Source organism: Catenuloplanes niger (assembly GCF_031458255.1).
Taxonomy (GTDB): domain Bacteria; phylum Actinomycetota; class Actinomycetes; order Mycobacteriales; family Micromonosporaceae; genus Catenuloplanes; species Catenuloplanes niger.
In genome coordinates this window covers 2,294,875-2,525,560 of record NZ_JAVDYC010000001.1, presented here as the reverse complement: position 1 = coordinate 2,525,560, position 230,686 = coordinate 2,294,875, and the positions used below count along the sequence as shown (strand labels likewise).

General features: G+C 72.9%; 197 protein-coding genes, 4 tRNA genes, 1 other RNA gene and 1 pseudogene (1 of these 203 cut by a window edge). 112 read left to right on the top strand and 91 right to left on the bottom strand.

Annotation, left to right across the window (positions count from 1 at the left end; translation table 11 throughout):
• Position 1: 1 nt before the first annotated feature.
• The gene (gene dusB, locus J2S44_RS10895) at positions 2-1,123 is read left to right on the top strand and encodes a tRNA dihydrouridine synthase DusB (RefSeq protein ID WP_310411552.1); all 1,122 of its coding nucleotides are present in this window, start codon (positions 2-4) and stop codon (positions 1,121-1,123) included.
• A 67-nt stretch (positions 1,124-1,190) separates the two neighbouring features.
• Here dusB and J2S44_RS10890 read toward each other — a convergent pair whose 3' ends face one another.
• The gene (locus J2S44_RS10890) at positions 1,191-1,742 is read right to left on the bottom strand and encodes a hypothetical protein (RefSeq protein ID WP_310411549.1); all 552 of its coding nucleotides are present in this window, start codon (positions 1,740-1,742) and stop codon (positions 1,191-1,193) included.
• Positions 1,743-1,930: 188 nt separating this feature from the next.
• Here J2S44_RS10890 and J2S44_RS10885 point away from each other — a divergent pair, with 188 nt between their 5' ends.
• Together J2S44_RS10885 and ppdK are read left to right on the top strand one after the other, a co-directional pair.
• Entirely contained in the window at positions 1,931-2,815 is an 885-nt protein-coding gene (locus tag J2S44_RS10885) for a hypothetical protein (protein ID WP_310411546.1), read from the top strand.
• 230 nt (positions 2,816-3,045) lie between these two features.
• Positions 3,046-5,694 (top strand): pyruvate, phosphate dikinase, encoded by a 2,649-nt coding sequence (gene ppdK, locus J2S44_RS10880; RefSeq protein WP_310411543.1) that lies wholly within the window; start codon positions 3,046-3,048, stop codon positions 5,692-5,694.
• A gap of 69 nt (positions 5,695-5,763) precedes the next feature.
• Here ppdK and J2S44_RS10875 read toward each other — a convergent pair whose 3' ends face one another.
• The 4 genes from J2S44_RS10875 to J2S44_RS10860 form a co-directional block, all read right to left on the bottom strand.
• Entirely contained in the window at positions 5,764-6,135 is a 372-nt protein-coding gene (locus tag J2S44_RS10875; protein WP_310411540.1) for a hypothetical protein, read from the bottom strand.
• Between the two features lie 27 nt (positions 6,136-6,162).
• Positions 6,163-6,654, bottom strand: coding sequence for a roadblock/LC7 domain-containing protein (locus J2S44_RS10870; protein ID WP_310411537.1), 492 nt, complete (start codon positions 6,652-6,654; stop codon positions 6,163-6,165).
• A gap of 101 nt (positions 6,655-6,755) precedes the next feature.
• Positions 6,756-8,273: a DUF4388 domain-containing protein gene (locus tag J2S44_RS10865; protein WP_310411534.1), complete on the bottom strand. Its 1,518-nt coding sequence runs from the start codon at positions 8,271-8,273 to the stop codon at positions 6,756-6,758.
• A gap of 107 nt (positions 8,274-8,380) precedes the next feature.
• Complete coding sequence (locus J2S44_RS10860; RefSeq protein WP_310411531.1) at positions 8,381-8,761, bottom strand: hypothetical protein; 381 nt, start codon at positions 8,759-8,761, stop codon at positions 8,381-8,383.
• A gap of 301 nt (positions 8,762-9,062) precedes the next feature.
• Here J2S44_RS10860 and J2S44_RS10855 point away from each other — a divergent pair, with 301 nt between their 5' ends.
• From J2S44_RS10855 to J2S44_RS10815, 9 genes are all read left to right on the top strand, one after another.
• Positions 9,063-9,416 carry a VOC family protein gene (locus tag J2S44_RS10855; protein ID WP_310411528.1) on the top strand — a complete coding sequence of 118 codons (354 nt, stop codon included), beginning with the start codon at positions 9,063-9,065 and terminating at the stop codon, positions 9,414-9,416.
• A gap of 197 nt (positions 9,417-9,613) precedes the next feature.
• Positions 9,614-10,828 (top strand): deoxyguanosinetriphosphate triphosphohydrolase, encoded by a 1,215-nt coding sequence (locus tag J2S44_RS10850; RefSeq protein WP_310411525.1) that lies wholly within the window; start codon positions 9,614-9,616, stop codon positions 10,826-10,828.
• 95 nt (positions 10,829-10,923) lie between these two features.
• Complete coding sequence (gene dnaG, locus J2S44_RS10845; protein ID WP_310411522.1) at positions 10,924-12,783, top strand: DNA primase; 1,860 nt, start codon at positions 10,924-10,926, stop codon at positions 12,781-12,783.
• 3 nt (positions 12,784-12,786) lie between these two features.
• The gene (locus tag J2S44_RS10840) at positions 12,787-13,302 is read left to right on the top strand and encodes a hypothetical protein (RefSeq protein ID WP_310411519.1); all 516 of its coding nucleotides are present in this window, start codon (positions 12,787-12,789) and stop codon (positions 13,300-13,302) included.
• A gap of 41 nt (positions 13,303-13,343) precedes the next feature.
• Positions 13,344-14,267, top strand: coding sequence for an ABC transporter ATP-binding protein (locus J2S44_RS10835; protein WP_310411516.1), 924 nt, complete (start codon positions 13,344-13,346; stop codon positions 14,265-14,267).
• Positions 14,267-15,016 (top strand): ABC transporter permease, encoded by a 750-nt coding sequence (locus J2S44_RS10830; protein WP_310411513.1) that lies wholly within the window; start codon positions 14,267-14,269, stop codon positions 15,014-15,016. Before J2S44_RS10835 ends, J2S44_RS10830 begins: the two co-directional genes overlap by 1 nt.
• Before the next feature lie 2 nt (positions 15,017-15,018).
• A complete protein-coding gene (locus tag J2S44_RS10825) occupies positions 15,019-15,822 on the top strand; it encodes an ABC transporter permease (protein WP_310411509.1) in 804 nt (267 codons plus the stop codon).
• Between the two features lie 352 nt (positions 15,823-16,174).
• Positions 16,175-16,711: a hypothetical protein gene (locus tag J2S44_RS10820; protein WP_310411505.1), complete on the top strand. Its 537-nt coding sequence runs from the start codon at positions 16,175-16,177 to the stop codon at positions 16,709-16,711.
• 4 nt (positions 16,712-16,715) lie between these two features.
• The gene (locus tag J2S44_RS10815; protein ID WP_310411502.1) at positions 16,716-18,233 is read left to right on the top strand and encodes a WXG100 family type VII secretion target; all 1,518 of its coding nucleotides are present in this window, start codon (positions 16,716-16,718) and stop codon (positions 18,231-18,233) included.
• A gap of 209 nt (positions 18,234-18,442) precedes the next feature.
• Here J2S44_RS10815 and J2S44_RS10810 read toward each other — a convergent pair whose 3' ends face one another.
• Together J2S44_RS10810 and J2S44_RS10805 are read right to left on the bottom strand one after the other, a co-directional pair.
• Positions 18,443-19,687, bottom strand: coding sequence for a D-arabinono-1,4-lactone oxidase (locus J2S44_RS10810; RefSeq protein ID WP_310411499.1), 1,245 nt, complete (start codon positions 19,685-19,687; stop codon positions 18,443-18,445).
• Entirely contained in the window at positions 19,684-20,643 is a 960-nt protein-coding gene (locus tag J2S44_RS10805; RefSeq protein WP_310411496.1) for an ADP-ribosylglycohydrolase family protein, read from the bottom strand. The genes J2S44_RS10810 and J2S44_RS10805 overlap by 4 nt, the downstream gene beginning before the upstream one ends.
• A 253-nt stretch (positions 20,644-20,896) precedes the next feature.
• Between J2S44_RS10805 and J2S44_RS10800 the strand changes: the two genes are divergently transcribed.
• The 3 genes from J2S44_RS10800 to J2S44_RS10790 are packed head-to-tail and all read left to right on the top strand — an operon-like array spanning position 20,897 to position 24,394.
• Entirely contained in the window at positions 20,897-22,312 is a 1,416-nt protein-coding gene (locus tag J2S44_RS10800; RefSeq protein WP_310411493.1) for a S8 family serine peptidase, read from the top strand.
• A 51-nt stretch (positions 22,313-22,363) separates the two neighbouring features.
• Complete coding sequence (locus J2S44_RS10795; protein ID WP_310411490.1) at positions 22,364-22,984, top strand: hypothetical protein; 621 nt, start codon at positions 22,364-22,366, stop codon at positions 22,982-22,984.
• Positions 22,985-22,987: 3 nt separating this feature from the next.
• Positions 22,988-24,394 carry a WXG100 family type VII secretion target gene (locus J2S44_RS10790; protein ID WP_310411487.1) on the top strand — a complete coding sequence of 469 codons (1,407 nt, stop codon included), beginning with the start codon at positions 22,988-22,990 and terminating at the stop codon, positions 24,392-24,394.
• A 43-nt stretch (positions 24,395-24,437) separates the two neighbouring features.
• Here the strand turns inward: J2S44_RS10790 and J2S44_RS10785 are convergent, their stop codons facing one another.
• The 4 genes from J2S44_RS10785 to J2S44_RS10770 all read right to left on the bottom strand — a co-directional run bounded on the left by J2S44_RS10785 (position 24,438) and on the right by J2S44_RS10770 (position 27,889).
• The gene (locus J2S44_RS10785) at positions 24,438-24,821 is read right to left on the bottom strand and encodes a hypothetical protein (protein WP_310411484.1); all 384 of its coding nucleotides are present in this window, start codon (positions 24,819-24,821) and stop codon (positions 24,438-24,440) included.
• A 385-nt stretch (positions 24,822-25,206) separates the two neighbouring features.
• A tRNA-Ile gene (locus tag J2S44_RS10780) sits at positions 25,207-25,280 on the bottom strand.
• Between the two features lie 106 nt (positions 25,281-25,386).
• Positions 25,387-27,489 carry an MMPL family transporter gene (locus tag J2S44_RS10775; RefSeq protein ID WP_310411481.1) on the bottom strand — a complete coding sequence of 701 codons (2,103 nt, stop codon included), beginning with the start codon at positions 27,487-27,489 and terminating at the stop codon, positions 25,387-25,389.
• A 327-nt stretch (positions 27,490-27,816) separates the two neighbouring features.
• Positions 27,817-27,889, bottom strand: a tRNA-Asn gene (locus J2S44_RS10770).
• Positions 27,890-28,140: 251 nt separating this feature from the next.
• On the opposite strand from J2S44_RS10770, the gene J2S44_RS10765 reads away from it, so the two are divergent.
• Positions 28,141-28,470 (top strand): hypothetical protein, encoded by a 330-nt coding sequence (locus tag J2S44_RS10765; protein WP_310411477.1) that lies wholly within the window; start codon positions 28,141-28,143, stop codon positions 28,468-28,470.
• 61 nt (positions 28,471-28,531) lie between these two features.
• Here J2S44_RS10765 and J2S44_RS10760 read toward each other — a convergent pair whose 3' ends face one another.
• Entirely contained in the window at positions 28,532-29,554 is a 1,023-nt protein-coding gene (locus tag J2S44_RS10760) for a YihY/virulence factor BrkB family protein (protein ID WP_310411474.1), read from the bottom strand.
• Between the two features lie 89 nt (positions 29,555-29,643).
• Here J2S44_RS10760 and J2S44_RS10755 point away from each other — a divergent pair, with 89 nt between their 5' ends.
• On the top strand, positions 29,644-31,920 hold the full coding sequence (locus J2S44_RS10755) for a putative bifunctional diguanylate cyclase/phosphodiesterase (protein WP_310411471.1): 2,277 nt from the start codon (positions 29,644-29,646) through the stop codon (positions 31,918-31,920).
• Positions 31,921-32,058: 138 nt separating this feature from the next.
• Here the strand turns inward: J2S44_RS10755 and J2S44_RS10750 are convergent, their stop codons facing one another.
• A complete protein-coding gene (locus J2S44_RS10750) occupies positions 32,059-32,688 on the bottom strand; it encodes a sugar O-acetyltransferase (protein WP_310411468.1) in 630 nt (209 codons plus the stop codon).
• Between the two features lie 154 nt (positions 32,689-32,842).
• Here J2S44_RS10750 and J2S44_RS10745 point away from each other — a divergent pair, with 154 nt between their 5' ends.
• The 8 genes from J2S44_RS10745 (at position 32,843) to J2S44_RS10710 (ending at position 45,400) form a co-directional block, all read left to right on the top strand.
• Entirely contained in the window at positions 32,843-33,715 is an 873-nt protein-coding gene (locus J2S44_RS10745) for an alpha/beta hydrolase family protein (RefSeq protein ID WP_374727830.1), read from the top strand.
• A gap of 97 nt (positions 33,716-33,812) precedes the next feature.
• On the top strand, positions 33,813-34,901 hold the full coding sequence (locus J2S44_RS10740; RefSeq protein ID WP_310411466.1) for a hypothetical protein: 1,089 nt from the start codon (positions 33,813-33,815) through the stop codon (positions 34,899-34,901).
• On the top strand, positions 34,898-36,427 hold the full coding sequence (locus tag J2S44_RS10735) for a hypothetical protein (protein ID WP_310411464.1): 1,530 nt from the start codon (positions 34,898-34,900) through the stop codon (positions 36,425-36,427). The genes J2S44_RS10740 and J2S44_RS10735 overlap by 4 nt, the downstream gene beginning before the upstream one ends.
• Positions 36,424-37,743: an AAA family ATPase gene (locus J2S44_RS10730; protein ID WP_310411461.1), complete on the top strand. Its 1,320-nt coding sequence runs from the start codon at positions 36,424-36,426 to the stop codon at positions 37,741-37,743. The genes J2S44_RS10735 and J2S44_RS10730 overlap by 4 nt, the downstream gene beginning before the upstream one ends.
• A gap of 207 nt (positions 37,744-37,950) precedes the next feature.
• Positions 37,951-39,531, top strand: a complete 1,581-nt coding sequence (locus tag J2S44_RS10725; RefSeq protein WP_310411458.1) for a TIGR02677 family protein — start codon at positions 37,951-37,953, stop codon at positions 39,529-39,531.
• Complete coding sequence (locus J2S44_RS10720; RefSeq protein ID WP_310411455.1) at positions 39,528-40,715, top strand: TIGR02678 family protein; 1,188 nt, start codon at positions 39,528-39,530, stop codon at positions 40,713-40,715. The genes J2S44_RS10725 and J2S44_RS10720 overlap by 4 nt, the downstream gene beginning before the upstream one ends.
• Positions 40,712-44,818: a TIGR02680 family protein gene (locus J2S44_RS10715; protein WP_310411452.1), complete on the top strand. Its 4,107-nt coding sequence runs from the start codon at positions 40,712-40,714 to the stop codon at positions 44,816-44,818. Before J2S44_RS10720 ends, J2S44_RS10715 begins: the two co-directional genes overlap by 4 nt.
• 30 nt (positions 44,819-44,848) lie before the next feature.
• On the top strand, positions 44,849-45,400 hold the full coding sequence (locus J2S44_RS10710; protein ID WP_310411449.1) for a hypothetical protein: 552 nt from the start codon (positions 44,849-44,851) through the stop codon (positions 45,398-45,400).
• 1,234 nt (positions 45,401-46,634) lie between these two features.
• Here the strand turns inward: J2S44_RS10710 and J2S44_RS10705 are convergent.
• A complete protein-coding gene (locus tag J2S44_RS10705; RefSeq protein ID WP_310411447.1) occupies positions 46,635-47,117 on the bottom strand; it encodes a hypothetical protein in 483 nt (160 codons plus the stop codon).
• An 80-nt stretch (positions 47,118-47,197) separates the two neighbouring features.
• Here J2S44_RS10705 and J2S44_RS10700 point away from each other — a divergent pair, with 80 nt between their 5' ends.
• From J2S44_RS10700 to J2S44_RS10690, 3 genes are read left to right on the top strand one after another with little or no spacing between them, the layout of a single operon-like run.
• Positions 47,198-47,743, top strand: coding sequence for a MarR family winged helix-turn-helix transcriptional regulator (locus J2S44_RS10700; protein WP_310411443.1), 546 nt, complete (start codon positions 47,198-47,200; stop codon positions 47,741-47,743).
• 32 nt (positions 47,744-47,775) lie between these two features.
• Positions 47,776-48,954, top strand: a complete 1,179-nt coding sequence (locus J2S44_RS10695; RefSeq protein WP_310411438.1) for a sensor histidine kinase — start codon at positions 47,776-47,778, stop codon at positions 48,952-48,954.
• On the top strand, positions 48,945-49,589 hold the full coding sequence (locus J2S44_RS10690) for a response regulator (RefSeq protein ID WP_310411435.1): 645 nt from the start codon (positions 48,945-48,947) through the stop codon (positions 49,587-49,589). Before J2S44_RS10695 ends, J2S44_RS10690 begins: the two co-directional genes overlap by 10 nt.
• On the opposite strand, the gene J2S44_RS10685 is transcribed toward J2S44_RS10690, so the two are convergent.
• Entirely contained in the window at positions 49,570-50,226 is a 657-nt protein-coding gene (locus J2S44_RS10685; protein WP_310411432.1) for a DedA family protein, read from the bottom strand. The two genes, J2S44_RS10690 and J2S44_RS10685, sit on opposite strands and share 20 nt — an antisense overlap.
• Positions 50,227-50,394: 168 nt before the next feature.
• On the opposite strand from J2S44_RS10685, the gene J2S44_RS10680 reads away from it, so the two are divergent.
• Positions 50,395-51,054, top strand: coding sequence for a cutinase family protein (locus J2S44_RS10680; protein ID WP_310411429.1), 660 nt, complete (start codon positions 50,395-50,397; stop codon positions 51,052-51,054).
• A gap of 288 nt (positions 51,055-51,342) precedes the next feature.
• On the opposite strand, the gene J2S44_RS10675 is transcribed toward J2S44_RS10680, so the two are convergent.
• The 3 genes from J2S44_RS10675 to J2S44_RS10665 form a co-directional block, all read right to left on the bottom strand.
• A tRNA-OTHER gene (locus J2S44_RS10675) sits at positions 51,343-51,446 on the bottom strand.
• Between the two features lie 26 nt (positions 51,447-51,472).
• On the bottom strand, positions 51,473-52,207 hold the full coding sequence (locus J2S44_RS10670) for a DUF7873 family protein (RefSeq protein WP_310411426.1): 735 nt from the start codon (positions 52,205-52,207) through the stop codon (positions 51,473-51,475).
• 216 nt (positions 52,208-52,423) lie between these two features.
• The gene (locus tag J2S44_RS10665) at positions 52,424-53,194 is read right to left on the bottom strand and encodes a hypothetical protein (RefSeq protein WP_310411423.1); all 771 of its coding nucleotides are present in this window, start codon (positions 53,192-53,194) and stop codon (positions 52,424-52,426) included.
• Between the two features lie 174 nt (positions 53,195-53,368).
• Between J2S44_RS10665 and J2S44_RS10660 the strand changes: the two genes are divergently transcribed.
• The 6 genes from J2S44_RS10660 (at position 53,369) to J2S44_RS10635 (ending at position 60,834) form a co-directional block, all read left to right on the top strand.
• The gene (locus J2S44_RS10660) at positions 53,369-56,257 is read left to right on the top strand and encodes a glycosyl hydrolase (protein WP_310411421.1); all 2,889 of its coding nucleotides are present in this window, start codon (positions 53,369-53,371) and stop codon (positions 56,255-56,257) included.
• A gap of 115 nt (positions 56,258-56,372) precedes the next feature.
• Positions 56,373-57,386, top strand: coding sequence for a LacI family DNA-binding transcriptional regulator (locus tag J2S44_RS10655; RefSeq protein WP_310411417.1), 1,014 nt, complete (start codon positions 56,373-56,375; stop codon positions 57,384-57,386).
• 213 nt (positions 57,387-57,599) lie between these two features.
• On the top strand, positions 57,600-58,808 hold the full coding sequence (locus J2S44_RS10650) for a HEAT repeat domain-containing protein (RefSeq protein WP_310411414.1): 1,209 nt from the start codon (positions 57,600-57,602) through the stop codon (positions 58,806-58,808).
• Positions 58,809-58,828: 20 nt separating this feature from the next.
• Positions 58,829-59,104, top strand: coding sequence for a hypothetical protein (locus J2S44_RS10645; RefSeq protein WP_310411411.1), 276 nt, complete (start codon positions 58,829-58,831; stop codon positions 59,102-59,104).
• A 2-nt stretch (positions 59,105-59,106) separates the two neighbouring features.
• The gene (locus J2S44_RS10640; RefSeq protein ID WP_310411408.1) at positions 59,107-59,724 is read left to right on the top strand and encodes a CG0192-related protein; all 618 of its coding nucleotides are present in this window, start codon (positions 59,107-59,109) and stop codon (positions 59,722-59,724) included.
• A gap of 66 nt (positions 59,725-59,790) precedes the next feature.
• Positions 59,791-60,834 carry a hypothetical protein gene (locus tag J2S44_RS10635; protein WP_310411405.1) on the top strand — a complete coding sequence of 348 codons (1,044 nt, stop codon included), beginning with the start codon at positions 59,791-59,793 and terminating at the stop codon, positions 60,832-60,834.
• A gap of 686 nt (positions 60,835-61,520) precedes the next feature.
• Here the strand turns inward: J2S44_RS10635 and J2S44_RS10630 are convergent.
• Positions 61,521-61,892, bottom strand: a pseudogene (locus J2S44_RS10630) (GNAT family N-acetyltransferase); the annotation flags it as partial.
• A 77-nt stretch (positions 61,893-61,969) separates the two neighbouring features.
• On the opposite strand from J2S44_RS10630, the gene J2S44_RS10625 reads away from it, so the two are divergent.
• The 11 genes from J2S44_RS10625 (at position 61,970) to J2S44_RS10575 (ending at position 74,566) form a co-directional block, all read left to right on the top strand.
• Positions 61,970-63,268, top strand: a complete 1,299-nt coding sequence (locus J2S44_RS10625; RefSeq protein ID WP_310411402.1) for an FAD-dependent oxidoreductase — start codon at positions 61,970-61,972, stop codon at positions 63,266-63,268.
• 205 nt (positions 63,269-63,473) lie between these two features.
• Positions 63,474-64,235: a DeoR/GlpR family DNA-binding transcription regulator gene (locus tag J2S44_RS10620; protein ID WP_310411397.1), complete on the top strand. Its 762-nt coding sequence runs from the start codon at positions 63,474-63,476 to the stop codon at positions 64,233-64,235.
• Positions 64,232-65,176 carry a 1-phosphofructokinase gene (pfkB, locus tag J2S44_RS10615; RefSeq protein ID WP_310411392.1) on the top strand — a complete coding sequence of 315 codons (945 nt, stop codon included), beginning with the start codon at positions 64,232-64,234 and terminating at the stop codon, positions 65,174-65,176. Before J2S44_RS10620 ends, pfkB begins: the two co-directional genes overlap by 4 nt.
• A 117-nt stretch (positions 65,177-65,293) precedes the next feature.
• Positions 65,294-66,460 (top strand): mannitol-specific PTS transporter subunit IIC, encoded by a 1,167-nt coding sequence (gene mtlA / locus J2S44_RS10610; protein ID WP_310411389.1) that lies wholly within the window; start codon positions 65,294-65,296, stop codon positions 66,458-66,460.
• Positions 66,461-66,553: 93 nt separating this feature from the next.
• On the top strand, positions 66,554-66,862 hold the full coding sequence (locus J2S44_RS10605; protein WP_310411386.1) for a PTS lactose transporter subunit IIB: 309 nt from the start codon (positions 66,554-66,556) through the stop codon (positions 66,860-66,862).
• Positions 66,855-67,295 carry a PTS mannitol transporter subunit IIA gene (locus J2S44_RS10600; RefSeq protein WP_310411383.1) on the top strand — a complete coding sequence of 147 codons (441 nt, stop codon included), beginning with the start codon at positions 66,855-66,857 and terminating at the stop codon, positions 67,293-67,295. The genes J2S44_RS10605 and J2S44_RS10600 overlap by 8 nt, the downstream gene beginning before the upstream one ends.
• Positions 67,295-68,335: a zinc-dependent dehydrogenase gene (locus J2S44_RS10595; protein ID WP_310411380.1), complete on the top strand. Its 1,041-nt coding sequence runs from the start codon at positions 67,295-67,297 to the stop codon at positions 68,333-68,335. Before J2S44_RS10600 ends, J2S44_RS10595 begins: the two co-directional genes overlap by 1 nt.
• Positions 68,336-68,368: 33 nt before the next feature.
• The gene (locus J2S44_RS10590; protein ID WP_310411377.1) at positions 68,369-68,653 is read left to right on the top strand and encodes an HPr family phosphocarrier protein; all 285 of its coding nucleotides are present in this window, start codon (positions 68,369-68,371) and stop codon (positions 68,651-68,653) included.
• Positions 68,646-70,286: a phosphoenolpyruvate--protein phosphotransferase gene (gene ptsP / locus J2S44_RS10585; RefSeq protein WP_310411376.1), complete on the top strand. Its 1,641-nt coding sequence runs from the start codon at positions 68,646-68,648 to the stop codon at positions 70,284-70,286. Before J2S44_RS10590 ends, ptsP begins: the two co-directional genes overlap by 8 nt.
• 154 nt (positions 70,287-70,440) lie before the next feature.
• Positions 70,441-72,276: a carbohydrate-binding module family 20 domain-containing protein gene (locus J2S44_RS10580; RefSeq protein WP_310411373.1), complete on the top strand. Its 1,836-nt coding sequence runs from the start codon at positions 70,441-70,443 to the stop codon at positions 72,274-72,276.
• Between the two features lie 196 nt (positions 72,277-72,472).
• Positions 72,473-74,566 carry a sigma-70 family RNA polymerase sigma factor gene (locus tag J2S44_RS10575; protein ID WP_310411371.1) on the top strand — a complete coding sequence of 698 codons (2,094 nt, stop codon included), beginning with the start codon at positions 72,473-72,475 and terminating at the stop codon, positions 74,564-74,566.
• A 45-nt stretch (positions 74,567-74,611) separates the two neighbouring features.
• Here the strand turns inward: J2S44_RS10575 and J2S44_RS10570 are convergent, their stop codons facing one another.
• The 3 genes from J2S44_RS10570 to J2S44_RS10560 form a co-directional block, all read right to left on the bottom strand.
• Positions 74,612-75,697, bottom strand: a complete 1,086-nt coding sequence (locus J2S44_RS10570) for an acyltransferase family protein (protein ID WP_310411368.1) — start codon at positions 75,695-75,697, stop codon at positions 74,612-74,614.
• 115 nt (positions 75,698-75,812) lie between these two features.
• Positions 75,813-77,555, bottom strand: a complete 1,743-nt coding sequence (locus J2S44_RS10565) for a bifunctional metallophosphatase/5'-nucleotidase (protein ID WP_374727829.1) — start codon at positions 77,553-77,555, stop codon at positions 75,813-75,815.
• Positions 77,556-77,597: 42 nt separating this feature from the next.
• A complete protein-coding gene (locus tag J2S44_RS10560) occupies positions 77,598-79,916 on the bottom strand; it encodes a putative bifunctional diguanylate cyclase/phosphodiesterase (protein WP_310411366.1) in 2,319 nt (772 codons plus the stop codon).
• Between the two features lie 159 nt (positions 79,917-80,075).
• Between J2S44_RS10560 and J2S44_RS10555 the strand changes: the two genes are divergently transcribed.
• From J2S44_RS10555 to J2S44_RS10540, 4 genes are read left to right on the top strand one after another with little or no spacing between them, the layout of a single operon-like run.
• Positions 80,076-80,909 (top strand): NUDIX hydrolase, encoded by an 834-nt coding sequence (locus J2S44_RS10555; RefSeq protein ID WP_310411363.1) that lies wholly within the window; start codon positions 80,076-80,078, stop codon positions 80,907-80,909.
• Between the two features lie 13 nt (positions 80,910-80,922).
• On the top strand, positions 80,923-82,059 hold the full coding sequence (locus J2S44_RS10550) for a hypothetical protein (protein WP_310411360.1): 1,137 nt from the start codon (positions 80,923-80,925) through the stop codon (positions 82,057-82,059).
• Positions 82,059-83,537 carry an adenylosuccinate synthetase gene (locus tag J2S44_RS10545; protein WP_310411357.1) on the top strand — a complete coding sequence of 493 codons (1,479 nt, stop codon included), beginning with the start codon at positions 82,059-82,061 and terminating at the stop codon, positions 83,535-83,537. The genes J2S44_RS10550 and J2S44_RS10545 overlap by 1 nt, the downstream gene beginning before the upstream one ends.
• A 32-nt stretch (positions 83,538-83,569) precedes the next feature.
• Positions 83,570-83,827, top strand: coding sequence for a hypothetical protein (locus J2S44_RS10540; RefSeq protein ID WP_310411354.1), 258 nt, complete (start codon positions 83,570-83,572; stop codon positions 83,825-83,827).
• A 1,145-nt stretch (positions 83,828-84,972) separates the two neighbouring features.
• Here the strand turns inward: J2S44_RS10540 and hrpA are convergent.
• Positions 84,973-88,914, bottom strand: a complete 3,942-nt coding sequence (hrpA, locus tag J2S44_RS10535; RefSeq protein ID WP_310411351.1) for an ATP-dependent RNA helicase HrpA — start codon at positions 88,912-88,914, stop codon at positions 84,973-84,975.
• 192 nt (positions 88,915-89,106) lie between these two features.
• Between hrpA and J2S44_RS10530 the strand changes: the two genes are divergently transcribed.
• Both J2S44_RS10530 and J2S44_RS10525 read left to right on the top strand, forming a co-directional pair.
• Complete coding sequence (locus tag J2S44_RS10530) at positions 89,107-89,529, top strand: hypothetical protein (RefSeq protein WP_310411348.1); 423 nt, start codon at positions 89,107-89,109, stop codon at positions 89,527-89,529.
• Positions 89,530-89,727: 198 nt separating this feature from the next.
• A complete protein-coding gene (locus J2S44_RS10525) occupies positions 89,728-92,442 on the top strand; it encodes a cellulose binding domain-containing protein (RefSeq protein WP_310411345.1) in 2,715 nt (904 codons plus the stop codon).
• A 97-nt stretch (positions 92,443-92,539) separates the two neighbouring features.
• Here J2S44_RS10525 and J2S44_RS10520 read toward each other — a convergent pair whose 3' ends face one another.
• Positions 92,540-93,202 carry a hypothetical protein gene (locus J2S44_RS10520; protein WP_310411342.1) on the bottom strand — a complete coding sequence of 221 codons (663 nt, stop codon included), beginning with the start codon at positions 93,200-93,202 and terminating at the stop codon, positions 92,540-92,542.
• Between the two features lie 17 nt (positions 93,203-93,219).
• On the opposite strand from J2S44_RS10520, the gene J2S44_RS10515 reads away from it, so the two are divergent.
• From J2S44_RS10515 to J2S44_RS10500, 4 genes are read left to right on the top strand one after another with little or no spacing between them, the layout of a single operon-like run.
• Positions 93,220-93,411, top strand: a complete 192-nt coding sequence (locus J2S44_RS10515; protein ID WP_310411339.1) for a hypothetical protein — start codon at positions 93,220-93,222, stop codon at positions 93,409-93,411.
• Between the two features lie 59 nt (positions 93,412-93,470).
• Entirely contained in the window at positions 93,471-94,160 is a 690-nt protein-coding gene (locus J2S44_RS10510) for a GntR family transcriptional regulator (RefSeq protein ID WP_310411336.1), read from the top strand.
• Positions 94,161-94,200: 40 nt separating this feature from the next.
• A complete protein-coding gene (locus tag J2S44_RS10505) occupies positions 94,201-94,947 on the top strand; it encodes a TIGR03089 family protein (protein ID WP_310411333.1) in 747 nt (248 codons plus the stop codon).
• 45 nt (positions 94,948-94,992) lie between these two features.
• Complete coding sequence (locus J2S44_RS10500) at positions 94,993-95,409, top strand: hypothetical protein (protein WP_310411330.1); 417 nt, start codon at positions 94,993-94,995, stop codon at positions 95,407-95,409.
• On the opposite strand, the gene J2S44_RS10495 is transcribed toward J2S44_RS10500, so the two are convergent.
• A complete protein-coding gene (locus J2S44_RS10495) occupies positions 95,406-96,440 on the bottom strand; it encodes an acyl-CoA dehydrogenase family protein (RefSeq protein WP_310411327.1) in 1,035 nt (344 codons plus the stop codon). The genes J2S44_RS10500 and J2S44_RS10495 overlap by 4 nt on opposite strands.
• Before the next feature lie 87 nt (positions 96,441-96,527).
• On the opposite strand from J2S44_RS10495, the gene J2S44_RS10490 reads away from it, so the two are divergent.
• Positions 96,528-97,433 (top strand): AraC family transcriptional regulator, encoded by a 906-nt coding sequence (locus J2S44_RS10490; RefSeq protein WP_310411324.1) that lies wholly within the window; start codon positions 96,528-96,530, stop codon positions 97,431-97,433.
• A 124-nt stretch (positions 97,434-97,557) separates the two neighbouring features.
• Here the strand turns inward: J2S44_RS10490 and J2S44_RS10485 are convergent, their stop codons facing one another.
• Positions 97,558-98,460, bottom strand: a complete 903-nt coding sequence (locus J2S44_RS10485; RefSeq protein WP_310411321.1) for a 5-oxoprolinase subunit C family protein — start codon at positions 98,458-98,460, stop codon at positions 97,558-97,560.
• Positions 98,457-99,038 carry a 5-oxoprolinase subunit B family protein gene (locus tag J2S44_RS10480; RefSeq protein WP_310411319.1) on the bottom strand — a complete coding sequence of 194 codons (582 nt, stop codon included), beginning with the start codon at positions 99,036-99,038 and terminating at the stop codon, positions 98,457-98,459. The genes J2S44_RS10485 and J2S44_RS10480 overlap by 4 nt, the downstream gene beginning before the upstream one ends.
• Positions 99,039-99,189: 151 nt before the next feature.
• Here J2S44_RS10480 and J2S44_RS10475 point away from each other — a divergent pair, with 151 nt between their 5' ends.
• The gene (locus J2S44_RS10475; protein WP_310411315.1) at positions 99,190-100,512 is read left to right on the top strand and encodes an MFS transporter; all 1,323 of its coding nucleotides are present in this window, start codon (positions 99,190-99,192) and stop codon (positions 100,510-100,512) included.
• Between the two features lie 92 nt (positions 100,513-100,604).
• Here the strand turns inward: J2S44_RS10475 and J2S44_RS10470 are convergent, their stop codons facing one another.
• Positions 100,605-101,414 (bottom strand): ABC transporter ATP-binding protein, encoded by an 810-nt coding sequence (locus J2S44_RS10470; protein ID WP_310429579.1) that lies wholly within the window; start codon positions 101,412-101,414, stop codon positions 100,605-100,607.
• A 30-nt stretch (positions 101,415-101,444) separates the two neighbouring features.
• Positions 101,445-101,711, bottom strand: a complete 267-nt coding sequence (locus J2S44_RS10465) for a transcriptional regulator (protein ID WP_310411312.1) — start codon at positions 101,709-101,711, stop codon at positions 101,445-101,447.
• 155 nt (positions 101,712-101,866) lie between these two features.
• Here J2S44_RS10465 and J2S44_RS10460 point away from each other — a divergent pair, with 155 nt between their 5' ends.
• The 3 genes from J2S44_RS10460 (at position 101,867) to J2S44_RS10450 (ending at position 104,131) form a co-directional block, all read left to right on the top strand.
• Positions 101,867-102,457 carry a GNAT family N-acetyltransferase gene (locus J2S44_RS10460; protein WP_310411309.1) on the top strand — a complete coding sequence of 197 codons (591 nt, stop codon included), beginning with the start codon at positions 101,867-101,869 and terminating at the stop codon, positions 102,455-102,457.
• A gap of 121 nt (positions 102,458-102,578) precedes the next feature.
• The gene (locus J2S44_RS10455) at positions 102,579-103,904 is read left to right on the top strand and encodes a lysine N(6)-hydroxylase/L-ornithine N(5)-oxygenase family protein (RefSeq protein WP_310411306.1); all 1,326 of its coding nucleotides are present in this window, start codon (positions 102,579-102,581) and stop codon (positions 103,902-103,904) included.
• Positions 103,904-104,131: a phosphopantetheine-binding protein gene (locus J2S44_RS10450; RefSeq protein WP_310411303.1), complete on the top strand. Its 228-nt coding sequence runs from the start codon at positions 103,904-103,906 to the stop codon at positions 104,129-104,131. Before J2S44_RS10455 ends, J2S44_RS10450 begins: the two co-directional genes overlap by 1 nt.
• A gap of 46 nt (positions 104,132-104,177) precedes the next feature.
• On the opposite strand, the gene J2S44_RS10445 is transcribed toward J2S44_RS10450, so the two are convergent.
• Positions 104,178-104,582, bottom strand: a complete 405-nt coding sequence (locus tag J2S44_RS10445) for a hypothetical protein (protein ID WP_310411300.1) — start codon at positions 104,580-104,582, stop codon at positions 104,178-104,180.
• Positions 104,583-105,259: 677 nt separating this feature from the next.
• On the opposite strand from J2S44_RS10445, the gene J2S44_RS10440 reads away from it, so the two are divergent.
• Both J2S44_RS10440 and J2S44_RS10435 read left to right on the top strand, forming a co-directional pair.
• Positions 105,260-105,619, top strand: coding sequence for an STAS domain-containing protein (locus tag J2S44_RS10440; RefSeq protein ID WP_306826585.1), 360 nt, complete (start codon positions 105,260-105,262; stop codon positions 105,617-105,619).
• Positions 105,620-105,663: 44 nt separating this feature from the next.
• A complete protein-coding gene (locus J2S44_RS10435; RefSeq protein ID WP_310411297.1) occupies positions 105,664-106,632 on the top strand; it encodes a serine/threonine-protein kinase in 969 nt (322 codons plus the stop codon).
• A gap of 130 nt (positions 106,633-106,762) precedes the next feature.
• On the opposite strand, the gene surE is transcribed toward J2S44_RS10435, so the two are convergent.
• Both surE and J2S44_RS10425 read right to left on the bottom strand, forming a co-directional pair.
• Positions 106,763-107,560 (bottom strand): 5'/3'-nucleotidase SurE, encoded by a 798-nt coding sequence (gene surE, locus J2S44_RS10430; RefSeq protein ID WP_310411294.1) that lies wholly within the window; start codon positions 107,558-107,560, stop codon positions 106,763-106,765.
• Between the two features lie 10 nt (positions 107,561-107,570).
• Entirely contained in the window at positions 107,571-108,038 is a 468-nt protein-coding gene (locus J2S44_RS10425; protein ID WP_310411291.1) for a hypothetical protein, read from the bottom strand.
• A gap of 204 nt (positions 108,039-108,242) precedes the next feature.
• Here J2S44_RS10425 and J2S44_RS10420 point away from each other — a divergent pair, with 204 nt between their 5' ends.
• Positions 108,243-109,397, top strand: coding sequence for a cellulose-binding domain-containing protein (locus J2S44_RS10420; protein ID WP_310411289.1), 1,155 nt, complete (start codon positions 108,243-108,245; stop codon positions 109,395-109,397).
• A 4-nt stretch (positions 109,398-109,401) separates the two neighbouring features.
• Here J2S44_RS10420 and J2S44_RS10415 read toward each other — a convergent pair whose 3' ends face one another.
• Entirely contained in the window at positions 109,402-110,313 is a 912-nt protein-coding gene (locus J2S44_RS10415) for a cation diffusion facilitator family transporter (RefSeq protein WP_310411286.1), read from the bottom strand.
• A 173-nt stretch (positions 110,314-110,486) separates the two neighbouring features.
• Positions 110,487-111,410 carry an SMP-30/gluconolactonase/LRE family protein gene (locus J2S44_RS10410; protein WP_310411283.1) on the bottom strand — a complete coding sequence of 308 codons (924 nt, stop codon included), beginning with the start codon at positions 111,408-111,410 and terminating at the stop codon, positions 110,487-110,489.
• Between the two features lie 115 nt (positions 111,411-111,525).
• Between J2S44_RS10410 and J2S44_RS10405 the strand changes: the two genes are divergently transcribed.
• Positions 111,526-114,060, top strand: coding sequence for an ABC transporter permease (locus tag J2S44_RS10405; RefSeq protein WP_310411280.1), 2,535 nt, complete (start codon positions 111,526-111,528; stop codon positions 114,058-114,060).
• A gap of 510 nt (positions 114,061-114,570) precedes the next feature.
• Positions 114,571-114,921, top strand: coding sequence for a MerR family transcriptional regulator (locus J2S44_RS10400; RefSeq protein WP_310411277.1), 351 nt, complete (start codon positions 114,571-114,573; stop codon positions 114,919-114,921).
• 136 nt (positions 114,922-115,057) lie between these two features.
• On the opposite strand, the gene J2S44_RS10395 is transcribed toward J2S44_RS10400, so the two are convergent.
• The 3 genes from J2S44_RS10395 to J2S44_RS10385 all read right to left on the bottom strand — a co-directional run bounded on the left by J2S44_RS10395 (position 115,058) and on the right by J2S44_RS10385 (position 118,725).
• Entirely contained in the window at positions 115,058-117,181 is a 2,124-nt protein-coding gene (locus tag J2S44_RS10395; protein ID WP_310411275.1) for a HelD family protein, read from the bottom strand.
• 100 nt (positions 117,182-117,281) lie between these two features.
• Positions 117,282-118,262 (bottom strand): alpha/beta fold hydrolase, encoded by a 981-nt coding sequence (locus J2S44_RS10390; RefSeq protein ID WP_310411272.1) that lies wholly within the window; start codon positions 118,260-118,262, stop codon positions 117,282-117,284.
• Between the two features lie 136 nt (positions 118,263-118,398).
• Positions 118,399-118,725, bottom strand: a complete 327-nt coding sequence (locus tag J2S44_RS10385) for a hypothetical protein (RefSeq protein ID WP_310411268.1) — start codon at positions 118,723-118,725, stop codon at positions 118,399-118,401.
• A 225-nt stretch (positions 118,726-118,950) separates the two neighbouring features.
• Between J2S44_RS10385 and J2S44_RS10380 the strand changes: the two genes are divergently transcribed.
• Positions 118,951-119,442 (top strand): DUF3145 domain-containing protein, encoded by a 492-nt coding sequence (locus J2S44_RS10380; RefSeq protein ID WP_306826601.1) that lies wholly within the window; start codon positions 118,951-118,953, stop codon positions 119,440-119,442.
• Positions 119,443-119,507: 65 nt separating this feature from the next.
• Positions 119,508-121,256: a glycoside hydrolase family 3 protein gene (locus tag J2S44_RS10375; protein ID WP_374727828.1), complete on the top strand. Its 1,749-nt coding sequence runs from the start codon at positions 119,508-119,510 to the stop codon at positions 121,254-121,256.
• Positions 121,257-121,298: 42 nt separating this feature from the next.
• Here the strand turns inward: J2S44_RS10375 and fabF are convergent, their stop codons facing one another.
• The 5 genes from fabF to J2S44_RS10350 form a co-directional block, all read right to left on the bottom strand.
• The gene (gene fabF / locus J2S44_RS10370; RefSeq protein WP_310411265.1) at positions 121,299-122,525 is read right to left on the bottom strand and encodes a beta-ketoacyl-ACP synthase II; all 1,227 of its coding nucleotides are present in this window, start codon (positions 122,523-122,525) and stop codon (positions 121,299-121,301) included.
• Positions 122,522-122,764, bottom strand: a complete 243-nt coding sequence (locus J2S44_RS10365; protein ID WP_306826606.1) for an acyl carrier protein — start codon at positions 122,762-122,764, stop codon at positions 122,522-122,524. Before J2S44_RS10365 ends, fabF begins: the two co-directional genes overlap by 4 nt.
• Before the next feature lie 62 nt (positions 122,765-122,826).
• Complete coding sequence (locus J2S44_RS10360; protein WP_310411263.1) at positions 122,827-123,771, bottom strand: beta-ketoacyl-ACP synthase III; 945 nt, start codon at positions 123,769-123,771, stop codon at positions 122,827-122,829.
• 1 nt (position 123,772) lies between these two features.
• Positions 123,773-124,702, bottom strand: a complete 930-nt coding sequence (locus J2S44_RS10355) for an ACP S-malonyltransferase (protein WP_310411260.1) — start codon at positions 124,700-124,702, stop codon at positions 123,773-123,775.
• Between the two features lie 87 nt (positions 124,703-124,789).
• Positions 124,790-126,034 (bottom strand): PucR family transcriptional regulator, encoded by a 1,245-nt coding sequence (locus J2S44_RS10350; RefSeq protein WP_310411257.1) that lies wholly within the window; start codon positions 126,032-126,034, stop codon positions 124,790-124,792.
• 507 nt (positions 126,035-126,541) lie between these two features.
• Between J2S44_RS10350 and J2S44_RS10345 the strand changes: the two genes are divergently transcribed.
• A complete protein-coding gene (locus J2S44_RS10345; protein ID WP_310411254.1) occupies positions 126,542-127,099 on the top strand; it encodes a TetR/AcrR family transcriptional regulator in 558 nt (185 codons plus the stop codon).
• 46 nt (positions 127,100-127,145) lie between these two features.
• Here J2S44_RS10345 and J2S44_RS10340 read toward each other — a convergent pair whose 3' ends face one another.
• The 3 genes from J2S44_RS10340 to J2S44_RS10330 form a co-directional block, all read right to left on the bottom strand.
• On the bottom strand, positions 127,146-127,343 hold the full coding sequence (locus tag J2S44_RS10340; protein ID WP_310411251.1) for a DUF397 domain-containing protein: 198 nt from the start codon (positions 127,341-127,343) through the stop codon (positions 127,146-127,148).
• Positions 127,344-127,518: 175 nt separating this feature from the next.
• A complete protein-coding gene (locus J2S44_RS10335; RefSeq protein ID WP_310429575.1) occupies positions 127,519-127,704 on the bottom strand; it encodes a DUF397 domain-containing protein in 186 nt (61 codons plus the stop codon).
• 57 nt (positions 127,705-127,761) lie between these two features.
• Positions 127,762-128,688 (bottom strand): helix-turn-helix domain-containing protein, encoded by a 927-nt coding sequence (locus J2S44_RS10330; protein ID WP_310411248.1) that lies wholly within the window; start codon positions 128,686-128,688, stop codon positions 127,762-127,764.
• A gap of 583 nt (positions 128,689-129,271) precedes the next feature.
• Here J2S44_RS10330 and J2S44_RS10325 point away from each other — a divergent pair.
• Positions 129,272-130,528: a serine hydrolase domain-containing protein gene (locus J2S44_RS10325; RefSeq protein WP_310411245.1), complete on the top strand. Its 1,257-nt coding sequence runs from the start codon at positions 129,272-129,274 to the stop codon at positions 130,526-130,528.
• Between the two features lie 52 nt (positions 130,529-130,580).
• Here the strand turns inward: J2S44_RS10325 and J2S44_RS10320 are convergent, their stop codons facing one another.
• The gene (locus J2S44_RS10320) at positions 130,581-131,387 is read right to left on the bottom strand and encodes a helix-turn-helix transcriptional regulator (protein WP_310411243.1); all 807 of its coding nucleotides are present in this window, start codon (positions 131,385-131,387) and stop codon (positions 130,581-130,583) included.
• 51 nt (positions 131,388-131,438) lie between these two features.
• Between J2S44_RS10320 and J2S44_RS10315 the strand changes: the two genes are divergently transcribed.
• Positions 131,439-131,858, top strand: coding sequence for a DUF2000 family protein (locus J2S44_RS10315; RefSeq protein WP_310411239.1), 420 nt, complete (start codon positions 131,439-131,441; stop codon positions 131,856-131,858).
• On the opposite strand, the gene J2S44_RS10310 is transcribed toward J2S44_RS10315, so the two are convergent.
• The 9 genes from J2S44_RS10310 to J2S44_RS10270 all read right to left on the bottom strand — a co-directional run bounded on the left by J2S44_RS10310 (position 131,844) and on the right by J2S44_RS10270 (position 142,841).
• Entirely contained in the window at positions 131,844-133,055 is a 1,212-nt protein-coding gene (locus tag J2S44_RS10310; RefSeq protein ID WP_310411238.1) for a molybdopterin molybdotransferase MoeA, read from the bottom strand. The genes J2S44_RS10315 and J2S44_RS10310 overlap by 15 nt on opposite strands.
• Before the next feature lie 421 nt (positions 133,056-133,476).
• Positions 133,477-134,316, bottom strand: a complete 840-nt coding sequence (gene focA, locus J2S44_RS10305) for a formate transporter FocA (protein WP_310411234.1) — start codon at positions 134,314-134,316, stop codon at positions 133,477-133,479.
• A 55-nt stretch (positions 134,317-134,371) separates the two neighbouring features.
• A complete protein-coding gene (locus J2S44_RS10300; protein ID WP_310411231.1) occupies positions 134,372-135,877 on the bottom strand; it encodes a tripartite tricarboxylate transporter permease in 1,506 nt (501 codons plus the stop codon).
• Between the two features lies 1 nt (position 135,878).
• Entirely contained in the window at positions 135,879-136,319 is a 441-nt protein-coding gene (locus J2S44_RS10295) for a tripartite tricarboxylate transporter TctB family protein (RefSeq protein ID WP_310411229.1), read from the bottom strand.
• On the bottom strand, positions 136,320-137,342 hold the full coding sequence (locus J2S44_RS10290; RefSeq protein ID WP_310411226.1) for a tripartite tricarboxylate transporter substrate-binding protein: 1,023 nt from the start codon (positions 137,340-137,342) through the stop codon (positions 136,320-136,322).
• Between the two features lie 71 nt (positions 137,343-137,413).
• The gene (locus J2S44_RS10285; protein ID WP_310411223.1) at positions 137,414-140,701 is read right to left on the bottom strand and encodes a protein kinase domain-containing protein; all 3,288 of its coding nucleotides are present in this window, start codon (positions 140,699-140,701) and stop codon (positions 137,414-137,416) included.
• A 70-nt stretch (positions 140,702-140,771) separates the two neighbouring features.
• Positions 140,772-141,569, bottom strand: a complete 798-nt coding sequence (locus tag J2S44_RS10280) for an MBL fold metallo-hydrolase (RefSeq protein WP_310411219.1) — start codon at positions 141,567-141,569, stop codon at positions 140,772-140,774.
• A gap of 30 nt (positions 141,570-141,599) precedes the next feature.
• Entirely contained in the window at positions 141,600-142,079 is a 480-nt protein-coding gene (locus J2S44_RS10275) for a GNAT family N-acetyltransferase (protein ID WP_310411216.1), read from the bottom strand.
• A 9-nt stretch (positions 142,080-142,088) separates the two neighbouring features.
• The gene (locus J2S44_RS10270; RefSeq protein ID WP_310411213.1) at positions 142,089-142,841 is read right to left on the bottom strand and encodes a putative protein N(5)-glutamine methyltransferase; all 753 of its coding nucleotides are present in this window, start codon (positions 142,839-142,841) and stop codon (positions 142,089-142,091) included.
• Between the two features lie 84 nt (positions 142,842-142,925).
• On the opposite strand from J2S44_RS10270, the gene J2S44_RS10265 reads away from it, so the two are divergent.
• Both J2S44_RS10265 and J2S44_RS10260 read left to right on the top strand, forming a co-directional pair.
• Complete coding sequence (locus tag J2S44_RS10265; protein ID WP_310411210.1) at positions 142,926-143,837, top strand: ABC transporter ATP-binding protein; 912 nt, start codon at positions 142,926-142,928, stop codon at positions 143,835-143,837.
• Positions 143,834-144,622: an ABC transporter permease subunit gene (locus J2S44_RS10260; protein WP_310411206.1), complete on the top strand. Its 789-nt coding sequence runs from the start codon at positions 143,834-143,836 to the stop codon at positions 144,620-144,622. Before J2S44_RS10265 ends, J2S44_RS10260 begins: the two co-directional genes overlap by 4 nt.
• Positions 144,623-145,544: 922 nt before the next feature.
• On the opposite strand, the gene J2S44_RS10255 is transcribed toward J2S44_RS10260, so the two are convergent.
• Positions 145,545-146,102 (bottom strand): hypothetical protein, encoded by a 558-nt coding sequence (locus tag J2S44_RS10255; RefSeq protein ID WP_310411204.1) that lies wholly within the window; start codon positions 146,100-146,102, stop codon positions 145,545-145,547.
• Positions 146,099-146,323 carry a hypothetical protein gene (locus J2S44_RS10250; RefSeq protein WP_310411201.1) on the bottom strand — a complete coding sequence of 75 codons (225 nt, stop codon included), beginning with the start codon at positions 146,321-146,323 and terminating at the stop codon, positions 146,099-146,101. The genes J2S44_RS10255 and J2S44_RS10250 overlap by 4 nt, the downstream gene beginning before the upstream one ends.
• Before the next feature lie 65 nt (positions 146,324-146,388).
• Between J2S44_RS10250 and J2S44_RS10245 the strand changes: the two genes are divergently transcribed.
• On the top strand, positions 146,389-147,270 hold the full coding sequence (locus J2S44_RS10245) for a diacylglycerol/lipid kinase family protein (protein WP_310411197.1): 882 nt from the start codon (positions 146,389-146,391) through the stop codon (positions 147,268-147,270).
• A gap of 6 nt (positions 147,271-147,276) precedes the next feature.
• On the opposite strand, the gene J2S44_RS10240 is transcribed toward J2S44_RS10245, so the two are convergent.
• Complete coding sequence (locus J2S44_RS10240) at positions 147,277-147,921, bottom strand: hypothetical protein (RefSeq protein WP_310411194.1); 645 nt, start codon at positions 147,919-147,921, stop codon at positions 147,277-147,279.
• 176 nt (positions 147,922-148,097) lie between these two features.
• Here J2S44_RS10240 and J2S44_RS10235 point away from each other — a divergent pair, with 176 nt between their 5' ends.
• Positions 148,098-148,703, top strand: coding sequence for a copper resistance CopC family protein (locus J2S44_RS10235; RefSeq protein WP_310411190.1), 606 nt, complete (start codon positions 148,098-148,100; stop codon positions 148,701-148,703).
• Positions 148,704-148,866: 163 nt separating this feature from the next.
• Here the strand turns inward: J2S44_RS10235 and gltX are convergent, their stop codons facing one another.
• Genes gltX through J2S44_RS10220 form a run of 3 tightly spaced genes read right to left on the bottom strand, consistent with a single transcriptional unit; the run spans position 148,867 to position 152,035 of the window.
• Positions 148,867-150,261, bottom strand: coding sequence for a glutamate--tRNA ligase (gene gltX / locus J2S44_RS10230; protein WP_310411187.1), 1,395 nt, complete (start codon positions 150,259-150,261; stop codon positions 148,867-148,869).
• A gap of 50 nt (positions 150,262-150,311) precedes the next feature.
• Positions 150,312-150,740 (bottom strand): DUF3592 domain-containing protein, encoded by a 429-nt coding sequence (locus tag J2S44_RS10225; protein WP_310411182.1) that lies wholly within the window; start codon positions 150,738-150,740, stop codon positions 150,312-150,314.
• A gap of 17 nt (positions 150,741-150,757) precedes the next feature.
• A complete protein-coding gene (locus J2S44_RS10220; protein ID WP_310429572.1) occupies positions 150,758-152,035 on the bottom strand; it encodes an MFS transporter in 1,278 nt (425 codons plus the stop codon).
• Between the two features lie 172 nt (positions 152,036-152,207).
• Here J2S44_RS10220 and J2S44_RS10215 point away from each other — a divergent pair, with 172 nt between their 5' ends.
• Positions 152,208-152,864: an SRPBCC family protein gene (locus J2S44_RS10215; RefSeq protein ID WP_310411180.1), complete on the top strand. Its 657-nt coding sequence runs from the start codon at positions 152,208-152,210 to the stop codon at positions 152,862-152,864.
• Positions 152,865-152,874: 10 nt separating this feature from the next.
• Here J2S44_RS10215 and J2S44_RS10210 read toward each other — a convergent pair whose 3' ends face one another.
• A complete protein-coding gene (locus J2S44_RS10210) occupies positions 152,875-155,019 on the bottom strand; it encodes a methyl-accepting chemotaxis protein (protein WP_310411177.1) in 2,145 nt (714 codons plus the stop codon).
• A gap of 106 nt (positions 155,020-155,125) precedes the next feature.
• Positions 155,126-157,870 (bottom strand): pyruvate dehydrogenase (acetyl-transferring), homodimeric type, encoded by a 2,745-nt coding sequence (gene aceE, locus J2S44_RS10205; protein WP_310411174.1) that lies wholly within the window; start codon positions 157,868-157,870, stop codon positions 155,126-155,128.
• 177 nt (positions 157,871-158,047) lie between these two features.
• On the opposite strand from aceE, the gene J2S44_RS10200 reads away from it, so the two are divergent.
• From J2S44_RS10200 to J2S44_RS10160, 9 genes are all read left to right on the top strand, one after another.
• The gene (locus J2S44_RS10200; RefSeq protein WP_310411171.1) at positions 158,048-158,452 is read left to right on the top strand and encodes a YjbQ family protein; all 405 of its coding nucleotides are present in this window, start codon (positions 158,048-158,050) and stop codon (positions 158,450-158,452) included.
• Positions 158,453-158,461: 9 nt separating this feature from the next.
• Positions 158,462-160,054, top strand: a complete 1,593-nt coding sequence (locus J2S44_RS10195) for a DUF4139 domain-containing protein (RefSeq protein WP_310411168.1) — start codon at positions 158,462-158,464, stop codon at positions 160,052-160,054.
• Between the two features lie 60 nt (positions 160,055-160,114).
• On the top strand, positions 160,115-162,460 hold the full coding sequence (locus tag J2S44_RS10190) for a thiamine pyrophosphate-dependent enzyme (protein ID WP_310411165.1): 2,346 nt from the start codon (positions 160,115-160,117) through the stop codon (positions 162,458-162,460).
• 168 nt (positions 162,461-162,628) lie between these two features.
• Positions 162,629-163,069 carry a DUF3052 domain-containing protein gene (locus J2S44_RS10185; protein WP_310411163.1) on the top strand — a complete coding sequence of 147 codons (441 nt, stop codon included), beginning with the start codon at positions 162,629-162,631 and terminating at the stop codon, positions 163,067-163,069.
• A 110-nt stretch (positions 163,070-163,179) separates the two neighbouring features.
• Positions 163,180-163,662, top strand: coding sequence for a peroxiredoxin (locus tag J2S44_RS10180; protein ID WP_310411160.1), 483 nt, complete (start codon positions 163,180-163,182; stop codon positions 163,660-163,662).
• Positions 163,663-163,680: 18 nt separating this feature from the next.
• Positions 163,681-163,752 (top strand) — tRNA-Val (locus J2S44_RS10175).
• 643 nt (positions 163,753-164,395) lie between these two features.
• Complete coding sequence (locus J2S44_RS10170; RefSeq protein ID WP_310411158.1) at positions 164,396-165,094, top strand: phosphotransferase family protein; 699 nt, start codon at positions 164,396-164,398, stop codon at positions 165,092-165,094.
• 100 nt (positions 165,095-165,194) lie between these two features.
• On the top strand, positions 165,195-166,604 hold the full coding sequence (locus J2S44_RS10165; RefSeq protein WP_310411155.1) for a hypothetical protein: 1,410 nt from the start codon (positions 165,195-165,197) through the stop codon (positions 166,602-166,604).
• Between the two features lie 358 nt (positions 166,605-166,962).
• Complete coding sequence (locus J2S44_RS10160) at positions 166,963-169,728, top strand: AfsR/SARP family transcriptional regulator (protein WP_310411151.1); 2,766 nt, start codon at positions 166,963-166,965, stop codon at positions 169,726-169,728.
• A 23-nt stretch (positions 169,729-169,751) separates the two neighbouring features.
• Here the strand turns inward: J2S44_RS10160 and J2S44_RS10155 are convergent, their stop codons facing one another.
• Positions 169,752-170,690 carry a hypothetical protein gene (locus J2S44_RS10155; RefSeq protein WP_310411148.1) on the bottom strand — a complete coding sequence of 313 codons (939 nt, stop codon included), beginning with the start codon at positions 170,688-170,690 and terminating at the stop codon, positions 169,752-169,754.
• A 557-nt stretch (positions 170,691-171,247) separates the two neighbouring features.
• Between J2S44_RS10155 and J2S44_RS10150 the strand changes: the two genes are divergently transcribed.
• Positions 171,248-172,396, top strand: coding sequence for an alanine--tRNA ligase-related protein (locus J2S44_RS10150; RefSeq protein WP_310411145.1), 1,149 nt, complete (start codon positions 171,248-171,250; stop codon positions 172,394-172,396).
• A 364-nt stretch (positions 172,397-172,760) separates the two neighbouring features.
• The gene (locus tag J2S44_RS10145) at positions 172,761-173,921 is read left to right on the top strand and encodes a cytochrome P450 family protein (RefSeq protein WP_310411142.1); all 1,161 of its coding nucleotides are present in this window, start codon (positions 172,761-172,763) and stop codon (positions 173,919-173,921) included.
• 10 nt (positions 173,922-173,931) lie between these two features.
• On the opposite strand, the gene J2S44_RS10140 is transcribed toward J2S44_RS10145, so the two are convergent.
• On the bottom strand, positions 173,932-174,708 hold the full coding sequence (locus J2S44_RS10140; protein ID WP_310411139.1) for an RNA ligase family protein: 777 nt from the start codon (positions 174,706-174,708) through the stop codon (positions 173,932-173,934).
• Positions 174,709-174,852: 144 nt separating this feature from the next.
• Between J2S44_RS10140 and J2S44_RS10135 the strand changes: the two genes are divergently transcribed.
• Both J2S44_RS10135 and J2S44_RS10130 read left to right on the top strand, forming a co-directional pair.
• On the top strand, positions 174,853-177,084 hold the full coding sequence (locus J2S44_RS10135; protein ID WP_310429570.1) for a GH92 family glycosyl hydrolase: 2,232 nt from the start codon (positions 174,853-174,855) through the stop codon (positions 177,082-177,084).
• Positions 177,085-177,093: 9 nt separating this feature from the next.
• Positions 177,094-178,365, top strand: coding sequence for a glycosyltransferase (locus J2S44_RS10130; RefSeq protein WP_310411136.1), 1,272 nt, complete (start codon positions 177,094-177,096; stop codon positions 178,363-178,365).
• Between the two features lie 161 nt (positions 178,366-178,526).
• Here J2S44_RS10130 and J2S44_RS10125 read toward each other — a convergent pair whose 3' ends face one another.
• Positions 178,527-179,570: a S1 family peptidase gene (locus J2S44_RS10125; protein WP_310411133.1), complete on the bottom strand. Its 1,044-nt coding sequence runs from the start codon at positions 179,568-179,570 to the stop codon at positions 178,527-178,529.
• A 401-nt stretch (positions 179,571-179,971) separates the two neighbouring features.
• Between J2S44_RS10125 and J2S44_RS10120 the strand changes: the two genes are divergently transcribed.
• On the top strand, positions 179,972-181,207 hold the full coding sequence (locus J2S44_RS10120; RefSeq protein ID WP_310429568.1) for an FAD-dependent oxidoreductase: 1,236 nt from the start codon (positions 179,972-179,974) through the stop codon (positions 181,205-181,207).
• Positions 181,204-182,478 carry an erythromycin esterase family protein gene (locus J2S44_RS10115; protein ID WP_310411130.1) on the top strand — a complete coding sequence of 425 codons (1,275 nt, stop codon included), beginning with the start codon at positions 181,204-181,206 and terminating at the stop codon, positions 182,476-182,478. The genes J2S44_RS10120 and J2S44_RS10115 overlap by 4 nt, the downstream gene beginning before the upstream one ends.
• On the opposite strand, the gene J2S44_RS10110 is transcribed toward J2S44_RS10115, so the two are convergent.
• The gene (locus tag J2S44_RS10110; RefSeq protein ID WP_310411128.1) at positions 182,459-183,139 is read right to left on the bottom strand and encodes a hypothetical protein; all 681 of its coding nucleotides are present in this window, start codon (positions 183,137-183,139) and stop codon (positions 182,459-182,461) included. The two genes, J2S44_RS10115 and J2S44_RS10110, sit on opposite strands and share 20 nt — an antisense overlap.
• Positions 183,140-183,243: 104 nt before the next feature.
• Between J2S44_RS10110 and J2S44_RS10105 the strand changes: the two genes are divergently transcribed.
• Entirely contained in the window at positions 183,244-184,080 is an 837-nt protein-coding gene (locus J2S44_RS10105; protein ID WP_310411125.1) for an alpha/beta hydrolase, read from the top strand.
• Entirely contained in the window at positions 184,070-184,933 is an 864-nt protein-coding gene (locus J2S44_RS10100) for a Vgb family protein (protein ID WP_310411122.1), read from the top strand. Before J2S44_RS10105 ends, J2S44_RS10100 begins: the two co-directional genes overlap by 11 nt.
• A gap of 73 nt (positions 184,934-185,006) precedes the next feature.
• On the opposite strand, the gene wecB is transcribed toward J2S44_RS10100, so the two are convergent.
• The 6 genes from wecB to J2S44_RS10070 all read right to left on the bottom strand — a co-directional run bounded on the left by wecB (position 185,007) and on the right by J2S44_RS10070 (position 191,166).
• Positions 185,007-186,128 (bottom strand): non-hydrolyzing UDP-N-acetylglucosamine 2-epimerase, encoded by a 1,122-nt coding sequence (wecB, locus tag J2S44_RS10095; RefSeq protein ID WP_310411118.1) that lies wholly within the window; start codon positions 186,126-186,128, stop codon positions 185,007-185,009.
• Positions 186,125-187,015, bottom strand: coding sequence for a hypothetical protein (locus tag J2S44_RS10090; RefSeq protein WP_310411115.1), 891 nt, complete (start codon positions 187,013-187,015; stop codon positions 186,125-186,127). The genes wecB and J2S44_RS10090 overlap by 4 nt, the downstream gene beginning before the upstream one ends.
• A gap of 20 nt (positions 187,016-187,035) precedes the next feature.
• Positions 187,036-188,514: a glycosyltransferase family 2 protein gene (locus tag J2S44_RS10085; RefSeq protein WP_310411113.1), complete on the bottom strand. Its 1,479-nt coding sequence runs from the start codon at positions 188,512-188,514 to the stop codon at positions 187,036-187,038.
• The gene (locus J2S44_RS10080; protein ID WP_310411110.1) at positions 188,504-189,079 is read right to left on the bottom strand and encodes a hypothetical protein; all 576 of its coding nucleotides are present in this window, start codon (positions 189,077-189,079) and stop codon (positions 188,504-188,506) included. Before J2S44_RS10080 ends, J2S44_RS10085 begins: the two co-directional genes overlap by 11 nt.
• A 1-nt stretch (position 189,080) precedes the next feature.
• On the bottom strand, positions 189,081-190,055 hold the full coding sequence (locus J2S44_RS10075; protein ID WP_310411107.1) for a GAF domain-containing protein: 975 nt from the start codon (positions 190,053-190,055) through the stop codon (positions 189,081-189,083).
• A 451-nt stretch (positions 190,056-190,506) separates the two neighbouring features.
• The gene (locus tag J2S44_RS10070; RefSeq protein ID WP_310411105.1) at positions 190,507-191,166 is read right to left on the bottom strand and encodes a bifunctional DNA primase/polymerase; all 660 of its coding nucleotides are present in this window, start codon (positions 191,164-191,166) and stop codon (positions 190,507-190,509) included.
• 308 nt (positions 191,167-191,474) lie between these two features.
• Between J2S44_RS10070 and J2S44_RS10065 the strand changes: the two genes are divergently transcribed.
• The 8 genes from J2S44_RS10065 (at position 191,475) to J2S44_RS10030 (ending at position 198,987) form a co-directional block, all read left to right on the top strand.
• Positions 191,475-192,704, top strand: a complete 1,230-nt coding sequence (locus J2S44_RS10065; RefSeq protein WP_310411102.1) for a helix-turn-helix domain-containing protein — start codon at positions 191,475-191,477, stop codon at positions 192,702-192,704.
• Between the two features lie 13 nt (positions 192,705-192,717).
• On the top strand, positions 192,718-193,287 hold the full coding sequence (locus J2S44_RS10060) for a flavoprotein (protein ID WP_310411099.1): 570 nt from the start codon (positions 192,718-192,720) through the stop codon (positions 193,285-193,287).
• A 102-nt stretch (positions 193,288-193,389) separates the two neighbouring features.
• On the top strand, positions 193,390-194,211 hold the full coding sequence (locus tag J2S44_RS10055; RefSeq protein ID WP_310429566.1) for a Nif3-like dinuclear metal center hexameric protein: 822 nt from the start codon (positions 193,390-193,392) through the stop codon (positions 194,209-194,211).
• Complete coding sequence (locus J2S44_RS10050; protein ID WP_310411095.1) at positions 194,208-194,948, top strand: zinc ribbon domain-containing protein; 741 nt, start codon at positions 194,208-194,210, stop codon at positions 194,946-194,948. Before J2S44_RS10055 ends, J2S44_RS10050 begins: the two co-directional genes overlap by 4 nt.
• The gene (locus tag J2S44_RS10045; protein ID WP_310411093.1) at positions 194,945-196,114 is read left to right on the top strand and encodes a bifunctional RNase H/acid phosphatase; all 1,170 of its coding nucleotides are present in this window, start codon (positions 194,945-194,947) and stop codon (positions 196,112-196,114) included. The genes J2S44_RS10050 and J2S44_RS10045 overlap by 4 nt, the downstream gene beginning before the upstream one ends.
• A 284-nt stretch (positions 196,115-196,398) precedes the next feature.
• Entirely contained in the window at positions 196,399-196,668 is a 270-nt protein-coding gene (locus tag J2S44_RS10040) for a DUF3311 domain-containing protein (RefSeq protein WP_310411089.1), read from the top strand.
• A complete protein-coding gene (mctP, locus tag J2S44_RS10035) occupies positions 196,665-198,305 on the top strand; it encodes a monocarboxylate uptake permease MctP (RefSeq protein ID WP_310411087.1) in 1,641 nt (546 codons plus the stop codon). The genes J2S44_RS10040 and mctP overlap by 4 nt, the downstream gene beginning before the upstream one ends.
• Positions 198,306-198,459: 154 nt before the next feature.
• A complete protein-coding gene (locus J2S44_RS10030) occupies positions 198,460-198,987 on the top strand; it encodes a GNAT family N-acetyltransferase (protein ID WP_310411085.1) in 528 nt (175 codons plus the stop codon).
• 100 nt (positions 198,988-199,087) lie between these two features.
• Here J2S44_RS10030 and rnpB read toward each other — a convergent pair.
• An RNA gene (gene rnpB, locus J2S44_RS10025) (RNase P RNA component class A) lies at positions 199,088-199,494 on the bottom strand.
• Between the two features lie 38 nt (positions 199,495-199,532).
• On the bottom strand, positions 199,533-199,997 hold the full coding sequence (locus J2S44_RS10020; protein ID WP_310411082.1) for a MarR family winged helix-turn-helix transcriptional regulator: 465 nt from the start codon (positions 199,995-199,997) through the stop codon (positions 199,533-199,535).
• 165 nt (positions 199,998-200,162) lie between these two features.
• Between J2S44_RS10020 and J2S44_RS10015 the strand changes: the two genes are divergently transcribed.
• Positions 200,163-201,185, top strand: a complete 1,023-nt coding sequence (locus tag J2S44_RS10015; RefSeq protein WP_310411079.1) for a hypothetical protein — start codon at positions 200,163-200,165, stop codon at positions 201,183-201,185.
• A gap of 46 nt (positions 201,186-201,231) precedes the next feature.
• Here J2S44_RS10015 and J2S44_RS10010 read toward each other — a convergent pair whose 3' ends face one another.
• On the bottom strand, positions 201,232-202,206 hold the full coding sequence (locus J2S44_RS10010; protein ID WP_310411076.1) for an esterase/lipase family protein: 975 nt from the start codon (positions 202,204-202,206) through the stop codon (positions 201,232-201,234).
• 137 nt (positions 202,207-202,343) lie between these two features.
• Between J2S44_RS10010 and J2S44_RS10005 the strand changes: the two genes are divergently transcribed.
• From J2S44_RS10005 to J2S44_RS09995, 3 genes are all read left to right on the top strand, one after another.
• Positions 202,344-202,925 (top strand): hypothetical protein, encoded by a 582-nt coding sequence (locus J2S44_RS10005; protein WP_310411074.1) that lies wholly within the window; start codon positions 202,344-202,346, stop codon positions 202,923-202,925.
• Between the two features lie 3 nt (positions 202,926-202,928).
• Positions 202,929-203,171: a helix-turn-helix domain-containing protein gene (locus J2S44_RS10000; protein WP_310411071.1), complete on the top strand. Its 243-nt coding sequence runs from the start codon at positions 202,929-202,931 to the stop codon at positions 203,169-203,171.
• Positions 203,172-203,263: 92 nt separating this feature from the next.
• A complete protein-coding gene (locus J2S44_RS09995; protein ID WP_310411069.1) occupies positions 203,264-203,944 on the top strand; it encodes a DUF2306 domain-containing protein in 681 nt (226 codons plus the stop codon).
• Here the strand turns inward: J2S44_RS09995 and J2S44_RS09990 are convergent.
• From J2S44_RS09990 to J2S44_RS09970, 5 genes are all read right to left on the bottom strand, one after another.
• Positions 203,924-204,712 (bottom strand): inositol monophosphatase family protein, encoded by a 789-nt coding sequence (locus tag J2S44_RS09990; RefSeq protein ID WP_310411066.1) that lies wholly within the window; start codon positions 204,710-204,712, stop codon positions 203,924-203,926. The genes J2S44_RS09995 and J2S44_RS09990 overlap by 21 nt on opposite strands.
• A 10-nt stretch (positions 204,713-204,722) precedes the next feature.
• Positions 204,723-205,844: an acyltransferase family protein gene (locus J2S44_RS09985; RefSeq protein ID WP_310411063.1), complete on the bottom strand. Its 1,122-nt coding sequence runs from the start codon at positions 205,842-205,844 to the stop codon at positions 204,723-204,725.
• 79 nt (positions 205,845-205,923) lie between these two features.
• The gene (locus J2S44_RS09980; protein ID WP_310411060.1) at positions 205,924-206,682 is read right to left on the bottom strand and encodes a methyltransferase domain-containing protein; all 759 of its coding nucleotides are present in this window, start codon (positions 206,680-206,682) and stop codon (positions 205,924-205,926) included.
• Positions 206,683-206,692: 10 nt separating this feature from the next.
• Entirely contained in the window at positions 206,693-207,445 is a 753-nt protein-coding gene (locus J2S44_RS09975) for a YqjF family protein (RefSeq protein ID WP_310411057.1), read from the bottom strand.
• On the bottom strand, positions 207,442-208,020 hold the full coding sequence (locus tag J2S44_RS09970) for a TetR/AcrR family transcriptional regulator (RefSeq protein WP_310411054.1): 579 nt from the start codon (positions 208,018-208,020) through the stop codon (positions 207,442-207,444). The genes J2S44_RS09975 and J2S44_RS09970 overlap by 4 nt, the downstream gene beginning before the upstream one ends.
• 123 nt (positions 208,021-208,143) lie before the next feature.
• Between J2S44_RS09970 and J2S44_RS09965 the strand changes: the two genes are divergently transcribed.
• Entirely contained in the window at positions 208,144-208,977 is an 834-nt protein-coding gene (locus J2S44_RS09965) for an alpha/beta fold hydrolase (RefSeq protein ID WP_310411052.1), read from the top strand.
• Between the two features lie 61 nt (positions 208,978-209,038).
• On the opposite strand, the gene J2S44_RS09960 is transcribed toward J2S44_RS09965, so the two are convergent.
• Positions 209,039-209,305, bottom strand: coding sequence for a DUF3040 domain-containing protein (locus J2S44_RS09960; protein WP_307239037.1), 267 nt, complete (start codon positions 209,303-209,305; stop codon positions 209,039-209,041).
• Between the two features lie 286 nt (positions 209,306-209,591).
• On the opposite strand from J2S44_RS09960, the gene J2S44_RS09955 reads away from it, so the two are divergent.
• Positions 209,592-209,786: a hypothetical protein gene (locus tag J2S44_RS09955; protein ID WP_310411049.1), complete on the top strand. Its 195-nt coding sequence runs from the start codon at positions 209,592-209,594 to the stop codon at positions 209,784-209,786.
• 946 nt (positions 209,787-210,732) lie between these two features.
• On the opposite strand, the gene J2S44_RS09950 is transcribed toward J2S44_RS09955, so the two are convergent.
• From J2S44_RS09950 to J2S44_RS09935, 4 genes are all read right to left on the bottom strand, one after another.
• Positions 210,733-213,861 carry a hypothetical protein gene (locus J2S44_RS09950; protein WP_310411046.1) on the bottom strand — a complete coding sequence of 1,043 codons (3,129 nt, stop codon included), beginning with the start codon at positions 213,859-213,861 and terminating at the stop codon, positions 210,733-210,735.
• Positions 213,862-214,066: 205 nt separating this feature from the next.
• Positions 214,067-214,903: a 3-methyl-2-oxobutanoate hydroxymethyltransferase gene (panB, locus tag J2S44_RS09945; protein WP_310411042.1), complete on the bottom strand. Its 837-nt coding sequence runs from the start codon at positions 214,901-214,903 to the stop codon at positions 214,067-214,069.
• 119 nt (positions 214,904-215,022) lie between these two features.
• Positions 215,023-216,843, bottom strand: coding sequence for an NAD+ synthase (locus J2S44_RS09940; RefSeq protein WP_310411039.1), 1,821 nt, complete (start codon positions 216,841-216,843; stop codon positions 215,023-215,025).
• Positions 216,844-216,911: 68 nt separating this feature from the next.
• A complete protein-coding gene (locus J2S44_RS09935; protein WP_310411036.1) occupies positions 216,912-217,742 on the bottom strand; it encodes a hypothetical protein in 831 nt (276 codons plus the stop codon).
• 266 nt (positions 217,743-218,008) lie between these two features.
• Here J2S44_RS09935 and glnA point away from each other — a divergent pair, with 266 nt between their 5' ends.
• Positions 218,009-219,361: a type I glutamate--ammonia ligase gene (glnA, locus tag J2S44_RS09930; protein ID WP_306826717.1), complete on the top strand. Its 1,353-nt coding sequence runs from the start codon at positions 218,009-218,011 to the stop codon at positions 219,359-219,361.
• Positions 219,362-219,744: 383 nt separating this feature from the next.
• Here the strand turns inward: glnA and J2S44_RS09925 are convergent, their stop codons facing one another.
• The 4 genes from J2S44_RS09925 to J2S44_RS09910 form a co-directional block, all read right to left on the bottom strand.
• Positions 219,745-220,473 (bottom strand): hypothetical protein, encoded by a 729-nt coding sequence (locus J2S44_RS09925; protein ID WP_310411033.1) that lies wholly within the window; start codon positions 220,471-220,473, stop codon positions 219,745-219,747.
• An 11-nt stretch (positions 220,474-220,484) separates the two neighbouring features.
• Positions 220,485-221,093: an RNA polymerase sigma factor gene (locus tag J2S44_RS09920; protein WP_310411030.1), complete on the bottom strand. Its 609-nt coding sequence runs from the start codon at positions 221,091-221,093 to the stop codon at positions 220,485-220,487.
• Positions 221,094-221,174: 81 nt separating this feature from the next.
• A complete protein-coding gene (locus J2S44_RS09915; protein ID WP_310411027.1) occupies positions 221,175-222,356 on the bottom strand; it encodes a diguanylate cyclase domain-containing protein in 1,182 nt (393 codons plus the stop codon).
• Between the two features lie 79 nt (positions 222,357-222,435).
• The gene (locus J2S44_RS09910) at positions 222,436-223,482 is read right to left on the bottom strand and encodes a sugar ABC transporter substrate-binding protein (protein ID WP_310411024.1); all 1,047 of its coding nucleotides are present in this window, start codon (positions 223,480-223,482) and stop codon (positions 222,436-222,438) included.
• 156 nt (positions 223,483-223,638) lie between these two features.
• Here J2S44_RS09910 and J2S44_RS09905 point away from each other — a divergent pair, with 156 nt between their 5' ends.
• The 4 genes from J2S44_RS09905 to J2S44_RS09890 all read left to right on the top strand — a co-directional run bounded on the left by J2S44_RS09905 (position 223,639) and on the right by J2S44_RS09890 (position 230,242).
• Positions 223,639-224,388: a type 1 glutamine amidotransferase gene (locus J2S44_RS09905; protein ID WP_310411021.1), complete on the top strand. Its 750-nt coding sequence runs from the start codon at positions 223,639-223,641 to the stop codon at positions 224,386-224,388.
• Entirely contained in the window at positions 224,389-227,394 is a 3,006-nt protein-coding gene (locus tag J2S44_RS09900; RefSeq protein WP_310411018.1) for a bifunctional [glutamine synthetase] adenylyltransferase/[glutamine synthetase]-adenylyl-L-tyrosine phosphorylase, read from the top strand.
• Between the two features lie 95 nt (positions 227,395-227,489).
• A complete protein-coding gene (mptB, locus tag J2S44_RS09895; protein WP_310411015.1) occupies positions 227,490-228,998 on the top strand; it encodes a polyprenol phosphomannose-dependent alpha 1,6 mannosyltransferase MptB in 1,509 nt (502 codons plus the stop codon).
• Positions 228,999-229,804: 806 nt separating this feature from the next.
• Positions 229,805-230,242, top strand: coding sequence for an SgcJ/EcaC family oxidoreductase (locus J2S44_RS09890; protein WP_310411013.1), 438 nt, complete (start codon positions 229,805-229,807; stop codon positions 230,240-230,242).
• Positions 230,243-230,280: 38 nt separating this feature from the next.
• Here J2S44_RS09890 and J2S44_RS09885 read toward each other — a convergent pair whose 3' ends face one another.
• On the bottom strand, positions 230,281-230,686 hold the 3' end of the coding sequence (locus J2S44_RS09885) for a helix-turn-helix transcriptional regulator (protein WP_310411010.1). Its footprint extends 557 nt past the window's final position; 406 of the gene's 963 nt are visible here — the last part of the coding sequence; the start codon falls outside the window, past its right edge; the stop codon is at positions 230,281-230,283.

Sequence of the window (230,686 nt, the reverse complement as noted above, 5' to 3'; positions counted from 1 at the left end):
GGTGACGCTTACGCTGGGCCGCTACCCCGTCGACCCGCCCGTCGTGCTCGCGCCGATGGCCGGGATCACGAACGTGGCCTTCCGCCGGCTCTGCCGCGAGCAGGGCGCCGGGATCTACGTGTGCGAGATGATCACGACGATCGCGCTGGCGCACCGGAACCCGAAGACCGAGCGCATGATCGAGTTCGGGCCGGAGGAGAACCCGCGGAGCATGCAGCTCTACGGCGTCGACCCGGCGATCACCGCGCGTGCGGTCCGGCGGATCGTGGACGAGAACCTGGCCGATCACATCGACCTGAACTTCGGCTGCAGCGTCCGCAAGATCACCAGCAAGGGCGGCGGGGCGGCGATCCCGTACAAGCGCAAGCTGTTCGGTGCGATCGTCAAGGCCGCGGTCGACGCGGCCGCGCCGGCCGGCATCCCGGTCACCGTGAAGATGCGCAAGGGCATCGACGACGACCACCTGACGTACCTCGAGGCCGGGCTGATCGCGCAGGAGGTCGGCGCGAAGTGGGTGGCGTTGCACGCGCGCACCGCCGCGCAGCGCTACTCCGGCACCGCGGACTGGGAGGCGATCGCCCGGCTCAAGGAGGCGCTGGACGTCCCGGTGCTCGGCAACGGCGACATCTGGGAGGCCGACGACGCGCTCCGGATGATCCGCGAGACCGGCTGCGACGGCGTGGTGGTCGGCCGCGGCTGCCTCGGCCGCCCGTGGCTCTTCGCCGACCTGGCCGCCGCGTTCGCCGGCCGTCCGGAGCGGGCGATGCCGTCGCTGGGTGAGGTCGCCGCGGTCATGCGCCGGCACGCCGAACTGCTCTCCGGCTGGTACGGATCGGAGCGCGACGGCGTCACCGACTTCCGCAAGCACGTCGCCTGGTACCTCAAGGGCTTCCCGGTCGGTACGGAGATCCGCCGCGCGATGGCCATGGCCTCGTCGCTGATGGAACTCGACGACCTGCTCGGCAAGCTCGACCACGACGCCCCGTTCCCGCCCGAGGCGCTCGGCCAGCCGCGCGGCCGCACGAACTCCCCGGCCCACGTCTTCCTCCCGCAGGGCTGGCTCGCCGACCGCGAGGACGACGCCGTCCCCGAGGGCGCCGAACTCGACAACTCCGGCGGCTGATCCGGCGCCGTCCCTCGGCTTCGTGCCGTGGGCGCGCCCCCGTCGGCCGGACGTCACCGCCGCCGGGTCAGGACGTCTGGCTGTTGAGGAAGCCGATGATGACGGCGGTCCACCAGGCCAGCTGGGAGACGGCGGTGGCGAGGCCGGCCTGGACCAGCAGCGGCGTGGGCGGGCGGTGGCCGCGGTGACGGCTGAGCCGGGCGGCGACGGTGCCGGCGTAGACGCCGTTGAGGCCGACGACCAGCACGGCCAGGAGCTTGACCACGGTCAGGTAGGTGACCTGCGGGTGCAGCAGCGCGCCGGAGGCGAGCAGGCCGGTGAAGCCGATCCAGGTCGGGGTCAGCGCGCTCTCCGCGGTGCGCAGCACGTCACCGAAGCTGTGGCGGCCGGCCAGGAACAGGATGCCGGACCAGTCGACGAACAGGACCGCGCCGAAGCCGATCAGCATCGAGATCAGGTGCACGAACAGCGCGCCGGCCCGGATCTCCGGTGGCGGCGCCACCCGCGGCGCGATCACCACGACGGCCAGCCATGCCAGCGAGACCACGGCGGCCCGGGTCGTCGGCGCGAGGCGCCGGCGATGCCGCCCGGGGAGCGCGATCAGCGGCTGACCGGCCATGGTCGTCTCCTTCCGCAGTGCCGGGCCGATTGTGGCCCATCAGGAGACGCGGCGGTGCGGCGCGGATAACAGGAAAATCCCGGGCGCTCGAAAGTGCGGATCTACCAGTACATTCGTCGGGCACGTGGCGGCCACGGGGGCACGCCCGGCGAGGTGGGAGGCTTTTGTCCGTTATGGTGGCTAGACGCGTGATCAGTGCGCTGATCTTCCTCGTGGCGGTGCTGACGTTCGCGGGCCCGTTCGTGGTGCTGGACACGGACGAGTCGTCCTGGGGCCAGCGGCACACCACGATCACCGCCACCGGGTTCGACCTGATCCTGGGCAACCCGCCGACGATCGTCACCGAGGGCGACTCGCGCTCCGGTGACTCGTCCGTCCCGGGGCTCGCGGAGGCGGCCGAGAGCGTGCCGAACTCGCCGGCCGGGCTCGCGGACGGCAGCAGCGCGCGGGTCTGGGCGACCGCGGCGTTCATGCTGACGCTCGGCGCGGCCGCGCTGGCCGCCTTCCGGAACGGCCGGGGACTGGGCGCGCTCGCGGCGTTGATCGCGCTGATGGCGGCAGGTGCCGTGTCCGGCTCGGCGATGTCGATCGTGACCAAGGTCGAGGACTCGCGCGCGATGAGCGAGATCTTCCCGTCCGCCGGGATCGGCGACGGGGCCGGGTGGGCGTACGTGCTGCTCGGGTTCGGTGCGTTCTTCGTCTTCCTGGACGCGATGGTGACCCACGCGCGGCCGAAGGTGTTCGTGCCACGGAACCTGATGGCGGCCGGCTATCCGCCGCCCGGATACCCGCAGCAGCAGCCCTTCCCGCAGCAGGGATTCCCGCCCCCGCCCGGCTACCCGCAGCAGGGGTTCCCGCCCCCGCAGCAGCCGTACCCGATGCCACCGCAGGCGATGCCGCCGCACGCCATGCCCCCGCAGGCGATGCCCCCGCAGGCGATGCCCCCGCAGGCGATGCCCCCGCAGGCGATGCCCCCGCAGCCCTATCCGCCGCGGGGAATGCCTCCGCAGCCCTATCCGCCGCAGCAGTACCCGCCGTCGCAGCCGCCGTACGGCGCGCCCTATGGGCAGTGAGGACTTTCCCGCCGTACCGCTGATGATCGTGGTTTGTGGGCATTGAGGTCGTGAGACGGCCGCATGGAAGCGCTTCCATGCGGCCGGGGGCAACGCCGCAGGTCAGACGGTGTGATGTGCCAATCGTCACCCTTCCCTCGCTCTACGCGACGTTCTCGCTTAGATTTCGCCCACCACCCCCGGACATCGACCGGGACCCACGTTCAGCGCGGAACGGACGGGAGACCTCCATGACCTACGTCTACGCCTTCGAAGAGGGCAACAAGGACCTCAAGGACCTGCTGGGCGGCAAGGGCGCGAACCTGGCCGAGATGACCAACCTGGGTCTCCCGGTGCCGCCCGGCTTCACCATCACCACCGAGGCCTGCCGGGCCTACCTGCACGACAAGCGGTTCCCGGACGGGCTGGCGGACGAGATCGAGGCGCGGCTGATCGCGCTGGAGGAGCGGATCGGCCGGCGGCTGGGCGACGCCGCGGACCCGCTGCTCGTCTCCGTCCGGTCCGGCGCGAAGTTCTCGATGCCCGGCATGATGGAGACGGTCCTGAACGTCGGCCTCAACGACGAGAGCGTCGAGGGGCTGGCGGCGCACGGCGGCGCCCGGTTCGCCTGGGACTCGTACCGCCGGCTGATCCAGATGTTCGGCGCCACCGTCTGCGAGGTGCCGGCCGGCTACTTCGGCGACGCGCTGGACAAGGCGAAGCACCAGAAGGGCACGCGCAACGACCTCGATCTGGACGCGGACGACCTCCGCGCGCTGGTCGGCGTGTACAAGAAGATCTTCGAGGAGCACACCGGCCGGCGCTTCCCGCAGGACCCGCGCGAGCAGCTCAATCTGGCCATCCGCGCGGTCTTCGACTCGTGGAACGCGGACCGCGCCGCCCTCTACCGGCGGCAGGAGCGCATCCCGGCGGATCTCGGCACCGCGGTCAACGTGGTGGCGATGGTCTTCGGCAACCTCGGCCCGGACTCCGGCACCGGCGTCGCGTTCACCCGCGACCCGGGCACCGGCGCGCAGGGCGTCTACGGCGACTACCTGGCGAACGCGCAGGGCGAGGACGTGGTGGCCGGCATCCGCAACACCGTGCCGCTGCAGGATCTGGAGTCGATCGACAAGGCCTCCTACGACCAGCTGCTCGGCATCATGGCCACGCTGGAGGACCACTACCGGGACCTGTGCGACATCGAGTTCACCATCGAGCGCGGCAAGCTGTGGATGCTGCAGACCCGGGTCGGCAAGCGCACCGCCGCGGCCGCGTTCACGATCGCGGCGCAGCTGGTCGACGAGGGCGTGATCGACCTGGACGAGGCGATCCGCCGGGTCTCCGGCGCGCAGCTCGGCCAGCTGATGTTCCCCCGGTTCGACCTGTCCGGCACGCACCGGGAACTGACCAGGGCGGTCGGTGCGTCACCGGGCGCGGCGGTCGGCACCGTGGTCTTCGACGCGGCGCGCGCGATCGAGCTGGCCGGTCAGGGCGAGTCGGTGATCCTGGTCCGCCGCGAGACGAACCCGGACGACCTGGGCGGCATGATCGCGGCGCAGGGCATCCTCACCTCGCGCGGCGGCAAGACCAGCCACGCGGCCGTGGTCGCGCGCGGCATGGGCAAGACCTGCGTGTGCGGCGCGGACGAGCTGGAGATCGAACGGGGCGCGTTCACCGTGCGCGGCACGCGCGTCGCCGAGGGCGACACGATCTCCATCGACGGTACGACCGGGCGCGTCTACCTGGGTGAGGTGCCGGTCGAGCCGTCCTCGGTGGTGCGGTACTTCGAGGGTGCGCCGGTCTCCGAGGACCCACTCGTGCGCGCGGTGGACCGGCTGATGCGGCACGCCGACTCGCGCCGGTCGCTGCGCGTGCGGTCCAACGCGGACACCGGCGCGGACGCGGCCCGCGCCCGGCGCTTCGGCGCGGAGGGGATCGGGCTGTGCCGCACCGAGCACATGTTCCTCGGCGACCGCCGCGAGCTGGTGGAGAAGCTGATCCTGGCCGAGGGGCAGCCGGCCCGGGAGGCCGCGCTCGCCGCGCTGCTGCCGTTGCAGCGCGCGGACTTCGTCGAGTTGTTCCGCGCCATGGACGGTCTTCCGGTCACGGTACGGCTGATCGATCCGCCGTTGCACGAGTTCCTGCCGTCGCTGACCGACCTCGCGGTGCGCGTCGCGGTGGCCGGCGAGCGCGGCGAGGACGTCGGCCGGGAGAAGGAGCTGCTCACGGCCGTACAGCGCATGCACGAGCAGAATCCGATGCTGGGACTGCGCGGCGTACGGCTGGGGCTGGTCGTGCCCGGTCTGTTCGCCATGCAGGTGCGCGCGATCGCGGAGGCCGCGGTCGAGGTCGCCCGGGCCGGCGGCAGCGCACGGCCGGAGATCATGGTCCCGCTGGTCGGTGCCGTTCAGGAGCTGGAGACGGTACGGGCGGAGGCCGAGAAGATCCTGACCGAGGTGATCGGCGACAGTGGCGTGCGGGTGGTGATCGGCACGATGATCGAGGTGCCGCGCGCCGCGCTCACCGCGGGCCAGATCGCGGAGGCGGCCGAGTTCTTCTCGTTCGGTACCAACGACCTCACCCAGATGGGCTGGGGCTTCTCCCGCGACGACGTGGAGGGCGCGTTCTTCTGGCGCTACCTGGAACTGGGCATCTTCGGCATCTCGCCGTTCGAGTCACTGGACCGCGACGGCGTGGGCCGGCTGGTCCGGATCGCGTCCGAGGAGGGCCGGGCGGCGCGGCCGGGCCTGAAGCTGGGCGTGTGCGGCGAGCACGGCGGTGACCCGGACTCCGTGCACTTCTTCCACGAGGTGGGCCTGGACTACGTGTCCTGCTCGCCGTTCCGGGTGCCGATCGCCCGGCTCGAGGCGGGCCGCGCGGCCGTCGCGCGCACCTGAGCCACCGCTGCCCGGTGGGCCGTCCGGTGCCGTCCGCGTCGTTCCGGCGACGCGGACGGCACCCGGGCGTCAGACGTCGAGGTCCTCCTCGATCTTCTTCAGCTGGTGGCGTGCCATGGCCAGGTTGGCCCGGTTCTTCAGCAGCGCCAGGTAGAGGAACAGCCCCTTGCCGGAGCGGCCGGTCAGCGGCCGGATCAGGTGGTACTGGCCGCCGAGCGTGATCAGGATGTCCTCGATGCCGTCCTTGAGGTTGAGCATCTCCATCGCGCGCAGCTTCGCGCGGACCACGTCCGTGTTCCCGGCGGCTGCCACCGTCAGGTCCAGTTCCTTGGTGCCGCCGGCGACGCCGAGCGCCATGCCGCTGGTGTAGTCCACCAGCGCGACGCCGACGGCGCCGTCGATGTTCATCGCTTCCTTGAGCGCGGTATCCATGTCGGGCATGTCAGAATCCTCCGTACTGTGGGGGTTTTATCCGGCGCGTTGGCCGGGGACGCTCGACTGCAGCGCGGCCATCGGCGTGCGCTTGGCCAGGGGCACCTGACCCTCGACCGGGACGATGTGCGGCGAAGCCGGTGCGGGCGGTCGCGCCTCCACCGGGTCGAGCAGCTCACCGAGGCGGCGCGCGGTGCGCCGTGCCTCGTGGTGGATGCGGGCCACGTTCGCGCTCGGTCTGGCGAGCACGGCGAGGAGAGTGCGGAGCCCGGCGGCGTAGATGGCCACGTACCCGCCGGACGATTCGATCATGGTTTCGCGCAGGTCGCCGTGGCCCACGGTGTGGGCGAAGCGCTGGGTCAGGCCGAGGTTCGCCGCGGCCAGAGCGGCGATCGTCTCCGGTTGGAGGCCCGGAGCGTCGTACGCGAGCAGCATCCCGTCGACACCGGCGATCACGGTGGCCGTGAGATCGGGCAGCCGGCTGCGAAGCCTGGCGAGCTCGGCCAGCACCGCCCGGTCGGTTTCCACGGCAGTTCTCCTTCGCGAGAGGGCAGGGGTGGGTGAGGGTGAACAGGTCGGTGCCCGCCGCCGGTGCGCGACGGCCGGGGGCGCGCGGACCGGCGGCGCGCTCACCGCAGTGCCTTCAGCGCGCTGCGGATGCGGGTGAGCAGCGCCTCGTCCGGCGCGTCGGCGCGCAGCAGGCCACCGCCGTCCGGCACGGTCTCCACGTCACCGGCGCCGCTCGGCATCTGCTCGCCGGGGCTGCGGCGGGGCAGGCTCTCCGCGGGGATCACGGCGGCGGCACGCCCACCGGCGCGCCGCCGGCCACCGGTCGCGCGCCGGGCGGTCCTGGCAGGCTTCTCCGGATCGGCGAGGTTCCCGAGGTCGGCAGGTTCCACGGGGTCGGCAGGTTCCACGGGGTCGGCAGGGGCCGCGAGGTCGGCAGGGGCCGCGAGGTCGGCAGATGCCGCGACGTTCGCGAGAACGGCGGAGTTTGCGGGTGTCGAGGCCGGGGAGATCGGTGGAAGCGCCACGGTGTCCTCTGTGGCCGGCGCCTTCGTGGCCGGTCTCCGGCGGTCCCGCTTCGTGGCCGCCGGGTCCCGGGTGCCCAGTTCCGCGGTGGTCTGATCCATGGGGTCCAGCTTCGCGCCGGTCTGCCGCACGGCGGCCTGCTTCGCGGTGGACAGCCGTGCGGTGGCCGGTTTCGCGGTGGCCCGCTCTGCGGTGGCCCGCTCTCCCGTGGCCGCGGCGCGTTCCGCCGCCGCGATGGCGGCCTCCGCCAGCACGATGACCGGATCCGGCAATTCCTCCGATGCGGCCGGCACCGTCCGCCTCTCCACTGCGATGGTCGCCATCCGTCCTTCCTCGACGGCGGTGTCCGCCGGTGCGGTGTCCGCCGGTCGCTCCTCCGGCGCGGTGGGCGCCGACCGGTCCGGCGGTGCGGTGGATGCCGCCGGGCACTCCGGCGTCAGGATCAAACCGGCCGCCGCCAGCTCGCGCACCTGTTGCAGCGTCACGTAACCGGCCCGCCCGAGGAGCCGGGCCAGCGTGGCCGGCGTGCGTTCGCCGTCCGCCGCGACCAGCAGCTCGAACTGCAGCGCACTCAGCACGACGCGCTCGACGGGCGACCGGGGCGCCGGCCGAACCGGCGCCGTGTCCAGCGTGGACGACTCGAAGACCTCGTCGAGGAGCCGGCGCCGGCGCGTCGTCTCCCTGGACAGCACGTCGGCATCCACCCGGCAGACCGGACCGAGCCAGTGTTGCTCGTCCTCCTCGAACCGGACGGGCACGGCCGCCGGTTGCAGCACGAAGTACGCCGCGTCATAGATCACCCCAAGAACGCACAGCTCAAGTTCGCCGTCCGTAAGGTGCCCCTGTTCGACGAGCAGGCGACCGACACGGTGTGCGTCTTTTCCGGCGGAGACCGCGGATTCCCACGTGCGGGCCGAGATCCGGCCGGCCGCGGTCAGCAGTTCACCGACGCCCGGCGCCGCCGGGGACTCGGCGTGGCTGACCTGCCCCTTCGTCAGATGGATGACGCCGCCGGGGTGGCCGCCGACGTGCAGCGCGCCGGTCGCGCCGGCGGTGACCAGCTGGCTGAGCGCCCGGCGGGGGAGGGTGGCCGTTACGGCGCGGGCGGGCTTCACGTGGGAACTCCTCACCGATCTCTCGGTCTCGTGCCGCGACCGTCGATGGCCGTTGCGGGCGTCGTCGGTCGCGGGTCGAACCGTCACCGGGCCGGTGGCCCGCGGCCTTACGCCGTCACCAGGCCCTCGGCGAGCATCTGCAGCCGGCGCCGGCCGACCGCGAGGTTGCCGAGGTCCTTGTCCAGCCACAGGTAGAGCGCCAGCCGGCTGTCGAATCCGGTGCGCAGCAGGCGGATCAGGTGATAGCCGCACGCGGTGGTGATGATGACGTCCTCCACGCCGTCACCGGGCCGCGTCGAGGCGAACGGTGATCGGCTGACCGCGGCGTGCACGATGCCGGCCGTGCCGGTGGCCGTGCCGTCCGGGTCGTCACCGGGTGCGGCACCGACGGACTCCAGCGCGAAGCCGGTGGTGTAGTCGACCAGGCCGGCGCCGATCGCGCCGGGAACTGTCATCGCCTGCCGGAGGCAGTCGTCGATGCCGGACACACGTTCTCCTCAGCCCGCAGCGGTGACCTCGCCTCCGCTCCGGCCAGCGGACGGCGATCGCACTTCGGGCACATGGTGTGGGACCGGCGACGGCCGGCCAGTGACGTTGTGCTTCCGGCACGCTACTACCGGATATGGAATTTCTCTATCCCACGACGGTGTGCGACCCGATGTACACCATCGAGTGATCATCGATGGCGGGCGATTTATGACGCTCGGTGGAACGGGAGATGCCGGGACCGGCTTCCCGGCGTAACGTGTTCGTCACCTTGCCGTCAGAGGCCGCACGATGAGGAGCACCATGGGCAGCGACTGGGAGAACGTGGTCGTCGACGCCGAGGACCCGGGTCGGCTGGCCCGATGGTGGGCCGAGGCGCTGCGCTACCAGATCACCTACGAGCGCCCGGGCGAGGTGGAGATCCGCCGCAAGGCCGACGAGGCCCCCGGCATCGTCTTCGTCACGGTCCCCGAGCTCAAGACCGTGAAGAACCGCCTCCACATCGACCTGCGCCCCGACAACCAGGAGGCCGAGGTCGAGCGCCTCGTCGACATGGGCGCCCGCCACGTCGACGTCGGCCAGGGCACGGTCGACGGCTGGGTCGTCCTCGCCGACCCGGAGGGCAACGAGTTCTGCGTGCTCGGCCCGCGCACCTGAGCGAATCGGTTGCGGCCGCCGGGACCATCGGCGGTGATGATCGAGCGGATGTCCGCAGCGGTCCGGCGGGACTTCGACGCGATCCGGGGGACCCGGACGTGCGCGAGGCCGCGCGCGACGTCCACGTCCGTTGAACCCCGGTGGAATTCCCGGCGACGGCCGCGCCGGAAGCCCGGTGGCCGCACTACGCTCGGATCATGGACGGCCAGGTCGGTGACGCGGAGCGGTGGGCGGACGAGCGGGCCAAGGACACCGGGTACGGGCGGACGCCGTTCCAGCGGGACCGGGCGCGGGTGCTGCACTCGGCCGGCTTCCGGCGGCTGGCGTCGAAGACGCAGGTGCACGTGGCCGGGTCGGACGACTTCCTGCGGACCCGGCTGACCCACTCGCTGGAGGTGGCGCAGATCGCCCGGGAGATGGGCGAGCGGCTCGGCTGTGACCCGGACGTGGTGGACGTGGCCGGGCTCGCCCACGATCTCGGTCATCCGCCGTTCGGGCACAACGGCGAGGCCGCGCTGGACGCGGTCGCGGGCGGCTGCGGCGGGTTCGAGGGGAACGCGCAGACGCTGCGCGTGCTGACCCGGCTGGAGGCGAAGGTCGAGGGCGCCGGGCTCAACCTGACCCGCGCCTCGCTGGACGCCACCTGCAAGTATCCGTGGCGGCGGGACGGCGTGCGGCGCAAGTGGGGCGTCTACCCGGACGACCTGCCGGTCTTCGAGTGGCTGCGCCGGGACGCGCCGGCCGGCGAGCGGCAGAGCCTGGAGGCCCAGGTGATGGACTGGGCGGACGACGTGGCCTACTCGGTGCACGACCTGGAGGACGGCATCCACGGCGGCTACATCGATCTCGAGCGGCTGGCCGCGGACGCGGACGAGCGGGCCGCGCTCTGCGCCGACGTGTCCGGCGTCTACTCGGAGGAGCCGGTCGACGTGCTCGGCGCGGAGCTGGCCGCGATGCTGGCCGGGCCGATGCTGGCACCGGCGCTGGCCTACGACGGCAGTCACCGCGCGCAGATCGCGGTCAAGCGGATGACCAGCGTGCTGACCGGCCGGCTGGTCGCGGCGCCGGTCGAGGCCACGGTCGCGGCGTTCGGATCACAGACCCTGCGCCGGTACGCCGCGGACCTGCTCGTCCCGCCGGACGTGCGGATCCGGTGCGCGTTGCTGAAGGGCATGGCGCTGCGGTACGTGATGCGCCGCCCCGGCGCGGCCGCCCAGCAGGAACGGCAGCGTGAGGTGCTCACCCGGCTGGTGCACGTGCTGGCCGTGCGTGCGCCGGACGGGCTGGACCCGGTGTTCGCGCCGATCTGGCGGGCCGCGCCGAACGACGCGGCCCGGCTGCGTGTGGTGATCGACCAGGTGGCGTCGCTCACCGATCCGGCCGCGATGTCCTGGCACCGCGCGCTCACCTGAGAACGAAACCCGGGCTGGCCCCTCCGGCGCGTGCGGCTCCCGCCGTACCCTTGGAACGCTCTGGTGGTTTGTTGGGGTTCAGGGAGGAGCCGCGGGTGGCCGGCAGGATTCGGGACGAGGACATCGCGCTGGTGCGCGAGCGTACGGCGATCGCCGACGTGATCTCCGAGACCGTCACCCTGAAGTCGGCCGGCGGTGGCAATCTGAAGGGCCTGTGCCCGTTCCACGACGAGAAGACGCCCTCGTTCACCGTCTCCCCGGCCCGCAACGTGTATTTCTGCCACGGGTGCGGCAAGGGCGGCGACGCGATCACGTTCCTGATCGACGCGGATCACCTGACGTTCGTCGAGTCGGTCGAGCGGCTGGCCGGCCGGGCCGGCATCCAGTTGCGGTACGAGGAGCAGCCCGGCGGGCGCCCGTCCGGCCCGCGGCAGCAGCCCGGCCAGCGGCAGCGGCTGGTCGCGGCGCACGCGGACGCGGCCGAGTTCTACCGCTCGCAGCTGATCACCCCGGGTGCCCGGGCCGCCCGGGAGTTCCTGGCCCAGCGCGGTTTCGGGCGCGAGCACGCGGAGGCGTACGGCTGCGGGTTCGCGCCCGAGGGCTGGGACCCGCTGACCCGGCACCTGCGGCAGAAGGGCTACTCCGCGGACGAGCTGGTGACCGCCGGCCTGTCCCGCCCGGCCCGGTCCGGCTCGCTGATCGACCGGTTCCGGCGGCGGCTGCTCTGGCCGATCAAGGACATCAGCGGCGATGTGATCGGCTTCGGCGCGCGGAAGCTGTTCGACGACGATGACGGCCCGAAGTACCTGAACACGCCGGAGACGCCGCTCTACAAGAAGTCACACGTGCTGTACGGCATCGACCAGGCGAAACGCGACATAGCGCGGGAGAGCCGCGCGGTCATCGTCGAGGGTTACACCGACGTGATGGCGTGCCACCTGGCCGGTGTGCCGACCGCGGTCGCGACCTGCGGCACCGCGTTCGGCGAGGACCACATCAAGGTGCTCCGCCGGCTGCTGATGGACGCGAACGACCTCGGCGGCGAGATCATTTTCACGTTCGACGGCGACGCGGCCGGGCAGAAGGCGGCGATGCGCGCGTTCTCCGACGACCAGCGGTTCGTGGCGCAGACGTTCATCGCGGTCAGCCCGAACGGCATGGACCCGTGCGAGCTGCGACTCAACCGCGGTGACCTGGCCGTGCGCGACCTGGTGGGCGCGCGCGAGCCGATGATCGCGTTCGCGCTGCGGTCGATCATGCGTCAGTACGACCTGGACACCGTCGAGGGCCGGGTCGCCGCGCTGCGGTCCACCGCGCCGCTGGTCGCGCAGATCAAGGACCGGTCGATGCGCCCGGGCTACACCCGCAAGCTCGCCGACGACCTGGGCATGGAGATGGCGGAGGTCGAGCACGCGGTCCGCCGGGCCGGCGGCAGCGCGCCGGACGAGAACCGTCGCAAGGCGGGCCCGCGGCCCACGTCCGCACCGCAGCTTCAGGTCGAGCGCGAGGCGCTGAAACTCGCGCTGCAGGAGCCGGTGCTGGCCGGCCCGATGTTCGACGCGCTCGACGGCACGCACTTCACCGACCCGGTGCACGTGGCGCTGCGCGGTGCCGTGGCGGACGCCGGTGGCACCGCGTCCGCGGCCGGCGGCGGCGTGGTCTGGATCGAGAAGGTGCGCGACCTCTGCGCGGACCTCGGCGCGAAGGCGCTGGTCAGTGAGCTGGCCGTGGAGCCGCTGCGGGTCGACCGCGACCCCGACCCGCAGTACGTCTCGGTCACGCTGGCCCGGCTGCAGTCCGCGACCGTGACCGCCCGGATAGCCGACCTGAAGTCCAAAGTGCAGCGCATCAACCCGGTCGCCAACAAGGACGAATACTTCGCGCTCTTCGGGGAACTGCTGTCCCTGGAGCAGCACGCGCGTGCCCTGCGCGAGCAGGCTGTCGGGGGGTTGTGACGAGTGTTCGGCTTCTTCCGCAGGAACCAGCCGCCGGCCGCCCAGCGCCCGGTCCTCGAGCGTGACGAGCGCATCCTCACCTGGGCGAGCACGTCCACCGAAGGGGTGGTCGTGGCGACGAACCGGGGTCTCTGGCTGCCCGGTTTTCACCGGCTCGGCTGGCACGAGATCCTCAAGGCGGTCTGGTCCGGCCGTGAGCTCACCGTCATCGCCGGCCGGGTCGCGGAGGAGCGCGACGGTTACGCCGTGGTGGCCGACGAGCCCGCGATCTCCACGTTGCTCCTCGCGCCCGGTCACGTGCCGCACCAGGTGCAGGTCCGGGTGACGAAGTCGGTCGCGATCACCCACCACCACGAGCTGCCCGGCGGCGGCGTCCGGGTGGCGGCCCGCCGGGTCAGCGGTGTGGACGGTCTGCGCTGGACCGCACGGTACGACCCGGGCACCCCGGTGGACGGGCCGGCCGTGGACGAGCTGGTCGCCCGCGCCCGCCGCGACGCCGAGGCGGCCGCACCCCGGTAAATCCGGCGGAACTTGTCGGACCCGCCGTCTAGGGTCGGGGCATGACCGCGATGATCGAGGCAGCCGGGCTGGTCAAGCGCTTCGGCGACTTCACCGCCGTGGACGGCATCGACGTCACGGTGCAGCCCGGTGAGGCGTTCGGCTTCCTCGGGCCCAACGGGGCCGGCAAGAGCTCCACCATGCGCATGATCGGGTGCGTGTCCCCGCCGACCGGTGGCCTGCTGCGCATCCTCGGCATGGACCCGGTCCGCCAGGGCCCGGCGATCCGCGCCCGGCTCGGCGTCTGCCCGCAGCTGGACAATCTCGCCCCCGACCTGACCGTCCTGCAGAACCTGACGACCTACGCGCGCTACTTCGGCATCTCCCGCCGCGAGGCGAAGCGGCGCGCGCTCGAGCTGCTGGAGTTCGTGCAGCTCACCGAGCGGGCCGGCGCCGAGGTCGAGCCGCTCTCCGGCGGCATGAAACGGCGCCTCACCATCGCCCGCGCGCTGATCAACGAGCCCGACCTGGTGCTGCTCGACGAGCCCACCACCGGCCTCGACCCGCAGGCCCGCCACCTGGTCTGGGAGCGGCTGTTCCGGCTCAAGCAGCGCGGCGTCACGCTCGTGCTCACCACGCACTACATGGACGAGGCCGAGCAGCTCTGCGACCGGCTCGTGGTGATGGACGCCGGCAAGATCGTCGCGGAGGGCTCGCCGCGCGCGCTGATCGAGCGATACTCCACCCGCGAGGTCGTCGAGCTGCGCTTCCCGGCCGAGTCGCAGTCCGGCTTCGCGGCCAAGCTGGACGGCATCGGTGAGCGCACCGAGGAGCTGCCCGACCGCGTCCTGCTCTACACGGCCGACGGCGACGCCGCGCTCGCCGAGGTGCACGCGCGCGGGCTCACCCCGTCCGGCGCACTGGTCCGCCGCAGCTCGCTGGAGGACGTGTTCCTGCACCTCACCGGCCGGACCCTGGTCGACTGATGGTCGCCGCTCTCGAGTTCCACCTGGCCGAGTTCGCGCGCAACTGGCGCGGCTCGGTCTTCGGCTCGTTCGTCATCCCGCTGCTCACCATGCTCGGCTTCGGGGTCGGCGTCGGCGGCTACGTGCAGGGCGGCGTCGACGGCGTGCCCTACCTGGAGTTTCTGGTCCCCGGCCTGCTCGCGTCGACCGCGCTGCAGATCGCGCTCGGCGAGTCCACCTGGCCGGTGCTCGCCCACATGGAGTGGATGAAGACCTACTCCGCGCAGGCCGCCACGCCGCTGCGCCCGGTCGAGGTGCTCGGCGGCCACCTGCTCTTCGCGCTGCTCCGGGTGACCGCCGGCGTCACCGCGTTCCTGCTGGTCGCGGTCGCCTTCGGCGCGCTGCCGTCGGCGTGGGCGCTGGCCTGCCTGCCGATCGGCGTGCTGCTCGGGCTCGCGGTCGCCGCGCCCGTCTTCGCCTACAGCGTCTCCGTCCCCGGCGAGGTGTGGCTGAGCGTGCTGATGCGGTTCGCGGTCGTCCCGATGACGCTGTTCGCCGGCGTGTTCTTCCCGGTCGAGGCGATGCCGGTCGCGCTGCGCTGGCTGGCGTACGCGACGCCCCTCTGGCACGCCGCCGACCTCTGCCGGGCCGCCACGCTCGGCCGCGCGCCCGACTGGTCGCTCACCGGCCACCTGCTCTACCTGGCGCTCTGGGCCGGCGCCGGCATCGCGCTGGCCGCACACCGTTTTCACCGGCGGCTGGGGGTCTGACCGTGCTCACCGCGCTCGCGCTGCCCCGCCTCACCGCCTCCGGCGGCCGCGTCCTGGCCGTCGCCGGCCGCAACGTCGTCGCGCTGCGCAGCGTCGGCTGGCTGGTGTTCGTCTCCGGTGCGATCGAGCCGTTCCTCTACCTGTTCTCGATCGGCGTCGGCGTCGGCGCGCTGATCGGCGACATGCCGCTGCCGGACGGCACGGTGGTCAGCTACGCCGCGTTCGTGGCGCCCGCGATGCTCGCCGCGTCCGCGATGACCGGCGCGCTCACCGAGACCACGTTCAACTTCTTCGGCAAGATGAAGTTCTGGAAGCTGTACGACAGCGTCCTCGCCACCCCGGTCGGCCCGATGGAGATCGCGTTCGGCGAGCTGTGCTGGGCGATGGCCCGCGGCGCCGTCTACGCCGCGTCCTTCCTCGCCGTCATGATCGCCATGGACCTCACCAGTCCGCTCCGTGCCCTGCTCGCGCTGCCCGCCACCGTGCTGATCGGCTTCTCGTTCGGCGCCGTCGGCATGCTGACCGCCACGCTGATGCGCGGCTGGCAGGACTTCGACCTGATCGGCACCATCCAGTTCGCCCTCTTCCTCTTCTCCGGCACGTTCGTCCCGGCCACCGCCTACCCGGCCGCGCTCCGCTGGCTGATCGAGGCCACCCCGCTCTACCGCGCGGTCGACCTGATCCGCGCCCTGACCGCCGGCAGCACCGGCTGGCTCCAGGCCCTCGACGTCGCCTACCTGCTCACGCTCCTCGCGCTCTGCCTCTGGGCCGCCTCCCGCCGCATGAGCCGCCGCCTGCGCCGATAGGGCCGCACCGGCGGCCGGGCGTGCGGCCGCGACCCGAGACCCGGCCGTCCGCCGCGGCACCCCCCGGAAGATCCCGGTCAACGGCGCATCTGCCCACTTCCCGGGCGGTCGCCTCACGGTGCTCCCGCGGGCACCGGTCGGCCGCGGGCGGCCTCCCTGCCGGTTCCGCGTCGGTTTCGCAAGCCGGTCCACGAAAGTGTGAACCGCTCGGCGGACCCGGGCGTATTGGTCGCAGCGGATCCTTCGAAGGGCTGAGGGGGAGAGCACGATGGCGGGACCTGGACCAGTACCTGTTTACATGCCGCCCGGGGCGGAGATTCCCCCGGCGCCGGCGCCGGACGGGCAGCGATACGTGACCGTGTCGGGGCTGCCGAGCCGGCTCGACCCCGGCCCCGGCGACCCGGGAGTGCCGACCGAGTACGACGCGTCCACGCTGGAAAGCGCGATCACCTGGCTGGAGAGTCAGTCCGACTACCTGAGCCGGTCGCTGGTGCCCGGTATGGAGAACGACATCAAGGACTGGCTGACCGGCCCGCCGGGTGGCAACGCGCCGTTCGGCACGTTCCCGACGGCGAACGAGATGGCGCAGCGGCAGCTCGGGCACTACCAGGCGGCGGACGCGTCGATCCGCGGCATCGCGGACGCGCTGTGGCAGGCGGCCCAGTCGCTGCGTGTGGTGCTGGAGCGGTACGAGACGGCCGAGCGGGCCAACGCGCTCAGCGCCTCCTCGTTCGAGGAGATCTTCACGGCACAGCAGGGGGAGAGCGCCGGCCGCGCCGCGCCGCCGACCGGCGTCCCCGCGGCCGTTCCGCCGCCGCCCACCGATCTGCCGGTCGTGGACTCCACGACCGTGGTGCCCGCCGTCCACGTCGAGTCCTACGGGGGATGAACCGATGCCTGACAAGTACGGGGTCCAGACCTGGGAGCAGATGGTCACGCAGGTCGTCGTGCACGGACGGCCGGCGGACATCCGCGCCGCGGCGGCGGCCTGGGAGATCGCGCTGTACGGCCTGAACAGCGTGAAGACCAGCCTGGACCGGAACGTCACGGACCTGGGCGCCACCTGGAAGGGCGAGGCGTACGAGGCCTTCAGAACCCACATCGAGAGCATCTCCGAGAACATCCGGACCGTCTACGACGAGGCGAACAGCCTGAACACCGTCGTCGGCACGCTGAACGAGTCGGCCGCCCGGCTCGAGGCGGCACAGGCCGAGATCCCGATCCCGGCCGGGATGGAGGACGAGGTCGCGGCGGCCCGCAACGAGGACCAGGGAATCCCGGACGGTGTCTTCGAGACGGCGGCGGTGGGGTTGCTCGGCCTGCCGCTCGGCCCGATCGGCGTCGTCGCGGCGACCGGTGCCGGTGCGCTGCTCTCCGCCACCGGCGCCTTCGACGCGCTCAGCGACTGGCTGAACGACCGGACCGACGAGGCGCGGGCGATCTGGAACCGGGTCAACTTCGAGATCGAGGGCCAGGTCGCGGTCACCCCCGGTGGAACCGCGGTCGACAACGCCAAGAGAAACCCCGTCGCCCAACTCCCCGTTCTCGATGTCAGCGGACCCGGTGGTGGTATCAGTGCGCTGTCGGGCGGTGGTGGCGTCGCCGGTGCCACTCCGGCGCTGAGCGCCGAGCCGACGGAGATCGGCAGCGTCGCGCCACCCGGCACCGGCACGTTCGACCCCGCGACGGCCGGGGCACCCTCGGCCGGGACGGCCGGTGCGGCGCCGGCGCTCGGCTCCGGTACCGCCGGATTCGATCCGGACGCGGTCGCGCCGGGCACGGCCTCGTTCGACCCGGCCGCGCTCGGCACCGGCTCGCTCAACCCCGGCTCGCTCGGCGCGCAGCCGCCCACCGGCACCGGGCTGGCCGGTGCGGGCGGTGGTCTGGGTGCGGGCGGTCTGGGTGCGGGCGGTCTGGGTGCGGGCGGTCTGGGTGCGGGCGGTCTGGGTGCGGGCGGTCTGGGTGCGGGCGGTCTGGGCGCCGGCGGTCTCGGCACCGGGGCTCTCGGCGCCGGCGGCATCGGCTCGCCCGGCGGCTCCGCGGCGGGCGCCGGTGGTCTGGGCGGCGCCCTGGTCGGCGGCGGGGCACTCGGCAAGCCGGTCTCCCCGGCGCAGGCGGGCATTCCCGGCGTCGGCGCGCTCGGCGCCGGTCCGCTCGGCGCCGCCGCGGGCCGGAACGCGGGCCGGGGCGGGGGCGCCGGCGCGGCCGGTAAGCCGACCCTGCCGGGCAACGTCGCCGGAGCCGCCGCCGGCGGTCGCCCGGGCGCGCTCGGCCCGGCCGGTATCGGCGGTGTGGGCGCCGCCGGTCAGGGCGCCGGCTTCGACGACGACTCGGAGCACACCACCTGGCTGACCGAGGACGACGACGTCTGGGGCGGCAACGAGACGGCGGCCCCCGGCGTCCTGCGCTGACCGACCGCGGACCGGCGCCGGGCGTCCGCGATTCCGGGCGCGGGACGACCGGCGGCGAGACACCCTGCTGCGAACGCCCGGCGTTCCGTCACGTGCGGCAGCCGGTCGGGTTCTTGGCGGCCACCCACGAACCGGCAGGGAGGCCGCCCCGCGGCCGACCGGTGCCCGCGGGAGCACGCCCGGCGCGCCCACGCCGGAAGCGGGCAGAGCTAAAGATCGAAATAGCGGCTGAGCATGGGATTGAGCAGCTTGCCGGACGGGTCGAGGTCGGCGCGCAGCGCGAGGAAGTCGTCGAAGCGGGGGTACCGCGCGCGGAGCGCGGCCGGGTCGGTGGAGAAGACCTTGCCCCAGTGCGGGCGGGCACCGAACGGCGCGAGCCGCTCCTCCAGCGCGGTGACCACCGGGGCGACCGCTTCGGCGTCCGGGTGCCAGGTGAAGTGGATCGCGACGCTGTCGTGGCCGTGACTCGGGCTGAGCCAGAGATCGTCGGCGGCGATCGTGCGGACCTCGGAGATCTGCAGGACCGGCGCGATCCGGTCCCGGATCGCGTCGACCGCCTCCAGCGCCTCGAGCGCGTGCGTGGCCGGCAGGAGGTACTCGGTCTGCAGCTCGGCGCCGCTGCTCGGGGTGAAGTCGAGGCGGAAGTGGGGCAGGCGTTCGTGCCAGGGGCCGGGGACGCCGCCCTGCTCGGTGCAGTTGACCGCGGACATGCCGGGAACCGGGTGCAGCGGCGCGGTGGCGAGCGTGGCGCCGTGCCAGCGCGTGGGCGGCGCGGGCTCCGACGGGTCGCGCTTGACCCAGATCTGGTTGATCACCGGTCCGGTCCAGTCGGTGAACAGGCTGACCGAGTAGCCCGCGCTCATGATCTCCGCCCAGCCGGTGGCAAGGTGTGACCAGGGCAGACGCTCGTAGACGTACTGCGCGATGTCGAACGTGGGACGGATGCGCAGCGTGACGTCGACGACGACGCCGAGCGCGCCGAGGTTGACCACCGCACCGGCCAGGCGCGGGTCGTCGCGGCGCAGGTCGAGAAGCTCACCGTCCGCGGTGACCAGGCGCAGGCCGGTGACGGCGGCGCCGAGGCCGGGACTGGTGACGCCGGAGCCGTGCGTGCCGGTGGCGACCGCGCCGGCCACCGAGATGTGCGGCAGCGAGGCCATGTTGTGCAGCGCGTACCCGGCCGCGTGCAGGCGCGAGGCGAGCTCGCCGTAGCGGACGCCCGCGCTCGCGGTCACCTCGCCGGCCACCGAGTCGATGTGCACGGCGGTCGGCAGCGACGCCACGGAGACCAGGTCACCGTCGGTGTCCGCGATCAGGTTGAACGAGTGGCCGGTGCCGAGCGGGCGCAGCCGGGTGCTCGCGGCCACGGCCTCGCGCAACTCGTCGACCGTGCCGGGCGTGTGCAGCCGGGCCGCGCCGAACGTGACGTTCCCGGCCCAGTTCGTGAGCGTCATGCGGCGGCCTCCACCAGGTCGTCGGCGGTCGCGGTGATCGTGTCCAGGCCCTCCAGGCGGGCGACCCAGGCCGCGGGCAGTGCCTCCTCGCCGTGCCGGGCGCCGAGCAGGTTGCCGCAGATCGCGCCGGTGGAGTCGCTGTCACCGGCGTGGTTGACCGCGACGAGCAGCGCGTCCCGGACGCGGCCCGGCTCCTCGAACACGAGCGCGGCGTAGACGGCCATGGCCAGCGCCTCCTCCGCGATCCAGCCGAGCCCGATCCGCTCGATGCCGGTGTTACCCGGAGCGTACGGCGTGTCCAGGGTCCGGCGCAGCGCGGTCAGCGTCTCCCCGTGCGCGTCGTAGCCGGTCAGCAGCGTGATCGCGCGCTCGGTGGCGGTCCGGACGTCGTCACCGTCCAGCAGGTGGCGGACGATCGCGGCGAACGTGCCGGCGGCCAGGTAGCCGGTCGGGTGGCCGTGCGTGTGCACGGCGCACTCCGCGGCCAGCGCGAACGCGTCGGCCGCGCTCACCGAGGGGAACAGGCCGAACGGCGCGGAGCGCATGACGGAACCGCAGCCCTTGGAGTTCGGGTTCGCCGGCTGTGCGAACGTGCCCATCCGGCCGAGTGCGAGCCCACCGAGGCAGGCGTTGCCGGGGGCCCGCTGCGCGTAGAGGAACGGCTGCGCGGCGAGCCCGTCCGCGTGCTCCGGCGGGCCGGGGAGGCGCTGCGTGTCGTACCAGCGGAGGTGGGCCTCGTAGACCGACTTCGGCACGTCGCCGCCGGCGGAGCGGAGCAGGCCCTCGACGGTGAACAGCGTCATCTGGGTGTCGTCGGTGATCAGCGCGAGGCCGTCCCGGGACAGCTGGAGATCGCTGACCGCGGGATCGCGCTCGAATTCGACCGGGTTGCCGAGCGCGTCACCGACCGCGCCGCCGAGCAGACAACCGCGGACCCGGGACCGGTAGGCGCTCATAGGTCCGTGATCCTACGGCAGGGTTGCGCTGACCAGCGATGATCGATCGCGGGCGGGTCCACGCCAATAACCTCTGATCCGGCATTTGGCTCGTCGGTCGACGAAGGTGAATGTCGTTGCCGGTGCGTGTGCTGGTCCGAGGGGGTGGGAGAGATTCCTCCGGGCGAGTGGATGGCCGTATCCTCGGCAGCGCATCTGGAGCATCACGGCCGCTGAAGCGCGGTCGACATCGAATCGACAGGGGGAGTCAGCGGTGAGGCCCACCAGAGCCCGGCGCCGTACCGGCGGGGTGATCCGGTTCACGGCGGCCGCGCTGGCCGCGATGCTGGCCGGCGGCGGCGCGTTGTTCGTGGCGCCGTCCGCCGCGAGCGCGGCGCCGACGATCGCGGAGCGGCAGAAGTGGTACTTCGATCTGCTCAAGATTCCTGAGGCGCAGCGGATCAGCACGGGCGAGGGCGTCGTGGTCGGTGTCGTCGACTCCGGCGTCGACGCCTCGCACCCGGATCTGCAGGGCAAGGTGCTTCCCGGTAAGGGTGTCGGCAGTGAGGCGGCCGACGGGCGCTCGGATACGGTCGACGGGCACGGTACCGGTGTGGCCGGTGTCATCGCCGGTAACGGTGGCGGCCCGAACAGGGTGACCGGGATCGCGCCGGGCGTGAAGATCCTGCCGTACTCCAGGGGCAAGGACGGTGCGCAGGAGATCGGCGCGGACGGCATCCGCTGGGCGGTCGACAACGGCGCCAAGGTCATAAACCTGTCCTGGGGCGTGGACATCGAACCGCCGCAGGTCACGAAGGACGCGATCGAATACGCGCTCAGCAAGGACGTGGTGATCGTCGCCGCAGCCGGGAACCGGTCGGACGGCGACACGAAGGTCATCTCGCCGGCGCGTATCCGGGGCGTGATCGGCGTGACCGGGATCGCGAACGACGGAGCCTTCTGGGGCGCCCAGTCGGTGCAGGGCCGGGGTGCCGTTCTTGCCGCGCCGGCACAGGACATCGTGAACCCGCTGCCGCTCGCGCTGTCGGACAGCGGATACGGCCTCGGCGGCGGTACCAGTTCCGCCGCGGCGATCGTGTCCGGCGTAGCGGCCATGGTCCGGGCCGAGTTCCCGGAGCTGGACGCGGCGAACGTGATCGAGCGGCTGATCAGGACCGCGGACGACAAGGGCTCACAGGGATGGGACGAGCAGTACGGCGACGGCATCGTCAACCCGGTCGCGGCACTGACCGAGGACGTTCCCACGGTGGACCGCAACCCGCTGCTGCCGGACGAGGACGAGACCGGCGCCACCGAGGCCGCACCGGCGCCGGGGGACGGTGACGCCGGCGGCCTCGGCGGCAACACGGTCGCACTGATCGCCGGTGGCGTCTGCCTGCTCGTGGTGATCCTGGTGGTCGTGCTGATCGCCGCGTCCTCGTCGCGTAACAAGCGCCGGCCCGGTCCGCCCGTGCCGGTCGGTGCGCCGGGACCGTACCCGCACCAGCCGGGGCCGTACCCCCAACAGGGTGGCTATCCGCCGCCCGCACCGGGTTACCCGCCGCAGCAGGGCTATCCGCAAGGCCCGCCGCAGCAGTACCCGCCGGCGCCCGGCCCGCAGTACCCGCCGGGCCCGCAGTACCCACCGGGCCCGCAGTACCCGCCGCCCGGTCCGCCGCACGGCGGCTGACCGGCGCGTCCAGCACGGAACGAGTAAAGGAATAACGGGGAGGAAGAGGAGATGGCAGAGAATCAGAGGTCGGGCCAGGAGGTGACTCCGGTCTTCATACCTCCGCTACCGGGCACGCCGCTGCCGCCGGTTCCTGGGTTCTGGGTGTCGGACGACGCCAACGCGTCGTCCCGGCCGACCGAGATCAACGCCACCTCCGGCGACCCGGGACTCAACACGGAGTGGGACGCGGACAGCCTGGACGGTGCGATCCGCTGGCTCGAGGAGCACGCGCGGTACCTCGGCGACCGCCTGGTGCCCGCGATGGGCGACGACATCGGCAGTTGGCTGACCGGTCCGGCCTCGACGGGTGGGAAGTCGCCGTTCGGCACCTACCCCGCGGCGACGGACATCGCGCAGCGGCACGTCACTCATTACCGGACCGCCGAGCAGTCGGTCCGGACCATCGCGGAGGAGCTGCTCCAGGCGGCCGAGTCGCTACGGCGCGTCAAGGAGCAGTACGAGACGGCCGAGCGCGCGAACCAGATGTCCGCGCAGGCGTTCGAGGAGGTCTTCGCCTCGGAGACGCAGACGGGCAAGTACGGTGGCGGCCCTGCGTCCCCGGCTGCCGTCCCCGCCTCGTACCCGAGCAGTAGCGGCTCCCCGACCGGCGACTCGGAATACGGAGGCTAGGCGATGGGACGGAATTGGGGCGAGGAGTCCTGGGAGAACATCGTCAACCAGGTCGTGATCGACGGCCGGCCCGGTGACCTCCGGACCGCGGCGCTCGGCTGGGAGGCGGTGCTGCGCAACCTGAACACGGTGAAGACGAGCCTGGACCAGAACGTCACGGAGCTGGGCACCGTGTGGAAGGGCGACGCGTACGAGGCCTTCAAGAAGCACATCGAAGGCATCTCGAAGAAGATCCAGCATGTCGCGGACGAGGCGAACGGAGGCGGCCAGGGCGGCGTCGTCACCAGCCTCAACAAGGCGGCGGACGATCTGCACGCCGCGCAGGAGAAGATCCCGGTCCCGATCGCCATGCAGCCGGAGGTCATGCAGGCGCGCGACGCGCACCTGGCGATCCCGATCGGCTCGTTCGAGAACGCGATCAAGATCGATATCGCCGGTGCGGCCGGGGTCTACCGGGACATCGGCAACTTCTTCACCGCCGGGTACGCGCAGAAGGCCTGGACCGCGGTGCAGGACGCGCTCACCAACGGCAGCGACGAGGCCCGGGAGCACTGGGAGACGTTGAACGGCCAGGTCGCCGACACGGCCGCCGCGACGCCGACCGGGACGCCCGTCGCGGGCTCCTCGTCGAGGAACCCGCTGACTGAGATCCCGCTCGACGGCGCCGGCCCCGGTGGTGGCGTCGGTGGCGTCTCCGGTGGCGGTGGGATGGGCGGTGGCGCTCCGAAGATGGGCGCCGGCGCGCCGTCCGGCATCGGCGGCTTCGACCCCACCGGGGGCAGCCCGATCGACACGAACACCGGCTTCACCCCCTACACGCCGCCGATCAACGACGGCACCGGCGGTTTCGATCCGGAGGTCGGTACCGGCTACACGCCCGGCACCGGCTCCGACTTCAACCCGAGCAAGCCGGTCGGCACCGGTCTGGCCGGTGCGGGCGGCGGTCTCGGTGCCGGCGGACTGGGCCCGAGCGGCCTCGGTTCCGGCGGCCTCGGCACCGGCGGTCTCGGTGCCGGCGGCGGCCTCGGCTCGGCCGGTGGTCTCGGCGCGGGCGGTGCCGGCGGCATCCCCGGCGGCGGCGCGCTCGGCAAGCCGGTCAACGGCGCCGCGCTGGCCGGCATGGGCATGGCCGGGATGGGTGGCATGGGCGCCGGTGCCGGCGCCGGCGCGAAGGGTGCGGGCAAGGGCGGTGCCGGCAAGGGCGGCAAGCCGATGCTCTCCGGTGGCGTGGCCCCGGGCACCGGCGGTGCGGGCAAGGGCGGCGCCGGTCGCGCGGGCATGGCCGGGATGGCCGGCATGGGCGGTGGTCCCGGTGCCGGGTTCGGCAACGACGAGGAGCGCAGCACCTGGCTCCAGGAGGACGAGGACGTGTGGGGCGGCGGCGACGCGGCCCCGGGCGTGCTGCGCTGACCTGTCGAATCGCGGAACGGCGGGGCCACGGCCCCGCCGTTCCTCAGTGGCGGGCCGGGGGATGGCCGGTGATCCGGGTGGCGATCCGGCGCGCCACCAGCCGGCCGGCGAACATCAGGCCGAAGAGCGTCAGGAACGGCGGGACGTCCAGTAGGTGGGAGCGCACCGGGCAGTCGGCGGCGTGGACCGGGCACAGGTGGCTGGTGGCGTATCGCCGGCCGCAGTCCCGCTCCTCCACCGCGACCTCGCCGGTGAGGGACCGGGCCGACCGGACGGTGATCTCGGCCGGTGGCTCGCCGAACGTCGCGGTCTCGTGCCACACCGCGACCGCCGCACAGGCGTCGTCGGCGACCGGCGGCAGCGGGCTCTTCAGGAACGCCATGGCCGAGGAGACCTCGCCGACCAGCCCGGACATGATCTCCAGCATTCGCTGGGGCGCCTCCGCGCCGCCTGCCCCCGGACCCACCGGTCCGGATCGGTCGGGCCCGCTCCGGCTGGGAACGTCATGCGTCCTCCTCCCCGTGTCGCCGGCCGCCGCCGGTCATCGCCCGGGCCGGCGGCCGAGCCGATCATGCAACACGGACGCCACCGCAGGTCAGAGCGGTGTGCGGACCGACGGGGGAGGGCTGAGATCTCGATCACGCGGACGGCGTGAGCGGCGGGAAGGCGGGCCTCCTCACCGCGCGCGACGATGTGGATCTCATCATTCGATGATCACAAATGGTGGTGACGTCGGCACACTGGGTGCGCAATGCGATTCAAGCGTTCATTCGCGTCGATCCCGAAATGAACGTTTTCGCAGGTGAATGCGGTGGGGCGGGCGGGACTCGAACCCGCGACCGAGGGATTATGAGTCCCCTGCTCTAACCGGCTGAGCTACCGCCCCGGCGCGGGGATCGTATCCCGTACGCGTGTGCCCCGGCCACCGGCAATCGGCCGGGACCGGCCTTCTTTGATCAAGCGATACCAGGTCTATATCGGCCGAATATCGGCTAAACGGAGATCAACCGGCCGTCCTTCTTCGCCGAATCATCCGGGCCGCCCGGTGCGCGCCGGGACAGCCGGCTCGGCCACCACACCCGGTCGCCGAGGTCGTGCACCAGCGCGGGCACCAGCAGCGACCGGACCACGACGGTGTCCAGCAGCACGCCGACCGCGACCGCGGTGCCGAGTTCGGCGAGGATGACCAGCGGTACGACCGCGAGCGCGGAGAACGTGGCGGCCAGCACCACGCCGGCCGAGGTGATCACGCCGCCGGTGACGATCAGCCCGCGCAGCACGCCGGACCGGGTGCCGTGCGCGATCGACTCCTCGCGGACCCGGCTCATCAGGAAGATGTTGTAGTCGATGCCGAGCGCCACCAGGAACACGAACGCGAACAGCGGGATGGACGCGTCGATGCCGGGGAAGCCGAACAGGTAACGGAAGATCAGCGCGCAGATGCCGAGCGTGGAGCCGAAGGACAGCACCACGGTCGCGATCAGCAGCACCGGCGCCAGCAGTGAGCGCAGCAGCAGCGCGAGGATCACCGCGATCACGGCCAGCACCAGCGGGATGATCACGTTGCGGTCCCGCTCGTTCGCGTCCTGCGTGTCCAGCTGCACCGCGGTGTAGCCGCCGACCACCGCGTTCGCGCCCGGCACCGCGTGCGCGGCCACCCGGATCTGCCGCACGGTCTCCTCGGCCGCGGCGCTGTCCGGCTCGTCCGCGAGCGTGGCCTGCAACTGCACCCGCCCGTCGACGACCTTGGGCGGGCCGGCCGGCGCGCCGCTCTCGCTGACCGGGCGCACGCTGTCGACCGACGCGACGGCCTGCACGGCCTGCTGGACGGCGCCGAGCGCGGGCGCGGACACGAAGATCGTGGTGGGCGAGCCGGAACCGCCCGGGAAGTGCCGGGCCAGCGCCTCCTGGCCGGTCACCGAGTCGGTCTCCGCGGTGAACAGGTCGGACTGGCCGAGGCCGGTGCTGCCGACCTGCAACAGGCCGAGCATGCAGACGGCGAGCGCGAGCGCGGTGCCGATCCAGGTGACGCGCGGCCGCTTCTCGACCGCGCCGGCCACCCGGGTCCAGAGCCGGGACTCCGTCGCGGTGCCGCCGGTCACCGGGCGGCGCGGCCAGAACGCCCACCGGCCGCCGAGCAGCAGCAGCGCGGGCAGGAACGTGAGCATCACGATCAGCGTGGCGGCGATGCCGACCGCGGAGATCGGGCCGAGCGCCCGATTCGAGTTCAGGCCGGAGAAGAGCAGGCAGAGCAGGGCCGCGATCACCGTGGCGGCGGACGCGACGATCGCGGGCGCGGCGCCGCGCCACGCGGCCTTCAACGCGTCGACGGTACGGTCGAAGCGTCCGAGCTCCTCCCGGTAGCGCGCGATCAGCAGCAGCGCGTAGTCCGTGCCCGCGCCGAAGACCAGCACGGTGAGGATGCCCTGCGCCTGTCCGTCCAGCTTCACCACGTCGTTGTCGGCCAGCAGGTAGACCGCGGTCGCGGCCAGCCCGAACGAGACCGCGGCGGCCAGCAGCGGGATGATCCACAGCACCGGGCTGCGGTAGACGACCAGCAGGATCACCAGGACCACGCCCGCGGTGACCAGCAGCAGCGTCAGGTCGAGCGAGCCGAAGACCTCCTTGAGGTCCGCGCGCAGCCCGGCCGGCCCGGCCACGTGGACGGTGAGGTCCGGCGACTGCACGGCCGCCCGGACCGCGGTGATCACCTCGTTGACGTCCCGGGCGTTGTCCACCGGCACGACGAGCTGCAGCGCCTTGCCGTCGTCGCTGTCGTCCACGTCCGGCAGCGGACCGAGCACGCCGTCCAGGCCGGCCAGCTCCGCGCGGTCCGCGGCGGCGCGCCGCCGGTCCTCGGCGGTGATGCCGGAGTCCCGCTCGTAGACCACGATGGCCGGGATCGCGGCCCGGTCGGTGAAGGCGGCGGCCTCGTCCGCCGCCCGGGTGGCCTCCGCGTCGGCCGGCAGGAACGCGGTGTTGTCCGTGGTGGAGACCTCGCTGAGCTTTCCGGAGTAGGGCCCGGTCACCCCGGCGATCGCCAGCCAGCCGAGCACCACGGCGACCGCGATCAGGACGGCACTTCGGGTGCGCATGACCACTCCCCAAATCGACGCAACAAACGACGCAACAGCCGTCAGGGTAGTGGTTCGTGAGCCGGCACGCCTCATCGGAGTGTGGAACACCGGCGGCGCCTGCGCCGCGAAACCCACCAAGCGCACCCAAACCCGGACGTCCGGCCCCGGACGTCGACGGAGACGCGTCAGGCGGTGGAGGGAGAAATCCGGGACACGTCAGCGGTCCGGAAGAAGGAGCGGCGGAGGCGAAGCCCTGGAACCGCTCGCCGGGGCACCATCAGGTCCCGGAAGCGGCACACGCGAGAGGCCACTACGCCCGCGGGCGTAGTGGCCTCTGTATTCTTGCTCCCCCGATTGGACTCGAACCAATAACCTGCCGGTTAACAGCCGGCTGCTCTGCCAATTGAGCTACAGGGGATCGTGCACCGCTCGGGCCTCGGATCTCTCCGCTCCCTGGCGACGGGAACAACCTTACATGACCACCTGGGGGGTTCTGCCACCGGGTTACCCGACCCGGTCGTGCCGAGTTTTCGGACATTTCAGTGACTACCGCACACGGGGGCATGGCTCAGGGGCAGGATGGGTACGTACCCCGGCAGCAACACACGACAGGCGCGACAGTGCTGCCTCCAGGTAGCGCTGCGTCAAGGCACGAGAGGAGCCGCCACCATGCGCGGAAAGCTTCTGTTCATCGGCGGGCTGGCCGCGGGGTTCGTCCTGGGCGCCCGCGCCGGCCGGGAGAAGTACGAGGAGCTGCGGGTGCAGGCCCGCAAGGTCCTGGACCACCCGACCGTGCAGGAGGCCGCCGGCGTCGCACAGGCGCAGGCGAACCGGCTGTACAGCGAGGGCAAGGACAAGCTGGCGCACAGCAAGATCGGCGAGAAGCTGTCGACGACGAACACCACCACGTCGACCAGCTCCACGACCACCCCCACCTCCTCGATCACGGCGACCGACGACACGTTCGCCGGCTCCCGCAGCAGCAACTCCACCTTCTGATCGCGGTACGGAAGAAGGCCCCCGGTGCGAACCGGGGGCCTTCGCCATGTGCGGGGGAAACCTACTTCTTGACCTTGCGGTCGTCGCGCAGCTCCAGGAACGGCTCCTTGTCCGCCGGGGTCCCGGACGCGATCGCCCGCCGCCGCTCCAGCTCCGCGTCGAACTCCGCGCCGAGCAGGATCGCGATGTTGGAGATCCACAGCCAGACCAGGAAGACGATGATGCCGGCCAGCGTGCCGTACGTCTTGTTGTAGGAACCGAAGTTCGCCACGTAGAACCCGAACGCGGCCGAGGCGACCACCCAGAGCAGCACCGCCATGATGCCGCCCGGCGTGACCCAGCGGAACCCGCCGGTCTTGGCGTTCGGCGAGGCCCAGTAGAGCACCGCGAACATCAGGCTCACGATGACCAGCAGCACCGGCCACTTGGCGATGTTCCAGGTGGTGACCGCGGCGTCGCCGAGCCCGATCGCGGAACCCACGGTCTCGGCCAGGCCGCCGGTGAAGACCACGATGACCGCGCAGGCGACCAGCATGACGCCGACCAGCGCGGTGACGCCGACCCGGATCGGCAGCGTCTTCCAGACCGGGCGGCCCTCCGGGACCTCGTAGATCGAGTTGGACGCGCGCATGAACGCGCCCACGTAACCGGAGGCGGACCAGAACGCACCGACCAGACCGAGGATCGCGATCAGCCCGGACGACGTGTCGGCGGAGCTGAGCTGACCCGCCATGCTGTCCAGGATGTCGCCGGTCTCGGTCGGCAGCAGGGGCTTGATGCTGTCCACCACGCGGGTGAGTGTGTCGTCGCCGAGCAGGCCGAGGACCGCGGCGAGCACCAGCAGGCCGGGGAAGATCGACAGCACGCCGTAGTAGGTCAGCGCGGCGGCCCAGTCCGTCAGGTTGTCGTCCTGGAATTCCGTCACCGTGCGCTTGACCGCGTTCCACAGCGAGTTTCCGCTCAGCTGGGCCGGGCTGTCCGGTCCCTCCTCGGGCGACGCGGGCGATTTGTCCGCCGGCTTCGTACCCTGCTCATCGTCTTTGTCCGTCTTTGCGTCGTTACCGTGCCGGTGCAATAGCGACATCGCCGTCCTCCCTCTCCGCGTACCTCCCCTCTGACTGCCCTGAGCAGCGAAAATCTAACCCCGGCCGGGCGGGTGCCGACCGGTGCGGCATGATCCGGACCCCGCGAGCCGCTCCGGCCGCCGTGTTCGCCGTGTTCGCCGTCGCGCTGGTCGCCGGCGCGGTCCCCGAGGCCGGCGGCGCGCTCGGCCGTGGCCTGGCGTCGCTGCTCACGCTCGCGACGTCGGTGACCGCGGCGGTGCTCTGCCTGCGCGCGGCCGGCCGCGCCTCGCAGCGCCTCAGCCGGATCTCCTGGTACCTGCAGGGCGCCGCGTGCGCCGCCTGGTCGCTCGGCCCGGTCAGCTGGATCTGGCACCACCTGGTCGACCGCGCGTCACCGGAGCCGTCGCCGCTGGTCACCGTCGTCCGGCTGGCGTTCTTCGGGCTGATGTTCGCGGCCGTGTGGACCACGTCCCGGGCCGTCGGCGTCCGGGCCCGGCTGCGGATGGCCCTGGACGGCGTGGTCGCGGCCGCGGCCGTGTTCATCGTGGTCTGGGGCACCTTCTTCGACGAGATCTGGAACCGCGCCGGGCCGGACCGGCTCGACGTCGCGTTCGGCCTCACCTACGTACTCGGCGACATGGTTCTGTTGATCTTCTGGGCCGTGCTCGTGGTCACCGAGTTCCCGGCCGGCCGGCGGCGCGGCCCGCTGCTGGTGATGGCGTCGCTGGTCACGATCATGCTGGCGGACACCGCGTTCACCTACACGGTGCTGCACCGGGGGCACCCGTTCGACGCGATCGACTCCGGCCTCTGGACGCTGGCGTTCGCGCTCTTCGCGATGGCCGCGCTCGCCTACCGCGGCGGCGACGTCCCGCGCCTGGAGCCGGTCGCCGGCACCCGGTTCGCGATCTACGGGCCGTACCTGCCGATCCTGCCGACCGCGGTCTTCTGCGGCGTCCAGCTCGGGGCCGGCAACCGGCCGGACGGGCCGGCGAACCTGGGTCTCGTCGTGCTCTTCGCGGCCGTGCTGATCCGCCAGGTGGTGGTGCTCGGCGAGAACCGGCTGCTGCTGCGCCGGCTGGCCGGCAGCGAGAGCGTGCTGCGCCACGAGGCCACCCACGACTCGCTCACCGGGCTCGGCAACCGCGCCAAGCTCACCGCGCGCCTGCGCGAGCTGCTGCCGGCGCCGCCCACCCGGCTCAGCCTGATCTTCCTCGACCTGGACGACTTCAAGGAGGTCAACGACAGCCTCGGGCACGTCGCCGGCGACACCGTGCTGACCACGGTCGCGGGCCGGCTGACCGGCGTGCTCCGGCGCGACGACACCGTGGTCCGGCTCGGCGGCGACGAGTTCGCCGTACTCCTCGAGGATTTCGACGGCGACCCCAGGGCGCTCGCCCGGCGCATGCTGGACACGTTCCAGGAGCCGTTCGAGCTCGACGGCCGGCGCATCGCGCTCGGTGCCTCCGTCGGCCTGGTCGAGGTGGCCGCGGGGGACCCGCGCGACGCGATGGAGGTGCTCCGCGACGCGGACATCGCCATGTACGCGGTCAAGCGCGCCGGCAAGAACAACGTCCAGCTGTTCAACCCGGGCATGCACCACACCACGTCCGAGGAGCTGGAGCTGCGCGCCGACCTGGTCACCGCGCTCGACACCGGCGGGCTGGACGCGGCGTACCAGCCGATCTGCGACGCGGCGACCGGCGAGATCCGCGGCTTCGAGGCGCTCGCCCGCTGGACCCACCCGACCCGTGGGCCGATCCGCCCGGACCGCTTCATCGCGATCGCCGAACGTGCCCACCTGAGCCGCCGCATCACGTCGGTCATGCTCGACCGGGCGCTGTCCGGCCTGCGGTCGTGGATCGACGCGGGTGCCCGGCGCACGCTCAAGGTGACGGTCAACATCGGCGCGGCCGAGCTCGGCGACCCGGGCCTCCCGGACCGCCTCGTCGATGCGCTCACCCGCTGGAACCTGGCCGGGGAGAACCTGGTCGTCGAGATCACCGAGACCGCGCTGATGGACGACGACCGGGACCACGTGCTGGCCGCGATCCGCCGCGTCCAGTCCCTCGGCATCGACCTCGCCATCGACGACTTCGGCACCGGCTACTCGTCGCTGGCCCGGCTGAGCCGCTTCCACGTCGAGTTCCTGAAGATCGACAAGCTGTTCGTCGCGGACCTCGGCACGCCGCGCGGGCGGGACATGGTCACCGCGCTGGTCGCGCTGGCCCGGTCCTGCGGCATGGCCACGATCGCCGAGGGCGTCGAGGAGCCGTTCCAGCGCGCCGCGCTGCGCGACCTCGGCTGCGACCTCCTCCAGGGCTACCTGCTGTCCCGTCCCGTTCCGGCCGCGGACGTGCTGCCGCTGCTGGCGGCGAAGGTCTGACGAGCGACATTCGACATTCCCGCTCCCGGCCCGGTCGCTTCGGGCTCGCTCCCGCGGGCACCGGTCGTCGCCGGGGCTCCTCCCTGCCGGTTCCGGCGTGCCGGCGGCGGGTCCCTCGCCGCCGGCCGGCCCGGCGCACTACGGCCGGGGCAGGGTCCGGGGCGGGCGGTAGGCCCAGTCGCGGTCGGCGTCGGTGATCGGGCGCAGGACGCGGGCCGGGACGCCGCCGGCGACCACCATCGGGGGGACGTTCGCGGTGACCACGGCGCCGGCGGCGACGACGGCACCGCGGCCGATCGTCACGCCGGGAAGGACGGTGACGCCGGCGCCGATCCAGACGTCGTCCTCGATGCGGACCGGCGCGGAGAACTGGGTGCCGTCGCGGCGCAGCTCCGGGTGCACCGGGTGACCGGTCGCGGTGATCGTCACGTTGGGGGCGAACATCACCCGGTCGCCGACGAAGACCTCGCCGTCGTCGATCACCGTCAGGTTGACGTTCACGTAGACGTCGTCGCCCAGGTGCGTGTGCCGGCCGTAGGCGACGCGGATCGGCGGCTCGACCCAGACCCGGGCGCCGACGCTGCCGAGCAGCTCGCGGAGCAGGCGGTCGCGCTCGGCGGTGTCCCGGGGGCGGGTGCGGTTGAAGTCGTCGGCCAGCTCCTTGCCCCGGATCCGCTCCTCCTCCAGCCCGGCCAGGCCGGGGTCGGCGTCCCGGTAGAGCTCCTGGCTCGCGATCCGGCGGCGTACCTCGCGTTCGCGCGCGTCCATGACGTCCCCTCGACTCGGCGATCTTCGCAGTTCACAACCTAGATCAAAGTCGGAGGCGTGGGTGAGACAGGTGATTCAGCCGATTCGCGGAGCGGCCGCCGGGCGCACTCTGATCGATGTCCATCGACGTCATCGAGGCAGGGAGTACAGCGACGTGCACAAGCCACGATTTCTGAGCGCGGCGGTTCTCGCGCTCGTGCTGACCGGCGGGCTCCTCGCCGGTGCCGGGCCGGCGTCCGCGGCGGCCGACAGTCCGTACGAGCGGGGACCGGACCCGACGAACGCGAGCGTGGAGGCGGTGCGCGGGCCGTTCGCAACCGCGCAGATCAGCGTGTCCTCGCTGCTGGTGAGCGGGTTCGGCGGCGGCACCGTCTACTACCCGACGAGCACGGCCGAGGGTACGTTCGGCGCGGTCGTCGTCTCGCCCGGGTTCACCGCGTACCAGTCGAGCATCGCCTGGCTCGGGCCGCGGCTGGCCTCGCAGGGCTTCGTGGTGTTCACCATCGACACGCTCACCACGCTGGACCAGCCCGACTCGCGTGGGCGGCAGCTGCTGGCGGCCGCGGACTACCTGACCGCCTCCAGCGCGGTGCGGGGCCGGATCGACGGGTCGCGGGTCGCGGTGATGGGGCACTCGATGGGCGGCGGCGGCTCGCTGGAGGCGGCGCGCAGCCGTCCGGCCCTGCAGGCGGCGATCCCGCTGACCGGCTGGAACACCACCAAGACCTTCTCGACGGTACGGGTCCCCACGCTGGTGATCGGCGCGGACGGGGACACGGTCGCGCCGGTCGCCACGCACTCGGAGCCGTTCTACAGCGGGCTGCCGTCGTCGGCGGACAAGGCGTACCTGGAGCTGAACGGGGCCACCCACTTCACGCCGAACTCGGCGGACACCACGATCGCGAAGCACAGCATCGCCTGGCTGAAGCGCTGGGTGGACGACGACACCCGGTACACGCGATTCCTCTGCCCGGGCCCCGGCGTGAGCCTGCGCGTCGAGGAGTACCGGAGCACCTGCCCCTTCTAAACCGAAATATCACGTTATAGGCGTGGCGTGCCGTACATTTGTGCGACACGCCGCGCCTCTTCCTGGTTTTCCCGCCGCAAGGTTGTACCTTGCTCGGATGGCGCAGACCAGCACGCCAGACGCCCGGCTCGCCCGGCTCCGCGGCCCGGTGGCCCCCCGCCGGCACAACGCGCGCACGATCGCGGCGCTCACCGGCAATCCCGGCTGCACCCGGCGCGCGGTCCTGGACGGCGCCGGTGTGGACAAGATGAGGGTCGCGGAGCACATCGGCTTCCCCGGCCGCTTCGGCCAGTCGTCGTTCGCGATCGTGCGCGGCAACGTGTTCGAGGCGCGGCTGAAGGCGAACGAGGGCGCGGAACTCGTCGGCCTCCTCGGCGTCGACGTCCCGAAATATCTGGACCTGTCCGGTGGGCCGAAGGCCTCGAACGAGGAGCGGTACGCGCGCACCCTCGAGGCCCTGCGCGACAACCCGGACACGCTGCTCGACCACCCGATGCTGCGTCTCGAGGTGGCCGGCCGGCGCGTCTACCTGGAGCCGGACCTGGTCGCGTTCCAGCTCGACGACCGCTACCACATCGTGGAGATCAAGTCGTTCCCGGTGATCGACGAGCAGGCCGACCCGGGCAAGGTGTCGGCCGCGGCCACCCAGGCCGCGGTCTACGTGCTGGCGCTGCGCGAGGCGCTCGCCGAGGCCGGCCGCGACCCGGAGTCCGTCTCGCACGAGGTGCTGCTGGTCTGCCCGAAGGACTTCTCCAACCAGCCGATCGCCAGCATGATCGACGTCCGCCGCCAGCTCTCCGTGCTGCGCCGCCAGCTGTCCCGGATGGCCCGCATCGACCAGCTGCTGGACACGCTGCCGGACGGCATCTCGTTCGACCTGGCGGCCGGCGACGACGGTGAGCCCGCCCGCGACCCGGCCGCCCTGGCCGCGGACGTCGCGGCCGTGCCCGCCCGGTACGCGCCGGACTGCCTGGCCACCTGCGAGCTGTCCTTCTTCTGCCGCAGCGAGGCGCGCACGTCCACCGCGGTGCTGGGCCGGTCGGTGCGCGAGGAACTGGGCGGCATCGAGGACGTGCAGACCGTGCTGGCGCTGGCCAGCGGCCGGATCGAGCCGGAGCCGGAGCAGGCCGAGGCCGCCGCGATGCTCCAGGCCGCCTATCGGCTCCGCGCGGAGCTCGTGCCGTGAGCACGCTCACCGCGCTGGCCAAGGCGCAGGCGGTCGCGGCGGGCCGAGCACAACCGATCGCCACGGTACGGCACGCGTACCTCTCCGACCTGCCGCTGGTGTTCATCCCGCTGACCATGGCCGGTGAGGCGAACGCGCCGCTGGCCGCCATGGTCGGCACCGAGGAGGACCGGCCGGAGCTGCTGATCGTGCCGCAGCCGCGGGACCGTGGGCAGCGCTTCGACTTCGCGGCCCGGCTCGCCGACATCCTGCTGCCCTACGTGGAGGGCTTCTGCGGCGCGACCGAGGCGGTGCCCACCGACCGCAAGCGGGACGTGCGCTACCGCTACCTGGAGGCGCCGCAGATCATCGTGCCCGCACCGGCCGGCATCGGCTTCATCCGGCTGTTCGGCCGGTCCACCCGGTTCCGGCGCACGGACGGCGACTATCCGGTGCACCCGAACGTACCGCTGCTGGGCCGGTGGCTGACGTTCTTCGCGGACCGGGCCGAGCAGCCCGGGTCGTCGATGCTGCTGTCGCTGACCGACCTGCTCGCCGCGCACTGGGCCACGGGCCAGAGCGGCCACGAGGACGCGCACCTGGGCTCGCTGGTCAACTGGATCGCGCCCCCGCCCGGCACCACCGGCGCCGCGGCCGCCCGGCTCGCCGAGGACCCGGAGGTGTGCCCGCCGGCCGGCCCGGCCACTGACCCCGGCTTCGACAACGACGTGCTCGGTCCCGCGATGGACGTCTACCGGGCCGCGACCGAGGCGGACGACCCGGAGGCGGAGCGCGCGGCGTACCGGCAGTTGACGGAGCTGCTGCACGGCCAGCTGGCGCCGACCTGGGAACTGATGTGGCGCGGCCTGCGGGTGATGCGGGCGATGCCGCCGGGCGCGTCGGTGGACGGCCGCTGGGCGCAGGACCGCGACGTGTTCAGCGACTTCTCGCTCTACGTCCAGGGCGGCGGCGCGCCGCAGGCCCGGCGGGACGGCGCGGTCGCGGCCGCCACCCGGCTGCACAAGCTGGAGCGCGCCGGTCAGTCCTACGCGATCGAGCGCGCGTTCGACGACCCGCTGATCATGGCGGAGCACCGGCTCGGCGGCGAGGCGTTCGTCGGCGAGGTGACGCTCTCCGCGCCGACCCGGGTCGACGACACCGGCAAGCGCCCGGTGCTGCGCCCGCGCATCCAGGTCGTCACCACGGACCCGGTGCTGTTCACCGAGGGCACCACGCTGGTCTCGCCGTCCCGTCAGGCGCAGCGGGCGCGGGTGATCTTCGTGACGCCGGTCGAGGAGGGCGACAAGACCGAGGTGGTGCTGGAGCTGTCCGGCGGCATGGGCCGCGGGCTCACCGCGCCGCCCGGCAGCGTGCCCGAGGTGGGCGAGCGGATCTGCTACACCAGCCTCAGCCTCGGCTACGCGCCGCCCGGCACGTTCCCGTCCCGCGAGGAGACGCCGTGGACGCACGGCGGCCCGCCGCAGTACTCGATCGCGGACGACCCGCTCGACCAGGGCGACCACGCGGCCGCGGAGGACTGGTCGTGACGTCACCGGGAACGGCGGCCAACGCGGTCGTCGACGCGGTCCTGGCCGATCTCGGCACCGGTGCGCACCGCGGCGTGGTGGTGGACTCACCGCCCGGCGCCGGCAAGTCCACGCTGGTGGTCCGGGCCGCCCAGGTGCTGGCCGCGGCGGGCGAGCAGCTGATCGTCATCGCGCAGACGAACGAGCAGGTCGACGACCTGATCGACCGGCTCGCCACCGCCGCGCCGGAGCTGCCGATCGGGCGCCTGTCGGCCGGTGACTACCGGGCGTCCGAGCGCGTCGCGCAGCACCGGTCGGTCACGGTCGGTGCCAAGATCGGCGATGTCGGCCAGGGCTCGGTGATCATCGCCACGGCCGCGAAGTGGGCCACGGTCGGCGACGGCTCCTGGGCCTGGGCGATCGTGGACGAGGCCTACCAGATGCGCTCGGACGCGCTGCTGCGCGTGGCGTCCAGGTTCTCCCGCGCGCTGTTCGTCGGCGACCCCGGCCAGCTCGACCCGTTCTCCACCGTGGAGTCCGCTCGCTGGACCGGCCTGACCTGGGACCCGATGCTCAGCGCGGTGTCCGTGCTGCTCCGCCACAACCCGGACCTGCCGGTCCACCGGCTGCCGGTCTCCTGGCGGCTGCCCCCGTCCGCGGCCGAGGTGGTCGCGCCCGCGTTCTACCCGTTCACCGGCTTCCGCGCGGGCACGTCACCGGGCGACCGTTCGCTGGTGCTGGACACCGGGTCCGGCGCGGATCCGGTCGGCGCGGCCGTGGCGCAGGCCGCCGCGACCGGCTGGGCGCTCTACGAGCTGCCGGCCCGGCACACGCTGCGCACCGACGGGGAGGCCGCGGCCGCGTGTGCCGCGCTCGCGCTGCGGGTGCTGGAGGCCGGTGCGATCGCGGTCTCCGAACGCTCCCGGGACGGCGCGCCGGTCGACGCGAGCCGGATCGCGATCGGCACCGCGCATCGCGACCAGGCCGCGGTCATCCGCAACCTGCTGCGCGGCACGCCCGGCGAGACGATCACTGTGGACACCGCGAACCGCCTGCAGGGCCGCGAGTACGACGTGACGGTGGTGCTGCACCCGCTCTCCGGCCGCCGCGACGCCACCGCGTTCCACCTGGAGTCCGGCCGGTTGTGCGTGCTCACGTCCCGGCATCGGCACGCCTGCATCGTGGTGGCCCGGGCCGGCATCCCGGACCTGCTGGACGCGCACCCGTCGACCGATCCGGTGCACCTCAACGTCCCGGTCAAGTTCCCGGACGGCTGGGAGGCCAACCACTCCATCCTGGCCCACCTCACCGCGCACCGGGTGATCGCACCGCGCTGACCCTATGACCGGCGTCACAGAGTGTGCGTCGCGGGTCAAGTCGTGGTCGTGGATGTTTCTCCGTTCCGGGCTCCTGGGAAAAGCCGGAAATGTCCGGGTTTAGGGGCATACGGGGAAAAGCGCGAGCCGGGCCGGGCCTGTAGCCTGCCATGGGGTCCGCGATCGGTCCCGGCACACTTTTAGGCACCGGCGGAGGAGGGGACGCGGGTGAGCGACGCACGCCCTGCCTTCCGGCGCGTGCCGGCGGACATGTTCGCCTTCACCACCACCGAGCGGTCCGACCTGCACACCGCGGTCATGCAGGTGTTCGGCGAGGCCGCCGAGCGGCTCCGCGCGGCGCTGACGTTCGACGAGGTCCTGGCCGGCCTGCCCGAGATCGGGTGGTACGAGCCGGTCTCCGACGAGTCCCTGGAGTACACGCTCGGCGCGCTGCACAAGCACGGGCTGGTCGACCGCGCGCAGAACCACGCCGCGCACTACGCCTCCGCCGCGGAGTACGAGCGGCGCAACCTGCACTACTCCCTGAGCCGCAAGGGCGAGGCGGCGTACCAGGGCCTGCTGCACGCGCTCGACCTGCTGGACGGCTCCGGCGCGCTGCAGACCTCGGTGCTCGACGCGATCGCGGCCCGGCTCGGCGAGCTGGACGCGCTGCTCGGCGACGAGGGCGCGGACGACCGGCGGATCCACACCGCGCTCGCCGAGCTGGAGGGCCACCTCACCGAGCTGCGGTCCGGCGTGGTCCGGTTCACCGGCCGGCTGCAGCGCCTGCTGCGCGACGAGGGCACCGACCCGGCCGTGTTCCAGGAGCTGAAGCAGGCCACGATCGCGTACCTGACGGAGTTCGTGACCGACCTGGACACCCGCCGGCTCACCGTGGCCGAGGCCGTGGCCCGGGTCGAGGAGCACGGCGTCGAGGCGCTGCACGCGCGGGCGCTGCGCGGCGCGGACCTGCCGGTACTGCCCGGCCAGGCCGACCCGGCGCCGCGCTTCCTGGAGCGGCGCGCCACCCGGTGGGCCGGGCTGCGTGACTGGTTCCGGCCGGCCGACGGCGGGCGCGCCCGGGTCGAGGACCTGTCCGACACCGCCCGCGGCGCGATCGTGTCGCTGATGCGGGCGCTGGAACGCTTCAGCGACAGCCGCCGGCGCGGGTCCAGCCCGGCCGCGGACTTCCGCGCGCTGGCCCGCTGGTTCTCCGCCGCGGAGACGGACGAGGCCGCGCACGAGCTGTGGGCGGCCGCGACCGGGCTGTGGTCCGCCCGGCACACCCACCTGGCGCCGGACGACCCGACCGCGGTCGGGCCGGGCACGTCCTGGTTCCGCGCGCCCGGCGTGCACGTCTCGCCGCTGCTGCGCACGCACGGGCAGTCCGACCGGGTCTCGCGTACCGCGCGGGTGCGGGACACCACGGAGATCCGCGAGCAGCGCCGGCAGCGTGCGCTGCGCGAGCGGCTGGAACTGGAGGAGGCGTGGTCGAGGCTGGCCACGCCCGGCCCGGTGCGGCTGTCCGCGTTCGCCCGGCTCGACCAGGGCAGCTTCTCCCGCCTGCTGGAGCTGCTGGCCCGCGCGCTGACCGTGCCGGCCCGGGACGGCGAGCGGCGCGCGTCCACCGCGGACGGCCGCCTGGTCGTGGTGCTGCTCCCGCCGCCCGACCACCACCTGGCCTACCTGCGCACCGCGCGCGGCGTGCTGGTCGCGCCGGACTTCATCGTCTCGATCAGCGAGTCCCGCCCCGGTCAGGCCGCGCCGGTCCCGCTGCGCACCGACTTCCGCCGCGAGGCGACGGCGTGACCGATCTGCGATCGGAGCTCGACCGGCAGCGCGGCACCGAGCGGGCCCAGGCGATCCGCGCGCTGCTGGCCCGGCCGCTGCTCACCCGCGCCGCCGACCCGGACGACTTCTTCCTGGTCGCCCGGCACGCGGCCGAGCTGGTGCCGTGGTTCGACGAGCACACCGGCTGGCGGCTGTCCGTGGAGGCCCGGCAGGGCTACGCCCGGCTGGCGAAGGTCTCCGCACGCCCGGACGGCACCCGGCCGGCCCGCCGCCTGCGCGGCAACCAGGACCCGTTCGACCGCCGGCGGTACGCGTTGTTCAGCGTGCTCGCCGCCGAGCTGCTGACCGGCCAGGTCACCACGATCGGCATCCTGGCCGGGCGGCTGGCCCAGGCCACCGCGGTCGAGCCGGCGATACCCACGTTCGACAGCGCCAGCCGCGAGGACCGGCGCGCCTACGTGGACGCGCTGCTGCTGCTGGAACGGTTCGGCGTGCTCACCGCGACCGACGGCAGCACCGACGCCTACCTGGAGCACGCGGACGCGAAGGTGCTCTACCGGGTGGACCCGACCCGGCTGGCCCGGCTGCTCGCGGCGCCGCAGTCCCCGTCCCGGCTGCCCGGCCCGGACCTGCCCGCGCTGGTCCGCGAGGACCGCTACGACGACGACGCGGACCGGCTGCGGCACTCGCTGGTCCGCCGCCTGCTCGACGACCCGGTGGTCTACTTCGACGAGCTGCCCGAGGCGGAGCGGGCGTACGCGACCGGTGCCCCCGGCCGCCGCGCGGTCCGGGCCGCGGTCGAGGAGGCCGGGCTCCAGCTGGAGGAGCGCGCCGAGGGCATGCTCGCGATAGACCCGGACGCGGTCGCCACCGACGAGCGCTTCCCGGCGGAGAACAGCGTGCCCGGCCAGACCGCGCTGCTGCTGCTCGACTCGGTCCTGGCCGCGCACCCGGAGCCGGTGCCGCACGCGGCGCTGGCCGAGCAGATCGCCGCCCGGTTCGCGGAGCTGCCCGGGTGGGCGCGCACCTACCGCTCCGACGGCGGCGCGCAGCGCCTGCTCGCGGAGGCGCTGGCCGTGCTGGAGCGCTTCAACCTGATCGCTCGGTCAGAGAACGGGATCGGTGCCCGCCCGGCCGCCGCCCGATACGCCGCCGCGCCGGCCGCCGGCGCGAAGACCCCGAGGCCCCGGAGGGCGCGATGACCCTGCTGACCCTGCCCCAGCAGCAGCCGTCCGACGACCCGTTCGCGGTCGCGGTCGCGCGGCAGTTGGCCGGCCAGCTGCGCTCGGACCGCTGGGCGCCGACCCGGGCCGGCGTGCTCAACGTGTGGCGCTACTTCGACGAGGTCTTCACATTCCACCACGGGCGGCTGCTGCTGCGCGGGCCGAACGGCACCGGCAAGTCCAAGGCGCTGGAGCTGCTGCTGCCGTTCCTGTTCGACGCGTCGCTGCGCCCGTCCCGGCTGTCCACGTTCGGCGGTTCCGAGCGCACCATGCACTGGAACCTGATGGGTGACGGCTACCCGCACACCACCCGGGTCGGCTACGTGTGGCTGGAGTTCGGCCGCACCGGGCCGGACGGCGCGGCCGAGTGGTTCACCTGCGGCGCCCGGCTCGCGGCGTCGTCGAACACCCGTACCGTCGACGCGACGTTCTTCACCACCGGCTCCCGGGTCGGTGTGCCCGGCGGGTTCTCGCTGGTCAAGGCCGGCAACGTGCCGCTGACCAAGGCCGACCTGGCGGCGGCGCTGGACGGGCACGGCGCGGTGCACCCCGGCGCCGAGCCGTACCGGCGCGCGGTTCGCGAGGCGGTCTTCCGCGGCCTGTCCGACTCGCAGTACGAGGCGCTGATCGCCACGCTGCTGCAGCTGCGGACGCCGAAGCTCTCCGAGCACCTCAACCCGGACGCGCTCTCCGAGGTGCTCTCCCGCGCGCTGCCGCCGCTCGACCCGGCCGGGCTCGCCGAGATCGCCGAGGGCTTCGAGCGGCTGGACCGCAGCCGGGAACGGCTCAGCGCGCTGGACGCCGAGGTCGACGCGGCCACCCGGCTGGCCGAGCGCCAGCAGCAGTACGCGCGCCGCGCGCTGCGCCGCGGCGCCGCCGACCTGATCAACGCGGACGCGGAACTGGACGAGGTCACGGGCGAGGCGGCCCGGCAGCGGGACGCGCACGCGGCCGCGGTCGCGGAGCTGGCCGAGGTGACCGCGCGGCGCGAGGAGCTGGAGCGCGACGTCGCACTGACCGAGGAGGCGATCGGCGGCCTGCGTGACAGCGCCGCCTACCGCGACGGTCAGCAGCTGGACGGGTTCCGGGCCGCGCTGCGCGAGGCGAAACGGGCGGCGACCGCGGCCGAGGCGTCCGGCGCGGCCCGGCGCGCGGACGCGACCGGCGACGCGGAGCGCGCCGAGACCCGCCGCACCGAGCTGGCGTCCGCGTCCGCGGCCGTCGAACGGTCCTGGCACGAGACCAGCGCGCTGGCCCGGCGCGCTGGCCTGGCCGGCCTGGTCGAGCCGCTCGCGGACGAGCCGATCGACCAGGCGCGGGCGCTGCTGCGCGGCGTGCTGCTCGGCCGCGAGGGCCAGGTCGAGGAGGTCCGCGCCGCGATCGTGGCGCACGCCCGGGCCGCCGCCGAGCGGGAACGCGCCGCGGCCCGCCGGGAGGCCCGCGCGGCCGACCGGGACGACGTGCAGGCCACGCTCGCCGCGGCCCGTCAGGCGTACGAGGAACGCGTCGCCACCCACCGGGAGGGCATCGCCGCCTGGGCGTCCGCCTGCACCGTGCTTCCGGTCGCGCCGGTCGCCCCGGTCCTGGCCGACCTGGGCGCGGACGAGGTCGCGCTGGCCGCGCTGATGGGTGACGTGATCGCGGAGGTCCGGGAGCGGATCGCGGCCGACCACACCGCCGGCATGGCCCGCGACCGTGAACTGCTGGCCAAGCGCACGCCGCTCTCCGCGGAGTACGCCGCACTGACCCGCCGCCCGCCCGGCGACCCGGCCGCGCCGCCGCAGCGCACCGCGGCCCGCGACGCGAACCGTCCCGGCGCGCCGCTCTGGCGCGTGGTCGCCTGGCACGACGGCGTGCCGCCGGCCACCCAGGCCGCGGTGGAGGCCGCGCTGCAGGCGTCCGGCCTGCTGGACGCGTGGATCCGGCCGGACGGCTCGATCGGGCTGGCCGCGGACGGCCACGACTCGTTCGTCGCGTCGATGGGCGCGGTCCCGGCGGCCGGCGACTCGCTGCTGTCCGTGCTGGACGTGGCGCCGGTCGAGCGCGGCGAGGCGGCCCCGGTCGCGCCCACCGTGGTCCGGCAGATCCTGAACGCGATCGGCTACGGCGAGACCGCGCCCCGGCTCGGCGCCGGCGTCGGCGCGGACGGCACCTGGCGGCTCGGCCCGGCGTACGGCAGCTGGGCCAAGCCGGAGGCCGAGTTCCTCGGCGCGGACGCGCGCGAGCGGGCCCGCCAGCGCCGCCTGGCCGAGCTGGCCGGCGAACTGGCCACGCTGGACGCGGCCCGGGAGAAGGTCGCGATGGCGATCGCCGGCCTGCGCACCGAACGCGCCACGCTGGACGCGGAGGCGGCCGCCCGCCCGTCCCTGGCCGACGGCGCCCGCGCGCTCGAGGTGGTGCAGCGCGCGGAGCTGCGGCTGGCCGCGCTGCAGGACCAGCTCACCGAGGCGGAGTCGGACCTGGCCGCGGCGGACGAGACGGCCCGCGCCACGCTGCGCGAGCTCACGCTGACCGGCTCCCGGCAGAGCCTGCCGACCACGGCCGGTGACCTGGACCAGCTCGCGGACGCGCTGCGTGCACTGCGCCAGGCCGGCGAGGGATGGCTGGCCGACCGCGCCCGCCGGGACGCCGCGGCCGACCGGCTGGCCGACGCGGAGGAGGCGGCGACCCGGTCCACGGCCGCCGCGGCCGAGGCCGAGGAGACGTTGGCGGCCGCGCGCGAGAAGGCCGAGGCCGCGCAGACCCGCCTGGAGTCGGTGGAGGGCGCGGTCGGCAGCGACTTCGGCGCGGTCCTCGACCAGGTGGACGTGCTGCGGTCGCGGGCCGAGACGCTGCGCCGGGACGAGCGCGCGCTGCGCCCCCGCCACGACGAGCTGATCAGCCGGATCAGCGACCTGAACGCGCGCGCCGAGGCCGCGGAGCGCACCCGGGACGCCGCCACGGCCGACCGCGACGAGGCGGTCGCCCGGCTGGCCCGGCTGGCCGGGCTGCTCGGCCCGGACGCTGGCCTGGAGACGCGGCTGACCGGGCTGGGCGCGGTCACCGCCACGCTGCAGGCCGCGCGCGCGATCGCGGAGGAGTGCGGCCGGCTGCCGCACGGCCCGCGGCACCTGCGCCAGGACGAGAGCGCGCTGGCCGACGTGCTGCACACCATCCGCGAGTCGCTGACCGGCTACGCCGACCTCGCGATGGAGGCCGACGAGCAGTGCGACGTGCAGGTGGTCTCGGCCACCGTGGACGGCCTGCGGATCAGCCCCGGGCAGCTGGCCGCGCGGGTCACGGCGGAACGCGACGAGACCCGCGCCCGCCTCGGCGAGGAGGAGGCCACGCTCTTCGACCGCACGCTGATCGGCGACACCCGGCGGCACGTGGCCGAGCGGATCCGGCAGGCGACCGGCCTGGTCCGCCAGGTCAGCGCGCAGCTGGAGCAGGTGCGCACGGTCTCCGGCCTGGGCGTGCGCCTGGTCTGGGAGGTCAACCCCGAGCTGGGCCCCGGCCTCAAGCAGGCCCGCGACCTGCTGATGGCCGATCCGTCCACGCTCTCCGACGACGAGCGCACGGTGCTGCACGACTTCTTCCGCGCCCGGATCGACGAGCTGCGTACCACCGGCGCCGCGACCGGCTGGGACCAGCAGCTCAGCGAGGTGCTCGACTACCGCCGCTGGCACCGGTTCGTGGTGCAGATGCGCTCCGGTGGCGAGGAGTGGGCGCCGGTCACCCGCAAGCAGCACGGTGCGAAGTCCGGCGGCGAGAAGGCGATCGTGCTGCACCTGCCGCTGTTCGCGGCTGCGGCCGCGCACTACCGGGCCGCACCGGAGGCGCCACGGCTGATCCTGCTGGACGAGGTGTTCGTCGGCGTCGACCAGATGAACCGCGGCCAGCTGATGGAGGTGCTGACCGGCCTGGACCTGGACCTGATGCTCACCTCCGACCAGGAGTGGTGCACGTACTCCGAGGTCGACGGCATCGCCATCCACCAGCTGATCGCGGGCGACGTGGACGGCGACGAGGCGGTCACCACCGCCCGTTTCGTCTGGACCGGCCAGGACTTCCTGCCCGCCGACGAGCCCAGGACGCAATAGACACAAGTTTGAGCGGGTACGTTGGGCCACATGGTGGTCTTGATCGACTTTGACTCCCTGCATGCCGACGTGGCCCCGGAGATCCTCGACGTGGCCTACGCGGTCGCGGAGGACCTGGACGACCTGCGCCCGCACTCCGGCGGCGCGCTCGGCACCGTCGGCCAGGACAGCCCGGCCCCGCAGCGGGCCTGGGCCGGCTTCGTCGACGGCACGCTGACCGGCCGCTGCGAGTGCGGCACGGTCGCGGCCGGCCCGGAGAACTTCTGCGTGCACCTGGTCGCCGTCGTGGTCGCCGCGCTCAACGAGGCCTTCCCCTGGTCGCCCGACGCGACCCTGCCGGACACCCTGGACGATCCCGCCACCGACACCACACCCGGCACCACCGCGCCCGGCGAGGCCCCGGCCCGGCAGCCCGAGTCGCCGGAGTCCACGATCCGCCGCCTCGCCGGCGTGGCCGCCACCCTCCCGCCGGCCACGCTGGCCCACCTGCTCGCCCAGCACGCCGCCGTCGACCCCCGGCTGGAATCCGCGCTGCTCACCGCCGCCGGCCTGCCCACCGCCCGCACGATCAAAAACTCCTAGACCGAAGACGATTTCCCACTTCCGGCGTGGTCACGGTGGGCTTGCTCCCGCGGGCACCGGTCGTCGCCGGCGCTCCTCCCTGCCGGTTCCGTGGCCGGCCCGTCCAGACCGCCCACACCCCACCCCGCCTCGGCCCGACCCGGATCACGACGCGCGACACCTGCTGGCCACCCCCACCGAGATGCTCTCCGCACCTGACCCGACGACCCCGGCCCACCACCGGCCGGCCCGCCCCCCCGAGCCGATCACCCCGGACATGGCACCGGACACGGCCGGTCCCGCCGCGGCACCGGATACGGTCGAGCGCCGTCGCCGGGACGCGCATCGAGCCAGCGGTTGCGCCGTGACGGCGGGCACGATCGATCACAGCTGGTCGGCTGGGCGTGGAGCCGGTCGGTCCTGTTGCGCCGGTGGGCGTGATGGATCGCGGCCGGTCGGCTGCGCGTGGAGCCGGTCGGTCCTGTTGCGCCGGTGGACGTGATGGATCGCCGTCGGTCGGCTGCACGTCGAGCCGGTCCATCCCGTCGCGGCGACAGGCGTGACCGGTTCCGTCGTGGCGACGACCAGGCGGCACAGCGGCATCATCCGGCGCGGCAAGCACCTATCTGGCGCCTTTATGCGGAAATTTCGGGCACGAAGTCCCGCGGCTGCTGAAACGTTCCCCCTGGATCATCACCGAGCCCTGCGGGTTGGCTCGCCCGCGGAGGGCGAGGAGCGTCCGGCAAGGCAACGATCCGCAGCGCGCGGCAGTAGCCGGTATCTTCAGCCGCCGGCGGCGGCATCCGTGGCGATCGGCGCCGGCCGCTGCCCGGCCATGCGAACTTCACCGCTACCCGGCCATGCCGAATGGCCGCCACCTGCGGTTACCGGTTGCGGTTGCCGCCTGCGATGCCCGGCGAGGTTGCCGCCTGTGGTCGCCAGAGCGGTTGCCGTCCGCGACGCCCGGTGTGTGGTTGCCCGGTGTGGCTGCCGCCTGTGGCCGCCGGTGCGGTTGCCGCCTGCGATGCCCGATGCGGCCGCCGCCTGTGGTAATCGGAGCGACTGTCGTCCGCGATGCCGGTGCGGTCGCCGCTGTGGCGCCGGATGCGGCTGCCGGTGGTGTGGCCGGGTGTGGGGTTGAGGTGAGCACGGCGGAGCCGGCAGGGAGGAGCGCCAGCGACGACCGGTGCCCGCGGGAGCAAGCCCGGAGCGACCACGCCGGAAGCGGGAAGAAGGGCTTTGATCCGTTGGGTCCTCAGGCGGCCGTGGTCGCGAGGGCCGGGCCGCCGCGGACGACGCGGCCGCCGATCAGCACCGTGCGGACGTCGTCGGGGCCGAGGGACGTGATGACCGCGCCGGCGAGGCGGGAGAGGTCCATGACGTGCTCGAGGCCGCCGAGCGTGACGATGTCGGCGCGTTGGCCCACGCTCAGCGAGCCGGATGTGGCCGTGCGCAGCGTCTCGGTGGCGGCCTCGGTGACCGGGGCGGTGCCGGCGGCGGGGGCGCAGGCGGCGCGCTCGGTGCGCAGGGCGGCGCGCAGGCGGCGGAACGTGTCCGGACCGGCGGTGAAGCCGGGCAGCACCACTTCGCCGCGGACGTCGATCTCGGTGGCGCCCTCGGCGGGGAGCTCGGGGCCGATGGCCTCGATCCGGCCGCCGGAGATGAGCACGTCGGTCGCGGGCAGCTCGCCGAGCTGCGGATCCATGGTGATGACGTGGCCGTTGCGGAGGACGATCATGTGCTACCCCTCCCTCAGGTGAACCCGGAAAGCTTTTCAAAAAGCTATCCGCAAAGCTTTCGCGATGCAAGAGGAAATGTATGCTGGACCTCGTGAACGAGGCCACCGCACGCCGGGACGCCGTCGACGCGCTCGTCGAGGCGTGGCGGGCGGACCTGCCCACATTCGCCGGCGTCGAGCTGGAGCTGTGCAAGCGCGCCTCCCGGCTCAGCATCCTGATCCACGAGGCGACCAATGCGAGCCTGGCCGCGCTCGGGCTCACCAAGGCGGAGCACGAGGTGCTGTCCGTGCTCCGGGCCGCCGGCGAGCCGTATCGGTTGCGGCCCGTCGACCTGATCGACCGGCTGCGCTTCTCCTCCGGCGGCACCAGCAACCTGCTCCGCCGCCTGGTGGAGGACGGGCTGGTGGTCAAGGAGGCGGATGATCGCGACGCCCGCTCCACCTGGGTCCGGCTCACCGAGCAGGGCATGGCGACCGCCGAGGCCGCGGTGCGCGCGCAGGCCGAGGCGCAGCACGCCGTGCTGGCCCGGGTCAGCCCGGAGGCGGCCCGCGCCGCGGCCGACGCGCTGCGCGAGGTGCTGTTGGCGCTCGGTGACCTGCCCAGCGTCGAGGGCAAGAAGCGCTGACTGCGGAAAACCGCACCCATTAGCCTGTATGAGTGCGGATCTGGGGCGCGGTCGTCGCGAGTGCGCGTCTGGTCTGGGGCCTGGCGGTCGGTGCGCTGACCGCGGTCGCCACGCTGGCCGGGCTGGCCGCCGGGGGGATCGTGCTGGCGCCGGCGCTGGCCTGGCCGTCCGCGCGGGAGGCGTCGATGCACCGGCTGGCCCGCACCGTGCTGTGGCTGGCCGAGTTCGAGCGGCACCGGCTCTATCGCCTGTTCGGCGACGCCGAGGCGAAGACCTACCGGGGGTACGGTCCGGAGCGCGCGCTCGCCTACCTCGGCGTGCGCTGGCCGGTCGGCCTGCTCGGCGGCGGCATCCTGCTGCTGTTCGTCTACGGCGCCGGCACGATCGTGTTCTTCGTCTGGTACTGGCTGACCGGCCGCTACCCGGACAACATCCCGCCCAGTCCGTGGATCATCACGTACCTCGCCGTCGCCTGTGGATTCGCGCTGTTCCTCGGCGTGCAGGGGCTGATCGGCGTGGTCCGGCTGGAGCGCAACGTCGCCCGCCGCTTCCTCGGCCCGACCCCGGCCGACCTGCTGCGCGTGCGCATCGAGCAGCTCTCCGCGACCCGGGCGGACGTGGTCGCCGCGGTGGACGCGGAGCGCCGCCGGATCGAGCGGGACCTGCACGACGGTGTCCAGCAGCGCCTGGTCGCGCTCGGCATGCTGCTCGGCCGGGCCCGGCGCAGCGGCGCGGCCGGTGACGAGGCGAAGTCCGCGGACCTGCTGGCCCAGGCGCACGCGGAGTCCCGGGAGATCCTGGACGAGCTGCGCGAGGTCGCCTGGCGCGTCTACCCGGCCGCGCTGGACACGCTGGGCCTGAAGGACGCGCTGGCCGGCGTGGCGGAGCGTGCGCCGATCCCGGTGACGGTGCGCTACGACGTGCCGGACGCGCCGCCCGCGCCGGTGGTGACCGCGGCCTACTTCGTGGTGTCCGAGGCGGTGACGAACGCGGTGAAGCACGCGTCCGCGTCCCGCATCGAGATCGTGGTGACGAGGGAGAGGAAGACCATGACGGTCCGGGTGTCGGACGACGGCGGCGGTGGCGCGGATCCGGCCGGTGCGGGGCTGACCGGCCTGGCCCGGCGGGTGGCCGCGCTGGACGGCCGGTTCGCGGTGATCAGCCCGGTCGGCGGCCCGACCGAGGTGCGGGTGGTGCTCCCGTGCGCGTGATCATCGCGGAGGACTCCGCACTGCTCCGGGACGGCCTGCGCCGGCTGCTGGTCGACGAGGGCTACACCGTGGTGGACGCGGTCGGCGACGGTGCCACGCTGGTCGAGTCCGTCTCCCGGCACCTGCCGGACCTGGTGGTGGCGGACGTCCGCATGCCGCCCACGCACTCGGACGAGGGGCTGCGCGCGGCCGTGGAGATCCGTCGGCGCTGGCCGTCGATCGGCGTGCTGATGCTGTCCCAGTACGTCGAGCAGCGCTACGCCGTCGACCTGCTCACCGGCCACGGGACCCGGGTCGGTTACCTGCTCAAGGACCGGGTCGCGGACGTGGGGGAGTTCCTGGAGGCGCTGGCCCGGGTGGGTGCGGGCGGCACCGCGTTCGATCCGGAGGTGGTCCGGCAGCTGCTGCGCCGGACCACGCACTCGGACCCGCTGACCCGGCTGACCGGGCGGGAGAAGGACGTGCTGGACGCGATGGCGCAGGGGCACAACAACGCGTCCATCGCGGCGCGCCTGCACGTGTCGCAGAGCGCGGTGGAGAAGCACGTCCGGTCGATCTTCGACAAGCTCGGCCTGGCGGACGCGGAGGGTTACAGCCGCCGCGTCCTGGCCGTCCTCAGATACCTGGGCGAGTAGGGGTCCTGGTGGTGTAGTGCTTGCGGATGCGGTAGAGCACGAACACCACCGCGATCACCGCGCACACCGCCAGCACGCCCTTGGAGTAGACGCCGACGGTCTCCTCGACGACCTGCCAGTTCTCGCCCAGCACGTAGCCGGCGACCACGAACACGGTGTTCCAGATCGCGCTGCCCAGCGAGGTGTAGAGCAGGAACAGGCCGAAGCTCATCTTCTGTACGCCGGCCGGCACCGAGATCAGGCTGCGGAAGATCGGGATCATGCGCCCGAAGAACACCGCCTTGCCGCCGTGCTTGGCGAACCACGCCTCGGTCCGGTCGATGTCCGAGAGCTTGATCAGCGGGAGCCGGTCGGCGACGGCCCGGAGCCGGTCCCGCCCGATCGCCGCGCCGATCCAGTAGAGGATCACGGCGCCGATCACGGAGCCGGCGGTGGTCCAGAACAGCGCCGCGGCGAGGCTGAGGTCGCCGCGCGACGCGGCGAACCCGGCGAGCGGCAGGATCACCTCGCTGGGCAGCGGCGGGAAGAGGTTCTCCAGCGCGATGAGGAGGCCGGCGCCGGGTGCGCCGAGCGTCTCCATGATCGAGACCGCCCAGCCGGCGATCCCGTCCATCGGCGGTTCGTTGGTTATGGCCATGGTGACTAACCGTAGGAATTCGGGAGCCCGCGCAGAATGGGGTGGGCCGCCCAGTCGACCTGCGGAAAACCGCAGTATCACCCGTTCGGAGTGAACCTCGCCCTGCTCTCGCTCCGTAAATCTTTGTGCACCGGCGCTCACATAACTTCCGGTGGATGGGAGATCAGGATGAAGGGCAAGAAGCTGGCCGTGGTCCTCGCGGGCGCGCTGGCCGTCGGCGGTGGAGTGATCGCGGCACCGATGGCGTTCGCGGCGACCGCACCGGCGAACGACTGCGCCGACGTCGAGATCATCGGCGCGCGCGGCACCACGGAACGCCCCGGTCTCGGCGTCGTCCTGACGCCGCTGGCGCAGCAGATGACCCGCGAACTTCCCCAGACGGTACGCACCACCGCGCTCGACTACCCCGCGAACTTCAACTACGCGGCGAGCGTGCGGGCCGGTGTGACGCAGCTCCAGGAGGACATCGCGGCCACCGCGGCCGAGTGCCCGGAGACGCGGATCGTGCTGATGGGCTACTCCCAGGGTGCGGACGTGGTCGGCGACACGCTGACCCGGCTCGACGGCGACCTGGCCGGCAACGTCGCGTCTGTGCTGCTCTTCGGCGATCCCACGTTCACCCGCGGCGAGGACTTCAACGTCACGGACGGCGCCCGGCAGGGCGTCTTCCCGCGCGGCGCCGGCGCGCTGGACGGGTTCGCCGACCGGATCCAGTCGTACTGCAACCGCAACGACCGGTTCTGCCAGTCGGGGACCAGCCTGGCCGCGCACATCAACTACGCCGGCTTCCGGGACGACGCGGTCGGCTTCACCGCCGGACAGCTGTAGAGATGGCGGAGCCCCGGGTTACCCTACCCGGGGCCCCCACGTTGACCACCCAATTGCGCACGCCAGTGGCGTTTAAGGCCGCGGATGAGGCTAAAGCCATCGCGCTCTGCCATTGAGCTACCGCGCCGTGTTGGAGGCGCGAACCGGACTCGAACCGGTATCACGTGGCGTCACTCCGCGACCGTTCGATCTGGCGATCGGTGGCGAATGCTGAGCCTGGAGCAAGAGTCTGAGCTTGACGTTGCCCTCGGGCTGCCTCTACCAGTTGGGCTACCCCGCGGTGGTCTGTCGCGGGGGAAGGAGTCGAACCTTCACTGTCACCGTCGCAGCGTTTCAGCCTGATCCGTTCAGTCTCAGCTTGCTGGGTGCCGCTCTGGGCACCCCACCCCGCCGCTCCACAGCGGGGAGTCCCTGGAATCTACCGTGCGAACAGGTAGCCGAAGACGGCCTCCCCGGCCTTCACGTCGGTCACCTCGAACGTGTTGGCCTGCTCGCGGGCGAACTTGACCGCCTGCTGCAACCGCTGCACGCGCTCGCGCAGCTCCTTGACCCGGGTCGCGGGCAGCGCGCCGGAGAGCTTCACGGTCGTCCAGTAGCCGACCGGCTGGTCCTCCGTGTACACCTCGACCTGCGCCGGGTGCTCCTTGGTCGCCTCGGCCTTGACGTGGTTGCGCATCACCTTGCGGCTGCGCACCGTCTCCACCGGGTCGGACGCGTACGCCCCGATCTCCGGGCTGAACGACCAGCTCTCCGCCGGGTCCAGCACGGGCAGCTTGTCCACGAACGTGTGCAGGTCGGCCAGCTGCTTCTCCAGGAAGAGCAGGTAGGTCACCGGCACGTCGCGCAGCAGCGTGCGCCCGTCGACCACCACGTCCGCCTTGGCCACCGTGTTCGCCGTGTCCTGCGTCAGCACCAGATCGAAGAGCCGGGTCAGCGTCTTCGCGGTGTCGGCCAGCACGTCCTCCGCGGAGAGCTGCACGCGGGTCGACTCGGGCGGCAGCTGCTCGCCCTCCTCGTCCTTCGGCCGGTACTTCCGGGAGATGCCGGACAGCAGCGGTGCCTTCTGCGTGTTGCGGTGCGCGTCGGTGAAGTCGCGCAGGCTCTGCGCCTTGACTCCCTTGGTGATCGCGATGATCTGGCTGAGCGTGGTCACCCGATGATGATGACCCACGGCCGCAACCTCACGCGAGCAATATTGCGCTCGCCGTCAGCACCAGCAGGCCCACGCCCGCGATCACCCAGCCCAGCCAGCCCGGCACGTCATATCCCATGACCGCACCCCTCACTCACGCCCTCACCGGTTCACTCACGTCCAGTGTTCGAGCCGAGTCCGATGCCGTTCAAGCTGGTCGCCCGGGTGGGTGACCGGTCATCGCCCGAAGTACTGATAGACCGAGTCCGGTGGCGTGACCGTCTGGCCGGCCGGGGGCGTGGCCACCTCGAACGGCTCACCGAAGGCGGAGTAGCGGGTCTCCACCATCGGGGCCTTGCCGGCGGTGATCGCGGGCAGGTCGATCTGCAGGTGAGTGAGGCGGCCGCGCTCGTCCAGCGTGGCCAGGAACGGCACCGCGCGGGCCGCGTCGCCGAGGCCGGCGATGTCCGAGGTGCTGAACGACAGGCCGGTGCCGGTGCCGACCTGGGCGAGGTCGAGCGTGCCCTTGTAGCGGCCGTCCGGCAGCCGGTTCGCGTCCGTGATCGCGGCGAGCACCCGGTCGGCGCCGCCCGCGTCGTTGCGGCCGGGTGCGAAGCTGACCTCCCGGCCAGGCGGGATCCGCGCCGGGTCGATGCGCATCCAGCGGGCGGCGTCCACGCCCGGGATCGGCACGCCGTCGATCTGCATGAAGACCGCGTCGCCGAGCAGCCGCGTGCGTACCGTCATCGACTGCTCCTCGCCGGTCGCCTGGCGCAGCGCGGACTCCGCGCGCCGGTTCGGCACGTCCATCCGGCTCGTGGTGCGCATCGCGTCGCCGGACGTCACCTCCACCGTGAAGCTCTCGGTCTGCAGGTGGTCGTCGGAGCGGGCGAGCGCGGTCAGCGCGGCCTGCCGGGCGGGGTCCTCGGTGGCGGCGGGATCCGGCTCGCCGGAACATCCGGACAGGACAAGGGCCAGAGCAAGACCCGCGACGGTACGGCTGCGCACGCGCGCCCCCTTTCGACGGCGTCCACCATATCGAAGTTTGGCGATGCACAACGTTGAGAGCGCTCTCTTGACAGAGGCAGCGATGACCGTCACTCTTGTGCGCACCCCGTGAAAGCGCTCTCAGAGAGCGTGGCACCGGCGCTCCCCGGTCGCCCGCCCAGGAAGAGGTGCACCATGCCCGTCCAGAAGAGACCCGGCCGGCGGTCGATAGCCGCCGGTGCCGCCCTCGCGCTCATGTCCGGCATGCTCACGTTCGTGGTCGCCACGAACGCGGACGCCGCGGTGGTCGGCGCCGGCAGCTACACCGAGACGCCCCCGGCCGGCGCGGCGCTGCCGAACGGCTGCGGCTCGCTCACCACGAACCCCCGGCAGTACGTGACCGGCAACGCGCCGTCCGGGGCCGTGCCCACCAACGACTGGTGGTCGTCGCTGCTGTTCAAGCGCACCGACTGCGCCTACAGCGAGCCGCTGCACGCACACCCGCTCTCGTTCGACACGTTCTCCGGCGGGCTCGGCATGTCCTACACCACCACGCCGTCGATCAGCGGCACCGCGACCGGCGTGGGCGAGTACCACTACCACTACCAGCAGGACCTGCAGGTCGGGGTGGCCGGGCTGAACTCGCCGGACGTCAAGGTGGACGGCTGGAGCGACTGGACCGTCACCCCGTACTGGAGCGACGGCGCGCGCACGCTCAAGGCCACCATCGGGCACGGGCTGCCGTTCGCGTACTTCCAGGTCACCGGCGGCAACGCGCAGCTGACCACGGCCGGCACGCCGAGCGTGTGGTCGAACGGCGGTAACGTCCTCGGCTTCACGGCCGGTGGCAGCGACTACGTGGCGTACGCGCCGTCCGGCGCGACCTGGACGGTGAGCGGCACGTCGATCACGTCGTCGCTGGCCGGCCGCGGCTACTTCTCGGTGGCGGTGCTGCCGACCACGTCGTCCACGTCCACCGCCGCGAAGCAGTCGCTGGCGAGCGGCTACGGCACCTACGCGCACGCGCACGTGACCGGCACCCGGATCTCGTACAGTTACAACCCGGGCGGCAACAACGCGCTGAGCACCACGTACGCGTTCACCACCACGGCGCGGGAGGGCAGCGCGAGCGGGACCGTGGTCGCGCTCTACCCGCACCAGTGGAAGTACCTGAGTGGGTCGACGCCGATCACGGACACCTACGTCTCCGCGCGCGGCGCGATGAAGGTGCTCACCGGCGCGGCGAGCTTCCGGACCGCGATGACGTTCCGCGGCGTCCTGCCCGAGGTGCCCGGCGTGGCGAACTCCGGTGCGGACCTGACCACGCTGAACAGCTACCTCGCCGCAACGCAGGCGAACCCGGAGGACAACCGCGGGCCGGACACGTACTGGACCGGCAAGGGCCTCGGCCGCGCGGCCCGGATCGCGGAGATCGCGGACCAGGTGGGCAACACGGCGGTGCGCAACAGCGCGCTCGCCGCGATCAAGTCCCGGCTGACCAACTGGCTGACCGCGTCGTCCGGCGAGAGCCAGTCGCTGTTCTACTACAACGCGAACTGGGGCACGCTGATCGGCTACCCCGCGTCGTACGGCTCCGACCAGGAGCTCAACGACCACCACTTCCACTACGGGTACTACGTCGCGGCTGCGGCGACGCTCGCCCGGTTCGAGCCGGCGTGGGCGTCCTCCGGCCAGTACGGCGGCATGATCGACCTGTTGATCCGGGACGCGAACAACTACGACCGGAACGACACCCGCTTCCCGTACCTGCGCGACTTCGACATCTACGCGGGGCACGACTGGGCGTCCGGGCACGGCTCGTTCGGCTCCGGCAACAACCAGGAGTCCAGCTCCGAGGGCATGAACTTCGCCGGCGCGCTGATCCAGTGGGGTCAGGTCACCGGCAACACCGCGGTCCGCGACGCGGGCGTGTTCCTCTACACCACGCAGGCGGCCGCGATCCAGGAGTACTGGTTCGACTCGTCGGACACGAACTTCCCGGCCGCGTTCGGGCACAGCACGGTCGGCATGGTCTGGGGCAGCGGCGGCGCGTACGCCACCTGGTTCAGCGCGGAGCCGGAGATGATCCAGGGCATCAACATGCTGCCGATCACCGGTGGGCACCTCTACCTGGGCTACCAGCCGTCCTACGTGAACACCAACTACGCGGAGCTGGTCCGCAACAACGGCGGCCCGCCGACCGTGTGGCAGGACATCCTCTGGGAGTTCCAGGCGCTCGGCAGCCCGGACACGGCACTGGCGAACTTCCGGGCGAACAGCGGCTTCACGTCGGAGGAGGGGGAGAGCAAGGCGCACACGTTCCACTGGCTGCGCAGCCTGTCCGCGCTCGGCACGGTGGACACGTCCGTCTCCGCGAACCACCCGCTGACCGCGACGTTCGTCAAGAACGGGGCGCGCACGTACGTGGCGTCGAACATCAACTCCAGCCCGATCACGGTCACCTTCTCCACCGGTACGACGATCACGGTGCCGGCCGGGCGGACCGTGACCACCGGCGCCTGGTCGTGGACCGGTGGCAGCGGCGGGGGCGGCACCCCGCAGCCGACCACCGGCGGCCCGACCACGCCGCCGCCGACCACGCCGCCGCCCGCGGGCGCGGCCAACCGGTACCTGATCTCCGGCGGTGGGCTCAGCGGCACCGCCGCGGGCACCGGCACGGTGTCGGTCGGCTCGGCCGGCGGCGGCAACTACGACGGCACGCCGCGGAACCCGGTCACGTTCACCGCGACCGGCGTCACCAATACGTACACCGGCGGCAGCACCGCTTTCGATCTGTTCGTGGACGCCGGCCCGAACGTCGGCAACGGCACGCAGGTGCGGGTCTCCTACGACCTCACCGGCGACGGCTCGTTCGACCGGGTGGAGACCTACCGGTACTTCGCCACCGACCCGGTCGGCGGATACGAGCACTACACGCAGGCGGCCGGCCTGGCGTCGTCCGCCGGCACGCTCGGCAACCTGCGCAACGGCACGATCAGGGTCGAGGTGTGGAACGCGATCGGCAACGGCGCCACCACGCTCGGCGTCGGCAACCAGTCGATCATCCGGTTGCCGCTGTCCTGAGGTTGTCCCGAGGTCCCGCCGGGCGCGCCCCGGCGGGACCTCCGCGCGAGCGCCGGGCCGGTAGGCTGCACGGGCAGCGCGGAAACGATTCCTTTCCCAGAGAGCGGGTGCGCACGTGACGGCGGCTCGGGAGCGTCCCACGTTGGAGGCCGTGGCCCGGCGGGCGGGCGTGTCGAGGGCCACCGTGTCCCGGGTCGTCAACGGTTCCACCACGGTCGCCGAGGACATCCAGGAGAAGGTCAGGATCGCCGTCCGGGAGATGGGTTACGTGCCCAACCAGGCGGCCCGCAGCCTGGTCACCCAGCGCACCGACTCGATCGCGCTGATCCTGCCGGAGATGCCCAACCGCGTCTTCTCCGACGACCAGTTCTTCCCCGGCATCATCCGCGGCGTCAGCCAGGAGCTGGAGGCCGCGGACCGTCAGCTGGTGCTGATGCTGGCCGGCTCCACCGCCGGCCACAGCCGCGTCGAGCGCTACGCGATGGCCGGCCACGTCGACGGCGTCATGTTCGCCTCGATGCACGGCGCCGACCCGCTCCCGGCCGCGTTGTCCGGGCTCGGCATCCCGGTCGTGTGCAGCGGCCGTCCCATGCAGAACCACGGCGGCGTGCCGTATGTCGACGTCGACCACATCGCCGGCGTCTCCTCGGCCATGCGCCACCTGCTCGCCGCCGGCCGCCGGCGGATCGCCACCATCGCCGGCCCGCAGGACATGATCGCCGGCGTCGACCGGCTCACCGCGTACCGCGACGCCGTCGAGGCCGACGGCCAGCTCCCGCGGGTCGCCTACGGCGACTTCACCCGCGAGTCCGGCGCCGCCGCCATGCGCACGCTGCTCGACGCCGACCCCGACCTCGACGCCGTCTTCATCGCCTCCGACCTGATGGCCCACGGCGCGCTCCGCACGCTGCGCGCCTCCGGCCGCCGCGTCCCCGACGACGTCGCCGTGGTCGGCTTCGACGACATCGAGATCGCCCAGTTCACCGACCCACCGCTGACCACCGTCCGCCAGCCGATCGTCGACCTCGGCCGCCAGCTGGCCCGCCAGATGCTCATCATCCTGGCCGGCGAGCCGGTCAGCCCCGCGGTCCTGCTCCCCACCGAACTGATCGTCCGCGAGTCCGCGTAAACCCTTCAGAAGCGGATCTTCCCGCTTCCGGCGGCTCCAGTCCGCATGCTCCCGCGGGCACCGGTCGTCGCTGGGGCTCCTCCCTGCCGGTCGCGTGGCGCAAGGACCCCCGCCGTGTCCGGCCTGGACTGTCGCCGCACGGGCCCGCGTCCCGGGCCGCGCGCTCCTCGGCCGGCGCCGGCCATGATCCCGGTGGCGGTAGCGTGAGCGACCGTGACTCCCGCGACGGTGGCGGCGCTACTCGAAGCGCTGAGGCACGACCACGACGGCCCGGCCGCCCTCGCCCGGATCGGCCGGCACCTGTGGTGGCTGGTGCCGCAACCGGTGCTCCACGACCTGATCGCCGGCCTGCGGGAACACCTCACTCCCCATGATCCGCACCGGGCCGCGATCGCGGATCTGCTGGCCGACGGCGTCCGGCACATCGACCGGGCGTGGCCGCCGGCCGCGAAGGGCACGGCCCGTGCGACGCTGGCGACCGCGGTTCCGGAACTGCTCGGGCTGCTCGGCGATCCCGATCCGGCGGTCCGCCAGCACGTCACGCGGACGCTGGTCGCGGTAGGACCCACGGAGCCCGGCGTGGCGGCGGCGCTGCTCGCCCGCACCCGCTCCGAACACGACCCGGCCGCGCTGGCCGACCTGCTGCACGCGCTGGACGACCTGGCCACCGCCCCGCCCGCCTGGTTCCACGCCTGGCTGTCCCACCCCGAGCCGGTGGTCCGGCTCGCCGCGGTCGCGGCCCTCGCCCGCCACTCCGGCCCGGCGGACTCGTCCGGCGAGGACGACCCGCTCGCCGATGCCGTGCCGCCTGCGGCGGACGACGCGCGAGAGCCCGACGTGGCCGGAGACGTCGCCGCCGGTCTGCTCGGGGTTCCCGGCCTGTCGCGGCTGCCGGATTCGCCGCGCTTCGCGTCACCCCGGAACGGCCGGCTCGACTGGCTCGCTGTCCGGCTGGGGCGGAGCCCGGAACGGGCCGTGCGGTTCGCGTCCGCGGCACGGCAGGCGGGAACCCCGGAGACGGATCCGGCCGCGATGATCGCGGCGGCGACGGTCGTGCGTCGCTACCGGTTGCCCCGGCCCGGCGGACCGATCGTGATGCCGCGTGCGTCCTGGGACCGGCTCTGGGCGTTGGCGGCCGGCACGGTGGAGCACACCAATCAGTTCGTCCGCCCGTACGCGGCCGGTCTGCTCGCGGTGGCGGGGGAGGCGGCCCGGCCGCACGCCGACGCGCTGGCGCGGGCGCTCGCACACGGCGTGGACGACGCGGTGGTCGCGCTGGCCCGGCTCGACGATCCGCGGGTGCTGCCCGTGCTGCGGGAGCGGCCGCTGACCGGGACGGGCCCGCTGGGCCGGACACAGGCGATCACCACGCTCGGGCCGCTGCGCGCACACGCGGATGTGCTGCTGCCCGGTGGCGGCTGACCGGTGACCCGGAGCCGGCCGTGCCGGTGCTGCTCGACGCGCTCCGCCCGATCCTGGCCGGCCGGTGGTCCGACGCCGGGAACGCGGCGATCCACCATCTCGGCCGGATCGCGGCACCGGCCGCCCGGCCCGCGCTGGAGAAGATCCTGGCCCGGCCGGTCCGGCTGATCGGCCCGCACACCGGCGACGCGGGGTACGCACATCGGATCGGCTCTGGTCCGGGGCGGGCGCTCGCGGACGAGGCGCTGGTCACCGACGCGGTCGTGGCGCGCGACGCGATTCTCTCTAGGGTCTAGGTATGGCGATCCTTCACAAGGCGCGACTCGTACCGACGAAGCTCGAACTGCTGGCGGCGTGGCTGCCGGGGCGGTCCTGGTTCGCCGGGCAGCCGGATGCGGCGGTGGAGCGGGTGGCGGCGTTCCGGTTCGACGATCCGGCGGGGGCGGTGGGCGTCGAGACGATGCTGGTGCGGCACCGCGAGGTGTACCACGTGCCGCTGACCTACCGGGGCGCGCCGCTGGCCGGGGCCGACGAGCATCTGCTGGGCACGATGGAGCACTCGGTGCTCGGCACCCGGTGGATCTACGACGCGGCCGGGGATCCGGTCTATGCGACCGCGCTGGCGCACGCGATCCTGACCGGGGCCGGCCAGGCGGACGAGATCGTGGACGGCGTGCGGCGCCCGTCGGACTGCCGGGCCCGGGGGACCGGCACGGCGAGTCAGGCGCCGGTGGTGCACGCGCGTCCGGCCGTGCGGGACGGTGACCCGACGGTGATCACGGCGGGCGGGCTGACGCTGACGGTCGCGCGCGTGGTGGACGTCTCGGGTGCGGTCCCGGCGTGGGCGGCGGACCGGGAGCGGCTGGCTGCGGAAACCGGGGACGTCCCGTTCACGCTGGCGGCCGCGCACATCTGACGGACCTCGAGGACATCGACAGGCATTAGACTGGGTGGCGGCTCCTGACCACTGTGGAGGGAACGCATGGCCCGCTTCGCGCCGGTCCCGGTGCCCCGATGTCACGACGGTCTCCGGCCGCGCAGGATCGCGGCGGAGACGGCCGGCTGGGTGTCGTCGGAGCCGATGCGGGCGCTGGTCGCGGCGTTCGGCGGGCGGCTGCCGGACGGCCCGGTCGGTGAGCTGCTCGACTGGCTGGACGCGTTCTCCGGCGCGCACTGGGACTACCGGCGCGGCCGGGTGGAGCGGTACGAGGTGCCGCCGCCCACGTTCGACGACGCGACGGCCGGCCTGATCATGGACGCGGCCACGGCGCTGCGGCTGGTGACGCCGGTGCCGCCGGTGCTGCCCGGGTACGACCACGTGCTCATCCCGGGCGGGCTCGGTCGCGCCTGCCTGCAACGCACCCACTATGCCGCGTTCCTCCTGCGTGAGTGCGGCGTGACCGCGCCCGAGGTGACCGCGCTCGGCAGTTTCCGGCCGCTGACCGCGGCGGAGCGGGCGCTGCCCGGCCTGGGCGACGCGCACGACGAGCTGGCGGCCATGCACGCCGGTGTCCGGCGCGCGTTCGGCGTGACCGCGTTCGCGCCGGAGGACGTCCCGGCCGGCGCCGTCCACCACTACGCCGCCGCCGGTCGCGGGCTGCACGTGCTCGCCGCGCCGTCGAGCGAGCCGGAGCGGCGCCGGGCGAACACGGCGGACACGTACCGGTTCTGGGCCGGCCGGGTGAGCCTGCGCGCGGACGACCGGGTCCTGATCGTGACCTCGCCGATCTACGTGCCGTTCCAGCACTGCGAGGCGATCCGGATGCTCGGCTGCCGGATCGACACCGTCGGGTTCGACGTCACCCGGTCGACCGCGCTGCCACCGGTCGGGCCGACCGCGCCCGACCGGTACCTGCAGGAGATCCGCTCGACGATCCGGTCGATGCGGGCGCTGCTCGACGCTCAGAAGTCCAGGTACACCCACGGGTCCGCGGGCGGGAACAGCGTGCCGAGCACGTCCCGGGCGGCGGCCGGTACCGTGCCGAGCCCACGCGCCTCGATCCCGTCCGGCCCGAGCACGCCGTAGACCAGCGCGGACAGGCCGGCCGCGGTCAGCCGTACGTCGGCGGTCGACGAGCCGGGCGTGACGGTCAGCGCGCCGCCCGCGCCGTCGAGCTCCCAGCCGCCGCCGACGAACGGATCGTCGGGCACGGTGATCGCCACCCGCGCCTCGCCGGCCGGCAGCCCGGTCAGCGCGGGCAGGTCGACCACCCGGGCCATCGGCGGTGCCGGGTGCGGCACCGCCACCGTGCTGGTGACCGTGCCGGCGAAGTCGGTGCTCCACAGCTCCGGGCGGTCCGCGGGCGCGGCGACCAGCGTGATCGTCTGGACCTGGTCCGCGTGCCCGGCCAGGAACCGCAGGATCAGCGCGCGCCCGACCGCGTCGTCGTGCAGCAGCACGCCGCCGATCAGCTCGCCGCCGTAGTCGGTGATCCGGTAGGGGAGCGCGGCGAGCACCCGGCCGTCGCGGTGCGCGGTGACCAGCCACTGCTCATTGTCCTCCCGGGGCTGGTGCCGCCGGTACTCCGGGAACTCGGTGAACCCGTGCCGCGCGCCGATCAACCGCTCCTGGAGCGCGAGCACGTCGTCCCAGCTGTCCGCGATCCGGCGCATCCGCACCTCGCCGGGTAGGTCCAGCGTGAGCAGCGAGGACAGCGCCTCGGGCCGCGTCGTCACGGTCTTCGGCGCGGACAGCCCCACGTATCCGAGGCGGGCGTAGAACCCGGCCCGGAACGGGTGCAGCACGCTGACCGGCCGGCCGTCCTCCCGGCCGCGGCGCAGCAGGTCGAGCATGAGCGTGCGGACGTGCCCGCGCCGCCGGGCGAGCGGGTTGCTGACCACGCCGGCCACGCCGAGCATCGGGTGCACGACGCCGCGCACGTTCTGCCGCATCGGGATGCCGGAGACGCTGGCCAGCACCTCGCCGTCCGCCTCCGCGACCAGCGTGGTGTTCTGCGAGCGGAAGCTCATGAACCGGGTGAGCTCCTCGACCCGCTGCGGGGCGAGCGGCGTGGCCTCGAACGCGTAGGCCCGGACCGGCAGGACGCGCGCGGTCTCGTCCGCGGTGATCTGGCGAATCTCCATGGGCCACATCCCACCCCGCGCGGGCCGTCGCCGCCATCCGTTATCGGGTCTACCGTCCTGCGTATGGAGACTCGTCCATGAATGACGTGCGACGCATCGCGATCGTGGGCGCGGGCCCGGCCGGCATCTACGCGGCGGAGGCGCTGTGCCGTACCGGTGCGGAATTGTCGATCGACGTGCTGGACGCGCTGCCGGCGCCGTTCGGGCTGGTGCGCTACGGCGTCGCCCCGGACCAGAAGATCAAGTCGGTGGCCGCGGTGCTCGGCCGGACGCTGGAGCGGCCGGCGGTCCGGTTCCTCGGCAACGTGACGGTCGGCGTGCACCTGACCGTGCCGGAGCTGCGCCGTCACTACGACGCGGTGCTGGTCACCACGGGTGCGCCGGCGAGCCGGCGGCTCGACGTCCCGGGCGCGGACCTGCCCGGCAGCCGGCCCGCGGGTGACTTCGTCGCCTGGTACAACGGGCATCCGGACCGGCCGCCGGCGATGGACCTCGGTGGGCCGCGGGTCGCGGTGATCGGCGCCGGCAACGTGGCGCTGGACGTGGTGCGCATGCTGGTCAAGAGCGTGCCGGAACTGGTACGCACGGACGTGCCGGACGACGTCGTCCCGGTGCTGCGGGCGCGCCGGGTCACCGACGTCCACGTGGTGGTCCGCCGCGGCCCGGAGGCGGTCCGGTTCACCCCGCCGGAGCTGCGCCATCTCGGCCGGCTCGCGGACGTGGACCTGCTGGTGGACCCGGCCGACGTGGCGGACCCGGCGGGCACCGGCGCGGGCGCGGCCGTGCGGGCGAGCGCGGTCGACATCCTGCGCGAGTGGTCCGGGCGGGCGCCGGCCGGTGCGCCGCGCCGGGTGTGGTTCCGGTTCCACCGGCGGCCGGCGGAGATCCTCGGCCGGGACCGGGTCGAGGCGGTGCGGCTGGCCTCGACCGTGCGCGCGGGTGATGAGGTGACGCTGCCGGTCGACGCGGTGTTCCACGCGGTGGGCTTCCGCGGCGTACCCGTGCCGGGGCTGCCCTTCGACGCGGAGCGCGCGATCGTGCCGAACGACGAGGGCCGGGTGGCCGGCGAGCCCGGTTTCTACGTGGCCGGCTGGATCGGGCGCGGCCCGTCCGGGGTGATCGGGGACACCAAGGTGGACGCGGCCCGGATCGTCCGGACGATGCTGGCCGACCTGCCCGCGCTGCCGTTCGCGGCCGAGCCGGACCCGGGGCGCGTGCCGGCGCTGCTCGGGCGCCGCGGCGTCCGGTTCGTCACCTATCCGCAGTGGTGCCGGCTGGATGCTCTGGAGATCGCCCGGGGCCGCGCTCAGGGCCGGGCCCGGGCGAAGATCGCGGACCGGGCGGAGATGCTGCGGGCCTGCCTCGCGCAGACCTGAAAACCACAGACTCAAAAATTTGCGGGTACGGCGTGAGTCCGGCCACCCGATGTGGATTCACGCTGGTGGGACGTGACCAATATGTCCGAGATCACTGGCCCTGCAACCCGTAGATGTCAGAGAAGTTACGTAGCGGTGTTGACTTCCCACACAGTCGGGCGTAAACAAAAGCAAAGCCAAAACGAAGCGGGGCGGTGGTAACGAGATGTACCCCGAAGAGCGCCAGCAGGAGATCCTGCGGCTCGCACGCGCCAACGGGCGCGTCGATGTCATGGCGCTCGCCGACGCGCTCAACGTAACGGCTGAGACGATCCGGCGCGACCTCACGGTCCTGGAGCGGGCCGGCGTGCTGCGCCGGGTGCACGGCGGGGCGATCCCGGTCGAGCGGATCGGTTTCGAGCCGGCGCTGGCCACCCGCGACTCCGTCCTGATCAGTGAGAAGGAGCGGATCGCGAAGGCGGCGCTCGCGGAGGTGCCCGCCGAGGGGGCGATCATCCTCGACGCCGGCACCACCACGGCGCGACTCGCTCAGCTGCTGCCGTCCGACCGGGAGCTGACCGTCGTGGTCAACTCCCCGGTCATCGCCGCTTCGATCGGCCTCAAGTCCAACCTCAGCGTGCTGCTGCTCGGCGGTCGTCTCCGGGGCAAGACCCTGGCGACCGTCGACGACTGGGCGCTACGTCCTCTCGAGGAGATGTACGTGGACGTCGCCTTCATGGGTACAAACGGGCTCTCCACGGAGCGCGGAATGACGACACCCGACCCGGCCGAGGCCGCGGTCAAGCGCGCGATGATCAACGCGTCCCGCCGGGTGGTGCTGCTCGCCGACCACACCAAGGTCGGCAACGACTACCTGGCCCGGTTCGGGTCGATGTCCGACCTCGACCTGCTGATCACGGACAACGGGCTCGACGCGGACCTGGCCGACGAGGTCGAGGCCGCGGGCGTCCGGGTGGTGCGGGCATGATCCTCACGGTCACGCTGAACCCGAGCCTGGACCGGGCCGTGGAGATCGACACGCTCACCCGCGGCGAGGTGCTGCGCGCGACGAACGCGCACATCGACCCGGGCGGCAAGGGCGTCAACGTCTCCCGCGCGCTGCTGGCCAACGGCGTCGCCTCCACGGCCGTGGTGCCGTGCGGCGGCGAGGAGGGCGCGCAGCTGGTGCGGATGCTGGAGGCGGAGGGCGTCGCGATGGTCGCGGTGCCGATCGCCGGCCGCACCCGCTCCAACATCACGATCGCCGAGCCGGACGGCACGGTCACGAAGATAAACGAGACCGGCCCGGTCCTCGCGCCGGCGGAGTTCGCCGCGGTCATCGACGCCGTGCTGGACGCCGCGCGCACCGCGGACTGGGTGGTGCTCTGCGGCAGCCTCCCGCCCGGCCCGTCCGTCGAGGCCTTCGGCGAGCTCTGTGCCCGGCTCGTGGCGGCCGGTGCCCGGCTCGCGGTGGACACCAGCGGCCCGGCGCTCGGCGTCGCGGCCGCGGCCGGTGCCGCGCTGGTCAAGCCGAACCGTGAGGAACTGGCCGAGGCCGCCGGCGCCGAGCTCCACACGCTCGGCGATGTTGTCGAAGCGGCCAATGCACTGCGTAAGGCCGGCGCTGGTACGGTCCTGGCCAGCCTCGGTGCGGACGGCGCGGTCCTGATCGAGGACTCAGGCGTGACCACCGGCAAGTCGCCGGTGAGCGCGCCGCGGAGCACGGTCGGTGCCGGTGACGCGCTGCTGGCCGGGTTCCTGTCCGCGGGCGCGACCGGCGAGGCCGCGCTGGCGGAGGGCCTGGCCTGGGGCGCGGCGGCGGTCCGCCAGCCCGGCAGCCGCATGCCCGGCCCGGCCGACATGGAACGGGAGACCGTTCACCTCGACCCCCGGCCCGACCTGGGCCGGCGGCTTCACCCCCGGGGCTGACCCCCAAGGCATCACCCAGCCCCAGCCGCACCACACACAACTTCATCACGGGGAATCGCATATCGCATCAACCCGCGCGGCACCGCGCGGCCCCTCCAGAACGGAGTCCCCCTCCCAATGAGCACATACACCCCTGAGGTTCAGGGCTCAGGCTTCCGGGCCTGGGTCCAGCGAATCGGCGGCCACCTGGCCGGCATGGTCATGCCCAACATCGGCGCGTTCATCGCGTGGGGTCTGATCACCGCGCTGTTCATCCCGACCGGCTGGATCCCGAACGAGGGTCTCGCCCAGCTCGTCGACCCGATGATCAAGTACCTGCTGCCGATCCTGATCGGTTACACAGGTGGCCGGATCGTCCACGGTCAGCGTGGCGCGGTCGTCGGCGCGGTCGCCACCATGGGCGTCATCGTCGGTGCCGAGATCCCGATGTTCCTCGGCGCGATGATCATCGGCCCGCTGGCCGCGTTCGTCATCAAGCTGTTCGACAAGGCGATCGAGGGCAAGATCCGCCCCGGCTTCGAGATGCTGGTCGACAACTTCTCGGCCGGTATCGTCGGCGGCGCGTTCGCGCTGCTCGCGAAGGTGTCCGTCGGCCCGGTCGTCGAGCGCGTGATGACCCTGCTCGGCAACGGCGTCGACTGGCTGGTCGACCACAGCCTGCTGCCCGTCGTCTCGGTCCTGGTCGAGCCGGCCAAGGTGCTGTTCCTGAACAACGCCATCAACCACGGCGTGTTCACCCCGCTCGGCGTCCAGCAGGTCGCCGAGAACGGCAAGTCGATCATGTACATGATCGAGTCGAACCCCGGCCCGGGTCTGGGTCTGCTGCTGGCCTACTTCTTCTTCGGCCCGAAGCTGCTGCGCCCGTCCACCCCGGCCGCGATGATCATCCACTTCTTCGGCGGCATCCACGAGATCTACTTCCCGTACGTGCTGATGAAGCCGCGGCTGATCCTGGCCATGATCGCGGGCGGCGCGGCCGGCGTCACCACCTTCATGATCACGGGTGCCGGTCTGACCGCCTCGCCGTCGCCGGGCAGCATCTTCGCCTACGCCGCGATGACCCCGCGCGGTGTCGGTAACTGGATCGGCATGATCGCCGGTGTCCTGATCGCCGCCGCCGTCTCCTTCGCGGTCGCCTCCCTGCTGCTCGGCTTCGGCCGGCTGAAGGAGGACCAGGAGGTCGACGACGCCTCGGCCGAGGCGCTGGGCGCCGACACCGCGGACGACTCGGTCAAGGCGGGCAACCCGGCCGTGGCCCGCAACGCCGAGCCCGGCACTGCCTGACAGCTCACACCACCGGCCCGCTCCCCGCGACGGAGCATTGAAGCGGGGAGCGGGCCGGTGGCTCCCACGAACTTCGATCGGAAGGCTTGACCGATGGCAACCATCAACGGCAGTGACATCAAGAAGCTCGTCGTCGCCTGCGACGCGGGCATGGGCAGCAGCGTCATGCTCGCCAGCACGCTGCGCAAGCAGCTGGTGAAGAACGGCGTGACCGTCGAGCACACCCCGGTGAACTCGATCCCCGCCGACGCCGACCTGGTGGTCTGCCACAGCGGTCTGGCCGCCCGCGCGCGGGCCAGCGCGCCCGGCAAGCCGGTCGTGCCGTTCCAGGTCTTCCTGGGCGACCCGGCCGTCACCAAGGTCGTCAAGGCGATCCAGACCGGTGAGGACATCAATGTCTGAGCTGCTGGAGGAGCGGGCCATCCGGCTCGACGCGGTCGCGGCCGACCGGGACGCGGCGATCCGCCTGTGCGGCGAGACGCTGGTCGCGATCGGCGCGGCCGAGGCCGGTTACATCGACACGATGCTGGCCCGTGAGCAGTCCGTCTCCACGTACGTCGGCGAGGGTGTGGCGATCCCGCACGGCACGCTCGGCGGCAAGGAACTGGTGAACCGGGACGCGCTGGCCGTGCTGCGCTTCCCGGAGGCCGTGGACTGGGACGGCAACCCCGTCTCCGTCTGCGTGGCGATCGCGGCCAAGGGCGACGGGCACGTCGAGCTGCTCTCCGCGCTGGCCGAGATCCTTCTCGACCCGGACCAGGCCCGCGCACTCCGCGAGGCCACCGAAATCGACGATGTACTCCGGCTGCTGAAGCCGGTTGGAGGGGACCAGTAATGAAGGTCGTGCGTTTCCACGCCCCCGGTGACGTCCGCTTCGAGGACATGCCGGAGCCGGAGGCCGGCCCGGGCGAGGTCAAGATCCGGGTGCGCAACTGTTCCACCTGCGGTACCGACGTCAAGATCTCCAAGTTCGGCCACCACCACATCCACCCGCCGCGGGTGATGGGCCACGAGATCGCCGGTGAGATCGTCGCGCTGGGTGACGGCGTCGAGGGCTGGGCCGAGGGCGACCGGGTGCAGGTCATCGCCGCCATCCCGTGCGGGAAGTGCGACGAGTGCAAGCGCGGCCGGATGACGATCTGCCCGAACCAGGAGTCGATGGGCTACCACTACGAGGGTGGCTTCGCGCAGTTCATGGTCGTACCGGCGAAGGTCCTGGCCGTCAACGGCCTCAACCGCATCCCGGAGGGCGTCAGCTTCGCCGAGGCGTCCGTGGCCGAGCCGCTGGCCTGCGTGCTCAACGGCCAGGAGCTGGCCCGGGTGGGCGAGGGCGACGACGTGGTGGTCGTCGGCTCCGGCCCGATCGGCTGCCTGCACGTCCGCCTGGCCAAGGCGCGCGGCGCGAACCGCGTCTTCCTGGTCGACCTGAACCGCGCCCGCCTGGACATGGCCGCCGACCTGGTGAAGCCGGACCTGGCGATCGCCGGCGAGGAGGTCGACGTGGTCCAGGCGGTGCTGGACGCCACGGACGGCCGCGGCGCCGACGTGATCATCACGGCCGCCGCCTCCGGCGCCGCCCAGGAGCAGGCGCTGCAGATGGTCGCCCGCCAGGGCCGGGTCAGCTTCTTCGGCGGTCTGCCGAAGGACAAGCCCACCGTCACGGTCGACTCCAACCTGGTGCACTACCGCGAGCTGACCATCGTCGGCGCGAACGGCTCCAGCCCGGCGCACAACGCGGAGGCGCTGCGCCTGATCGCCACCGGCGCGGTCCCGGTCGCCGACCTGATCACGCACCGGTTGCCGCTGGACGGCGCGATCGACGCGTTCGGCATCGTCGCCCGCGGCGAGGCCATCAAGGTCACGATCGAGCCCTGACCAGCTGACTTCTTAGACATACAGGAGGCACCGATGCCTACTCGCACCGTTACCGTCGGATCCGCGAGCGGCCTGCACGCCCGTCCGGCCGCGCTCTTCGTCCAGGCCGCCGCCGCGGCGCCGGTCAAGGTGACGATCCAGGTGGGGGAGAAGCGCGCCGTCCCGGCGAACAGCATGCTCTCCGTCCTCTCGCTCGGTGCCAAGAAGGGCACCGAGGTGGTCCTCGCGGCCGAGGGCGACGGGGCCGACGAGGCGCTGGACAGCCTCGCCGACCTGCTCGCCCGCGACCTCGACGCCGAGGAGCCGGCCAATGGCTGAGCTGACCGGCATCGGGGTCAGCGCGGGCCTGGCGGGCGGTCCGCTGCTGCGGATCGCCGCCGTACCGGCGCTGCCCGAGCCGGCCCCGGTCGCGGACACCGCGGCCGAGGTGGAGAAGGCGTTCGCCGCGCTGGCCGAGGTCGTCGCCGACCTCGGCCGGCGGGCCGACCGGGCCACCGACGCCACGGTCGCGGAGGTGCTGCGCGCCGAGGCGATGATGGCGGACGACCCGATGCTGCGCGAGGCCGTGCAGGAGGGCATCGAGGGCGGTACGGACGCGGTGCACGCGATCGACGCCGCGTTCGCCACCCACCGGGCCGCGTTCGAGGCGGCCGGCGGCTACCTCGCCGAGCGCGTCGCGGACCTGGACGACCTGCGGAACCGCGCGGTCGCGGTCTGCCTCGGCCGGCCGATGCCGGGCGTGCCGCAGCCGGGCCACCCGTACGTGCTGGCCGCCCGCGACCTGGCCCCGGCCGACACCGCGGATCTCGATCCGCAGCAGGTCGTCGGCCTGATCACCGCGGACGGCGGCCCGACCAGCCACACCGCGATCCTGGCCCGCGCGCTGGGGCTCCCGGCCGTGGTGTCCTGCAAGGGCATCCTGGACGTCGAGGACGGCACGCTGGTCACGCTGGACGGCACCACCGGCGTCGTCGAGACCGGGGTCTCCGCCGAGGCGGTCGACGCCGTCCGGGCGAAGGCGTCCGAGGCCGCGAAGGCGATCGCGGACTCGTCGGGACCGGGCCGGACCTCCGACGGCCACGCGGTCGCGCTGCTCGCGAACGTGGGCAGCGGTAAGGACGCCACGGCCGCGGCCTCCGCCGATGCCGAGGGCGTCGGGCTGTTCCGCACCGAGCTGCTGTTCCTGGACCGCACCCGCGAGCCCGGCCTGGACGAGCAGGTCGCGGCGTACCGCGAGGTCTTCGCCGCGATGGCGGGCCGCCGCGTGGTGATCCGCACGCTGGACGCGGGCGCGGACAAGCCGCTGCCGTTCCTGCACCAGGACGGCGAGCCGAACCCGGCGCTCGGCGTGCGCGGCCTGCGCATCGCCCGCCAGCGCCCGGACGTGCTCACCACGCAGCTGGCCGCGATCGCCCAGGCCGCGATCCAGACGGACGCGGACGTGTGGGTGATGGCCCCGATGGTCTCCACCGTCGCCGAGGCCGCGGAGTTCGCGGCCGCGGTGCACGCGGCCGGGCTGCCCAAGGCCGGCGTGATGATCGAGGTGCCGGCCGCGGCGCTGCGGGCCGAGAAGCTGCTCGGCGTGGTCGACTTCCTCAGCATCGGCACCAACGACCTGAGCCAGTACACGTTCGCCGCGGACCGGCAGGTCGGCACGCTCGCCGAGCTGCTCGACCCGTGGCAGCCCGCGCTGCTGCAGCTCATCGCGGCCTGTGGCGCCGCGGGCAAGGCGACCGGCAAGTCCGTCGGCGTCTGCGGTGAGGCCGCGTCCGACCCGGCGCTCGCGCCGGTGCTGGCCGGTCTCGGGATCACCAGCCTGAGCATGTCCGCCCGTGCGCTGCCCGCGGTCCGCGCGTCGCTGGCCGCGCACACGCTGGCCGAGTGTGAGCGGCTGGCCGCCGCCGTGCTCGACGCGGAGGACCCGGCTCAGGCCCGAAAGCTCGTCTCCTAGCACCACCCCCCCAGAAAGGCCCCGCCGTCCCCACGGCGGGGCCTTTCGTATGGATGGACATCTTTACGAGCCGGTAACAGCTTGATACCTTGCTGAAACCCCTTGCAAGGTGCTGCAAGAAGTTTCAACGGTCTCGTGGACAGGAAGTCCTGACATGAAGAAACTCATCGCACGAGCACTCGTACCGGTCGCGGTGGCCGCGGCCGGCCTCGCCGGGGTGACGGTCGACGCCCGCGCCGCCGCCGTCCCCCTGAACACCGGCGACGTCACCGCGAACCTCTGGGAGTGGAACTGGCGCTCGATCGGCGCCGCCTGCCGCGACCACCTCGGCCCGGCCGGCTACGGCGCGGTCCAGGTCGCGCCGCCGGCCGAGTCGATCAGCCTGGCCACCAGCGACAGCGGCGCACACCCGTGGTGGGAGGTGTACCAGCCGGTCTCGTACAAGCTGACCAGCCGGCTCGGCACCCGCGCGGAGTTCGCCGCCATGGTCACCGCCTGCCACACCGCGGGCGTGCGCGTCTACGTGGACGCGGTCATCAACCACACGGCCGGCGCGAACAACACGCTGACCACCACGTACGGCGGATCCACGGTCAACCCGTCCGGCTACTCGTACCCGGCGGTGCCGTACGGCTACGACGACTTCCACCACGCGAACGACGGCTACTGCGCGGACGCGGACGCGGTGATCGACGACTGGAACAACGTCGCCGAGGTGCAGAACTGCATGCTGCTGTCGCTCTCGGACCTGAAGACCCAGAGCACGACGGTACGGTCGAAGATCGCCGCCTACCTGAACGACCTGATCGGGCTGGGCGTGGACGGCTTCCGGGTGGACGCGGCCAAGCACGTCGCGCGCGCCGACTTCACCGCGATCCGCGGGCTGCTGAACCCGACCACGGCGGAGGGGCGGGCGCCGTACATCGCGCAGGAGATCTTCACCGGCTCGACCAACCCGGAGCTGCAACCGGCCGCGTTCACCTCGAACGGCGACGTGCTCGGCTTCTCCTACGCGCAGGGGCTGCGCACCCAGTTCGTCAACGGCACGCTGAGCAACCTGGCCGGCATCCCGTCGTGGAGCCTGGACGCGACGAGCGACCAAACCGCCGCGATGATCACCAACCACGACCTGGAGCGGGACGGTACGACGCTGCGCTACCAGGACGGCGCGCGGTACACGCTGGCGAACTACTTCCTGCTGGCGTACCCGTACGGCCAGCCGTTCGTCTACGACGGGTTCGCGTTCAGCACGTCGAACACCGGCGCGTCGCCGCCCGCGGACGGAAACGGCTTCGTCACGGACGCGAACTGCGGCACCGGTCAGTGGCAGTGCCTGCACCGGTCCACCGGAGTGAAGGGCATGGTCGGCTGGCGCAACGCGACCGCGGCCGCCACCACGGTCTCCGACTTCACCGCGACCGCGAGCAACGTGATCGGGTTCCGGCGCGGCGCGCTCGGCTGGTTCGGGCTGAACGCGTCCGGCGGCGCGTCGACCGCGACCTACCGCACCGGGCTGCCGGACGGCGTCTACTGCGACGTGATCACCGGCGGGGCGACGGGCAGTGGCTGCACCGGCTCGTCGGTGACCGTCTCCGGCGGCAGCGCGACCGTGACCATCCCGGCGAACGGGGCGTTCGCCATCCACGCCGGCTCGCGGTCCGGCGGTGGCACCGGCACGCCGACGCCGAACCCGACCGGGAACGTCGCGGTGACGTTCAACGCGACCGTGACCACCACCTGGGGCACGAACGTGTTCGTGGCCGGCAACGTGCCCGCGCTCGGCGGGTGGAACCCGGCCTCGGCGGTGCCGCTGTCCTCGGCCGGCTACCCGGTCTGGTCCGGCACCGTGACGCTGCCGCCGAACACCGCGATCGAGTACAAGTACCTCAAGAAGGACGCGAACGGGACCGTCACGTGGGAGTCCGGCGGCAACCGGACGTTCACCACCGGCGCGGGTGGCGCGACCATCCGCAGCGAGTCCTGGAAGTAAGGGAAAACCCGCAGGTCGGAGGCCGCCCCTGGGCTCGGGGGCGGCCTTCGCGGGAAAATCTCGGGCAGTTTCCTGTTATCGGTGCCCGGGTGACCCGTCTCCTGTCTGCGCGGCCCTGGTCAGACCCGTCGGGTTGCGTCAGGATGGCCAACCGAGGAGAGGGTGCGGGATGTGGACTCCAGACGGTAGGGGCCCCGTGGGCGGCGTCGACCCGGCGACCGTGCACGCGGCCCGGGCGGGAAACGCGGCGGCGCTCGACCGTGTCGTCGCGGCCTACCTGCCGCTCGTCTACAACATCGTCGGCCGGGCGCTGCAGGGGCACGCCGACGTCGACGACGTGGTGCAGGAGACGATGCTGCGCGTCGTGCACAACCTGCCGGAGCTGCGCGACCCGGCCGCGTTCCGGTCCTGGGTGGTGGCGATCGCGATGCGGCTGGTCCGCGACCGGCACCGCGACCTCACCCGCGGCTACCCGGCGGACGCCACGCCGGACGACGTGGCCGATCCGGGCGCCGACTTCGTCGACCTGACCATCGTCCGGCTCGGCCTCTCCGGCCAGCGGCAGGAGGTCGCGCAGGCCACCCGCTGGCTCGACCCGGACGACCGCGAGCTGCTCTCGCTCTGGTGGCTGGAGGCCGCCGGTGAGCTGGACCGCGACGAGGTCTCGGCCGCGCTCGGGCTCACCAAGCAGCACACCGCGGTTCGCGTGCAGCGGATGAAGGCGCAGCTGGAGGCGGCGCGCGTGGTGGTCCGCGCGTTCCGGGCGCACCCGGCCTGCCCGGACCTGACGCTGCTGGCGATCGGCTGGGACGGCCGCCCGGAGCCGGTGTGGCGCAAGCGGTTCGCCCGGCACACGCGCGAGTGCGAGCAGTGCGCCCGCGCCTGGCACGAGATGGTCGACGCGGAGAAGCTGCTGGCCGGGCTCGCGCTGGTGCCGATCCCCGGCTACCTGCTGGAGCCGGCGCTGCACAGCGCGGCCGCGGCGCACGAGGCCGCGCACGGTTACGACGCGGCGCACGGTTACGACACCGCCCAGGGCTACGACACCCCGCAGGGCTACGACTCCGCCCAGGCCTACGACACCCCGCACGGTTACGACTCCGCGCCGGGGTACGACACCGTGCGGCACCACTACGACGCGCCGCCATCCGGCGAGCCGACCGCGCACCTCGACGCGGTCGGCGTCGATCCGGGCGGCACCGCCACCCACGTGCTGGCCCGCCCCGAGTTCGCCGCCGCCGGGCAGACCGGCGCGCAGGCCGTACCCGCGAAGGCCGCTTTCGGTGGTCTGCTGGGTCTGAAGCCGATCGCCGCGGCGATCGCGACCGCCGCGGTGATCACCGCAGGCGGCGTGTTCGCGCTCACCGGCGGCGAGGACCCGGTGCCGGCCGCGCAGGAACCGCCGCCCGCCGCGGTGCTGCCGGTCGCGTCGGAGAGCGCGAGTCCGTCCCCCTCGCCGTCCGCGTCACCGAGTCCGTCACCGTCGCCCAGCGCGAGCCCGACACCGGCCGCGACCTCGGCCGCGCCGAAGCCGGCCGCGCCCGCGGTGGTGGAGGCGTCGTCGAAGAAGGGCGTCAGCACCTGGCAGGTGCCCGGCGTCGGGCCGGGGATGACCGCGGTCGGCGCGTCCTGGTACTACACCTGGGGATCCGGGCCGGACCAGGTGAAGGCGCCGTCCGGCGTCGAGTTCGTACCGATGATCTGGGGCCGGGACTCCGTCAACTCGGGCACGCTCGCGCAGGCCAGGGCGAACGGCCGGACGCTGCTCGGCTTCAACGAGCCGGACCTCGGCGAGCAGGCGAACATGACGGTGGAGCAGGCGCTGGAGCTGTGGCCGCAGCTGCAGGCCACCGGCATGCGGCTGGGCAGCCCGGCCGTGGCCTACGGCGGCGACACCGCCGGTGGGTGGCTGGACCGCTTCATGGCCGGTGCGAAGGCGAAGGGCTACAAGGTCGACTTCATCGCGCTGCACTGGTACGGATCGGACTTCAGCCCGGCCGCGGTCGGTCACCTGGAGGGCTACATCAAGGCGGTCTACAACCGGTACAAGCTGCCGATCTGGGTCACCGAGTACGGCCTGATCAACTTCTCCGGCTCGCCGAAGTTCCCGAGCGGCGCGCAGCAGGCCGCGTTCATCGACGGATCCACCGCGATGATGGAGAGCCTGCCGTACGTCGAGAGGTACGCCTGGTTCTCGCTGCCGGTCGAGGCCGACTTCGGCAACGGCCTCTACGACCCGAACACGAAGTCGCTCACGGACGGCGGACGCGCCTACGCCGAGGCCGGCTGACCGATCGTTCGCGCTGAGCGACGGCCCACCGCCGTGGGCCGGCGCTCAGCGCCGCATCGGGGTGAGATCCCGGGCGGGCTGCTCCTCGACCCGCTTCGCCGGTGCCGGCCAGGGCAGCGCGCGGGGCGGGCGGCGCGCGGCGACGTCCTCGACCCAGCCCAGCGCGAGCACCACGCCGGCCAGCAGCACCAGCGCGATCGCGAACGTGCCGGCCTCCTCGACGACCGTGCCGTAGTCCCACAGTTCCAGCACCTCGTTCGCGGCCAGCGCCGCCGTGATCGCCACGTTGTGCCACAGGTAGATCGTCACGGCCCGCGCGTTGATCACCGTGACCAGCCCGTCCAGCAACGGCGTGCGGGCCAGCCAGCCGGTCGGCGGCGTCCAACGCAGCAGCGCCAGCGTGAACCCGGCCGAGAAGACCGCGTAGACGAGCGGCAGATCGCTGATGCCACCGCCCCCGTCGCCCGGGAACGCCCACCACCAGGCGAGCGCGCCGGCCACGCAGGCCGACGCGAGCGCGATCACGGCCGGCCCGGGCACCCGCCGCAGGTCGCCGTCGCGGTGCGCGAAGCCGAGCACCCAGCAGGTCGCGAACGCGAGCACGCCGGCCAGCACGCGCGCCGGTAGTTCCGGCAGCGGCGTCGGCGTGCCCAGCAGCACCGCGAGCAGCGCCGCCGGGGCGAGCACGGTGACGAGCCGGGCCCGGCGATAGGCCCACAGCAGCGCGGGGGAGAGCACGACCAGCCAGAGGTACGTCACCAGGTACCAGAGCGGGCCGGCCGCCTCCGCGCCGAACTCGTTCGACGGCGGGTCCGCGATCGGCAGCACCCAGAGCAGCAGGGCCGCCCACGGCGGATCGGCCCAGCCGTGCAACAGCATGGCCGGGACCGCGATCGCGCCGAGTACCCAGAGCGCGGGCAGCAGCCGCCACAACCGCTGGTAGATCACCCCCGGCGCCGGCCGGCTCAGCGAGCGGGCCATCAGCGAGCCGCCAAGCGCGAACATCACGCCCATCGCCGGGAAGAGCAGCTCCAGCGCGGTGAGCGGGAACATGTGGTACGTGACGACGCGGACGATCGCGATCGCTCGCAGCAGGTCGAAGTAGCGCTCGCGGGCCATGGCGTCCTTCACGCTCGGGGGTCGACGGCCGCGCCACGGTAACTTTTCAGCGAGATGTCGGGAAAGGACGGGTAATTCGTTGGATACCGTCCGTTCCCCTGGCCGGGGGAACGGACGGCCCCGGGTGTCAGAAGACCGGCACGCCCGCGCGGACCAGCCGCCAGTTCGGCGTGAAGAAGTCCGCCGGGTCGATCGTGCCCTTCGCCTGGGCCCAGTCGATGAGCAGCTGGCGGATCTCCTTCTGCTCGTTGTAGACCTGTGTGCGGGTGATGCCGGGGAAGTTGCCGCCGCCGGAGCGCCGGTAGTTGTTCACCGCCACCACGAACCGGTCGGTGTCCGCGACCGGCGCGCCGTTGCGTTCCAGGCGGGTGATCCGCGAGCCGACCGGCTTCGCGACGTCGATGTCGTAGTCGACGCCGGAGAGGATGTCGTAGTTGTAGTCCGGCACGGCCGGGTCGCTGATCGTCGCCGGGTCCACCGGTGCGCCGGGCGCGAGCGTGACGAAGTACTTCGCGGAGTACTCCAGGTAGGCCCGCACCTCCGCGCCGGTCAGCTCGACCGCCTCCAGCGTGTTGTCGAAGACGTACAGCCCGGCCACGTCCCTGATCTTGACGTCCCCGGCCGGGAACACCGCGGTCCGGCTGAACGGCGCCGCGATCGACAGCACCGGCAGCGCGGTGCCGAGCGCGGCCGTGACCGTCTCGGTCTGCACGTGGTTGATGAAGTCGATGATCGGCGTGTCCCGGTAGCGGGACTCCGCCGCGGACAGCTCCTCGGTGGACGTGGCCACCACCTGGTTGACGTACGCGACCGTGGTCCGGTGCTGCTCGCGGACGGCCGCGAGCACGACCGGGTCGGCCTCGACCGTGTTCGTGTTCAGCGTGACCGACGCCGCGGTACCGACCCGCCACCGGCCGCGGTCGCGGGTCAGCGTGAAGTCCATCCGGGTCAGCCGCTGTCCCCACTTGGACGGCTCCGAGGTGAGCACCTGCCGGCCGGTGACCTCGTTGGTGTAGAACCGCTGGGCGACCTCCACGTGCGCGTGACCGAACAGCACCGCGTCGATGTCCGGCACCTTCGTGGCGACCAGGCCGGCCGCGTTCTCGACCGGCAGCTCCGGGCCGTACGACGAGGTGCCGCTGTCACCGGAGTGCGCGGAGACGATGACCAGATCCGCGCCCCTGCGCTTCATCTCCGGTACCCACCGCTTCGCGCTCTCGACCAGGTCCTCGAAGACCAGCTTGCCCTCGACGTGGCCGCGGTCCCAGATCGCGGTGCCGGGGTTGGTCAGGCCCAGGATGCCGACGCGCAGCACGGGCGCGCCGGGGCCGAGCGAGACCCGCTTGATCACGTACGGTGCGAACGCGGGTTTTCCGGTCTTCGCGTTCAGCGCGTTCGCGGCCAGCGCCGGGAAGCCGAGCTGCTTGATCCAGGTGGCCAGCAGCGGCAGGCCGTAGTTGAACTCGTGGTTGCCGAGCGTCACGGCGTCGTACCGCAGCACGTTCATCGCGGTCGCCATCGGGTGCGGCCGCCCGGTGGTGGTGATCGGCTCCTGGACCGCGTAGTAGTAGGCCAGCGGCGTGCCCTGGATCGTGTCGCCCGCGTCCAGCACCAGCGTGGCCTTGCCGCGCCGCTCGCCGCGGATCTTGTTGACCAGCGCGGCCAGCTTCGCCACGCCGACGTCGTTGTGCGCGGCGTCGTCGTACTCCGCGTCCTTGAAGTAGTCCCAGTTGTAGACGTTGCCGTGCATGTCGGACGTGCCGAGCACGGTCAGGTCGTACGTGGTCCGGCCGTGCGTGTGCGCGGCGCCGGGCACGACGGCGGCCGCCGCCGTCACCTTCATGAGGTTCCGCCGGGAAAGTGAGCTCATGCCGCCGAGTCTTGCCGCGTACGCACGTCGATGGCAAGAACCTCAGGAAAAGATCAATTCACCGGGTACGCCGTTGAGCAGCAACTCCTCGAAGTCGGCCGGTGTGAGCGGGCGGGAGAACAGGAACCCCTGCCCGAACTCGTAGCCGAGGCCGCGCAGCAGCCGCGCCTGGTCCGGCTTCTCGATGCCCTCCGCGACCGCGTTCAGGTCCAGCGCGTTCGCCATCTGCGCGACCGCGGTGGCGACCGCGGCCTGCCGGGTGACCGTGGTGACGCCCTCGACGAACGACCGGTCCAGCTTGAGCGTGGTCATCGGGCAGGTGAGCAGCAGTCCGAGCGAGGACGCGGCGGTGCCGAAGTCGTCCAGCGCCAGCTTCACGCCGATCGCGCGCAGCCCGTGCAGCGCCTCGATGGCCTCGTCGTCGGAGAGCACCGCGGTCTCGGTCACCTCGATGGTGAGCAGCTCCGGCGGGTACTGCGAGCTGGCCAGCACGGCCGCGACCTCGTTCACGAAGCCGGGCTCGCGCAGCTGGCGGCCGGCCACGTTCACGTTCATCCGCAGGCCGTGCTTCCGCCAGCGCGCGGCCTGCCGGACCGACTCGCGCAGCACGAACCGGCCGAGCGGCACGATCAGCCCGCTCGACTCCGCGATCGGGATGAAGTCGTTGGGCTGCACCTGGCCGCGGACCGGGTGCCGCCAGCGGACCAGCGCCTCGCAGCCGGCGATCTCACCGGTCCCCAGCCGCACCACCGGCTGGTAGACCAGCTGCAGCTGGCCCTCGTCGATCGCCTCGCGCAGCTGGCTGGCCAGCTCCGCGCCGTCCCGGATGCGCACGCCCATCTCCCGGGTGTACGCGACCCAGTTGCTCTTGCCACGGTCCTTCGCCGCGTACATCGCGATGTCCGCGTCGCGCAGCAGCGAGTCCAGGTCGTCCTCGGCGTCCGCGGTGGCCAGGCCGATGCTGGCGCGCACGATCAGGTCGTTGTCCTGCACCCGGACCGGGCGGCCGAGCAGCGTGAGGATGCGCTGCGCGGTCTGCCCCGCGTCGTCCGGCCCGGCGTCCCGCAGCAGCACCGCGAACTCGTCGCCGCCGAGCCGCGCCACCAGGTCCCGCTCGCGTACCGCGGCGCGCAGCCGGTCCGCCACGCTGACCAGCAGCGCGTCGCCGGCCGGGTGGCCGAGCGTGTCGTTGATCGTCTTGAAGTCGTCCAGGTCGATCAGCAGCAGCGCCACGCTGCCCGGGTCGGCCGTGGTCCGCAGCGTCTCGGTCACCTGGTCGCCGAAGTAGGTGCGGTTCGCCAGCTGGGTCAGGCCGTCCACGGACGCGGCCTCGCGCAGCCGGGACTCGTGCCGGCGCAGCTCGCCCAGCGTGGTGTCCAGCCGGTTGATCAGCGTCGCGTTGTCGTGGAACGTGATCAGCTGTCGCGCGGCCACCAGTACGGTGATCATCGCGACGCCGGCGACCGCGCCCCAGAGCTGGTGGTCCGCGCCGGCCGGCAGCACCGTGACCAGGATGCCGAACGTCAGCCCGACCATCCCGTACGGCAGCAGGCTGTAGGGCTTGCGGCGGCGCGGCGTGTTCACGTCCGGGTTGTGCCGGGTCTGCAGCTCCTGGATGCGCGGGCCGGTCGCGATCAGCAGCGACGGCAGCAGCCGCAGCACCAGCAGGCCCGGGTTGGTCTCCGGGGTCAGCGTCTCCGGCGTGATCATGATGCCGAGCGCCTGGCAGACGCCCGCGAACGCCATCGGCCACGCGGCCAGCTTGCTCATCGGCCGGCCGCCGCTGAGGATCAGCTTCACGGCCGCGAACGCGGAGACCATCACGACGCTGGCGGCCACGATCACCGCGATCATGGCGGTGTCCACCGGCGCGTCCGGATTGATCACGAAGCACCAGGTCAGGACCGCGCCGGCGACCAGCACGGTCGCGGAGTCCAGCCACAGCGCCAGCCGTTCCTTGTGGGTGCGGGTGTTCTGCGGATGGATCAGCATCGCGATCACCACGCAGCCCAGGCCGACCGCGAACATCGCGCTCTGCACCGGGCTGCCGTTGAGCGTGCGGGCGTGCGGGTCGAGCGCGCTGAACGTGGACTGGATCGAGTCCGCCACCGTGAACAGCGATCCGGCGAACGCGAGCACGGCCCAGAACCGGCGGCGCGGCGCGGCGGTGACCCGGAACATCCGGTACGCGTAGTAGCCGAGCGCGGCGTCCAGCGGCACCTGGGCCAGCCAGAAGACCTGCACCTGCGCGTCCACGTGCCCGGCGAGCGCGTAGAAGCCGATCGTCGCCAGCAGCACGAGCCCGGCCATGCCCAGCAGCACGGGGTCGCGCCACGGTGTGACGGCGGGGGCCTGGCGCACGCGGCCTCCTCCTGTCGCAGCCCGGTCGTTGGATTCCGTATCGACGCGGCGGCGCGGGCTTTGAGGACATCGCCGTGTGATCGGCGTTGCGTGCCGGCATGCGGGCGGCTATGGTTGTGCTCAGAACGAGATAGACTCAATCCGAGTTTGGAGTGTGGGATGTCGGAGGCCGAGTTCCTCGCCGCGTACGACCCCCGGGACTACCCCGCCGTCGCGGTGACCGTCGACGTGGTGGCGCTGACCATCCGGGACGACCGGCTCTGTGTGCTGCTGGTGGAGCGCGCCGCACCGCCGTTCGAGGGCTTCTGGAGCCTCCCCGGCGGCTTCCTCAAGCAGGAGACCGACGCGGGCGAGCCGTGGGCCGAGACGCTGGAGGAGGCGGCCGGCCGCGAGCTGGCCGAGGAGACCGGCCTGGACGCGGAACGCCTCGACCGGGTGCACCTGGAGCAGCTCGGCAGCTACGGCGACCCGGGCCGGGACCCGCGCATGCGCGTGATCAGCGTCGCCTACCTCGGGTTCGGCCCGCAGATGCCGGACCCGCAACCCGGGTCGGACGCGCGCGCCGCCGCCTGGGTGCCGGTCGCGGAACTCGGCCTGCCCGAGGGGCCGGACGCGATCCCCGGCCGCACCGTGTCACAGCGGCCCGGCACCAGCCGCCGGCTCGCGTTCGACCACGCGCAGATCCTCTTCGACGGACTGGAACGGGCCCGCGGCAAGCTCGAGTACACGGCGCTCGCAACCGCGTTCGTCGGCGAGACGTTCACCATCGCGGAGCTGCGCGCGGTCTACGAGACGGTCTGGGGCGAGCAGCTGCACGGGCCGAACTTCCGCCGCAAGATCCTGTCGGTTCCCGGCTTCGTCGAGTCCGTCGGCGCCACCACCGAGCGTGGTGGCGCCCGCGGTGGCCCCCGATCCCAGCTCTACCGCGCCGGTGACGCGACGTTGCTGCACCCGGCGCTGCTCCGGACCGTCACCGAAGAACAAATTCGCTGAAGGGGTACGCATCATGGGAAGTGGACGCTGGTCGCACGACGCCTACGACGCCGCCGCGGCCTACCGGGCCCGCACCGGGCGGGACGCCTTCGACTACGACGCCGGCATCCGCGCCTCGCGCCGCCGGCAGGACTGGACCGCACACCCCGACCTCGACCCGTACGGCGTGGACGTCCGCGAGTCGCGCGACTCCGCCGAACACCCGGAGAGCCTGGCCGTCGCGGTGCTGTTCGACGTGACCGGCTCGATGGGCTACGTGCCCCGCCGCCTCCAGGAGAAGCTGCCCCAGCTGTTCGACCTGCTGCTCGACCGCGGCTACGTCGCGCACCCGCAGCTGCTGTTCGGCGCGATCGGCGACGCCACCTGCGACCGGGTCCCGCTGCAGATCGGCCAGTTCGAGTCCGACAACCGGATGGACGAGCAGCTCGGCCGGATCCTGCTGGAGGGCGGTGGCGGCGGGCAGAAGACGGAGAGCTACGAGCTCGCGGCGTACTTCATGGCCCGGCACACCTCGATCGACTGCTGGGAGAAGCGGGGCAAGCGTGGCTACCTGTTCATCATCGGCGACGAGCTCAACTACCCGCGGGTCTACGCCCGGGGCGCGAACGCGCCGGTCACCGGCTACGACCGGGGTGGCCGCCGGGGCGTCGCCGAGGTGATCGGCGACCGCCTCCAGGACGACATCGACACCCGGGACATCTACGCGGAGCTGCGCGAGATGTACGACACCTACTACATCCTGCCGTCCGGTACGTCGTACGCCGGTGATCGCCAGGTCCTCGACCACTGGCGCGGCCTGCTCGGGCAGAACGTCATCGAACTCGACGACCTGGACGCGGTCAGCGAGACGATCGCGCTCACCGTCGGCATCGGCGAGGGCACCATCGGCCTCGACGACGGCCTCGCCGACCTCCGGCAACAGGGCTCCACGGCCGGCCGCTCCGTGGAGCGCGCCCTCGCCACGCTCGCCCACCCCGCTCCCCGCGACCGCGCCGCGTCCGGCGACCGCGCTGCTCCCCACGACCGCGCCGCGTCCGGTGACCGCGTCGCCTCCCGCGACGGCCGGGGCGGCGACCGTGGCGGCCGGGTGCCGGTCGCGCGTCGTAGCGTGACGCGCCGCAGGGACACGCGCGGGGCGCGGTGGGTCTGATGGACCGCACGCTCGCGGAGGCGCGCCACGTGATCGTGGCCGACCTGGGCTTCGGTGACGCGGGCAAGGGCACGATCGTCGACTGGCTCACCGGGCGCGTTGCGGCAACAGCGCGCCCGGCCGCCCGTACCGCCGCCGTTCTGCGCTTCAACGGGGGAGCGCAGGCCGCGCACACGGTGGTCCGGGCGGACGGGCGGTCGCACACGTTCGCGCAGTTCGGCGCCGGCACGTTCGCCGGCGTACCGACGCTGCTCACCCGGCACGCGCTGGTCGACCCGCTGGCGCTGGCCCGCGAGGCGGCCGCGCTGGCCGCGCTCGGCGTCCCGGACCCGTTGGACCTGATCTCCGTCGACCGCGGCGCGCTGATCACCACACCGCTGCACGCGGCCGTCAACCGCGCCCGCGAGGCGGCCCGCGGCGGCGCCGCGCACGGCAGCTGCGGAATCGGCATCGGCGAGACCGTGGCCTACGCACTCGCCCACCCCGACCTGGCCCTGCGCGCCGGCGACACCGAATCCCCCGCCCGCCTGCGCCGCCGCCTCCTCGCCCTGCACGACTGGGCCACCACCACGATCCACGCCCTCACCGCCACCCCACCCCAGGGTGAGTGGCTGGCCGGCCGCGATATCGCAGGTCCGCACGCCGGTTCCCGCGGTGGTGAGCGGCTGGCCGGCCGGCAGCGTGCCGGTCTGCCGGCCGCTGCCGGCGGTGCCGAGGCGCTGCCCGACGTCGAGGAGCTGATCCGGGCATACCGGGCGTTCGCTCGCCGGATCCGGCTCACCGGCGACGGAGAGGTCGCCCGCCTGGCCGCCGCCGGGCGTCTGGTGTTCGAGGGTGCGCAGGGCGTGCTGCTCGACGAGTGGCGCGGCTTCGACCCGCACACCACCTGGTCCACCACCACGTTCGCGAACGCGCTGGAGTTGCTGGCCGAGGCCGGCGTGGACGCCGGTGACGTGTGCCGGCTCGGCGTCACCCGCACCTACGCCACCCGGCACGGCGCCGGGCCGTTCCCGTCCGAGGACCCGTCGCTGGCGCCGCTGCTCGCCGAACCGCACAACGGCACCGGACGCTGGCAGGGAGCGTTCCGCGTCGGCCACCTCGACCTGGTGCTGCTGCGCTACGCGGTGGCGGTCTGCGGCGGCGCCGACGCGCTCGCGGTCACGCACCTGGACACCGCCGCCACCGCGGGCGACCGCCTGAAGGTGGCCACCGCCTGGCGGGCCGGTGGCACCCGGATCACCCGCCTCCGCCCCGGCCCGTTCACCGACCTGACCCACCAGCGGCGCCTGACCGATCTCGCGCTCGCCGCCACCCCGGAACTCGTCGCTCCCGCCCGCTCCTGGCCCGCACTGCTCACCGACGAGCTCGGCGTCCCGGTCGCGGTGACGTCCTGGGGACCCCGATCGGGCGACAAACATCCGCCCACAATGGACTTTTCGTCTACCCGCGAAGATCGGGGCCGGGTACCGGTGCCGTAGCCTGGCGGTGGTCTCGCGAAACAGGGGGCAGCGTGGTGTTCGAGCAGTTCAACGCACGTCGGCTGGCGGTCGGCGCGGGCGTCGGCCTGCCGCTGATCGCACTCTGGACCGTCCTGCTGAGCGCCACCATCCCGTACGACTTCATGGTGCACTTCATGAGCATGGTGCTGCTCAGCCTGGTCCCGTTCGCGATCGTCTCGTTCATCCTCATCTGGGCCCGTCGTCACCGCTCCCGCCCGTCCCACGCCCACCACTGCTCCGAGTGCGGCCAGCCCATCCGTCACCCCTGACCGCCTTCACCACCCAGCGCACACCGGCGCACCGGCCACGCCGCCCCACCCCAGTGCGTAGGCGACCCCGTTTCCGCACCACACCGCCGACACCGCTGACACCGGCGGCGAAGCGCAGGACAGGCCAGGCCCAGCGGTTGACATCGCAACTCGACCTTGCCTGGCTGGCTGACGCCGCGGGCAAGACTCGGATCCACCGGCGCCACCGCCGGCGAATCCCAAGCCGGCCGGCGCCGCCGGCGGGTCCCGAGCTGACCGGCGCCGCTGGTGGGTCCCGAGCCGGCCGGCGCCGCCGGCGGGTCCCGAGCTGACCGGTGCCGCTGGTGGGTCGTGAGCCGGCCGGTGCCGCTGGTGGGTCGTGAGCTGACCGGTGCCGCTGGTGGGTCGTGAGCTGACCGGTGCCGCTGGTGGGTCGTGAGCCGGCCGGTGCCGCGGGTGGGTCCCGGGCTGACCGGTGCCGCTGGTGGGTGCCGAGCCGGCCGGTGCCGCTGGTGGGTCCCGGGCTGACCGGCGCCGCCGGTGGGTCCCGAGTCGGCCGGTGCCGCCGGCGCCCTTGGCTCGAGTAGTGATCGGGCGCTCCCCGCCCGAAATTTCGCCATATCTCGCCCGCGCTCGACCGCCGCCTCTGCGGAACGCCACCTCACGGCCCCTGAGTGATCAATCAGGTGAGCAAAAGACAGGTCAACTTCGTCATTGGATCTACTTTTTGCTCACCTGATTGATCACTCAGGGCGCCGGGTCCGGATGCGGCCGACCCTGGCGGTCACCTCTTAGCGTCTGAGGAGTGAGCCACCTACTTTATGGCGAAATTTCGGGCACGAAGTGCCCGGCCTGCTCGCCCCACTCGGTTCACAGACTCAGCCAGCTGCCGGGCGCCGCGGCACTGGCCCGCTGGCCCGCTGGCCCGCTGGGGCGTCGGCCCACCGCCCCACCGGGCCGCTGGGGCGTCGGCCCACCGGGCCGCCGGGGCGCTGGGGCGTCGGCCCACCGGGTCACCGGGTCACCGGGCCGCTGGGGCGCCGACCCACCCGGCCCACCGGGCCGCTGGAGCGCCGCGTGCTGGCCCGCTGGCCCGCTGGGCCGCCGCAGCGCGGGGCTGCTGGGAGCGGGAGGGCTGAGGAGCGGGGGCTGTGGGGTGGAGGGGGTCAGGGTTGGATGGCGTCCATGGCGCGGAAGATGCGGACGTCGGAGACCGGGGCGGGGGTGCCGAGCGAGGGGGCGAAGTAGTTGATGCGGAGTTCCTCGATCATCCAGCGGATCTCGGCGATCTCCGCCGCGGCGGGGCGGCCCGGGCGCTGGTTGGCCAGCAGCCACTGGTATTCCTTCTGCACCTCGGCCAGCTGCTTGAGCATCTGGCCGTCGCGCTGCGCGCCCGCGGGCAGCTTCTCCAGCCGCTTCTCGATGCCCTGCAGGTAGCGCACCAGGTCGGGCAGGCGCTGCCAGCCGGTCTCGGTGACGAAACCCTTGTGGATCAGCCCGGCCAGTTGCGCGCGGACGTCGTTGAGTGCCGGGACCACGGCCATCGCGGCCATGCCGCCGCCGGACGCGGCCTTGCCGGTCGCGGCTATCCGTTGCTCGGCTGCGTAGGCCGCGCCCAGGATGCGCTGCACCCAGGAGATCGTGTCGGCCAGTACGTCGCCGACGGCCTGGCGGACCTTGGTGAGCAGCGTGGCGAACGCGGCGGCGTCCCAGGCCGGGCCGCCGAAGTCGGTCATCGCCTTGTCGACCGCGCAGGCCATGATGTCGTCGAGCAGCGCGGCGAAGCTGCCGTGCGGGCTGCGGGCCAGCGCGAGCTTCGTCGAGTTCGGCATGTCGGCGACGAACTTCGCGGGTGCGGGGAGTGCGAGCAGCAGCAGCCGCCGGTTGCCGGCCCGCATCGCACGGGCCTGTTCCGCCTCGGTGTCGAACAACCGCAGGCCGACCGTGCCGCCGTCGTCCGCCAGGGCCGGGAACGCGCGCACGACGTACCCGCGCGACTCCTTCTGGAAGGTTTTCGGCACCGTGCCGACGTCCCAGGTGGTCAGGCCGGTGCGCTCGATGGTGGACGCGGAGGCCGCGAGCACCTGCCGGGTCTGGGGGCGCAGCGCGGTGCGCAGTGCGAGCAGGTCCTTGCCCTCGCGGACGACCTTGCCCTTCTCGTCCACGATCCGGAACGTCATCCGCAGGTGGTCGGGGAGCTTGCCGACCTCCCACGCGTCCGGTGGCACCAGCACGCCGGTGATCCGGCGCAGCTCGCGTTCCAGCGTCTCCAGCAGTGGGCCGTCGGCGGGACCGACGCGTTCCAGCACGGCCCGGGCATGATCCGGCACGGGTACGAAGTTGCGGCGCAGGTTCTTCGGCAGGCCGCGGATCAGCGCGGTCACCAGTTCCTCGCGCAGTCCCGGCACCTGCCAGTCGAACGCGTCCACCGGCACCTGGTTGAGCACCGGCAGCGGGATGCGTACGGTCACGCCGTCCGCCTCGGTGCCCGGCTCGAACTGGTAGGTGAGCGGCAGCGTGAGCCCTTCGACCTCCCACTCGTCCGGGTAGTCGGCCTCGTCCACGCCGCCGGCGCCCGCGTTGATCAGCATCTGCCGGTCGAAGGTCAGCAGGGACGGGTTGGTCCGCGATTCCGTCTTCCACCAGGAGTCGAAGTGCCGGCCGGAGACCACGTCGGCCGGGATGCGCGCGTCGTAGAGCGAGAACAGCGTCTCGTCGTCGACCACGATGTCCCGGCGCCGGGTCTTCTGCTCGAGTTCCTCGACGTCCTCGATCAGTCGCCGGTTCGCGTGGAAGAACTTGTGGTGCGTCTGCCAGTCACCTTCGACCAGCGCGTGCCGGATGAACAACTCGCGGCTCAGCTCCGGGTCGATCCGGCCGTAGTTGACCTTCCGCTGCGCGACGAGCGGCACGCCGTACAGCGTGACCTTCTCCATCGCCATCACGGCGCCCTGCTTCTTCTCCCAGTGCGGCTCGCTGTAGGAGCGCTTGACCAGGTGCGCGGCCAGCGGCTCGACCCACTCCGGTTCGATCTTGGCGGCGACGCGGGCCCAGAGCCGGTTCGTCTCGACCAGTTCCGCGGCCATCACCCAGCGCGGCGACTTCTTGAACAGCGCGGAGCCGGGGGAGAGCACGAACCGGGCGTTGCGCGCGCCGACGTACTCCTGCGGCTTCTCCACGTCCTTGAGCCCGATCTGCGACAGCAGGCCGGTCAGCAGCGACGCGTGCACCTTCTGCGAGTCGAGTCCCTCGCTGTCGAAGGCCCCGCGCGGTACGCCCATCGCCTCCCGCAGCTGCGCGTAGATGTCCTGCCACTCGCGCACCCGCAGGTAGTTCAGGTACTCCTTCTTGCACATCCGGCGGAACGCGCTGCTGGACAGCTCCTTCTGCTTGTCCCGCAGGTAGCGCCACAGGTTCCAGTACGTCAGGAAGTCGGAGTCCTTGTCGGTGAACCGGGCGTGCTGCTGCTGGGCCTGCTGCTGCGCGTCCTGCGGGCGTTCCCGCGGGTCCTGGATGGACAGTGCGGCCGCGATCACCATGACCTCGTGGACGACGCCGTTCTTCTCCGCCTCCAGCACCATCCGGGCCAGCCGCGGGTCGACCGGCAGCGCGGCGAGCCGGCGGCCGAGCGGCGTGAGGCGTTTCGCCGGGTCGAACGCGACCGGGTCGAGCGCGCCCAGCTCCTCCAGCAGGTTGATGCCGTCCTTGACGTTCCGCTTGTCCGGCGGCTCGACGAACGGGAACGCGGCCAGGTCGCCGAGCCCGAGCGCGGTCATCTGCAGGATGACCGAGGCCAGGTTGGTGCGCAGGATCTCCGGGTCGGTGAACTCCGGCCGGGAGAGGAAGTCCTCCTCGGTGTAGAGCCGGATGCAGATGCCCTCGGAGACGCGGCCGCAGCGGCCCTTGCGCTGGTTCGCGCTGGCCTGTGACACCGGCTCGATCGGCAGCCGCTGCACCTTGAGCCGGTGGCTGTACCGGGAGATGCGCGCGGTGCCGGGGTCGACCACGTACTTGATGCCGGGCACGGTCAGCGAGGTCTCGGCGACGTTCGTGGCGAGCACCACGCGGCGGCCCGGGTGCGGTGCGAAGACGCGGTGCTGTTCGGCGACGGAGAGCCGGGCGTACAGCGGCAGGATCTCGGTGTTCTTGAAGTCGGCCTTGGTGAGCGCGTCCGCGGTGTCCCGGATCTCCCGTTCGCCGCTGAGGAAGACCAGGACGTCGCCCGGCCCCTCGCCCTGCAGCTCGCGCACCGCGTCGATGATCGCCGTGGTCTGGTCGCGGTCCGGGTCGGAGTTCTCGTCGTCCGGGTCGACCACCGGCCGGTACCGCACCTCGACCGGATAGGTCCGGCCGGACACCTCGATGATCGGCGCGGGTGTGCCGGAGGCGTCGGAGAAGTGCGTGGCGAACCGCTCCGGGTCGATCGTCGCCGACGTGATCACGACCTTGAGGTCGGGGCGCCGGGGCAGGAGCTGGCGAAGGTAGCCCAGGATGAAGTCGATGTTGAGGCTGCGCTCGTGCGCCTCGTCGATGATCAGCGTGTCGTACTGCGTCAGGTTCCGGTCGTTCTGGATCTCGGCCAGCAGGATGCCGTCCGTCATCAGCTTCACCATCGAGGCGTCGCTGACCTGGTCGCTGAACCGGACCTTGAAGCCGACGGTCTGCCCGAGCCCGGTCTTCAGCTCCTCCGCGATCCGCTCCGCCACGGTCCGTGCCGCGAGCCGGCGCGGCTGGGTGTGGCCGATCAGGCCGCGCACGCCCCGGCCGAGCTCCATGCAGATCTTCGGCAGCTGGGTGGTCTTGCCGGAGCCGGTCTCGCCGGCCACGATCACCACCTGGTGGTCCCGGATCGCGTCGCGGATCTCGTCGCGCAGCGCGCTGACCGGCAGTTGCTCCGGATAGGTGATCTCCGGGCGGCTGTCCGCGCGCGCGGCGATCCGCGCCTCCGCGGTCTCGACCTCCGCGGTGATGTTCGCCAGGACCTTCGCCCGGGACTCCGGGTCGCGGACCTTGCGGACGCCGTCGAGCCGACGGCGCAGCCGCCGCTCGTCGCGGAGCATCAGGTGGGGGAGGCGCTGCTGAAGTGCGGCGGCGGGATTCGTCTGCATACCGCCGTCAAGGATAGGCCGCGGGCCGCGTTTTCCCGACTCGTTTACGGCCGGGCGAACCGGGGAGACGTGCGGTGCGTGTCACAGGAGAGAGACCGCGACGCGCGTCACAGCCGGAGATCACTGAAAAATGCTTCGCCGAGCGTGGCACGCGGTACATAGGCTGGTGAAGATCACCGTTGGGGAGGGGTCATGAGGCGCGGCCCGGCAATGTTCTTCGGAGCCATCGTGGCCTTCGGGCTGGGTCCGGCTGTCTGGATCGGCGGCACGTTCGCGACCGCCGAGGCCGACGCGGTGCCCGGCGAGTCCCCGCGGCCCGTCCCGTCCGTGTCGGTCAGCACGGTCTACGTCGCGGTCGAGCCGTCCGACGAGCCGGCGATGCTGGAGATCGCCGACGCGTGGGTGCCGCCGGCCGTCGTGCCGTCCGCGTCACCGTCCGCGACCGCCTCGGCCACGCCGAGCGGGTCGCCGACGCCGCCGGCCACGAGGAAGCCGCTGATCACGCCGGGGCCGTCGAAGGCCGTGACGCCGCCGCCGTCCAGCCCACCGGTCGAGCACACCACCACGCCGTCGGTGTCCGCCGAGCCGAGCGAGGACGTGCCGGCCGACGCCTGAGTCGAAACGCCGTCGAACGGTTTTGTTGACTCGGCAAACTATTGACACGCGTTTCAGGCGCGTGTGAACCTCTCCTTCTGACCGGTGCGGGAGCCATCGCAGCCGGTGCGGTGCGGGCCCGGGCAAGGCCCACCGCGCCTTCCCCGTGCTCACGCAACCGTCAGTCACCCGCGGTGCGGGTGAGGGAGGACCCCATCCATGCGCAGGAAACTCGCCGGCGCACTCGCCGCCCTGCTCACCGCCGGCACGATGACCGTGGTCATGCCGGTCACCGGCACCGCGAACGCGGCCGTCACCGAGCCGTACACCTGGAAGAACGTCCGGATCGACGGCGGTGGGTTCGTGCCCGGCATCGTCTTCAACCGCACGGAACGAAACCTGATCTACGCGCGTACGGACATCGGCGGCGCGTACCGGTGGAACGAGGCCGGGCGGCGCTGGGTGCCGCTGCTGGACTGGGTCGGCCAGCACAACTGGGGCTGGAACGGCGTGCTCAGCATCGCCACCGACGCGGTCGACCCGAACCGCGTCTACGCGGCCGTCGGCATGTACACGAACTCCTGGGACCCGAACAACGGCGCGATCATCCGCTCGGCCGACCGCGGCGCCACCTGGCAGGTCACGCCGCTGCCGTTCAAGGTGGGCGGCAACATGCCCGGCCGCGGCCAGGGCGAGCGCCTGGCGATCGACCCCAACGACAACCGGGTGCTCTACTTCGGCGCGGAGGACGGCAACGGCCTCTGGCGCTCCACCGACCGGGGCGTCACCTGGGCCGAGGTCACCAGCTTCCCGAACGCGGGCAACTACGCGCAGGACCCGGCGGACCCGAACGGCTACCTCAACCACAACCAGGGCGTCACCTGGGTCACGTTCGACGAGGGCACCGGCACCCGCGGCAACCGGACGCAGGTGATCTACGTCGGCGTCGCGGACAAGGACAACCCCGTCTACCGATCCACCGACGGGGGTACGAGCTGGGAACGCCTGCCCGGCGCGCCGACCGGCTACCTCGCGCACAAGGGCGTGCTGGACACCGTGAACGACCAGCTCTACCTGGCGACCAGCGACACCGGCGGACCGTACGACGGCGGGCACGGCCAGGTCTGGAAGTACGGCACCGCGACCGGCACCTGGACCGACATCTCCCCGGTCCCGGTCACCTCCGCGGACCAGTACTTCGGCTACTCCGGCCTGACGGTCGACCGGCAGGACCCGGACACGCTGATCGTCGGCTCGCAGATCTCCTGGTGGCCGGACGCGATCTTCTGGCGCTCCACGGACGCGGGCGCGACCTGGAGCCGGATCTGGGACTACGCCGGCTACCCGAACCGGGTCAACAAGTACACGATGGACATCTCGTCCGTGCCGTGGCTGGACTTCGGCGAGAATCCGACCGCGCCGGCCCAGACACCGAAGCTCGGCTGGATGAACGAGTCCATCGAGATCGACCCGTTCGACTCCGACCGCATGCTGTACGGCACCGGCGCCACCGTCTACGGCACCACCCAGCTGACGAACTGGGACACCGGCACGCCGTTCACCATCACGCCGTTCGTCGAGGGACTGGAGGAGACCGCGGTCCTCGACCTGGTCAGCCCGCCGACCGGCGCGCCGTTGGTCTCCGCGCTCGGCGACATCGGCGGCTTCCACCACGCGAACCTGGACGCGGTGCCGGCCGCCATGCACCTGTCGCCCACGCTGGGCAGCAACACCGGGCTGGACTTCGCGGAGCTGAACCCGTCCGTGATGGTCCGGGTCGGCAACGTCAACCGCACCGACTACCCGAACGTCAACCGGATCGGCATCTCCACGGACGGCGGCCGCACCTGGTACCAGGGTCAGGAGCCGGCCGGCGTGACGAACGGCGGCAAGGTGGCGATCAGCGCGGACGCCGGCTCGGTGGTGTGGGCGCCGGACGGCACGGCCGTGCACCACTCGACCACGCGCGGCAGCTCGTGGTCGCCGTCGGCCGGCATCCCGGCCGGCGCGAAGGTCGAGGCCGACCGGGTCGACCCGGGCACGTTCTACGGCTGGTCGGCCGGCCGGTTCTACGTCAGCACGGACGGCGGCGCCACGTTCACGGCGTCGTCCGCCACGGTGCCGGCGACCGGGCGGGTCAACCTGAAGGCGGTGGCCGGCGCCGAGGGCCACGTCTGGATCACCGGGGACGAGAGACTGTTCCGGTCCACGGACGCGGGCGCCACGTTCACCCGGGTCGCCACGGTCACGTCGGCGGTCAACGTGGGCTTCGGCAAGGCCGCGCCGGGCGCGTCGTACCAGGCGGTCTACCTGGTCGGCACGGTCGACGGCGTGACCGGCGTGTTCCGCTCGGACAACGCGGGCGGCGCCTGGGTGCGGATCAACGACGACGCGCACCAGTACGGGAACATGGGCGACGCGCTGACCGGCGACCCGCGCGTCTTCGGCCGCGTCTACCTGGGCACGAACGGCCGCGGCATCCTCTACGCGGACCGTGCCCCGACCACGACGCCGACCGCCACGGTCACGCCGACGTCGTCCCCGACCGCGTCCGCGAGCCCGACGACCGGCCCGACCGCCGGTCCCACGGGCAGTCCCACGACCGGTCCCACGGGCAGCCCCGCGCCGGCCGGGTGCTCGGCGGTCTACACCGTCACCGGGCAGTGGACCGGTGGCTTCCAGGGCGAGGTCACGGTGACGAACACCGGCGGTACGGCCACCACCGGCTGGTCGGTGAACTGGACCTTCGCCAACGGTCAGACGATCAGCCAGGCCTGGGGCGGCACCGCCACGCAGAGCGGCGCGGCCGTGTCCGTGCGGAACGCGACCTGGAACGGCGCGCTGGCCCCCGGCGCGTCGGCCACGGCCGGCTTCCTCGGCTCCTGGACCGGCACCAACGCGGTCCCGGCCGCGCTCACCTGCGCCCGCGCCTGACCGTCGCCCGGCTCGTGTTCGAGGCGTCGTCCACGTCGTTCACGCGATGTGGACGACGCCTCGAACCCGGGCGATCACCGGCGCGGCCGCCCCGAGGTCAGTCCTCGTCCTCGGCGCCGGGGATGCTGACCGCGATCTCCTTGCCGAGCCGGTAGCCGAGCCGCAGCTCGAGGTCGTCGCCGGACCAGAAGCTGCCCGGGTCATACCAGTTGGGGCGCTTGCCGGGCGGGAGCAGACCCATCTCCTCGTAGGTGACGGCCACGACCTCGGCGCAGTACGCCTTCTCCAGCTCGTTCTCCTGCGCCTCCTCCTTGCGGAACCGGATGTTGGGCACCCGGCCCTTCGCCCACCGCCAGGCCAGCTGCGCGGTCGACGGGAACGGCGTGCCGTCCAGGCGCGCGATCGTCCGCAGCACCGCGTCCTCCATCTGCCGCGTCACGCCCGGCTCCAGCTGCCGCAGCCAGCCGCGCTGGCCGTACCGCATGCCCCAGACCGTGACCGCCTGCCGCATGTCGTGCAGCTGCACGCCGCGCTGGTGGGTGCCGCTCCACAGGTCGGGCAGCGACCGGCCCAGCTCGGCGTGCCACATCAGGGGCGGCATGTCGTCGATGACCACGCACATGCCCACGTGGTTCACCGGGCTGTTGGTCAGCGTCTGGATGGCACGGTCCGCCGCGCTCCGTCCGCGAAACACCCACATGTCACCCGTACGAGCGAGATCGACTGCTTCGTCCAGGGTGATGCTCGTCCCTTCGGCCATCGAACTACTCTATGTGGATGCAGTGGTCAAAGGTGCGGCAGACCGGCAAGGCTCTCCCCTTCTGGAAGCTCCTCGGCGTGGCCGGTGTCGTCGGCGTGGCCGCGACCGGCATCGTCGTCGCCCGCGCGGAGCGTCGTCGCCGCGCCTACACGCCCGACGAGATCAAGGACCGGCTCCGCGCCCGGCACGCGGAGATCGAGAACCCGTAGGGCGGGCCGCCCGCCACGCCGGAGCCGGTCCTGCCGACAGATTGTTCTACGATTTCGTCGTGGAGGAGTGGGGTACGCGGCTGGCCGGCGATCGGGCGCTGCTCGATCGCGGGAGCACCGCGGAACGCGTGGCGGACATCCTGCGGGACCGGATCACCGAGGGCGTGTTCACGCCCGGGACCCGGCTGAGCGAGGAGAGCCTGCGCGAGGCGCTGGGCGTCTCCCGGAACACGCTGCGCGAGGCGTTCCGGCTGCTGGCGCACGAGGGACTGCTCGAGCACCAGCTCAACCGCGGCGTCTTCGTGCGGTTGCTGACCAGCGCGGACATCCGGGACCTGTACGCGATACGGCGGATCCTGGAGTGCGGCGCGCTGCGCAACCTGGACGCGCTGCCGGTGGAGGCGGCCGACCGGCTCCGGGCCGCGATCGAGACCGCGGACGCGGCGGCGGAACGCGGCGACTGGGGCGCGGTCGGCACCGCGAACATGCGCTTCCACCAGGCGATCGCGGACCTGTCCGGCAGTCGCCGGGTGGCCGAGTCGGTCCGTGCGCTGCTGGCCGAGCTGCGTCTGGTGTTCCTGGTGGTGGCAGACCCGCGGGCGCTGCACGAGCCGTACGTGGCGGGCAACCGTGCGCTCTACGAGCTGCTGGCCGCCGGCGACCTGCGGACGGCCGAGGAGGCGCTGCAGCGGTACTTCGACGACGCGGAGAAGCAGCTGCTGGAGGCCTACGCGGCGGCCGCTCGCTGAGGGTGGGAGGCTGACCCGGAAACCGCAGAGAGGGAGACTCGTGTCCGACGTTCCAGCGATCTTCGCCGCGGCGGTGGCGGCCGATCCGGCCCGCCCGCTGCTGACCTTCTACGACGACGCGACCGGGGAGCGCACCGAGCTGTCCGGCGTGACGCTCGGCAACTGGGTGTCCAAGACCGCGAACCTGCTGGTGGACGGCCTCGGGCTGGGCCCGGGCGACCGCGCGGACCTGCTGCTGCCGACGCACTGGCAGACCGCCGCGATCCTGCTGGCGTCCTGGTCCGCGGGTCTGACGGTGGCGTACCGGCCCTGGTCGACCGCGGGTCTGACCGCGGAAACCGGCGACCCGGACGTGGTTTTCGCCTCGCAGGAGCGGGTGCGCAGCATGCTGGAGGACGTGCCGGCCGCGGACGAGCGGTTCGTGCTGAGCCTGCACCCGTTCGCGATGCCGATGCGCGAGGTGCCGGACGGCTACCGCGACTTCAACGCGGAGGTGCGGGTGTTCGGCGACGTGTTCCGCCCGTCCGCGCTGCCCGCGCCGGACACGCTGGCGACCACGGACGGCACCACGTTCGGCGAGTGGGGCGCGATCGCCGGGCACATCGCGGCCGAGCTGGGCCTGACGCCGGGTGATCGGGTGCTGATCGACGCGAGCCGGTACGAGCAGCCGGTGCAGTGGCTGCTGGCACCGCTGGCCGCCGGGGCGTCGATCGTGCTGGTGGCGAACGCGGACCAGGGGAAGCTGGCCGCGCGCGCGGAGTCGGAGCGGGTCACGAAGGTTCTGTAAAGGCAGCCTTGACGCCGAGTGGGGCGTCAAGGCATCCTTGACAGCATGAAGAACGCACCCGACATGGCGCTGGCCGTCGACCTGACGGCGGCGACCGCGGCCGTCAGCTCGGCCGCCGTCCTCGAGGTCTCCCGCCAGGCCGACGCGCTGCTCGGCGGCCGCAAGGTCCCCGGCGATCCCGGCTGGGAGCAGTGGTCCGGCAGCGACGCCGAGGCCGAGTGGGAGGTCGCCAACCAGCTCCTCCAGCTGCGGTTGAGCCTGGCGGCGAACCTCGATCCGCTGTTCGTCGTGATGGGCCTGCGCCGCTGGGGCGTCACCTGGGAGATGATCGCCAAGGTGGCCGGCACCAGCCGGCAGGCCGCGCACGAGCGGTGGGGCAAGCGGGTCACCGGCATCCTCGACGGGTACGGCACCGGCGAGCTCGGCGGCCCGGTCGCCGACGACGAGAAGGACCTCCGCTAGACCAGCGCCTTGCCCAGATTCTCGACCGCCAGGTACGGGTTGAGGTGCGGGTGCCGGCTGCCGACCGCGACGTCGCGCCAGAAGCGCTGCAACGGGTTCGCCGTGCCGAAGCCGCTCGCACCGTGCAGGTCGAGCAGCAGGTCCACGGCGGCCCGGCAGTCGCGTGCGGCGGACGCCTCCGCCATGTGCAGACGCGGCAGGTCCGCGTGCTCCACCTCGGGGCCGTCCGACGCGGCCGCGACCTCGAGCGCGGTGCGCTCGGCCCGCTCGATCAGGTGGGTGGCGTCCGCCAGCCAGTGCCGGGCGCCGGGCGACTCGCCCATCGACGCGTACCCGGTCATGAACGGTTTGCGGCCGGACGCGAACATGGCGCGCACCGTGTCCAGCGCGCCGCGCGCCCCGCCGATCACCGGGCCGAGCACGCACAGCCCGAAGAACAGCATGTCGTTCACCGCGAACGGCCGGAACGGGAACACCTGCCCGTCCGGGACGACCACCGCGTCCGCGACCACGGTGTGGCTGCCGGTCGCGCGCATGCCGGCCACCCGCCAGGTCCGGTCGATCCGCACGTCGGCGCGCCGCACGTGCGCGAAGTGCGGCACGCCGTCGATCATCAGCGTCACGCCGACCCAGGCCGCGTCCTCGCAGCCGGAGACGTTCGGCCAGGCGCCGGTGATCGTCACCGTGTCCCCGTCGCGGGTGCCGGTGCCGCAGTCCGGCCGGCCCGAGCCGCAGAAGATCGCGTCCGGGTCGGCGAACAGCTCCTTGCGCATCGTCTCGCTCGACATCCGCTTCGCCAGCGTCTTGCTGGTCGCGCTCACGCCGGTCACCCAGGCCGCGGACGGGTCCTCCCGGCCGATCTCGATCAGCCGGCCCAGGAGCGTCTCCGCGCTCGCCTCCTGCCCGCCGTACTCGGCCGGCACCGCGAGCGCGAAGTCGCCGTTCGCGCGCAGCGCCCCGATCGCCTCCTGGGTCAGCCGGTCCCGTGCCTCACTGTCCGCCGCCTGCGCGGCAATGCGTTCGTTGCTCACGATCCCAGCCAATCAGCGACGGTACGGTCCGGCCATGCGCGATCGGACCCGCGGGATACGCGTCTGTGCACCGGATACGCTCGCGGCATGGACGTGATCAGCGAGGCGGTCGAGGATCTGCGGATCGGGCAGGTCTACGGGCGCCGGGCCGAGGTGCCGGCCACGTTCGCCGGCCGGTTCGACGCGTGCGAGGGCGTCGGGTTCCACGTGCTGCTGCGCGGCGAGGGCTGGCTGATCTCCGAGTCGGCCGCACCGGCGCGCATGCGCGCCGGTGACGTCGCGGTGATCCCGCACGGCGCCGCGCACGGGTTCGGCCCGCGGCCGTGCACGCTGGCCGAGCTGCCGCCCGCGCCGATGGGCCTGCAGGCCGCGCCGACCACGCCGACGCCGGTGGACATGATCTGCGGCATCTACCGGCTGGAGCGCGGCGGCAGCATCCACCCGTTCCTCCGCTCGCTGCCGGACGTGCTGCTGATCGCGTCCGACGGCCGGCTGGGCGCGCTGTCCGAGCTGCTCACCGACGACCTGGACAAGCCGCGGGACGGCATGCTCGTCACCCACCGCGCGCTGGTCGACCTGGTGCTCGTGCACGCGCTGCGGCTCTGGCACGCGGAGCACCGGGAGACGGCCCCGGCCTGGGACGCGCTCGCCGACCCGGGCATCGCGGCCGCGCTGCGCGAGATCCACGCCAGCCCGGAGGCGCCGTGGACCGTGGAGCGGCTCAGCCGTACGGCCGGGATGTCGCGGACCGCGTTCACCCGGCGGTTCACCGCGCTGGTCGGCGCGCCGCCGATGACGTACCTGATCGGCCGCCGCCTGCACCAGGGCGCCCAGCTGCTCCGCGAGACGGACGCGCCGCTGGCCGCGATCGCCCGCCGCGTCGGCTACGCCACCGAGTTCGCGTTCGCCGGCGCGTTCCGCCGCGAGTTCGGCATGCCGCCCGGCCGCTTCCGCACCCTCACCGAGCCGCTCCTGCTCCGCCAGGCCGGCTAGGCCGGCTGGGGCGGACCGAGGCGCCGCCCTGGCCGCCGCCTTGGTTACAGCCGTTCAGGCCACCGCCGCTCGGGCGCCGCCCTTCGGGGCGGCCGTTGTTCGGGACTGCTCGGGGCGCTGCGGCTCAGGGTGCCGTGCTCTGGTCCCGGGTGGCCGTGCGCCGGTCCCGGGTGGCCGGGGCCCGGGTGAAGCGGATGGCCGTGCCGGGGCGGGCCTGGGCGAGCCGGTCCACGTCGGACGGGTCCACCACGCCGATCACCGGGTAACCGCCGGTGGTGGGGTGGTCGGCGAGGAAGATCAGCGGCTGGCCGTCCGCCGGCACCTGGATCGCGCCGAGCACCACGCCCTCGCTGGGCAGCTCGCCGTCGATCGCGCGGGTCAGCGCCGGGCCGGTCAGCCGGGCGCCGATCCGGTCGGTCTGCGGCGACACCCGGTAGTCCGCGCCGAGCAGCGTGCGCCACGCGTCCGCGGTGAACCAGTCGTCGCGCGGCCCGGGCCAGACGCGCAGGCGCAGCGCGGCGGGCGGCTGCCGGCGGAGTGCCACGTCGACGCCCGGCGGCAGCGCGGTGGGCGGGCCGACCGGCAGCACGTCGCCGTCGCGCACCGGGCCGGGGCCGAGACCGGAGAGCGTGTCCGTGGACCGGCTGCCCAGCACCGGTGGCACCGCGATGCCGCCGCCCACGGCCAGATAGACGCGCAGGCCGGCGGTGGGGCGACCGATGTCGATCACCGCACCGGCGGGGACCGCCAGCGGCAGCTCCGGGTCGGCCGGCCGGCGGCCGATCGTGACCGGGCCGGGCGCGCCGGTGACCGCGAGCGTCATCGCCCGGTTCGCGCGGGCCCGCAGCCCGCCGAGCGTGATCTCCAGGCCGGCCGCGTCCGGTGGGTTGCCGGCCAGCCGGTTCGCGAGGCGCAGCGCGCCCGCGTCCAGCGCGCCGGACCGGGGCACGCCGAGGTGCGCGAGGCCGGGCCGCCCGAGATCCTGCACGGTCGTCCGTACCCCCGCCTTGATGATCTCCAGGCTCATGTCTCCTCGGCAAAACGGACGATCGTGCCCGGGGTGAGCAGCGCGGGTGGGTCGTTCTCCAGATCGAAGAGCGTCTCCCGGGTACGGCCGATCAGCTGCCAGCCGCCGGGCGACGCCGTGGGGTAGACGCCGCTGTACGGCCCGGCCAGCGCCACGGTCCCGGCCGGCACCCGGGTGCGCGGCGACGCCCGGCGCGGCACGTGGTGACGCGGCCCGAGCCCGGTGAGGTAGGCGAAGCCGGGTGCGAACCCGCAGAACGCCACCCGGAACTCGGTGCCGGTGTGGATCGCGATCACGCCGGCCCGGTCGGTGCCCCAGAGGCGGGCGACGTCGTCCAGGTCCTCCCCGTCGTACCGCGTGCCGATCGTGATCTGGCGCGGTTTCGCCGGTGTGGTGGCGCCGGCCGACAGGTCCTGGGGGAGCAGCCGGAACACCCGGTCCGGGTCGGGGACGCCGTCCAGCAGCACGGTCCGGGCGGCCGGGACGATCTCCGCCGCGGTCAGCTCGCCGCGGTCACGCAGGTCGGTGAGCAGGTCGTATGCGGCGGAAACCGCGTCGTCCCCGGGAAGCTCGATCAATATGGCCGACGGTCCGGCCCGACGCGCGTGCATGACGTTGCCCCATCTGTCGGTTTACACCATCTTCATATTGAGGAATTGCTCAATCGTTCTACGATTTCCTACAGTGTGGCATACGGCACAACGCATCCGCGATCCGTAGGAGCCCGTCATGACGACGACCCGCAATCCGAAGGAAGCCCGACGCGTCATCATCGCCAGCCTCGTCGGCACCTCGCTGGAGTGGTACGACTTCTTCCTCTACGCCTCCGCCGCCGCCCTGGTCTTCGGCAAGCTGTTCTTCCCGACGTTCGAGCCGCTCACCGGCACGCTGCTGGCGTTCACGACGTACGCGGTGGGCTTCGTCGCGCGGCCGCTCGGCGGCATCGTCTTCGGCCACTTCGGCGATCGCTACGGCCGGAAGGGGGTGCTGGTCGTCACGCTCGTCCTGATGGGCGGCGCCACGTTTCTCATCGGGCTGCTGCCGACCTACGCCACCATCGGCGTCGCCGCGCCGGTCCTCCTGGTGTCCATGCGATTCCTGCAGGGCCTCGGCCTCGGCGGCGAGTGGGGCGGCGCGGTCGTGATGTCACTGGAGCACGGCGACCCGGCCCGGCGCGGCCTCTCCGCGTCCTGGCCGCAGGTCGGCGTGCCGGCCGGCAACCTGCTCGCGTCCGGCGTGCTCTGGGTGCTGTCCGTCACGCTGTCCGAGGCGGCGTTCCTCGGCTGGGGCTGGCGCATCCCGTTCCTGCTGTCCGGGCTGCTGGTGCTGGTCGGGCTGTGGATCCGGGTGTCGGTCAGCGAGTCGCCCTCGTTCGCCGCGGTCGAGGCGCACGGTGTGAAGCCGCGCCTGCCGCTGGTCGAGGTGCTGCGCCGGCACCCGCGCGGCCTGCTCGTCGCGATGGCCGCCCGGATCGGCACCGACGTCGCGTTCTACACCTTCAGCCTGTATGTGCTCACCTACGTCACCGGCACGGTCGGGCTGCCGCGCACGGTCGCGCTGACCGGTGTGCTGGTCGCGTCCGGCCTGCAGTTGCTGCTCATCCCGCTGTCCGGCGCGCTCTCCGACCGGTACGGCCGCCGCCCGGTCTACGCGGCCGGCGCGGTCGCGGCCGCGGTCTGGGCGTTCGCGTTCTTCCCGCTGCTGGACACCGGGAACACCGTGGTCATCGTGCTCACCGTGGTGGTCGCGCTGGCCACGCACGCGGTCATGTACGGTCCGCAGGCCGCGTTCGTCGCGGAGATGTTCTCCACCCGGCTGCGCTACTCCGGCGCCTCGATGGGCTACCAGATCGCCGGCATCTTCGGTGGCGCGCTCGCCCCGATCATCGCGATCCAGCTGGTCCGGTCCACCGGCGGCGCGTTCGCGGTCTCGGTCTACGTCGCGGCCGCCCTGGTCCTCACGCTCGTCGCGCTGGCCTTCGCGCCGGAGACCTCGCGCCTGCCGTCCCTCGACGACGAGCCCGTCCCGCCGAAGTCCCCGCTCCCGGCCTGACGGTCACCTCCCCGGTGCCTCCGCGCGAGGCATCGGGGGATCGGCCGGGATCGGGTCCGCGCCCGCCGTGAGCCGGTCGCCGGCCACGCCGGTCAGGCGGCGATCGTCACCGGTGCGGGCCGGCGGCGGGCGGCCGGGACGACCAGCGGGGTGCCGGACTCGGGGTCGGGCACGACGCGGCACTGCAGGTCGAAGACGGTCTGGACCAGCTCGGCCGTGATGATGTCGGCCGGGGCGCCCTGGGCCACGATCGCGCCGTCCCGCATGGCGATCAGGTGGGTCGCGTACCGGCAGGCCTGGTTGAGGTCGTGCAGCACCGCGACCAGGGTGCGGCCGGTCTCCTGCAGGTCGGCGCAGAGGTCCAGCACCTCGATCTGGTGCGTGATGTCCAGGAACGTGGTCGGCTCGTCCAGCAGCAGGATGTCGGTCTGCTGGGCCAGCGCCATCGCCAGCCACACGCGCTGCCGTTGGCCGCCGGAGAGCTCGTCGACCACGCGGCCGGACAGCTCGGAGACGCCGGTCGCGGCCATCGCCTCGGCCACCACCCGCTCGTCCTCACGGGACCACTGGCGCAGCAGGCGCTGGTGCGGGAAGCGGCCGCGGCCGACCAGGTCGGCGACCGTGATGCCGTCCGGCGCGATCGAGGTCTGCGGGAGCAGGCCGAGCCGGCGAGCGACCTCCTTCGCCGGGTACGCCCCGATGCCCTTGCCGTCCAGCAGCACCGTGCCAGTCTTCGGCTTGAGCATGCGGGAGAGCGCGCGGAGCAGCGTGGACTTGCCGCACGCGTTCGGGCCGACGATCACGGTGAACGAGTTGTCCGGGATGTCCACACTCAGGTCGGTGGCGACCGTGCGTGCGTCATACGCCAGCGTCAGCCCTTCGGCACGCAGTCTGCTCACGATCAGCCTCCCGGAACATGAACTCAGGTGAGGCTAGCCTAACGAACGGCGGCGGAGGATCGCGATCAACCTCCGGGCGTCGGTCGACGGGGAGAGCGTGACCAGCTCCCAGCCGTACGCGTCGAGGTGCTCCACCGCGGCCATCAGCCGGGCCAGCCGCTCCGGCTCGACCGTCCCGTCGGACAGCACGGCCAGGTGCCGGTAGTGGTAGGCGCGCAGGTCCGCACGCCCCTCCAGCACCGCGCCGGCCGACACCTGACGGGTCGCGACGATCTCCTCGGGGGTCTGCCGGCTCGCCATGGTCCACACAGTAGTGACCGGCGATCAGGATCAGAAGGTTCCTTGCCATGCCACCCCTCGCACCCTTAGGTTAGGGTCGCCTAAGCTCACGCCGAACGTGAGGGCGATCGATGCGTGTGGCCGCCTTCCGGAGTGGAGCGAGAGGGGTCCGGCGGATGAGTCGCGAGGTCACCGAGGGTCTGGCGGAGGCAGTGGTCGCGGCCGGGGCGCCACCGGCGCCGCTGCTGTCCGCGCCGTGGTCGCTGCGCCCGGTCGTCACGGACGACGACGTCGCGCTGGTCGCGCGGTGGATGGCCGAGCCGCACGTGGAGCTGTTCTGGGAGCAGGCCTGGCCGGTCGCGCGGTGGCGGGCCGCGATCGACGATCAGCACGGTGGCGACTACTCCCGGCCCTACCTGGTGTCGCACCACGGCGCGCCGCTGGCCTATGTGGAGATCTACCGGGTGGCGCGCGACGTGGTCGGCCTGCAGTACGACGCGGGCGCGCACGACCTGGGCATCCACCTGGCGCTCGGCGAGCTGTCGTCGACCGGGCGCGGACTGGGCCGGGCCATGGTGCGCGCGGTCGTGGACGGGCTGTTCGCCGCGGATCCACGGTGTGCCGTGGTGGTCGCGGACCCGGACGAGCGGCACGCGATGGCGCGGCGGATGTTCGCCGGGGCCGGGTTCGCGCTGTGGGACGTGCGGGACCTCGGGCACAAGCGAGCCGCGATCCTGCGGTACGAGCGCCCCGCCGCATATATGTAGATATAGGTCACATTGACGGCCTTTACCATGACGTTTTGTTAGGTTAGCCTTACCTCACCGAACGAGCCGGATCGTGTACTCACCGTGGTGTCCCGGCCGTACCAGAGAAGGGCCTCTGCCTGTGAGCGTCGCGAGGGAACCGGAAGTCCCGGTCTACGACCTGGTCGGGATCGGATTTGGCCCGTCGAACCTGGCGCTCGCCGTCGCGGTTCAGGAACACAACGACGGCGTGCCGCCCGGCGAGGCACTGCGCGCGGTGTTCCTGGAGCGGCAGAGCGCCTTCGGCTGGCACCGCGGCATGCTGTTCGAGGACGCCACCATGCAGGTCTCCTTCCTCAAGGACCTGGTCACGCTGCGCAATCCGGCCAGCGACTTCAGCTTCGTGTCGTACCTGCACCAGCGCGGCCGGCTGGTCGACTTCGTCAACCACAAGACGCTGTTCCCGCTGCGCGTGGAGTTCCACGACTACCTGTCCTGGGCCGCGGAGCGGATGCGTCACCTGGTGGCGTACGACGCCGAGGTCACCGACGTGCTGCCGGTGCACGACGAGTCCGGCGAGGTGGTCTGCTTCGACGTGGTGGCGCGCGACGGCGTGCGCCGCGCCCGCAACGTGGTGATCGCGCTGGGCCTGGAGCTCAGCCTGCCGCCGGAGGCGGTGCTCTCCGCGCGCGTCTGGCACAACCTGGACCTGCTGTCCCGGCTGGCCGAGCTGCCGGCCGCGGAGCCGCGCCGGTTCGTGGTGGTCGGCGCCGGGCAGAGCGCGGCCGAGGTGGTCGGCCACCTGCACGAGCGCTACCCGTCCGCGGAGGTCTGCTCGGTCTTCTACCGGTACGGCTACAGTCCGGCCGACGACAGCTCGTTCGCGAACCGGATCTTCGACCCGGACGCGGTGGACCTGTACTACCACGCGCCGGCGGACGTGAAGCGCATGCTCTTCGACTACCACCGGAACACGAATTACTCCGTGGTGGACATCGACCTGATCGACGACCTCTACCGGCGCGTCTACCGGGAGAAGGTGCTCGGTCGCGAGCGGCTGCGCATGCTGAACGCGTCCCGGGTCGCCGAGGTGGTCCCGCGGGAGGACGGCGTCACGGTCACGGTCGAGTCGATGCCGACCGGCGACCGGGAGACGCTCGACGCGGACGTGCTGGTCTACGCGACCGGCTACCGTCCGGTGGACGCGGTGAAGCTGCTCGGCACGGCCGGGCCGCTCGCCCGCCGTACCGCTGAGGGGCTGATCGAGGTCGACCGCGACTACCGGGTGGCGACCGGGTCCGGCGTCCGGGCCGGCATCTACCTGCAGGGCGGCACCGAGCACGTGCACGGCATCACGTCCACGCTGCTGTCCAACGTGGCGATCCGGTCCGGCGAGATCGTCCGGGCGGTGGCGGCCACGCCGCGCACCGGCGCGGTCAAGCCGCTGGCACTGGTGCGGGGGGCCTGATGGGGATGCTGAGCCTCGAGCGGATCCGGGCGGACGTGGCCGAGTCGCTCGGCGAGAGCCCGGCCGACCTGACCGACGACGAGAACCTGCTCGACCGCGGCCTGGACTCGATCCGGATCATGACGCTGGTCGAGAAGTGGCGGCGGGACGGATACCGGGCCGACTACCTCGACCTGGCGGAGAACCCCACCGTGGCGGGCTGGCAGTCGGTCCTGCGGAGTTCGTGAGAACACCGAGGGCGCCCCGCCACGGCGGGGCGCCCTCGGTCGTCACTCAGTCGTTCAGGCCGACCGGGGTCCGGTCACCGGTGTAGATCGCGACGACCTCGTCGGCGTCGTCGATCTCGTCCTCGGCCGGGCGCTCCGCCAGCGACCGGCGCGCGGCGACACTCACCGCGAAGCCCGCCACCACGCCGAGCACGGCCGCGCCCGCGATCAGCGTCCAGGGCAGTGCCGGACGACGACCGGCGAGCGCGTCCAGTGCGCCCTGCGCGCGGTACTTCGCCTCGTTGGTCGCCGCGCCGATCGTGCCGGCCGCGGAGCTCACCGAGGTGCTCACCGTGCTGCGCGTGCTGCCGGCCAGGTCTCCGGCCGACTCCATCGTGTGCTTGAGGTAGTCCCAGGCCTGCTGGGTCGCCCTCTCGGTCTTGGTCTTGCGGTGAAGCAGGTTGGTTCCCATGAAGCTCTACCTCCTCCAGGTCCGTGCCGGCCACCAGAGAAAGCGGCGTCCGTGCAACTCATCTGCGACTCGGGTTGGAGGTGCCCCCGGAGCGGGGTGGGCAAACCCGTACGCGTCGATTCGGCCCACCGGTGTGCCCCGTCACGTATGCCCAGGTCTCCGCGGAGGGCCGGGGCGCGGGTGGCTACGTTGGGGGTCGGTTCCGGTCGCCGCACCCTTGGCCGCCGGACGCCGCCGCGTGGGGAGTGCCCCGATCGGGTGCCCCCGCGGCGGGTCCGAGACCCGAACGGGTGACCGCCGATCGCGTGAGGATTATTCGCTTCGCCCGCGAAATGGGACGGCAGGTACCGCCTGCCCCTTGCTAACCTCTGTCACCGTCCGTCACGCTGTAACCCCTCTTTCGACCGGCCGCTCAGGTTCTACACAGGCGGAGTTGGTTCGCTGTCGCTAAGGTGGTGCGGGTTGCGGGCCCGGACGGGGTCGCGTCCGCAGAGATAAGATGCTTTAAAAGCTAAATGGGCGTTTTTCCTGATTTGGCGCGGGGTTTGAGCAGTGAACCCGGTGAAAATGCCATGCGCTGCAGGACTAGCGACCGGGCTTCGCGGCGGAATACGCTCAGTCGCGGCCCGCGTACTGAAGAACCCCTGTCAGATCGGGTGTTGGGTGGAGGTGCTCGCGTGAGCCTGTCGATCGTCACGACCATGCTCCCCAATGATGTCGTCGAGATCGCTCCGCGCGGAGAAATCGATGTTGACACGGCACACGAGATCCGCGAAGCGGTCTCCGCGGTGCTGACGAAGGGACGCCCGTCCCGCATCGAGCTGAACATGCGGCTGGTCAGCTTTATCGACTCGGTCGGTATCAGCGCGCTCGTCTCGGGTTTCCAGGCCGCTGAGGTGACCGGCTGCAAACTGGCCGTCACGCAGCCCAGCCGGTTCGTCCACCGGCAGCTCTGGGTGACCGGGCTGCTCGGACTGTTCGGTGCCCCGGAGCCCTACTTCGCCGACGCGGCGCCGGAGGCTCCCGCCGGGGCCTGAAAGACCCTCTTGCCCGGCACGAGCGGCTGCGGAAGAGTCCATTCGTGGCCTCCTCGCAGCCCGGTGCCGGGCTGAACCTTCCGATGGGCGTCGCGCTCGCCCGCCGATACGTGCTGATCGGTCCCGTCGCCCGCGGTGGCCTGTCCACGGTCTACCACGCGATCGACGCGCTGCACGGGCGCCCGGCCGCGGTCAAGGTCCTCCCGTCCGGTGACCCGTGGGTGCGCGAGAGCGCCCGCCGCGAGGCTCGGATCACCGACCGGCTGCGTCACCCCGGGGTGCCGCGCGTCTACGACTACGGCGACGCCGGGCTGGCCGACGGCCGGACCGTGCCGTACGTGGCGATGGAGCTGCTCACCGGCGTCTCGCTGGCCGGCCGGGTGGCCGGTGGCCGGCTGCTGTGCTGGCGCGAGGCGGTGCGGATCGTCGCCACCGTGACCGACGTGCTCGCGGCCGCGCACCGGCGCGGCGTGGTGCACCGCGACCTCAACCCGTCCAACGTGATGCTCACCGCGCGCGGCATCAAGATCGTCGACTTCGGCCTGGCCGCGCTGATCGAGCCGGAGGGGGAGCGGCGCACCCGGCTGGGCCCGCCGCCGTCCCCGGCCGACGACGTCTACGCGGCCGGTGTGCTGCTCTACGCGCTGCTCACCGGCCGTTCGCCCTATCCGGCGGCCCGGCCCGGCGCACTGCTCGCCGGGCCGATGCACGGGCTCGCGCCCACGCCGGTGCTGCTGGTCGACGGCCTGCCGTCCACGGTCGCGGAGGCGTGCCGGTGGAGCATGCGCAAACGCCCGGCCGACCGCCCCACGGCCGCGGAACTCGCGGTCGCGCTCTGGCGCACGGTGCTGCCCCGCCCCGACACCCGCGCCGCCCACCCGGCACCGGTCACGGGAACGCTCACGGCAGCGATCACGGGAGCGGCCGGGGCGCCGGTCACGGGAACGGCCGGGGCACCGGTCACGGCAGCGGGCAGGGCACCGGTCACGGCAGTGGCCCCGGGGCGCGGGTAGCGGCAGCGGCGGGCATCGGTCACTCGGTCAATCGGCAGCGGCCCGGTCACCGCAGCGAGCACGGAAACGGCCACGCCGCCGGACGCGGGAACGGTCACGGCAGCGTTCACGGGATCGGTAACCGCGCCGGTCACGGCAGCGGCAGGTCCACCGAGCGGTCGTCGTCCACGGAGGTGAGCGGCGTGACCGTGGCGTAGCCCTCGGCCAGCAGCGCCAGGTCCGTGTCCGGCGCGGCCCGCTCCTGGCTGATCCGCATGCCGGTGCGCAGGTAGCCCTCGCCGGACTCCTCCAGCGCCACCGACACCTGGCCGAAGCCGGCCGGTCTCGCCCGGCGTACCCCCTTGAGGTCCTCGGTCGTGACGTCCGGGACGTTGACGTTCAGCACCGTCCCGGTCGGCAGTTCGCCCAGCGTGGCGAGCAGGTCCACCGCCACCGTGGCCGCGGTGTCCCAGTGCCGCTCCTCGTCGCCGATCCCGCTCAGGGCCTGCAGCGAGCCGCCGTCGATCAACGGCGAGACCACGTCCAGCGAGACCGCGATCGCGCTGCGGTTGCCGGCGGCCGCGGTGAGCGCCGCGCCGACCGTGCCGGAGTGCAGCACCGCGTGGCCCGCGTTCGCGCCCCGGTTCGGGCCGGAGAGCACCACGTCCGGTGGCGTGCCGAACGCGTCGCGCAGCGCCAGGACCACGATGAACGCGGGCGAGGCGGCCACGCCGTACGCCCGCACGCCCGGCAGTTCGTCGAACGTGTGCGGCTCCACGTCGATCCGGCCGTCGTCGTTCGGCGTGGCGATCAGCGCCGCGCCGTACCCGCTGTGTTCCGTGCGCGGTGCGGCCACGACCACCTCGTGGCCGGCCTTCACCGCCGCTTCCGCCAGCGCCCGGAGCCCGGGCGCACCGATCCCGTCGTCGTTCGTGATGAGAACCCGCATGGTCGTATTGTCACCGCGATCCGGCCCGTCCAATCCGTCCCCGCGGCTTGAAAACGGACAGCACGATCATCAGGATCAGCAGCGCGCCGGAGACGGCCGGCGCCACCACCAGATTGATCCGGTCCCGGCCGGCCAGCTCGGCGCCGGCCGCCGCGGCCTCCCGCAGACCCGGCGTGAGCAGGAAGAACACCAGTCCCAGCATGACGGTCGTGAGGACCAGTTTGCCGGCCACCCACCAGTGCCGGAGCAGGCCCCACGGCGTGAGCAGCGCGTTCGCCACGCCGACCAGCCAGATCACCGCGGTCAGCGGCAGCAGCAGCACGTCACCGATCAGCGCGGCGGCCGGATAGACCTCGCCCGGGTCGCGCCCGGCCAGCACCGCGGCGCCCAGCACCAGCAGCACCAGGTCGGCGCCGAGCCAGCTCACCGACGTGGCCACGTGCGTGGCCAGCAGCGTCTTGCGCACTCTTGGCTTCATGACCGGGATCATCCCGGGGTACGGCGGCCGTGCGCGTCGTCCCGCGGACGATGCCCGCCGTACGGCGCCGGGCGCAGGCGTCGCCGGCTGGCCCTTAGGGGTACCCCGGCATAGAATGACCGACGTCGATGGATTTGGGAGCCGGGCAGCCGTCCTCGTCCGATCATTCCGCCGTGTCCGCGGCGGCTCCGGAAGGATCCTTCCTTGCCATCAGCACGTCATCTTCTCGTCGGTCTCACCGCGGCCCTGGTCGCGGTGACGGCCGGATGGGCTCTCCCGACGGTGGCCGGCGCGGCCGAGGGTTGCCGCGTCGACTACGCCGCGAACCAGTGGACCGGCGGGTTCACCGCGACCGTCCGTGTCTCGCCCGGCTCCACCGCGGTCAGCGGCTGGACCGTCACCTGGACCTACCCGGGCGACTCGACGATCACCAGCGCGTGGAACGCGCAGGTCACCCAGTCCGGACGCACGGTCACCGCGGTGAACGTGGGCTGGAACGGCGGCATCCCGGCGTCCGGCACCGCCGAGTTCGGCGTGCAGGGCACGTTCGCGGCCGACAACGCGGCCCCGGCCGGTTTCACGCTCAACGGCGTCCCCTGCAACGGCGACCCCGCGCCCAGCGGCACGCCGGCGTCGCCGACCCCGACGCTGTCACCCTCGCCGACTCCGCCGGCCACGCCGGGCGCCGGGTGCGGGACCGCCGTGCTCTGCGACGACTTCGAGTCGCAGGCGGGCGGCGTGCCGTCCGGTGCGTGGGCGGTCAGCGCCCAGGACTGCTCCGGCACCGGTGCCGCGACCGTGGACACGTCCGTCGCGCGCAGCGGCACCCGGTCGATCAGGGTGGCCGGCGCGGCCGGGTACTGCAACCACGTGTTCGTGCGTACGACCGCGGCGCCGGGTGCGCGGTTCGGGCGCTTCTACGTCCGGCACACCACGCCGCTGCCGGCCGCGCACGTCACGTTCCTGGCCATGCGTGACACGAACGACGGCGGGGACCTGCGGATGGGTGGCCAGAACGCGGCGCTGCAGTGGAACCGGCAGTCGGACGACGCCACGCTGCCCGAGCAGAGCCCGGCCGGGGTGGCGCTGAGCCGCCCGCTGCCGGTGAACGTCTGGACCTGCGTGGAGTTCGAGGTCGACGGCGCCGCCGGCACGCTGACCACCTGGGTGGACGGCGCGGCGGTGACCGGTCTGCGGGTGGACGGCGTGCCGACGCCGGACGTGGACCGGCAGTGGCTGGTCAAGACGTGGCGGCCGGCGTTGACCGACCTCCGGCTCGGCTGGGAGAGCTACGGCGACGGCGCCGACACGCTCTGGTACGACGACGTGGCACTCGGAGCCACCCGGATCGGTTGCTGACCGCTCACCACGAGCTGGGGCCGCACGGCGTCGGGGTCTGCGGCTCCAGCTGGAGCGTGGCGTGGTCGATGTGGAAGTCGTGGTGCAGCGCCTCGCGCGCCCTGGTCAGCACCACGGTCGCCTCCGCGGCCGGTTCCAGCCGCAGGTGCGCGCTGGCCACGTCCATGCCCGAGGTGAGCGTCCAGACGTGCAGGTCGTGCACGTCGCACACGCCCGGCACCTCGGCCAGCCGGGTGCGGACCGCGGTCACGTCCAGGTGTGCGGGCGCGGCCTGGACCAGGATGCGCAGCGCGGCCATGCCCAGCTTCCAGGTGCGTGGCACGATCAGCACCGCGACCACCACCGCGACCAGCGGGTCCGCGTACCACCAGCCGGTCGCAGAGATGATCAGCGCGGCCACGATCACGCCGACCGAGGAGAACAGGTCGCCGAGCACCTCGAGGTAGGCGCCGCGCACGTTGATGCTCTCCTTCGCGCCGGACCGCAGCAGCGCGAACGCGGCCAGGTTGACCAGCAGGCCGCCGATCGCCACGATCAGCATCGGCCCGGTGGCCACCTCGTGCGGCTCGCCGAGCCGGCGCGCGGCCTCGATCAGCACGTAGACCGCCACGCCGGTGAGCAGCAGCGCGTTCGCGAGCGCGGCCAGCACCTCCAGCCGGTACAGCCCGAACGTGTGCCGGTCGCCGCCGCCTGCCTTGGCCGCCGCGGTCATCGCGGCCAGCGCCATGCCGATCCCGAGCACGTCGGTGAACATGTGCCCGGCGTCGGACAGCAGCGCGAGCGAGCCGCTGAGGATCGCCGCGACCGCCTCGACCAGGAGGAACCCGGCGAGCAGCGCGACGGCGGCCCAGAGCCTGCCGCGATGCCGCTGCCCGGCCTCGGCCAGCGAGTGTCCGTGGTCGTGTCCTGCTCCCACGAGCTACACCTTCCGTCGTCCCGCGCTCACGTACGCAATATATGTTCGTATTGCTATGTATGCAAACATGGGACTGGGAATCGGTACCGGCAGCCGATCCGGCCGGTGGTGGGGCGGCCGCCTCGTCGCCGGACGGACGGGGCGGCCACCTCGGTCACCATCGGGGCGAGCGACTACGGCTTCCGGATCGAGACCGCGGTGTAGGTGGTCTCCGGCGTCGGCGGTGTGGTGAAGCGGGCGTTCGGGAACCACAGCCGGTCGCCGTACGAGGCGACCGTGGCCGGCACGTCGAAGCTCGGGTCCGTGACCCGGGTGACCACCCGCCCGGTGGCGCCGTCGCGGGCGAGCCGGACCACCGCGACCTGGTTGAGGCGGTTCTGCACCGCGTAGAGCGTGCGCCCCTCCAGCAGCAGTCCGTCGCCGTTGACCAGCGTCTCGCCGCCCAGGTCGACCGGGACCGCGGCGCCGGTCCGGGTGTTCACCCGGTAGAGCACGCCGGTGGGGGAGTGCACCACGAGCAGCGCGCGGCGGTCCGGCGTGAGTGTGATGCCGTTGGCGTTGACGCCGCCGGGCGTGAACGGGATGCCGGTCAGCGGCAGTGAGGTGGCGGCCGCCGGCAGGCTGCCGTGCCGGCCGAACGTGAGCCGGTACAGCACCGGGTTGTACGAGTCGGTGAACCACGCGCCGTCGCCGGTCAGCACCACGTCGTTGACGAACGCGGTGCCGGTGGCCAGGCGGTAGGACCGCAGCACCCGGCCGGACCGGGCATCGACCACGCGCGCGTCGCCGCCGGTGCCGCCGGAGACGAAGAGCCGATCGCGGTCGTCGATCTTCAGGCCGAGCGACGGCGTGCCGGGCCCCTGGCTGAAGACCTCACCCGCGCCGGTGCGCAGGCTGGCGCGGTAGAGCGACCCGTCGACCCGGGAGCCGAAGTAGGCGATCGGGCGGTCGCCGATCGCGATGCCCTCGGGCTGCCAGCCGGCCGGCAGGTCGATCGTGGTGACCGAGCGCTGTCCGCCGGCCAGGGCGGTGCCGGGCGCGACGAGCGCGGCCGCGGGGACGGCGGCGGCGAGTGCGAGAACGGTACGGCGTTGCATGATCAACTCCATCCATGGACGTCTCTGATCCGTACCGAATCATGCCGCTCCCGGGTGGTTCCCGCAGATGTTCGGCCATTTGGCGGTTCAACGTTGAGAAGACACACTGGGCGCCGTGCGCATAGTTGATCAACCGCTGCTCCGGGTCGCGCTGGCCGGCCTGCGGGCGCACTACGTCCGGCTGCTGATGACCGCGGCCGCGATCGTGGTCGGTGTGAGCTTCCTCGCCGGCTCGCTGGTCTACGGCGACACCGCGCGCGCCGCGTTCTATGACGACCTCGCGAAGTCGTCCCGGAACGTGGACGTGGTGGTCCAGTCCGGCTGGAGCCTGCTCGACCGCGGCGCGCTCGACCGGGTGCGCGCGGTCGACGGCGTGGCCGACGCGGACGGCCGGGTGATCGCGAACATGGGCATGCTGGGCGCGGACGGCAAGCTCCTGATCACCAGCGGGCACGTCGGCTACGGGATCTCCGTGCCCACGTCCGCCGGCCTGTCGCGCTTCGACGTGGCGGCCGGCCGGGTGCCGGAGCGGGCCGGCGAGATCGCGGTCGAGCAGCAGACCGTGCAGCAACAGGGCTTCACGCTCGGCGGCACCGTGCGGCTGGTCGGCCGCGACGGCGCGCCGGTCGAGTTCACCCTGGTGGGCGTGCTCGACCTGGGCGTCAACAAGCTCTTCGGCGGCTCGTCCGTCGGCGCGCTCACCGATGCCGACCTGCGCCGGATCACGAACACGGACCGCTACACGCAGATCGTGGCCACGGCGGCGCCCGGCGTGAGCCAGGCGGAACTGCGCTCGCGCGTCCAGGCCGCGGCCCCCGGCGGCTGGACGATGACCGGCGACGAACTGGCCGAGGAACTGGCCGTCGAGGCCGGCAAGTACGTGGACGGGTTCCTGTCCGTGCTGATCGGCTTCGGCCTGGTCGCGCTGACCGTCTCCGGCTTCGTCATCTACAACACGTTCGCCATGCTCGCGGCGCAGCGCGGCCGAGAGCTGGCACTGCTGCGCTGCGTGGGCGCGTCCCGCGGTCAGGTGCTCGGCTCGGTGCTGATCGAGGCGTCCGTGCTCGGCGTGCTCGCCTCGCTCGGCGGCGTGCTGGCCAGTCTCGTGGTCGGCCAGGGCCTGCTGCTGTCCCGCGAGCTGGTGGCCACCTCGATCCCGGACCACGCGCTGGTGCTGCGCTGGCCGACCGTGCTGGTCGCGGTCGGCTTCGGCACCGCGCTGACGCTGCTCGGCGCGCTGGCGCCGGCGGTCGCGGCGAGCCGGGTGCCGCCGCTGACCGCGCTGCGCGACGCGGGCACGATCGAGCACCGGGAGACCGGGCGACGGTCCCGGACGGTGGTCTTCGCGGTGCTGACCGGGCTCGGCCTGCTGATCGCGCTGGGTGGTCTGGGGCTGGACTTCGCCGGGCTGCCGCTGGTGCTCGGCGGCGCGATGCTGGTGTTCCTCGGCTTGGTCACCGGCGCGCCGCTGGTGATCGGCCGGCTGATCCGGGCGGTCGGCGCGCTGCCGGCCCGGGTATTCGGGGTGCCGGTGCGGCTGGCGACGCTGAACGCGTACCGGAACCCGCGCCGTGTCGCGGCCACCACCAGCGCGCTGATGATCGGCGTGACGCTGATGTCGCTGTTCAGCGTGCTCCTGGCCACCGCGCGCGACCAGGCCGGGAGGGAGCTGACCGAGAACTTCCCGGTCGATTTCGTGCTGGCGCCGAAGCGGGTGAACGCGGACGGGCCGGTCACCGCGGCCGACGGCGTGCCGCAGGCGGCGATCGACGCGCTCGCCGCCCGCCCGGAGCTGGCGACGGTCGCACCGGCGCGCCTGGCCTCGCGGGAGACCGATCCGAGGTTCTACGGCGACGCCGCGGTGTGGGCGACCTCGGGCGCGGTCCGGCCCGAGGTCAAGGAGGGCGATCTCGGCGCGCTCGGCACCGGGACGGCCGCGGTGCAACGGGACTACGCGGCCACGCTCGGCGCCGGGCTGGGCGATCGGCTCACGCTGCCGCGCGCGGGGCAGGTCAGGATCATCGCGCTGTACGACGACGCGCCGCTGGACGCGTCCGTGATGCTCTCCTGGGACGGGTTCACCGCGGCGTACGGTGCCGGGGCCGCGAATCGCGTGCTGATCGACGTGGCCGACGGCACGCCGGTCGCGGACGCCCGCCGGGTCGTCGACGCCGCGCTGGCCGGATACCCGCTGGTGCAGGTGGAGAGCGCGGCGGACGCGGCCGAGTCGCTGACCGCCTCGCTGGACGAGCTGCTGGCCATCTTCGCCGCGCTGCTCGGCATGTCCGTACTGATCGCGCTCTTCGGGATCAGCAACACGCTGTCGCTCTCCGTCTTCGAGCGCACCCGCGAATCCGCGACGCTGCGCGCGCTCGGCCTGACCCGCCGGCAGCTGCGCGCCACGCTGCTGAGTGAGGCGGCGCTGATGGCGCTGGTCGGCGCGCTCGCCGGGGTGCTCTTCGGCGCTGCCACCGGGTGGGCCGCGTCCCTCGGCCTGATCAGCGTGTACGGCACCGGGCTGCCCGTGCTGCCGGTCGGCCGGCTCGCGCTCTTCGCCGCGGTCGCGTCCGGCGCCGCGCTGGTGGCAGCCGTGCTCCCGGCGCGCCGTGCGGCCCGCGCGTCCGTGGTTGCCGCGCTGACCGACGCCTGACGGTCCGGTTTCCAAACTATTGATCGTTGGACTAAAAAATCTGTTGTGTCGGGACTAGATATTTGGTTGTGACGGATCTAGTCTTTAACCAGAAAGCTCGCTCGTGATGACCGAGAGCATGACGATCGGGCAAGAGGCGCCGAGTCGCCGTCCTTCCGCCGCAGGGCGAGGGCGGGCACACGATCCGGCTCCGGACACCGAGTTGGTAAGGAGGGCGACGACATATCTCAGGTCTCTGAAGCAATCCCGTCCCCAACCGACAAAGGGGTGGTCGCCACGAGCACTGCCTTTGCCGACCTCGGTCGGCTCACGAGATTTGGGTAGTTTTCCGACGCCGGGTCGCGGCCGGTCCCGCTCGCGGGAATGCGCCGCAACGAAGATCACCCGGCATGCCGGATTGTTTCGCGCGGCATCGTTCGTCATCGTGGACCTGGTTCCGAGAGCGGACGACGACCGATCAGGAAACTGTCTGCCCGGGCCCCGGGACGCCTAGCGTCCCGGGGCCTTCTGATGCGCGCGAAAGGCTTCGAAGCGGTGACCCGGCCCGGCCACGTCCACGACGAGCACTACCCCGCCTACACCATCGGTACGGCCGCCGACCTGGTCCGCACCACGCCCGCGTTCCTGCGCGCACTCGGCGAGGCCGGCCTGATCAGCCCGCAGCGCTCGGCCGGCGGGCACCGCCGCTACTCCCGGCATCAGCTCGACCTGGCGGCCCGCGCCCGCGAACTGCTCGACGAGGGCCTTCCGCTCACCGCCGCCGTCCGCATCGTCCGGCTCGAGGACGAACTCGCGGACGTCCGCCGCCAGCTGACCGAGCTGCGCAACGCCGTACCGCCGCCGCGCGGCCCCGCCGACTGACCGGCCCGCCCCGCGGGGCCGTGGTCTGTGCGGCCACGGACCCCGCAGGGAGGAGCGCCGGCGACGACCGGTGCCCGCGGCGAGCAAGCGGGACCGGAGCGGCCGGAAGCGGGAACATCCGCCGTCGACCAGGTTCTCAGTGGTACGGGCGGGTGCCGAGCGTGATCAGTTGCTGGGTGGCGCGGGAGAGCGCGACGTAGAGCGTGCGGACGCCGGACTCGGAGTCGGTGCGGATCTCCTCCGGCTCGGTCAGGACGACGCCGTCGTACTCCATGCCCTTGGCCTGGAGGCTGGTGACCACCTGGACGCGGTCGTCGGCCAGCCCGGCGACCCAGGCGGCCATCTCGGCGCGGCGGGGGACCGGGGTGATCACGCCGACCGTGCCCTCGACCTGCTCGAGCAGCTCGGTGACCGCGTCGCGGACCGCACCCGGCAGCTCGTCCGGCGTGACGACGCGCTCGATCGGGGCGACGCCGGTGGACCGGACCGCGGTCGGCAGCGCCTCACCGGGGAACGCCCGGCGGATGACGGCCGCGGCCACCTCGAAGATCTCCCGCGAGTTGCGGTAGTTGGTGCTGAGCGTGAACTCGTGCCGCTTCTTGCCGCCCAGCGCCTGGTCACGCGCGCGGCTCAGCTCGGCCGGGTCGCCGGTCCAGGCGGCCTGCAACGGGTCGCCGACGATGGTCCAGGACGCGATCGAGGCGCGCCGGCCCAGCATGCGCCACTGCATCGGCGACACGTCCTGCGCCTCGTCCACCACCACGTGCGCGTAGTCCCGGTAGTCCTCCGGGCGCTCGGTGGCGGCGGCCCGCGCGGCCTGCTGCCGGTCCGCGTACGTGCTGACCTCCTGCACGCCGCCGCCCGCGTGGAACGGGTTGCGGTTGCGCTGCTGCGGCTTGCGCGGCTGCCCGAGCAGCGCGTCCAGCTCGTCCAGCAGCGCCACGTCCGCGATCGTCGGGCCGTCCGTGGACAGGGTGCCGAACGCGTCGCGGAGCAGCCGGATCTCGGCGTTGGACAGGATGCCGTGCGCGTACCGGCGGAGCCGCTCCGGATCGGCCAGCCAGGCGAGCACCGTGCTCGGCCGCAACCGCGGCCACCAGGCGCGCAGGAAGTCGCGGAAGTCGTCGCGCTCGGCGAGCTCGGCCTCGAACTCGGGCCGGGCCGGGAGCGTCGGCACCCGCAGCCGCTGCGCCTGCGACCACAGCGCCTGGAAGATGTTGTCGAACCCGGCCCGGCGCGACTCGTTGCGCCGGGTGCCCTTGGGCAGCGCCCGCTCGCGCGCCCGGTCCAGGTCCTCCGCGGTCAGCCGGAGCAGCGTGCCGCGGTAGAGCAGGCGCAGCTCGGCCGGGCCGAACGGGACCGCGTCCCGGGTGGCGCGCTCCAGCACCGTACGCATGCGCAGCGAGCCCTTGATCGCGGCGACCGCGGCCGGGTCGACCCGCACCGCGTTGATCCCCGGCACCAGCGAGCCGAGCGAGTGCAGCGTGGCGGAGTCCTCACCGAGCGACGGCAGCACGGTCGCGATGTAGTTGACGAACACGCCGGACGGGCCGACCACCAGGATGCCGCCGCCGGCGAACCGGTTGCGGTCCGAGTAGAGCAGGTACGCCGCGCGGTGCAGCGCCACCGCGGTCTTGCCGGTGCCGGGACCGCCGGACACGATCGTCACGCCGGAGGAGGGCGCGCGGATCGCCTCGTCCTGCTCCTGCTGGATGGTGGCGACGATGTCCTTCATGCCGGTGCCGGTCGCCCGGCCCAGGCTGGCCAGCAACGCGCCGTCGCCGACGATGTGCATGTCCTCCGGCGCGGCCTCGGGATCGAGCAGGTCGTCCTCGACGCCGGTGACCCGCTCACCGGTCGAGCGGATCATGCGGCGCCGGACCACGTCCCGCGGATCCTTCGCGGTGGCCTGGTAGAACGCGGCTGCGGCCGGGGCGCGCCAGTCGATGACCAGCAGCTCCGAGGCCTCGCCGCGGATGCCGAGCCGGCCCACGTGGTAGACCTGGCCGGTCTTCAGGTCGAGCCGGCCGAAGACCAGGCCCTCGTGTTCGGTGTCCAGCGCCTGACGCCGGCGGGCCGCGTGGAAGACCATCGCGTCCCGCTCGACGAGCGCGCCGAAGTTGCCGACCCGGGCCAGGCCGTAGCCTGCCTTCTCGGCCTTGGCCGCCTCCTGGCGAAGCTGGGCCAGGCGGGCGTAGACGATGTCCACGTGGCGCTGCTCGAGGGCGATCTCTTGCTGCAAGATATTGGCGTCGGTCACCGGGTGTCGTGCTCCTGAGCTTTGGGTGCGGCCATCGAACCTACCCCTCCGCTCGCGGTCGTGTCGACGTTTTCCGCTACCGGCCGGTAAGGAGTCCGGATCAGGCGGCTCGCGCGGCGTCCGGACGCGTGGTCCGGCGGGTGCGGCGGCGCCCCGGCGCGCGCAGCGGTGTCGATCCGGCCGCGCGGTGGGTGACCGCGGCGAGCGCGCCGGCCACCTCGGCCGGCCGCTCCAGCATGAGCATGTGGCCGCCGCCGGGGCAGAGCGTCAGTTCGGTGCCGGGCAGCGCGTCCGCGATCGCCTCCGCGCAGGCCGGTGGCGTCAGCCGGTCGTCGTCGCCGGCCAGCACCGCCGCCGGTACGTCGCCGAGCGTGGACAGCGTGTCCAGGCGCTGCTGGGTGCCGATCGAGGTGCGGAAGCCGCCGATCGCGCGCAGCGAGCACCGGCCCACGCTGGAGAGCGTGAGCCGCAGGTCGGAGCCGGCACACCGGTCGCCGTAGAGCAGCCAGCGGATCGCGGGCCCGAGCACCGGCAGCACCGCGCGGTGCGGGCGCCAGGTGCCGCAGCGGGCGAGCACGCCGGCGCCGGTCGTCTCGGCCAGGCGGAACAGCGTGGCGAGCGGGCTGGGCAGGCCGTAGTGGGTGCGCGAGGTGCCCTCCGCGGACGTGGAGACCAGCACCAGGCCGGCGATCCGGGACGCGAAGTGCTCCGGGTGCCGGTGCGCGTACTCCATGATCGTCATGCCGCCCATGGAGTGCCCGGCGAGGATCACCCGGCCGGTGGGGGCGAGCTCGTCGAGCACGGTGCGCAGGTCGTCGCCGAGCTGGCCGAGCGTGGCGCAGTCGAGCGGTGTGGCGTCGGAGAGCCCGTGGCCGCGCGCGTCGTAGGCGACGATCCGGGCCTCGGTCTCGCCCATCTCGGCCAGCACCCGATGCCAGCAGCGCACGTCCAGCGTCCAGCCGTGCAGCAGCACGACGGTCAGGGGCGCGTCCGGGTCGCCGCCGACCTCGGCGTGCAGCCGGACACCGTCCGGGAGTTCGACCTCCGTGTCGGTGGGAAGGAGGGTGTGACGCTGCGACATGGGCACCTCCGCGAATGAATCTCGCCGCGGACCACCGGGTACCCACGGGTAACAATCATCATGCGCGAATTTGCGGGAAGTCAATGCACGAAGGGCCGGCACCGTGACGGTGCCGGCCCTTCGTGAAGAGGGTGACTCAGCCCTCGAAGACGCCCGCGTCGACGAGCTTCTTCTCGGCGGCGCCCCAGCCGTCCTGCGGGTGCGCCTCGTTCAGCGCGACCAGCTCGGCACGGATCTTGGCACCGTGGCCGGCGGCGGCCAGCACCCGGATCTCCTCGACGAACGCGTCGGAGGTGGTGCTCAGGTGGGTGGTCTTGCCGTTGGTCAGGTTCCGCACGTAGGCGTGCTTGCCCTTGTTGAGCGGGATCAGGTACTTGTACTCGCCCAGCACGCTCAGGGCGGCACCCTGGCCTTGTCCAGCGCGGACTGACGCGCGCGCGGTCTTTGAGGTACTGCTCGCCACGGAGGTACTCCTTGAACGACATTCAGAGAAGAGAAGAGGGCGACCAGGGTCGCCCTTACGGAGCCTACACCAGCCAGGTCGTACGCAGAAAAACGCCCGGCGGCCACGCATAGTTTCCCGGATTCTCTGGCGCACCATCCGCCACAGACGGCATCATGAAACCCGGCCGACCGTGGAGATCGAGGTCGTAGGGGAAGACGCACCTCGTGTCTTCGGGAGGTCACCGTGCCAACGCGTGGCGTCATATACGTCCACTCGACCCCGCTCGCCGTGTGCCCGCACGTCGAGTGGGCGATCGCGCGCGTCCTCACCGCGCCGGTCAAGCTGCATTGGTCCGCGCAGCCCGTCGACCCCGGCGCCCGCCGGGCGGAGTCGGGGTGGAGCGGGCGGCCAGGCACCGGGGCGGAGCTGGCGGCTGCCCTCCGGCAGTGGCCCATGATCCGTTTCGAGATCACGGAGGAGCCCAGCCCGGGAGTCGACGGCGAGCGCTTCATGTACGTGCCGGGTCGCGGTCTGTTCCGCGCGACCTGCGGGGCGGCCGGCGACATCCAGCTGGGTGAGGACCGGTTGCGGGCCATCATGTCCTCGGCCCGCGGTCCCGAGGCGCTGGCGCATGCGCTCGACAAGGCCATGGGTACGGCGTGGGACGCGGAGCTCGAACCCTATCGGTACGCGGGTGACGGCGCTCCGAACATGGTGCTCACCCGCGTCGGGTGAGGGTGGTTCGCTTCCGTGTCGGAGGCCGCCGGGCGGGGTTGCTCAATTCCGGCACGCCTGGTCGAATGGCGCGCGTGCCGGACATACCCCACGGCGTTCACCGGTCCAGCCGGTGGCGCCCTCTCCTCGTACCCCCGTTGGTTCTGCTGCTCGCGCTGACGGGGTGTGGCACCGAGCCCCCGGCGAACCCGGAGGCGCCGCCGGACTCCACGGCCCCGCTGGCCGTGCCCTCGTCCGCGCCCGACCCGGCCGCACAGGCGGCGGCGCTGGTCGCGCAGCTGGCCGACGAGGACCTGGTCGGCCAGGTGCTGATGCCGTACGCCTACGGTGCGTCCGCGACCGACGTCTCGGCCGGCTCCAAGTCCGGTAACCAGGGCCTGGCCGGCGTGGACACCCCGGCGCAGATGGTCGAGAAGTACCGGCTCGGCGGCCTCATCCTGGTCGGGTTCAGCGCCGACGACCCGACCGGGAAGAACCAGCCGACCACGAACGTGGACAACCCCGCCCAGGTCCGCGCGCTCACCGAGGGTCTGCAGACCGCGCACGCGAAGCTGCCGGCCGGTGCCGCGCCGATGCTGATCGGCACCGACCAGGAGTACGGCGTGGTCACCCGGATCCGCTCCGGCGTCAGCGTGCTGCCCGGCGCGATGGCGTTCGGCGCGGCCGGTGACGTCGGCGTGACCGAGAAGGCCTGGTCGGTGGCCGGCGGCGAGCTGGCCGCGATGGGCGTCAACGTCGACTTCGCGCCGGTCGCGGACGTGCTCGGCGGACCCGGCGGCCTGGTGATCGGCTCCCGCTCCTACGGCGACGACCCGAAGGCGGTCGCGGAGCAGGTCGCCGCGGCGGTGCGCGGGCTGCGGGCCGGTGGCGTCGCGGCCGCGCTGAAGCACTTCCCCGGCCACGGCCACACCACCACGGACAGCCACGAGGCGCTGCCGGTGCTCGGCCAGGACCGCAAGGCGCTGGACGCCGGCGACCTGCCGCCGTTCAAGGCCGGCATCGAGGCGGGCGCGCAGCTGGTCATGTCCGGTCACCTGGACGTGCGGGCGATCGACCCGGGCGTGCCGGCCACCTTCTCCAAGAAGGTGCTCACCGACCTGCTGCGCGGCGACCTCAAGTTCGAGGGCGTGGTGGTCAGCGACGCGCTCAACATGGAGCCGGCGATGGCCTGGCCGGCGGGTGAGGCCGCGGTGCGCGCGCTGAACGCCGGGAACGACCTGCTGCTGATGCCGCCGGACCTGCCGGCCGCGCACGCCGGCATGCTGGCCGCGCTGAAGGACGGCTCGCTCAGCCGGGAGCGGCTGACCGAGGCGGCCACCCGGGTGCTCACGCTGCGCTTCACGCTGGCCCGGGACGAGGCGCCGCCGATGTCCACGGTCGGTGCGCCGAGCGGCGTGGAACCGCTGACCGACGTGGGCCGCCGGTCGATCACGCTGCTGCGCGGCACCTGCGACGGCAAGGCGGTCACCGGCCCGGTGACGGTCACGGTCGCGAGCGGCCGCACCGACTCCAAGAAGAACCTGGAGGAGGCGCTGCGCAAGGCGGGCCTGGAGGTGGTGGCGTCCGGCGGCAGCACCACGGTGCACCTGGTCGGGTACGGCGACGGCGCCGCCGAGCTGTCCGCGGGCGCGCAGGTGACGGTGTCGATGGACCTGCCCTACCTGCTGGCGTCGTCCCGGTCACCGATGCTGCTGGCGACCTACTCGAACGCGCCCGCGCAGTTGACCGCGCTCGCCGACGTACTCGCGGGCAAGGCGAAGCCGCAGGGCAGTTCGCCGGTCGAGGTGGCCGGGCTGCCGCGTACCACCTGCTGAGGTTTTTTGGGGGGCGGCTCGGATCGAGCCGCCCCCTCGGTCTCACGGGCGGGTGAAGACCAGCGCCACGTTGTGCCCGCCGAAGCCGAACGAGTTGTTCAGCGCGGCCGGGATATCCAGCGGACGGGCCTTGTGCGCGGCCACGTCCAGGTCGAGCTTGTCGTCCGGGTCGTCCAGGTTGATCGTCGGGGGCACGATGCTGTCGCGGATCGACAGGATCGTCGCGATCGACTCCAGAGCGCCGGCCGCGCCCAGCAGGTGACCGGTCATCGACTTGGTGGCGGTGACCACCGGGTGGGTGCCGACCGCGGCCCGCAGCGCCGCGATCTCCGCGATGTCGCCGACCGGGGTGGACGTGGCGTGCGCGTTCACGTGCGCGATGTCCGTGCCGGCCAGCCCCGCGTCCCGCAGGGCCTTGGTGATCGCCCGGATCGCGCCCGCGCCCTCCGGGTGCGGCTGCACGATGTCGAAGCCGTCCGAGGTGATGCCCGCACCGGCCAGCCGGGCGTAGACCTTCGCGCCGCGCGCGGCCGCGTGCTCGGCCCGCTCCAGCACCACCACGCCCGCGCCCTCGCCGAGCACGAAGCCGTCCCGGCCCTTGTCCCACGGGCGGGAGGCGCGCTCCGGGTCGTCGTTGCGGGTGGACATCGCGCGCATCGACGCGAAACCCGCGATCGGCAGCGGGTGGATCACTGCCTCGGTGCCGCCGGCCACGACCACGTCGGCCCGCCCGGCCCGGATCAGGTCCAGGCCCAGCGCGATCGCCTCCGCGCCGGTGGCGCAGGCGCTGGCCACGCAGTGGACGCCGGCCTGCGCGCCGAGCTCCAGGCCGACGAACGCGGCCGGGCCGTTCGGCATCAGCATCGGGATGGTGTGCGGCGAGACCCGCCGCGCGCCCCGCTCCTCCAGGATGTCGTCCTGGTCGAGCAGCGTGGTGGCGCCGCCGATGCCGGAGCCGATGCTCACGCCGAGCCGCTCCAGGTCGAGCCCGGAGCCGGCCAGCCCCGAGTCGGCCCACGCCTGGCGCGCCGCGATGACCGCTATCGCCTCGGAGCGGTCCATCTTGCGCAGCTTCGGCTTCTCGATGATCTCGGAGGGGTCGACGGCGAGCGACGCGGCGATCTGCACCGGCAGCTCGGCCGCCCAGTCCTGGGCCAGCCGGCTGACCCCGGAGCGACCGTTCAGCAATCCGTCCCAGGTGGACGCCACGTCCCCGCCGAGCGGGGACGTGGCGCCGAGCCCTGTGACGACGACGTCGACAGAGGTCACGCGTTCGCCTCGATGTAGGAGACGGCGTCACCCACGGTCTTGAGGTTCTGCATCTCGGTGTCCGGGATCTTCACGCCGAACTTGTCCTCGGCCGCCATGATCACCTCGACCATGGAGAGCGAGTCGACGTCGAGGTCGTCCGTGAAGGTCTTCTCCTCGGTCACGTCGGACTGCTCGACGCCGGCGAGCTCGTTCAGGATGTCGGCGAGGCCGGTGATGATCTCTTCGCGGGAAGCCATGTGCGTGATGGTCCTTTCGGGTTGGGGTCTTGCTACTCGCTGCACGTCGGGTGAGCGAGAACTCAGGGGCAGCGGATGACCTGACCGGCGTACGTCAGGCCGCCGCCGAAGCCGAACAGCAGCACCGGCGCGCCGGACGGCACCTCGCGGCGCTCGACCAGCTTCGACAGCGCCAGCGGGATGCTGGCCGCCGAGGTGTTGCCGGACTCGACCAGGTCCTTCGCGATGATCGCGTTGGGCAGGCCGAGCCGCTTGACGATGCCGTCGATGATCCGGGTGTTGGCCTGGTGCGCGACGAACGCGGCGATGTCCTCCGGGGCGACGCCGGCCTTCTCGCAGGCCTGCTTCGCCACCGGCGCGATCGCGGTGGTGGCCCAGCGGAAGACCGCCTGGCCCTCCTGCTTGATGTACGGCCGCCAGCCCGCGATCGTCAGCACGTCGCCCTTCTCCGGCGCGGAGCCCCAGAGCACCGGGCCGATGCCGGACGGCTCGCCCTCGTCCACGGCGGTGACCACGGCCGCGCCCGCGCCGTCGCCGAACAGCACGGCGGTGGTGCGATCGGTCCAGTCGACCACGTCGGAGAGCTTCTCCGCGCCGATCACCAGCGCGTTGCGGGACGTCCCGGCCTGGATCGCGTGGTCCGCGGTGGCCAGCGCGTAGGAGAAGCCGGAGCAGGCCGCGTTCAGGTCGAACGCGCCCGGCGCGGTGATCCCGAGGCGGGCCGCGACCCGGGCCGCCACGTTCGGGCAGCGGTCCTCGGCCGAGCAGGTCGCGACGATCACCAGGTCGATGTCGGCCGCGGTCAGCCCGGCGTTGGCCAGCGCCTTCTCGGCGGCGAACACGGACATGTCCGCGACCGACTCGCCGTCCGCGATGCGCCGCTCGGCGATGCCGACCCGGTCCCGGATCCACTCGTCGTTGGTGTCGATCGTGTGCGAGAGCTCCTCGTTCGTCACCACCCGGGCCGGCTGGTAGTGCCCGAGCGCGAGGATGCGGCTGCCGGCCATGTCAGTTCCGTCCTTCGGTGTGTCGTGCGATCAGGTCGAGCGCCGCGGGGAGGTCGTCCGGCGTGTTGAGGGTGACGATCTCGGGCAGGCCGGGGCCCTTGAGCTCGCGCTTGATCAGACCGGCGAGCGTGCCGGCCGGGGCCAGCTCGACCACCGCGGTGACGCCGCGGTCGGCCAGCGTGCGCATCACCAGGTCCCAGCGGACCGGCGCGGTGACCTGGCGGACCAGCCGGGACAGCATCTCGGCGCCGTCCGTGACCGCGGCGCCGTCCAGGTCGGACAGCATGATCCGGGTCGGGTCGGCGGTCGGCACGCCCGCCGCGACCACGCCCAGCGCGGCCTCGGCCGGTGCCATGAACGGGGTGTGGAACGCGCCGGCCACGGCCAGCGGGATCACCCGCACGCCACCGGGGCGGTCCGCCGCGAACTTCTCCAGCGGGTCCTTCGCGCCGGCCGCGACGATCTGCCCGGCGCCGTTGCGGTTGGCGGCGTGCAGCCCGTACGACTCGATCGTGGCCACCACCTCGGCCGGGTCGCCGCCGAGCACCGCGGCCATGCCGGTCGGCTCCAGCGCGCACGCGGCGGCCATCTCCCGGCCGCGCACGCCGGCCAGCGTGACGGCCGACTCCGGCGTCAGCACGCCCGCGATCGCGGCCGCGGCCAGCTCGCCCACGCTGTGCCCGGCGACCACGGTGCCGGCCCCCAGTGGCAGCCGTTCCGCGGCCAGCAACGCGGCCGCGACCAGCAGCGGCTGCGTACGCGCGGTGTCCTTGATCTCCTCGGCGTCCGCCTCGGTGCCGAGACGCACCAGGTCGACGCCGGCCAGCTCGGACCACGCGCGGAGGCGTGCCTCGGCGTCGGGGAGCTGGAGCCACGGCGCGAGGAAGCCGGGCTTCTGTGAACCTTGCCCTGGAGAGAGAACGGCTAGCACGGTTGACACTCTGCGGGATGCCGCCGCCGTCTAGCGCTGCTGACAGGCACCAAACCACACTAATGCTTTTGTGGGATACCTACAAAGTCACGACTGGCGGGGGGTGGCGCGTGACGGAGGCAACACCGCGTTCGGCGGATCGAGGCGGCCGATCGTCAACGCGATCCGCAGCGCGAACGCGTCCCGCGGATTCAGCGGGGAGAACGTGGTGACCTCCGCGATCCGCTTCAGCCGGTACCGGACCGTGTTCGGGTGCACGAAGAGGCCGCGGGCCGCGCTCTCCAGCACGCCCCCGGCCGCGAAGAACGCGTCCAGCGTCTCCATCAGCTCCCCACCGGCCCGGGTCAGCGCGCCGTAGACCGAGTCCCGCAGCGTACGCCGGGCCTCCGGGTCGCCGGCCAGCGCGCGCTCCGGCAGCAGGTCGTCCGCCGCGACCGGGCGCGGCGCGGCCGGCCACGCCACCGCGCTGCGGTAGCCGGTCAGCGCCGCGCGCGCCGACTCGGTCGCCGCGTCCAGGCTCGGCACCACCGGGCCGACCACGACCGGGCCGTCACCGAAGCCCTCCAGCAGCTTCTGCACGGTCACCACCGGGTCCGGCGCGCCGCCGATGACCAGCACCAGCCGGTCGCCGTGCCCGCCGCCGACCAGCTCCACGCCGAGCCGCCGCGCGGCCCGGTAGAACCCGTGCAGGATGGCGGCCAGGTCACCGCCCGGGGAGCGGCCCACCGCGACCGCCACCGGCGCCGCGTCCGCCCAGCCCAGCGCGGCCGCGCGGCTGGCCAGCACGTCCGAGGAGTCGCCGCGCAGCAGCGCGTCGACCAGCATCGCCTGCAGGCGCGCGTCCCAGGTGCCGCGCGACTCCGCGGCCCGCGCGTAGACCCGGGCGGCCGCGAACGCGATCTCCCGGGAGAACTTGAGCATCGCCTCCCGCAGCGCCACCTCCTCGCCCGGCGCGGCCAGCTCCGGCACCTGCTCCTCCGCCACGTCGATCGTCACCTTGACCAGCGCGACCGTGTGCTGCAGCGAGATCGCCCGGGCCAGCGCCCGGGGCGCGGTCGCGAAGACGTCGTCGGAGACCTCCTGGGTGTCGCTGGCGGTGCCGCCGCCGGATCGCAGCCACTCCACCAGCGAGCGCACACCCGCCTGCGCGACGAGCATCACCCAGGACCGCTGGTCGGCCGGCAGCTCCCGGAACCAGGGCAGCGACTCGTCCATCCGGGCGATCGCGGCGGTGGCCAGGCCGCCGGCGCTCCGCTCGATCCGCCGGACGGTCGCGGTCAGCGCGCCGCTCCTCGGTTCGCCGGACCTCGTATCGCTCGCCGCGTTCGCCACCGGCCAAGCCTGCCATGGCGCGTCCGGTACGTCCCTCGGCGCGTGCGGGATGACCATGAATTACCTGATCACGGCGTGGACGCGAGTGATGTTCACCGCAGCGTGTGAAGTCCCCACGACGCCTGAAACCGCTTACTCTCGACGGGTGCGTACGCGGGGGCCGCGCCACGGTCGACCGCGCGCACCGCACGAAACGCGCTCAGCAAGGAGGAGCAACATGGCGGAGGAAGGTCCAGCGGACTTCCCCGAGCCGGACGACATCGGTTGCGGTGGCCGGGTGGTTCCCCGCCAGCACCGCTCCCACGCTTCTCCGGAGGAGAACACGGAGCTGCCGCGAGCCGGCTCCGGCAGTCCCGGCGGGTGCCAGACCAGCCTCAGCGGCTGGGCCGGCGCGCATCTGCACGGTGCGGTCCGCCCCCGTCGCCGCAAGATCGGCCGAGGCCGTCCGCCCCGGCGCTGGTGCTGATTCCACCTCGTGCGGGCGAGATTCGCTCTACGTTCGGTGGGGTGGACGAGAAGCAGCGGGTGATCCTGCGACAGGCGATGGCACTCGCGGACGAGGCCGGCCTGGACGCGGTCTCGATGCGTGCCGTCGGCCGACGGGTCGGGCTCAGCTCGATGGCGCTCTACCCGTACGTGGGCAACAAGGAGGCGCTGCTCGACGGCCTGGTGCGGCAGCTGCTTGAGGAGCTGCACGACGCGTCGGAGTCGGACGGCGACTGGCGGGACCGGCTGCGCGCGATCGCCCGCGCCGCCCGCGACCTGGCGCACACCCATCCCGGGGCATATCCGCTGCTGGTGGCGCGCCCGGCGGCCGGTGAGGCGGAGGACGCCGACCGGGTGCAGGAACGCATCCGTGACGCGCTCCGCGACGCGGGCGTGGCCCGCGCGGAGGTGCTGCGGCTGCAACGGATGCTGTCGACGTTCGCCCTCGGCTACGGCGCCTCGGAGGTGACCGGCCGGTTCACGGCCGGTTCGGCGGAGGAGCGGACCGCGGAGTTCGAGGCGGATCTGGAGGACCTGCTCGGGCTGATCGAACGGACCGCGGAGCGACGGTCCGGCTGAGCTCGTGTCGGCCAGGGGCGGCCTGGGCCCCGCCCCCGCTTGCGCACTAGTGACGGTCGGTCGGAATGCCGCCCTCGGCGACGGCGCTGAGGAACGCGCTCCAGGCGGACCCCGACACGGCAAGTCGGTCGCCCTGTGGTTCCTTGGAGTCGCGCACGTACGCGGCGGATGGCGTCGTCGCCACCTCCACGCACGCCCCGGTGCCGCATCGCTTGCGCCACCGGAGTCGCAGATCGGTTTGCATGAGGTGCCTCCCTCCTGTGCCTCGCTCTCCACCATAGGCATATGAGCGCACAGTAGGGAACCAGTGCCAATGAGTAGGCAGTGGGGATGGTTGGAATGTGGGGTTCCGTGCCGATTCATTCATCCTTTCCAAGGTGGTGCGGCCGCCTTCGCGCCCGCACCTCCTTGATCGTTCGTCACTTAGTGCTGATCTCGCCGTTCTTGACGTCGGCGATGAAGGAGCCCCAGGCCGCGTTCGAAAAGGCCAGGATCGGGCTGTCGATCTTCTTTGCGTCCCTCATGTATCGGTGTGCGCTATCAGTCGCAACCTCGACACATGCCCCGCTGCCGCAGTAGGTGCTCTTGCGCCATCCGGCGGGCATAGCGTCCGTTGTCACGTGGTTTTGCCTCTTTCTCATGCGGGCGTCCGGTTGGCCGGATCACCCCGAAGTCGCGGTTTTGCTCGCCTTGGACGCGGCATGTTGCGCCGATTCCAAGATCATTTGTGTGGACCGGGCCTCGTCGAGTGCACCGGTCCACATGTCCTCGAACACCGATAGGTGTCTGCTGACAGCTGCTTGGTCTTCGACCAGTTCATCGAGCTGGTCACTCTCCCGGTACATCACGGCATCGTCGATGCCGTCCGTGGAGTCGTTGTCGGACTTGGACAGTCCGTAAATCTCGAAGGTGCCGAGGAGGGGGAACGCGATGTCCGCGGTGAACGGGATGATCCGCACCCGGATGCGGCTCTGCGCGGCGAGCGAGTGCAGGTCGAAGAGCTGCTTCGAGAGCAGGTTGAAGTCGCCGAGCGTCCGGTAGAGCACGGACTCGTCCAGCAGGAGCCGCACCGTCGGGTCGTCGCGGCGGCCGAGGAACGCCTGCCGCCGGCGCTGCCGAGCCTCGAGGCGCACCTCGCCGACGGCGTTGTCCGACGTGCCGAAGTGGGACCGGAGGATCGCGCGGGCGTAGTCCTCCACCTGGAGCGGACCCGGGATGATCATCGGGTAGAAGTAGTGGATCTCGCGCGCCTCGGTCTCGAACTGGATGAGACGGCGCAGCGCCGGCGGCACGTGCTCGCGATAGCGCGGCTCGTCCCACCACTCGCGCTTCCGAGCGTCCCGTGCGGACTGGACCAGGCGGGCAACCTCGTCCCGGTCGGTCACGCCGAGGTATGTCAGGAGGGAGCGCGTGTCGTTGACCGAGACGGTGACCTCACCGCTCTCGATGCGCATCACCTTGGAGATGGACCACTCCATCTCCTCCGCGACCTGATGCTGGGTGTAACCCATCTCCTCGCGGGCTCGCCGAAGGGCGAGCCTCAGCCGGCGCCGCGCGACGGCCGGCGATTCGCCCGGAGGCGTGGTCATGACGTCCAGATCCCCTATGTAGGAAGGTCACGTGTTGCAGAAAGCGATCTGCGAGGTCGCATCCTGCGATCCATCTTACGGGGTTGACATGGTGCCGTGTGCCCGACTCGCCGTTGTGCCGCTGAACGGCGGAAACCGTTGCCGTCAATGGATCGCGAGCCGCTGGTGCCGGTGTGGACCGTGTGGGGGATGGTTCCCGTGCGCCGAAGGATGAGCTAGGCCGAGACGCCACGAAGGCACCCGGTTGCCGCCAGGTGCCTTCGTTCACTCTTCTGCCGGCATCCCGGTGAGCCGTGCGCCAACTCCCGGTCTGCTGCAGTGCCGATCTGCTGCTTCGCTTAAACCGTCCTGCCGCTTCGCTTAAACCGATCTGCAGTTCCACTCCAACCGTAAAATCAGTCTGGCACGCCCCTGGGCATAACGCCAGACCCCATTCTGCGACCTGGCAGATCGCAGCCTGGCGGAGTGGATCATCCTCATCCCGTACGCGGATGGCGGCCCTTTCGGGTCCGTCGTGAGACGGAGACGGAGTTCCGCTGCGCGGGCGACGACCGCGGCGGTGCGCACCGGCCAGGATGGACGCATGTCGAAACCATGGCGTAACAGAGGACTGTGGAGCCGGACCGGGGCGGCGCTCGTGGCCACCGTGCTGGCCGGCACCGCGGCGCTGGCCCACACGGGGGTGGCGACCGCAGCACCGAAGAACCAGCTCGCGGCCGAGATCCAGCCTTTCCTGGACGCGGTCACCGAGTCCGGCGTGCCGGGCTCGTACGTGCAGGTGCGGCGGGACGGCAAGACGTTCACCGGGGCGTCCGGCGTGGCGTTCACGGAGACCGGCGCGCCGGCCCGGCCGGACTCGCGGCACCGGATCGGCAGCGTCACCAAGACGTTCGTCTCCACCACCGTGCTGCAGCTGGTGGGGGAGCGCCGGCTGTCGCTGGACACCAGCGTGGACAGGCTGCTGCCGCGCTTCGGTCTGGACCCGGACATCACGGTGCGCCAGCTGCTCAACCACACCAGCGGCATCGGCAACTACACGTCCGCGCTGAACTCGTTCGAGGTGGTCGAGGAGTGGCAGACGCGGACGTTCACGCCGGACGAACTGGTCCGGCTCGGGCAGTCGTTCCCGGACACGGGGGCGCCGGGCGAGCGGCTCTCCTACTCGAACACGAACTACGTCCTGGCGGGGCTGATCATCGAGAAGGTGACCGGTAACGACGTGGAGAAGGAGATCAACCGGCGGATCATCCGGCCGCTGGGGCTGCGCGACACGTACTTCCCCGGGCGTGACCCGCACATCCGCGGGCCGCACGCGGGCGCGTACGTGGCCCTGCCGGACGAGCAGACCGGCGAGATCACGCTGCGGGACTTCAGCGTCTACAACATGACCTGGGCGTGGACGGCCGGCGAGCTGATCTCCACCACGACCGACCTGAACGACTTCTACCGCGCGCTGATCACCGGCCGGCTGCTCAAGCCGGCGCAGCAGAAGGCGCTGCTGGAGACCGTGCCGTGGTTCCCGGAGCAGCCGGACGTGCTGCGCTACGGGCTCGGCATCTACGCGCTGCAGCTGCCGTGCGGCACGTTCTGGGGGCACGACGGCGGCGTGGTCGGCCAGGTCACCCAGGTGCTCACCTCGCTCGACGGGCGCACCCAGTTCGCCTTCGGGATGAACTTCGGCCTCAACTTCTACCCGGACCCGGCGATGCAGGCCGCGTTCAACAACCTGATCGTCGCGGGTGTGTGCGGGCCGCAGGACGGCACCGGCGCCGATCAGCTCCGGACCGCCGGCGGCACGGACGTCCCGCTCCTGCCGGGCGCCGTGCGGCTCGACGGCTAGGAAGATCCGTCCATCGGGGGACGGGTGAGCGCTCCGGCCGCGGCCGGAGCGCTCACCGTGTACCGGCGCCGGGTTTCGATCGTGCCGCGAAGCGGCCGGGCGTGACGCCCAGAACCTTCGTGAAGTGGCGGTTCAGGTGCGGCTGGTCGTGGAAACCGGCCGCGGTCGCGACCTCGGCGGGCGGCATCCCGGCCAGCAGCATCCGGCGGGCCGCGTCCACCCGGCGGCCGGTGAGGTAACGGTGCGGCGGCAGCCCGAACGCGCGGGTGAACGCGCGGACCAGGTGACTCGGGTGGGCATGCAGCTCCGCGGCCGCGTCGCGCAGCGTCAGGCCGGCCGCGGTGTCCCGGTCCAGCAGCGCCCGCAGATCGTCGGCCAGGCCCCTCGGCGGTGGCGGCCCGGCGGGCACGTGCGGCAACAGGTGGGTGCGGAGCCGGTCGCGGATCAGCGTCAGCCGGCTCTCCGCCTCCAGCGCGTCGCCCGGACCGGCCAGCGCGGTGTGCAGCCGGTGCACGGCCTGCCGGAGCGGCGGGTCGGTCAGGCCGGGCCGGTCCACGGCCGCGCCGATCAGGTCCGCGCCGAGCACGTCCGGGTCCAGGTAGAGCACCCGTTTGCGGAAACCGCGCGTGGTGGCGGCCCGGCCGTCGTGCGGCACGTGCGGCGGCAGCAGCGTGACCGTCCCGCCGACCGTGCCGTGGTGGGCCTGCTCCAGGTCGTACGTGATCGCGCCGTCGTCGACGATCAGCAGCGTCCAGGCGTCGTGCGTGTGCGCGGGGTACGCGTGCGCGACGAACCGGGCGTGGAACACCTCCCGCACGCCCGCGACCGCCGGCCGCCAGGCCGTGACCAGCTCACGCATGGTGAGAAACGTACAAGACTCCGGGTGCGGGCCGGCGCGAGGCTGGTCGCCATGAGTACGGTCCGATTCGACACCAAGATTGCCGTCCTGCTCCGCGACGACCTGCTGACCTGGCAGCGGCTGAACGTCACCGCGTTCCTGGTCAGCGGCCTCGCCGGGACCCGGCCGCACCTGCTGGGCGAGCCCTACGCGGACGCGGACGGCACTGCCTACCTGCCGATGTTCGGCCAGCCGGTGCTGGTCTTCGCGGGCGACGCCGCGCTGCTCACCGCCGCGCACGAGCGGGCGCTGTCCCGCGACGTGCCGATGACGATCTTTACGGAGGAGCTGTTCCGCACCGGCCACGACGAGGCGAACCGGGAGGCGGTGGCCGCGGTCAAGCGCGACGACCTGAACCTGGTCGGGATCGGCCTGCACGCGCCGAAGAACGCGGTCGACAAGATCCTCAAGGGTGCGTCACTGCATCGGTAGCAGCTCGGCGGCGTCGCCCTGCGCCCAGCCGGACGGGATCACGGCCAGCGCGTCCGCGGTCGCGGCGGAGAGCAGGCTGGCCGGCCGGGAGCCCGGCACCACGGTGGCCCGCCCGCCGGTCACGTGCACCGGGACGAGCCGGGTGCCGTCGTCGTACGGCTCGACCTTCCCGGTCACCGGCAGGCGCAGCGGCTCGCGCGGCGCCCGGCCCTGCACCGCGTCCAGCAGCGGACGCAGCAGCGTCACGGCGCCGACCAGCGCGGCGTACGGGTTGCCGGGCAGGCCCACCACCCACCGGCCGCCGGGCAGCTCCGCCAGCGCCTGCGGATGACCGGGCCGGCAGGCGACGCCGTCCACGTGCCAGCGCGCACCGGCCCGGGTGAGCACGCGGTGCAGGTGATCCGCGCGGCCGACCGACGACGAGCCGGTCACGGCCATCACGTCCCAGTCCGGGCCGGCGAGCGCGGCGGCCAGCAGCTCGGCCCGGTCCGGCACGTGCGCGGCCCCGGCCGGCGTGGCGCCGGTGCCGGTGAGCAGCGCGGTGAGCAGCGGCGTCAGCGCGTCCCGGACCTGGCCGGCCGCCGGCACGCCGGCACCGATGATCTCGTCGCCGGTCGCGGTCAGCCACACCCGCGGGCTTCGCCGCACCACCAGCTCGTCCAGGCCGGCGTGCGCGGCCAGGCCGGTCAGCGCGGCGGTGACCCGGGTGCCGGCCGGCGCGAGCAACCGGCCGGGCCGCAGGTCCTCGCCGGCGTAGCGGATGTGGGTGCGGGCCGGGCCGGTCTCCGACGGGCTGACCGTGTCGCCGTCGACGTGGCACCGCTCGACCGGGATGACCGCGTCCGCGCCGGCCGGGACCGGCGCGCCGGTGGCGATCTCCACGGCCGTGCCGGCGGTGAGCGTCACGGTCGCGGGCTGCCCGGCCAGGATCCGGCCGATCACCCGCCACGGCGCCCGGCCGGAGATCGCGTACCCGTCCATCGCCGCGGTGTCCGTGCCGGGCAGCAGCGCGGCCGAGGTGGCCGGCTCGGCGAGCGTCCGGCCGTGCGCCCGGTCCAGCGGCACCCGCTCCGCGGCCAGCGGATGCGGCAGCGTGCCGGCCAGGTGGTGGGCACGGTGCCAGGCCATGCCCGCGGCCACCCGCGGCGCCGCGACGTGCGGGTCGGCGTGGGCATCGGTCCCCGGTGACGTCGGCACGGCGATGACCTCGGATCTCCTCGGCGATCTTTCGCCGAGTATTGCCCCGCGCCCCCGATTCCCCCAAACCGCGAGCCGGCGCGGCCGGGCCGGCACCTCCCGCGTGGCGGCGATATCGCGGAGGGTGATTACCCGGCCGCGCGTTCCGTGGCGCCGTTCCGCGTCGGGCCGGGCGGCCCGCGCATCATCGCGCCGGATCGACCGCGCGAGTCGTCGCGCCGCTGAGCGCGGTGATGCCTGAGCCCGCGACCGTCAGCCGGCGACCGTCAGCCGGCGACCGTCAGCCGGCGACCGTCAGCCGGCGACCGGCGACCGGCGACCGGCGACCGGCGACCGGCGACCGCTGGCGCGGGAGTGCGGGTACGGCGGGCCGCGCGTCCGGCGTACCCCCGAGGGGTGGTTGTTCCGTTCGTGCGGGTGGTCAGTGGCCGAGGCGGTGGAAGATCGTCCAGTAGAAGACGCCGATCATCAGGCCGCCGCCGACGATGTTGCCGGCGGTGACCGGGAGCAGGTTGTGCAGGAGGAAGTTCGGCCAGGTCAGGTCCGAGCAGGCGGCCTCGGTGAGGCCGGTCGCGGACCAGAACTCGGCGCCGGCGCCGGACTTGATCAGCAGGGCCAGCGGGATCAGGAACATGTTCGCCACCGAGTGCTCGAAGCCGGCCGAGACGAAGAGCGCGACCGGCATGGTGACGGCCACGACCCGGTCGGTGGTGGTGCGGCCGGAGTAGGCGGCCCAGACGGCCACGCAGACCAGCAGGTTGCACAGGACGCCGAGCGCGAACGCCTCGACCGGGGTGTGCCGGACCTTCGTCAGCGCGCCGGTCAGGACCACCTCGCCCCAGGCGCCGTTCGCCTGGTGCCAGACGCCGCCGAGGTGGACGAGCGCGACCACGGTGGCGGCGCCGGCCGCGTTCGCCAGGTAGCCGACCGTCCAGTTGCGCAGCAGGTGGAACCACGTGATGCGGCCGCTGGCGCGCGCGACGAGCGTCAGCGTCGAGGACGTGAACAGTTCCGCGCCGGTCAGCACGACCAGCACCAGGCCGGTGGCGAACACGACGCCGCCCAGCACCTTCGCCGCGCCCGGCCATCCGGCGTCCGCCGCGCCGACCTGGCTGGTGGTGTGGAAGACGAAGCCCAGCGCGATGTATCCGCCGCCGGTGAGGCCGAGCATGAACGTCTTCAGCGGCCGTCCGGTGGCCTTGGCGACCGCGGCGTCCTCGGCCGCCCGGGCCATCCGCGCCGGGCTGAGGGTGGTGGACATGGACAAGATCATCGAACGGGACGGGCCGGTGCCGCACGGGCCGGACGGCCCGTTCTCAGTCCTCCTCGGCGAAGACCCGCTCGCGGCGCCGGCGGATCGCGGGCAGCACGGTGAGGATCAGGGCGGCCGCGGCCAGGGCCAGGAGGGCGGCGGAGATGGGCCGGGTGACGAACACCAGCGGGTCGCCGCGCGAGATGATCAGGGCGCGGCGCAGGTTCTCCTCCAGCAGCGGGCCGAGGACGAACCCGAGCAGCAGCGGGGCCGGCTCGCAGCCGCACGAGATCAGCAGGTAGCCGAGCAGGCCGAAGAACGCGATCGCGTACACGTCGAACGCGTTGAAGCTCAGCGAGTACGTCCCGATCAGGGCGAACAGCACGATCATCGGGAACAGCACCCGGTAGGGGACGCGCAGCAGGCGCACCCAGATGCCGATCAGCGGCAGGTTGAGCAGGAGCAGCAGCAGGTTGCCGATCCACATCGACGCGATCAGACCCCAGAACAGCTCCGGCTCGTCGTTGATCACGTCGGGGCCGGGCGTGATGCCGTGCACGATGAACGCGCCGACCATCAGCGCCATCACCGGGTGCGCCGGCAGCCCGAGCGTGAGCAGCGGGATGAACGAGGTCTGCGCGGCCGCGTTGTTGGCCGACTCCGGTCCGGCGACGCCCTCGATCGCGCCGTGGCCGAAGTCCTGCGGGCGTTTCGAGACCCGCTTCTCGACCGCGTACGACGTGAACGAGGCGAGCACGTGGCCACCGCCCGGCAGCACGCCGAGCGCGGCGCCGAGCCCGGTGCCGCGCGCGATCGGGCCGAGGATCCGGCGCCGGTCCGCCGCGGTCGGCCAGAGGTGGGTCACGCCGCCGAGCAGCGCCGGCCGGCCGCGCTCGGTCTCCAGGTTGCGCAGGATCTCGGCGATGCCGAACATGCCGACCGCCACGGACACGAAGTCGATACCGCCGTACAGCTCGCGCCGGTCGAGCACGAACCGCGGCGTACCGGTGTAGATGTCCTGCCCGACCGTGCCGAGCAGGACGCCGAGCGCGATCATCGCGAGCGCCTTGAGCGCGGAGCCGCGGGCCAGCGCGATCGACACGATCAGGCCGAACAGCACCAGCGCGAAGTACTCCGCCGGGCCGAACCGCAGCGCGACCGCGGCCAGCGGCGGCGCGGCGACGGCCAGCACCACCGTGGCGACCGTCCCCGCGACGAACGAGCCGATCGCGGCCGCGGCCAGCGCCGGACCGGCCCGTCCCCGGCGGGCCATCTCGTGACCGTCGAGCGCGGTGACCGCGGCGGACGACTCGCCGGGCAGGTTGATCAGGATGGCGGTCGTCGAGCCGCCGTACTGCGCGCCGTAGTAGATGCCGGCCAGCATGATCAGTGCGGTGACCGGTGCGAAGTTGAACGTGATCGGCAACAGCATCGCCACGGTCGCGGTCGGGCCGATGCCGGGCAGCACGCCGACCGCGGTGCCGAGCAGCACGCCCAGGAAGCAGTAGAGGACGTTCTCGATCAGCAGCGCGGTCGAGAAGCCGAGCGCGAGATCGCCGAAGAGCTCCACGTCAGCCGCCCCAGAGCGGAACACGCAGCTGCAGGCCGACGACGAAGATCAGCGTGGCGGCCGCGGTCAGTCCCACGGTCACCGCCACCGCCGTCAGCGGCCGCACCCGCCGGCTGGCCAGCGTGACGAGCAGCGTGGTCACGGCCGCCGTGGGCACGAACCCGAGACGCCGGACGAAGAACCCGAAGAACGCGACCGCCGGCACGATCAGCGCGATCGCCCGCCACGGAACCGGCCCGAACCGGACCTCCTCGCCCACGACCAGGCCCCTGACCACGATCGCCAGGCCGAGCACGACCACGACGCCGCCGACCAGCAGCGGGAAGTAGCCGGGGCCCATCCGCAGCGGCGTGCCCCGGTCGTAGCCGAGCGCGCCCGCCACGAACAGGCCACCGATCAGCACGAAGACGCCACCGGCCAGCACGTCCGAGGAGGACCGCATCTACGAGGCCTCGACGCCGGCGTCCGCGATGACCTTCGCCCACGTGGTGATCTGCTCCGCCAGCCGCGCCCGGTGCGCCTCCGGGGTCGCGTCCGCGGCCGCGACCGGCGCGGTGCCGAGCTTCGCCATCGCGTCGACGACCGCCGGGTCGGCCAGCGCGGTCCGCAGCGCGCCGGACAGCTTCCGCACGACCTCCGGCGGCGTGCCGGCCGGCACGTAGAGGCCGTGCCACACGCTCACCCGCAACCGCGGCATCCCGGCCTCGGCGGTGGTCGGCACGTCCGGCAGGCTCCGCACCCGCTCCGGCGTGGTCACCGCGTACGCCTTCACCTCGCCCGCGGCGATCTGCCCGGTGGTGTTCGTGGTCTGGTCGCACATGACGTCGACCTGCCCGCCCACCAGGTCGGTCAGCGCCGGCCCGGTCCCCTGGTAGGGCACCTCCTGCAACGTCACCCCGGCCGCCGACTGGAACAGCAGCCCGCACAGGTGGGACGCGGCGCCGATGCCGGCGTTGGCCAGCGTGACCTCGCCCGCGTTCGCCGTCACGTACGTCACCAGGTCGGGCAGCGTCGCGGGCGGGAAGTCCTTGCGGGCGATCACGGTCATCGGCACCTCGGTGACCAGCCCGACGGTCGCGAAGTCGGTCAGCGGCGCGTAGCCGAGATCCTTGTACAGCGCGGGCGCGGTCGACATGCCGATGTGGTGCATGAGCACGGTGTAGCCGTCCGGGTCGGCCCGGGTGACCTCGCCGGCCGCGACCGTGCCGCCCGCACCCTCCACGTTCCGCACGACGACCCGGCCGCCGAGCGCCGCGGCCATCGGCTCGGCGATCATCCGGGTGACGGTGTCGGTCGGCCCACCCGCGCTGAACGGCACGACGACCGTGATGTTCCGCTCCGGATAGCCGGCCGCGTCGCCGCCCGCGCCGTTCCCACCCCCGCCGGCTCCGGTGCTGTCGCCCGAGCAGGCGGCCAGCACGGAGACGGCGGAGAGCGCGACGATCCTGGATCGCATCGTGGTCATGACGACTCCTCCCCACGGGATTCATCGACGACCCTATTGAGATGTGACGTTGATCACTAGGGTGATCGGGGTCAGGCGCGGGCCGGCATCCGCCAGATCTGGCCGGTCCGGCCGGTGCAGGGCTGGGCCGACAGCACGCCGGTGTCCAGAGCGGTCAGGCAGCGGTCCGTGCCGGACAGCGCCAGCGTGCCGTCCGGCTGCGGGACGAAACGCTGCGCGCTCCCGCTGTCGCAGTCCTGGAGCTGCACCTCGTAGCCGAGGTCGGCGCCGCCGTTCGCGCCGATGTCGAGGCAGCGGGTGACGGAACCGACCGTGTGCCGCAGCCGGTCGCCCGCGTCGAACGTCCACCGCTGCGCCGTCGACCCGTCGCACGCCGCCACCGACACCCGGACACCGGCCGCGGTGTCGGCCGGCATCTGGATGCAGCGGCCGTCCGCGCTGGTCGGCGTGGTGACCGCGGGCCGGGCCGGCGCGCCCGTGGTGGTCCGCGGCTTCGGCTGCGCGACGCCCGGTGCCGCCCCGGGCGACGGCGGCAGCGTCGGCACCGGTGGCACGGTGTTCGGCAGGCCCAGGCTCCACACCGGCGAGGCCGTGACCACGTCCGCCGCCGGCGTCGCCACCTCCTCGTCGCCGCCGCCCAGCACCGCGATCGCGCCACCGGCCACGAGCAGCACCGCCGCCACCGCAACCCCGACCAGGATCAACACCTTTCCAGGGGTACGCCGGACACCTCCGTCGCCGCCCGCACGAGGCGGCCGGGCCCCCACCGTCGGACCGGCGCCGCCCACACCCCCGCCCGCCTTCGGCGGCGCCCCCGGCACCGCCGTCCGGCCGAACGTCACCCCCACACCACTCGCATCGCCACCGGCACCCGCACCACCACCGCTGCCCGCACGGCCCGCGCCGCTGGCATCGCGTGCACCACCGGCGTCGCTCCCGTTGCGTGGGCGTAGGCCGCCGCCGCTGCCCGCGCCGCTCGTGCTGCCCGCGCCGCTGGCGTTGCCCGCGGTGCTTGCATTGCCCGTAGTGCCCGCGCCACTGGCGTTGTCCGCGCTACTGGCGTTGTCCGCGCTACTGGCGTTGCCCGCGCCACTGGCGTTGCCCGCGGTGCCTGCACCGCCGCCGCTGCCCGCGTAGCCCGAGCCGCTGGCGTAGCGCGCGCGGCCGGCGCCGCTCATGTTGCCGGCGTCGTTCCCGCTGTTCACGGCGTTGGTGCCGCTGGTGTTGTCCACGGTGCCGGCGCCACCGACATTGCCTGCGATGCTCGCGTTACGCGCATTGCTCAGGTGGCCCCCGGGGCCCGCGCCGCTCGTGTTGCCCGCGCCGCTCCGGATGCCGGTGTGGCTCGGAAACCCTGTGCTGCTCGGCCCGCTCGCGTTGCCCGGCGTGGCCGGGTTACTCGCACCGGCGGCGTTTGCTGCGCCGGCTGCATTGCCTGCCGGGTTGCTTGCGCTCACTGCGTTGCCCGCGCCGGCCGAACTGCTCGCGCTGGTTGAGTTACTCGCGCTGGCCGGATCACGTGCGTTGTCCGGGTCGCCCGCGTTGCCCGTAACCGCCGGGCCGGCGGCGCCGACCGGGTTGCCTACACCCGCCGGGCCGCTTGCGCCTGATGCATTGCCCGCTACCGCCGGATCGGCGACGCCGGCTGGGTTGCCTACACCCACCGGGCTGCTCGCGCCTGATGCACTGCCCGCTACCGCCGGATCGGCGACGCCGACCGGGTTGCTCGGCGTAGCCGCGTTGTTTGAGCCGGTCGCGTTGCGCGGGCTGCCCGTGGTGCCCGCACCGGCCGCGTTGCGCGGTGCGTTCGAGTCGCCCATCGCGCCCGCGTTGCCCATGCCGGCCGCGTCGCTCGGACCGGCCGCCGCGTGCGTGCCCGCTGCCGGGCCCGCATCCGCCCGGCCCGGTGCGGGCCGGTGTCCCGTCCGGGCCGGTTGGTCCGAGCCGGCCCACGTGCTCATGCCGCCCGGGCCAGTGGCCCGATTGCTGCTGTCGCCCGGGCCGGGTGACGTGCTGGATCCAGTGGCGGCCGCGTCGGTCCCGCCGCGCGGATTGCCGCCCGACCGGTCTTCGCCGCCCGTCTCCGGGCTGCCGGAGCCATCTGCCGCGCCGGCGGCGTAGCGGTCCGCCGGCACATTGCGCGTGCTCAGCGTGCCGGCGGCACCGCCGATCCCGGCGGCCGGGGCGAAGGTGGGCGGCGGTGGGGACGGGTCGGCGGCGGGCGCCGGCTGCGGTGCCCAGGCGTTCGGATGCACGCCGGTGGCCCGGCTGAACTCGGCCGCCCAGGCCGCCGCGTCGTTGGTTCCGGCAGCACCGGCGGCCCCGAGGGCCCCTGCTCCGGCGGAGCCGACGGTGCCCGCCCCGGCCGGTCCGAACGTTCCCGCACCGGCGGCCGGTCCGAACGTTCCCGCACCGGGGGCCGGTCCGAAGGTGCCCGGTCCGGCGGCACCGGGCGGGGTGGACCCGCCGGGGGCGAACGTGGGGGCGGGCGGTGCGGCCGACGGCGTACCGGTGGAGCGGGGTTGGGGGGTTGACGGTGTGGGGGTGCCGCCGCTGCCGAGCCAGTCGCGGCAACGGTCGATGATGGTGTCCGGGGTGGGCCGGCCGGCCGGGTCGCGGGCGATGCACGCGCGGATCAGCGTGGCCAGGCCGACGTCGACGCCGTCCAGGTCGATGTCGCCCTGGATGACGCGGAGCGCGACGCGTTCCACCGCGCCGCCGCCGAACGGACGGCGGCCGGTCGCGGCGAGCGCGGTGGTGGCGCCGAGCGCGAACACGTCCGCGGCCGGGGTCAGCTCGTCGTCGTCCATCAGCTCCGGCGCGGTGTAGCCGAGCGTGCCCATGAACGTGCCGCTCAGCGTGAGGCCGGCGTCGTCCGCGCCGCGGGCCACGCCGAAGTCGATGAGCTGCGGGCCGGTCGCGGACAGGATGACGTTCTGCGGCTTGAGGTCGCGGTGGCAGATGCCGTGCGCGTGGATCTCGGCGAGGCCCTCGGCGAGCGCGGCCATCATCCGGACCGCGGCGGCCGCCGGCATCGGGCCGTCCGACGCGACCGCGGCCGCGAGCGTGGGGCCGGGGATGTACTCGGTGGCCATCCAGTACGGCGCGGTGGTCAGCTCCGCGTCGATCAGCGCGGCCGTGTACGCGCTGCGCACGGTGCGGAGCGTCGCGGCCTCGCGCCGGAACCGGGTCAGTGCCTCCGGCTGCGCCAGGTAGCCGGGGCTGATCACCTTGACCGCGGCGGGCCGGCCACCGGGCGTCCGCCCGAGATAGACCACGCCCATGCCGCCGGCGCCGAGTCGGCCTTCGAGCTCGTAGCGACCTATCCGGGCCGGGTCTCCCGGCAGGAGCGGTTTCATGAGTCCCCCTGCGAACGCGAATGCGTCCCACATGGTCGCAGAGGCGAATGTCGCCCGGCGCCCGGGATCGTCAATCCAGCCGGCTGAGGTATCGCGCGGCGGACGCGGTCAGTGCCGCCTTCGCGCCGGAGCGCACCACGCGGCCCCACCATCCACCGTAGATCGTGTCGAACTCGAACGGCTCGACCAGTGACAACGCGCGCGTGATGACGGCGGGACGCTCCGGGATGAGGTTGGGGTAGGAGTACATGAAGCTCACCCACCGCCGGTCCATCACGACCGTGAAGATGTCGCCGGTGCACAGCGCGGATCCGCCGGCCCAGTGCAGCACGGTGCCGCCGGGGAAGTGCACGCCACAGTTGATCAGGGTGCGGCCGGGCAGGATCTCCAACGTCTCGCCGTCCCAGAGGCGCACGTTGCCGTGCCGTTTGACCCACTGGCGGTCGGCCGCGTGCACGTACACCGGGATGTCGCCGAACGCGCGGCTCCACTCGATCATCGCGCCGTAGAAGTGCGGGTGGGAGATGGCGATCGCGGCCAGCCCGCCGCGCTCGTGGACGGCCGCGACCGTACGGTCGTCCAGGTAGGGCACGCAGTCGAAGAGCACGTTGCCGCCCTCGCCGGGGACGATCAGCGCGCGTTGCCCGATGGCCACGGACGGCTCGACGCCGACGCCCCACAACCCGGGCGGCTCGGGACGGACCACGCCGCGGTGGCCGGCGGCGGAGAGCCCGGCCAGCGTGGTCCACCGCTGCCCGTCCCAGCCCGTGTACTGCCGCTCGTCCGCGCAGATGGCGCAGGTCCGCGCGTCGAAGCTCGCGGCACCGTACTGCACCCCGCAGGTGCGGCAGATCGGCAGCTCCGTCACCAGTAGAACCCTAGTCGAGGTCCGGCCGGTCTAGAGGGTGCGGTGCATGATGTGCAGCCCGACGTACCCCTCGGTGGGGTGGTGGAAGGCGTCCGGCACGGTCGCCAGGATCTCGAAGCCGAGCGAGAGCCACAGCTTGACGGCCGGCGCGTTGGTGGAGACGACCGCGTTGAACTGCATGGCGCGGTATCCGTCGGCGGCCGCGTCCGCGAGCGCGCGCTCGCCGAGGGCCCGGCCGATGCCGCGACCGCCGTGGTCCGGCGCGACCGCGAAGCCGGCGTTGGCGACGTGCGCGCCGTGGCCGGGCTGGTTCGGCATGGTGTAGGCGGTGCCGACGATCGTGCCGTCCGGGTCGACCGCGACGAGGGTGCGCCCGGTCATCCACTTGCCGCGGGCCCACTCCTCGGTGGTGTCCGGGCCCCAGGTGAAGTGTTCACCGGTCGAGATGACCCAGCGCAGGATCGGCCAGATGCCCGGCCAGTCCGCGTCGGTCGCCGTCCTGATCTCCATGGGGCCAGCCTATCGGCGGCCGACGACCGCGGTAGCCCCAAGATCATCATCCGAGACGATCTCCGGGTGCAGGTCGCTCAGGACGGCCGCCGCGGCCGGTGCCTGCCGCGCACCGGTCTCGGTCAGCAGCAGGCCGCCCGGTGCCAGCCAGTCACCGGCCTCGGCCGCGACCCGGCGGAGCAGGTCCAGCCCGTCCGGCCCGCCGTCCAGCGCGAACCGGGGCTCGTGATCGCGTGCCTCCGGCGGCATCAGCGCGACCTCGTCCGTCGGCACGTACGGCACGTTCGCCAGCAGGATCGTCACGGTGCCGCGCAGGTCCGCGGGGAGCGGCGCGAACAGGTCACCGGCGAACACGCGACCGCCGAACGGCTCCACATTGCGCCGGGCGCAGGCCACCGCGACCGGGTCGACGTCCGCCGCGACCAGCCGCGCGCCGGGCAGCGCGGCCGCGGTAGCGGCCCCGAGCGCGCCGCATCCGCAGCACAGGTCCAGGATCACGGCCGGCTGCGCCGAGGCGCCGATCGCGGTACGGACCAGCAGCTCACTGCGCTGCCGTGGAACGAAGACGCCCGGCTCCACCGCCCACCGCCGCCCGGCGAACTCCACCGCGCCGACCACGTGCTCCAGCGGCTCACCGGCCACCCGGCGGGCCGTCATCGCGGCCAGCTCGGCCGGCGTGCCCGCGGACTCGCGCAGCACCCGGGCCTCGTCCTCCGCGAACACGCAGCCGGCCGCGCGCAACGTTTCCACCAGGTCGTTCACGGGGCGGAACAGTATCCGAAACTGTCAGCAAACGCCCAGCGTCCGGGCCTGTCCGGCGGTCGGTCCGCGCCGCATCCTCTAAGGATGGGGACCCCTGCGCGCGCCGTGATCGCGGCGGACCACCTGACCAAGCAGTTCGCCGACGGGCGCGGCGTGCACGACCTGTGCCTGACCGTGCCGGCCGGCGAGGTGTTCGGGCTGCTCGGCCCGTCGGGCGCGGGGAAGAGCACGACGCTGCGGCTGCTGCTCGACCTGATCCGGCCCACGGCCGGCCGGGTGACCGTGCTGGGCGAGGCGCCGGGCTCGGCCACCATGCGGGCCCGGGTCGGCTACCTGCCCGCGGACGTGCTGTTCGAGAGCCGGGAGAGCGTGTCGTCGCTGCTGCGCGGGCTGGACCGGGCGCGCGGCGGGCGGAACACGGCGCGCTGGCGTACGCTCGCGGACCGGTTGGGTCTGGACACCGGACGGCGGGTGCGCTCGCTCACGCCCGCGAACCGGCGGCGGCTGGGGTTGGTCGCCGCGTTCATGCACGACCCGGAGCTGCTGCTGCTGGACGAGCCGGCCGCCGGACTGGACCCGACGGGCCGCCACGAACTGGTGACGCTGATCCGGGACGCGCGCGAGCGGGGCCGCACGGTGGTGCTCTGCGCCCGGCAGGCGACCGAGGCGTGGCAGGTCGCGGACCGGGTCGGCGTGCTGCACGAGGGCCGGCTGGTCGGCCTGGAGCGGGTGGCCCGGGCCGCGCACCGCCCGGCCCGGCGCGTGCAGGTGCACTTCGCGGAGCCGGTGCCGCGCGCGGACTTCTTCGGCCTGCCCGGCGTCACCGACCTCGGCCTGGACGGGCGGGTGCTGTGGTGCGCGGTGGACGGCCCGCTGGACCCGCTGATCAAGGCGGCCGCGCGGCACACGGTCACCGACATGATCATTACGGAGCCGACGCCGAGCGAGGCGCTGATCGACCGGTACTACGCGCCCCCGTTCGGGGGCCGGCCATGAGCCTCTTCCTGCGCACGCTGGCCGAGTTCCGCCACCGGGTGTTCGGCTGGGCCGCGGTGGCCAGCGTGTTCGCGGTCGGTTACGTCGTGATCTACGAGAGCCTCACCACGGACATCGCCATCGCGATCTCCACCGAGGACGCGCTGCAGCTGGTCGAGATGATCGAGACCGTGCCGCTCGCCGGTTACCTGGAGACGACCGTCTACGGCCTGATGCCGCCGCTGCTGGTGGTGCTCTGCGCGATCGGCCTGGGCGCGCGGGCGGTCGCCGGCATCGAGGAGACCGGCGAGCTGGAGCTGCTGCTCGCCGGCCCGATCGGCCGGCGCCGCCTGGTGCTGACCCGGTACGCGGGCTTCGCGACCTCGGTCGCGCTGGCCGGACTGATCATCTGGGCCGTGGTGCAGTGGTTCGTCTTCGTCGGCCGCTTCGGCATCCCGACCGCGAACGTGGCCGCCGGTTGCGCCGGCCTGGTCCTGGTCGGCCTGCTCTTCGGATCGATGGCGTTCGCGGCCGGCGCGTTCACCGGCGACCGCACGGCCTCGCTCGCGCTGGCCGGCGGCGCGGCCGGGGTGTCCTACGGCCTGCGCGCACTGGCCGACACGCTCGAGGAGACGCGCGCGATGCGCTGGCTGTCCCCGTTCCACTACCACCTCAGCGACCACTGGCCGTCGCACCAGCTCTGGCCCGGCGGCTACGAACTGGTGCTGGCCCTGCTCACCGCGGGGCTGCTCGCCCTGGCCGTCTACGGCTTCGACCGTCGCGACATCGGCACCGGCACGCCGTAGCGCCACGTCGTCGTGGCGGGCCGGCAGCGGCGAATCCTCCCGCTGCCCGCGGTGCCTGCCCGCGGTTTCCTGCCCGGGGTGTTCGCGTGGTGCCTGCCCGGGGTGTTCGCGTGGTGCTCGGGTTTTCGAGCTGTGTGCTGCGGTTCCCGCGCTGTGCGTGTCTAGCCGGGCAGGGCTTGCCTGTGTGACGTGCGGGTCCGGTTGGAGTCCCGCCGCTTGTCGTTCCCCCCGCGCCGGTCCTGAGTGATCAATCAGGTGAGCGAAAGATAGGTCATCTTCGAATTTTGATCTACTTTTCGCACACCTGATTGATCACTCAGGCTCGGAGGTGCATGGGTAGCGGGATCGCAGCGGCGAGGTTCTCGCGCCTTGGTGGCTATATGGTGTTAAATCCGGCATGGCGACGCGGCAGTTGCTCCACGGCGGCGTGGGTCGCGCCTGTCCGCGTCGGCGCCCCCGCCGCCAAGCGCACGTCGCGCCGCCGGATTTGTGCCAAGGCGCAGGGTTCGCGCCACGCCGCCGGGGGATGGCGTCGCGCCGCTGGTCGGCGTCGCGCCGCTGGTGAGCGTCGTGCTTCGGGTTGGCGCCGCCCCGGCGGTTTCGCGTCACGCAGCCGGGTTCGCGTCACCTCGCCGGGTTGGCGTCACGCGGCCGGGTTGGCGTTACCTCGCCGGGTTGGCGTCACGCGGCTGGGCTTGCGTCATGCGGCCGAGTTCGCGTCACCCCGCCGGGTTGGCGTCACCCCGCCGGGCTCGCGTCACGCCGCCGGGCTTGCGTCACGCGGCCGGGCTCGCGTCACGCCGCTGGGCTCGCGGCGCGACGGCGGGTTGGCCGCGTGACGGTGGTTGTGTGGAGTGTTGCCGGGGTGGCCCGGCGCGGGAGGTGTGAGGCCGGATCTCCCGCGTGGCTCCAGTCGGTGCCGCTAGCGGGTGAACACGGCGGCCGACAGGCGGGGCAGGTCGATCGGCAGCCGCGTCAGTGCCCGGCCGGACGGGGTCCGGTGGTCGGCCAGGATTCCGCGCAGCAGCCCGTCCTCGGTCACCGGTGTGCCGTATCCGCGCAGGTGGACAGCCACCTCCACGGCCTTGCGGGCCGCCTCCGTCAGCACCAGCGAGACGCCGGGGCCGCTGAGCCGGATCCGCAGCGGCAGCAGGGCCGGGCGGTGCAGCCGCCACCGCGCCGGGTCGTCGATGCGGGCCGGCAGCCGGTCGCGGATCCGGTCCAGGTCGATGCCGAGCGTGGCGAGCAGCTCCCGGTCCCGGCCGGTCGCGGCGCCGGGGCACGCGTCGCGGACCGCGCCGGCCGGGACGCCGAGCCGCGCCGTGACGTGCGCGGAGGTGGAGAGCGCGACCAGCAGCGTCTCGTCGTCGAGCCGGTCGCGGCCGGCCTCGCGGGCCAGCAGCCCGGCCCGGACGATCGCCCGCCGGGCGCCGTCGTCGAACCGGGCCAGCAGCCCGGCGCGGATGTCGAGCGTCGTCATGAGTGTCCCCTCGAGGCGTGTTTGCGGTGCGCGGTCTGCCGGCGGACGCCGAGCGCGGCCGCGATCGCCTCCCAGGACCAGCCGGCCGCGCGGGCGGACGCGACGTGTGCGGTCTCGACCTCGTCCAGCAGGCGGCGCAGTGCCGCGACCGCGGCCAGGCCGGTCTCCGGGTCGGGCGCGCCGGCTGCGGCGGCCAGCGCGGTGAGGCTCTCTCGGCTCATGTCTGTCAGCATATGCTGACACCGGCAGGATTGGCCACCACCGCGTTGCGGGTATGGGGATCCGCATGGCGAAACGGAGTGACGTGGCGGTGATCGCGCACGAGCGGAAGGTGCTCGGCGGTGGGCTCGACGAGCTGCGCAAGCTGCTCACCGACGAGATCCATGACGAGTTGATCTGGTATCAGGTGCCGAAGAGCAAGAAGGCGCCGAAGAAGATCCGGAAGGCGCTCGACCGGGGTGCGAAGCGGATCTTCGTGTGGGGCGGCGACGGCATGGTGCAGCGCGCGGTGGACACGCTGGCCGGCACGGACGCGACGCTGTCCATCCTCCCGGCCGGCACCGCGAACCTGTTCGCCACCAACCTGGGCATTCCGGAGGACCTGGCCGAGGCGGTCCGGATCGGGTTGCACGGCACCGAGAAGAAGCTGGACCTGGGCCGGATCAACGGCGAGCACTTCGCGGTGATGGCCGGCGCCGGCTTCGACGGGCACCTGATCAGCGAGGCGGACCGCGGCGCCAAGGACCAGCTGGGCAAGCTCGCCTACGTCTGGACCGGGCTGCGGCACATCCAGGACGACCCGGCGCCGACGAAGATCACAGTGGACGGGACCACCTGGTTCGAGGGCGAGGCCAGCTGCGTGCTGTTCGGCAACGTCAGCACGATCACCGGCGGGATCAAGGCGTTCGACGACGCGAAGCCGGACGACGGCTGGCTCGAGGTCGGCGTCGCCACCTCGCAGAACGCGGTGGAGTGGGCGCGCACGCTGGGCCGGATGGCGCTCGGCCGCTCGGAACGCTCACCGTTCGTGCAGATCACCCGCGCGAAGCGGATCACGGTCACGTTCGCCGAGCCCACGCTCTACGAGCTGGACGGCGGCGACCGGTCGACGGTCCGCAAGCTCAAGGCCAAGGTCGTCCCGGACGCGATCACGGTGCGCGTCCCGTAACGGAGGTCAGCGGCGGCGGGCCAGGAAGGCGATGCCGGCCAGCCCGCCCGTGATCAGCAGCAGCACGCCCGCGTTCACCGCCAGCATGCCGCGCAGCCCGCCCATGCCCGCGAACAGGTCGCCGGTCGGGTCCACCGCCTGCTGCTCGTTGATCCGCTCGCCGCCGCCGATGCCGCCGGTCATCACGTCCGTCGTCTCCGGCAGCGGCGCGCCGGCCAGGCGCAACGCGTTCGGCATGTTGAGCCGGCCGAAGAACCACGCCTCGGTGGCCCGGCCGTCCGGCTGCTCGCCCGGCCGGAACGCGCGCGGGCCGCCCTCGGCCAGCGGGTAGAGGTCGTACGAGTACCGGTCCTTGTCGCCGTACCGGATGATCACCGTGTATTTCGGGCCGAGCTTGTTCCGGTCCGGCACCGCGGCCCGGCCGCTGTCCCCGGTCAGCCAGCTGACCTGGCTGAGCATCGCGTCGAACAGCTCGTCGCCGTCCTCCTCGGTGATCTCGACCGAGTCGTCGAGGTCGTCGCCGGACAGGATGACCGCGGTCGGCTCCGCGTCGTCGGCCAGCGCCGGTCCGGCCCCGGTGAGCAACACGGTCGCGGCCAGCACCGCGAGCGCGGCGCCGGTGACGAGCCGCCGGACGTTCTCTCGGATCATGAAACCCGCCCGTTCCTCGGATCCAGACCTCAATTCTGCGTACCCATCTAGAGTTCGCAGAACACGCGATCGGTGCACCGGTCGTGACCGGAATTTGGAACCATCTGCCACTCGCGGCCGACCAAGGACGTGAATTCTTGATCAGCCGCCGCATCGTAACCAGCTGGAGGTATCTGATGGGTCTCAGGGGCACACGCTGGACTCTCGCGGTCTGTGCCGGGCTGCTGGGCGCGCTCGCCGGGGCGTCGCCCGCGCTCGCCCACAACTCCTTCACGGGCAGCAACCCGGAGGACGGCGCGACCGTGGAGAAGGCGCCGGAGGAGATCGAGCTGCGCTTCCTGGACACGGTCGACCGGAACAGCACCAAGATCACGATCACGGCGCCGGGCGGCGCGTCCGGTCTGGACGGTGCCGTGCGCTTCGACGGCAAGAAGGTGTTCGCGCCGCTCGCCGCGGACCGGGCCGGTGCGTACACGGTGGCCTACGAGATCCCGTCCGACGACGGTCACCCGGTCACCGGCGACTTCACGTTCACGCTGACCGAGGCCGCCGTGGCCGCCGCCGCCCCGAGCCCGTCCGCCGCGCCGTCGTCCGCCGCGCCCGTTCCGTCCGCGACCGAGGCCGTGCCCGCCACGGACGCGCCGGTGCTGAACCCGACCGCGTCGGACGCCGCCGACGAGAGCACGCCGTGGTGGCCCTGGGCGGTCGGCGGTGTCCTCCTGGTGATCGCGATCGCGGGTGGCACCATCGCCTGGGGCCGCCGCCGCACCACGGGCTCCTGAAAATCAAATTCCCGCGAGGGTACGTCGAGCGCCTCACCCGGTGTCCGTGCGAGGCGGCCGACCCGGTGGCCGGACCCCGCGGGTCCCCGTCCCGCCCGCCGACCCCATGACCGAAGCGTCCCCCACGCCGTCGAACGGCGTGGGGGACGCTTCGATACCGGGTCTAGGCGGTGAGCCTGGCGTGGGCCGCGCGGAGCCGGGTCAGCGTGCGGTCACGGCCGAGCGCCTCCAGCGACTCGAAGAGCGGCAGGCCGACGGTGCGGCCGGTGACCGCGACCCGGATCGGCGCCTGCGCCTTGCCGAGCTTGAGCCCGCGCTCCGCGCCGACCGCCTCCAGCGTGGCCTTCAGCGGCTCCGGCGACCAGTCCGCCAGCGCCTCGTAGGCGGTGATGGCGGCGGCCAGCATCTCGGCCGCGCCCTCCTTCATCGCCTTCGCCCAGGCGGCCTCGTCGACCGGCGGCTCCGGCAGGAACAGGAAGTCCACGTTCTGGTTGATCTCGCTGAGCAGCGCGATCCGGGTCTGGGCCAGCTCCGCCACCTTCGCGAAGACCAGCGGGTCGAAGTCCGCCGCGGCCCACGGCCCGTTCGCCAGGAACGGCTGGCAGGCCGCGATGAAGTCGTCCAGGCTCAGCGCCCGGATGTACTCCCCGTTGAACGCGCGCAGCTTCTTCTCGTCGAAGAACGCGGGGGAGGGGTTGACCTCCTCCAGCCGGAACTCGTCCTCGATCACGGACCACGGCACGATCTCCCGGTCACCGGACGGCGCCCAGCCGAGCAGCATCAGGTAGTTGCGCATCGCGTCCGCGAGGTAGCCCTCGTCCCGGTACTGCTCCAGCGCCACCTTGTCGCGGCGCTTGGACAGCTTCTGCCGCTTCTCGTTGACCACGACCGGGACGTGCGCCCAGACCGGCGGCTTCACGCCCAGCGCCTCCCACAGCAGCTGCTGCTTCGGCGTGTTCGGCAGGTGCTCCTCGGCGCGGATCACGTGCGTGATGCCCATGATCATGTCGTCGACCACGTTGGCCAGCAGGAACACCGGCGAGCCGTCACCGCGCGCGATGACGAAGTCCTCCAGGTTCTTGTTCTCGAACGTGGGCTCGCCGCGGACCAGGTCGACCACGACCGTGGCACCCTCGTCCGGCGTGCGGAACCGCAGTGCGCGGCCCTCGCCGGGCTCCAGGCCCTTGTCCCGGTGGAAGCCGTCGTAGCCCTGGTGCTGCGAGCCGTTGCGGGCCTGCACGTCCTCGCGGGTGCAGTCGCAGTAGTAGGCGCGCCCGGCGTCGAACAGCTTCTGCGCGGCCTCGCGGTGCTGCGCCGCGTTCGCCGACTGGAAGTGCGGCCCCTCGTACGTGCCGCGCCGGATGCCGATCCAGTCGAGCGCGTTGAGGATGCCCTCGGTCCATTCCGGCTTGTTGCGCGCCGCGTCGGTGTCCTCGACACGCAGCACGAACACCCCGCCCTGCTGCTTGGCGTAGATCCAGTTCTGCAGCGCCGAGCGGGCACCGCCGACGTGGAACATGCCAGTGGGAGAGGGGGCGAATCGCACACGTACCGTCACCCGCTCAGCCTAGCCGCGCGCTCCACCGGTTTCCGATGCGGCCCGCGCACTCACCGGACGGCGGTGAAGACCACCACCGCGACGACCGCGATCACGGCGGCGGTGACCAGCCGGACGGCCAGCTGGATGAGCGCGCGGGTGTCGGTGGCCGCGAAGCCGGCGCCGTCCACCGCGATGCGGGTCGGCCGGGACTCGTCGTAGACGACCGTGACCCGGCTGCCCGTCACGCCGGTCGCGGTCTGCCAGCGGCCGGGCCGGGCGATCACCTCGTGGTCGTCGACCGTGCGGAACCGGACGACCGGGGAGAACACGTCCGGGCCGGTGCCCTGGGACACCCGCTGCGTGTCGATGATCTCGCCGGGCACGCGCCGGCCGGTGCGCAGCAGCACGGTGGCGGCGCGGTAGCGGACCACCGCGGTCGTGGCGACCGCCACCGCGACCGCGAGCAGCGGGATCAGGACGACGAGCGGGATCGGCACCGGTCCAGGGTAGGTGATCAGCGAACCGATCGGATCTTGAGGACGAGCGCGCTGCCGACCAGCGTGATCACCGCGGTCAGCACGTAGAGCGTGGGGTAGCCGCCGAGGTGGACGACGATGGGCGCGGACAGCAGCGGGCCGAGCACCTGGGGCGCGGCGTTGGCGATGTTGATGACGCCGAGGTCCTTGGCGCGGCTAGCGGCGGCCGGCAGCACCTCGGTGATCAGCGCGGCGTCGACGGCCAGGTAGACGCCGTAGCCGCCGCCGAGCAGCACCGCGGCCACGATCGCGGCGGGGAACGTCGGCCAGATCGCCAGGATCAGCGCGGCCACGGCCATCTCGACGCCGGACCAGATGACGAACGCCTTGCGCCGGCCGGACCGGTCCGAGACGCGGCCGGAGATCACGGCGGTGGTCATCATGCCCGCGGTGTAGAGCAGGATCAGGATCAGCAGTCCGCTCTCCGGGTCGGGATGGCGGACGCCGTCGGTGAGGAAGTAGAGCAGGTAGAGCGTGCCGAACGCGTTGCCGAGCTGGACCAGGAAGCGGGTGCCCCAGGCCCAGGCGAAGTCCGGGTGCCGGCGCGGGCTGATCCACATCTGGGCCACGAGCGTGCGCGGGGACAGCGGCGGGCGGTGGTGGCGCGGCAGCGGGTCGTCCGCGGTACGCAGCGCGAACGGCAGGCCGAGCACCAGCAGCGCGACCGCGACCGCGGTGTAGCCGCTGACCGTGCCGGTGAAGAGCGCGGTGACCAGCACCGCGCCCACCACCAGGCCGAGCGACTGCGGGATGCCGACCCAGCCGGAGACGGCGGCGCGCTGCGCGACCGGCACCCGGTCCGGGACGGCCGCGGTCAGCGAGGCCAGCATGGCGTTCAGGAAGATCTGCACGGCGGTCCAGCAGAGCGCGACGCCGAGCAGCGTCTGCTGCCGGGACAGCAGCAGCAGGCCGATCGCGGCGAGCACCGTGCCGCCGAACGTCCACGCGTGCCGCCGACCCAGTTCGCGGCCGCCGACGCGCAGGCAGGTGCGGTCGGAGAGCGCGCCGGCCAGCGGGTTCGCGATGATCGCGGCGAACGCGCCGGCCGCCATCACCCAGGCGAGCGCGGCCTCCTTGCCGGCCGGTGCGATGCGCTCGATCTGCAGCGGCAGCAGCACCTGGATCGGCGTGAAGAACGCCATCCAGAGACCGAGGTTCGCGCCGAACAGCAGCAGGATCCAGGTGCGGTGCACGCGGGCGGTCGGTTCGGCCAGCGCGGTCGGCAGCGACGTGGGCGTGGGATCGACGGTGGTCAGGTGCCACCTCCGCTCGCCGGGCGCCGGGCGGATGATCCGCACGACGGCAGAAGGTGAAAGTTGCTCGGACTGTAGTCGTTCGGCGCGCCGTGCGGAACCCCACCGGAAATTACCGGCATGCGCCTAAGCTCCCGTTTGTCCCAGCGAGGTGACCAGGGGAAGGCGGCGCCGGATGGTCGTGGTGGAACGGCACGGCCGCGTCGGCGCGCCGGCCGAGGCGGTGTGGGACGTGGTGCGGTGCGCGGAGACGCTGCCGCGCTGGCTGGCCGGCGTGGCCCGGTGCGAGCAGGACGGCGACGGCCACGGCGCCCGCCGCCGGATGACCGGCGAGACCGGCGCGGAGGTACGGGCCCGGATCATCGCCTACCGGGAGCCCTCGCTGATCGCCTGGCGGGAGTGCGCGGACGCGGACGCGCCCGGTGACCCACCGCCGGTGCCGATCGCGCGGGTCAGCGCGGAACTGCACGTGGAGCTGCGCCCGGACGGGGACGGCACGCTGGTCCGGCTGATCCGGGTGCACCGGCCGGGCGGCTTCTGGCGCGGCGTGGCGCTGCGGCTGTTCGGCGTGCGCCGGATCGCGAACCGCCTGGACCGCTCGCTGGCCGTGCTCGCGGCCGGCCGCATGCGTCGCGCCGACGAGGAGGCCCCCGCGCGGGCCGAGGGCCTCGACGCCCGGATGCGCCGGCTGGACGAGGGGTTCGCGACCCGGATGCGCCGGGACGGCGACCTCGCCGCGCGCGACGCGGATCGGGGCGCGGGCGTGCCGGAACCGCGCGAGCCCGGTCCCTCGGTGCGGGGGTCCGGGCTCGTACGACGTACCGTGCGCTGATTTTGATCCTTCAGAGGCGGAAGCGGCTGACCAGCGTCTGCAGGTGACCCGCGGTGCCGCTGAGCGCGCTGGCCGCGTCCTGCGACGTGCCCACCGCGCCCCGGGTCGTCTCGACGGTGTCGTTGACCCGGCTCATGGTCGCCGCGATCTGCTCGCTGCCCTGTGCCACCTCGCCGATGTTGCGGGCCATCTCGTTCGTGGTCGCGGCCTGCTCCTCGACCGCGGCCGCGATCGCGTTCTGGAAGTCGTTGACCCGGGTGATCGTCGCGGTGATCGCCTCGATCGCCTGGACCGCCTTGGAGGTGTCGGCGTCGATCGCGGACACCCGCGCGGTGACGTCCTCGGTGGCCCGCGCGGTCTCCTGCGCCAGCTCCTTGACCTCGCCGGCGACCACCGCGAAGCCCTTGCCGGCCGCGCCCGCCCGGGCCGCCTCGATGGTCGCGTTCAGCGCCAGCAGGTTGGTCTGCTCCGCGATGCTGGCGATCAGCTTCACCACGTCCGCGATCTTCTCGCTGGACACCCGCAGCTCGTCGATCACGTCCGCGGCCTTCTTGGTCAGGCCCACGCCGTCCCGGCCGGCCGACGCGGCCTCCTGCGCGTTGCTGGAGATCTCGCTGATCGACGCGCCCATCTCCTCCGCGCCGGCCGCGACCGTGGAGACCGCGCGGGAGACGTCCGCCGCGGTCTCGCCGGCCACGCCCGCCTCGGCCGCCGCGGTGGAGGACGCGGAGGCCAGTTCGCCACCGACGTCCGCGACCCGGCTCGCGGCCTGCGCGACCTGGTGGGACGCGTCGGTGACCTCGCTCATCAGCTCGCGCAGGCCGGTGACCGCGGTGTTCAGCGCGTGCCCCATGTTGGCGATCTCGTCGCCGCCGGAGGGCGCCACCCGGACGGTCAGGTCGCGCTCGGCCAGCCCGGCCAGCGCGCCGGTCAGGTCGCCGACCCGGCGGGAGATCCGGCGGGCCTGCACGTAGGCGAGCACGCCGCCGCCGATCGCCAGGATCAGGCCGACCATGATGAAGGCGGTGAGCATCTCGCTGCGGCCCTCGTCGACCTTGGTCATCGCGGCCGAGTAGTCCGGCAGGTAACCGCCGACCGCGATCGCCCACTTGTACGGCTCGTAGTAGGTGACCACGGTCCGGGTGTCCGCGACCGCGTCGTCGCTCGTGCCGGCCAGCTGGTACGTCGCGGTCGCGTTCTCGCCCGCGCCCAGTTCCACGCCGTGGGTGATGATCTCGTCGACGTACGCGGTGCCGTCCGCGTCCGTGGCGTCCAGCAGCGTCTGGTCGACGGCCTCGGGAATGTTGGACGCGATCACCCGGCCGCGGTCGGCGGCACCGGCGCTGAGCACCGACACCCAGCCGTTGCGGCCGACCTGGGTCTCCGCGATCGTGCTGGTCAGCTCCTGGATCGCCTCGGCCTGCGGCACGCCGTAGAACAGCGAGCCGATCACCCGGCCGTCGGCGTCCTTGACCGGGTCGTACGCGGTGATGAACCAGGTGCCGACCACCTGCGCCACGCCGCGGTAGGACTTGCCCGACTTGATCGCGGCGGCGACCGCGTTGTCCGTGCCGTCCGCGTTCTTCGCCGGGATGTACGTGCCGATCGCGCGGTTGCCGTTCGCCGCCTTCACGTTCGTGGCGACGCGCAGCAGGTCACCGGCCTCGTTCATGCGCTGGAAGACGGTGACGTACCCGCCGATCAGCTGCGTGATGTCGTCGACCAGCGGCGTGGGGGTCGCGAGGTTGCGGTTCTGGCCGAGCCACTGGCCGGCGACCTCGGCGCGCGGCAGCGACACCGTGGTCTTCGCCTGGGTGACCTGGTTGGTGGCCTCCCAGGACGCGGTCTGGCCGCCGTCCAGCGTCATGCCGCCCGCGTTGGCCAGGACCGTGTTCGCGGTGGCCATGTCCCGGTTGACCTGGTTCTGCACGGTGTCGCCGGAGGCCTTCACCAGCTGCGTGATGCCGGCGCTGACGGCGGTGAGGTTCTCGTCGGTGAGCGTGTTGACGCTCTCCTCGGTGGTCTCCTGGAACGAGGCCGACTCGTACGCGCCGACGCCGACCAGGATCGAGGCGGTGACGACCACCCCGCCCACGCCGAGCAGCAGCAGCTTGTGCCGGAGCTGGAACCCGTTCTGCAACCATCCCACGCGCATGACCGACCAGATCGGCGGATCTTGTCCGATTATGAGCGGAATGCTGTAGATGAAAAACCCCGCCGCCCGGACGGAACCGGGCGGCGGGGTGTTCTACGGCCGTGCGTCAGGAATCGCCGCCGGTCTCACCGACCGGCGCCGCGTGCACGTCGTCGATCGCGTACTTGCGGGCCGCGTCCACCGGCACCGCGGCCGGTACCTTGCCGTCCAGCGCGAGCTGGCGCAGCGTGGCCACCGTGATCGACTCCGCGTCCACGTGGAAGTGGCGGCGCAGTGCGTGCCGGGTGTCCGACATGCCGAAGCCGTCCGTGCCCAGCGACGTGTACGACCCCGGGATCCAGCGCGAGATCAGGTCCGGCACCGCGCGCATGAAGTCGCTGACCGCGACGACCGGGCCGCCGACGCCGGACAGCTTCTCCTGGACGTACGGCTTGCGCGGCGCGTCGCCGGGGTGCATCAGGTTGTGCTCCTCGACCTCGACCGCGTCGCGGCGCAGCTCGGTCCAGGACGTCACCGACCACACCTCCGCGGCCACGCCCCAGTCCTGCGCCAGCTGCTGCTGCGCCTTGAGCGCCCAGCCCATGCCGGTGCCGGAGGCCAGGATCGCCGCCTTCGGGGCGTCGCCGTCCACCGCCGGGGCGGGGGAGTAGCGGTAGATGCCCTTGAGCAGGCCCTCCACGTCCAGGTTGTCCGGCTGGGCCGGCTGGAGGATCGGCTCGTTGTAGACGGTGAGGTAGTAGAAGATGTTCTCCTGCTTCTCGCCGTACATCCGGTGCAGGCCGTTCTCGACGATGTGCGCGATCTCGAACCCGAACGCCGGGTCGTACGCGACGACCGCCGGGTTCGTGGCCGCGAGCAGCAGCGAGTGACCGTCCTCGTGCTGCAGGCCCTCACCGTTGAGCGTGGTGCGGCCCGCGGTGGCGCCGATCACGAAGCCGCGCGTCATCTGGTCCGCCGCGGCCCAGAAGCCGTCGCCGGTGCGCTGGAACCCGAACATCGAGTAGAAGATGTAGAGCGGGATCATCGGCTCGTCGTGCGTGGCGTACGCCGAGCCCGCGGCCGTGAAGGACGCGACCGAGCCGGCCTCGTTGATGCCCTCGTGCAGGATCTGGCCGGTCGTCGCCTCCTTGTACGACAGGAACAGCTCCCGGTCCACCGACGTGTAGTTCTGGCCGTGCGGCGAGTAGATCTTCTTCGTCGGGAAGAGCGAGTCCAGGCCGAACGTGCGCGCCTCGTCCGGGATGATCGGCACCCAGCGCTTGCCGAACTCCTTGTCCTTCATCAGGTCCTTGAGGAGCCGGACGAAGGCCATCGTGGTGGCGACCTTCTGCTTGCCCGAGCCGCGCTTGATGTCGCCGAACGTCTCGGTCGGCGGGATCGCCAGCTTCTTCGCCACGGTCCGCCGGGACGGCAGGTAACCACCGAGCGCCTTGCGCCGCTCCTGGAGGTACTGCATCTCCTCGGAGTCCTCGGCCGGCTTGTAGTACGGCGGGAGGTACGGGTTCTCCTCGAGCTGCTTGTCCGAGATGTCCAGGTAGAGGCGGTCGCGGAACGTCTTCAGGTCGTCCAGCGTCAGCTTCTTCATCTGGTGCGTCGCGTTGCGCGCCTCGAAGTGCGACCCGAGCGTCCAGCCCTTGATCGTCTTCGCCAGGATCACGGTCGGCTGGCCGGTGTGCTCGGTCGCCGCCTTGTAGGCCGCGTAGAGCTTGCGGTAGTCGTGACCGCCGCGCTTCAGGCCCCAGATCTCGTCGTCCGACAGACCCTCGACCATCTTGCGGGTACGCGGGTCGCGCCCGAAGAAGTGCTCGCGGACGTACAGACCCGACTCGGCCTTGTACGTCTGGTAGTCACCGTCCGGCGTGGTGTTCATCAGGTTCACCAGCGCGCCGTCGGTGTCCGCGGCGAGCAGCGGGTCCCACTCCCGGCCCCAGACGACCTTGATGACGTTCCACCCGGCGCCGCGGAAGAACGACTCCAGCTCCTGGATGACCTTGCCGTTGCCGCGCACCGGCCCGTCCAGGCGCTGCAGGTTGCAGTTGACCACGAAGGTGAGGTTGTCCAGCTCCTCGCGGGCGGCCAGGCCGATCGCGCCGAGCGACTCGACCTCGTCCATCTCGCCGTCGCCGAGGAACGCCCAGACGTGCTGGTCGGACGTGTCCTTGATGCCGCGGTGCTGCAGGTAGCGGTTGAACCGGGCCTGGTAGATCGCGTTCATCGGGCCGAGGCCCATGGACACGGTCGGGAACTCCCAGAAGTCCGGCATCAGGCGCGGGTGCGGGTACGACGGCAGGCCGCCGCCCCGGTGCGAGAGCTCCTGGCGGAACCCGTCCAGGGTGTCCTCGGAGAGGCGCCCCTCCAGGTAGGCGCGCGCGTACATGCCCGGCGACGCGTGGCCCTGGAAGTAGATCTGGTCGCCGCCGCCCGGGTGGTCCTTGCCGCGGAAGAAGTGGTTGAAACCGACCTCGTAGAGGCTGGCGGACGACGCGTACGTCGAGATGTGGCCACCGACGCCGATCTCCGGGCGCTGCGCGCGGTGCACCGTCATCGCGGCGTTCCACCGGATGTAGGCGCGGATCCGGCGCTCGATCATCTCGTCGCCGGGGAACCAGGGCTCCTGCTCCGGCGGGATGGTGTTGATGTAGTCGGTCGACGTCAGCGGCGGCACACCGACCTGACGCTCCCGCGCCCGCTCCAGCAGTCGAAGCATGACGTAGCGCGCACGCTTGGCGCCGCCCTCGTCGATCACTCCATCAAGCGACTCGACCCACTCGCTCGTCTCTTCGGGGTCAATGTCCGGAAGCTGGCTTGGTAGGCCATCGCTGATGACCGGGCGCTTGCGTTCCGTGGCCACGGGCATTCCTCAGGGTAGATGGAATCGGTCTATCTGTGGGATAAGTCTCTCCGGTCATCCTGCCTCGTATGACGGGGGGCGTCACGCTTACCACCGTCAGACGCGATGCTTGACACAGATACCGCACGGTAACTTCCGCTTAACGAGGCAGATGTCCGGGGTGGGAGACTGCGCGTCATGCGCACCGAGGTGATCACCGTCCGCACCGGGGGCCGCCCCGCCGTCGCGGACATCACGGACCAAGCCGCCCGTTTCGTCGCAGATCAGGGTGACGGTCTGCTCAACGTCTTCGTCCCGCACGCCACGGCCGGGGTGGCGATCCTGGAGACCGGCGCCGGCTCGGACGACGACCTGCTGACCGCGCTGGACGACCTGCTGCCCACGGACGACCGCTGGCGGCACCGGCACGGCTCGCCCGGCCACGGTCGGGACCACGTGATGCCCGCGTTCGTGCCGCCGCACGCCACGCTGCCGGTGCTCGACGGCCGGATCGCGCTCGGCACCTGGCAGTCGATCTGCCTGGTCGACCCGAACGGCGACAACCCCGAGCGCCAGGTCCGCTTCTCGTTCCTGCCCGGCTAGATTTTCGGCATGAGCGACGTCACCCCCGCCGCACCGGCCGACTCGACGATCACCGGCGTGATCGTCTACCCGGACCGCGCCCGCGTCACCCGGCAGGCCACCGTGCGGCTGCCCGCCGGCGATCACACCGTGCCGCTCGGCCCGCTGCCGGCGTCCGTCGACGCGAGCTCGGTCCGGGTCGGCGGTCGGGGCGCGGCCACCGTGCTCGGCGTGGACGTGACCACGTTCTACGCGGCCCGCAGCGCGGACCCCGAGGTGGTGACGCTGGAGGAGCGGCGGCGCGCGCTCGAGGACGCGCGGCGCGAGCTGGACGACGACGACGCGATCGAGCAGGAGCGCGCGGAGTTCCTGCACGAGCTGGGCCGCCGCGCCGGCACCAGCTACGCGAAGGCGCTGGCCGAGGGCACGGCCGCGCCCGCCGCGATCGCGGGCTTCGGCGACTCGCTGGCCGAGCAGCTCGGGGCCGGCAAGGCCCGGCAGCGCGCGGCCGCGCAACGGCGGGAGCGGCTCGAGGAGGAACTGGCCGCGGTGCACCGCGAGCTGGACGTGCTCCACCAGAAGACGGCGCCGGACCGGCTGGTCGCGATGGTCGCGCTGGAGATGGCGCACACCGGCGCGGTCGAGCTGGAGCTGTCCTACGTCACGCACGGCGCGTCCTGGGAGTCCAGCTACGACGTGCGGCTCGACGCGGACGGCGACACGCTCACGCTGACCTGGTTCGGGCTGGTGTCGCAGCACACCGGCGAGGACTGGCCGGAGACCGACCTGCGGCTCTCCACCGCGCGCCCGGCCAGCCTGGTGGCGGTGCCCGACCTGGACCCCTGGTTCCTGGACCGGTGGCGCCCGGCGCCGCCGATGCCGCCCGCGCCGATGCCCGTCTACGGGGCGTCCTACGACGTCACGGGACCCCCGATGGCGGCCGGTGCGGCGCCGGCGATGGCGCGGGCCAAGGTCGTGGAGGCGGTCGCCACCGTGGAGCAGGGCCCGGCCGCGGCCACCTACCGCCCGGCCCGGCCGGTCGCGGTGCCGGCGGACGGGACCTCGCACCGGGCCGTGGTCGCGTCGCTGGAGCTGCCCGCCCGCCTCGACCACGTGACCGCGCCGGTCCGGGACCCCGGTGCCTACCTGCGGGCCACCGTGACCAACGCCAGCGAGCACACGCTGCTGCCCGGCCCGGCCGCGGTGTTCCACGGCGGCGACTTCGTCGGGCGTACCCGGCTGAAGCCCTGGGCCCCGGGCGAGGAACTGGAACTGGCGCTCGGCGTGGACGACCGGGTGCGGGTGGAGCGCGAGCAGACCCGCCGCACCGCGACCAAGGCCGCCCTGTCCGCCACCCGCCGCCGCGAGGCGGAGTACACGATCACGATCGGCAACCACACTCCCCGCGCGGCGCAGGTCACGGTGCTGGACCAGCTGCCGGTGTCCCGGGACGAGGCGATCGCGGTGCGCGAGACCCGGTTCGACCCGGCACCGGCCGAGCGCACCGAGATGGGCGAGCTGACCTGGCGACTGCAGGTCCCGGCCGGCGAGACGCGGACCGTCGTGTTCGGATTCCGGGCCGAGATCGGCAAGGGCGTCGAGCTGGACGGGTGGCGTGAGTGAACCGTCTCCATCAGACCGTTCGAGTGGCCCCCGACGGCACGGGTCGGTAATGCTTTCGGGGTGACCACCCCTCAAGATCTCGACGAGCGGTTCCGGGAGGCGGTCGGCGCGCTGACCAAGCCGGACGAGCGGCGGACGTCCGCCGACCCCGTCCGGGACGGCAGCGGGTTGACCGGCGCCCGGGCCCTCGAACTCTTCGACGCCCAGCTCACCAGCCGTCACCTCGACCTGGCCTCGCGCTGGCTGCGCAGCTTCGGCGAGGGGTTTCACACGATCGGCTCGTCCGGCCACGAGGGCAACGCGGCGGTCGCGGCCGCGGTCCGGCACACCGACCCGGCACTGCTGCACTACCGCTCCGGCGGCTTCTACTGCGCCCGCGCGGTCCAGGCGGCCGGCGGCGAGTCCCCGCTCGGGGCCGGGCCCCGGCACGCGGCCGCGGAGCACGACGACGGCGTCTCGCTGGCCGAGGCGGCCCGGGACGTGCTGCGCGGCGTGGTCGCGTCCAGCCAGGAGCCGATCGCGGGCGGCCGGCACAAGGTCTTCGGCAACGCGGCGCTGCACGTGGTGCCGACCACGTCCACGGCCGCGTCACACCTGCCCCGCGCGGTCGGCACCGCGGTGGCGATCGAGCACGGCCGGCACCTGGCATCCGTGGAACGGACCGGCCCGTCCCGGCCGGCGCCGGTCTCGCCGTGGCCCGCGGACGCGATCGTGGTCGCCTCGTTCGGCGATGCCTCGATCAACCACGCCAGCGCGCAGGCCGCGTTCAACACGGCCGGCTGGTCCGACCACTCCGGCGCCAAGGTGCCGCTGCTGCTGGTCTGCGAGGACAACGGGCTGGGCCTCAGCGTGCCGTCGCCGGAGGGCTGGGTCGCGGCGCTGCTCTCCACCCGGCCGGGCATCCGGTACTTCCACGCGGACGGGTGCGACCTGGCCGCCACCTACGACGCCGCGGCCGAGGCCACCGCGTACGTGCGGACCGAACGCCGGCCGGCCGTGCTGCACCTGGAGCTGGTCCGGCTGATGGGGCACGCCGGTGCGGACGCGGAGATCGGCTACCGCACCGCGGCCGAACTGGCCGCGGACGTCGCCCGGGACCCGCTGGTCGGCACCGCGCGGCTGCTGGTCGAGGCCGGGCTGGCCGGGCCCGCCGAGCTGATCGGACGGTACGACGAGATCGGCTGGCTGGTCCGCAAGGTCGCCGAGGAGGTGCTGGGCGAGTCCAAGCTCGCCACCGCGGCCGAGGTGATGGCGCCGATCGCGCCGCGCCGCCCGGTGCGGACCGCGCACGCGATCACCGAGGCCGCCTCGTTCGCCACCGGCCCCGGCGCGGCCGCGCGGGCGTCGGCGCTGGACCGGCTGCCGGAGACGCGCGGGCCGCTCACGCTCGCCCAGACCATCAACGCGACGCTGGCCGACGCCGCGCTGACGTACCCCGGGATGATCATTTTTGGTGAGGACGTGGCCGTCAAGGGCGGCGTCCACGGCGTGACCAAGGGCCTCGCCGACCGCTTCGGCCGGGACCGGGTGCTGGACACGCTGCTGGACGAGACGTCCGTCCTCGGCCTGGGCCTCGGCGCCGGGCTGGCCGGCCTGCTGCCGGTCCCGGAGATCCAGTACCTCGCCTACCTGCACAACGCGGAGGACCAGCTGCGCGGCGAGGCCGCCACCATGCAGTTCTTCAGCCGCGGCGCGTACCGCAACCCGATGGTCGTGCGGATCGCCGGACTCGGCTACCAGGAGGGCTTCGGCGGCCACTTCCACAACGACAACTCGCTGGCCGTGCTCCGCGACATCCCCGGCCTGGTCGTCGCCGTGCCGGCGCGCGCGGAGGACGCGGCGCCGATGCTGCGCACCGCGCTGGCGTCCGCGCAGACGGACGGCTCGGTGGTCGCGATCGTCGAGCCGATAGCGCTCTACCACACGCGTGACCTCTACGCGGAGGGCGACGGCGAATGGCTCGCCACCTACGCGGCCCCGGGCGGCTGGAACGCCGCGCACGTGCCGATCGGGCGCGCCCGCGTCTACCCGCTCGGCTCCGCCGAGGACCTGACGATCCTGACCTTCGGCAACGGGGTACGGATGTCCCTGCGCGTCGGGGCCCGGATGGCCGCCGCCGGGTACGGCGTCCGCGTGGTCGACCTGCGGTGGCTCGCGCCGCTGCCGGTCGCCGACATCATCCGGGAGGCGTCCGCCACCGGCCGGGTACTGATCGTGGACGAGACCAGGCGCTCCGGCGGCGTCGGCGAGGGCGTGCTGGCCGCGCTCGTGGACGCCGGATTCGTCGGCGCCGCACGGCGTGTCGCGTCCGTCGACTCGTTCATCCCGCTCGGCCCGGCGGCCCGTCAGGTGCTCGTTTCCGAGGACTCCATCGCCCAAGGTGCCCAGGCCCTGCTGGCCCCGTGACACTATGTATCCCGATGAGCTGGAAAGTCACGGGCGGAAGGCTCGGTGTGCCACTTGCGCCGGAGCCGGTAACTGTGTGGACTACCGGTCATCGGAAATGTTGGGGGAGACCTCGCAGCCGCCGTCCGGCGGCCGAGGGATGAGCAGGAGACAAGGAGGCACTCAACAGTGAGCGCGACCGCTGGTCAGGCCGCCGACGGCGTACGGAGCCTGGCGGACCGGTTCGGCATCGAACCGGGCATGGTGGTCATGGAGATGGGGTACGACGAGGACGTCGACCACGATCTCCGCGACGCCCTGGCCGACCGTAGTGGCAACGACCTGGTCGACGAGGACACCGACGAGGTCGTCGACGTGGCGCTGGTCTGGTTCCGCGACGGCGACGGTGACCTGTTCGAGCTGCTCACCGACGCGCTCGGCCCGCTGGCCGACGCCGGAACGGTGTGGCTGCTGACGCCCAAGGCGGGCAGGGACGGCCACGTGGAACCGAGTGAGATCAGCGAATCGGCACCGACCGCGGGTCTGACCCAGACCTCGACGGTGAACGCGGGCAAGGACTGGACCGCCGCGCGGCTCGTTACGCCGCGTACCGTCCGCGCCAAGAAGTAGACAAGCTTGCCGGTCGCCCGCCCCGGGCGGCCGGATGGTTTCACCGTCGCGGCGGCACCGGGCCCGTGCCGTCGCGGCGAGGCGTGTCCAGCGACAGAAGGTCGGCGACCATGATCGAAGTGGGCGAGAAGGCCCCCGGCTTCCTCCTCCGGAACCAGAACAACCAGGAGGTCGCGCTCGAGTCGTACCGCGGCCGCGCATCGGTCCTGCTGGTCTTCTACCCGCTGGCGTTCACCAACACCTGCCAGGGCGAATTCCACGAACTGCAGTCCCGCCTCGACGACTACCAGAACGCCACCGTCCAGGTGCTCACCGTCAGCGTCGACTCGATCTTCAGCCACAAGGTCTGGGCCGACCGCGAGGGCTTCACCTTCCCGCTGCTGGCCGACTTCTGGCCACACGGCGCCGTCGCCCGCGCCTACGGCGTCCTCGACGAACAGCGCGGCACCGCGGACCGCGGCACCTTCATCATCGACCGCGACGGCATCATCCGCTTCGCGGAGCGCCAGGACCGCGCCCGCCCCCGCGACCAGTCCGTCTGGCGCGAGGCCTTGGCCTCACTCGGCTCCGGACACCACCGCAAGGTAGGCTGACGCCCACCGGATCATCCCGGGCGCATAGCTCAGCGGAAGAGCATTCGCCTTACAAGCGAAGGGTCGCTGGTTCGAACCCAGCTGCGCCCACGACCTTGGCCGCCCCCTGTCCGCCGAGTGCGCGGACCGGGGGCGGTCGTCATTCTGCTCCGGGGCCGAGCCCCGGAGGCCCCACGGGCCGGTGGTCGCGTGCGTGCGGTGGGTTGCGTGCGTGTGGTGGTTGCGTGCGGTGGGTTGCGTGCGTGTGGTGGTTGCGTGCGGTGGGTTGCGTGCGTGTGGTGGTTGCGTGCGGTGGGTTGCGTGCGTGTGGTGGTTGCGTGCGGTGGGTTGCGTGCGTGTGGTGGTTGCGTGCGGTGGGTTGCGTGCGTGCGGTGGTGGGTGGTGGCGTGTGTGATTCGGTCTTGTTCCGGAGACAGTGCGGTGCCGCCGGCGTGGCTCGGCCGACTCACGCGGGGCAAAAGGCGTCCCCGACGGGGAGGAGACCGGCAAACTGCTGGACGGCGCGGTGTTCGGCAAGCTCGTCGGTTACGTCGGTGCCCGGCAGGAGGTCACCACCGCACGCCCACGTCGGCCGTCGGGGCGGCGAGGCGGAGTCCTGCTGGTCGTTGCGTTCGCGGCGGCCCGGCCGGGGCGTGGCCTGATCGACGGGAGGTGGATGATGCGTAGCGCCTGGTCGGTCCTGCCTGAGGCCGTCATCACGGAAATCGCCGACCGGGTGGGTGGGGCCTTCAGCGTGACGTCGGCTGTGAGCGGCGACCATGCGGAGATCGCTTCGGGTGTGACCGGCCCGGACGGGAAGGTGTTCGTCAAGGCGGCCTCCGCCGATCCGGGCGTCCGGTCGCTGCGGTACGAGCTGGCGGTCACCGGGTCTGTCGATCTGTGGCCGCCGGCGGTCCGGTGGTACTTCGAGTCCGGCGGTTGGCTGGTCGCCGGCTTCGAGCACCTCGACGGCCGGCATCCCGACCTGTCTCCCGGCAGCCCGGACCTCGACCTGCTCGCGGAAGCGCTGGAGGCCCTGCGGAGGACGCCCGCGCCGGAGGGGACCTGGTTCACGCCGGCGGGCCGGCTCGGCTGGGATCACCCCTCGATGAGGGGTGATGCGCTGGTGCACTCCGACCTCAATCCGGCCAACCTGATCGTCACGCCGGGTGGCCTGCGGATCGTCGACTGGGCGTACGCGACCAGGGCGGCGCCGTGGGTGGAACTCGCGATGCTCGTCCAGTGGCTGATCGGCAGCGGGCACACCCCCGCGGCGGCCGAGGCGTGGCTCGCGCAGTTTCCCGACTGGTCGAGGGCCGGCGAGGGCGTGCTGAACGACTTCGCGCTGCACGGCGCGGCGAAGTGGTCGGCCAGGTCCCAGCGGACTACCGACCGATGGGTGCACGACCTCGCGACCTGGACCGGAAGGTGGGCCGCTCACCGGCGGGTTTGACCTGTCTCTGCAGTCCTCGGTGGGTGTGCGGGGGATGTGCGGGAAATGTGCGCATCCGTGGATGACTGCTTCCTGACACGGTACGAGTCAGGGAGTGCATGTGAATCGACGTGGATGGGTTGAGTCGGCGGCGGCGGTGCTGGTCGCCGCGGGCCTCGGTGTGCAGGCGAGCCCGGCGGCCGCGGCCGTCACCCGGATCGAGGACACGGCGCAGGGGACCGGGATCGATCAGGTGGTGTTCTCGTCCGGATGGAGCGACTGCGCGGGCAACTGCGCGACGGCGGCGGACGGCAGTTTCAAGTGGACCAGCACGCCCGGATCGACCGCGGTCGTCCGGTTCTCCGGGGACAGCGTCCGGCTGTTCGGCATGAAGGAGCCGTGGGGCTACGTCGCGAGCGTGTCCGTCGACGGCGGCACGCCGGTCGACGTCGACTACTACGCGCCGGCGGTGTCCACCTCGACCGTCGAGGTGTACGCGGCGGCGGGTCTCGGCGCGGGCGACCACACGCTGGTCCTGACGCTGACGAACCGGAAGAACCCGGCCTCGGCCGGTGGCCGGTCGATCGGCTTCGACCGGGTCGAGACCGGCACGCCGGCCGGGACGTCCGAGCGGGCCAGCGGGCTGCCGTGGAGTTCGGGGGTGAACCCGCAGGAGCAGTCCACCGCGCGGGCCGACCAGTTCGCGGCGTTCCGGGGCGCGCCGGTCGACAACGTGGTGCTGTTCCCGCCGCGGGACAACTGGACCACGCTGTCGAATCCGCAGTGGATCGCGGACGGGTTGCCGACCGGTTTCGACGCGGCGAGGGACGACCTGGTCATGACGGTGCCGCTGTGGCCGGGGAGCAACAGCGTCGGCAGTACGGGCACCCAGGCGCAGTGGCGGAACCTGGCGGACGTCATCGAGACGAAGGACCCGAACGCGTACGTGCGGCTGGGCTGGGAGATGAACCTGCCGGCCTCGTACTGGGCGCTGACGGACGCGAACCGGGCCACCTGGCAGGCCTCGTTCGTGCAGGCGGTGCAGTGGATGAAGGCCGCGGCGCCGGGGCTGCGGATCGTCTGGAACCCGAACAAGGGCGGCGACCAGACGTGCAACAACTGCAGCCGGGCGGTGTTCCAGGCGGTCAAGTCGCTGGTCGACGTGTACGGCATCGACTCGTACGACTCCTGGCCGCCGGCCACCAACGCGGCGAACCGGGCCGTGCACCTCAACGACCTGCTGGGTGAGTCGCTGGCGTACGCGAAGGCGAACGGTAAGCCGTTCGCGGTGCCGGAGTGGGGCGTGGCGTGCAACACCGGCGGTTGCCAGTGGGCCGGTAACGCGGGCGGCGACAACCCCCTCTACATCCGCGATTACCTGGGCTTCTTCAACGCCCACGCGGCCGACCTCGCGTTCGAGTCGTACTTCGACGAGCCGGCTGCCTACATCCGGTCCGCGCTGAGCACGAGCCCGATCGGCCCGAACGCGCCCGCCGCGTACCGGGCGGACATCCAGGCGTACCGCGCCTGACCTCCGGCGCGGGGCCTCGCCGGGATCCGGGGCCCCGCGTCACCGGCGGCCGGGTCCCGGTGCACAACGGGTCCGCGGACGCGCCGGTACGGCTGCACGTCGACGTGACCGGATACCCGCATGTGGCGTCGACGCCGACGCTGGACCTGCCGTCACGGGGGCAGGCAGTTCCTGCACGGAGGTGACGCCGTACCCGATGTCCACTGTGGTCCGCCCCGACCGGACGGATCGGTGCCGATCTGACCACTCCCCTTGGCACGGTCGCGAACCTTTGGTCAACTGGGACCGACGGAACGACCTGACTCGATGCCCGCGCCCCCGACCGGGGCGCGGGCGGAGTGGCATCGGGGGTGGCACGGTGGCACTGCGTTTCACGCTCCTCGGGCCGGCGACCGTGCGGCGCGAGGACCGGCTCCTTCCCGTACCGTCCGGGCGTCCGTCCGCTCTGCTGGCCGCGCTGCTGCTGGGCCGCGGCCGGATGTCGGCGGACCGGCTGACCGAGGCGCTGTGGGACGAGCCGCCCGCCTCCGCCGCGTCGAATCTGCGCAGCTACGCCGCCGCGCTGCGCCGTCTGCTCGGTGCGGACGGTGACCGGCTGCACCGCACCGGCGACGGTTACCTGCTGCGGGTCGAGGACGGCGAGCTCGACCTGCACGACTGGGAGCGTGCCGTCGCCGCCGCGCAGCGCGCCACCGAGCGAGGCGGTCCGGGTGAGGCAGCCGACCTGCTGGCGGGCGCGCTGGACCGGTGGCGCGGGCCCGCGGCGGAGGGCGTGACCCGGCGCGGCGCGGTGGGCCGCGCGCTGGACGCGCTGGACGAGGCCCGCTCCGCCGCGACGGAGCGGTTCGCCCGCGCCTGCGTCGACGCGGGCCGCCTCGACCGGGCGATCGCCTGCCTGCGCCCGTTCGTCGCCGAGCACCCCACTCGCGAGACGGCCTGGGAGTGCCTGGTGGAGGCGCTGTCCCGCGGCGGCGACCGGGCCGGCGCGCTGGAGACGTTCGGGGCCGCCCGCGCGGCGCTGGCGGCGGAGCTCGGCATCGAGCCCGGCCCCGGGTTGCGGGAGTGGCACACCCGGCTCCTCCGCGGCGAGCCGGTCGTGGCGAGCACCGGCACCGGCGGCGTCCGGACGCTGCCACCGGACACCGAGCTGGTCGGCCGCGCCGCACTGCTCGACGAGGTGGTCGGTGCGGTCACCGGTGGGCCACCCGGCTGTGTCGTCGCGCTGCACGGCCCGGCCGGGGTCGGCAAGTCGGTGCTGGCCGTGCGGGCCGCCTGGCGCCTGGCGGCCGACCACCCGGACGGGCAGCTCTACCTGGACATGTACGGCAGCACGCCGGGCCTGACGCCGCTGCGCACCGGCGACGCGGTCGCCGGCCTGCTGCACGCGCTGCGCGTGCCGACGAGCGGCGGCGAGGACGCGCAGCTGCGCACGCTGAGCGCGGAGCTGCGTGACCGGCGGTGCGTGGTGCTGCTCGACAACGTGGTGGACGCGGCGCAGGTGCGTCGGCTGCTCACCGGCCTCACCGGCGCCACGGTCATCGTCACCAGCCGGGCCGTGCTGTCCACGCTCGACGTGCGCCGGCACGTCGCGGTGGACGTGCTCACCCCGGCGTCGTCGGCCGCGCTGCTCGCCCGGCTCGACGGGCAGCGCCGGGTCGAGGCCGCGCCGGCGGACGCGGACGCGTTGGCGGAGCTCTGCGGTCACCTGCCGCTCGCGCTCCGGATCGTCGGCGCCCGGCTGGCCGGCCGCGCGGACCGGTCGCTGGCCGACATGGTGACCCGGTTGACGGACGAGCGGCACCGCCTGGACGAACTGGCCGCCGACGATCTCGCGGTGCGTTCTGCCCTCGCCCTGACCTGCGGCACCCTCCGGGACCGGCCCGGGGGCGGGCGGGCGCTGGACCTCTTCGACGCCTGGGGCGCGGTCGGCGCGCCGCTGATGGGAGTCGACCTCGCCCGCGCGCTGACCGGCGCCGACCGGTGGACGGCCCGGGCCGCGCTGGACCTGCTGGCCGAGGTGCGGCTGGTCGAACCGGCCGGTGACGAGCGGTACCGGCTGCACGACCTGGTGCGGATCTTCGCGATGGAGCGGGCGGCCGGCCGGACCGCGGATCCGGTGCGCCGCGCCCGGCGCTACTTCCTGGCGACCGCCCGCCGGGCCCGTGACCTGCTGCGGCCCAACGTCCACCGGGCGGACGACGGCGTCGCCGAGACCGTGCCGACGGTCGCGCTGGCGGACGACCGGGACGCGGTGCACTGGTTCGAGACGGAGCGGGTCAACCTGCGCGACGCGATCACGCGGTGTGCCCGCGACGGCACGCCGGAGGGCGATGCCTTCGCTGCCCGGCTGGTCGTCGAGCTGTACCCGTTCCTGCCGATGCGCGGCTACTACACGGACTGGCAGGAGCTGGCGGAGGCCGCGCTGCGGTGTGCCCGGCGGGCCGGGGACGCGCGCGACGAGATCGGCGTCCTGATCCAGCTCGCCGGCGCCCGGACCCGGGCCGCACGGCACCGGGAGGCGATCGGCGCGCTGCGGTCGGCGCTGGAGGTGGCCGAACGGCTCGCCGACGGTTCGCTGACCGCGCTGGTCCTGGACCACCTGGCGGTCGCGCTCACCCACGCCGGCCAGCTCGTCGAGGCGAAGGAGACGTTCCTGCGCTGCGTGGACCTGCACCGCGCCGGCGGGCACCGTTCCCGGCTCGGCATCACGCTCAACAACCTCGCGGACTGCCGCCGCCAGCTCGGCGAGTACGACGACGCGCTGCGGCACCTCTCCGAGAGCCTGGAACTGCGGCGTGCCCTCGGTGACCAGATCGGCGTCGGCGTGACCACGTTGTCGATCGGGCAGGTCTTCGCGGAGCACGGCCGGGCCGGCGAGGCACTCACCTGGCTCACCGACGCCCGCGCGCTGACCCGGGACAGCGGCAACCGCGAGGGCGAGTGGCGGGCGCTGACCGTCCGGGCCGGACTGCTCCGCGCCGCCGGTCGTCCGGGCGATGCCCGAGCCGACCTGGTGGCCGCGCTCGCGCTGTCCGAGTCGGTCGGCGACGACACCGGTGCGGATCAGGTGCGCATGGCGCTCGCCGCACTGTCCTGGACGGCGGAGGAGCCGGCTCTCCGTTGAGCCGGCTCCGCCGCACGTGCGCGTCAGGGTCGGTCGATGGACTGCTCCGCGTGGGAGGCCGGGGCGGTGAGGGCGGCGACGCGGGCGGCCAGCGCGTCGAGGACCTGTTGGGCGTCGGCGTCGGGGATGGCGTCGGCCAGGGTGTCGGGGGAGATGCCGGAGTCCTTGATCGCCTCGCTGAGCTGCTCGGCGGAGAGGCCGGCCAGCGTGCTCTTGACGACCTGGGCCGAGTCGACCATCTGGTCGCTGGACGAGAGCAGGACGGTGAGGTCGCGCTGGATCGCCTGGAGCCGGCGGAAGATCTCCGCGCGGTCCACGCCGCCGTTGTGGGTCGGCGAGACGCCCGGCGGGTAGCCGCCGTTGAAGAGCAGTCGCCAAAGGTCTTCGGCCGCAGCCATGTCGCCCTCCTCAGAGCCGTGTGACCGCCAGGTGGCGAGGGACTCGCCGGCGAGTATGGAGTGGATCCGGTTCATCGCGTCCGCGGAGTTGACGAAGCGGCGGATGAACGAGATGTGCAGGTGCCAGAGGTGCGTGGAGTCGCGCCCCGGGTCCGGCCCGGCGTCCGCGCCGACGCCGAGCGGCCGCCCGCCGGTGAGGACGTAGCAGTAGACGGACCGGTTGTCCTTGGTGCCGATGAACTCGCGGATGATCGGCACGCCGCCGATGTAGAGCCGCTCGTCCCGGGCCCGCGCCGCCACGTCGAGCCGGGACGTGTACCTGCGCATGGCGTCCGCGGACATCGTCAGGTCGAGGGCCGCCGCCTTGTCGCCCGGCCCCTGCCGGTCGGCGGCGACGTCCGCCCGCGAGTAGTCGCTGGTCGCGACCGCGTTGCGATAGTTGTGATAGCCCGGTTTGGCCGCGTAGATGCCGCCGAGCAGTGCGGACGGTTCCAATCTGTCGAACCGTTCCCACAGCGACCAGATCTCATCGGTGATCCGGGCCGGGTTGGGATTGCGCGCCACCAGCTGCACCTCCTTTTCGCACTGTCGACATGACGGTAAATATGCCCAATCGGAGGTGACGGTAGTGCTGCGTGCGGCATCCGCCACGTCCTGAACCGTGTATTTCTGGCCCGTACCGCCGGTGACCAGCGGTGATCCGCAAGGGGGCGTCGGCCGGTGGCTCGCTCGAACGGGTGATGCACGCGGATCATGCGTCGCCGGCGTGCCAATTTCACACGGCCACGGCCTGCGGCTTCATTCGTCGCCGAGGGCATTCACGCCTTCTGCGGCATCTAACGTATTTCTCGTCCACCGTCAAAGGTTCTTGACACCGCACGCCGTCACGGGAGCGGAGAGGCCGCGATTGATTACGCAGCGTATCGAAAAATGGGATGCATCCATTGATCCGCGGCGCTACCGTCGGACCCGTGCAGACTCTCCAGGTCATGACCGTCGCGGCCGCGCGAGCTTCCCGCTCGCCGGTCGTCGCTGCCTGAGCCTCTCTGCGCTCCCCACGCGGCCGGAAACGGCCGCGTCGCCCTTTCCGGCCCTCCCCGTGTTCCCGGAAGGGCATCATCATGAGAACCGACCAGACGGTACGGACATTCGTCGACTTCTACGTCGAGCGCGGCCATCGCGAGATCGTCGGCAGCACGCTCATCCCGCCGCCCGGCGACCCCGTGCTGTTCACCACGTCCGGCATGCACCCGCTCACGCCCTATCTGACCGGCCGCCCGCACCCGCTCGGCCGGCGCCTGGTCGACGTGCAGCGCTGTCTGCGCACCACCGACCTGGACGAGGTCGGCGACCGCACCCACCTCACCACGTTCGAGATGCTGGGCACCTGGTCGCTCGGTGACTACGACGGACCGCAGAGCCTGCGCTGGGGCCACGAGCTGCTGACCGGCCCGTTCGGGCTGGATCCGGGCCGGCTGCACGCGACCGTGCACCCGTCCGACGAGCTGGCGCCCGGCGTGTGGCGGGGTCTCGGCGTACCGGTGGAGATCACCGCGGAGAACTGGTGGTCGAACGGTCCGACCGGCCCCTGCGGACCCGACTCGGAGATCTTCTACTGGACCGGCGACGGCCCGCCCACCGGCGCGCCGACCGCGGACGACCGCTGGGTGGAGATCTGGAACCACGTCACCATGCGGTACGACCGGGGGCCCGACGGCGCGCTGACGCCGCTCGGCCGGCCCGCGGTGGACACCGGGCTGGGCCTGGAACGGCTGGTCACCATCCTGCAGAGGGCGGGTTCCGTCTACGGCACGGACGGGTTCGCGTCCTGGTTCACGCACGTGCCGCCGCTCTGGCCGCTCGGCGAGACGGACACCCGCGTGGTGTGCGACCACCTGCGCTCCGCGATCGTGGTGATCGGGGACGGCGTCCGCCCGGCGAACACCGGGCGCGGCTACGTGCTGCGCCGGCTGCTGCGCCGGGTCCTCACGCTGCTCTGGCGGGACGACCCCGGCCGTACGCTCGGCGCGCTCCCGGTGGAACCGGTCACGCACACGATCGCGCACTTCGGACTGCCGGTCACGCCGCCGGAGGTCCGCACGGTCCTGCACGACGAGGAGCGGCGCTTCCGCGACCTGCTCGACCGTGGGCGCCGGGTGCTCTCCCGGCGGCTGCGGCGCGGCGGTCCGCTCCGCGAGGAGGACTACCGCGACCTGCACGACACCCACGGGCTGCCGCGCGACCTGGTGGAGTCGCTGCTGAACTCGTGAGTGTCCGCCGCCGGCGGCACGGTCGTCGCCCCGGACGGTCCCGTCGTGACCCTCGACGGAACCGGTGCTCCGGGACGACGGCCGCGCCGCCGGTCGGAGGAGCCTCGGGTGGCGCGGGACCGCTCGGTTCCCGCACGGCGAGGCGGCACGGCGGCGATCCCGGTTGCGGTGGTGACGCGCCGCCGTACGCCAGCAACTCTGCCCGGCCCCGCGCCGCCGCACCATCGGGAACACAGGCCGCGAAACCGTGCTTAACGGACTTTCACCATGCCGGCTCGGACGAGCCCGAACGGGGGACCTTGCGCGCGCCGTCCAGATACTGACAACATCTGAATGTTGCTGTCATCTGAAATGGGGATGCGTTGTGGAACTGGACCTGACCGACCCGGAGCTGTTGCGGGACCCGATCGCCGCCTACGACCGGGCGCGGGAGGCGGCACCCGTGGTACGGCTGACCACGCCCGGCTTCGGCGTGCTGTGGGGCGTCACCCGGCACGCGGACGCCCGCGCCATGCTCACCGACCCGCGCCTGGCACCGTCGCCGGAGAGCTTCATCCGGATGGGCGTGCCGGAGCACTGCCGGCAGTACATGCGCACCATGCAGGAGCGGGACGGGCCGGAACACCGGCGGCTGCGCGACCTGGCCCGGCCCGCGTTCACGCCGCGCCGCGCCGAGGCGATGCGGCCACGCATCGCACCGCTGATCGACCGGCTGCTCGACGACCTGCCCGGTCACGCCCGGGACGGCGTCACCGACCTGCTGGCACACGTGGCGCAGCCGCTGCCGATGGACGTGATCTGCGAGCTGGCCGGCGTGCCGGCGGCGGAACGTGACCGGTGGCGCACGCACGGCGCGGTGATCCTCGCCGGCGACGGACGCGCGCTGATGGCCCGCGTCCCCGAGATGATCGACGACGCGATCCGCGCGGTCGGGGGCGGGCGAGCCGGCGACGACATGATCGGCATGCTGGCCGCGGCGGACGGCGACCGGCTCTCCGAGCAGGAACTCGTCACGCTGGTCTGGCATCTGGTCCTGGCTGGTCAGGTGCCGGCGAACCTGATCGCCAACTCGATGGCGACGCTGCTGGCCGACCCGGCGCTGATCGGCGCGCTGCGCGCGGAGCCGGCGCTGCTGCCCGGCGCGGTCGAGGAACTGACCCGCTGGCAGCCGCCGCAGATGTTCACCATCCCGCGGTTCGCCGGCGAGGAGATCGAGATCGGTGGTGTGCGCATCCCGAAGGGCGCACCCGTCACGGCCGTGCTGCCGGCCGCGAGCCGGGACCCGCGCGTCTTCACCGACCCGGCGCGGCTGGATCTCCGGCGGCGGGAGGCGGCCCACCTCGGGTACGGGCACGGCCCGCACTTCTGCCTCGGCGCGCAGCTGGCCCGGGTGCAGACCGAGATGGTGCTGGCCGCGCTGCTCGACCGGTTCCCCCGCATGCGCCTCGCGGTGGACCCGGCCGAGCTGCCCTGGGTGCCGGACCCCGCGACCCGGCGCCTGTCCGCACTGCCCGTGACGCTGTGACCGGTCCGGGCTACCCGGCCCGGCCGCGCGGGCGCAGCGTGCGGGCGTAGTCCTGGAAGCGGGCCTTGGCGATCACCGAACGGTCGGGGGCGCGGAACACGATGCCCTCGGCCGTGCCCTGGCCGGACTCGTCGAGCCGGACCAGCGTGCCCGGGAGCCGCTCGGTCAGCAGCGCCTGCGTCTCCGCCAGGCCGGCCGGCAACCGCGCCGCGTCCAGCGTGAACAGCCGTGGCGTCAGCTCCACGCCGGCCTCGGCCGCGGTCGCGTGCAGCGCGTCCTCGTCCGCCCACGGCTGGCCGCCACCCTCCCGCCACGCCGAGATCTGCTGCGGCGCCGCCGTGAGCAGGTCCTCGTGCCCGTCGAGGAGCGCGACGTCGAACAGCCGCCAGCCGACCGCGCCGCGCGTGCTGTACTCCTTCGCGTGGCCGCCGATCTTGCCGCCGTACAGCTCCAGGTAGAGCACCCGGAACCGGTCCGTGGCGGGCAGCGACTCGGCCAGCGGGCGCAGGTGCTCCACGATGCCCTGCGACGGGTTCCCGATCAGGTCGCCCCGCGCGTAGAGCAGCTCCTCGCGGGAGCCGAGCAGGTACGTACCGCCGGGGAGCTGGATGATCCGGGCGTTCGTGCCGTCGACCTTCTCGGTGGCCAGCACCGGTCCGGTGAACGGGACGGTCTCGTCGAGCAGCCCGCCGTTCCGCGGGTCCAGCGAGTGGTAGGTCGGGATCGACGGGTACTTGGTCATCGAGTTCAGGGCGCGCAGGTCGATGGCGCGTACGTCGACGCTCATGGTGATCCCTCCTCGGCGGACCGGACCGCAAGATCGCGGTGCCCGGCAAGGATGGCAAGCACGCGCACGCGGAGCAATCGAAAAATCCGCACCGGAAACGTCCCCGTAACCGACCGAAGATCGTACGCCGGGTAAAATTTCGGGATCTTAGACGACGTTGATCCGTTCATCGGTACAGCGGCCACCGACCTGCCCCGGGCGGACGGTCTGGCCGCCACCTGGTGGTGGCCGAAGCCGCAGGTCGGCAACACCCACCCCGGCGCCACCTCGCCCCTCGGCATGGTCTCCGCCTGCGCCTACTCCGGTGCCTACCCGACCGGGTACGGCCGCTACGCCAAGAACACCGAGGGCGTGCCGGAGGAGATGTTCGGCGAGCTGCAGGCGTCCGGCTTCACCCACTTCCAGCAGTCCGGCACCGGCGCGATCCGCAAGTACTACAACTACGTGCGCGTCACGCCGATGGTGCAGCCGCTCGACGACCTCGGCCAGGCCTGGCCGCTGCACGACGAGACGGCGGAGCCCGGCTACTACGCGGCGACGCTCGGCACCGGCATCCGCTCCGAGATCACGGTCGGCGACAAGGTCGCGGTGCACCGCTACACGTTCCCGCGGTCCAGCAGCTCCCGTGTCGTGATCGACATGTCCTGCGGCGGTCTCGCGATCGAGCTGGGCCGGACCATCCCGCTGCGCGCCCAGGTGGAGAGCATGGGCCAGGGCTTCGCGCAGGGCACGGTGTGGATGGAGGGCGTGCCGCTCTCCGTCTTCGTGCAGTTCGACGCGCCGCGCTGGCGGCAGATGCTGTGGTACGACCGCCGGCTGATCAACGGCGGCACCCGGCTGGACTTCGACAGCATCCGGCACACCACGCTGCGCCCGTTCGGCATGCTCTTCATGGGCCCGACCGTGGCCGGCCAGACCGTCGAGATCCGGATGGGCTTCTCGCTGCGCGGTCACGAGCAGGCGCGGCGGAACCTGGAGAAGGAGTGCGGTGTCGAGACGGCCGCGTTCGACACGGTGCGGTCCCGGACCCGGGCGCGCTGGGGCGACCATCTCGACCGGGTGCAGGTCGAGGGCGGCACGCCGGCCCGCCGCACGGTGCTGGCCACCTCGCTCTACCACTCGCTGATCAAGCCGTGCTTCGGCGACGACGAGTCCCCGTTCTGGCCGGACTCCGGGCCGTACGCGTTCGACGTCTGCACCATGTGGGACATCTACAAGACCCAGCTGCCGCTGCTCTCCGCGATCGTCCCGGACCGGGCGAACGACCTGCTGGAGTCGCTGATCCGGGTGTGCGAGGAGGAGGGCAACTTCCCGATCGGCTACCGGATGGCGCGCGGCGCGGACCGGTTCTTCCGGCAGGGCAGCGCGCTCGCGCACACCGCGCTCGCGGACGCGCACGCGCTCGGCCGGGAGGGGATCGACTGGAACTGGGCGCTGGTGCACATGGTCGACGACCTGCGCCGGATGTACGGCGAGGACTTCTGGGAGCACGGCGTCGTGCACCCGATCAGCCACACGCTCGACCTGGCGTACGCGCACCACGCGACCGCGAAGGTGGCCCGCGCGCTGAACGACCGCCGGCTCGCGGACGACCTGGAGGAGCGCAGCCGCGGCTGGCGCAACGCGTTCGACCCGGAGACCGGGCTGCTGCGCGACTCGGAGTTCTATGAGGGCGGCAAGTGGAACTATTCCTTCCGGCTGCTGCACGACATGCGAGCGCGAATCGCATTGGCCGGCGGGGACGCGGCCTTCACCAGAATTCTGGACCAATTCTTCGGGTACGGCGCGGATCCGGTGACGCAACCCGGCCGGGCTCCGAAACCGTCCGAGATGGCGGCCGGATATGCGCTCAACCGGTTCGAGGGACTGAACAACGAACCGGACATGGAAGCGCCCTGGGCGTACCACTACGCGGGCCGTCCGGACCGTACCGCCGAGGTGGTGCATGCGGCTCTGACCTGGCAGTTCGGCACCGGCCGCGGTGGCCTGCCGGGCAACGACGACTCCGGCGGACTGAGCTCCTGGTACGTCTGGGCGTCCCTCGGCCTTTTCCCGGTCGCGGGTCAGAATCGTTTCCTGATTAATTCGCCCGCGTTTCGGAGTGCGATGATCCGGACCGGTGAGGGTGAGTTCGTCATCGAGACCAGTGGGCACCGCGACTCACCGATCGGGGTGGACGGTATTGATCGGACCCCGCCGGTCCAGTACGTTCAGGCCGCCACCCTCAACGGCAGGCCTCTGGACGCCACGCACGTGAGCGCCGCGGACGTTCACCGCGGCGGTCGACTGCAGCTCACGCTGGGTCCGGAGCCGTCCTCGTGGGGGCGCGGGATCCGCCCGCCGTCCCTGTCAGACTCGGCGGCAGCAGCTCAATAAGGAAAGACCATGGAATACCCCCGTCGCCGTCTCGTGATCGTGGTCCGGGCCGACCCGGTGATCTGCGGCCATTCGGGCGAGGCACGCAACCTCGCCGAGGTCGCGCTGACCCGCGGGTTCGACGACGTGCGCCTGCTCACCTGGACGATCCCGACGCTGCAGGCGGCCGGCCTGCCGCTCAAGCCGCTGGACCGGCTGCTGCCCTACAGCGAGGGCATCACGGTCGAGCGCCCGGAGCCGGTCGGTGACTACCGGGTGCCGGACGGCCGCCACATCGCCGGCATGACCGGCCGGCTGGTCGAGCTGCTCGCCGAGCCGGTGCCGACCATCGTGCTGTCCATGTACCTGGTGCCGCACACGCAGGTGGTCAACGAGGCGGTCGCGGCCGCGCGGGCGGCCGGGTTCGCGCCGGACGTCTACACGATCGCGAAGGCGGTCGGCTCGGACGTCACCAACGTGATCCGCAACTGCCTGCGCGAGGGCGCGTTCGGTGCCGCGACCGTGCTGCTCACCCAGTTCCTCGCCAGCGACGAGGTGGTCGCCGTATCCGACTACACGCGGGACGAGATCATCGAGTCGGCGGAGGAGGTGGACGCGGCCGTCGGCACGCGCTTCGCCGAGGAGTGCCGCCGCCGCGTCACGGTCAGCTACCCGCCGATCGACTCGTCCGCCTACCTCGACCTGGACCCGGCCGCGGTCGACGCCGCGCTGGCCCGCCGCGGCCTGGAGCGCGACGGCTACGTGCTGTTCCTCTCCCGCGTCGCCCGCGCCAAGGGCATCTACGACCTGGTCATGGCGTACGGCCAGATGGAGTGCCGGGACAAGGTCAAGCTGGTCGTGGCGGGCACCGGACCGGCGCTGGAGCACGTGCAGGCGATGGCCAAGGAGGACGAGAACATCATCTTCCTGACCGACGTGGACGACGACGAGAAGCCGCTGCTGATGAACGGCTGCGCGGCCTACGCGCTGCCGACCAAGCCGGAGCCGGACTTCGTCGAGACGTTCGGCATCGCGCTGGCCGAGAAGGGCCTGGCCGGCGGCGGCCCGATAATCACGGCGCTGACCGGCGGCACCGGCGAGGCGGTCGGCGACGCCGCGGTGATCGTCGAGGCCGGCGACGTGGCCGGCATCGCGGCGGCGGTCGACCGGGTGGTGCTGCACATGTCCGCCGAGGAGCGGCGCGACCTGGAGGTCCGGGCGCGGGCGCACGCCATGACGTTCGACCGCGGTCAGGTCTTCGACGATCTCTTCCCGGTGAAGCCGGCGGTCGTCGCGGCCTGAGAAGCCGTCCGGACCCGCTGCCCCGCCTCGGCGTGGCCGGGTCCCGAGTGTTCCCGCGGGCACCGGCCGGCCGCCGGTCGTGGGGTTGAGGAACGGAAAGGACCGAGCCGCTGGACCCGTGCGGGGGATTCAGCGGCTCGGCCGTGCGGTGCGCGGGACGGCTAGAAGCCGCCCACCGTCAGGCCGCCGCGCGAGAGCGCCTCGGTGACGGGCTGGAAGTAGGTGACGCCGCCGGAGGTGCAGTTGCCGGAGCCGCCGGAGGTGATGCCGTAGGCGACCGAGCCGCGGTACAGCGGGCCGCCGGAGTCACCGGGCTGCGCGCAGACCGTGGTGCGGATCATGCCGGTGACCGAGCCCTCGGCGTAGTTGACCGTGGTGTTGAGCGCGGTCACCTGGCCGGAGCGGGTGCCGGTGGTGCTGCCGCGGCGGGTGACCTGGGTGCCGACGGCCGGGGTGGCCGCGGAGGAGATCGTCTGGCTGCCGACCGCGCTCGGCTTCGCGATGCTGGTGTTCGTGTACCGGACGATGCCGTAGTCGTTGCCCGGGAAGCTCGTGACGGTGCGGGTGCCGAGCGTCGTGGAGCCGTTGGTCCACGTCGAGGCGATGTTGGTGCAGTGGCCCGCGGTCACGAAGTAGTACGTGGAGCCGGACCGGGCGTTGAAACCGAGCGAGCAGCGGCTGCCGCCGGCGTAGATCGCGTCGCCACCGGAGATCGTGGTGGAGAGCTTGCCGGTGAACTCGAGGCGGGCCGCGGCGCCGGCCTTCTCGACCTTGGCCTTGAGGATCGCCACGTCGGCGTCGCTGACCGTGTTGTCGACGGAGACCACGACCTGGTTCGCCATGACGTCGGTGCCCCACGCCGTACCCGCGATCGGGGTCTTGTTGAGGTCCGCGATCACGGCGTCGAGCTGCGCGTTGCTGAAGGTGACGGTCTCGGCGACCGCGCCCTCGGCCCGGACCGCGCGGGCGGCCGTCGCGTCCGTCACGGTGACGACCATGCGGTTGGTGTCCGCGTCGAAGTACGCACCCGCGGTGCGGTTCGCGCCGAGCTCACCGCTGAGCGTCATGGCCGCGTCCGCGTGGGCCTCGGTCATGAGCGTCGGGGCGGCCTGAGCGTTGGTGGGGGCGATGAGAGCGCCGACGAGGATGGCGGGCGCCGCGATGATCGTCGCTGAACGCCGGATCGAGGAGCTTGTGGATCTCACGTGGTCCTCCGAGGGGGGTGGATCGGCAGCGGACATTCCACTCGAATCAGGAGAGTTGATGCCCCAGATGCGGGAAAGACTTCCATCGGTCAATGCCCCCCACAAGGCCTATTTCCCACGTGAGGTACTGGGCGGTATGTGCCGTCTGAGCAGGCAAAACGCCCCATGTGCGGGGAATCGGATGATCGGTTGCGCGTACGACAAGGGAAAACCCTTAGGGAATGTTCACCTCATGGGTGCCCGGGGTGCCGCAACCTCGTGATATCCGGCCGGTTGATCGACAAACCCTGATTTCCGACGCGTTGCGGTTGTCGTGCGTTCGACACCCGCGTCGTCCGGTCGCGTGCCTATAATTCAACAGTCGATGAGATTGGGGGTGCGCTATGAGTCGCACCGATGAGATGGACGCGGACGTCTGCGTCGTCGGCGGCGGGCCCGCCGGGCTGATGCTCGGCCTGCTGCTCGCCCGCGCCGGCGTGCGCACGGTGGTGCTGGAGAAGCACGCGGACTTCCTGCGCGACTTCCGCGGCGACACCGTCCACCCGTCCACGCTCGCGCTGATCGCGGAGCTGGGGCTGGCGGAGCGCGCGGAGGCGCTGCCGCACCGCAAGGTCGACCGGGTCTCGCTCACGTTCGCGGACGGCACGCGCCGCATCGGCGACCTCCGCCGGCTCAGGGGCTGGCCGCCGTACATCATGTTCGTCCCGCAGTGGGACTTCCTGGAGATGCTCGCGACGGAGGCCGCCCGCTACGACACGTTCACGCTGCTGCGCGAGACCGAGATGACCGCGCTGGACCGCGATCCGGACGGCACCGTGCGCGGCGTGCGGGCGCGCACGTCCGGCCGCGGGTCGCTGCACGTCCGCGCCGCGCTGACCGTGGCGTGCGACGGGCGATCCTCCACGGTACGACGCGAGCTGGGCCTGAGCCCGGTCGAGTTCGGCGCGCCGATGGACGTGCTGTGGTTCCGCATGCCACGCCTCGACACCGATCCGGAGGGCGTCCAGGGACTGGTCGGAGCCGGGGGAGCGCTGATCTCGATCGACCGGGGCAGCTACTGGCAGATCGCGTACCTGATCCCGAAGGGCGGCTACGGCACCGTCGTCGCGCAGGGGCTGGACGCGTTCCGTACCCGCGTGGTCTCGCTCTTCCCGGCGCTCGCCGACCGGATCGGCCAGATCACCTCGTTCGACGACGTGCACACGCTCACCGTGCAGGTCGACCGGCTGCGCCGCTGGCACGTGCCGGGCGCACTGCTGATCGGCGACGCCGCGCACGCCATGTCACCGATCGGCGGCGTCGGCATCAACCTCGCGATCCAGGACGCGGTCGCGACCGCCCGGCTGCTCGCGCCCGCGCTCCGCGAGGGGCGGCTCACCCGGGCCGACCTGGCCGCGGTGCAGCGCCGCCGCATGCTGCCGACCCGGATCGTGCAGGGCGTGCAACGCGTCATGCAGCGCGCCCTGATCGCGCCGCTGCTGCGCACGGAGAAACCGGTCCGGGCGCCGCTGCCGCTGCGCGTCCTGGACCGGTTCCCGGTGCTGCAGGGCATCCCGGCCCGGGTGATCGGCGTCGGGCCGCGACCCGAGCGCCCGCCCGCCCGCACCGGCGCGGAGCGGTATCCTGCGCGATCGTGAGAATCGCACTGAGCACTGTGGACCCGGACCCCCCGCTCGACGACCTGGAGCCGCTGCGCGCGCTGATCGGCGGCGCACGCGTGGTCGGGATCGGCGAGTCCGCCCACTACGTGCGGGAGTACCAGCTGCTCCGGCACCGGCTGCTGCGGTTCCTGGTCGAGCGGATGGGCTTCACGGCCTACGCGCAGGAGTCCGGCTACAGCGAGGGCCGCGCGCTCGCGTCCTGGGTCGCCGGGGCGCCGGGTGACTTCCCGGCGGACGCGCTGACCTACCGGTTCGGGAACGCGCCGGAGACCCGGCGCACGTTCGAGTGGATGCGCGCGCACGGCGCGGTCGGCTACACCGGCCTGGATCTGCCCGGCGACCTGGCGTCGATGCTGCCCGCGCTGGACGGCCTCGACGCGCACACCGATCCCGGTGCCGCCGGCTCGCTCGCGTCCCTGCGCGAGCTCGTCACCCGGTGGGCCGGTCCGCACCCGATGCCCGCGTTCGCGGCCTACCTGGCGATGTCACCGGCCGACCGCGACGCCCAGACCGTGCTGCTCGCCGACCTCGCCACCCGGATGGACGCGCTGCGCCCGCTCCACCCGCACCCCACCACCGCGGCGCCGGTCGGCCGCGACCGGATCGCCGGTCCGGTGGAGGCGCCGTCGGCGGGCGGTGGTGACCGGGCGGCCGTCCCGGCGGTGACCGGGCGCGGCCGGGTGGCCGATTCCGCGGAGTGGGTGGCGGCGCGGCACGGGCTGCGCCTCGCGGTCCTGCTCGACGCGCAGCTGCGCGCCCAGGCCCGGGCCGCCGGCGGGGCGACGGCGGAGCTGGCCGTGAACGCCCGCGACGCCGCGATGGCGGAGACCGCGCGCCTGCTGCTGACCCGGGGCGAGCGCCTGGTGATCGGCGCGGCCAACTCCCACCTGACCCGGACACCGCTGCCGGCCGCCGGCATCGAGCTGCCCACGCTCGGCGCCCACCTCGCGGCCGACCTCGGCGCCGACTTCGTGGCGATCGCGCTGACCACCGTCGCCGGCCGCGTCCTGACCCGCCGTCGCTCCGCCACCGCACCGGAGGGCGTCGAGATCACCGAGGCCGACCTCGAACCGCCGGCCGACGGCAGCATCGAGGCCCTGCTGGCCGCGGACGCCCCGGTGCTCGCCGACGTCCGCGCGCTCGACGCCGTCCGCACCCGCGTCCTGGACACCTACCAGGACGTGCCGGTCGCCCGCGCCTACGACCTGGTCGTCTGCCTTTCGACGGTCACTCCGACCGTTCGCTGAGCGGCAGCGGCAGCGGCAACGCCGGTGGCAGCACCGGCGGTGGCAGCACCGGCGGTGGCGGCGGCAACGCCGGTGGCGGTGGCACCGGTGGTGGCGGCCGGCGGCGCGCGAGGGGTGCGAGACCGGCGCCGATGGCGAGCGCGGCGAGCGGCAGCAGGCCCGGGTCGGCGGCGACGGCGAGGAAACCGGCCAGGACCGCGAACGGTGACCAGACCGGGAGCCGGCGCGGCTCGGCGAAGGACAGCAGACTCAGCAGCACGAGCAGGCCGAACTGCACCAGCAGCGGGCCGGCCGGTGCGAGCGTCCCGGTCAGCGGGAGCGCCCGCCCGGCCGGCTCGGCGAGGTCACCGGCCGCACCCCAGCCGGCAACGCCCCAGCCGCCTGTGGCCCAACCGCCGGTTGCCCAGCCGGCCGCGTCCCGGCCGACCGTGGCCCAGCCGGACGTGGCGGCGCCGAGGACCGTGGCGGCCGTGGCGGTGGTGGCGAGCGGCGAGGATCCGGCCAGCGGCCGCAGCAGCGAGGCCAGCAGCGCGAAGAACAGCATGGCCAGCAGGAACACGGCGTGGCCGGTGGCCCGGGCGGGACCGTCGCCGCCGAGCCAGCGCAGGATGCCGTGGGCGAGCAGCAGCAGCGGCGCCGCGACGGCACAGACACGCGTCATGGACGAAGCCTGCGCCGGAACCCGGACCGGCTCATCCGGGACTTTCCCGGGGAGAACCCGGAATCCGGTTGCGGTCCGACGGTCCACCTTGAAGAGTGAAGACGATGATCAGTGGCATCGATTTCGGCGGTACGGACGGCGGCGTGCCGGTCCTGCTGGTGCACGGCAGCGGGCAGAACGCGGCGGCCTGGACGGACGTCGCGGAGCGGCTGACCGCGGGACACCGGGTCTTCGCCGTCGACCTGCGCGGGCACGGGCAGCACCCGCTGGGGTCGACGGCCGGTTCGCAGTACTGGCGGGACCTCGGCGACGTCGTGGCGGAGCTGGGCTGGGAGCGGCCGCTGCTGGCCGGGCACTCGACCGGTGGGTACGCGGTGACGGCGGCGGTCGCGGCCGGGCTGATCGACGCGTCCGGGATCTGCGTGGTCGACGGCGTGGTGCTGGACGACCGGGCGACGGCGGCCGCGGCGCTGGCGCACTGGTCGACGGACGAGGGCGGCCGGTGGATGCGCGAGACGTTCCGGTACGGCTGGGAGGCGACCGCGGCGGAGCGGGACGCGTGGCTGGACGCGCCGCTCGACGAGCTGGAGCGGGGCGCGCGGGCCGGGCTGGTGCGCGAGGTGCGGCGCCGCTCGTTCGTACCGGTGGAGCACGGGTTTCTGCGGCGCCCGACGGTGGCGGAGATCGCGACGGCGGGTGCGCCGGACCCGGCGGACGACGTGTTCCCGGCCGTGGACGTGTACGAGCGGGTCCGGTGCCCGATGACGATCGTGCTGGCCACCCGCGGCTTCTATGCGGACCGGCGGGACGAGGTGGCCGCGATCGTGTCGGCGCGGCCGGACCGGTCGCTGGTGGACCTGGACGCGAACCACAACGTGCCGGCGACCGCCCCGGCGGTGCTGGCCGACGTGATCGAGCGGATGGTGAAGGATGTTCGATGAGTTCCCGGTGGGCGGCAGCCCGTACGGCATCGTGGCCGGCGCGGACGGTGCCGCCTGGACCACGCTGATCCACAGTGGGCAGGTCGCCCGGGTGGCGTCGGACGGCACGGTGGTCACGCACGACCTCGGCGCGCCGGGCAGCGGCCCCGCGGTGATCGTGACGGGTGCGGACGGCGACGTGTGGTTCACCCGGTCGCGGGACGACCGGATCGGCCGGATCGACGCGGCCGGCACGGTGTCGGAGTTCCCGGTCACGGCCGGGTCCGGCCCGTTCGGTCTGACGCTGGGGCCGGACGGCGCGCCGTGGTTCACGGCGATGACCGCGAACGCGGCCGGGCGGCTGGGCCCGGACGGCACGGTCACCGAGTTCCCGTTCCCGGTCGCGAACGCCTTCCCGTCGATGATCTCCACGGGTCCGGACGGCGCGCTCTGGTGCACGCTCAACCGCGCGAACGCGCTGGCCAGGGTGGCGCTGGACGGCACCGTCACCGTGCATGCGCTGCCCACCTCCGGCGCCGGCCCGGTCGGCGTCGCCTGCGCGGCCGACGGCACGGTCTGGTTCGCCGAGATCCTGGCCGGCCGGCTCGGCCGGCTCGGCGCGGACGGTGTGCTCACCGAGTTCCCGCTGCCGGACCCCGACGCCAAGCCGCACGCGATCGTCGCCGACCCGGACGGCGGCGCCTGGTTCACCGAGTGGGCCGCGAACCGCATCGGCCACGTCACCGCGGACGGCACGATCCGGCACTGGGACCTGCCCACGCCGGATTCCGAGCCGCACGGCATCGCCCTCGCCCCGGACGGCGCGATCTGGGCGGCCCTGGAGAAGGGCACGGTCGTCCGGCTGCGGCCGTAGCGGTCGCCGGAGAACGAGAGAACCCCCCGAGGCCCAGCCTGCCTCGGGGGGTTCTCTGTTTCCGGGGGTTATGTCATGCGGCCATCAGAACCGGGGCCGGGGGGTCGGCGTCCGCGGGGGTGCGGACCGCGGCCAGCGTGAGCGCGGCGATGCGCTCGGCGGCGTGGCCGTCGCCGAACGGGGACGGGGTCCGGGCCAGGCGGGCCAGGTGGGCGGGGTCGAGGAGGCGGCGGGCCGACTCCAGGATCTGGTGCGGCTGGGCCAGCAGCGCGAAGCCGGCCCGCATGGCCTCCGGGCGCTCCGTGCTGTTGCGCACCACGACCAGCGGCTTGCCGATCACCGTGACCTCCTCCTGGACGCCACCGGAGTCGGAGACGAGCAGCGTGCAGGAGCCGGCCAGCGCCAGGAAACGGGCGTGGTCGAGCGGGTCGAGGACGGTGACCCGGGACGGGACCCGCACGCCGTACCGGCTGATGGTCTGCTTGGTCCTGGGGTGCAGCGGCAGGACCACCGGCCGGCCGAGCAGGGCCAGCTGCGACAGGATCAGCCCGAGCCGGTCCGGGTCGTCGGCGTTCTCCGGCCGGTGGATCGTGGCGAGCACGAAGTCCGGGTCGGTCACGCCGGCGTCGGCGAGCGCGCGGCGGCGCTCGAACCCGGTCGGCAGGATCGCGCGGGTGGCCTCGACGATCGGGTTACCGGTGACGTGTACGGCGGCCGCGGGCGTGCCGGCCCGGAGCAGGAACTCCGCGTTCTCCTCGGTGGCGGCGCAGTGCACGTCCGCGACCGCGGAGATCACCAGGCGGTTGATCTCCTCGGGCATGTTGCGGTCGAAGCTGCGCAGCCCGGCCTCCACGTGCACCACGGGGATGCCGAGGTAGTGGGCGGCCTGCGCGGCCGCGTTGGCCGTGTTGGTGTCGCCCTGCACGATCACCGCGTCCGGGCGGTCCGCGCGCCACAGCGCTGTGAGCCCGCCGAGCATGAGACCGACCTGGTCGGCGCGGCCGGTGCCGCCGATGCCCGGCAGGGCCGGCTTCAGGTCCGGCACGCCGGCGACCGTGAGGAACGTGTCGACCAGCGCGGCGTCGTAGTGCTGGCCGGTGAAGACCGGCCGGGCCGCGGGGCCCAGCGCGGCGATCACCGGACCGAGCTTGATGATCTCCGGACGGGTGCCGAAGACGACGGCGACCGTGGTCATCGGGCACCGCGCAGCGAGCTCGTCAGGGACTTGATGCGGTGCCGGCCGAACCACATGGCGACGGCCAGCGCGCCACCGGCGATCGGCAGGCCGTGCACCGGCAGCGCCGGCGTGTACTTGGTCTCGCCGCACTTGACGTTGCCGACCTCGATGGTGGTGCCGAGCAGGCCGGAGCCGAGCAGGTTGATCCGCAGCGCGGTCGCGCTGACGCTGTTGTTGGTGGCGTCGAAGGACTGCCCGTTGATCATCAGGGTGGCGACGTCCAGGCCGGCCAGCTTGGGCACGGTGAGGCCGGTGTTCGGCGCGGTCGACCCGGCCAGGCTGGTCGAGGTGACGGTCGGCGGCCCGAGCAGGTTCGGCGTCGACGTCTCCAGCCGCAGGTTGGCGAGGCTGGCGGCGGCCTTCAGGTCGCCCAGCGAGGTGGCGGAGCAGGACGCGGTGACGGCGTCGGCCTTGAGCGTGACGCTGCCGACCAGCGGCACGTTGAGCAGCTCGATCGCGATGCCGCCGTTGCCGGAGACCGTGCAGGTGCCGTCGTTGCCGATGGCGACCACGCCGCCGTTACCGGCCAGGCCGGCGCAGGCCGCGTCGCGGCCCTCCTTCCAGGCGGTGGCCTGCTGCACGAGCACACCGGCCTTGACGAAGTTCTGGGCGCCGACCAGCGCCGGGCTGCCCGGGTTCGCGGTCTGCGTCGGCTGGGTGCCGTCGTTGGCCACCTGGCTGGGCGTGGTGTGCGCGCCCACCACGCCGAGCAGGGACACGTTCAGGGCCTGGGCGTACGCGTTGGAGGTGTCCGCCATGGCCGGCGAGGCCGCGCCGAAGATGGTCGCGAGGCAGACGCCCGCGGCGAGCGCCGCGTTGCGGGCGGTGGTCCGTCGAGAGTTCATGGTGTCGGTGCCTTTGCGGTTCAGACGCCGGCCGGCGTGGAGTGACGGTGGTGGGAGGTGTACTGCTGGGCGTTCTCGATCTCGGTCGCCCACTCGGCGGGCGTCTGGGCCTGGGCGAGTGCCAGGCCGACCCGGGTGCCGGGGTGCTTGGTCTTCTTCCAGTCGGTCTTGCCGCGGATGATCCGGATGAGCGCCCACCAGACCGCGGCCTGGAGCAGGTAGCCGTAGAGCAGGTTGCCCATGGCCAGCGCCAGCGCCCGGCGGCGGGTGATCATGTTGCCGCAGCGGGTGCGGTAGAGCAGTCCCCAGACCGCGTGCGGGAACACGCCGAAGAGCAGGGCCAGCGGCACGATGCCCCAGGCGCCGGTCATCCACCAGCGGTCGGTGCCGCCGCCGGTGTTCAGCGCGTACCAGATGTCGATGCCGATCGCGGCCGGGAAGATGATGCTGCCGGACAGCTGCGACCACGGTACGTAGAGGTAATAGGCGATCTCCAGCGCGCCGGACAGCGACACGTTGCGGGACTGCATCACGGCCCAGAGGTACTTCAGGCACTGGATGCCGCCCTGCGACCAGCGACTGCGCTGACGGATCAGCGGCCGCAGCCGGTCGATGCCGGCCTGGGCCACGAACGTGTGGTGGCAGTACTCGGTCCGGTAGCCCATCAGGAGCACGTGCAGGCCGAGCTCGAAGTCCTCCAGCAGCGCGCCGTGCCACGGCGTACCGAACTTCTTGGAGATCTCGTTGAGCACGGACAGCCGGGTGAACTGGCCGTTGCCGCCCATGCCGACGCTGCCGGTGCGGCGGCGCAGGCCCTGCATGGCCGCGATCGGGCCGGTGAACTCCATGTCCTGCAGCTGCACCAGGATCGACGCGTCGCCGGGGGCCGGCAGCGCGCTGCGGGACGCGAGCGTCTGCACGTCCGTGCTGACGAACGCCTCGACGTCCTCGACCACGCGGACCAGCACCTGGACGGCGCCGACCGTGGCGTCGGCGAACATCTCCTCGCCGGAGATGACGTCGAACGCGTGCGGGTCGAGGCGGCCGTCCGCGTCGACCACGCCGACGATGGTCTTCGTCTTGTCGCCGCCGTTACGGGTGACCCACTCGTCGATCGAGGACCAGCCGAGGTTCAGGACGTCGCCCTTGCCGGTCCGGGCGTCCGGCGCGACCCGCGTGATGACGTGCAGGTTCGGCAGCCGCGGTGCCAGCCCGGCCAGGATCCGGCCGGTCGCGTCGTCCGAGCCGTCGTCGATCACCCAGATGTGGGCCTGCGGGAACGTGGAGGTCAGGTGCAGCACGGTGCCGCCGATGACCTCTTCCTCGTTGAGCGCCGGCACGATCAGGTGCCAGTCGTGGTTCGCGGCGTCCCCCGGCGGCAGTTCCTTGATGCTGAGGTACGGCCGCATGATCACGATGACGTAGATCAGGAAGCCGACGCAGAGCAGGAACGCGCCGGTGTTGAGCAGTGCCAGCAGCCAGTTCGAACTATCCATCATTGCGGGCTCCCTGGGGCTTGTCGCCGAAGAGCAGGACGTAGAGGTAGGCGAGTCCGCCGCCGATCACGCCGAGCGTGGAGATCAGCGTGCCGACCAGGATGTGCGTGGCGGAGTAGCCGTCCTCGGCGCCCCAGATCCGCATCGCCACCTCGATGGAGAGCAGCCGCAGCTGGTTGCAGACCATGATGAACGCGATCGCGGCCACCAGGGCCAGGAACGACTTGACCAGCGAGACCCGGTGGATCACGAAGAGGCCGGACGTGGCCAGCAGGAACGGGATGGCCAGGAACGTCACGGTGCAGCCGAGCGTGATGGTCACGCCGCTCTGGAACTCACCGATCATGAACAGCACGGTGGAGCCGGTGCAGGTCGCGTCCGTGAGGCCGTTGCGCCGGGCCAGCCAGGCCGAGGCGCAGGCCTCCATGTGCCGCAGTTCCTCGTCCCAGTAGATCAGCGCCGCGATGGTGAGCACCGCGCCGATCGCGAGCAGGATGCGCACCGGGCCGATCGTCACCTCGGGGACCGCGCGGTGCGAGCGCGGGCGGGGCAGGTTCAGCGTCGTCATGTCAGCCGCCCACGTACATGCTGTCGCGGTGGCGCTCGAACTTCCGCCGGTCCGCGAGCCGCCAGGTCTCCTGCAGGTTCTCCGCCTCGCCGCGCATCGCCCAGCCCACCCGCGGGTGGACCTTGAGGTCGTTGAGTTTGCGCTCGATGCGCGTGGCGGTACCGGACACCTCGCGGCGCGGCCGGTCCAGCGTCAGCAGCCCGAAGTGCCGGCCGTCCAGGCGGACGGCGACGGCGTCGTGGTGGCGCTTGCCCTCGTCGCGCAGCACCTTGGTGATCCGGCGGAGCGCGCCCGCGGTGATGACCGGGTCGACGCCGACGACGATGACGCCCGCGGGCGTGCCGTACCGGCGGACGACGGCCTCCTGCTCGGCCAGCAGGCCGCCCCAGGCGACGCGGTCCGGCAGGCCGGTGGGCGCGTCCCGGTGGGCGGCGGGCAGCTCGCCCCGCACGGTGCGCTGGTAGCGGGCGTTGAGCAGCTCCGCGTCGAGCAGCTTCGCGAGCATCGCGGCCTGCACGGCGACCAGGTCGGCCAGCGCGGGCATCTCCACCGCGTGCGGCGTCCGGTCCAGGCCGCACAGCGTGCCGATCAGCGCGCCGGTCCGGTCGTACATCGGGGCGCCGGCGTAGAAACCGATGTTGAGCCGGTCCGCGACCGAGTGCCGGTAGCCGGGCAGCGCGGTGAGGTCGTCGATGACCAGCGGCATGGTGGCGCCGCCGCCGAGCAGCAGCCCGCAGACCGACTCCTCCCACGGCTGGTGGAACCCGGGGGCGACGGGCAGGCCGTCCGCGTCCGCGGCGAGCAGCACCTGCTCGCGGTCGACCACGCGAGCCACCATCCAGGCGTCCAGGTCGGTGAGCGAGCGCAGCGTACGCACCACCGAGCCGGCCAGGACCGTGAAGTCCGCGGGCGCGGTCTGCTCGGCCGGCGTCGGCGCGAGATCCGCGCCGTCCTTGCGGAAGCCGATCTGCTTCATCTGAGTGTTCCCCCGTTGTGTTTCCCCCACGCCGATGCGCAGTGCCGGCGGCCACATCCCGGTGGCACCGTGTTCTTCGGCGGCCTCGTCCGGACCTTGACCGATCGCTCGGTTGTCGCTCGGGGGCAGCTGAGGTCCCCGTGCGTAGGACGGCCCCGCCTGCCGGATGGCGTGCGGGGCCGGGTTGCGAACGAGGCGCATCGCCGCTCTCCCGTCACCGTGTGATCACATTCCGTAGCTGACTGCTCACACAAAAGATGGGGAGGGGCGGGCGGGGAATCAATGGCGGAATCGGTTTTGCAACCGAGGCAACCACCTTGCAACTTCCGCGGGGCGCGATGATTTTGTGACCGGTCGTCCGCCGTTCGGGGGTCCACCCTTTTCCGTCCCGGACGCTACGTTGACTACCTACTCGTACCGGTTTGCCACTGAAAGGCGGTCGGATGGGCGTTCAGGCCGCATACCTCGTGCCCGTCGATTGGCGGGGAAGCAGTGGCCGGAGACCGGCATGCCGTCCGTAGGGCCCGAGCGCGTCGACCAGCATCGCCTGCACGGCGTAGGAGTCCGGCAGGCGCCACTGCACCTCCTCCGGCGAGACGGCCCAGCGCACCGGTCCCTCCGGCAGCCGGGTCGGCGGCGCGGGAATCCACGAGCCGGGGCCGTGCCGGACCACGTCCAGGCACTCGTCCAGCTCCGGCCGCAGCGGATCGCCGGGGGCGACCAGCAGCATCCAGCGGCCGGCCGGGGTGACCGCGACCGGCCCACGGACCTGACCGCGCCCGGGCCCGACCACGCCGGCCAGCAGCCGGGCCGCCCCCAGCACGCGCAGGCCCAGGTGAGCCGGCACCTCCAGGACGTCGAACGCGCGGCCGGTGGCGATCAGCACGGAGTGCGGGCGGGACCGCCACCACGCCGCGACGCGGGAGACGTCGGTCGTGGCGGTGCGCTCCCAGGACTCCGTGGCCGGGTGGCAGGCGATCGTGGGACACCCGGCCCGTCCGCAGGTGAAGCGCCCACCGGTCAGGCAGGCGCCGGGCAGCACGGGCCACTCGTGATCGGCGTACCGCAGCGCGGCGCGGCGCAGGCGCGGCCGCTGCAACACGCTGGTCATTCCGGACAAGCTCGTCGAAACGAATGGTGGTCGGGCGCTCCACCGCATGGCTAGAAACCCCCCAGGTCAGTGACTCATCCAGATTCTCGGGTGATCAAGCCGTCACCCGCCGCACTCGGTGTCGTTATCGAGTGTCGTACCGGTTGCAACTTGCACTTGAAGTTACGAACGGCGGCCGCACCGCGAACACACTCGCTGTGCGACCGGCACCGAACCAGTGATCCCACCGGCACCGGAAATTCAAAGACGTTTTTCTCCGCTCGGGGTGCCGCCATATCGAGCACACAGTGAGCAAAGGGAGAGGACCAGTGGACGAGCTGCCGATCGGACGCCGCGTGGCGTACTGGAGGGGACGGCGCAAGATGTCCCAGCAGGTCTTCGCGGACCGGCTGGGCAAGTCGAAGAGCTGGGTGGACAAGGTCGAGCGCGGGGTACGCCGGCTCGACAAGTTCTCCGTGATCTACGAGATCGCCGACGTGCTGCAGGTCGACGTGCAGCTGCTGCTCGGCAAGGACCCGGAGCGCCGGCCGGACACGGTGAACTGCATCGACCAGGTCGAGGTCGAGGAGATCCGCTCCGCGCTGGAGCGGTACAACCAGATCAGCGCGTTCTTCACGGCCACGCCCCAGGCACCGCCGCTGCCGGAGATGCGCAAGGCGGTCAGCCACGCGTGGCTGACGTTCCAGCACGCGAAGTACGGCGTGCTCGCCCGTGCGCTGCCCAAGCTGCTCCGCGACGGCCAGGCGCTGGACACCTCCACGCCGGACCCGGACCGGCCGGAGGCCGCCCACCTGCTCGGGCAGGTCTACCAGATCGCCTCCTCCACGCTGCGCAAGCTGGGCGAGCACGAGCTGTCCTGGCTCGCGGCCGACCGGTCCATCGCGGTCTGCCAGCGCGCCGACGACCAGCTGCTCGCCGGTGTCGCGACGTACCGGGTGGGCAGCTCGCTGCTGGCGCTCGGCCGGGCCCGGCCGGCGCTGGAGATCCACGTCAACGTGGCCAACCAGATCGCGCCGGCCGGTGACACGGACAGCACGCCGGAGCGGCTCAGCGTCTACGGCATGCTGCTGCTCCAGGGCGGCATGGCCGCGGCCCGGCTCGGCGACACCGCCACCGTGCACGACCTGATGAACGAGGCCACCCGCGTCGCCGAGCACGTCGGCGGCGACGCGAACCACTACTGGACCTCGTTCGGGCCGACCAACGTGCAGTTGCACCGGGCGGCCGCGATGGTCGAGCTGGGTGACGGCCGGATGGCGGTCGAGACGCATGATGTGATCAACCAGACCGGCGGGTTCGACGCGCTGCTGCCGGAGCGGCGGGCGCACCACTACCTCGACCTCGCCCGCGGATACTCGCAGATGGGCGAGATGGAGAAGGCGGGGGAGATGTTGCTGGAGGGTGATCGGCTCGCGCCGTCGGAGATCCGCTGCCGGCCGATCGCCCACGCGGTCATCTCGGACGTGTTGCGTCGCACCCGCGGTACGCCGTCTCCCGCCATCGCCGAGTTGGCTGAGCACATGGGAGTTGGCGTATGAAGGTTTATCGACCATGATCGGTGGCTATCCAGCGCGCGTGCTCTACGTCGTCGCCTGCGGCTCGCCGGTCGCCCGGAAGGTGGGCGTGCTGGTGGACCTCGCGCGAGCCGACGGCTGGGACGTCTGCGTGATCACGACGCCGGACGGGCGCAAGTTCGTCGACCCGGCCGCGCTGGCCGCGCAGACCGGACACCCGGTCCGTTCGGACTACAAGAACCCGGGCGACGCGGACGTGCTGCCGCCGGCGGACGCGATCGTGGTCGCGCCGGCCACGGTCAACACGATCAACAAGTGGGCGGCCGGCATCGCCGACACGCTCGCGCTCGGATTGCTGGTCGAGGCGTACGGCAAGGGCCTGCCGATCGTCGCGATGCCGTACACGAACGAGGCGATGGCGGCGCACCCGGTGTTCCGGGAGAACATCGAGCGGTTGCGGTCCTGGGGCGTGAGCGTGCTCTTCGGCGACGACGTGGTCGAGCTGCACCCGCCGGGCACCGGTGACCGCTACGTCGACCGGTTCCCGTGGGCGCTGACCCTGGACGTGCTCCGTGTCCGCCTCCCCACGGACGGCAGCCTCACCTAGGGTGGATCCCCGTCGGCCGGCGAAGATCCACCAAGAACGCTCCGGGGGCTGCCTGCCGATAGAGTTCTCGCCGTGACTTCCAGCGAGACGACCGTCGGCCGGCTGGTGGCCGCGCTCGAGGCGCGCTACCGGCCGGCCTGGGCGGAGCAGTGGGACCGCGTCGGTCTGGTGCTCGGCGACCCGGACGCGCCGGTGCGCCGGGTGCTGTGCGTGGTGGACGTGGTGGACGAGACCGTCGACGAGGCGTTCGCCGTCGGCGCGGACCTGATCGTGGCGCACCACCCGCTGCTGCTCAAGGGCGTGTCGTCGGTCGCGCCGACGACGTTCAAGGGCCGGATCGTGCACCGGCTGATCAAGGGCGACATCGCGTTGTTCACCGCGCACACCAACGCGGACACGGCGAATCCCGGCGTGTCGGACGCGCTCGCCGCCCGGCTGGGGCTCACCGATCTCCGCCCGCTCGCCCCGCACGCCACGGACCCCACGCTCGGCATCGGCCGGGTCGGCACGCTGCCGTCCCCGCTGACGCTCCGGCAGTTCACCGCGACGGCGGCAGACCGCCTGCCGGCAACCGCCTGGGGGGTACGCGCCGCGGGCGACCCGGAGCGGATCATCCGTACCGTGGCGGTCTGTGGTGGGTCCGGCGACTCGTTCCTGGGGGCGGCCACCGCGGCCGGTGCCGATGCATACTTGACCGCCGACCTTCGGCATCACCCCGCCGGTGAGCACCTCGCCGCGGGCGGCCCGGCGCTGCTCGACGCGGCGCACTGGGCCACCGAGCGCCCCTGGTGCGACGACGTGGCCGCGTGGCTGCGCGCCGAGGCGCCGGTCGAGGTGATCGTCTCGGACCTGGACACCGATCCCTGGACGCTGCACGCGGCGTCCCCGCTCTCAACTGAACAGAAGAAGGAGCCCTCGTCGTGAAGGCCGCGCCGCAAGCCCAACGCCGTCTGCTGGATCTGCAGGCTATCGACACGTCCCTGGCCCAGCTCGCGCACAAGCGCAAGACGCTGCCGGAGTACGCCGAGCTCGACACGCTGGCCCGCACCCTCTCCGCGCTGGAGGACGAGCGGGTGCGCGCCCAGGTCACGGTGGACGACATCGACCGCGACATCGCCCGGCTGGAGAAGGACATCGACCAGGTCCGGATCCGCCGTCAGAAGGACGACGACCGGCTGGCCGCCGGCACCGGTCCGGCCCGCGAGCTGGAGGCGCTGCAGCACGAGGTGGTCAGCCTGACCCGCCGGCAGAGCGAGCTGGAGGACCAGGAGCTCGAGCTGATGGAGCAGCGGGAGACCGCGCAGGCCACGCTGGACGAGATCGCCACCCGCCAGGAGGCCGCCCGCGAGGCCCGGTCCGCCGCCGAGGCCCGCCGCGAGGCCGCGCTGGCCGAGATCGCCAAGGAGGAGGAGTTCAAGTCGCAGTCCCGGGCGCCGCTGGCCGCGGACCTCCCCGGCGACCTGGTCACGCTCTACGACCGGCTGCGCGAGGCGAACGCCGGGCTCGGCGCCGCGCTGTTCCGCGCCGGTCGCTGCGGCGGCTGCCGCCTGGAGCTGTACGGCCAGGAGCTGCACCGGGTCAAGGCCGCGCCCGCCGACGAGGTGGTGCGCTGCGAGGAGTGCGGGCGGATCATGGTGCGGACCGCGGAGTCCGGCCTGTGAGCCTGCACGTCATCGTCGAGGCGGACGGCGGCTCGCGCGGCAACCCCGGCCCGGCCGGGTACGGCGCGGTGGTGATCGAGGCCGCGACCGGTCAGGTGCTGGCCGAGCGGTTCGACTCGGTCGGCGTCGCCACGAACAACGTCGCGGAGTACTCCGGGCTGATCGCCGGCCTGGAGGCGGCCGGTGAGCTGGGCGCGACCGAGGTCGACGTGCGGATGGACTCCAAGCTGGTGGTCGAGCAGATGTCCGGCCGCTGGCAGATCAAGAACCCGGGGCTGCGGCCGCTCGCCGCCACCGCGGCCCAGCTGATCGACACCTTCGACTCCGTGTCGTTCACCTGGATCCCCCGGGAGCGGAACAAGGCCGCGGACGCGCTGGCCAACAAGGCGATGGACGGCGGACGCAGCGTGTCGCCGCAGCCGGTGGCGGACGTCGCGGCACCGGACTCGTCCGCCCGGGCGCTGGCCAAGGAGATCGCGGCGAACGCGGCCGGCCCCGCCCGGGTCGCGGTGTCGCAGCCGAAGTCCTGGGTGCCGCCGTCGCTGACCGCGGCAACCCGGATGATCCTGATCCGGCACGGCGAGACCGAGATGACCGCGGAGAAGCGCTACTCCGGCCGCGGTGACGTGCCGCTCTCCGCGCTCGGCCTGGAGCAGGCGGCGGCGGCCGCGCGCCGGGTGGCCGCGCTCGCGCCGGACCTGGCCGCGGTGGTCACCTCGCCGCTGACCCGCTGCGCCGCCACGGCCGCGGAGATCGCCCGGGCGGCCGGTGGGGTCCCGGTGCTGACCGAGGCCGGGCTGATCGAGTGCGACTTCGGCGACTGGGAGGGCCGCACGTTCGCCGAGGTGCGCGAGCGGTGGCCGGCCGAGATGCAGCGCTGGCTGGACTCCACCGCGGTGGCGCCGCCCGGCGGCGAGTCGTTCCGGGCGGTCGCGAAGCGGATCCGTGGCGCGCGGGCCGCGGTGCTGGCCGCGCACGAGGGCACCACGATCGCCGTGGTCAGCCACGTGACGCCGATCAAGCTGCTGCTGCAGGACGCACTGGCCGCGTCGGACGCGTTCCTGCACCGGCTCTACCTCGAACCGGCGGGCATCTCCATCGTGGACACCTGGCCGGACGGCAACGTCGCGGTCCGCACCGTCAACGACACCGCCCACCTCGGCTGACCCGCCGCGTCCCTCAGGTCGCACCGGCGGCGTGAGGGACGCGGCGCCACGCCTCCCGGGAATCCCGTCGCGCGGGCGCGCGGCGTACCGTGCGCGGGTTTTGATCGTTGTCGATCGCCGTCCGGCGCACGTTCTCGACCGCTGACCGCATTGTGAACTGGGTCACCTTCGCGACGTAATCTTCCTTTGGGTAGTCTCCCCGCGCCCGAGCGTGATCGTTGCACCGGGAGGCGGCGCGCTCCCGTCGCCTCCTGACGCACGCCATCTGCAGGAGGTAGCTACTCATGGCCGAGCCACCGACGCCCGACCCGGATATTTCCGACACCGAGGCCTCGGCGTCCGCGCCGGCCCAGGCCAGCAGCGATCGCAGCCCGTGGAACTGGCTGCTGATCGTGCCGATCCTGGTGCCGCTGACCACGCCGCTGTTCAACCACGACGACCCACGTCTGCTGGGATTCCCGGTGTTCTACTGGTTGCAGCTGGCGTTCATCATTCTCGGCGTCACCACCACCACGATCGTCTACCGGATGACCGGACGGGGTGCGGGCCGATGAGCGACCACATCGTGCAGATCGTCGTCTTCACCGCGCTGTTCCTGCTGGTCAGCGTGATGGGATTCGTCGCGGCCCGGTGGCGGGCCCCGCAGGACCTCAACCACCTGGACGAGTGGGGCCTCGGCGGCCGCAACTTCGGCGGGTGGATCACCTGGTTCCTGGTCGGCGGCGACCTCTACACCGCGTACACGTTCGTGGCGGTCCCGGCGCTGCTGTTCGGCGCGGGCGCGGCCGGGTTCTTCGCGGTGCCGTACACGATCATCGTCTACCCGCTGGTGTTCCTGGTGCTGGTCCGGCTCTGGTCGGTGTCGCACCGGCACGGCTTCGTCACCCCGGCCGACTTCGTACGCGCCAGGTTCGCCTCGCCGACGCTCGCGCTGCTGATCGCGATCACCGGCATCGCGGCGACCATGCCGTACATCGCGCTGCAACTGGTCGGCATCGAGGCGGTGCTGAAGACGATGGGCGTGACCGGCGACTCCGCACTGGCCCGGCACGCGCCGATCATAGTGGCGTTCGCGATCCTGGCCGCCTACACCTACCAGTCCGGGCTGCGCGCACCCGCGCTGATCGCGTTCGTCAAGGACACGCTGATCTACATCGTGATCCTGGTGGCCGTGATCTACCTGCCGGCCAAGCTCGGCGGCTGGAACAACATCTTCGACGCCGCGCAGGCGAAGTTCGCCGCGTCCCCCGCGCCGAACGACGGGATCACGCTCAACGCCAACAACCAGCTGCAGTACATCACGCTGGCGCTCGGTTCCGCGATGGCGCTGTTCCTCTACCCGCACTCGATCACCGGCGTGCTGGCCAGCCGCGACCGGGGTGTGATCAAGCGGAACATGTCCGCGCTCCCCGCGTACAGCCTGCTGCTGGGGTTGATCGCGCTCCTCGGTTTCATGGCGATCGCCGCGGGCGTCAAGCCGCTGCCCGGCGCGCGCGAAGGCACGGTGGACAGCAACACGGTCGTGCCGCTGCTGTTCGACCAGCAGTTCCCGGCCTGGTTCGCGGGCGTCGCGTTCGCCGCCGTCGGCATCGGCGCGCTGGTCCCCGCGGCCATCATGTCGATCGCGGCCGCGAACCTGTTCACCCGCAACATCTACAAGGAGTACCTGCGCAAGGACGCGACGCCCGCGCAGGAGGCCAACGTCTCGAAGATCACCTCGCTGGTGGTCAAGGTCGGCGCCGTCGCCTGCATCGTCTTCCTCGACCCGCAGTTCAGCATCGACCTGCAACTCATCGGCGGCGTCATCATCCTGCAGACACTGCCCGCGGTCGCGCTCGGCCTCTACACCCGCTGGCTGCACCGCGGCGCGCTGATCACGGGCTGGTTCGCCGGCATGGGGTTGGGCATGTGGATGCTCTACCAGATCCCGAACGCCGCGACCGGCCGCGCCCACTTCGGCGGCTCCGCGTTCCCGCTGTCGAAGTTCGGCTTCGACACCACGATGACGATCTACGCCGGCCTGGTCGCGGTCGCGGTCAACCTGCTGGTCGCGGTCATCGCCACGGTCATCTTCCGCTCCATGAAGGTCGCCGAGGGCACCGACACCACCACCCGCGAGGACTACTTCGCCGACGCCACCCCGGCGGCATCCACCACCCCGGCCGACCCCGCCCCGACCGCAACCACATAACCCGGCCCTCCCGCCGCCGCCGGGTGGGCGGCGGCGGGAGCACCACGGACATCCGGCCGCCGGCGTTCGATACGGAAATCGGTTTCGAGCGGCCGGATCACGTGCCCGTGGCGGGTCCGTGTGGCGGCCCAACCCCGACAGGCAAGAGCGTGCCATGTATCCGGTAACCCTCACCGGCCGCGTCGTCACCCTCCGGGAATTCCGCGAGGACGATGCGGCCGACGTGCACGCCATCATCGGCGACGACCGAGTGACTGGCTACCTGTCCTTCGACAGCCGAACGCCGGCTCAGGCCGAAACGATGATCGCCGAAGTGATCGAACGTTCCGCACAAGCGCCACGAACCGAGTACTACCTTGCGATCACGCTGTCCGACGACCGGCTGATCGGCTTCGCGCGTCTCGCACTCGGCGGCGTCAAGGCGGCAAAAATCGGGTATGCGGTACGTGCGGACCGGTGGGGTGGCGGCTACGCCACCGATGCGGCACGCGTTTTGATTGCCTTTGCGTTCAATCGGCTCGGGCTGCACAGAGTTACGGCTGCCATTGGCCCGGACAATGTCGGCTCTCTCGCGGTCGCAAGTAAGGTCGGCATGGAATACGAGGGCCGATTGCGTGATCATGTGTTCACCAATAATGCATGGCGGGATTCGCTGCTCTATTCGATCATTTCCCGATCGTGATGCGGCGCGTCCGCCGACGTTCCCGATTCCGTCCGCAGCCCGATGCGCGGACGCGGTCAGCGGGTGCGGCTGATCGGCGGCCTGATGCGGTGGTGGGCGATGAGCGAGCCGGCGTGTACGCCGGATTCTGTGGCCGGCGGCGTTGTCGCCGCTGGTGGCGGTCATCCATCTAGGCCCGCCGTTGCCGGCGGGCTCGAGCGGCCTACCCGCAGGCTCGGGCGGGCAGCCCTCGAACGCCTGCGCAGGTCCCGCCTTGCGGCGGAGGCCCTTTTGGCCTTGCTCCGGGTGGGGTTTACCGAGCCACCCCGGTCGCCCGGGGTGCTGGTGGGCTCTTACCCCACCGTTTCACCCTTACCGCCTCGGAAGCCGTGGCGGCGGTCTGTTTTCTGTGGCACTGTCCCGCGGGTCGCCCCGGGTTGCCGTTAGCAACCACCCTGCCCTGTGGAGTCCGGACGTTCCTCGGCGATGACTCCGGGGAGTCATCAACGCGACCGCCCGGCCGACTCGCTCATCGCAAGCAGCATCCTACAAACCGTGGGTGGCGCTCAGTTGCGCGCGGTGGGTCTGTATGCGGAGAGTGACACGTTGAGGCGGTGCATGAGCGTGGCGAGGGTGGCGCGGTCGGTGGCGTTCCAGTCGGCGAGGAGTTGGCCGTAGATGTCGCGGCGGGCGGCGCGGACGACGGAGACGCAGTGCAGGCCGTGGTCGGTGGGAGAGACGAGGGTGCCGCGGCCGTCGGCCGGGTCGGGGGAGCGGGTGACCAGGCCGGCGCGCTGCATGGCGGAGACCTGGCGGGTGATGGTGGAGCCGTCGAGGTTGAGGCGGGTGGCGAGCACGGAGACGTTCGTGGGGCCGGCCTCGGCGAGCTTGCGCAGGATCACGTAGGCGGCCCGGTCGAGCGCGCGGTGCGGCTCCACCGGGATGGCCCGCCGGGTGGCCTCGCCCATGCGCATGAGCAGCGCGATCTCGGTCTCGATGGTGCCGAGTACGTCGTCGCCGCTGTCGTCCATCGCCCCGTCCCGCCTGTGCCGAAATCCGGAGCTCATCGTAGAGCTTCCTGAGACATTCCTGTGAGGTCCGTCGCATCAGTCGAAGGGTTGATGCGTCCTCGGGTGTGTGCCCGGTCTCCTGGGTAAACCAGTATCCGTCACGTCGAAACGGAGGTTGGTCCGGACATGCCCCACGAACTGGTCACCCACGCTCGCCATGAGGCCGCCTACCTGGGCGGCCAGGTCCGCGAACTCCTCGCCTGGTGGATGGGGATCAGTTTCGGCGGACTGTCCGCGACGCTCGGGCTGGTCGTCGCGCTGTGGCCGGCGACCGTGGATCTCTGGGGTGGGGTCTTCGTCGGCATGTGGCTGCTCGGCGTCGCGTTCTGCCGCGTCTCCGACCTGCTCACCGACCCGCGTGCCGCGACCCGGGCCCGGCGCCTGCCCGCGCGGGTCGCCACCGCGGTCGCGCTGGTCGGCGCGCTGGTGGTGCTGCGCGGCCTGATCGGCGTGGGCGCGCCGCTCGCGATCACGGTCACCGTCGTGCTGTCGCTGATCGCGGCCGCGGACGTGTCCACCGCGACCCGCCGCGGGCTCCGCAGCCGGGTCGGGGCACGGGCCGCGGTGTATCTCCCGGCCGCGCTCGCGGCCGGCGCCGGGGCTATCTCCGGTCAGCTGCCGGCGGCCACGGTCGCGGTCGCCGCGCTCGCGGTCGGCATCGTCGAGGCCGCCACGGCCGCCACCACCGGCATGAAGAGTCTCCGCTGGCACGCGGCCGCCCGCGACGCCGGGCTGCTCACCGGCGAGATCCGCCCGTTCCGCGAGTCGCCCGCCGAGGTGCGGCCCGAGTTCGAGGACGTCGAGACCGCGGCCGGCCCGGGTGCGCCGGACGAGCTCCCCGTGCCCGCCGCGCTGGTGGCGGACGAACCCACCGAGCCTGCCGCGGCCGAGCCGGCCGAGCCTGCCGCGGCCGAGCCGGCCGAGCCTGCCGCGGACGAGCCGGCCGTGCCTGCCGCGGACGAGCCCGTCGAGCCGGAGCCGACGGCGGACGGGTCGGACACCCGCGGGCCGGCGACGGCGGTTACCGGTGGCACTCCGCTGGGCCGCCGTCCGGCCGGCACCGCGCCGAGGTCCGCCGGCCGTCCGGCCGGGCGGGCCACCGTCAACCGACCGGCGGTCGGCCGCGCCAGGGTCACCAGCCAGGACTGAACGTCCCGCGGTCCCGGGGCGCGGCCACGCCCCGGGATCCGGTGGGTCAGCGGGCGACGACGTACGGCTGGAGCGGCGGCTCCTCGGTCACCGGCGTGGCCGTGCCCAGGTTGGTGACGATCGCCGCGTTCGTCTCCGCGAACCGCCGCGGGTACGTGGCCGGGTCGACCCCCGGCATGAGGTCCCGTGCGCACACGTCCGTCGGCAGCCGCCCGGGCCGGGCCGGGCCGTCGTGCCGGACCGCGTCCATGACGAGCGCGTGTCCGACCGGGTCGGCCGTGCCCAGGCCGACGTGCTCGACCGTGTTCGCCGGGCAGACGTCCTGCACGACGACGTTCGCGACCGACCGGCCGCGCAGCGCCACCGTGGAGGTCGGCGTGACGTACTGGTCGTACCGGCTGGCGACGGTGGTGTAGGAGATCTCCGGGAACGTCTCGCGGCCGGCGTTGACCGCCTCGATCAGCGCCGCGGTCGTGCGCATCTGCAGCAGCGCGGCCGGGCCGGGCGTACCGGGCGGGAAGCTCGTGTCGTTGCCCGTGCTGCCGTGGTGCGGCGAGCCGAGCGAGACGTGGTCCGCGACCATCGCCCGGGTGTCCGGCCAGAACCGCAGCGCGAAGCGGGCGTCCAGCGCGCCCTGACTGTGCCCGACGACGGCGATCCGGCGCCCGCTGACCGCGTGGGCGTGCCGGATCGCGTGCACCACGTACTCGGCGGTGACCTGGATGTCGCCGAGCGCGTGGTCGGGGAGCGTGACCGCGCACCACGGGTGTCCGGCCCGGCGTAGCGCGGGGAACCAGTTCCAGGCGAACTGGCCCGGGTCGAGCGCGGTGGCCGGTACGAACAGGATCACTTCGGCGCGGGCCCGGTACGCGTCCGGCGTGCAGGTCACGGCCGCGCGCAGGGTGGCCACGGGCACGGAGAGCGGCGGGCCGGGCCGGTCGACCGGCGCGTGGCGGGGTGCGGCGGCACCGGCCGGGGTGGCCGCGAGTACCAGTGCGCACACCATCGTCAGAAGCTTCATGGCAGACCTCACTGTCGGTGACGGACGACCCGACCGTATGGGCTGACGCCGGTGTCAGGGGCAAGCCCGTGTCTTGACAACGCCCGATATCTTATCGATTATCAATACATCGTTTTTCGATAAGGGGGAGGTGGGTCATGATCAACGCACAGCGGGACTGGCTCGGGGAGCTGCAGACCGCGCTCGCCGCCGGCACCGTGCTCGGCGCGCTCGCCGGCGTCGCCACGGTCGGCTTCGCCGCGACCTCGGACGCCGTCGAGCTGACGATCGTCACGACGCGGGGGACGGCGATCACCGGACTGCCCGCCGGGGTGACGCTGGCGGACGCCGGTGCCGCGGACGTGGCGATCGCGGATCCGGGCTGGGCCGAGCGGCTCGCCCACGTGGCGCAGGGCGCACCGTCGTACCTGCTGGGACTGCTGATCGTCGCGTCGCTGTGGTGGGTCGTGCGCGCGGCCCGGCGCACCGACCCGTTCGCGCCGGGGACCGCGCACCGGCTGCGCCGGCTGGGCATCGGCACGCTGGTCGGCGGCCTGGTCGCGGACACGCTGGAGATCGGCTCCGGTGCGCTCGCGTCGACCCTGGTCCACGGCGAGTTCCGGGCGCTGTCCGTGACGTACCACCCCTGGTGGCTCTTGATCGGTTTTGGCCTGCTCGCGGTCGGCGAGGTGCTGCGGCGCGGCGCGGTGCTGCGGGCCGAGCTGGACGAGGTGGTCTGACCCGTGCCGCCGGAGGAGGAACACCGCGTCGACGTGCACATCGACGCGCTGCTGGCGGCGCGCGGCATGACGCTCACCGAGCTGGCCGACCGGGTCGGCATCACGCTGGCGAACCTGTCGATCCTGAAGAACGGGCGGGCCCGGGCGGTTCGGTTCAGCACGCTCACCGCGCTCTGCGACGCGCTCGACTGCCAGCCCGCCGACCTGTTCACGGTCCGCGGGCCCCGGGCACCGGAGATCACCTGAGGGCCGGGTTAGGCAGCCGCTGCCGACGCGTGGGTACGCGCGGGCACCGCAGGATCGACCCGTTGCTCAGCCGGGAAGATATGGGAGTCCGCGTGTCCGCTGTAACGATGTCCCGGGAGGTCCGCCGGCGCTGGTGGTGGGTGCTGTGGAGTCTCCTGACCCTGTCCGCGCTCGCCATCGCCGCCGTGTTCGTGCCGCCCTACATGGTCGGGGGCACGACCGTGCCGGGCCTCAACCGGGCCATTCCGGGCTACTACGTCAGCCTGGTGATCCACGCGCTGCCGGCCGGGCTCGCGCTGGTCATCGGGCCGTTCCAGTTCGTCACGCAGCTGCGGGTACGGTTCCCGCGAGCACACCGGATCGCCGGCCGGTTGTACCTGATCTCCGTGCTGATCTCGGCGCTGGCGGCGGCGTACTCGGCCGCGGTCACCGAGAGCGGACTCGCGCTGCAGGTCGCGTTCTACATGCTGATCGCGGCGTGGCTGTACACCGGCGTGATGGCCTACCGCACGATCCGGCGCGGCGAGGTGCAACTGCACCGGATCTGGATGATCCGCAACTACGCGCTCACGTTCGCCGCGGTGATGCTGCGCCTGTACCAGCTGATCGGATTGCAGCTGATGGACCCGATGGGCTGGGAGTACCCGCAGATCTACACCGCGAGCGCGTGGGCGTCGCTGTTCGGCAACGCGATCGTCGCGGAGTACTTCATCGTCCAGCGCACGCTGGCACCGCTGGCCCGCCGGAAGCCGTCAGAGAACGTCACGCAGTAGCGGCAGCAGCCGGTCGGCCAGCGCCGGGGCGCAGGCGATCGTCGCGGCCGAGCCGAACGTGTGCTCGCTGCCGTCCCGGTCGACGATCCGGGCGCCGGCCGACCGGGCGATCGCGGTGCCGGCCGACGTGTCCCAGGGCTTGTTGGACATCATCACCAGCGCGTCCAGCCGGCCGGCCGCGAGCCAGGCCAGGTCGGTGGCGGCGGTGCCGAGCATGCGGATCCGCTGCACGCGCGGGACCAACGTCTCCAGGATGGCGAAGCGCTCCCGGTTCTTCGCCGCCGCGTCCTCGCCGACCGCGAAGTCGCCGATCGCGACCAGCGCCTCCGGCAGCGCGGACACCTCGCTGGCCCGGATCGCGACGCCGTCGCAGAACGCGCCCGCGGCCGGCGCGGCCCAGTAGCGGTTGCCGAGGAACGGCAGGTCGATCACGCCGAGCACGGACCGGTCGCCGTCGACCAGGCCGAGCGACACCGCGCACAGCGGCGAGCCGTGCACGAAGTTGACCGTGCCGTCGACCGGGTCGAGCGACCAGGTCAGGCCGTGGTCGCCGCCGCGGGCGCCCTCCTCCTCACCCAGGAACCCCACGCCGGGGGTACGGTCCGCGAGGAACGCCCGGACCCGCTGCTCGATCGCGAGGTCGACCTCGGACGCCATGTCCCGGTCGCCCTTCGCGGTGAGCACGCCGGGCAGCATCGTGCGCATCATGTCCCGCGCGAGGTCCACGGCCTCGTGCGCGGCCGGGAGCAGCGAGTCGATGTCGGGCATGGCGTTGATCTTAGAGGCGGGTGGCCGCCCGGTCCGGAACGGCGGCCGGCACCGGGTGCTCGTAGCGGCGGACCAGCACCACGATGCCGGCCAGGGTCAGCGCGAGCAGCGGGTACCAGGCGAGGCGCGCGGCGACCCAGCCGGCACCGGTGGGCACGTCGCCGAGGCCGGGCAGCGTGCCGAGCCGGCGGGCGAGCTCGGACACGCCGACCAGCGCCACGTGGTGCCAGCAGAACACGCTCATCGCGCTCAGGTTGAGCACGGTCACCGCGGCCCACACCCGCGGCCGGTGCAGGAACCGCTCGATCCGGTCGCGCAGCAGCAGCGCGGCGCCGGCCTGGATCGCGGCCAGCGCCGGGACCAGCAGCGACGGCGGGTTGGAGTTGGACCGGGCGGTGCCGGGCACGCTGACCATGCTCACCGGATAGTCCAGCACCGCGATCAGGACCACGAACGCCGCCAGACCGCCGGCGAGCAGCCCGGCCGCGACCCGGCGGTCGACGCGCCCGGCCGACCAGGCGATCCCCAGCTGATACGCGAAGCACCAGGCCGGCAGCACGCTGAGATAGCCGATCGCGGCCGGCTCGGCGGCCGGGCCGAAGCGGAGCAGGTCGACCACGGCCACGACGGCGGCGAACGCCAGCACCGCGCGCAGGCCGGCGCGCCGGTCGAGCCGGAGCAGCTGCGGCGTGAGCGCGGTGATCACCGCGTACACGGCCATGAACCACAGCGGCTGGACGAACAGCACCACGGTGTTCCACGCGGTGCCGGCGCCGATCACGCCGAGCACCCGCAGCGGCGGCAGCGCCACGGCCAGGATCACCGTGGCGGCCAGGACCGGGCGGCCGATCCGCCACAGCCGGCGGCGTAGCCACTCGGCGTCCGTCTCGCCGCGCGCCCGGGCCCGGCGCAGCCCCTGCGCGCCGGTGTAGCCGCCGACCAGGAAGAACAGCCCCAGCATCTGCAGGAACCAGGTGGCCGGTTGCAGCCACTCCAGGTGCCGCAGCGGACTGTCGATCCGCAGGTCACCGGCCGGCGTCGCGACCAGCGCGCCGACCAGCCAGTGCCCGCCGATCACGCCCAGGATGGCCAGGGCGCGAAGCCCGTCGATGAATCGGTCCCGCTGTCGCATGTCGTCGACGCTATGGGGGACGACGAACAAGATCGATGTAGCTGGCCCCCGGATCGGGGGTAGGGAGAACCCCCGGCGCTCAGCGCACGCCCACGACCGCGGCGTCCTGCGCACCGCGCCAGATCAGCCCGGCCTCGGTGAAGCCGGCGTCGCGCAGCGCCCGCACGTGCCAGGACGCCGGCGGCAGCCACTCCTGGTGGTGGTCGCCCGGGAAGAGCCGGTTGCGCTCCTCGACCAGCGGCGCCAGCGTCGGGTCCGACTTCGCGTGCTCCCACCAGGCGCTCCAGGAGAGCACGGCACCGGCCGCGTACCGCGCCTCGCGGCGGGCGTCGGCGCGGTCACCGAGCCGCTTGGACAGCTCGGGCAGGCCGTCGTCCGGCATGTAGTCCGCGTTGACCAGGATGCCGCCCGGCCGCAGCACGGTGCGGACCTCCGCGTACAGCGTGGCCAGCCGCTCCGGCGACAGCCAGTGCAGCGCGGTCGCGGCCAGCACCGCGTCGTAGTCGCGGTGCGGCAGCGCGGCCGTCCACTCCGGCGTGACCAGGTCGGCGGTGACGACGGTGGACCGCTCGTCCAGCGTGGCGCGCGCGATGGTCAGCGTCACCGGGTCCAGGTCGAGCAGCGTCGTGTTCGCCTGGGGGAAGCGACGCTGGGCGCGCAGCGAGATGGACCCGGTGCCGCCGGCCAGATCGAGGATGCGCGGCGCCGGCCACTCGGTGACCGCCTCCACCGCGTCCAGCATCGCGGCGAACCGCTCCTCACGGTCGGGAAGATAGGCCTCCTGCTGGCGGTCCCAGCTCTCCTGCCAAGCCGGACCGTTGAACGTGTAAGGAGTCATGCCGGTCAGACTAGTTACCGCTCGAAGTCCTGTCGACACCGTTGGGAGTGCCGAACCGGACCGGGACGCCCGGCGAGTAGAGCACGCTGGCCGGCGGTCCGGAGACCGACGGGAAGCCGGCGGCCGCGACCAGTTCGTCGTCGAGCTCCAGCAGCTCGGCGCGGTGCAACGGCCACTGCGGATGCACGTTCGGCAGGTGGATCGTGCGGCCGAACGCGTCCACGTGCAGGCCCCAGCGCGCGGACAGGAAGTGCTCCAGCGGCGTCGGCTCCGCGATCGGCTCGCCAGCCCGGACCACCATCCGGCTGCGCGGCCGGCCGGGACCGGGCCAGCGCCGGTGGTTGGTGTAGGTGAACACGTCGCCGTCACGGCGCAGCGACATCCGCGACCACTTGTACGGCAGCCGGAACACCGCCTGCGCGACCAGCACCGGCAGCAGCCGCGCCGCGTCCAGCGAGCGGAACACCACGGCGCGGCGGCCCCGACCGTCCACGGAGTAGAGCCGCACGTTCGTCTCGCAGAACGTGCCCAGGTAGGGCAGGCCGGGGCCGCTCAGCGGGCCGAGCCCGACCATCATGAAACCGATCAGGCCGACGTACGTGACGCCGTCGATCGTGTCCGGCTCGGTGCCCGGCGGCAGGAACGGCCGGACCTCGGCCGGGTCCACCGGCCAGTGCAGGAACGACAGGTCGTGCCAGCGCTGCACCAGGGTCGAGCGCCGGACGGCACGCGGGCTGGTGTAGGTGATCTCCTCGGGTGTCATGCGGTTCTCTCTCCCAGCGCGGCGTCGATCAGCGTCACGGCGGCCGCGCGCGCGTGTCCGGCCGCCTCGTTCGTCCCGGCGATCGCGGCCGTGGTCTGCGCGCCCTCGGCCAGGATGGCCAGCTGCGGAGCCAGCCACGCCGGCGCGCCCGCGGCCGCGCACAGCTGGGCCAGCCGGTCCTGGAACCCCGCCTTGTGCCGGCGGACGATCTCCGCGACGCGCGGCGACGCCGTACCGAGTTCGCCGAAGGTGTTGATGAAGACGCAGCCGCGGAAGTCGTCCTCGTCGAACCAGCGGGCCAGCATGTCGTAGATGGCCAGCAACTGGTCGCGCGGCGCCGGCGCGCTCGCCACCGCGTCCTCGACGAACGAGGTCCACACCTCGTGCCGGCGGGCCAGCACGGCCTCGACGATCACGTCCTTGGCCGGGAACAGCTTGTAGAGACGCTTCAGCGGCACGCCGGCCTCGGCGCGCAGCGCGTCCATGCCGACGGCCTGGATGCCGCGGGCGTTGTAGAGACGGTCGGCCGCGTCCAGCACCCGGGTGCGGATCGCGTCGTCGGTCGGAGTCGTCATGGTCCCTCCTCGGTACGTGACGGTCCTCACCCGAGTTTCGGTGGCGGCTGAGAACGGTCGTTCTCTAGAGTAACCGGTGAGCGGAGAACGATCGTTCTCAGCCGGATGACAACGGAGGCGGACATGCCGTACATCACCGTCGGTTCCGAGAACAGCACCAGCATCGACCTCTACTACGAGGACCACGGCACCGGGCAGCCGGTCGTGCTCATCCACGGCTACCCGCTCGACGGCCACTCCTGGGAGAAGCAGTCCGCGGCGCTGCTCGCGGCCGGGTACCGGGTCATCACCTACGACCGCCGCGGCTTCGGGCAGTCCAGCCAGCCCACCACCGGCTACGACTACGACACGTTCGCCGCGGACCTGAACACCGTGCTGGAGACGCTCGACCTGCACGACGCGGTCCTGGTCGGCTTCTCGATGGGCACCGGCGAGGTCGGCCGCTACCTCAGCCGCTACGGCTCGGCGCGCGTCGCCAAGGCCGCGTTCCTCGCCTCGCTGGAGCCGTTCCTGCTCCGGACGGAGGACAACCCGGCCGGCGTCCCGGGAGAGGTCTTCGACGGGATCCTCGCGGCCGTGCAGGCGGACCGGTACCGGTACTTCACCGACTTCTACCGCGACTTCTACAACACCGACGAGAACCTCGGCACCAGGCTCTCCGAGGAGGCGCTGCGCAACAGCTGGAACGTGGCGGCCGGCGCGTCCTGGTTCGCGTCGAGCGCGGTGGTCCCGGCCTGGCTCACCGACTTCCGCGACGACATCCCGAAGGTCGACGTGCCGGCGCTGATCCTGCACGGCACCGGCGACCGGATCCTGCCGGTCGACGCGACCGCGCGTGAGTTCCACAAGCGGCTGCCGGAGGCGACCTACGTGGAGATCGAGGGTGCGCCGCACGGTCTGCTCTGGACGCACGGCGACGAGGTCAACGAGGCCCTGCTCGCCTTCCTGCGCTCCTGAGCCACCGCACGACGAAGGGGGTACGGCGGACGCCGTACCCCCTCGGCGGGTTTGTGGACCCTCAAGCGGTCTTCGCCCGGCGGAACGGGCGGCGCAGCACCAGCGTGGTGCCCACGACGAACGCCAGACCCGCGATCAGCGCCGGCACCAGTCCGCCGGCGACCCCGATGATCGGCACGACCGCCCACATGAGCGCGATGCCGGCCAGGGCGCCGATGCCCGGGCGATTGCCACGCGTGGCTCGCATCCGTGCCACGAAGGCCGGATCCGTGAGGACCAGGTGCTCCTCGATCTCGGTGAGCCGGCGGTTGTCCTCCTGACTGAGCATGCTGGCCGCCTTCCTGTTGCGCCGTCCCGACCATCCCGACACGTTCTTGACGCCGGAACGGTTGGGCCTCGATACCCCACTGTGTCGCAGATCATGCCGTTGACGCCATCCCGGTGCACATCGCGCACGCCGGGGCCCGGAGTCGACTCTGTCATCCGATGGGGTGGCTTCGCCGCCGGTTGCCGCGACTCGGCCCGTGACGGCCCGTCCGCCTCTACCGTGGAGGTGAACCGGCTATTTGCGCGAATCGGTAGCGCATGGCCGCTTTGCGGTGCACAGTGATGTCATGAGCGACAGTGTCGGCCGCTTCTTCTGGTGCATACGCCACAACCGGGTGGAAACCGAACCCGACCTGTGCCCGGCGAAACATCGGATCGGCCCCTTCGCCTCCGCGGACGACGCCTCGCACGCCCTGGAGAAGGTCCAGGAGCGCAACGAGGCGTGGGAGGCCGAGGACGCACGCTGGACGGGGGAGCGTTAGGCCGGAACGGCATCCGGAACCGTGCCGTAACAAGACCGCGCCGGTACGTGGTACCGCGCGCGATGGCGCCTGCACAGAAGTCCCAGGGAGGACCGACCATGGCCGCAGCGAGAAAGTCCACCAGGACCTCGGCCACCACGTCTTCGCGATCGGCCCGCGACACCGATCCTTCCACCGACTCCCCTGCTCCCGACAGCGGATCCGCGGCGCGCCCCGCCCCGGGCAGGTCGTCCGGGGCCGCGGGATCCCGCCCGTCCGGCGCGGCGGCGTCCGCGTCCGGCGGCTCCGCCGGATCCCGATCGGCCGGCTCGGCCGGGGCCCGGCCGGCGAGATCGGCACGGACCTCGACCCCCTCCGACGGTACGGACGGGAGCACGCCGATCGTGCCGGACGCGGAGCGGGAGGGCGCGATCTCGATGGGGCCGGGCTCGGCGGCGGCCGCGATGCCGCCGCTCGGCGAGGCGCCGGAGCAGGCCGGGATGTCGATCCCGCCGATGGAGCCGGGCGAGTCGGGAGCCGCGATGGCGGCGGACGACCGGATGGCGCCGGCGACCGGCACGGCCCCGATGCCGTCGATCGTGGAGGCGGCCGCGACACCGCCACCGGACCCGGACGGGACCACGGCACCGGAGCCGACGGCACCGGCGACGGGCCGGGCCGCGCGGGTGCCGGCGATCCCGCGGACGAACGCACGCGGACGGACCGCCATCGGCGGTGGCTCCGGCACGCCGGCCGCGGCCGGCGGTTCCGGTACCGGGGATCCGGCCGGCGTCGGGAGGTCGAACGGCGTTTCGGCTCTCGGGCGAAATATGCGTAGAAATGGTGATTCTACCGAGGGCGGGATCGGATCGGCCGGCGACGACACCGAGGCCGGCGGTACCGGCGCCGCCCGGAAGTCGTCCCGCGGCGCGGCGCGGAACGGGACCGGCGTCGGTAGCTCGGCGCGTCATGGGACCGGCGTGGGGAGCGCGGCGCGGGACGGGATTGGCGTTGGTGGTGCGGCACGGAACGGGTCTGGCAGTGGTAGCGCAGCGCGGAACGGGAGCGCGGCGCGCAACGGGACCGGCGTGGGGAGCGCGGCGCGGAACGGGACTGGCAGTGGTAGCGCAGTGCGGAACGGGAGCGCGGCGCGCAACGGGACCGGCATCGGAAGTGCGGCGGTGCGGGACGGGATCGGCGTCGGTAGTGCGGCGCGGGACGGCGCCGGGACCGGAGGCGCGGCCCGGACGACGGCGCCGAAGCGGGCCGGGGCCGGTAGCGCGGCGCGGAAGGCGGCGGAGGGCGGGACCGGGGCCGGAAGTGCGGCGCGGACGGCCGAGAACGGGACCGGCGCCGGGGGACCGGCGCGGAAGGCGGCGCGGGGCGGCGCCGGTGCGGTGAACGCCGCGCGGAAGTCGGCCGAGAGCGGGATCAGGGCCACGGCGACCGCGCGGAAGTCGGCCGAGCGGGCCGCGGACACCGCGACCGCCGCGTCCGCGAAGGCCCGGTCCGCGGCGACGAAGATGCGGTCGGCGGCGCGGAAGGCCGCGGACAGTGCGGACGATCTCGACGAGGTGATCTCCCGCCCGGCGAGCGGATCCGCCGGACGCACGTCTCGGGCCAAGGCCTCGGCGGCCGCGTTCGACGCGGGCGACGTGGATTCGGCGGCGGTGAAGTCGCGTTCGGGTGCGCGGTCGTCGGGTGTGAGGGCGGCGTCGTTCACGGCCGGGGATGTGGAGGCGGCGAAGGCGCGGCGGACGGGTGCCGGCCGGGCCGCGAAGCCGGCGGCGTTCACCGCGGAGGACGTGGATTCGGCGGCGGCGAAGTCGCGTTCGGGTGCGCGGTCGTCGGGTGTGAGGGCGGCGTCGTTCACGGCCGGGGATGTGGAGGCGGCGAAGGCGCGGCGGACGGGCGCCGGCCGGGCCGCGAAGCCGGCCGCGTTCACCGCGGGCGACGTGGACTCGGCGGCGGCGAAGTCGCGTTCGGGGGCGCGGTCGTCCGGTGCGAAGGCGGCCTCGTTCACGGCCGGGGACGTGGAGACCGCGAAGACCCGGGCGGGTGCGGGCCGCACGCGGGCTTCGGAACCGACCGTGGCGACCAGGCCCGAAGCCCGGAAGGCCGGCGCCGGCACCGCGGCCGGACGTGCGGCCGCGGCCGCCAACGGGGCGGGGAAGACGGGCCGGAGCGCGACAGCCGGCATCGGCACCGGGCGGACCGGCTCGGCCGGAAACGCGGCGGGCACCCGGGCGACCAAGACGGCCGGCATCGGAGCCGGCCGGGCCGGCGCGGGCACCGGGGCGTCCGGGAGCCGGACGGCGAAGACGATCACGAACACCGGCGCCGGCCGCACCACCTCGGTGGCCGGTGCGCGCGCGTCGAAGGCGAACACGTCCGGCGGGACCGGCCGGGATGCCGCGGGGGCGGCGAAGGCGATGAAGTCCGCCGGGACCGGCCGGGCCGCCGCTGGGGCGTCGAAGGCGAGCACGTCCGCGGGGGCCGGCACCGGTGCCGGCCGGACCACCGCGGCGGGCACCAGGGCCGGGGCCACGTCCACGACATCGGCCGCCGGTGGGCGGGCCGCGCCGGCCGCTGCGCGGACGACCAGGGCGGGCACGTCCGCCGGGGCCGGCCGGGCCGCCGCGGCCGCGAACGCGCCGGGGTTGAAGGCGGTCAAGGCCACCGGTGCCGGTACCGCGGCGGGCCGGAAGACGGCGGCCGGGAACGCGCCGGGGGCGACGGCGGCCAAAAGTACCGGTGCCGGTACCGCGGCGGGCCGGAAGACCGCGGCTGCCAACGCGCCGGGGTTGAAGGCGGTCAAGGCCACCGGTGCCGGTACCGCGGCGGGCCGGAGGACGGCGGCCGCGAACGCGCCGGGGGCGAAAGCGGTCAAGAGCACCGGTGCCGGTACGGCGGCGGGCCGGAAGACCGCGGCCGCCAACGCGGCGGGGGCGAGAACCGCGAAGCCGGTGAAGGCGACCGCGACCGCCCGGCCGGTCAAGGCGGTCACGGTGGCCGGGACGGGCACCGGTCGGGCGGCACCGGCCGCCACCACGGCCGGGACCGGGACGACGAAGGCGGCCAGGACCGCCGGCACGGGGCGGACCGTTTCCGCGGCCGGCGCCGGGAGCGCGAAGGCGGCCACCGGCGGGGCCCGTGGTGTCGCGAAGCCGGCGTCCGCCGGCGGGCGGGGGCGGAAGACGGTACCGGCGGAATCGGGCACGACTCCGGCGTCCCGGGCGGTCACGGTTCCGGCGGCCAGGGCGGCGGGGGCGAAGGCCGCCGCGAAGACCGCGACGACTCGCGCGGTGGCCACCCGGATCGCGACGGCCGGTGCGAAGGGCAAGGGTTCGGGGCCGCGGTCGACCGGTGCCGGCACCGCCGCGAATCGGCCGGCCACCGGCGGAGCCACCGCGAACAAGGTCACGCCCGCCAAAGCCGCCGCCGCGAAGAACGCCGTGGCGACGTCGCCCGCGAAACGGACCGCGGCGAGCCGGACCCGGGCCGCGGACCCAGGCGCGCCGGCGCCGCGCGGAAACAGGCTTCCGGCGGACAAGGTCACGCTGGCGAAGGCGGCCGCCGCGAAGAACGCGGTCTCGCCGTCGCCGCGGGGAAACGGGCTTCCGGCGGACAGGGTCACGTCGGTGAAGGCGGCTGCCGCGACGAAGGTGGTCTCGGCGTCCGGAGGAAACGGGCTTCCGGCGGGCACGGTCACGTCGGTGAAGGCGGCTGCCGCGAAGAAGGCGGTCCCGGCGTCCGGGGAAAACCGGCTTCCGGCGGGCACGGTGACGCCGGTGAAGGCGGCCGCCGCGAAGACGGCGGTCTCGAGGTCCGGGCGGAACCGGCTCCCGGCGGACAAGGTCACGCCGGGAAAGGCGGCCGCCGCGAAGAACGCGGTCACGCCGCCGGCGCGGGGGAACCGGCCTCCGGCGAAGAACGCCACGCCGGGACGTGCGGCGGCCGGGAAGAAGTCGGCCCCGATCTCGGCCGGGAAGGCCGGGCTCGCGGTGGACCGGGTCACGCCCGCAGGGGCGGGCGCCGCGCGGAGGACGGTCGCGGCGTCGTCGCGGGCGACCGGGCTTCCGGCGGACAGGGCCACGCCGGGAAAGGCGGCCGCCGCGAAGAACGCGGTCGCGGCCGCACGCTCTCGGCGGACAAGGTGACGTCGGCACGGGAGCGTGGCGGGGCGTCGGACGCCGGGGTCGTCGCGCCGGTGAAGGCCGGGCGTGGCCGCGTGACCGGCTGACCGGTACGGAGTGAACGACGGGCTCAGGGCCGCCGCGGCGGCCCTGAGCCGTACCGGGTCAGTTGAACGTGTGCTCGCCCGCCGGGAACTCGCCGCCGCGGACCTCGTCCGCGAACGCGCGGGTCGCGCGGGTCAGCTCGCCCGCCAGGTCGGCGTAGCGTTTGACGAAGCGGGGGGCCTTGCCGGTGCGCAGGCCGGCCATGTCCTGCCAGACCAGCACCTGCGCGTCCGTGTCCGGCCCGGCGCCGATGCCCACGGTCGGGATCTCCAGCTCGTGCGTGACGCGCTTGGCGACCTCGCCGGGCACCATCTCGAGGACCACCGCGAACGCGCCCGCCTCGGCGACCGCGCGCGCGTCCGCGAGCAGCCGGTCCGCGTCCTCGCCGCGGCCCTGGACGCGGTAGCCGCCGATCACGTGCTCGCTCTGCGGCGTGAAGCCGATGTGCGCCATCACCGGGATGCCGGCGCCGGTGATCGCCGCTATCTGCGCGGCGACGCGGGTGCCGCCCTCCAGCTTGACCGCGTGGGCGCCGCCCTCCTTCATGAACCGCACCGCGGTGCGCAGCGCCTGGGTCGGCCCCTCCTCGTAGGAGCCGAACGGCAGGTCCGCGACGACGAGCGCGCCGCTGGTCGCGCGCACCACGGCCCGGACCAGCGGCAGCAGGTCGTCGACCGTGACCGGGACGGTGGTCTCGTACCCGAAGACGTTGTTCGCGGCGGAGTCGCCGACCAGCAGCACCGGGATGCCGGCCCGGTCGAAGATCGCGGCGGTGTACTGGTCGTACGAGGTCAGCATGGGCCAGCGTTCGCCGCGCTGTTTGGCGGCGACCAGGTCCCGCGTGCGGATCCGGCGGCCGGCGGCGATGCCGTACAGCGTGGGGATGTCCTCGGTCATCGGAGTCTCCTCTCACCTCGAGGCCGCGCTCGCGGTCCCCGGGCTCCTAGCGGAATGGTCCCACCGGGAGCGCCGGGTCCGGAGAGGTAGTGGAAGATTTCACACGCGTTGATGGATTGTTACGGGTTCTCGCGGAACCGGTTGGTGATCGGCAGCCGCCGGTCCCGACCGAACGCCTTGATCGAGATCTTGGTGCCGGGGGCGGACTGGCGGCGCTTGTACTCCGCGATGTCGACCAGCCGCAGCGTACGGTCGACGACCGCGGGGTCGTGACCGGCCGCGACCAGGCCGTCCCGGCCCAGGTCGCCGTGCACGTATCCGTCCAGGATCGCGTCCAGCACGTCGTAGTCCGGCAGCGAGTCCGAGTCGAGCTGGCCGGGGCGCAGCTCCGCGCTCGGCGGCTTGGAGATCGAGTTCTCCGGGATCGGCGGCGTCTCGCCGCGGCGCAGTGCCTCCTCGTTGCGCCACCGGGCCAGCTTCCAGACCAGCGTCTTCGGCACGTCCTTGATCGGGTTGAAGCCGCCGACCGAGTCGCCGTAGAGCGTGGAGTAGCCGACCGCGAGCTCGCTCTTGTTGCCGGTGGTCAGCACCAGGTGGCCCTCCTGGTTGGAGAGCGCCATCAGGGTGATGCCGCGCACCCGGGCCTGGAGGTTCTCCACCGCGAGCCCGGAGAGCGTGAGGTTGGCCAGGAACGCGTCCACCATCGGCGCGATCGGCTGCACCCGGTAGTCCACGCCCTGCCGCTTGGCCAGGTCGGCCGCGTCGTCCCGGGAGTGCTCGGAGCTGAACTCGCTGGGCATCGAGACGCCGGTGACCCGCCGGCCGCCGAGCGCGTCGACCGCGATCGTGGCGACCACGGCCGAGTCGATGCCGCCGGAGAGGCCCAGCACCACGGACGGGAAGCCGTTCTTCTCCACGTAGTCGCGCAGGCCGAGGACCAGCGCGCGCCAGATCTCCTCCTCCGGGACGCACCGCTCCACGATGCCGCCCTCCAGGCCGGCGCCGGAGAGCGGCGGCGCGGTGTCCGAGACGGCGACGCGGACGATGCCCATCTCGGCGCGGCCGGCGCCGGTGGTCTCGCCGCCGGGCGCCTCACCGGACTCGGCGGGAGTCTCCCCGGTCGTGATCGGCGCGGACGCGGGCGCGGAGCCGGCCGCGGGCAGCGGAAGGTCGTGGATCAGCATGGTCTCGGTGAACTGCGGCGCGCGGGCGAGCAGCGTGCCGTCCGCGGCCACGATCATCGAATCGCCGTCGAAGACCAGCTCGTCCTGGCCGCCGACCATGTTCACGTAGGCGACGGTGGCGCCGGCCTCGGCCGCGCGGCGCTGCACCAGCGGCAGTCGCACGTCGTCCTTGTCCAGCTCGTACGGCGAGCCGTTGATGTTGACGACCAGCCCGACGCGGGCCTCCCGGGCGACCGCGAACGGGCCGCCGGCCTGCCAGATGTCCTCGCAGATGGTGAGCGCCACGTCGACGCCGGCGATCCGCGTCACGGTCAGCTCGGAGCCGGCGACGAAGTAGCGGTCCTCGTCGAAGACCCCGTAGTTGGGCAGGTGGTGCTTGAAGTAGCGGGCGACGACCGTGCCGCCGTGCAGCACCGCGGACGCGTTGCGCGGGCCGCGGCCGGGGGTGGCGTCCGCGCGGATCCGGGCCGGGCCGTCCGAGTCCAGGTAGCCCACGATCACCGGCAGTTCGCCGAGGCCGTCCGCGGCCAGGTCGGCGGCGAGCGCGTCGAGCGCGGCGCGGGACGCGGCCACGAACGACTCGCGGTAGACCAGGTCCTCGACCGGGTAGCCGGTCAGCATCATCTCCGGAAAGGCGACCAGGTGGGCACCGGAGTCGGCGGCGGCGCGCGTCCAGCGGCGCACCAGCGCGGCGTTTCCCGGAATGTCTCCGACGGTCGGGTTCACCTGGGCAAGCGCGAGTCGCAACGTGGGCATGTGCTCATCTTTCCCTGCCGGACCCCGGTCACGCCGCATTCGGGAGTGTTAACCGGGCCACGTTTGACTCAGTCCGAGTCCATCACGCCGTCGAGCAACTCCATCTTGTCGACCGCGAGATCCAGCGTGAGATCCGCGTCGCCGGAGTCGACCGTCCCCTCCGGGCCGACCGTGCGCAGCACGGAGAGCATCTGGCCGACCCGGCCCACCGCGAGGTAGCCGGTGAGCGTCCGGTCCCCGCCGGTCGCGGTGATCCGGACCGCGTACGCGCCGTCCGCGCCGCCGCCGGTCACCTCCAGCTCGTGGAGCGAGACCGTGGCCGACGTGCCGTCCTCCAGCGTGGTCTCGAACGTCCGGCAGTCGGCGACCGACGTGCGGATCGCGTCGTACGCGGCCGCGGCGCCGTCGTCCGCGAAGAGCGACAGCGTCTGCCGCAGCCGGGGCAGCAGCGGCGGGGCCGGCGCGCTCCCACCCGTACCGCCGGACGGGTTGAGGTCCGTCATGGCCTGATCGGTGAGCGCGTGGCCGGCCGGCACCAGCTCCCACGGCGCGTCGAACAGCGTGCGGCAGCGCTCGGCGCGCGCGGCCGGAGCGGACGGCGCGGTGGTGGACGGTGCGGCGGGCTCCGGCGGACGTGTGGTCGCGGTCACCGCCGTCGGCGTCGGCGCGGGCGTGAAGCGCTCGCCCAGGTCCGCGCGGGACAGCAGCGCGCGGGTCAGCTCGGGCTGGTTGCCGGTGAGCGGCGTGCCCGCCCCGGTGGTGGTGGCGGCGGCGCGCGGCGGCGGGCGTTCGTCCACGTGCACGCCCATCACGTTCAGCGCCAGCAGGACGGCGGCGAGCAGCAGGCCGAGCAGCAGACCGCCGGCGACCGTCAAGGGCCGCCCGCTCAGGTGTCGCATGTGCGCTCCCTCCGTCCGATTGGTACCAACGGCTGCGAGCCGGACAGGTTGCGCGCGCGGCGCCCGGATCGGCGTGTTCGAATGCCTCGTAACACGTACGAAACCGGACCGGGAGACACTGGCGCCGCTGAGCGCTGCGGTGGGGGTTTGCACCGTGCGCCAGGCCGTCCGGCCCAGGTGGGCGTAAGGTCTCCAGCAGGCGGTCGGCACCCCGTATCCGGCGGCCGTCCGGGACTAACAGGCACGTCGTTGCGAGGGGTAAAGAGGTGGACCGACAGCAGGAGTTCGTGCTCCGCACGTTGGAAGAGCGCGACATCCGATTCGTCCGGCTCTGGTTCACGGATGTGCTGGGCACGCTGAAGAGCGTCTCGGTCGCGCCGGCCGAGCTGGAGTCCGCCTTCGAGGAGGGCATCGGCTTCGACGGCTCGGCGATCGAGGGCTTCGCCCGCGTCTTCGAGTCCGACATGGTCGCCATGCCGGACCCGACCACGTTCCAGGTGTTCCCGTTCGAGGGCGGGGTCAGCGGCGAGAGCGCGCGGATGTTCTGCGACATCCTGCTCCCCGACGGCAGCCCGTCCTGGGCCGACCCGCGTCACGTGCTGCGCCGCATGCTCTCCAAGGCCGCGGAGAAGGGCTTCACCTTCTACACGCACCCGGAGATCGAGTTCTTCCTGCTGGAGAACGGGCCGCTGGACGGCTCGGTCCCCACGCCGGTCGACACCGGCGGCTACTTCGAGCACACCACGCACGCGGTCGCGCGGGACTTCCGCCGGCAGGCCGTGCTCGCGCTGGAGCGGCTCGGCATCTCCGTCGAGTTCAGCCACCACGAGGTCGCGCCCGGCCAGCAGGAGATCGACCTGCGGTACGCGGACGCGCTCACCACGGCCGACAACATCATGACGTTCCGGCACGTGATCAAGGAGGTGGCGCTCTCGCACGGCGTGCGCGCCACGTTCATGCCGAAGCCGTTCACCGACCAGCCCGGCAGCGGCATGCACACGCACCTGTCGCTGATGGAGGGCGAGCGCAACGTCTTCCACGACGCCAGCGACCCGATGAAGCTGTCCAAGGTGGCGAAGGCGTTCATCGCCGGCCTGCTGGTGCACGCGCGGGAGTACACCGCGGTCACCAACCAGTGGGTCAACTCGTACAAGCGGCTCTTCCCGCAGCAGCTGCCGAACCAGATCACCGAGTCCCCGGCGTACGTGTGCTGGGGTCACCTCAACCGCTCCGCGCTGGTCCGCGTCCCCGCGTACGGCAAGCCGAACTCGGCGCGCGTCGAGATCCGGTCGCTGGACTCCGCGGTCAACCCGTACCTCGGCTTCGCGGTCATGCTCGGTGCCGGCCTGAAGGGCATCGAGGAGGGCTACGAGCTGCCGCCGGGCGCGGAGGACGACGTCTGGTCGCTGTCCAACGACGAGCGCAAGGCGATGGGCTACGAGTCGCTGCCGGAGAACCTCTCCGAGGCGGTCGAGGCGATGGCCGGCTCCGAGCTGGTCGCCGAGGTCCTCGGCGAGCACGTCTTCGACTTCTTCCTGCGCAACAAGCGCAGCGAGTGGGAGCAGTACCGCCGCGAGGTCACCCCCTACGAGCGCCAGCGCTACCTCGGCGCGCTCTAGACCACCGCGACCGGGCCCGGACCGTACGGTCCGGGCCCGCGATCGTTCTCACCGGCCCGAGGGCCGTCGAGATCGCACGTCGCGCGCCGAACCGAGCTGCCGCCGGGTGCCGACCCGGCGGCTTTTTCGTGCCCGCCCGCCACCGTGGGTCGTCGTTCGTGCGCCCACGGATCCGGCAGGGAGGAGCCCTCGGCGACGACCGGGGCCCGCGGGAGCATGCGGAACCCGCCCTCGGCGGACGCGGGAAGAAAGACCTTCGCCCTTCCGCACCCGGGTGCCGGCGCCGTCCCGCGGGCGGGGTTAGGGACGCCCGCGGGACGGCTGTCGGTGCGGCGACCGGCGGGGGTGAACGCTGCCGTGGTTCACCCCCGCCGGCGCCGGTGCTACCCCCGCGGCGGGGGTTTGGGGGCCGGCGAGACGCTGGGAGGCGTGCTCGGCCCACCGCTGGGGTAGCCGCTGGGCTCGCTGTCGCGAGGGTCGGTGGGGTCGGTCGACGGCTGCCATCGGTCGCGCCGCCGGTCGTCGCAGAATCGGTCGACCCGGTCGCTGCCGCCCGCGTCGCGAACCAGGTCGCGGTAGCGGTAGTCGCGCAGCGCCCGGTCGCGCTGCCGGTCGTCCATGTCGCCCAGCTCGCGGCAGAGCTGCCCCGGGCCGGGCTGGTCCCGGTCCGGTGCCTGGCGGCCGGTGGACGGCGACGGGACGGCGAGCGGCGCGGCCGGTGCCGGGGCCGCCGGTGCGGTGCCCGGGGTGCCGGCCGGGGTCGCGGACGGCAGCGCGCGGGTGGTCTGCGTGCGGGCCGGTGCGGGCGCCGGCCGCGCCTCGACGCCGCCGGGCGACGGCGCGGCCACGGTGGCCAGCGCGACGCTGCCCACCCCGGCCGCGGCGACCAGACCGAACGTGGCGACCTTCGCGGTCAGCACGCGGGTCAGCACGTCGCGCAGCGCGGACCGGCGGCGGCGCGGCGCCGGGGGTGCGTCCCGCGCGGCCCGGAACGCGGCCAGCGCGGCGGCCTCGCCGGGCAGTTCCCGGTCGGTCGGCGGGGGCGCGGAGACGGCGGCGAGCAGCGCGTCCAGGCGGGATCTCTCCTCCCGGGACAGCGCCGTGCGATCCATCTTCTCTCCGCTCATCTCACCTGCCTCAGCGCCGGCGTCGCCGAATGTGTCACCCGGGGCGCCGGGCGGGCCGCCGGTGCGAGGCGTTCGGCCAGCGTCCGCAGTCCCCGGTACGCCGCGGTGCGCACCGCGCCGGCGCGCTTGCCGAGGATCCGGCCGGTCGCCTTCGCGTCCAGCCCGATCACCACGCGCAGCATCACGGCCTCGGCCTGGTCGCGGGGGAGCGTGGCGATCAGCGCGACCGCCGCCTCCGTGTCGAGCAGTTCGAGCGCCCGGTCGGCCGCGTCCTCGCCGGTGGTCAGCCGCGGCTCGGGCAGCGCGTCGACCGGCAGCGTGGCGACCGGGCGGCGGCGCTGCGCGCGCAGGCTGTCCATGGCGCGGTGCCGGGCGATGGTCGCGGTCCAGCCGCGGAAGCCGTCCCAATCGCCGGAGAACCCGGCCAGGTCGCGCGCGATCTGCAGCCACGCCTCCGAGGCCACGTCCTCGGCGTCGTCGCCGACCAGGACGCGCAGGTAGCGCAGCAGGGCCGGTTGCTGGACGCGGTAGAGCAGCCGGAACGCCTCCTCGCCGCCGGACTGCGCGGCGCGCAGCGTGGCGTCGAGGTCCTCCGGTTGCTGCATCCAACGCCTCCCCGCCTGATATGTCCGGTTGCCGGGAGGCGGAAGGCCCCTCATGTCCCAGCGCCGGGCGGCGGAAAAGTGTTACAGCGTGGCGGGCTCCTCGTCGAGTGCGGCCGTGTAGATCGTCGGCCCGAGCCCGGCGCGTTTCGCCGCGTACATCGCGATGTCCGCGTGCTGCAGCAGCTGACTGGCGTCCGCCGCGTCCGCCGGGTAGATCGAGATGCCGATGCTGCCGTGGCTGCGCAGCACCTGACCGTCGTCGAGCACGATCGGTTCGGCGAACGCGTCCGCGATCCGGCGCGCCACCAGCAGCGCGTCGCCGGTCGTGGACAGCCGCGGCAGCAGCACCGCGAACTCGTCGCCGCCGAGGCGCGCGGCCGTGTCCGAGTCGCGGACCGCGGTCTTGAGCCGCTCCGCGACGCGTTGCAGCAGGAGGTCGCCGACCGCGTGCCCGAGCGTGTCGTTGACCTCCTTGAACCGGTTGAGGTCGATCAGCAGCAGCGCGATCCGGTCGTCGTGGCGCGCGGCCTCCCGTACCGCCCGGTCGGTCTGCTCGTGCAGCAGCAACCGGTTCGCCAGGCCGGTCAGCGGGTCGTGCAACGCCTGGTACCGGCTCGCCTCCGCCTGCCGCTCGATCCGCCGCTGGTAGCCGACCAGCACGGCGGCGGACAGGCCGAGCGGCAGCAGCACCAGCACGATCATGACCAGCGATGCGGTACGCAACCGGTTGTTCTGCGTCTCCGCCGCCTCCAGGAACGCGGTGGTCTCCAGCCGGGTGCGGTCCATCTGCGCGGTGATCTGCTTCCGCAGCGCCTGCTCCGCCAGGTCCGCCTGCGCGGCCTGCAACTGCACCTCCGCGCTCGCCTCGCCGTCGCCCAGCTCGATCATCCGGTGCAGCGTCGCGCCGTACGACCGGTAGGCGGGCAGCACGACCGTCACCGCCTGACGGTCGTCCGCGTCCGCGTGCGTGGCCAGCCAGAGCAGGCTCGGCTCGCCGGCGCCGATCACCGAGGCGAGCGGCTTGCGCCCGACGTCGCTGCCGGCCCGCAGGTAGTCGCGCATCGCGTCCTGCTCCGCGTTCAGGCTCTGGAAGACCTGGCCCCACTCGTCGCTGATCTGGTTGAGCCGGCCGACGCCGGACGTGGCGCGCTGCATGACCAGGTTCGAGGCCATGGCGAGCGCGGCCAGCGCGAGCAGGCTCAGCGCCAGACCCGCGATCGCCATCCGGGCGGCGCCGCGCCCGCCGGGGAACCGCGCCGGCATGCGGCCCACCTCCCGTACGGTTCGTGCGGCCCTGTGGGGTACCGATCGGTCCAGCCCGGCACGGGCTGAGGCGTTCCCCTCAGCGGGCATCGGTGATCGGCCGGGGACCCGACCGGGCGGCCGCCATGAGCTGCTCGACCTGCGCGCCGAGCTGGCCGGCCCGCGCCTCCGCGGACGCCTGGCGGATGATGACCGACTCCACGTTCTCCGCGGTGACCGTCAGGCCGGGGACGTAGATCCAGCCCTCCGGCAGCGGGTCGCCGCTCTTCGCGTGCTCGGCCTGGATCCAGGCGGCGACCGCGGCCTTCAGGTAGTGCTCCGGCGAGACGAGCGCGGTGAGGTGCCCGTCCCGTACCCCGGTCAGCGACTGCGTGTCCAGGTCGAACGCGCCGGTCAGCCAGCGGCCCCGCATCTCGGCCCGGACCGACGCCAGGTTGAACGCGTCCGGGTCGCCGTTGCCGAGGAACGCCAGCGCGTTCGGGTTCGCGGTGGCCAGCCGCGCCCACGCGGCCCGGTTCGCGGGCACGTCCTGCGCGGTGTCGTACGGCCCGGTGACCGTCACCCGGGGCAGTTTCTCGACGAACCGGTCCCGCATGCCCTGGGTACGGAAGTCCATGGTCGGCACGCCGGGCGCGATCGTGCCGAGCACCACGGTCCCGGTCACGTCCGCCGGCAGCCGCGCGATGATCTCGTCCGCCAGCATCCGGCCCAGTTCGTAGTTGTCGTTGGCGACCAGCAGCGGCACGCCGGACGAGGGCGGCGGCTGCACGCCGACCGCGATCAGCTGGATGCCGGCCTTGGACGCCGCGGCCATCGGCCGGGCGAGCAGCTCGGGGGAGAGCGTGGTGACCGAGATGCCGTCGATCCGGTCGTCCGTCAGCTCCTCGAACTGCTGCGCCTGACGCGCGCCGTCGACCACCTGGGGACCGGACACCGTCATCTCCACGCCGGCCACCCGCGCGGCACCGGCCTGATAGCCGAGGCCGAGCTCGACCGAGAAGTTCGAGGCGGTGTCCGGCACCAGGTACGCGATCTTCGGGGTCCCCTCGCGGCGGGGATCGCCGCACGCGCCGAGCACGGCGAGCGCCGCCAGCCCACTGAGCACCCGCCGGCGAGTGGATCTCATAACTCCATTCAAGCGCCTTTCGCCCGCGTCGACGGCAAAACGCGGTGAGCCCGTGCGCGACCGTGACCAGGCCCGGCGCCGGCGGAGCGCAGCGGCGACCGTAAACAGAGTGCGGCGCGGCGCGGGAAACCGCGCCGAAACAGATAGCCTCGATACGTGGGTACGGCGCTGGTGGTGGAGAACGATCCTGCGGACGACGTCCGGCGACTCGGTGAGTGGCTGACCGAGGCGGGCCTGACACTCGAGATCCGTCGTCCCCATGCGGGCGACGACCTGCCGGAGACGCTGGACGGCTATGCCGCCCTGGTGGTGCTCGGCGGCGAACAGCACGCCTATCCGCCCGGCGCCCCGTGGTTCCCCCGGCTGGAGAGCCTGCTGCGCAAGGCCGTGCGGTACCGGACGCCGACGCTCGCGGTCTGCCTCGGCGCGCAGCTGCTCGCGACCGCGCACAACGGCACGGTCGCGCCCAGCACGTCCGGGCCGGAGATCGGCCCCGCGCTGATCGGCCGCCGGGACGCCGCCGACACCGACCCGCTGTTCCGGTACGTGCCGCTGCTGCCGGACGTGCTGCAGTGGCACGTCGACGAGATCACCGAGCTGCCGCACGGCGCGGTGCTGCTCGCCGCGTCCACCCGCTTCCCGCACCAGGCGTTCCGGCTCGGCGACCGGGCCTGGGGCGTGCAGTTCCACATCGAGTGCGACGCCGACATGATCGCCCGATGGGCCACGAACGACGACGGCGTGCTGACCGACCTGGGCTACGCGCCGCAGGACGTGGTCGACGCCTGCGTGGCCGCGCTCGCCGACGTGGAGGAGATCTGGCAGCCGTTCGCGGCCCGGTTCGCCGCGCTCGCACTCGGCACGCTCTCCGGCGCCGGCCGCTCGCTGCCGCTGCTGGGCCAGTAGATGACCCGCCCCACCAGCGCCCGCCTGGCGCGCTACGGGTTCACGCTGGCCGGCACCGGGCCGAAGGCCGCCGACCTGCTCGGCGACCTCGGCCTGTGGAACCAGGAGACGCAGGAACCGGCCGACGAGGTCGCCGGCGAGCTGCTCACCGTGCTGTCCCGGACCGCCGACCCGAACCTCGCGCTGCGTCAGCTGCACCGGGTCGTGGAGGCGAACCCCGCACCCGAGCCGGTGCCGTCCCCGCCGGCCGGCCGGCTGCGCCGGACGCTGCACCTGCACCGGCACCACGACGAGCCGGCCGACGAGAGCCTGCTCGGCACGCTGCGCCGGGACCGGGGGCTGACCCGGCGGCTGTTCGCGGTGCTCGGCGCGTCCAGCCCGCTCGGTGACGACCTGGTCGCGGACCCGGGCCGGTGGCGCGTGCTGTGCACGGAGAAGAACGGCGTCGCGCCGGCCGCGGACGGCACGCTCGACCTGGACGGCGCACCGACGGTGGCGACGCTGCGCCGGGCGTACCGGATCGGGCTGCTGCGGATCGCGGCCGCGGACCTGACGGCCGGCCGCGGGCTGGAACAGACGATGGCCGCGATCACCGCGCTGGCCGACGCGACGATGGCCGCGGCGTACGACATGGCGGTCGCCGACCTGCCCGGCGCGGAACCGTCGCTCGCCGTGATCGCGATGGGCAAGTGCGGCGCGACCGAGCTGAACTACGTCTCCGACGTCGACGTGATCTTCGTGTGCCGCGGCGACGAGGACCTGTCCGCCGGCACCGTGGTCGCGACCCGGCTGATCGAGATCTGCGGCCAGGTCGCCTGGCAGGTCGACGCCGCGCTACGGCCGGAGGGCGGTCGTGGCCCGCTGGTCCGCACGCTCGCCAGCCACCTCGCCTACTACCACCGCTGGGCGCGCACCTGGGAGTTCCAGGCGCTGCTCAAGGCGCGCGTCGCGGTCGGCGACCGGGCGCTGGGCGAGGAGTGGCTCACCCAGCTGGGGCCGCTGATCTGGCACGCGGCCGAGCGCCCGGAGGCGGTCGACGACATCCGCAAGATGCGCCGCCGGATCATCGACCAGGTCCCGCCGAAGCAGAAGGACCGGGAGATCAAGCGCGGGCCCGGCGGCCTGCGCGACATCGAGTTCGCGGTGCAGCTGCTGCAGCTGGTGCACGGCCGGGTGGACGAGTCGCTGCGCGTCGGCGGCACGGTCCCGGCACTGCGCGCGCTGGTCAACGGCGGCTACGTCGGGCGGCAGGACGGCGAGACGCTGCTGCGCGGCTACCGGTTCCTGCGCGCGGTCGAGCACCGGCTGCAACTGCAGCAGCTCAGCCGCACGCACACCGTGCCGGACGGCGCGGACGCGCAGCGCTGGCTGGCCCAGTCGCTCGGCTACGCGCCGATGCCCGGCCGGGACGTGGTCGAGGCGTTCCGCGCGGACTGGGTCGCGCACGCGGCCGGCGTCCGCCGCCTGCACGCCAAGCTGCTCTACCGGCCGCTGCTGGAGTCCGTCGCCCGGGTGCCCGCGGAGCAGCTGCGGATGTACCCGGAGTCGGCCCGCCGCCGCCTCCAGGTGCTCGGCTACGCCGACCCGGCCGGCGCGCTGCGGCACATCGAGGCGCTCACCGGCGGACTGTCCCGGACCGCCTCGATCCAGCGCACGCTGCTGCCGGTGCTGCTGGAGGAGCTGGCCGACGCGCCCGAACCGGACCGTGGGCTGCTCAGCTACCGCCAGCTGTCCGACCAGCTCGGCAGCGCCCCCTGGTACCTGCGCCTGCTCCGCGACGAGGGCCCGGTCGTACGCCGCCTCGCCCGGCTGCTCGGCCTGTCCCGGTACGCCGCCGACCTGCTCGCCCGCGACCCGGAGGCGCTGCGCCTGCTCGCCGACGACGCGGAGCTCACGCCGCGCGACCGCGAGGTGCTCGAACCCGGCTTCGCCGCCGCGGCCGCGCGCCACCTCGCGCCCGCCGACCCCACCCAGGCGATCGGCGCGGTCCGCGCGCTGCGCCGCCGCGAACTGCTCCGGCTCGCCTGCGCGGACATCCTGGTCAACGCGGCGGACCTGGCCCCGGCCAACCCGGCCGGTCTGCTCGACATAGCGCGCGGCCTCTCCGCGGTCACCGACGCCACGCTGGCCGCCGCGGTGCGCGTCGCCCGCGAGGTGCACAAGGCCCCGGCCGAGCTGCGGTTCGCCGTCATCGGCATGGGCCGGCTCGGCGGCGACGAGATGAGCTACTCCTCGGACGCGGACGTGCTGTTCGTCTTCGACGGCGGGGACGCGGCCGCCGCGCACGCGATCGCGGAGGAACTGCGCCGGCTGCTCGGCATGCCCGCGCACGACCCGCCGCTCGGCATCGACGCGGACCTGCGCCCCGAAGGACGACAGGGCCCGCTGGTACGCAGCCTCGCCGCGTACCGCTCGTACTACGACCGCTGGTCGAAGATCTGGGAGGCACAGGCGCTGCTGCGCGCCCGGTACGTCTGCGGCGACCAGGCACTCGGCGCCGAGTTCCTGGCGCTGGCCGACACGCTGCGCTACCCGGACGGCGGGCTCAGCCGGGAGCAGGTCACCGAGATCCGCCGGATCAAGGCCCGGGTGGAGAACGAGCGGCTGCCCCGCGGCGCCGACCCGGCCACCCACACCAAGCTCGGGCGCGGCGGGCTCGCGGACGTCGAGTGGGCCGTGCAGCTGCTCCAGCTCCGGCACGCGCACGCGGTGCCGGGACTGCGCTCCACCCGGACGCTGGACGCGCTCGACGCGGCACACGGCGCCGGGCTGGTCGACGCGGCGGACACGGCCGCGCTGCGCGCCGGCTGGACGCTCGCGGCCGAGGTACGCAACGCGCTCACGCTGGTCCGCGGCCGGCCCACCGACCAGCTGCCCCGGCACGGCCCGGAACTGGCCGGCGTGGTCCAGCTGCTGGGCGCGCACGACCCGCAGGAGTTCGTCGACGAGTACCTGCGCACCACCCGGCGGGCGCGGGCGGCCACCGAACGCGTGCTCGACTCGTGATCAGTGTCGTTACTCATGGCGGGCCGGTGCGCCCGGCGGCGGTGGCTTAGCCTTTCTGGCGGCCGTCCCGACGACGAACTGGAAGCGATTTCACCGTGACCATCGCACCGCCCGATGTGAAGAAGCCGCTCGCACTGCTGACGGTGGCACGCTGGTCCGGGTTCGCCGGTGCGGTGATGCTCGGTGTCGCGGCGTTCCTCGGCGGCGCGCTGCCGGTGCCGCAGCCGGAGTGGGTCTCACCGCGCACGATCTGGCTGTCCGAGAACGGGCCGGCCTCGGTCCTGCTGTACTTCGGCGGCGTGCTCCTGCTGCTGCTCGCCTGGTGGCGGGCCCGGGCCGGCGAGCTGACCGTGCGCTGGGTCGCGGTGACGGCGGCGCTGTGGTCGCTGCCGCTGCTCGTCGCGCCGCCGCTGGCCAGCCGGGACGTCTACCCGTACTCGTGCCAGGGGGAGATCTTCGCGGCCGGGATCGATCCGTACCGCAACGGCGTCGCCGCACTGCCCTGCGAGTGGCTGGACCTGGTGACGCCGATGTGGCGGGAGACCCCGGCACCGTACGGCGCGGTCTTCATGGCGGTCGCCGGCCTGGTCGCGCACGTCACCGGCACGCTGTGGGCCTCGATCGCCGGGTTCCGGGCCGCCGCGGTGCTCGGCCTGGTCCTCGCCGCGGTCAGCCTGCCCGCGCTGGCCCGCCGGGCCGGTGCCGACCCGGCCCGCGCACTCTGGTTCGGCCTGGCCACGCCGCTGGTCGGCGTGCACCTGCTGTCCGGCTCGCACAACGACGCGCTGATGCTCGGCCTGTTCCTCGCCGGCCTCGCGGTCACGCCCCGCCCCGCCACCACCCGCGACGCCGCGTGGTGGCTCCGGCTGGCCGCCGCCGGCGCGCTGATCGGCCTGTCCGTCGGCGTCAAGGGCACCGCACTGGTCGTGCTGCCGTTCGCCGCGCTGCTCGCGATCGGCGCCCCGTTCCGCTGGCGCGCGCTCTGGCCGGTCGCGGCCGTGCTCACCGGCGGCGCCGTGGCCGCGCTGGCCGGCACCACGCTCGCGGCCGGGCTCGACTTCGGGTGGCTGGCCGCGCTCTCCAGCACCGGCGACTCAGTGGTCTGGCAGTCACCGCCGACCGCCGCCGGCCTGACCGTCGAGTGGCTGATCCGCATGGTCGGCATCAAGACCAAGGTCTACGGGTTCTTCCGCGTCGTCGCCCTGATCCTGCTGGTCCCGGTGCTGATCGCGATCTGGTGGCGGGCCCGCCGCGAGCAGACCGACGCGACGGTGCTGCACCACGCCGGCCTCGCGCTCGCGGCCACGCTCGCGCTCTCCCCGGTCGTCAACATCTGGTACATGACCTGGCCGATCGCGCTCCTCGCGATCGCCGCCGCATCCGGTCGCGGCCTGCTCGGCATCACGTTCGTCACGGTCGGCGGCCTGTTCCTGATCATGCCGGACGGCACCGGCCTGGCCTACTTCACCCGCATCCCCGGCGCACCGCTGATGCTGGCGTTCTCGATCTGGTTCATCGTCCGGCTCGTCCGCCACCTGCGCGAGGAACGCCGACCGAACCCCACCGCCGGAACCGAACCGGCGTCACCCACGGCCACCGCCTAGCGGCGCTCCCTGCCTCGCCCGGCACCCACGCCCGGCACCCACGCCGGGCACCCGTGCCGGTTGGCCGTGCCGGGCGGCTGTGCCGGTTGGCCGTGCCGGGCGGCCGTGCCCGAAATTTCACCATAAGGTGGCTACGCTGTCGGTGACGTGCGTCGAGTCCGCGCAGACGCTCGACGCGTGAATTTCGTGACCGGTCTTCGCATGGCGCTCAATGGCCGCCGCGATCATTGACCGATGCGAAAAAGAGGTCAACAGGCCTCTTGGCGGTGCTTTTCGCATCGGTCAATGATCGTTCGCGTCGGCACTGCCGGATGATCGTCACGCTGAAGCGGCGATGGTCATCCTGTTATGCGGAAATATCGGTTATAGAGGCTCGTGTCGGGTCGGCGGGTCTGCGCTGCTATGCCGCAGGCACAGGGCAAGGTCAACTTGGTGCCCCCTGCCACTGCCGCCAGCTACTTCAGCAGCCGGGCACGGCCGCCGCCGGGCACTGGCCAACGGCGGTACCGGCCGCCGCCGCGCACTGGCCGCCGGCGGGTACTGACCGGCCGCCGCCGGGCACTCGCCACCGGCGGGTATCGGTCACCACCGGGCACCGGATGCCCGGGTATCAGCCCGCTGCCGGATGCCGGGTATCAGCCCGCCGTCGGGTACCGGGTGTCGACGACTGACGACATTCCTGGCTGCTTCTCCGCCGGTGTGGCACCGGGTCGTGCGGAACCTCGCCGCCCGGCCCGGTGCCGCCGTGGTGGCCGCGATCCGGGGTTCGGGGGCAAGCCGGTGTGCGGGGGTGTCACCATCGGCAGATGGAGGCTTTCGAGGAGGCCGTGACCGCGCTGCACACCGCCGTGCTCACCGCCTGGAACGACCGCGACGCCGCCGCCTTCGCCGCACGATTCGCACCCGGCGGCCACCTGATCGGCTTCGACGGCAGTCAGATACCGGCCCCGGAGATCGAGGCACACCTGCGCCCGATCTTCTCCGGCCACGCCACCGCCACCTACGTCTGGAAGGTTCGCGACGTGCACGCCCTGTCCGACCGGGTGGCGCTGCTCCGGGCGATCACCGGCATGCTGCCTCCCGGCGCCGAGGTGCCGCATCCGGCCCTGAACGCGGTCCAGTCCCTGATCGCCGTCCACGGTCCCGCCGGCTGGCGTGTCGCGCTGCTCCAGAACACACCCGCCCAGTATCACGAACGTCCCGACCTCGCCGAGTCCCACACCGCCGAGCTCACCCCACCCTGACCGGGTGCGCCCACCGGCGGGTGCGGCCGCGTCGACGGCTACTCGTACCGGCTGGCGATTGTGGTGGCGCGGGTGTGCAGGGCGGTGCGCAGGGACGGTGGGGACAGGGCCTCGGCGTGCGTGCCGAACTGCCACAGTGCCCACTCGGCGTGCCAGGCGTCCTGGTAGGTCAGTTCGAGGTGCGGCCAGCCGTCGGGGCCGGGGAGTTCGGCGCGGACGGCCACCGCGGTGTTCACCAGGGCCTCGCGGTGTGCCGGGTCGACGCGGGCCAGCACGGTGAGGTGGCCGTCGGCGAGGAACCGGGCGCAGCGGTCGCGCCAGAGCCGGTCCAGGTCGACGTGGTCGGGTCGGTCCGCCGGTTCGGGGAGGCATGCGGCGGCCCGCACCCGGGACATCCGGTAGGTGCGGTCGTCGCCGGACCTCGTGGCCAGCAGGTAGGCGCGG

Coding starts and splice junctions, on each gene's coding strand:
- J2S44_RS10890 (WP_310411549.1), bottom strand. CDS start 1,742: ATGGCCGGTCAGCCGCTGATCGCGCTCCCCGGGCGGCATCGCCGGCGC.
- ppdK (WP_310411543.1), top strand. CDS start 3,046: ATGACCTACGTCTACGCCTTCGAAGAGGGCAACAAGGACCTCAAGGAC.
- J2S44_RS10875 (WP_310411540.1), bottom strand. CDS start 6,135: ATGCCCGACATGGATACCGCGCTCAAGGAAGCGATGAACATCGACGGC.
- J2S44_RS10855 (WP_310411528.1), top strand. CDS start 9,063: ATGGGCAGCGACTGGGAGAACGTGGTCGTCGACGCCGAGGACCCGGGT.
- J2S44_RS10850 (WP_310411525.1), top strand. CDS start 9,614: ATGGACGGCCAGGTCGGTGACGCGGAGCGGTGGGCGGACGAGCGGGCC.
- J2S44_RS10835 (WP_310411516.1), top strand. CDS start 13,344: ATGACCGCGATGATCGAGGCAGCCGGGCTGGTCAAGCGCTTCGGCGAC.
- J2S44_RS10830 (WP_310411513.1), top strand. CDS start 14,267: ATGGTCGCCGCTCTCGAGTTCCACCTGGCCGAGTTCGCGCGCAACTGG.
- J2S44_RS10815 (WP_310411502.1), top strand. CDS start 16,716: ATGCCTGACAAGTACGGGGTCCAGACCTGGGAGCAGATGGTCACGCAG.
- J2S44_RS10810 (WP_310411499.1), bottom strand. CDS start 19,687: ATGACGCTCACGAACTGGGCCGGGAACGTCACGTTCGGCGCGGCCCGG.
- J2S44_RS10805 (WP_310411496.1), bottom strand. CDS start 20,643: ATGAGCGCCTACCGGTCCCGGGTCCGCGGTTGTCTGCTCGGCGGCGCG.
- J2S44_RS10795 (WP_310411490.1), top strand. CDS start 22,364: ATGGCAGAGAATCAGAGGTCGGGCCAGGAGGTGACTCCGGTCTTCATA.
- J2S44_RS10790 (WP_310411487.1), top strand. CDS start 22,988: ATGGGACGGAATTGGGGCGAGGAGTCCTGGGAGAACATCGTCAACCAG.
- J2S44_RS10785 (WP_310411484.1), bottom strand. CDS start 24,821: ATGCTGGAGATCATGTCCGGGCTGGTCGGCGAGGTCTCCTCGGCCATG.
- J2S44_RS10775 (WP_310411481.1), bottom strand. CDS start 27,489: ATGCGCACCCGAAGTGCCGTCCTGATCGCGGTCGCCGTGGTGCTCGGC.
- J2S44_RS10765 (WP_310411477.1), top strand. CDS start 28,141: ATGCGCGGAAAGCTTCTGTTCATCGGCGGGCTGGCCGCGGGGTTCGTC.
- J2S44_RS10760 (WP_310411474.1), bottom strand. CDS start 29,554: ATGTCGCTATTGCACCGGCACGGTAACGACGCAAAGACGGACAAAGAC.
- J2S44_RS10755 (WP_310411471.1), top strand. CDS start 29,644: ATGATCCGGACCCCGCGAGCCGCTCCGGCCGCCGTGTTCGCCGTGTTC.
- J2S44_RS10750 (WP_310411468.1), bottom strand. CDS start 32,688: ATGGACGCGCGCGAACGCGAGGTACGCCGCCGGATCGCGAGCCAGGAG.
- J2S44_RS10740 (WP_310411466.1), top strand. CDS start 33,813: ATGGCGCAGACCAGCACGCCAGACGCCCGGCTCGCCCGGCTCCGCGGC.
- J2S44_RS10715 (WP_310411452.1), top strand. CDS start 40,712: ATGACCCTGCTGACCCTGCCCCAGCAGCAGCCGTCCGACGACCCGTTC.
- J2S44_RS10710 (WP_310411449.1), top strand. CDS start 44,849: ATGGTGGTCTTGATCGACTTTGACTCCCTGCATGCCGACGTGGCCCCG.
- J2S44_RS10705 (WP_310411447.1), bottom strand. CDS start 47,117: ATGATCGTCCTCCGCAACGGCCACGTCATCACCATGGATCCGCAGCTC.
- J2S44_RS10700 (WP_310411443.1), top strand. CDS start 47,198: ATGCTGGACCTCGTGAACGAGGCCACCGCACGCCGGGACGCCGTCGAC.
- J2S44_RS10685 (WP_310411432.1), bottom strand. CDS start 50,226: ATGGCCATAACCAACGAACCGCCGATGGACGGGATCGCCGGCTGGGCG.
- J2S44_RS10680 (WP_310411429.1), top strand. CDS start 50,395: ATGAAGGGCAAGAAGCTGGCCGTGGTCCTCGCGGGCGCGCTGGCCGTC.
- J2S44_RS10660 (WP_310411421.1), top strand. CDS start 53,369: ATGCCCGTCCAGAAGAGACCCGGCCGGCGGTCGATAGCCGCCGGTGCC.
- J2S44_RS10640 (WP_310411408.1), top strand. CDS start 59,107: ATGGCGATCCTTCACAAGGCGCGACTCGTACCGACGAAGCTCGAACTG.
- J2S44_RS10635 (WP_310411405.1), top strand. CDS start 59,791: ATGGCCCGCTTCGCGCCGGTCCCGGTGCCCCGATGTCACGACGGTCTC.
- J2S44_RS10625 (WP_310411402.1), top strand. CDS start 61,970: ATGAATGACGTGCGACGCATCGCGATCGTGGGCGCGGGCCCGGCCGGC.
- J2S44_RS10620 (WP_310411397.1), top strand. CDS start 63,474: ATGTACCCCGAAGAGCGCCAGCAGGAGATCCTGCGGCTCGCACGCGCC.
- pfkB (WP_310411392.1), top strand. CDS start 64,232: ATGATCCTCACGGTCACGCTGAACCCGAGCCTGGACCGGGCCGTGGAG.
- mtlA (WP_310411389.1), top strand. CDS start 65,294: ATGAGCACATACACCCCTGAGGTTCAGGGCTCAGGCTTCCGGGCCTGG.
- J2S44_RS10605 (WP_310411386.1), top strand. CDS start 66,554: ATGGCAACCATCAACGGCAGTGACATCAAGAAGCTCGTCGTCGCCTGC.
- J2S44_RS10600 (WP_310411383.1), top strand. CDS start 66,855: ATGTCTGAGCTGCTGGAGGAGCGGGCCATCCGGCTCGACGCGGTCGCG.
- J2S44_RS10595 (WP_310411380.1), top strand. CDS start 67,295: ATGAAGGTCGTGCGTTTCCACGCCCCCGGTGACGTCCGCTTCGAGGAC.
- J2S44_RS10590 (WP_310411377.1), top strand. CDS start 68,369: ATGCCTACTCGCACCGTTACCGTCGGATCCGCGAGCGGCCTGCACGCC.
- ptsP (WP_310411376.1), top strand. CDS start 68,646: ATGGCTGAGCTGACCGGCATCGGGGTCAGCGCGGGCCTGGCGGGCGGT.
- J2S44_RS10580 (WP_310411373.1), top strand. CDS start 70,441: ATGAAGAAACTCATCGCACGAGCACTCGTACCGGTCGCGGTGGCCGCG.
- J2S44_RS10565 (WP_374727829.1), bottom strand. CDS start 77,555: ATGAGCTCACTTTCCCGGCGGAACCTCATGAAGGTGACGGCGGCGGCC.
- J2S44_RS10555 (WP_310411363.1), top strand. CDS start 80,076: ATGTCGGAGGCCGAGTTCCTCGCCGCGTACGACCCCCGGGACTACCCC.
- J2S44_RS10550 (WP_310411360.1), top strand. CDS start 80,923: ATGGGAAGTGGACGCTGGTCGCACGACGCCTACGACGCCGCCGCGGCC.
- J2S44_RS10545 (WP_310411357.1), top strand. CDS start 82,059: ATGGACCGCACGCTCGCGGAGGCGCGCCACGTGATCGTGGCCGACCTG.
- hrpA (WP_310411351.1), bottom strand. CDS start 88,914: ATGCAGACGAATCCCGCCGCCGCACTTCAGCAGCGCCTCCCCCACCTG.
- J2S44_RS10530 (WP_310411348.1), top strand. CDS start 89,107: ATGAGGCGCGGCCCGGCAATGTTCTTCGGAGCCATCGTGGCCTTCGGG.
- J2S44_RS10525 (WP_310411345.1), top strand. CDS start 89,728: ATGCGCAGGAAACTCGCCGGCGCACTCGCCGCCCTGCTCACCGCCGGC.
- J2S44_RS10520 (WP_310411342.1), bottom strand. CDS start 93,202: ATGGCCGAAGGGACGAGCATCACCCTGGACGAAGCAGTCGATCTCGCT.
- J2S44_RS10515 (WP_310411339.1), top strand. CDS start 93,220: ATGCAGTGGTCAAAGGTGCGGCAGACCGGCAAGGCTCTCCCCTTCTGG.
- J2S44_RS10500 (WP_310411330.1), top strand. CDS start 94,993: ATGAAGAACGCACCCGACATGGCGCTGGCCGTCGACCTGACGGCGGCG.
- J2S44_RS10490 (WP_310411324.1), top strand. CDS start 96,528: ATGGACGTGATCAGCGAGGCGGTCGAGGATCTGCGGATCGGGCAGGTC.
- J2S44_RS10485 (WP_310411321.1), bottom strand. CDS start 98,460: ATGAGCCTGGAGATCATCAAGGCGGGGGTACGGACGACCGTGCAGGAT.
- J2S44_RS10475 (WP_310411315.1), top strand. CDS start 99,190: ATGACGACGACCCGCAATCCGAAGGAAGCCCGACGCGTCATCATCGCC.
- J2S44_RS10465 (WP_310411312.1), bottom strand. CDS start 101,711: ATGGCGAGCCGGCAGACCCCCGAGGAGATCGTCGCGACCCGTCAGGTG.
- J2S44_RS10460 (WP_310411309.1), top strand. CDS start 101,867: ATGAGTCGCGAGGTCACCGAGGGTCTGGCGGAGGCAGTGGTCGCGGCC.
- J2S44_RS10450 (WP_310411303.1), top strand. CDS start 103,904: ATGGGGATGCTGAGCCTCGAGCGGATCCGGGCGGACGTGGCCGAGTCG.
- J2S44_RS10445 (WP_310411300.1), bottom strand. CDS start 104,582: ATGGGAACCAACCTGCTTCACCGCAAGACCAAGACCGAGAGGGCGACC.
- surE (WP_310411294.1), bottom strand. CDS start 107,560: ATGCGGGTTCTCATCACGAACGACGACGGGATCGGTGCGCCCGGGCTC.
- J2S44_RS10425 (WP_310411291.1), bottom strand. CDS start 108,038: ATGAAGCCAAGAGTGCGCAAGACGCTGCTGGCCACGCACGTGGCCACG.
- J2S44_RS10410 (WP_310411283.1), bottom strand. CDS start 111,410: ATGCAACGCCGTACCGTTCTCGCACTCGCCGCCGCCGTCCCCGCGGCC.
- J2S44_RS10400 (WP_310411277.1), top strand. CDS start 114,571: ATGCGCGCGAAAGGCTTCGAAGCGGTGACCCGGCCCGGCCACGTCCAC.
- J2S44_RS10390 (WP_310411272.1), bottom strand. CDS start 118,262: ATGTCGCAGCGTCACACCCTCCTTCCCACCGACACGGAGGTCGAACTC.
- J2S44_RS10375 (WP_374727828.1), top strand. CDS start 119,508: ATGGCGCGCGTGCCGGACATACCCCACGGCGTTCACCGGTCCAGCCGG.
- J2S44_RS10365 (WP_306826606.1), bottom strand. CDS start 122,764: ATGGCTTCCCGCGAAGAGATCATCACCGGCCTCGCCGACATCCTGAAC.
- J2S44_RS10360 (WP_310411263.1), bottom strand. CDS start 123,771: ATGGCCGGCAGCCGCATCCTCGCGCTCGGGCACTACCAGCCGGCCCGG.
- J2S44_RS10340 (WP_310411251.1), bottom strand. CDS start 127,343: ATGCAAACCGATCTGCGACTCCGGTGGCGCAAGCGATGCGGCACCGGG.
- J2S44_RS10335 (WP_310429575.1), bottom strand. CDS start 127,704: ATGCCCGCCGGATGGCGCAAGAGCACCTACTGCGGCAGCGGGGCATGT.
- J2S44_RS10330 (WP_310411248.1), bottom strand. CDS start 128,688: ATGACCACGCCTCCGGGCGAATCGCCGGCCGTCGCGCGGCGCCGGCTG.
- J2S44_RS10325 (WP_310411245.1), top strand. CDS start 129,272: ATGTCGAAACCATGGCGTAACAGAGGACTGTGGAGCCGGACCGGGGCG.
- J2S44_RS10320 (WP_310411243.1), bottom strand. CDS start 131,387: ATGCGTGAGCTGGTCACGGCCTGGCGGCCGGCGGTCGCGGGCGTGCGG.
- J2S44_RS10315 (WP_310411239.1), top strand. CDS start 131,439: ATGAGTACGGTCCGATTCGACACCAAGATTGCCGTCCTGCTCCGCGAC.
- focA (WP_310411234.1), bottom strand. CDS start 134,316: ATGTCCACCACCCTCAGCCCGGCGCGGATGGCCCGGGCGGCCGAGGAC.
- J2S44_RS10295 (WP_310411229.1), bottom strand. CDS start 136,319: ATGCGGTCCTCCTCGGACGTGCTGGCCGGTGGCGTCTTCGTGCTGATC.
- J2S44_RS10290 (WP_310411226.1), bottom strand. CDS start 137,342: ATGACCACGATGCGATCCAGGATCGTCGCGCTCTCCGCCGTCTCCGTG.
- J2S44_RS10285 (WP_310411223.1), bottom strand. CDS start 140,701: ATGAAACCGCTCCTGCCGGGAGACCCGGCCCGGATAGGTCGCTACGAG.
- J2S44_RS10275 (WP_310411216.1), bottom strand. CDS start 142,079: ATGGAGATCAGGACGGCGACCGACGCGGACTGGCCGGGCATCTGGCCG.
- J2S44_RS10265 (WP_310411210.1), top strand. CDS start 142,926: ATGGGGACCCCTGCGCGCGCCGTGATCGCGGCGGACCACCTGACCAAG.
- J2S44_RS10260 (WP_310411206.1), top strand. CDS start 143,834: ATGAGCCTCTTCCTGCGCACGCTGGCCGAGTTCCGCCACCGGGTGTTC.
- J2S44_RS10255 (WP_310411204.1), bottom strand. CDS start 146,102: ATGACGACGCTCGACATCCGCGCCGGGCTGCTGGCCCGGTTCGACGAC.
- J2S44_RS10250 (WP_310411201.1), bottom strand. CDS start 146,323: ATGAGCCGAGAGAGCCTCACCGCGCTGGCCGCCGCAGCCGGCGCGCCC.
- J2S44_RS10245 (WP_310411197.1), top strand. CDS start 146,389: ATGGCGAAACGGAGTGACGTGGCGGTGATCGCGCACGAGCGGAAGGTG.
- J2S44_RS10240 (WP_310411194.1), bottom strand. CDS start 147,921: ATGATCCGAGAGAACGTCCGGCGGCTCGTCACCGGCGCCGCGCTCGCG.
- J2S44_RS10235 (WP_310411190.1), top strand. CDS start 148,098: ATGGGTCTCAGGGGCACACGCTGGACTCTCGCGGTCTGTGCCGGGCTG.
- J2S44_RS10215 (WP_310411180.1), top strand. CDS start 152,208: ATGGTCGTGGTGGAACGGCACGGCCGCGTCGGCGCGCCGGCCGAGGCG.
- J2S44_RS10210 (WP_310411177.1), bottom strand. CDS start 155,019: ATGCGCGTGGGATGGTTGCAGAACGGGTTCCAGCTCCGGCACAAGCTG.
- J2S44_RS10200 (WP_310411171.1), top strand. CDS start 158,048: ATGCGCACCGAGGTGATCACCGTCCGCACCGGGGGCCGCCCCGCCGTC.
- J2S44_RS10195 (WP_310411168.1), top strand. CDS start 158,462: ATGAGCGACGTCACCCCCGCCGCACCGGCCGACTCGACGATCACCGGC.
- J2S44_RS10180 (WP_310411160.1), top strand. CDS start 163,180: ATGATCGAAGTGGGCGAGAAGGCCCCCGGCTTCCTCCTCCGGAACCAG.
- J2S44_RS10150 (WP_310411145.1), top strand. CDS start 171,248: ATGAGAACCGACCAGACGGTACGGACATTCGTCGACTTCTACGTCGAG.
- J2S44_RS10140 (WP_310411139.1), bottom strand. CDS start 174,708: ATGAGCGTCGACGTACGCGCCATCGACCTGCGCGCCCTGAACTCGATG.
- J2S44_RS10130 (WP_310411136.1), top strand. CDS start 177,094: ATGGAATACCCCCGTCGCCGTCTCGTGATCGTGGTCCGGGCCGACCCG.
- J2S44_RS10120 (WP_310429568.1), top strand. CDS start 179,972: ATGGACGCGGACGTCTGCGTCGTCGGCGGCGGGCCCGCCGGGCTGATG.
- J2S44_RS10110 (WP_310411128.1), bottom strand. CDS start 183,139: ATGACGCGTGTCTGTGCCGTCGCGGCGCCGCTGCTGCTGCTCGCCCAC.
- J2S44_RS10105 (WP_310411125.1), top strand. CDS start 183,244: ATGATCAGTGGCATCGATTTCGGCGGTACGGACGGCGGCGTGCCGGTC.
- J2S44_RS10100 (WP_310411122.1), top strand. CDS start 184,070: ATGTTCGATGAGTTCCCGGTGGGCGGCAGCCCGTACGGCATCGTGGCC.
- wecB (WP_310411118.1), bottom strand. CDS start 186,128: ATGACCACGGTCGCCGTCGTCTTCGGCACCCGTCCGGAGATCATCAAG.
- J2S44_RS10090 (WP_310411115.1), bottom strand. CDS start 187,015: ATGAACTCTCGACGGACCACCGCCCGCAACGCGGCGCTCGCCGCGGGC.
- J2S44_RS10085 (WP_310411113.1), bottom strand. CDS start 188,514: ATGATGGATAGTTCGAACTGGCTGCTGGCACTGCTCAACACCGGCGCG.
- J2S44_RS10080 (WP_310411110.1), bottom strand. CDS start 189,079: ATGACGACGCTGAACCTGCCCCGCCCGCGCTCGCACCGCGCGGTCCCC.
- J2S44_RS10075 (WP_310411107.1), bottom strand. CDS start 190,055: ATGAAGCAGATCGGCTTCCGCAAGGACGGCGCGGATCTCGCGCCGACG.
- J2S44_RS10070 (WP_310411105.1), bottom strand. CDS start 191,166: ATGACCAGCGTGTTGCAGCGGCCGCGCCTGCGCCGCGCCGCGCTGCGG.
- J2S44_RS10060 (WP_310411099.1), top strand. CDS start 192,718: ATGATCGGTGGCTATCCAGCGCGCGTGCTCTACGTCGTCGCCTGCGGC.
- J2S44_RS10040 (WP_310411089.1), top strand. CDS start 196,399: ATGGCCGAGCCACCGACGCCCGACCCGGATATTTCCGACACCGAGGCC.
- mctP (WP_310411087.1), top strand. CDS start 196,665: ATGAGCGACCACATCGTGCAGATCGTCGTCTTCACCGCGCTGTTCCTG.
- J2S44_RS10030 (WP_310411085.1), top strand. CDS start 198,460: ATGTATCCGGTAACCCTCACCGGCCGCGTCGTCACCCTCCGGGAATTC.
- J2S44_RS10020 (WP_310411082.1), bottom strand. CDS start 199,997: ATGGACGACAGCGGCGACGACGTACTCGGCACCATCGAGACCGAGATC.
- J2S44_RS10015 (WP_310411079.1), top strand. CDS start 200,163: ATGCCCCACGAACTGGTCACCCACGCTCGCCATGAGGCCGCCTACCTG.
- J2S44_RS10010 (WP_310411076.1), bottom strand. CDS start 202,206: ATGAAGCTTCTGACGATGGTGTGCGCACTGGTACTCGCGGCCACCCCG.
- J2S44_RS10005 (WP_310411074.1), top strand. CDS start 202,344: ATGATCAACGCACAGCGGGACTGGCTCGGGGAGCTGCAGACCGCGCTC.
- J2S44_RS09990 (WP_310411066.1), bottom strand. CDS start 204,712: ATGCCCGACATCGACTCGCTGCTCCCGGCCGCGCACGAGGCCGTGGAC.
- J2S44_RS09985 (WP_310411063.1), bottom strand. CDS start 205,844: ATGCGACAGCGGGACCGATTCATCGACGGGCTTCGCGCCCTGGCCATC.
- J2S44_RS09980 (WP_310411060.1), bottom strand. CDS start 206,682: ATGACTCCTTACACGTTCAACGGTCCGGCTTGGCAGGAGAGCTGGGAC.
- J2S44_RS09975 (WP_310411057.1), bottom strand. CDS start 207,445: ATGACACCCGAGGAGATCACCTACACCAGCCCGCGTGCCGTCCGGCGC.
- J2S44_RS09970 (WP_310411054.1), bottom strand. CDS start 208,020: ATGACGACTCCGACCGACGACGCGATCCGCACCCGGGTGCTGGACGCG.
- J2S44_RS09965 (WP_310411052.1), top strand. CDS start 208,144: ATGCCGTACATCACCGTCGGTTCCGAGAACAGCACCAGCATCGACCTC.
- J2S44_RS09960 (WP_307239037.1), bottom strand. CDS start 209,305: ATGCTCAGTCAGGAGGACAACCGCCGGCTCACCGAGATCGAGGAGCAC.
- J2S44_RS09955 (WP_310411049.1), top strand. CDS start 209,592: ATGAGCGACAGTGTCGGCCGCTTCTTCTGGTGCATACGCCACAACCGG.
- panB (WP_310411042.1), bottom strand. CDS start 214,903: ATGACCGAGGACATCCCCACGCTGTACGGCATCGCCGCCGGCCGCCGG.
- J2S44_RS09940 (WP_310411039.1), bottom strand. CDS start 216,843: ATGCCCACGTTGCGACTCGCGCTTGCCCAGGTGAACCCGACCGTCGGA.
- J2S44_RS09935 (WP_310411036.1), bottom strand. CDS start 217,742: ATGCGACACCTGAGCGGGCGGCCCTTGACGGTCGCCGGCGGTCTGCTG.
- J2S44_RS09925 (WP_310411033.1), bottom strand. CDS start 220,473: ATGGATCGCACGGCGCTGTCCCGGGAGGAGAGATCCCGCCTGGACGCG.
- J2S44_RS09920 (WP_310411030.1), bottom strand. CDS start 221,093: ATGCAGCAACCGGAGGACCTCGACGCCACGCTGCGCGCCGCGCAGTCC.
- J2S44_RS09915 (WP_310411027.1), bottom strand. CDS start 222,356: ATGCCGGCGCGGTTCCCCGGCGGGCGCGGCGCCGCCCGGATGGCGATC.
- J2S44_RS09910 (WP_310411024.1), bottom strand. CDS start 223,482: ATGAGATCCACTCGCCGGCGGGTGCTCAGTGGGCTGGCGGCGCTCGCC.
- J2S44_RS09900 (WP_310411018.1), top strand. CDS start 224,389: ATGACCCGCCCCACCAGCGCCCGCCTGGCGCGCTACGGGTTCACGCTG.
- J2S44_RS09890 (WP_310411013.1), top strand. CDS start 229,805: ATGGAGGCTTTCGAGGAGGCCGTGACCGCGCTGCACACCGCCGTGCTC.